General features: G+C 38.3%; 121 protein-coding genes (1 of these 121 running past the window's edge). 52 read left to right on the plus strand and 69 right to left on the minus strand.

Annotated elements, in window-relative coordinates:
* The 21 genes from K5G00_RS07365 to K5G00_RS07465 form a co-directional block, all read right to left on the minus strand.
* Nucleotides 1-1,517, minus strand: partial view of a SusC/RagA family TonB-linked outer membrane protein gene (locus tag K5G00_RS07365; protein WP_238765492.1) — the start only. It extends 1,639 nt beyond the left edge of the window; 1,517 of the gene's 3,156 nt are visible here — the first part of the coding sequence; its start codon is at nt 1,515-1,517; its stop codon lies off the left edge, out of view.
* A 425-nt stretch (nt 1,518-1,942) separates the two neighbouring features.
* Complete coding sequence (locus K5G00_RS07370; protein WP_238765493.1) at nt 1,943-2,134, minus strand: hypothetical protein; 192 nt, start codon at nt 2,132-2,134, stop codon at nt 1,943-1,945.
* Between the two features lie 219 nt (nt 2,135-2,353).
* Nucleotides 2,354-3,136 (minus strand): tryptophan synthase subunit alpha, encoded by a 783-nt coding sequence (gene trpA / locus K5G00_RS07375; protein ID WP_238765494.1) that lies wholly within the window; start codon nt 3,134-3,136, stop codon nt 2,354-2,356.
* Between the two features lie 118 nt (nt 3,137-3,254).
* A complete protein-coding gene (gene trpB / locus K5G00_RS07380; protein WP_238765495.1) occupies nt 3,255-4,436 on the minus strand; it encodes a tryptophan synthase subunit beta in 1,182 nt (393 codons plus the stop codon).
* A gap of 72 nt (nt 4,437-4,508) precedes the next feature.
* Nucleotides 4,509-5,135, minus strand: a complete 627-nt coding sequence (locus K5G00_RS07385; protein WP_238765496.1) for a phosphoribosylanthranilate isomerase — start codon at nt 5,133-5,135, stop codon at nt 4,509-4,511.
* A gap of 55 nt (nt 5,136-5,190) precedes the next feature.
* Nucleotides 5,191-5,493: a GIY-YIG nuclease family protein gene (locus K5G00_RS07390; RefSeq protein WP_238765497.1), complete on the minus strand. Its 303-nt coding sequence runs from the start codon at nt 5,491-5,493 to the stop codon at nt 5,191-5,193.
* Between the two features lie 65 nt (nt 5,494-5,558).
* On the minus strand, nt 5,559-6,353 hold the full coding sequence (gene trpC / locus K5G00_RS07395; protein ID WP_238765498.1) for an indole-3-glycerol phosphate synthase TrpC: 795 nt from the start codon (nt 6,351-6,353) through the stop codon (nt 5,559-5,561).
* Nucleotides 6,354-6,448: 95 nt separating this feature from the next.
* On the minus strand, nt 6,449-7,435 hold the full coding sequence (gene trpD / locus K5G00_RS07400; protein ID WP_238765499.1) for an anthranilate phosphoribosyltransferase: 987 nt from the start codon (nt 7,433-7,435) through the stop codon (nt 6,449-6,451).
* A 10-nt stretch (nt 7,436-7,445) separates the two neighbouring features.
* Nucleotides 7,446-8,078: an anthranilate synthase component II gene (locus tag K5G00_RS07405; RefSeq protein WP_238765500.1), complete on the minus strand. Its 633-nt coding sequence runs from the start codon at nt 8,076-8,078 to the stop codon at nt 7,446-7,448.
* A 58-nt stretch (nt 8,079-8,136) separates the two neighbouring features.
* Entirely contained in the window at nt 8,137-9,546 is a 1,410-nt protein-coding gene (locus K5G00_RS07410; RefSeq protein ID WP_238765501.1) for an anthranilate synthase component I family protein, read from the minus strand.
* Nucleotides 9,547-9,936: 390 nt separating this feature from the next.
* Entirely contained in the window at nt 9,937-17,445 is a 7,509-nt protein-coding gene (gene sov / locus K5G00_RS07415) for a T9SS outer membrane translocon Sov/SprA (RefSeq protein WP_238765502.1), read from the minus strand.
* 6 nt (nt 17,446-17,451) lie between these two features.
* Complete coding sequence (ruvA, locus tag K5G00_RS07420) at nt 17,452-18,033, minus strand: Holliday junction branch migration protein RuvA (protein WP_238765503.1); 582 nt, start codon at nt 18,031-18,033, stop codon at nt 17,452-17,454.
* Between the two features lie 12 nt (nt 18,034-18,045).
* Entirely contained in the window at nt 18,046-19,149 is a 1,104-nt protein-coding gene (pdxA, locus tag K5G00_RS07425) for a 4-hydroxythreonine-4-phosphate dehydrogenase PdxA (RefSeq protein ID WP_238765504.1), read from the minus strand.
* A gap of 62 nt (nt 19,150-19,211) precedes the next feature.
* Entirely contained in the window at nt 19,212-20,633 is a 1,422-nt protein-coding gene (locus tag K5G00_RS07430) for a leucyl aminopeptidase family protein (protein WP_238765505.1), read from the minus strand.
* Nucleotides 20,634-20,900: 267 nt separating this feature from the next.
* Nucleotides 20,901-22,007 (minus strand): FISUMP domain-containing protein, encoded by a 1,107-nt coding sequence (locus K5G00_RS07435; RefSeq protein ID WP_238765506.1) that lies wholly within the window; start codon nt 22,005-22,007, stop codon nt 20,901-20,903.
* Nucleotides 22,008-22,244: 237 nt separating this feature from the next.
* Complete coding sequence (locus K5G00_RS07440) at nt 22,245-25,490, minus strand: S41 family peptidase (RefSeq protein ID WP_238765507.1); 3,246 nt, start codon at nt 25,488-25,490, stop codon at nt 22,245-22,247.
* A 101-nt stretch (nt 25,491-25,591) separates the two neighbouring features.
* A complete protein-coding gene (locus tag K5G00_RS07445; protein ID WP_238765508.1) occupies nt 25,592-29,968 on the minus strand; it encodes a PAS domain S-box protein in 4,377 nt (1,458 codons plus the stop codon).
* Between the two features lie 41 nt (nt 29,969-30,009).
* Entirely contained in the window at nt 30,010-33,360 is a 3,351-nt protein-coding gene (locus K5G00_RS07450; protein WP_238765509.1) for a response regulator, read from the minus strand.
* A gap of 52 nt (nt 33,361-33,412) precedes the next feature.
* A complete protein-coding gene (locus tag K5G00_RS07455; protein WP_238765510.1) occupies nt 33,413-34,405 on the minus strand; it encodes a PAS domain-containing protein in 993 nt (330 codons plus the stop codon).
* Nucleotides 34,406-34,433: 28 nt separating this feature from the next.
* Nucleotides 34,434-35,267: a CheR family methyltransferase gene (locus K5G00_RS07460; RefSeq protein WP_238765511.1), complete on the minus strand. Its 834-nt coding sequence runs from the start codon at nt 35,265-35,267 to the stop codon at nt 34,434-34,436.
* Nucleotides 35,268-35,477: 210 nt separating this feature from the next.
* Nucleotides 35,478-37,946: a T9SS type A sorting domain-containing protein gene (locus K5G00_RS07465; RefSeq protein ID WP_238765512.1), complete on the minus strand. Its 2,469-nt coding sequence runs from the start codon at nt 37,944-37,946 to the stop codon at nt 35,478-35,480.
* Between the two features lie 427 nt (nt 37,947-38,373).
* Between K5G00_RS07465 and K5G00_RS07470 the strand changes: the two genes are divergently transcribed.
* The 3 genes from K5G00_RS07470 (at nt 38,374) to K5G00_RS07480 (ending at nt 44,228) form a co-directional block, all read left to right on the plus strand.
* Nucleotides 38,374-39,891, plus strand: a complete 1,518-nt coding sequence (locus K5G00_RS07470; protein WP_238765513.1) for a response regulator — start codon at nt 38,374-38,376, stop codon at nt 39,889-39,891.
* A 5-nt stretch (nt 39,892-39,896) separates the two neighbouring features.
* Nucleotides 39,897-40,541, plus strand: a complete 645-nt coding sequence (locus tag K5G00_RS07475) for a response regulator (protein WP_158865862.1) — start codon at nt 39,897-39,899, stop codon at nt 40,539-40,541.
* A gap of 381 nt (nt 40,542-40,922) precedes the next feature.
* Nucleotides 40,923-44,228 (plus strand): response regulator, encoded by a 3,306-nt coding sequence (locus tag K5G00_RS07480; RefSeq protein ID WP_238765514.1) that lies wholly within the window; start codon nt 40,923-40,925, stop codon nt 44,226-44,228.
* Nucleotides 44,229-44,530: 302 nt separating this feature from the next.
* Here K5G00_RS07480 and K5G00_RS07485 read toward each other — a convergent pair whose 3' ends face one another.
* Nucleotides 44,531-44,752 carry a hypothetical protein gene (locus tag K5G00_RS07485; protein ID WP_238765515.1) on the minus strand — a complete coding sequence of 74 codons (222 nt, stop codon included), beginning with the start codon at nt 44,750-44,752 and terminating at the stop codon, nt 44,531-44,533.
* A gap of 710 nt (nt 44,753-45,462) precedes the next feature.
* Here K5G00_RS07485 and K5G00_RS07490 point away from each other — a divergent pair.
* Together K5G00_RS07490 and K5G00_RS07495 are read left to right on the plus strand one after the other, a co-directional pair.
* Nucleotides 45,463-46,296: a DNA adenine methylase gene (locus tag K5G00_RS07490; RefSeq protein WP_238765516.1), complete on the plus strand. Its 834-nt coding sequence runs from the start codon at nt 45,463-45,465 to the stop codon at nt 46,294-46,296.
* A gap of 324 nt (nt 46,297-46,620) precedes the next feature.
* Nucleotides 46,621-47,025: a hypothetical protein gene (locus K5G00_RS07495; protein WP_238765517.1), complete on the plus strand. Its 405-nt coding sequence runs from the start codon at nt 46,621-46,623 to the stop codon at nt 47,023-47,025.
* Nucleotides 47,026-47,100: 75 nt separating this feature from the next.
* Here the strand turns inward: K5G00_RS07495 and K5G00_RS07500 are convergent, their stop codons facing one another.
* From K5G00_RS07500 to K5G00_RS07565, 14 genes are all read right to left on the minus strand, one after another.
* Entirely contained in the window at nt 47,101-48,588 is a 1,488-nt protein-coding gene (locus K5G00_RS07500) for a sulfatase (protein ID WP_238765518.1), read from the minus strand.
* Nucleotides 48,589-48,622: 34 nt separating this feature from the next.
* On the minus strand, nt 48,623-50,026 hold the full coding sequence (locus tag K5G00_RS07505; protein ID WP_238765519.1) for a sulfatase family protein: 1,404 nt from the start codon (nt 50,024-50,026) through the stop codon (nt 48,623-48,625).
* A gap of 62 nt (nt 50,027-50,088) precedes the next feature.
* Nucleotides 50,089-51,426 (minus strand): sulfatase family protein, encoded by a 1,338-nt coding sequence (locus K5G00_RS07510; RefSeq protein WP_238765520.1) that lies wholly within the window; start codon nt 51,424-51,426, stop codon nt 50,089-50,091.
* Between the two features lie 5 nt (nt 51,427-51,431).
* On the minus strand, nt 51,432-52,799 hold the full coding sequence (locus tag K5G00_RS07515; RefSeq protein WP_238765521.1) for a sulfatase family protein: 1,368 nt from the start codon (nt 52,797-52,799) through the stop codon (nt 51,432-51,434).
* Between the two features lie 26 nt (nt 52,800-52,825).
* The gene (locus tag K5G00_RS07520) at nt 52,826-54,256 is read right to left on the minus strand and encodes a sulfatase-like hydrolase/transferase (protein WP_238765522.1); all 1,431 of its coding nucleotides are present in this window, start codon (nt 54,254-54,256) and stop codon (nt 52,826-52,828) included.
* Between the two features lie 74 nt (nt 54,257-54,330).
* On the minus strand, nt 54,331-55,926 hold the full coding sequence (locus K5G00_RS07525; protein WP_238765523.1) for a RagB/SusD family nutrient uptake outer membrane protein: 1,596 nt from the start codon (nt 55,924-55,926) through the stop codon (nt 54,331-54,333).
* 10 nt (nt 55,927-55,936) lie between these two features.
* Nucleotides 55,937-59,347 carry a TonB-dependent receptor gene (locus tag K5G00_RS07530; protein ID WP_238765524.1) on the minus strand — a complete coding sequence of 1,137 codons (3,411 nt, stop codon included), beginning with the start codon at nt 59,345-59,347 and terminating at the stop codon, nt 55,937-55,939.
* A 138-nt stretch (nt 59,348-59,485) separates the two neighbouring features.
* Nucleotides 59,486-60,493 (minus strand): FecR family protein, encoded by a 1,008-nt coding sequence (locus tag K5G00_RS07535; RefSeq protein WP_238765525.1) that lies wholly within the window; start codon nt 60,491-60,493, stop codon nt 59,486-59,488.
* 169 nt (nt 60,494-60,662) lie between these two features.
* A complete protein-coding gene (locus K5G00_RS07540) occupies nt 60,663-61,250 on the minus strand; it encodes an RNA polymerase sigma-70 factor (RefSeq protein WP_238765526.1) in 588 nt (195 codons plus the stop codon).
* Nucleotides 61,251-61,489: 239 nt separating this feature from the next.
* The gene (locus tag K5G00_RS07545; protein WP_238765527.1) at nt 61,490-62,875 is read right to left on the minus strand and encodes a glycosyl hydrolase; all 1,386 of its coding nucleotides are present in this window, start codon (nt 62,873-62,875) and stop codon (nt 61,490-61,492) included.
* A gap of 62 nt (nt 62,876-62,937) precedes the next feature.
* Nucleotides 62,938-65,034 carry a glycan-binding surface protein gene (locus tag K5G00_RS07550; RefSeq protein WP_238765528.1) on the minus strand — a complete coding sequence of 699 codons (2,097 nt, stop codon included), beginning with the start codon at nt 65,032-65,034 and terminating at the stop codon, nt 62,938-62,940.
* Nucleotides 65,035-65,060: 26 nt separating this feature from the next.
* The gene (locus tag K5G00_RS07555) at nt 65,061-66,311 is read right to left on the minus strand and encodes a glycan-binding surface protein (RefSeq protein WP_238765529.1); all 1,251 of its coding nucleotides are present in this window, start codon (nt 66,309-66,311) and stop codon (nt 65,061-65,063) included.
* Nucleotides 66,312-66,330: 19 nt separating this feature from the next.
* Nucleotides 66,331-68,031 (minus strand): RagB/SusD family nutrient uptake outer membrane protein, encoded by a 1,701-nt coding sequence (locus K5G00_RS07560; protein WP_238765530.1) that lies wholly within the window; start codon nt 68,029-68,031, stop codon nt 66,331-66,333.
* Nucleotides 68,032-68,049: 18 nt separating this feature from the next.
* Nucleotides 68,050-71,292: a SusC/RagA family TonB-linked outer membrane protein gene (locus tag K5G00_RS07565; RefSeq protein WP_238765531.1), complete on the minus strand. Its 3,243-nt coding sequence runs from the start codon at nt 71,290-71,292 to the stop codon at nt 68,050-68,052.
* A gap of 341 nt (nt 71,293-71,633) precedes the next feature.
* Between K5G00_RS07565 and K5G00_RS07570 the strand changes: the two genes are divergently transcribed.
* Nucleotides 71,634-75,821 carry a hybrid sensor histidine kinase/response regulator transcription factor gene (locus K5G00_RS07570; protein ID WP_238765532.1) on the plus strand — a complete coding sequence of 1,396 codons (4,188 nt, stop codon included), beginning with the start codon at nt 71,634-71,636 and terminating at the stop codon, nt 75,819-75,821.
* A gap of 1,052 nt (nt 75,822-76,873) precedes the next feature.
* Nucleotides 76,874-77,059 (plus strand): hypothetical protein, encoded by a 186-nt coding sequence (locus tag K5G00_RS07575; RefSeq protein ID WP_238765533.1) that lies wholly within the window; start codon nt 76,874-76,876, stop codon nt 77,057-77,059.
* Between the two features lie 3 nt (nt 77,060-77,062).
* Here the strand turns inward: K5G00_RS07575 and K5G00_RS07580 are convergent, their stop codons facing one another.
* From K5G00_RS07580 to K5G00_RS07595, 4 genes are all read right to left on the minus strand, one after another.
* Entirely contained in the window at nt 77,063-78,187 is a 1,125-nt protein-coding gene (locus K5G00_RS07580) for a Gfo/Idh/MocA family protein (RefSeq protein WP_238765534.1), read from the minus strand.
* Nucleotides 78,188-78,194: 7 nt separating this feature from the next.
* Complete coding sequence (locus K5G00_RS07585; RefSeq protein ID WP_238765535.1) at nt 78,195-79,238, minus strand: galactitol-1-phosphate 5-dehydrogenase; 1,044 nt, start codon at nt 79,236-79,238, stop codon at nt 78,195-78,197.
* 1 nt (nt 79,239) lies between these two features.
* A complete protein-coding gene (locus K5G00_RS07590; RefSeq protein WP_238765536.1) occupies nt 79,240-81,618 on the minus strand; it encodes a glycoside hydrolase family 95 protein in 2,379 nt (792 codons plus the stop codon).
* A 248-nt stretch (nt 81,619-81,866) separates the two neighbouring features.
* Nucleotides 81,867-82,730: a helix-turn-helix domain-containing protein gene (locus K5G00_RS07595; protein ID WP_238765537.1), complete on the minus strand. Its 864-nt coding sequence runs from the start codon at nt 82,728-82,730 to the stop codon at nt 81,867-81,869.
* Between the two features lie 445 nt (nt 82,731-83,175).
* On the opposite strand from K5G00_RS07595, the gene K5G00_RS07600 reads away from it, so the two are divergent.
* Nucleotides 83,176-84,057, plus strand: a complete 882-nt coding sequence (locus K5G00_RS07600; protein ID WP_238765538.1) for a DUF72 domain-containing protein — start codon at nt 83,176-83,178, stop codon at nt 84,055-84,057.
* Between the two features lie 437 nt (nt 84,058-84,494).
* Here the strand turns inward: K5G00_RS07600 and K5G00_RS07605 are convergent, their stop codons facing one another.
* From K5G00_RS07605 to K5G00_RS07620, 4 genes are read right to left on the minus strand one after another with little or no spacing between them, the layout of a single operon-like run.
* Nucleotides 84,495-86,525, minus strand: a complete 2,031-nt coding sequence (locus tag K5G00_RS07605) for a glycoside hydrolase family 3 protein (RefSeq protein ID WP_238765539.1) — start codon at nt 86,523-86,525, stop codon at nt 84,495-84,497.
* A 39-nt stretch (nt 86,526-86,564) separates the two neighbouring features.
* Complete coding sequence (locus tag K5G00_RS07610) at nt 86,565-88,694, minus strand: glycoside hydrolase family 3 protein (RefSeq protein ID WP_238765540.1); 2,130 nt, start codon at nt 88,692-88,694, stop codon at nt 86,565-86,567.
* Nucleotides 88,695-88,741: 47 nt separating this feature from the next.
* Nucleotides 88,742-90,232 (minus strand): Gfo/Idh/MocA family oxidoreductase, encoded by a 1,491-nt coding sequence (locus K5G00_RS07615; RefSeq protein WP_238765541.1) that lies wholly within the window; start codon nt 90,230-90,232, stop codon nt 88,742-88,744.
* A 57-nt stretch (nt 90,233-90,289) separates the two neighbouring features.
* Nucleotides 90,290-91,276, minus strand: a complete 987-nt coding sequence (locus tag K5G00_RS07620) for a sugar phosphate isomerase/epimerase family protein (protein WP_238765542.1) — start codon at nt 91,274-91,276, stop codon at nt 90,290-90,292.
* Between the two features lie 163 nt (nt 91,277-91,439).
* On the opposite strand from K5G00_RS07620, the gene K5G00_RS07625 reads away from it, so the two are divergent.
* Nucleotides 91,440-92,024 (plus strand): hypothetical protein, encoded by a 585-nt coding sequence (locus K5G00_RS07625; RefSeq protein WP_238765543.1) that lies wholly within the window; start codon nt 91,440-91,442, stop codon nt 92,022-92,024.
* 85 nt (nt 92,025-92,109) lie between these two features.
* Here K5G00_RS07625 and K5G00_RS30015 read toward each other — a convergent pair whose 3' ends face one another.
* Nucleotides 92,110-93,225: a helix-turn-helix domain-containing protein gene (locus tag K5G00_RS30015; protein ID WP_238765544.1), complete on the minus strand. Its 1,116-nt coding sequence runs from the start codon at nt 93,223-93,225 to the stop codon at nt 92,110-92,112.
* A gap of 64 nt (nt 93,226-93,289) precedes the next feature.
* Nucleotides 93,290-94,705, minus strand: coding sequence for a PQQ-dependent sugar dehydrogenase (locus K5G00_RS07635; protein ID WP_238765545.1), 1,416 nt, complete (start codon nt 94,703-94,705; stop codon nt 93,290-93,292).
* A gap of 159 nt (nt 94,706-94,864) precedes the next feature.
* Between K5G00_RS07635 and K5G00_RS07640 the strand changes: the two genes are divergently transcribed.
* The 25 genes from K5G00_RS07640 (at nt 94,865) to K5G00_RS07760 (ending at nt 129,229) form a co-directional block, all read left to right on the plus strand.
* Nucleotides 94,865-95,386 (plus strand): TetR/AcrR family transcriptional regulator, encoded by a 522-nt coding sequence (locus K5G00_RS07640; protein ID WP_238765546.1) that lies wholly within the window; start codon nt 94,865-94,867, stop codon nt 95,384-95,386.
* A 49-nt stretch (nt 95,387-95,435) separates the two neighbouring features.
* On the plus strand, nt 95,436-96,503 hold the full coding sequence (locus K5G00_RS07645) for an NAD-dependent epimerase/dehydratase family protein (protein WP_238765547.1): 1,068 nt from the start codon (nt 95,436-95,438) through the stop codon (nt 96,501-96,503).
* Nucleotides 96,504-96,546: 43 nt separating this feature from the next.
* Nucleotides 96,547-97,656 carry a metallophosphoesterase gene (locus tag K5G00_RS07650; RefSeq protein WP_238765548.1) on the plus strand — a complete coding sequence of 370 codons (1,110 nt, stop codon included), beginning with the start codon at nt 96,547-96,549 and terminating at the stop codon, nt 97,654-97,656.
* On the plus strand, nt 97,653-98,321 hold the full coding sequence (locus K5G00_RS07655) for a Rossmann-fold NAD(P)-binding domain-containing protein (protein WP_238765549.1): 669 nt from the start codon (nt 97,653-97,655) through the stop codon (nt 98,319-98,321). The genes K5G00_RS07650 and K5G00_RS07655 overlap by 4 nt, the downstream gene beginning before the upstream one ends.
* A 7-nt stretch (nt 98,322-98,328) precedes the next feature.
* On the plus strand, nt 98,329-99,255 hold the full coding sequence (locus tag K5G00_RS07660; protein WP_238765550.1) for an oxidoreductase: 927 nt from the start codon (nt 98,329-98,331) through the stop codon (nt 99,253-99,255).
* Between the two features lies 1 nt (nt 99,256).
* A complete protein-coding gene (locus K5G00_RS07665; RefSeq protein WP_238765551.1) occupies nt 99,257-99,901 on the plus strand; it encodes a CPBP family intramembrane glutamic endopeptidase in 645 nt (214 codons plus the stop codon).
* 11 nt (nt 99,902-99,912) lie between these two features.
* Entirely contained in the window at nt 99,913-100,554 is a 642-nt protein-coding gene (locus K5G00_RS07670; protein WP_238765552.1) for an HAD family hydrolase, read from the plus strand.
* Nucleotides 100,555-100,604: 50 nt separating this feature from the next.
* Entirely contained in the window at nt 100,605-101,624 is a 1,020-nt protein-coding gene (locus K5G00_RS07675; protein ID WP_238765553.1) for a LacI family DNA-binding transcriptional regulator, read from the plus strand.
* Between the two features lie 189 nt (nt 101,625-101,813).
* Nucleotides 101,814-102,755: a class II fructose-bisphosphate aldolase gene (locus K5G00_RS07680; protein ID WP_238765554.1), complete on the plus strand. Its 942-nt coding sequence runs from the start codon at nt 101,814-101,816 to the stop codon at nt 102,753-102,755.
* Nucleotides 102,756-102,758: 3 nt separating this feature from the next.
* The gene (iolB, locus tag K5G00_RS07685; protein ID WP_238765555.1) at nt 102,759-103,643 is read left to right on the plus strand and encodes a 5-deoxy-glucuronate isomerase; all 885 of its coding nucleotides are present in this window, start codon (nt 102,759-102,761) and stop codon (nt 103,641-103,643) included.
* Nucleotide 103,644: 1 nt separating this feature from the next.
* Nucleotides 103,645-104,664 (plus strand): 5-dehydro-2-deoxygluconokinase, encoded by a 1,020-nt coding sequence (gene iolC, locus K5G00_RS07690; protein ID WP_238765556.1) that lies wholly within the window; start codon nt 103,645-103,647, stop codon nt 104,662-104,664.
* Nucleotides 104,665-104,674: 10 nt separating this feature from the next.
* Entirely contained in the window at nt 104,675-106,540 is a 1,866-nt protein-coding gene (gene iolD / locus K5G00_RS07695; RefSeq protein ID WP_238765557.1) for a 3D-(3,5/4)-trihydroxycyclohexane-1,2-dione acylhydrolase (decyclizing), read from the plus strand.
* 27 nt (nt 106,541-106,567) lie between these two features.
* A complete protein-coding gene (locus K5G00_RS07700) occupies nt 106,568-108,145 on the plus strand; it encodes a solute:sodium symporter family transporter (RefSeq protein WP_238765558.1) in 1,578 nt (525 codons plus the stop codon).
* 18 nt (nt 108,146-108,163) lie between these two features.
* On the plus strand, nt 108,164-109,639 hold the full coding sequence (locus K5G00_RS07705) for a CoA-acylating methylmalonate-semialdehyde dehydrogenase (protein WP_238765559.1): 1,476 nt from the start codon (nt 108,164-108,166) through the stop codon (nt 109,637-109,639).
* Between the two features lie 13 nt (nt 109,640-109,652).
* A complete protein-coding gene (locus K5G00_RS07710; RefSeq protein ID WP_238765560.1) occupies nt 109,653-110,552 on the plus strand; it encodes a sugar phosphate isomerase/epimerase family protein in 900 nt (299 codons plus the stop codon).
* A gap of 19 nt (nt 110,553-110,571) precedes the next feature.
* Nucleotides 110,572-111,588, plus strand: a complete 1,017-nt coding sequence (gene iolG / locus K5G00_RS07715) for an inositol 2-dehydrogenase (RefSeq protein ID WP_238765561.1) — start codon at nt 110,572-110,574, stop codon at nt 111,586-111,588.
* Nucleotides 111,589-111,827: 239 nt separating this feature from the next.
* Nucleotides 111,828-112,439: an RNA polymerase sigma factor gene (locus K5G00_RS07720; RefSeq protein ID WP_238765562.1), complete on the plus strand. Its 612-nt coding sequence runs from the start codon at nt 111,828-111,830 to the stop codon at nt 112,437-112,439.
* A 58-nt stretch (nt 112,440-112,497) separates the two neighbouring features.
* Nucleotides 112,498-113,682 (plus strand): FecR family protein, encoded by a 1,185-nt coding sequence (locus tag K5G00_RS07725; protein ID WP_238765563.1) that lies wholly within the window; start codon nt 112,498-112,500, stop codon nt 113,680-113,682.
* Between the two features lie 142 nt (nt 113,683-113,824).
* Nucleotides 113,825-117,034, plus strand: a complete 3,210-nt coding sequence (locus K5G00_RS07730) for a TonB-dependent receptor (protein WP_238765564.1) — start codon at nt 113,825-113,827, stop codon at nt 117,032-117,034.
* Between the two features lie 21 nt (nt 117,035-117,055).
* On the plus strand, nt 117,056-118,753 hold the full coding sequence (locus K5G00_RS07735; protein ID WP_238765565.1) for a RagB/SusD family nutrient uptake outer membrane protein: 1,698 nt from the start codon (nt 117,056-117,058) through the stop codon (nt 118,751-118,753).
* A 181-nt stretch (nt 118,754-118,934) separates the two neighbouring features.
* Nucleotides 118,935-119,909: an SdiA-regulated domain-containing protein gene (locus tag K5G00_RS07740; RefSeq protein WP_238765566.1), complete on the plus strand. Its 975-nt coding sequence runs from the start codon at nt 118,935-118,937 to the stop codon at nt 119,907-119,909.
* Nucleotides 119,899-123,618: a BamA/TamA family outer membrane protein gene (locus K5G00_RS07745; RefSeq protein ID WP_238765567.1), complete on the plus strand. Its 3,720-nt coding sequence runs from the start codon at nt 119,899-119,901 to the stop codon at nt 123,616-123,618. The genes K5G00_RS07740 and K5G00_RS07745 overlap by 11 nt, the downstream gene beginning before the upstream one ends.
* Nucleotides 123,619-123,633: 15 nt before the next feature.
* Entirely contained in the window at nt 123,634-124,818 is a 1,185-nt protein-coding gene (locus K5G00_RS07750) for a Pycsar system effector family protein (RefSeq protein ID WP_238765568.1), read from the plus strand.
* Nucleotides 124,819-124,832: 14 nt separating this feature from the next.
* Nucleotides 124,833-126,695 (plus strand): pyruvate kinase, encoded by a 1,863-nt coding sequence (locus K5G00_RS07755; protein WP_238765569.1) that lies wholly within the window; start codon nt 124,833-124,835, stop codon nt 126,693-126,695.
* Between the two features lie 158 nt (nt 126,696-126,853).
* Nucleotides 126,854-129,229 (plus strand): GAF domain-containing protein, encoded by a 2,376-nt coding sequence (locus K5G00_RS07760; RefSeq protein WP_238765570.1) that lies wholly within the window; start codon nt 126,854-126,856, stop codon nt 129,227-129,229.
* A 2-nt stretch (nt 129,230-129,231) separates the two neighbouring features.
* Here K5G00_RS07760 and K5G00_RS07765 read toward each other — a convergent pair whose 3' ends face one another.
* Nucleotides 129,232-130,068: a phosphatase PAP2 family protein gene (locus K5G00_RS07765; protein ID WP_238765571.1), complete on the minus strand. Its 837-nt coding sequence runs from the start codon at nt 130,066-130,068 to the stop codon at nt 129,232-129,234.
* 99 nt (nt 130,069-130,167) lie between these two features.
* Between K5G00_RS07765 and K5G00_RS07770 the strand changes: the two genes are divergently transcribed.
* On the plus strand, nt 130,168-131,007 hold the full coding sequence (locus K5G00_RS07770) for a phosphatase PAP2 family protein (RefSeq protein ID WP_238765572.1): 840 nt from the start codon (nt 130,168-130,170) through the stop codon (nt 131,005-131,007).
* Nucleotides 131,008-131,022: 15 nt separating this feature from the next.
* Here the strand turns inward: K5G00_RS07770 and K5G00_RS07775 are convergent, their stop codons facing one another.
* Complete coding sequence (locus K5G00_RS07775) at nt 131,023-132,144, minus strand: adenylate/guanylate cyclase domain-containing protein (RefSeq protein WP_238765573.1); 1,122 nt, start codon at nt 132,142-132,144, stop codon at nt 131,023-131,025.
* A 145-nt stretch (nt 132,145-132,289) separates the two neighbouring features.
* On the opposite strand from K5G00_RS07775, the gene K5G00_RS07780 reads away from it, so the two are divergent.
* Together K5G00_RS07780 and K5G00_RS07785 are read left to right on the plus strand one after the other, a co-directional pair.
* Entirely contained in the window at nt 132,290-132,916 is a 627-nt protein-coding gene (locus K5G00_RS07780) for a phosphoglycerate mutase family protein (protein WP_238765574.1), read from the plus strand.
* 107 nt (nt 132,917-133,023) lie between these two features.
* Nucleotides 133,024-133,983 (plus strand): DUF6268 family outer membrane beta-barrel protein, encoded by a 960-nt coding sequence (locus K5G00_RS07785; RefSeq protein WP_238765575.1) that lies wholly within the window; start codon nt 133,024-133,026, stop codon nt 133,981-133,983.
* A 2-nt stretch (nt 133,984-133,985) separates the two neighbouring features.
* On the opposite strand, the gene K5G00_RS07790 is transcribed toward K5G00_RS07785, so the two are convergent.
* The 8 genes from K5G00_RS07790 to K5G00_RS07825 all read right to left on the minus strand — a co-directional run bounded on the left by K5G00_RS07790 (nt 133,986) and on the right by K5G00_RS07825 (nt 146,650).
* Nucleotides 133,986-134,645: a GDSL-type esterase/lipase family protein gene (locus K5G00_RS07790; RefSeq protein ID WP_238765576.1), complete on the minus strand. Its 660-nt coding sequence runs from the start codon at nt 134,643-134,645 to the stop codon at nt 133,986-133,988.
* A gap of 206 nt (nt 134,646-134,851) precedes the next feature.
* Entirely contained in the window at nt 134,852-135,697 is an 846-nt protein-coding gene (locus K5G00_RS07795; RefSeq protein ID WP_238765577.1) for a polysaccharide deacetylase family protein, read from the minus strand.
* 23 nt (nt 135,698-135,720) lie between these two features.
* Entirely contained in the window at nt 135,721-137,232 is a 1,512-nt protein-coding gene (locus tag K5G00_RS07800) for a DoxX family membrane protein (RefSeq protein WP_238765578.1), read from the minus strand.
* A 108-nt stretch (nt 137,233-137,340) separates the two neighbouring features.
* Nucleotides 137,341-139,686 (minus strand): alpha-L-rhamnosidase-related protein, encoded by a 2,346-nt coding sequence (locus tag K5G00_RS07805; protein WP_238765579.1) that lies wholly within the window; start codon nt 139,684-139,686, stop codon nt 137,341-137,343.
* A gap of 107 nt (nt 139,687-139,793) precedes the next feature.
* On the minus strand, nt 139,794-141,344 hold the full coding sequence (locus K5G00_RS07810; protein ID WP_238765580.1) for a RagB/SusD family nutrient uptake outer membrane protein: 1,551 nt from the start codon (nt 141,342-141,344) through the stop codon (nt 139,794-139,796).
* A gap of 20 nt (nt 141,345-141,364) precedes the next feature.
* Nucleotides 141,365-144,856, minus strand: coding sequence for a TonB-dependent receptor (locus K5G00_RS07815; protein WP_238765581.1), 3,492 nt, complete (start codon nt 144,854-144,856; stop codon nt 141,365-141,367).
* 146 nt (nt 144,857-145,002) lie between these two features.
* Entirely contained in the window at nt 145,003-145,962 is a 960-nt protein-coding gene (locus K5G00_RS07820) for a FecR family protein (protein WP_238765582.1), read from the minus strand.
* A gap of 103 nt (nt 145,963-146,065) precedes the next feature.
* Nucleotides 146,066-146,650 (minus strand): RNA polymerase sigma-70 factor, encoded by a 585-nt coding sequence (locus K5G00_RS07825; protein WP_238765583.1) that lies wholly within the window; start codon nt 146,648-146,650, stop codon nt 146,066-146,068.
* 353 nt (nt 146,651-147,003) lie between these two features.
* On the opposite strand from K5G00_RS07825, the gene K5G00_RS07830 reads away from it, so the two are divergent.
* Nucleotides 147,004-148,332, plus strand: coding sequence for a cysteate synthase (locus tag K5G00_RS07830; protein WP_238765584.1), 1,329 nt, complete (start codon nt 147,004-147,006; stop codon nt 148,330-148,332).
* Here K5G00_RS07830 and K5G00_RS07835 read toward each other — a convergent pair.
* Complete coding sequence (locus tag K5G00_RS07835; protein WP_238765585.1) at nt 148,309-148,725, minus strand: hypothetical protein; 417 nt, start codon at nt 148,723-148,725, stop codon at nt 148,309-148,311. The genes K5G00_RS07830 and K5G00_RS07835 overlap by 24 nt on opposite strands.
* A gap of 117 nt (nt 148,726-148,842) precedes the next feature.
* On the opposite strand from K5G00_RS07835, the gene K5G00_RS07840 reads away from it, so the two are divergent.
* The 7 genes from K5G00_RS07840 to K5G00_RS07870 all read left to right on the plus strand — a co-directional run bounded on the left by K5G00_RS07840 (nt 148,843) and on the right by K5G00_RS07870 (nt 161,956).
* Nucleotides 148,843-152,667 carry a hypothetical protein gene (locus K5G00_RS07840; protein ID WP_238765586.1) on the plus strand — a complete coding sequence of 1,275 codons (3,825 nt, stop codon included), beginning with the start codon at nt 148,843-148,845 and terminating at the stop codon, nt 152,665-152,667.
* An 11-nt stretch (nt 152,668-152,678) separates the two neighbouring features.
* Nucleotides 152,679-153,284, plus strand: a complete 606-nt coding sequence (locus tag K5G00_RS07845; RefSeq protein ID WP_238765587.1) for a zinc ribbon domain-containing protein — start codon at nt 152,679-152,681, stop codon at nt 153,282-153,284.
* A gap of 3 nt (nt 153,285-153,287) precedes the next feature.
* A complete protein-coding gene (locus tag K5G00_RS07850) occupies nt 153,288-154,190 on the plus strand; it encodes a zinc-ribbon domain-containing protein (RefSeq protein ID WP_238765588.1) in 903 nt (300 codons plus the stop codon).
* Complete coding sequence (locus K5G00_RS07855; RefSeq protein WP_238765589.1) at nt 154,191-154,751, plus strand: hypothetical protein; 561 nt, start codon at nt 154,191-154,193, stop codon at nt 154,749-154,751.
* A 207-nt stretch (nt 154,752-154,958) separates the two neighbouring features.
* Entirely contained in the window at nt 154,959-158,201 is a 3,243-nt protein-coding gene (locus tag K5G00_RS07860) for a glycoside hydrolase family 2 TIM barrel-domain containing protein (RefSeq protein ID WP_238765590.1), read from the plus strand.
* A gap of 103 nt (nt 158,202-158,304) precedes the next feature.
* Nucleotides 158,305-160,425, plus strand: a complete 2,121-nt coding sequence (locus tag K5G00_RS07865) for a glycoside hydrolase 5 family protein (RefSeq protein ID WP_238765591.1) — start codon at nt 158,305-158,307, stop codon at nt 160,423-160,425.
* Between the two features lies 1 nt (nt 160,426).
* Nucleotides 160,427-161,956, plus strand: coding sequence for a glycoside hydrolase family 30 protein (locus K5G00_RS07870; protein ID WP_238765592.1), 1,530 nt, complete (start codon nt 160,427-160,429; stop codon nt 161,954-161,956).
* Nucleotides 161,957-161,977: 21 nt separating this feature from the next.
* Here the strand turns inward: K5G00_RS07870 and K5G00_RS07875 are convergent, their stop codons facing one another.
* The gene (locus K5G00_RS07875) at nt 161,978-163,486 is read right to left on the minus strand and encodes a hypothetical protein (RefSeq protein ID WP_238765593.1); all 1,509 of its coding nucleotides are present in this window, start codon (nt 163,484-163,486) and stop codon (nt 161,978-161,980) included.
* Nucleotides 163,487-163,689: 203 nt separating this feature from the next.
* Here K5G00_RS07875 and K5G00_RS07880 point away from each other — a divergent pair, with 203 nt between their 5' ends.
* From K5G00_RS07880 to K5G00_RS07890, 3 genes are all read left to right on the plus strand, one after another.
* Nucleotides 163,690-164,379, plus strand: coding sequence for a lycopene cyclase domain-containing protein (locus K5G00_RS07880; RefSeq protein WP_238765594.1), 690 nt, complete (start codon nt 163,690-163,692; stop codon nt 164,377-164,379).
* Nucleotides 164,380-164,398: 19 nt separating this feature from the next.
* Nucleotides 164,399-165,631, plus strand: coding sequence for a 3-deoxy-D-manno-octulosonic acid transferase (locus tag K5G00_RS07885; protein ID WP_238765595.1), 1,233 nt, complete (start codon nt 164,399-164,401; stop codon nt 165,629-165,631).
* A gap of 321 nt (nt 165,632-165,952) precedes the next feature.
* On the plus strand, nt 165,953-168,508 hold the full coding sequence (locus tag K5G00_RS07890) for an adenosylcobalamin-dependent ribonucleoside-diphosphate reductase (RefSeq protein WP_238765596.1): 2,556 nt from the start codon (nt 165,953-165,955) through the stop codon (nt 168,506-168,508).
* A 125-nt stretch (nt 168,509-168,633) separates the two neighbouring features.
* On the opposite strand, the gene gcvH is transcribed toward K5G00_RS07890, so the two are convergent.
* On the minus strand, nt 168,634-169,014 hold the full coding sequence (gene gcvH / locus K5G00_RS07895) for a glycine cleavage system protein GcvH (protein WP_158865723.1): 381 nt from the start codon (nt 169,012-169,014) through the stop codon (nt 168,634-168,636).
* 221 nt (nt 169,015-169,235) lie between these two features.
* Here gcvH and tsaE point away from each other — a divergent pair, with 221 nt between their 5' ends.
* Nucleotides 169,236-169,658 (plus strand): tRNA (adenosine(37)-N6)-threonylcarbamoyltransferase complex ATPase subunit type 1 TsaE, encoded by a 423-nt coding sequence (gene tsaE, locus K5G00_RS07900; protein WP_238765597.1) that lies wholly within the window; start codon nt 169,236-169,238, stop codon nt 169,656-169,658.
* An 89-nt stretch (nt 169,659-169,747) separates the two neighbouring features.
* Nucleotides 169,748-170,968 (plus strand): alanine dehydrogenase, encoded by a 1,221-nt coding sequence (locus K5G00_RS07905; protein ID WP_238765598.1) that lies wholly within the window; start codon nt 169,748-169,750, stop codon nt 170,966-170,968.
* Here the strand turns inward: K5G00_RS07905 and pulA are convergent.
* The 3 genes from pulA to K5G00_RS07920 form a co-directional block, all read right to left on the minus strand.
* Complete coding sequence (pulA, locus tag K5G00_RS07910; protein WP_238765599.1) at nt 170,948-172,891, minus strand: type I pullulanase; 1,944 nt, start codon at nt 172,889-172,891, stop codon at nt 170,948-170,950. The genes K5G00_RS07905 and pulA overlap by 21 nt on opposite strands.
* Complete coding sequence (locus K5G00_RS07915; RefSeq protein ID WP_238765600.1) at nt 172,891-173,439, minus strand: hypothetical protein; 549 nt, start codon at nt 173,437-173,439, stop codon at nt 172,891-172,893. Before K5G00_RS07915 ends, pulA begins: the two co-directional genes overlap by 1 nt.
* 127 nt (nt 173,440-173,566) lie before the next feature.
* Complete coding sequence (locus K5G00_RS07920) at nt 173,567-174,940, minus strand: aminopeptidase P family protein (RefSeq protein ID WP_238765601.1); 1,374 nt, start codon at nt 174,938-174,940, stop codon at nt 173,567-173,569.
* A gap of 131 nt (nt 174,941-175,071) precedes the next feature.
* Here K5G00_RS07920 and K5G00_RS07925 point away from each other — a divergent pair, with 131 nt between their 5' ends.
* Nucleotides 175,072-175,602, plus strand: a complete 531-nt coding sequence (locus K5G00_RS07925; RefSeq protein ID WP_238765602.1) for an Hcp family type VI secretion system effector — start codon at nt 175,072-175,074, stop codon at nt 175,600-175,602.
* A gap of 46 nt (nt 175,603-175,648) precedes the next feature.
* Here K5G00_RS07925 and K5G00_RS07930 read toward each other — a convergent pair whose 3' ends face one another.
* From K5G00_RS07930 to K5G00_RS07945, 4 genes are all read right to left on the minus strand, one after another.
* On the minus strand, nt 175,649-177,916 hold the full coding sequence (locus K5G00_RS07930) for a S9 family peptidase (RefSeq protein WP_238765603.1): 2,268 nt from the start codon (nt 177,914-177,916) through the stop codon (nt 175,649-175,651).
* Nucleotides 177,913-178,179: a beta-N-acetylhexosaminidase family protein gene (locus K5G00_RS07935; protein ID WP_238765604.1), complete on the minus strand. Its 267-nt coding sequence runs from the start codon at nt 178,177-178,179 to the stop codon at nt 177,913-177,915. Before K5G00_RS07935 ends, K5G00_RS07930 begins: the two co-directional genes overlap by 4 nt.
* Before the next feature lie 119 nt (nt 178,180-178,298).
* A complete protein-coding gene (locus K5G00_RS07940; RefSeq protein ID WP_238765605.1) occupies nt 178,299-179,945 on the minus strand; it encodes a M1 family metallopeptidase in 1,647 nt (548 codons plus the stop codon).
* Nucleotides 179,946-179,969: 24 nt separating this feature from the next.
* Nucleotides 179,970-181,823: a Xaa-Pro dipeptidyl-peptidase gene (locus tag K5G00_RS07945; RefSeq protein ID WP_238765606.1), complete on the minus strand. Its 1,854-nt coding sequence runs from the start codon at nt 181,821-181,823 to the stop codon at nt 179,970-179,972.
* Between the two features lie 439 nt (nt 181,824-182,262).
* On the opposite strand from K5G00_RS07945, the gene K5G00_RS07950 reads away from it, so the two are divergent.
* On the plus strand, nt 182,263-182,700 hold the full coding sequence (locus tag K5G00_RS07950; protein WP_238765607.1) for a DUF4395 domain-containing protein: 438 nt from the start codon (nt 182,263-182,265) through the stop codon (nt 182,698-182,700).
* 99 nt (nt 182,701-182,799) lie between these two features.
* On the opposite strand, the gene K5G00_RS07955 is transcribed toward K5G00_RS07950, so the two are convergent.
* From K5G00_RS07955 to K5G00_RS07965, 3 genes are all read right to left on the minus strand, one after another.
* Nucleotides 182,800-183,231 carry a hypothetical protein gene (locus K5G00_RS07955; protein WP_238765608.1) on the minus strand — a complete coding sequence of 144 codons (432 nt, stop codon included), beginning with the start codon at nt 183,229-183,231 and terminating at the stop codon, nt 182,800-182,802.
* A 451-nt stretch (nt 183,232-183,682) separates the two neighbouring features.
* Complete coding sequence (locus K5G00_RS07960; protein WP_238765609.1) at nt 183,683-184,450, minus strand: LytR/AlgR family response regulator transcription factor; 768 nt, start codon at nt 184,448-184,450, stop codon at nt 183,683-183,685.
* Nucleotides 184,451-184,453: 3 nt separating this feature from the next.
* Complete coding sequence (locus K5G00_RS07965) at nt 184,454-186,937, minus strand: TonB-dependent receptor domain-containing protein (RefSeq protein WP_238765610.1); 2,484 nt, start codon at nt 186,935-186,937, stop codon at nt 184,454-184,456.
* Between the last annotated feature and the right edge of the window lie 246 nt (nt 186,938-187,183).

Below are 187,183 nucleotides of genomic sequence, written 5' to 3' on the forward strand. Positions count from 1 at the left end.
CCTTCCAGGGTACTATTTACTCCTGTTCCCAGGAAATTAACATGAAACCTTCCGGATAAATTATCGGCGGTAGTTTCATAGGCATCTTCATATAAAGTGGCCACGGGGTTCCAGTTTGGATTTGCGCCGGCTGGCCTTGTTTTTCCATAGTCAAATTGTTTTTCTCCCAACTCGGAAAGAACCGGATTTCCCTGTTCATCCTGAACGTATATCGGATAAATGGGTGCCATAAACTGGGCCGAGTACCAAACATTGGAGTTTGAGGTAGTATTCTCATATCCCAGATAGTTTGTTTCAGTTTTTGAAAAGTTTACATTTCCACCATATTTAAACCACTCTTTGGGCTCAAGTTCTGCGCCAATCCTACCTGAAATTCTTTCGAAATCTGTGGTTTTCAATATACCCTCAGTTTTATGATATGCAACAGATGCAAAAATCTGCGAACGTTCGGAACCCCCGTTCAAATATAGCTGGTACTCCTGACGGGTAGCGTTATCGTTGGTAATTTCACCAAGCCAATCGGATTCATACAGAAGATTTGCAGAGGGATTAACAAGCCCTGTTTGCGGATCTATCAATTCAGAGATGGGCATATCGTAAGGATTATACATTTCATCAGCACCAAAAATTCCGGTACTTCCCTTCATTGCTGCTATAGCCATTTGACCGGCCAGGTCAGGATGGACACCTCCGGTGTAAATCAAATTGTTTTTGTAGCCCTGAAACGATGCTTCAATAAAATCAGCAGTACTTAAAGTTTCGTAGGGTTTAATTGCTCTTGAGGCAAGTCCGTAAGAAGCCTTAAATTCCACAGAAAGTTCTTTTGACTGGCCTTTTTTTGTTGTGATTACAACCACACCATTGGCTCCCCTTGAACCATAAAGTGCACCTGCCGATGCATCTTTTAAGATGGTCATTGACTCTATATCTCCCGGATTGATTGAGTTTAAATTCCCGTCAAAGGGAACTCCATCAACTACATATAAGGGATTGTTACTTGAGTTCAGCGAACCAAAACCGCGAATTACGATTTCTGCTCCTTCTCCCGGCTGTCCTGATCCTGAAGTAACCTGCACGCCGGAAACCTGTCCTTCAAGAGCCTTTGAAATATCAGAAACAGGCCTTTTTTGAAGAGATTCATTGTCTATCACTTCGGCAGAACCTGTAAACGACTCCTTTTTTGCTGTTCCATATGCGACGACCATAACTTCTTCCATCCCTATTACATCGTTTTGTAAACTAACGTTATATACAGCTTGAGCCGTAATCGGAATTTCAACAGTCTTCATCCCAACGAAAGAAACGACCAGTGTTTCATTTTCAGGAACGTTTAATGTAAAATCTCCATCTACATTGGTAACCGTACCAATTGTAGTTCCCCTAACTACTATCGATGCCCCGGGAATCGGAGCTCCGTCAGCAGCAGAAGTAACTTTTCCGGTAATTTGCTTTGTTTGGGCAAGCAGTGAAGATGTTCCCAAAACCAAAGCCATTACAATAAAAAGTAGTTTTCTCATAGATAATAATTTATGTTAATACTAGTTTTCTGATACTACGATTTTGACAATAAAAAAACTCCCGTTGGGGAAACGGGAGTTTACTATACCTGACATCTGTCAGATACTCACACTTTTTTACAATTTGTAATGCTGTTTAACTATTTCTATGTAAAAGTAGGTGCGTCTGATTTGTACTATATTATAATTTCCCCTAATCCCCGATATTGGTTATACCCTTTTTTTTCGAAAATTCGCTCAAACTTAAAAAAAGATGGAGTGCACGATTCAAAATATCAACGAATGACATATCCGGAGGGGTGAAAACACAAAAAAACTATACAAACAACCTGGTATGTACAAAAAGGTTGTTCGTAGATAAATATGCGCTGTTTGTGTATTTTTGAATAAAAAAAAAGCGGGAACAAATCCCGCTTTATAATGAATTAGGCCGCAATGTCGGCAAAAGCTTCTGCCAGAACATCGGGATACATTTCTTTAAAGTTTTCGTGACACCATGTGTACAATTCCCGAACTTGTTCGGGTTCAACCCAGTGAATACATTTATTGAGTTCTTTTCTGAACAACTCTTTACTAAAACTAACTTTTGGTAATATTACTTTTGCATATTCTAACATAGCTTTCTGTTTTTGTTTGCACTATTAAAATAACATCGAATTGATAAAAAAGGTATGCTGTAAAATATGGTTTAACAAATATTAACAACAGAATACACTCATGTCTTTTATTAAAGTTCTGATTACTCGTTTATTATCAAAAGCACTTAAAAAATCTGTTTCAAAACATACCTAAAAAGTCATATCGTATTATTTAACATTAAAGCTAAATCTTCAATATTAGGCAGGCAAAAGTATCTCTGTTACAAATGATGAAATGCTCTTTTTGATTGTTACATTTTTATCAAAAGATTTTACAAAGGCACTTCCAATAATCGCTCCGTTGGCGTAATTGCACGCGTTTGTAAACGTTGCATTGTCGGAAATTCCAAAACCGATTAACCTTGGTTTTTTTAAATTCATTTGCTGAATCCGTTCAAAATAATCATGGTGAAAATCTTCCACTTTTTTACCTGCTCCGGTGGTCGATGAGGAGGAAACCATGTAAATAAATCCTTCAGAAGCATCATCAATTTGTCGGATTCGTTTTTCTGAGGTCTGCGGTGTTATCAGTAAAATATTGTGCAGATTATTTTTGATAAATGTGTCTTTATAATTTTCTTCAAATTCATTGAGAGGAAGGTCTGGAAGAATTGTTCCATCAATTCCAACCTCATGGCATTTCGCACAAAAAGCTTCTACACCAAATTGCAGGACCGGATTAAAATAGCCCATTAAAATTAAGGGTATATTTACCGATTTCCGAATCTCTCGGAGTTGTTCAAAAAGTAATTTTACACTTATTCCATTTTTTAATGCAACCTCGCTGCTGTGCTGGATAGTTGGCCCGTCGGCAGTAGGATCGGAAAAGGGGATTCCAATTTCGATGAGGTCGACGCCGTTTTTCTCCAATTCCTGAATGATTTGAACAGTGTCATTTAAATTTGGAAATCCAGCCGTAAAATACACCGAGAATATATTCTCTTTTTTTGTTTCGAAAAGTTGATTTATCCTGTTTTTCATTTTTCTTAAGATTAGCCCTTGAAATCTTTCCAAGGAGATTTCAACAGGCAAAATTCTTCAAATTTCAATATTTCCTTTCTTTGCCTCTCCCTTTTAGGGGAGAGGTTGGAGAGGGGTTTTAATAGCCAAAATAATTCAGATAAGTTTCCATATCCTTATTCCCGCTTCCTGAAAGATTAATAACATTAATATCATCCGGATTCATTTTGATTTTCTCCAGCGCGGCCAGAGCATGAGCCGATTCCAGTGCAGGAATAATTCCTTCTTTCTGCGTTAAAAGAAGTGCTGCCTGTAAAACTTCTTCATCCGTAGCCGAAAGAAATTTTGCCCTTCCGGTTTTATGAAGATGTGCGTGCAGAGGGCCAATCCCGGGGTAATCTAACCCTGCAGAAATGGAATACGGTTCTGTAATTTGTCCGTCCTCACTTTGCATAAGCATGGTTTTACTGGAATGTAAAACGCCGGGAGAGCCAACGGTTAAAGTAGCTGCCGTTTCCGGTGTGTCGACACCTTTCCCTGCGGCTTCCACGCCAATCAGTTCCACTTGCTCATCATCCAGAAAATGATAAAACGCTCCGGCAGCATTACTACCTCCTCCCACGCAAGCTAAAACACGTGTTGGTAATTTATTCCCGGTTTGCTCTTTCAACTGGCCTTTCATTTCGGCACTAATTATCGACTGAAATCGCGCTACCATGTCAGGATAAGGATGCGGACCGACTACCGAACCAATAATGTAATGTGTGTCTTCCGGATTGTTTATCCAGTCGCGCATCGCTTCGTTGGTAGCGTCCTTTAAGGTTTTATTACCGCTGTGAACCGGAATAACCTCGGCACCCAGCATTTTCATTTTTTTTACGTTCGGAGCCTGCCGTGATACGTCGAGTGCTCCCATATAAACCACACATTTTATTCCTTTCAACGCACAAACTGTGGCTGTTGCCACACCATGCTGACCAGCCCCGGTTTCAGCAATAATACGGGTTTTCCCAAGCTTTTGAGCAAGCAAAATTTGCCCGATGGTGTTGTTTAATTTATGTGAACCCGTGTGGTTTAAATCTTCGCGTTTTAAATATATTCCTGAACCGTAATGTTCCGACAACCGGCTTGCATAATAAAGCGGCGAAGGCCGTCCCACATAATCTTTCATTAATTGGTCGAATTCTTTTCTGAATTCATCCGACTCAATAATCTCCAGATACCTGGATTTCAGTTCATCAATATTGGTGAACATCATTTCGGGAATCCAAGCCCCGCCAAATTCACCGTAATATCCTTTTTCGTTAACCTGATATTTCATATTTGTAAAGTTGGAAGTCAGAAGACAGAAGCCGGAAAAAAATGATTCCAGACAGCATGTCTCCCAATAAAATTATTTCTTTATTTCCTCAATAAACTGTTTCAATTTTTCAATATTTTTTAATCCGGGTTCATCTTCAAAACCACTGTTTAAATCCACTCCGGCAATTTGAGGATGTTCAATTTTTTTTATTTCAGCCACGTCTTCCTGTTTAATTCCTCCGCTCAAAAAGAAAGGAGTGTTTCTGTTATATTTATCCAATATTTCCCAGTTAAATTTCTTTCCGGAACCACCGGGCAAATTTGTTTTTGTATCAAATAAAAAGTAATCGGCAATTCCCTCAAACGGTTTGGTTTTATGAAACTGGAAAGTTTCATCTACGCGAAAAGCCTTAATGATTTTTAATCCCTGATTTTTTAAAATCTGACAGGTTTTTGGATTTTCCTTGCCGTGCAACTGCACCCATTCAAAATCCAGATTTTTTGCCAAAGCCATAATTTCAAAAGCATTCTCATCGACAAAAACACCTACTTTGGGCTTTGCCGAATTGAATAAACCCGTTTGTGGATTTTCCCCCACATATCTTTTCGATGGCGGATAAAAAATGTAGCCCAGCAAATCAACCGGAAGTTCTTCAACCGCTTCCCGGTTGGAGGAAAATTTCATTCCGCAAACTTTTATTTTTAATTCATTTTTCATAATTGCAGCCTAAGATTGCTGTCATTTCGACGAGTAAACGAGGAGAAATCTGTTTCTAAAATGCATCATAAATTTCAGCATTTAAAAATTTCCACTCTGGATTAAATTCAATTATCAATTTCACTTTTTTCTCACGCCTCCATTTTTTTAATTCCTTTTCCCTTGAAATTGCATCATTAATGTCTTGAAAATGTTCATAATAAATCAGATAATGACAATTGTATTTTTCAGTAAATCCAGACAAAAGTTCGTTTTCATGTTCATAAATCCTACGTTGCAAGTCGTTTGTAACTCCAATATAAAGAACTGTTTTATTCTTATTCGTTACGACGTAAACGAAGTAATTATGGTCTCTCATTTAGTTTATTTCATTTCTTTATTTTACAGATTTCTCAGTCGTTCCTCCTTCGAAATGACAAGTTATTATTGCACCTTCAACTCCTCAATAAAATTTTTACAGGTTTTCCCCGGGTTTTCTGTTTTCATAAATGTTTCTCCGATTAAAAATCCACTGAATCCGTTTTCGCGTAAATATTGAATCTCTTTTGGACCGGCCAACCCGCTTTCTGAAATTTTCACAAAATGTTCAGGAATCAGTTTTGCCAGTTTTACTGAAGTCTCAACATCTACATCAAAAGTTTTAAGATTACGATTATTCACACCGACAATGTCAACAAAATTGTTTACTTTTTCCAATTCTTCGGCGTTGTGAACTTCCATTAAAACTTCAAGCCCCAAACTTTTTGCTTCCTTTGTCAGCATTTCGGCCTGCTTTTTTTCGAGACAGGCAGCAATGAGTAAAATAACATCGGCACCATACGCTTTTGCCTCGACCAATTGATAGGAATCAATCATAAAATCTTTTCGAAGAATTGGAATATCGGGATTTGTTTCACGCGCTTTTACCAGATTGGATTGTGAACCGCCAAAAAACCTTGATTCTGTTAAAACCGATAATCCTGCTGCCCCCGCTTCAACATACGCTTTTGTGACCTCTTCCACTTTTGCCGAGAGATTTATATCTCCTTTTGAAGGCGACTTCTGTTTAAATTCAGCAATAATTCCCGAGGACCCTTTTTTCAGCAAACTTGCCTTAAGCGAATTACATTCGCGGTCGAATCCGGGAACCTCTTTTAACATTTCCAAATCAACCACTGTTTTTTGGTGAGCCACCTCTTCTTTTTTGGCTTCGATAATTTTGTCGAGAATTGTCATCATTTTATTTTTAATCTGTCATTTCGACGAGTTTGCGAGGAGAAATCTTCTGATTGAAACAGATTTCTCACCTTCGTACCTCAGATTCGAAATAACAACTAATTTATCACTGCTTTTAATTTCTCCAGCGCTTTCCCACTTTTTAATGATTCGGCTGCAATTTTAACACATTCAATTAAATCTTTTTCAGGAAAAACAACATTCAATCCGAGCGCTGCATTGGCCACCACAACATTGGTCTGTTCATTTGTTGCTTTTCCTTCCAACACATTCATAAATATTGTTGCAGCTTCTTCTACTGAATTTCCACCAAAAAGTTTTTCAGGAGTAATTTTTTCGAACCCAAATTCGGAAGGAGAAATATTGCCCTCTTTTTTATTATTCGCAAAATGCGTGTCGGCAGTCAATGAAACCTCATCGTAGCCATCGTTGCTGTTGACAATCATAAAATTCACATCCATAGTTTTGTATACATTTTTGTAATGGTTGAAATTTTCATCGTTGTTCACACCCAGCAACTGATATTTTGGCGAAGAAGGATTTATCATCGGGCCTAAAATGTTGAAAAAAGTGGGCACTTTTAATGCGCGGCGAACCGGTGCAATATGTTTCATCGCCGGGTGAAAAAGAGGCGCATGCATAAAACAGAAATTTCCTTTATCTAAATCGGTCTTTAATTTTTCAATATCGTTGCTGAATTTATAGCCCAAATATTCCAGAACATTCGAAGAACCGCTTGTTGAAGTCGCTGCATAATTTCCATGTTTGGTCACGTTTACACCGGCACCTGCAATAACAAAACAAGCCAGCGTTGAAATGTTAAAAGTATTTTTTCCGTCACCACCGGTGCCAACAACGTCAATCGCGTTATAATCATCGAGGTTAGTAATAACGCTCAATTCAGCCATTGCCTCACGAAAACCGGCTAACTCTTCCGATGCCAGCGGACGCATTTTAAAAACAGTTAGAAAAGAGGCAAACTCAGCATCACTGTGTTTTCCATTTCCAACCTCCATTAAACTTGATTTTGCCTGCTCGCGAGAAAGTATATTTCCTTCAAAAAGGTATTGTAATGTATCTTTCATTTTTTCAAAATTAGCTGTTCAACCAGTTTTCAATCATTTTTTCGCCAAGCGGTGTTAACACTGATTCCGGATGAAATTGTACTCCCTGAACGTCGTATTCCTTGTGTTTCATGCTCATAATAAAACCATCATTATCATAGCTCGTAACTTCGAGGCAATCCGGCAATTCCTCCTGTTGAACAATCCATGAGTGGTATCGCCCGACCTCCATTGTTTTTGGTAATCCTTCGAAAAGCACCGATTTTGTTTCGGTTAATTCCACCGGGGTTGCAATGCCGTGCAAAACCCTGCTCATATTATGAAGTTTGCCGCCAAAAGCCTCGCCAATGGCCTGATGTCCCAAACAAACACCCAGTATGCTTTTTTTCGGTGCGTATTCTTTAATAATATTTAGAAGAAGTCCTGCTTCTTCAGGAATTCCAGGTCCGGGTGAAAGTACTATTTTATCGTACTTTTCCAAATCTTTCAGGGCAATTTCGTCGTTTCGGAAAACATCCACCGGCAACCCGGAAATTTTTTTGATTGCGTGCACCAGGTTGTAGGTGAACGAATCGTAATTATCGATTACTACGATACGGCCTCCCCCGGCCCCTCCAAAGGAGGGGAGTGAAGAAGTTGTCCTTATTGAATTATTATTTTTCATATTATTTAAATTTTTTCTTTTCTCTTTTCCCTCCTTAGGAGGGGTTAGGGGAGGCTTCCTAATTAATTTCCTTTGCCATTTCGATTGCTTTTTTGAGCGCAGCCAGTTTGTTGTTCACCTCCTGCAACTCACTCTCTTCTTGAGAATCCGCAACAATTCCAGCACCTGCCTGGTAAAAAAGTGAATTGTTTTTACTCAGGAAGGAACGAATCATAATTGCGTGATTTAACGTTCGGTCGAATCCCAAGTAACCAATGCAGCCGCCGTAGTACCCACGGTTTTGATTTTCATATTTATCAATCAATTCCATGGCTTTGTATTTTGGTGCTCCGGAAAGTGTTCCGGCCGGAAACGTTTCGCCCAATACTTTTATCAGGTTGGTATCGTCGGTAATTTCACCCGAAACCTGGGAAACCAAATGAATGACATGTGAATAGAACTGGATTTCACGATAAGTTTCTACAACCACATGGTTGGCATTACGGCTTAAATCGTTTCTGGCCAAATCAACCAGCATAACATGTTCTGCATTTTCTTTTGGGTCTTTGCTCAGTTTTTCTGCCAGTTCACGGTCCTGCTCATCGTTTCCGGTACGTTTAAAAGTTCCGGCAATGGGATGAATGTATGCTTTATTGTCTTTAATGCGCAGTTCGGCTTCCGGACTTGAACCAAAAATCCGGTAGTCGCCATAATCGAAATAAAAAAGATAAGGCGAAGGATTAATGGAACGCAGCGAACGATACACATTAAAATCGTCGCCTTCAAATTCCTGTGAAAACTGACGACTTAATACAATCTGGAAAACGTCGCCACGGTAACAATGTTCTTTCCCTCTGGTTACCATGTGTTTATATTCTTCATTGGTAATGTTGGAAGTCTCGTCTCCAACCGGCTTAAATTTGGTGGTTGAAAAATTCAGATTCACCAGCAAATGATGAACATAGTCCATTTGCGACTTTTCGTCTTCCAAAAGATTTTCTACAATGTGAATAATGTTTTTGTGGTGGTCGATGGCAACCACATACTTATAAAAGCAATATTTTACTTCCGGAATTTGGTAATCTTCCTTTTTTGTGGAAGAAAACTTAATGGTCTCAAAATGCTGAATGGCATCGAAATTCATGTAGCCAAACAAACCGTTGGCGGGTAATTCAATTTTATCAGATTCGACATTGAATGTTTTGAAAAATTTGTCCAACTCATCATCCAATTTCTTTTCATCTGAAAGTTGGAATTCTTCATTTTTACCATCGGGAAGTTCTTTCAGGACTTGCCTATTATTCACCGTAAAACAAGCTACAGGACTAAAACAGATGAAGGAATAAGCATTTTCATTCCCATGATAATCCGAGCTCTCCAAAAGAATAGCTTTCGGATAAAGCGTTCGCAGTCGCAAATAAATACTTACCGGTGTTACGGTGTCAGCGAGTATTTTCCGGACGACTGGTTTGTAATTTAATTTTTTCATTGTATCGTTTTTAATTTTTGTCTTTTCAAAATTTGAACTAAAAAAAAGGCTCACCGTGATTCGATGAGCCTTTTCTCTGCCTTTTGAGCAATAGCATTACTTCTCTTCACGGTTTTGTAAAAAGTTGCTTTGCCACCACCAAATATTTTTATTTATCAATTTCATTGTCTATTCTTAAAATAAAAAAACCTGCTCTTTTAGGAGCAGGCCTTTTAAATATTTTGAAAAATACCAATATGGCTCTTAACTCCTAACTTACGTAAGAAGACCCCACCACGGAAGCCATATTGTATTTAATTTTTTCATTCGTTTTTCTTAATTCGATTCAAAAGAATAAAAAATTTTCAAATTATACAACCATCCGCTCCCAAAAGTTTAAATAAAATAATATTACTGCGTAAGTGTAAACCTGAAACTCAATCCAAAATTAGTTGTCGATGTTTTATAGGATTGCGAGATAAACGGATCGTTTAAAACTTTATCAAAGAAGACTCTCAGCTGGAAGCGATCGCTCAATTGATAATCAGCAGTAGTTTCAATAGAGAAAGTACTTTGTCCTCCAGTGATCTGGTCATCGTCTTCAACCAATTTGCGTAGAACCGTTTTGTTTTTACGATAGGAAAAATCGGCTCTCAGGTTAAGATCGTTTGAATAAGAACGCTGTGAGTTTTTGGTTTTGATAATTAGATCCATGTGTGTAAAACGGTATCCCATTCCAACAGTGTATTCGTTACTCAGGACTTCTGTCAACTGGTTATTTGCAAAGGACAAGGTCATGTTTCTGGTCCTTCTAATAGCAGCGCGGCTGGTATAATCGTTCACCCAAATAACATCAACGTCAATTAACGGGCTGAATGTTTCAACGATACTCACGGAATTAAAATCGTAGGGCGAAATGAAGTTATCAGCCATATCGCGAATGTAACTAAATCCGTCACCTTCTTCCGAGTAGTTCAGATTGGTGATGTACGAACCAACAGTATAGCTCGAATTATAGGCATGCGAAAAATTAAGTGATTGCATGATTTTATTTAGTCCCGGAATTTTTGAAACCATACCTTCATACTGAATCTGCCAGTTTGGTCTGATATATTTTATGGAAGGGAATAAGCCAAGAGAAACTTTTTCCGGATCTTTATTTTGGTAAGCGGCTAAAAATGCCGGTACTAAAACTTCTACCGAAGTTGGCCCGTAACCGTCCTTGAAATTAGGATTATCAGGATGAGATGCAGTTGGATCGTATCCAAAACCATTGTTTGGATTCCGTTGTGCAGCGAGTCTTCTCGATATTATTGAACGATATTCCTTTAGATTTTCAAATGCCTGCGACTGGTGGACTTTCTCTTTACCAATGGCAAAAAATGCAGTTCCCCATGTTAGAGTTGACATACTAAAGCTGCCACTCTCCGTTAAACTATTTGCTCTAAACCTGTTTGACGAGGGATCGTAATTATAAAATTCTGTGATATTTTTTGAAAACGAGCGATTGGCATTTACATTGATACGTAAATCCGGTAACGGTTCAATAACAGCCCTGATGTTAAAACGTTCGTTTTGAGAAAATGAATATGGATTATTTAAAGTAGAATCGGTAGTTACCCAACCGTTTTGTGCTGCTGTTTGTCCAAAATTTCTGTCTTGCCACCCTATAAGGAATGGCATTCCGGGAGCAAATTCAGTTGGAATACTGCGGTTAAATATATCCTGTTCAGGAGTATACCTACCTGCCCCCATAAATGTTGGTTCAGGCAAATATCCAGGAAGAACGGTTCCTCCATTTTTAGAATAGGTTACCTGAATGGTTCGAACACCAATCAGCATTCGTGTAGTGAGATCCAGCACATCTTTCAAAAATGACTGATCCCCCGGCTTCCCTGTAACAGAAATCATTGCCTGTGAAGCATCGCCAAGGGGAGTAAACTCGATATTATTTACGTCAACAACATTTACCCTTCCGCGAACTACTTTGCCATCAACACCTGTGGCAACCACCTGCACTTTTTTTGTGTTTAATTTATGGTTTATTTTTTGCACCTTCTCTGCGACCAATTTTACATTGGCTGTAAAAGTTTTCTTTTCGTTATTGCTCGGTTGCTGATTTGCAGCCTGGTTTTGAGAGGATCTGCTGTTTCGGTTCAAACTGTATCTGCTCCGGCCGGTTCTTCTGAATTTTTGGTTTAATTCCTGAAAGTAAGGTACTTTATTGTACAGATTGGTTAAATTCATATTTCCCATAAACTGCCAGCTGCCTGAGTTTTGGATTATATTTCCAAGATTGATGGTATCTGCTGTTATTGGTCCGGCCTGCCAGTTATAGGTTCCGGTATAACGTACACTTGAACTCAGGAAATTTAAAAATTTTATCCGGTTTAACGGGATTGTATACTGTGCGTTTAAAGTATGGCCATAAAGTGTAGGACGTCCCAAATCCCAGAGATTCTGCATAATTGAATCTTTTTTCATTTGATAATCATCCTCATTCCGGTTTAACCTTCCTTCCGGTTCATCAATTCTTGCTGTGCTGTTTGAAGAAAAATCGACTTTTAAAGAACGGGTTACATCGTACCTTACATCCAAATAACTGTTTAAAAGGAAATCTTTTTCATAAGTTGCCGGCAAAATCAGGTTGGGATTGGTAATATTTCTGCTTTTTGTCTCGTGATATAAACGATACAATTCTGCCCTGTAAGAAATAAGTGTTGGCAGTGGATAAAAATTGAAGTCGCCAATTAAACTTAACGGGCCTTTATTCAAAAAGCCAATTTTATTGAATGGCTGAATAAGTTTTGGCCTGTTGTTATAGTTATAAGAAAACATTCCACGGTAGGTTTTACTTGTGTTGTATTCCGTGTTAATGTCTCTTCTGTATATTTCGTTATAGGAATAAGAAACCGAGAAGTTTTCAGGATCCCACAGGTGTGTTTTTGTTCTCTCCCTTTGTGGTTCCACCCTTACATTTGTGAAGTTGATACTTTTCCGGGTAATAACATCCTGAGATATGTGCTTTAATGAATCTTTTTCCTCATTTGTATCCAGTCTGTCAAGTGATTCATCCAACTCGATATCCGGCTCAAGCGGATTGTATTTTGGTGTACTTACACTTTGCGAATATCCGTAGTACATTGGCAGGCGAACGCCTGTTTTTTCAGGAAGAAAACGTCCCAAATCGATAGAAGAAGATACATCAAATTCGGTAAGGTCATCTTGCGGGCGACTGTTCATATTCTCGCTGATTCCCCCAAATCCCGCAGTACGTGTACGGCCTGCAACCGTAACACTTCCCAAATCGGCCAAGCGTGTAGTGACTCTCGCATTGGCAGCCCAGCCACCACTTTCATCAAAATCAGTTAAACGTAGTTCATTCGCCCAAACTTCAACTGATTTTGGTCCGGTGTTTAACTGCCCGCGTTTATTTCGAATCCCCATCATAACAACCTCAACATTACCCAGGTTGGGGCTCCCTTTTACTTTTACAATGTTTTTTCCGTTGTTTCTGTCCAAATGATTGGTTTCGTATACATCCTGCAATGTTATACTGGAACCGGCTCTTCTTAACTCGTCGTTTCTATCCAGTTTTGCGTTGGTAAATAAATCCAAAGGTATATCAATCCGGTTTTCATCCGGCCAAACAATGTAGCGATCTGATTCAATTGTTCCGTTGTATCTTCCTTCAGGTGTTAGTTTTAAAGGAACTTCATATTCGTAGTAGTTATAATTATAGTCGGAACCTAAACGAATAAAAAAGTAGAGCTCGTCATCTTCTAACGGGTAGTCTTCCAATTCTTCTGCATGAACTTCCAGTTTTAACCTTTTGTATCTTCTGAAGTCCATATAAATTGATTTATAAGCAGCTTTTGAAACACCTTGTTCTAAATCGGTGACTTTCAGTACCATCGACTGCTCATTTAAATTTCTGAGTTGTGGGTTGGTTGGGTCAATAACGCGGGAAATTCCCGGAGGCAGTATATAGTTAACAGGTTCGCGGCTTCCGTTTTCTTCTATACTTACCGCAGAAATATCAAAACTTGCATTTCCTGAAACTCCGGTATCATCTTTAAATTCTTTTGTATAATTACGCCAGTCTGCCCTAACCAAATCGAGCGATGCAAAACGTAACACTACAGGATCCTGAAATTGTGTCAAAAACATCCTCAGGAACCGAATGGATTTGAAATCGTAAATATTACCAACTGTTTGGTCAGGTTGATGAACCGGAATTTTGAACTGATACCATTTTACTTCGCCAATCTGGCCATTTTTAAGCTGAACCCGGCTTTCCTTTATATCGTTAATGTAGTTTTGTCCAAGTTGCAAATCTCCTGGCCGGATACTAACCTTGTACTGATAATATCTTTCATATTCATTTAGTGTATTATCATCGTTAATATCTTCAATGTCGGGAATGGAAGAAGCAGAAGTTGGATACGATTCGTCCGACATTTCAGTCGTTGGCGAGTTATTTTCTGGTCCGTTAAATTGTTTATACCGTTCAAGAATTCCAAGTTGCTGTTCGTCGTAATCTGAACCGCGGAAATAATGGAAGTCATCAGAAGAAGGGTCTTCCAAAGCCCTTTCATAAACATCCTGGCTTACATGAAGACGCAACTCTTCCAAATATTGCTGAAAGAAAGTCCGCTCGTCAGCGTTGCCTAATCCATCAAAACCAATATCCTGATACTGACGCGACTGAGTGTCATTGTCAAACGCATTTACAAGTGATTGCAGGGTTGAAACACGTCCCCATATTGTTGTGTCAACATTTGAAACAAGTCCGGTTGTCGGAAGTCCGTTTTCAAACGACTTTCTTGAGTCTTTCAGCACATCTTCCGAAATATCACCCAAGTTGAAATACAAATCTCCACCTTCCATCTGATTCATTGTATCATTTACAAAAGGATCCATCATCCAGAACTCAATAAACTGAATATTTGCTGTTTCAAAATCGTTGGTTTCTATTTCGCGCATGATACCTCCCCAGCGTGATTCAGGAGATTTTAACGTTCCATCCTCGTTTACTCCGGCAGAGTGGGAAGAAGGTTCTGTATCATAATTGTACGGACCGCGTTCTTCAGGATAAAAAGCCAGATCGAAAACAGCAATATTTGTAGGTTGCCCCACTACCGTTTCTTTGTCGGGGAAAATTTCATTTTCAAATACTTCGCGAACCAGATGATTTGACTGCAGATTTTTATCATTTTTAATATGAGTCGGTGTTAAACTGGTATTTCTTAAAAATAAGGGGTCGACGATGTACCATGCCAGTTTTGCCCTGTTATATCCGTATTCAAGAGAGTTGTTAACCCTTCCCTCCGGGAATAAATCATCTTGTAACTGCGGTGTACTGGCCAACATCCACGACTGACGTGTTTTTAAGCTAATCGCTGTTTTCGTTCCTTCAAAATCATCGATGTAAACTGTACCGCTTTTATCAATTACATTTGAATGCCCAGGTAAAAGCTGTGCAAATTCACCTTCAAAATCGATGGAAGAAGGAGCATTGGTATTGTAAAAGGGGAGTGCATCAACTGCCTTTGTAAGAAACTTACTTTCGGAAGAATAGTTTGCGTCCAAACCTAGCATTAAATTTGATATCGGATCCTCTCCGTAATCCACCTTTTGGGTTAAAGGCCGTTCATGCATATAAAGTGCGGTGGCACCAAGATTAAAATTATCGGAAAATGCATAATTTGCATGGGCTCCCATCAATGTCTTTCTTTGCATGGTAAACAGGTCTTCACTCTCTGTTGTAACACTAATGGGGGTGCCTGCATTTAGTAGAGCCTGGTTAATAATTTTAACACGACCGAGTGTATAATCCACTGTATAATCCACATTCTCGGTGAGTGTTCTTCCTCCTGCAGTTACAGTAACTCCGCCCTGAGCGAGATTTAATGTATTCAAAACAATATCGGAACTTGATGACCCCTTATAACTTCCTGAAAGTACAAACTTATTATGCTCAGCATCTTGCTCGGCATATACTTTAGTTGAGTCATAAAGCGACTGAAAAGCATATTTATCAACAAGAGCAGGACTGTTGATTGAATCTGCCAGATGGCTGCCAAATGGTTCGAGTACAGGAAATATAATCCTGCCATTGGAGGAGTTTACAGTAATTCCTTCAACATAGTCAAAGATACCGTCTTTATAGGGATCCTTTTGTTTGTTTAATTTATCCAGATTCATTACCTCCAGCAAAATATGTCCTTCCAGCCGACCTTCGGGGAGGTAATTGATGTACGTACCAGTTGAATCGTTCATGTACATCACATTCAGTTCAAATTCTTCGCTACTCAGTTGATAAGCATTCAGGTTGTAGATGTTTTTCATCATCAACTTCCAGGTCGGCAGTTTAGGTGTGAGGGTAGTCCCTTTTAAAAGTTTAAGGATCAATGTCTGGGGAGCACTAACACCATCTGTTGAGAACTCTCCAACCTGGAAAGTCTGGCCGTTGGACGTATAACTAAATGCCACTGCCAGAACTTCGTCAGCATTCAGAGCCGAATTCAGTGAGATGTATCCAAGATTATAATTAATGGTATACTCGCTTTCATTCAGTTTGCGTGCCTGTTCTATTTTTTCAAAATCCTGTCCTCCAACAAATCCGGAAGCAGAAAATTGCGACATCACCGATGTAATATTTGCGGCTTCTCTAATTCCGTTATAGGTATTTGCCATTTCGTAATAAAGGCCATTTGCGTTACTGTGTGGATACATATTTTCCGGGTAGGGTAATCCACCAATTTCCTGGAAAGCAGGTACTGTATTATAAATGTTTTCTCGGTGTTCTCCTAAATCCTGAAAAGCCAGGATATTTCTCGATTCGTCGAAATTGCTTGATTTATTGGTAACCCAAATTTCTATTTTATTAATGTAAATGGGCGACCGCGGCACGGCGGTGTTACGCAACCACTCATCATAATGATCTCTGAAATACTGGGCAAGAAAAAAGTGACGGTTTGCATCGTAATCGACCGCCGAAATTTCAAAAGTTGAGATTTGTGCTCCACCTTCTGTTTCAACAGTTTGAGTTTCTCCCTTGCTTTGCGAAAAAAGGGTTGTCAGCGAGAGCCTTCCAAACTGCATATCGGCTTTTACACCAAATAAATTCGACGCACCGGTAATTAAAGTACCATTTAACGGAAGTGAAACATTCCCCGCTTCAATTCGTTTTAAAATTTCATCTTCGTCACCGGTGTATTCAAGATTCATTTTATTTTCATAGTCGAAGGTAGCTTCGGTGTTATAATTCACCCGCATATTCATTTTTGTACCTATCTGACCGGTAACATTCATCTGAATTTTTTCATCAAAATCAAATGTTGGTACTTTTCTTAGGCGTTCAGGAATAGAGGGATTATCAGTAGTATTCATCTGGTACCCAAAGCTTACCTCCACATAACCCTGTGGTTGAATATTTACTGTATTTCCCCCAAAAATCCGGTTAAAAGCTTCTCCGCCAATTGTTAACTTTGGAATAAGCCCTCCCTGTGTTTCCATATCCTGAATCCTGGAGCGTTGCTTCCAGTAGTCACTTATTGATTTTTCAAAGTCGTAGTCAATATAATCATCCAGCGACATGGTTTGCGGCAGACGGTAATTTAAATCGCCTATTTTTTCATAAAAAACATATTTACCGCTAATTGGATCGTATTCTACCTCGTAACGAATGTTACGGGGCTTATTCAAAAATAATTTTGATGAATCCTGTTGTGTTTGCCCAAATGCCGGCTGATCCTTAAAAGGAAAAGGAAGATCCGATGTGGTGTCAACCGTAACCGTATCCTGCAGCTGCAGAGATACATCAACCACAAAAGTACTTTCACTGAAGCATTTTTGAGTAACGGTTAGAAAAAGAATTGTTATTAAAAAGTAGAATATAGATTTAGTAAATTCCATCCCTGTTTATAACCTTTTTAACGCCTGTTTTATCACGCTCTCGACTGTCGCCTCCGGTTGCTCCTGCAAAATTTTAGAAACTGCTTTTTCTGCCTCTTTTTTGGTAAAGCCAAGCATGACTAATGCAGATAACGATTCATTTCGTATAGTATTGTTTGGTACTAATAAAATTTGGCTGGTTTCGGAGATTTTCCCAAGCTTATCTTTTAAATCAATTATTATACGTTGTGCTGTTTTTGCTCCAATGCCTTTCACCGCTTTCAATACAGCAACATTCTCGGTTGTTATTGCCGATACAATCTCTTCACTGGATAAAGAAGAAAGCATCATAATTGCAGTATTTGCACCAACTCCGTTTACTGAAATCAGGTTCCGGAATAAGTCACGTTCATTTTTATCTGCAAATCCATACAGAATATGAGCATCTTCCCTCACTACCTGGTGAAGCAAAATCTTTGTTTCTTTTTTTCCATTTAACTTGCTGTAGGTGTTAAGCGAGATGTTAACAAAATAACCAACGCCGCCGGCTTCTACAACAATACTCGCCGGATTTAAATCAGCAACTGTACCTTTAATAAACTCGTACATTGAAAAACAGGTTTAAAGCGTTTGATCATCTTCCGCCTCAATATCTACACTTTCGTCTACCTGGTTGGGATTGATTTCATATTTTTTGAGCGGATTTTTTGAAATCTCCTCGTAAATTTTACGGTTTTTGTAAATATCAATTGCCAGGTATAAAGCCTGTCTGAATGATTCGGGCGATGCTTTATCCTCTCCAGCTATTGAATAAGCAGTTCCGTGTGCAGGCGAAGTACGGATAAATGGCAGTCCGGCTGTGTAATTTACTCCCCTGTCAAACGAAGCCAGTTTAAAAGGAATTAGTCCCTGGTCGTGATACATGGCCAGTATGGCATCAAATTTTCTGTAATCTTCAGTTCCAAAGAAACCATCTGCCGGATAAGGACCAAGCGCGATAATACCTTCTTTTTTTGCCTGAATTATTGCCGGGAGTATAATGTCTTTTTCTTCAGAACCCAATAACCCGTTATCTCCGGCGTGCGGATTTAATCCAAAAACGGCAATACGTGGTTTGGTTATGGCAAAATCCTGCTGAAGGGAACGTGAAATGATACGGATCTTATTCAGAATAATATCTTTGGAAAGACTTTCAGAAACCCTGGAAAGCGGCATGTGTGTAGTAACAACTCCTACCTTCATGGTTTCGCTAACCATTAACATGATGTAATCTTCAGAATTAAATTTTTGAGCTAAAAACTCTGTATGCCCCGGAAAATTAAAATGATCGCTCTGGATGTTGTCTTTGTTAATTGGTGCTGTTACCAAAACTTCGATATACCCTTTCTCTAAATCAGAAGAAGCGCGATCCAATGCCATAAACGAAGATTCGCCGGCGATGGGTGTTGATTTTCCTAACTCCACCCTTACATTGTCGTCGATACAGTTAATGATATGAGCCCTTCGGGGACTTGCTTCTTTTGTTGTTCGGATATGATTAAAACTGAGATTTTCTATATTCAGTGCCTTTCTGTGATAGGCCGCAACTTTTGGGGAGCCATAAACAATAGGCGTGCACATCTCCAAAATTCTTGGATCAAGCAGCGTTTTCATAATTACTTCATATCCGATGCCGTTGATGTCGCCATGTGAAATTCCGACCCTTATTATATCCTGTTGTGTCATCTTATTATCTTTTCATAATGAATGGTTTCTCTTTTTTCTAAAAGAGGGGCAAAGTTACGTTTTTAATTGAATTTTTTCAAAAAGTTATAAAGCAAGCGCACACCCTGTCCGGTACCACCCGCCGGACGATAGCCATCTTTTTCAAAAAGGAACGAAACCCCTGCTGAATCCAGGTGTATCCAATCATAAGATGTAAAATGTTCCAGAAACTTCCCTGCAATTGTCGACTGCGCCTCGCGAGCACCTAAATTATTCAAATCAGCGATTGCCGATTTCAGAGGTTTTCCGTATTCTTCCCACAAAGGAACTTCCACAATTCTTTCGTATGTTTCTTCTCCTGCTTCCTTTAGCTTTTCCATTTTTTCTTTTGTATTTCCCATCCCTATAGTTCCATGAGATCCTGCAACAATTTCGGCTGCTCCGGTTAATGTCGCAATGTTGATGACCAGCTCCGGCGAATATTTTTTTGCATAACTCAGTGCATCGGCCAAAATGAGTCGACCTTCTGCGTCGGTATTTTTTATTTCAACGGTTGTTCCGTCAAACATCGTGATTACATCGCCGGGGACATATGCATTTCCGTCCGGGCGGTTGTCTGTTGCAGGAATCAATCCAATGACGTGCACCGGTAACTTATTCTTTGCTGTTGCATAAAGTGTTGATACAACAGTGGCAGCTCCGGCCATGTCGCTTTTCATATAATCCATCGATTTTGGGGTTGGCTTTAAACTCAATCCGCCTGTATCGTATACAACCCCTTTCCCGACTAAAATTACCGGTTTTTTATTTGTTGCATTTTCAGGTTTCCATTCCAAAATGTTAAACGTTGGTGGATCGATACTTCCTTTATTAACAGCTATTAATCCTCCCATTTTCAAACTCTGTATTTTTTGCTTGTTGAAAACTTCAACAGAAAAACCAGCGTCTTCGCCTAATTTTTCCATTTCTTCGGAAAATTGAGTTGCCGTTAAAAAAGAAAGCGGCTCGTTTACCAAATCCCTAGCAAAAAATACCGCTTGCGTAAGGTTTAATAACTCATTTGTTTGTTTCGATGTCGTTTCTTGGTCAAAAATGAAAACCTCTTTCAAAGTAAAATCATCCTTTTCTTTTTTGTATTTTGAAAATGAATAGCCGGAAAGAAGAAGCCCCTCGAGAAATGCAACCATTAATTCAGGTTCACAAAAATTTAGTAACTGAACCGATTCTGTTTTTTCGGATTTTAAGGCATCAAAAAGTTTAGAACCGGCTAAACGAGCTGCTTGCAGCCTTAAGTGCGTTTCATTTGTATCCCTTATCTTTCCAAAGAATAGAATCTCGGGATATTTATAAACAACACACTCATTCTCCTTCTCCAATTTTTTCTTTACATATGAAATTTCATTTTCTGCCAAAAAAGAAAGTGAAAGCTTGTCTGGATTGCTCAATATGGTGGCAGTTGAAATTTTCTCTGTTAATTCTGTGATTTTAGTGACTACTGGTTGCATCCTATTTTTTTGCTAAAAATAATACAATAAATTGTCAACACATACTTTGTTAAACAGGTTGTGCCAGCAATTATATAAGTGCTTGAAACAGTGTTCGGTTTGCAGAGAGTAGATTTTGATAAAAAATTATTTATGTGTCAGGAGAATCTGAGAAATCTTTAGCAAAAAGAATTATTCCTTGGTTTTTCTATAGAAAAGATCAAACCCGTTTTTTGAAAAGAAAGAACAAAGTCGTTGAATAATGGAAAAGCAGAAAAGAGACGTGTTTTAGTTCTCATTCCTCAAACAACGTACTGAAAAGGCATAGTTTTTAGGTGCTGAATTAAAACGCCCAACATTATCTGCGTCTTTATCCAAAGTTCTTTGCCAGGCTTTTTCACTGCCACTCTCTGTGGATGTCCACAAATACTCAATCTTATCCAAATAACTGTATGTCTTATCACCTTTCATTCTGCCTGAAAGAAGTGCATCAAACCCTGATGAACCACCAAATTTTAATTTGGCTCCAACATCTGCACCACGCCAGGTATTGCTCTTATCTGCGTCCTGCCGTGTCATTCCAAGCGCCATCTCCAGAATTTTATATTCTTCATCGGTAGGAATATGCCAGCCATCGGGACAAATTCCCTGTGCGCCATCTTCTGTAAAACCATTCATTGCCGCCTCCCATGTATACAATCTTCCATAACTTCCCGCCAAAGAGTCCTCGTTCCGATATACAAAACTTTCTATTTCTTCACCTTTGGCGGTATGTTGAACTCTTAAATTCTGTTTCATCCAGGTTTGGGTTCCAATTGTCACCGTGCCGTAACTGTTTCCTTCAGCATCAACAATAAAATCTCGCAGGGAGATGGTTTCGGTTTTAGTTAATCCCAAATTATCGGTTACGGTGACAGAATAGAGGTTAGCACTTAGGCCGGAAATGTCTTTACTCTGTGATCCTGTGGACCACAAATAGGAATAAGGAGGATATCCTCCTCTTACAGTCAGAATAACAGAACCGTCGCTTCCTTCGTTTGTCGTTGGGTAATTAATTTCGTATCTCAAAATTATGGAGTCAGGATCAGGTTGTAATACTTCTATGGTGTCTGCTTTTATCTGGTGTAACTTATCGGTAACAATTATAACATAAATACCGCCGTCCAAACTGTCAATATCTTCTGTAACTTCTCCGTTTGACCAAAAAAAACCATAAGGGGGAGCACCGCCTGTAACTGACAAATTTATAGCTCCATCATAAGCTGCATAGGATGAAACATCAGTAACAATATAACTTAATTCAATTGGACCGTTCCCAATCATTTTTTCTTTCTGGCACTGAACTATAATGATTACCAGAAACACAAACAGGAATATTTGAAATATTTTTTTCAACTATTTTTTAGCCTCCTTTTTTTTGAGCTAAAATACAAAATTAAGTTTTGGTCCTTCTATTGTAAAAAATTAGCTCGAAAAATATATTTTTAATTATTTCGCAAAAGAAATAATTAGTCATAACAGAAAAATATAAAGCTAGTTACCGGTAAAAATGTGTATTATTTTTTGAGCTTAAGATTATATCAATAGGCTTTAAAAGGAAGAGGCAGGAAATTTTTCCTTTCCTGCTTCTTTTTATCTGTTATATTCAACCGATTTATCGGGTAATGGTGGGAATTCCGGAATGGTAACCGGTTCTTCTTTCATTTTCTTTTCCAGGAATTGAATAGCAGCATCCAGTTGGGCATCTTTTCCGTTAAAAGTCTCATGTGGTAAATTATCAATTACGATATCCGGTTCAACACCATGTCCTTCAATCAGCCACTCTCCTTCTTCAGAATAAACACCCATTTCAGAAGCAGTGGCAATTCCATTATCCACCAGGCGGTTACTTGAAGTCAGCCAAATTTCTCCTCCCCAGGTACGGGTACCAATGACTGTTCCAAGGTCCAATCTTTTAATTCCTTCAGAAAATGCCTCTCCATCGGAAGCCGTTGATTCATTACACAAAACAACGATATGTCCGCGAAAAGCATATTGCATATTCCAATACGGGCTGCCGGCCCGCGACTGCCAATAAAACCAGGCTTTTCGGAGCAGGCGGCTCAATATCCAGCTATCAATATTCCCACCGCGGTTATTGCGGACATCAATAATTAGTCCTTCACGATTAAATACCGGATAGTACCCTTTTACAAACTCCTGAAAATTGCCACCACTCATCGCGCGCAGGTGCAGATATCCGATTCTGCTGTCGCCTTTGTCTTCCACTTCAAGCCGCCGGGTATATTCCCATTCGCAGTATCTGAGATTGGCATCTGCACTCATGCTTATTGGTTTTACAATTTCGTCGTATGTTTTTCCGGCACTGTTTTTTAGCGTTAAACGTACTTCTTGTGCAGCCTTTTCATTCAACAACTGGTTAATATGCCCTGCCTTCAACACATCAACACCATTTACTTTTGTAATGATATCGCCTTCTTTAATTTTAAGGTGAGGTTCCGAAAGCGGAGAGCGTTCTTCGGGCAAATCAGGTTCTCCGTTAAAAATATGTTCTATTACATACCCTCCTTTTGAAGTGTTCTTTTCTAACCGGGCTCCCAAAGAAGCAGGTTGAATATCTTCATCAGCTTCGCGTTTCTCGCCACCCCCTACAAAGGTATGAAGTGCCGATAGCTCTGAAACCATATCTGCCATCAAATCATCCAGCTCGTAACGGTCAGTAAGTCTGTTTACCAGGGGGAGATGTCTTTCCAGAACGGCATCCCAGTCCACACCATGCATATTTTTATCATAGAAGTAATCTCTTTCCAAACGCCAGGCATCAAGCATCATTTGCTTCCAGTCTTCCACCGGATCAATTTTGAATGTCCAGTCCTTCAGACTTATTTTTGCGTCCTTTAAATCGGCCTTTTTCCCATTGGCATCAGTAACATAAATTCCGTCTGATTTACGAATAAGTAGCTTTTTACCATCACCCGAAATTTCGTACCCGGAAACCTTATCAGTAACTTCAACTGGTTTGTTGCCTTTTTTATTTGAAATTTCGAAACTAAATAATTTCCTGTTTCTACGGTCGTCGACATCACTCTGAATCCAGTACAGATATTTATCCGTTACTGCCAAGCCCCCAATGTTATCAGCAGGAACAGGAATTTCATAAAGTCGAGTTATCGCTTTTTCCATGTCAGGGGCTGGCATTTCTTTGACTGACTCTTTTTTGTCTTTTCCTTCCTCCTTTTTTGGATTCAACTCATTGTTTTCAAGGAAAGGTGAACGAATGGTGTCGTTTAGCGCCAACATATAAATTTTGCTCGTTTTATTATAAAAAGGCTCTGGCTGACGTGGTCCCCAAGGACTTCCAACTGATGTGTTAAATGTTCTGTCGGAAATAAAATAGAGCCAGTTTCCATCGGTACTAAAAACAGGATTATAATTTTCAAACCGGTTTGTTGTCAGATAATACGACTTTCCATTTTCAACGTTCAGAACCTTAATCTGCTCAGCCTGATTATCTGCCGGATCGGTATAGGTTAGCCACTTGCTGTCAGGTGACCAGGCCAGATTACCAAAACCACCAACGTTGTCCAAATCAATTTGTTTTGTGGTTTTCTTTTCGACATCACACAATTTCAGCGCATAATCTTTTTCGGTGTAAACAACGTATTTCCCGTTTGGCGACGGCAGGAAATTCATAATCAAAACATCACTTCCTTTTGTTAATTGCTCCGGTTTTGAAAACCCGTCTTTGGCGGTTTTCCAAAGTTCCATTTCTCCTGATTCATCGGAAAGAAAAAAGATCTCATCTTTTCCGCCTCCAAATTGCGCAAGTTTATAACGAATACCGCTTTTTCGGGTGATTTCAATCCAACGGCCACCGTCTGCCGGAGCAGTAAAAATTCGTCCTCGCGAGGTTAAAACAACATTTTCTCCTTTTTCCGAAATATCCACTGCCTGAATCTTTTTTTCGGGTTCTTCCACCCAAAAAGGGCGCTTTTGGTCGAAATCGGAAATCAAAGAAATATCAAGTAAACTTTCTTCTCCGGAAGCGATATCAAAAACAAAAAGATCTGCTTTTTTTTGATAAATTATTTTTCCATCCTGAAGTTTCGCATTTTTTAAGTCCCAGCTTACCGACTTTGTAAGTTGGTTCAAATCTCTTCCATCGGGTAGCATCGACCACAAATTCATTGTTCCGTCTCGGTCGGTAAGAAAATAAATTTTTCCGTTATAAAACATAGGATTCATACTGGTTCCGGCATAATCTGCTGTTAGCGGGACCGCTTCATTTGAACCATCAAACTTCCACAGATTCTGAGCTGTACCTCCCTTATATCGTTTGGTAAAACTTGATTGTTTTGCCAGTCTTGTAAAATACAAATTGCCCTCATTGTCAAATACCCCTTCATCAGCCTGCGCCAGAGGAACTCTTTCATACTCCAAATTGTCAGGGTCAATCAAAACCAGCTGTTTGCCGGGAAGGGTATTAAAATAACTGGTGGAAACAATCAGCTTCCCATCTTTTGTCCAGTTGTACAACACCGGGCCATTTCTTCCACTCAGCCCTTCAAAGGTAATTCGCTTTGGAATACCCCCTTCCAAAGGAATAGTGTATATTTCTGTCGGACCATCGTATTCAGCATTAAATGCAACCGATTTCCCGTCGGGAGATATCGCTGCGTTAGATTCCATTCCATGATGCGTAGTTAGCCTGTAACATAAATTTGTTTCTTGGTTGTATTGCCAAAGGTCACCTTCAGCCGTAAAAACAGTGTAATTTTTGTACAATGTTGGAAAGCGGTAATATCCTTTTTCCTGTGCAAATACGTTCAAAATGAGAAACGCAAGTGCAAGTGTCAGAAGCGACTTATAAATGTTCATTGAATACTGATTTAATTATTACTGGAAAATATACTCCAAAGTAATAATTAAGGCAATAAAATACAAAGTTGTTTTTAACCTTATTTTATCGCCCCGGGAATTTAGTTTGAATAATTCAAATATTTTTCCATTTTCTCGATAAGATAATTTATTTGAATTGGCTTCGACAGATAATCGTCACAACCTGCTTTCAGCGCTTTCTCTTTATCTCCGGATACAGCATAAGCGGTTTGAGCAATAATGGGCATTTTGGGCAAGTGCGACTTAATTATTCTTGTGGCCTCGTAACCATTCATTATGGGCAGGTTTATATCCATTAATACCATTTTTATGTGCGAATCCGACATACAGATATCAACGGCCTCCTGTCCGTTTGCGGCTCGAATAATATTTATTCCGGCCCTTTCAAGAACCGTTTTTAAATAATAGTAGCTCGATTCATCATCTTCAACAACCAAAACCCGTCCGGATTTTAGACGATCCATGTTACTTAATTCCGATTTAACTTCATGAGTGTTGCTTTCACTCTTTTCATAAGGTATTGTGAAATAAAATGTGCTGCCTTTTTTTTCCTCGGATTCCAGCCAAATTTCTCCACCCAGAAGTTCTGTTAACTTTTTTGCCACCGATAATCCAATTCCTGCCCCCCCGTACCTTCGTGTACTTGTATCCTCAACCTGGCGGAAAATATCAAAAATCACATCTTGTTTATCCGAAGAAATTCCAATACCTGAATCTTCAACAAAAAAACGTATGAATGATTTGTCCTCCTCCTGAGTCAGTTCATATCCATAGTGAATATAACCACTGTCGGTAAATTTATATGCGTTTTTCAACAGATTAATCAATATCTGTTTTAATTTGTTTGCATCGGTGTAAACTAAAACTTCTTCGTTGTTAGCTGACTCAACATATTCTATTGTAATATCTTTTGATTCTTTATCGTTGATATTATCGATAACGTTATAAACATCGGTCAATATACTTTTCAGCTTTACATATTCCTTTCTAATTTTTGTTTCTCCCGACTCAATTAAGGTGATGTCAAACAAATCGTTCACAATACTTAACAAATGATTTCCGCTGCTATTGATTATCTTGCCAAAATTCGAAACATCTTCCGGAGGCAAGGTTGTGTCGAAAAACTCCGAGAAACCAATTATGGCGTTCAAAGGCGTCCGAAGCTCATGAGACATGGTTGCCAAAAATGATGATTTCAACCGGTCTGATTCGTTTGCTTTTTCCAATGCCTCTTTTAATTCTTCCTCTGCTTTTACCCGTTGAATCGCAATACTTATTTGTTCCGACACAAATTCAAGCATTTTCATATCGGCTTCACTAAAGGCATTTTCGTCCTTGTAGCTTTGTACGGCCAGAACTCCTGTTATTTTTCCTTCCGTTTTTAACGGAACCCCCAACCAGACTTTTGACATGCTGCCCATTTGTTCAAGTTTCCCTTCGGCAATGAGTTTATTTTTAACTTCAATATTTGCCAAAAGAGATTTCTGAGTATCAATTACATATTTTGTTAACGATTTTCCATGAGGAATATGAGTGTGATTGTCTTTTTCATCCGTAAAAAATGGCAATGAAATAGTATCAGTCTTTTCATCATATAGTGCGACGAAGAAATTGGTGGTGTCAATAATAATTCCCAATTCTTTTCGAATTAACTGGATCAGCCTTTCAAGATTAGCAGAGTTAACAACAGCATTGGAAATTTGATATAGTACGGTTTGAATCTGATTTGCTCTTTTTTGCTCAGTGATGTCTTCAACCATTGCGGTTTGAAACATCGGATTTCCCATATGATCGTGGATCAGCTGTGAGCGTATAAAAACATAAACAATGTTACCATTTTTATGAATGTATCTTTTTTCCAGATCAAAAAAAGAAATTTCGCCGTTAACCAGCAAGTAAAATTTGTTCGCATTTAAATCCACATCTTCGGGATGCGAAAAATCGTTAAAGTGACGGTTTAACATCTCTCCGCGAGAATAGCCTGTAATTTTTGACAAGGCTGGATTTATGTCGATAAACCTTCCTTCTAAATCGGTAATGCTTATTCCTACCGGAGAATTATTAAAGATAAGACGCAATTTTTCTTCACTCTCTTTTAGCGTTTTTTCCCATTTTTTCCGTTGGGAAATATCGACAATAACACCGCGCATTCCGGTGGGTTTATCTTTTTCAAAAATGACACTTGAATATACCAGGATAGGAAACTGTTCGCCATTTTTTCTTTGTGCAAGATATTCAGGGTTTCCACCTACATTTTGTAGCGAAATATTTTGGAGTATTCCATCTGCACGGTCCCTGTCTTCAGGAGCAATACCTTCTAAAATGTTAATGCCTCCGTTAAAGTCATTCTCATCGTATCCAAAGGTTTTCAACCCAAGTTCGTTTATGTAGGTCAAATTACCTTCAAGATCAGCTTCATAAATTATCTGGGGAAGGAGATTAGCCAAATCTTTAAATTTTCGCTCGCTTTCAATCAAAGCCTCTCTGGCGCGTATTCGTTCTGTTATGTCGCGAAGCGTTCCCTGAAAACCAACTAGATTGTCATTTTCGTCAAGCATCAGGCTCCCTGAAAATTCCACACTTATCTCCTTGTTGTTTTTATTGATAACCTTGCTTTCGAAATATATAGATGAGAACTTTTGATATTCCCTTATTGCTTTGCTTGTAAATGCACTGGCTTTTGTAAATTCATCTTTTGTAAAATGTGTAAACAGTTTTGTTCCAATCCATTCTTCAGGCTTAAACCCGGTAATGGTTTCCAGAGCGGGGCTCAAATAAGTAAATTTTAAATTTTTGTCTAAAGTCCAGATACAATCGACTGAATTTTTTGCCAAAAATCTGTACTTTTCTTCCGATTCTTTTAAGGCTTTTTCAGCAATCACCTGGTTTGTTATATCCGATATAAAACCTTCCAGTGCAATTACTTTGCCGGCTGTTTTATCATAAATCCCAACACCTTTTTCCAGTACATGTCTTATTTCGTCAGTAGCCGTTTTAATTCTGTATTTAATTTCAAATCCCTTATGCTTTTCAATAGCCAGGTTTATTTTGGAATTAACAATATCGCGATCCTCTTCAAGAATTATATCGTTGAATGAAAACTTGTTGTTCCATAAAACATCTTTAGATGAATAGCCTGTAAGATGCTCAAAACCGTCGCTTACAAACTCCATTGTCCAGTCTTTGTCTAACTTACACCGGTAGGCAATTCCCTGTAAATTATTTAGAAGCGTATTTAGTTTTCTCTCACTTTCTACAAGTTCCCTTTCTGCTCTCTTTTTTTCAGTAATATTTCTGGTAATATTTATGTGATGTTGTACGCCATCCAGTTCAATAACTGCCGCCGACATAAGACCATCTATAATTTCGCCAGATTTAGTCCTGAATTTTGCCTCAAAATTTTCGACTTTCCCTTCCTTTTTTAGCTGCTCAACGATTCGTTTTCTATCATCAAGATCTACCCATATATCTATTTCAAGAGAAGTTTTTCCGGTAATGTCTTCCTCTGAATATCCTGTAATTCTCGTAAAGCCTTTATTGATAGAAATATAAAGGCCGTCTTCAATCCGGTTAATATTCACAGAATCAGGACTTGTTTCGAATGCTTTCCTGAATCGTTCTTCGCTTTGTTTAAGCGCCTGTTCTATTTTTTTTCTTATCGTGATATCCTGAAAAACGCAAAAAGTTTGTTTAAACCCCCCTTCAATATCGTAGCCAATCCTTCCTTCCAGCAGAATGTCTAAATAATATCCCTCTTTATGCCTGATTTTAAAGAATACATTATGAACAGACCCAGTGTCTTTAAATTTTGGAAATTTATTTTGAAACTCTGTTATAAAGTCAGGATGAAGAAAATCTCCGAACCATTTACCAATTACTTCCTGTCTTTTATAGCCCAGTAGGTTTAACCAGGCCATATTTACATCTTTAAAAATACCGTCTTCGCTTAAAGAATGATAAGGAAGAGGCGCATCGTAATACAAAGCTTTGTATTTTTTTTCGCTTTCTTTCAATTCACGGGTTCTCTCCTCTACTAAAACTTCCAATTGCTCTTTTTCTGTTCTTAATTTGTCTTCTGCTTCCTTGATACGAAGCATTACATTAACCTGTGCCGAAAGTTCTACTGCTTCAATTGGTTTTGATAAAAATGCATCTGCTCCGGTATTCAGACCTTTTGCGCGGCTTAATGCGTCGGTTTTAATCGCAGTAACCATTATCACCGGAATGTGTTGGGTCGCCGTGTTTGATTTTAGTTGTCTACAGACCTCATAACCATCCATTCCAGGCATTATAATATCAAGCAGAATCGTATCCGGTTGTTCTTTTTTAGCCAGTTCAATACCTTCCTGGCCTGATTGGGCGAGGAGAATCCTGCAATCGGGAATATTGTTTTTTATGACGGCCTTAATGGTTATTAAGTTATCTACTTGATCATCTATGGCTAAAATGGTTTTCATTTCAAACAGTTTGGTTTTAATTTCAACAAAAGGTTAGATTTTTATTTCAATAAGTTTCTGATTTCATTAATTAAATTTTCAAGGTCAATTGGTTTTGACACATAGCCGTCAAACCCAAAATTTATGAATTTTTCTTTGTCTCCTTTCATAGCCTGAGCAGTAACTGCAATAACAGGGATATCACTAAATTCTTTCTTTTCTCTAACCTGAGATAAAAACCGGTTTCCGCTCATTTGAGGGAGTGACATGTCGACCAATATTAAATCGGGTCTTTTTTCATATATTAATTTTAGACCTTCCTCTCCGCTTGCTGCGTCCTTCAGCAAATATTTATCGGCCAACAAAGCCTTAATAGTTACAAGATTATCAATATTGTCTTCTACGATTAAAATTTCTATATTTTTGTCCGTTAACGTTTGTCGATTTTTTTTGTCAAGACCAGACTGATCTTTGACGTCCAGCAATAACTCTACTTCTGAAACTAAATGATTCAAATTTACATCTCCTTTTCGAATTATTGACTGAATGTTGAATTTCTCTAATTTTTCTGTTTCCTTTTGAGTTAAATACTTGGCCGTTAAGATTAGTACAGGAATTTCTTTTGTTTTTTTTGAATTTCTTATTTTTTTCAGAAACTCAAATCCATCCATTTCAGGCATCATCAAGTCTAGAATAATTCCCCGGGGGCGCAAATTTTCAATTTTTTTTAATGCTTCTAGTCCGTTTTCTGCCACAACAACCGAATATCCTTTCTTCCCGAGTATATTTTTCATTTGTATAACCGTATCGGGGTTATCTTCTACCATTAGTATTTCAATATTTTCTGTCGCCCCTGTCTCTCTTCTGGTTTTTGAAATACTTTTATCGCCATCTTCTTTTTGAATTATTTCTTTTGTATCCGATACATTTTCATCCTCCGTTTCTTTTTTCAGCGGAAGAGAAAGCGTGAACTCAGAACCATAGCCGAGTTTACTCTTAACAGAAATATTACCACCCAGGATTAACATTGTTTTCTTTGCAATTGCCAGCCCAAGTCCTGTTCCTTCATAACGCCGTGAAATCGATCCGTCAACTTGTCGGAATTCATCAAAAATATGCTCCAGCATTTCTTCCGATATTCCTATTCCAGTGTCTTCCACTTTAATTTTTACAAATTCCACATCATAACTTGCTGAAATAATTACCTCCCCGTTTTCTGTAAATTTTATCGCATTTCCGATTACGTTGGTAAGTACCTGATGTAACCTGAATTCATCCGTTATTACCATAGGCAAATCCTTGGGGACACGGACATCCAGTCTTAAATTCTTTTTTTCTGCAAGCGTTTGCAGATTTTCTGCGGTAGTGTAAAGTAAAGAAGCTATCGATACATTTTGAGGTATTATATCCATTTTGCCGGCTTCTATTTTCGATAAATCGAGTATATCATTGATAATAGCCAAAAGTCGCCTGCCATTTCTTTCTATAATTTCAAGGTAGTTGTTTTCCTCTTCGTTCAATTTTATTTTAGCCTGTTCAAGCAAAACTTTTGAAAGCGCCATGATGGAATTTAAAGGTGTGCGTAATTCGTGACTCATATTGGAAAGAAATTCGCTTTTTAGTTTATTTGCTTCTTCAACCTGCTTACGCTGGATTTCGAGTAAAACATTTTGTTTTTGCAGCTCGGTTGTTGTACTTTTCAACTCATTTGCCTGGTCTTGAAGTTCTTCAGCCTGATCCTGTAACTCTTCCGTTTGCTCTTCCAGTTGTTGATTGATTACGGTAAGTTGTTCAGACAAAATGCGGGTTCTTTCACTTGCCAAAAGGTTTGAATAAGAAGTGTTGATTCCGATTTGAGATTGTTCAATAACCTGAAGGCTTTCATTGTTAAACCTGGAAATACTAACCAAAGATATTATTGCAACTACTATATTATCGTTGACTATAGGGATAGTGATGATTTCGTTAGGGACCAACTCTCCTGCCAAAGTTTTATGCTTAAAAACAGTCTCCTCCGCAATATTTTTCAGATGATATATTTTTTTAAAAAAGATAGCCTGAGCAATTTCTCCTGCCGGGTTCTTTACGTCAAATGTTTCCAGCATTTTTTCATTTGCCCCGATTGAAAAGAAAGGTTCATAAACAGACTGGGCTTCGTTTAAAATATAAAACACCCCCATATTTGCATCTGAAATCTTCATCATCCGCCTTAACAAATTCACGCTAAATTCCTTCATTTCGTTCTGCTTTAGCATCGTTTCCGAAATTTTATGAATTTGACTTTGTATTTTTATTCTCGATTCTATTTCATCTGCCATGTTGTTAAATTCCAACTCGAGCATACCAAGTTCGTCTGTTGAATGAATTTCATTACGCTGTGAAAAGTCCCCCAATCTCATCCTTTGGGCAATGTCGTTCATTTGGACAATAGGAGTAGAAATTGATTTACTAAAACGCAACGTTATTACAATTATAGTGGCACCAACTAAAAGTAAAATAAGTATAAAACTGAATGCTGTTCTGTGCAAAGCAACATTTAACTCTTTAGTATCTTGTTTACAGATAAGTCCCCAGCCTGTTCTTGGAATGTAGGTATATGCTGCCAAAACTTTTACATCTCTGTAATCAGCAGTTTCTATTATTCCTGTCTCTCCTTTTGCTGCCTTTACTGCAGGTTGAGCTGTAATTTGTAAACGTAAAGGTGCGTTGCCAAACCAACGCAGTTCATTTAAAGCAACTACATCCTGGTTTACAATCAATGTTTCACCTGTTTTTCCCAGGCCAACACGGTTGAGTAATAGATTATAAAGCGAAATATCCAAATTGATTTGTGCAACGAGCACTCCAATAGCTTCGGAATTGCCTTCAGAAGCATAAACCGGCATTGAAAAATACATCTCCGGGTTTTGAGTCGCTTTTGAACGTGTAATTTTCGAGATGTATAACTCTCCTGTCTCCAGCGGTTGGGTAAAATATAGTTCTGTTGATTTTTCTTTATTTTTAAATTCCTGAGTTGTTGATATTTTAATCTTACCCGAAGTTGAACTTATTATAAATATGTGAGAATAATCTTTGTAGCTATTTAAGCTTCGTTTTAGTGATTCTTCCGCAATTACTATTTTTTCAAAATCACTGTCAGACAGTTTCTCTGTATTTAAAATCTTTTCTAAATTTTCAATTTCATAGTCATGGGCAATAACTTTCATGTCACCAGTTCTCTCGTCCAGCCATTTATTTACTTGATTGGCTTTTAAATCACGAATTGATACAAGTTTTTCGAAAGTATTTAGGGTGTTAACTCTTTGTCTTTCTACATAAAAGATAACCATTGATATTAATAACGGAATAAAGGAGGTTATGAGAAACCAAAATACAAGGCGGGATCGTATTTTTTTAAATTCGATAAACTTCATAATTTAAGCAGGCTTTAAACATCAATTTGGTTAAACATTTATTATTTTCAATTTATAACTTACCTCCAAGTGCTTTGACTTTATTTTGCAGCTCTTTTATCAACATTTCTCTGCCAACAAAAACTTTTAAAGCTTTATCCAGTTCTCTGTTTTTCTCTTGTAATTTTTTTGTCCTCTCTTCCACAATCGTTTCAAGATTTTTCCTGTGTAACTCAAGCTCATCTGCATTTTTTTTTCTTTCTGTGATATCAGTAACAAAGGCAAATAAGTGAATCAGATTGCCACTTTCATCAAATTTGGCTTTAACATATAATTCTACTGGAATAATTCTACCCGATTTGTGGATATATTCTTTTTCATACCTAACCTGTTTTTTTTCCAGGCATAATTCGCTGAGTATTTCCTCCTCTATATTTCTCCACTTTTGGGGAGTTAGAATAACATTCCAGCTGATCCCCCGAAGTTCTTCTTCAGAATATCCGGTTAAGTCTTCAAATGCCTTATTAAATAATTCAATACTGCCATTGGGATATCCTAATGCAAAAGCAAGAGGGGAATTGCGTAAAATATCAGCCAGAACCTTCTCGCGGGCAATACTTCTTTTTGATTTTTCTTCAGTTTCAATCCTTTTTGTGATATCCTGAAAGACACAATATGTTTGTTTAAAGCTTCCATCAGGATTATAAGCAATACAACCTTCAAAAGATATGTGGATAAAATGACCTTCTTTATGTTTTAGTTTAAAAATAACATCGTGAACATATCCCCGTTTTTTGAAGGCAGGGAAATTTTCATTAAAATGTGTTTTCCAATCAGGATGAAGAAAATCACTGAATTTTTTACCAACTACTTCTTCTCTTTGGTAACCCAATGTTTTCAACCATGTTGGGTTGATATCCAAAAATACACCATCCTCGTCCAATGATTGGTATGACATGGGAGCCTTCTCAAAAAAAGCCTGGTATTTTTCTAATTCTGAAAATTTGGCTTTTAATACCTTATTTTCTTCCCAAAGCTGCTCCATTGACGTCGCTTCATTTTTCATATAAAATATGATTTACAAACACCTTTAACTAGTCGCTCTTTACATAGATTTTACAGTAATTATTTTCACGCCTAAAACTGTATTTATAGTCTTTAATTATGGTTTCTGCCTCTCCCAAAATTAAGTAACCATTTTGATTTAATGAATTATACAACCTATCAAATATAAGCTTCTGTATTTCAATGTCATAATATATTAGGACATTTCTGCAAAAAACAATGTCAAACCCGCCGTAAATACTTTCGCTGGGGAAACGACTATGTTTATTTACCAAGTCGAAGAAAGAAAACCTGACCATCTTTTTTATCTCATCGCTCAAAATAAAATTATCATCTTCTGCAACAAAATATTTATTTAAAATGCCATATTTTATGTTTCTTAGGCTTGAAGCTTTGTAAATTCCTTTTCTTCCTTTATTCAAAGATTTTTCATCAAAATCGGTTGCAAATAAATTAATTTGAAAGTTGTTTTCTTTTCTGTCTAAAAATTCTTTGCAAATGATGGCAACAGAATAAGGCTCATCTCCATTTGCACAACCAGCTGACCAAATTCTGATGTTGTTTTCATTTTGTATCTTTTTTTTGTTCAGAATTTCTGGTATTATTTTTTTTCTGAGAAGCTCAAATGTTAGTGCATTTCGAAAAAAATGACTTACGTTAAGCGCTAAAACATCAAACAGGTTATTGAGCTCGGCAGGACTATTACGCAGGTATTCATAATATTCATTAAAGTTTTCGGTGTTTGTATAATAAAATCTTTTCTGAATTCTACGCTCCAGAATTTGTAACCTGTAACCGGAAAAATCGATTCCTTTCGTTGATTTCAAAAAATAAACAATTTCGTATATCTTTTGCTTATCCATTAGTTAAGTTTAGCTTAGCTTTTATCTTGTTCTCAAGATATTAGAAATTATTTAATTCCGACAGCTTTACAGCAAAGATTTTTTTGAGGTAACTACCATCGCCTCCACTATTTTGCTTCCACGTAAAATCTGAAGAAAAAGAATAACTATCTTAAAGTAATAGGTTACAACAACCTGGCTTGAGTAAAAGTAATGTAAAAAAATCCCGGATTATTTTTTTAAAATCTTTTGTATCAGTCTATTTGAATGATGATTGTTTATGTTGACTAAATAAAATCCCTTCTCTAACCCCGATAAATCTATTTCTTTTGTATCCAGAAAACTCTGTTTTTCCCAAATCTCGGTATAAATTACTTTTCCGGTCAAATCTAAAATTCTAATTTCTATATTTCCCGGTGCACCGTATTCTGTACTTCCATAATCAATATTTATCGAATTTGAAAAAGGATTGGGAAAAACAGCAATATTCCCATTCTTAGCCAGCTTATCCGAACTCGTATATGTTTGCTGAATTTCAAGATTGTCGATAGCCCAACCCCAGCCATTGACTGCTTTATCGGAGGAAAGTCTGAACCTGAAAACTACAACATCTTCTTCTTTAAATGTTGACTCTTCAATAATGTTAATTTTGTGTTGGCGGTACATTTCTTTCATCCGCGAACTAACTAATGTGCTATCGGTAGCAGAATATCCCAAAAAAAAGGAGTTCCATTCTTCGAAAATATTAGAATCATAACCTTTGGTAATCGGCAGCCAGGTTTTTCCGTAGTCTTTACTTCCTTCAATAATAACATAATCCCAAAAATATTTGTCAGTGTAACTTGCCCCGACTTCCGCCGGCTCCACGAGTACAATTTCGTCAAATTGCATTAAACCACCCTTTTTCAAAATAACAGGATACTTTAAAACCGCATAATGATTATAGTATTCACTTTCAATATCGGAGGTATGATAAGGGTTTTCTGTGTGTAAATTTCCGTTATTAAATCCAGTTGGTTTTGAGATAAAGAAATCAGATAATACAAAATCGTTTGTTGCTGCATCAAAATTGTTTTGATAGGATTCCACTTCGTTAAGCGCCTCAAAAATTTCGACTCTGTAAAAACCGTTGACTGGACTAGTGCTATAATTTCCAACCGTCGATTCATCTTTTGCCACAAGCCTGTATTCTACAAAGCTTGCATCATCAAACTCATCAAACACTGATATTTCTGCTGAAAAATAATCTTTTTCCGGGTGGATAGAATTTAACGATACCTCTTTTATTATACCATCTACTTTCAGTTCTGCTTTTACTTCGGCAACCCCTATATTGTCAGTTACCTGGGCAATTAAATCAAAATCAGAATTATTTTTTTCAATAAACTTTTTTGGATTATGAAATATTTCCGGAGGATAATAGTCAGGCCCAATACGAAAACTCATTTGTTTTTCCGGTGCAATAGAAGGGAATCTGAAGATCCTGTTATCTGTTGAATTCACTTCGAAATAATAGTGAATAAATCCCTGGTGAAAATCAAGTGGAAGTTCTCCATAAAAACTGTCGTTAGCAGAATTGTAGGAAAACCAAATCGTATCAGCAGTTGAAAAATTATCAGTCGAAAAAATAGCCTTGAAACTCGAAACATTTAAGGGCAAGTCAGAAGAAATTCCCACTGATAACGGAAATTTTTCACAGGGAATCTCAAAATCCTTTATTTCTTCAAAAGTAAAAGAAACCGACTCCCAACCTATTTCAGACAGCACTTTAATGGTTGTTTCTCCCGGATGATGGATGGCTTTTCCTTTTTTAGTTTCAAATGACATAAGCTCATTGCGGTTTGTCGATTCTTTAAAATGGTAAATGCTGGAACCATCTACCCACTCACCCGGAGAATAAATCCAGTCCAAAGTTTCCTGGCTATCAGAGACTGTATTGGTATGGTTCAACTTCAATTTATTGGAAGTTAATTGCTCGTGCAGTTCCACCGAAGGACTTTCGAAAAGTGCTTTGTTTGAAATTTGCTGTTCCAGGTCGTTAAAAACATGATAATCGTATATACTTGGCAGATTACTTGTATTATTAAAATAACCCATTCCATTTACATCTTTAAAAAAGCCATAAAAACCAAGCCCGTGCGCAATCTCATGCAAAACAGAAGTTACAAAATCGTAACTGGAGGAAGGAGTATTTCCATCAGTTCCCAAATACCAGGGTACATTTTTATTGAAACTACATATAATATCGGATTTCCCGGGATTAACCTCCTCTGCCAAAAGTTTTTCCACTAGTGCTACCGGATAATAAACTTCCGGGACAGGTGCTCCTTCAAAAATTCTAAAATTTAATGAAGGTCGACTTTCCGAAACGATGTAATTATCAAGTGAATCCCAACGGGCTATAATATGAATTGTTACCGGAGAAGAGAGAATGCTCTCCCAGATAGAAACTGCATATAAAAACGCTGTTTTTGCACTTTGTGGAAAATCAATAAATGTAACGTCAATATCCGACTTTTGCTCTGAAAGAGATTTAAGTTGACTAAATTCAACAGGTGGAGGGATAAAACACTTTTCTACACCGTCAGAAGCAATGTTTATTGCATTTGCACCGTCAACCCCCTGCATGAACAATTGCTTTTGCCCATTTACACTATTTGCAGAGATAATGCAAATGGCACCAAAAATCGCCCATTTCATTTTAATTTAAATTTTGGAAAGTTCGTAAATCAAATCATTCCCTTAAAGGTACTAGTATTCAATAATGTATGAAATATATTCAATCTTATATAAATGGTTATAATTGCTGATTTGTTGACTGAAATTTTCTGATCTCACCTTAAATAAAACTGATGATTTCAATTTATTTATTTCAAAAGCAAGAATACAGATAGTTTAATTTTCAAAATAGATACCCTACTGTATTATGTTAAGTTCGATTAAAAAAGTTAAATCTACCCTTTTAAATTGACGCTCAAAAACCTATCATTATTTAAAAAGTTTCAGGTTTTTTTATACTTTTATGGTTAATTAGTTCAATACAAATATTACTTTGGATTGAGCTTTAAAGGATGCTTGAATTTACATTAGAAAGATAAAATCGAAATAAATCTCTTTAAAATATTCTATGAAGAAGATCTTGGCCATTGATGACAGTGAGATCAATTTAGAATTACTATTTCGCATTTTTAAATTGCATTATCCGGAATATCAGTTTTTAAAAGCACTTTCGGGGAAACAGGGTATTGATTTGGCAATTAAAGAGCGACCGGAAATTATTTTACTTGATATTATTATGCCGGAAATGAATGGGTATGAAGTATGCAAATTTTTAAAAAAAGAGGCTACCACACAAGACATTCCAATAATAATGATCTCTGCTTTAGGCCAGAATTCAGAGGAAAGAACCAAGGGCTTAAATGTTGGAGCCGACGCTTTTATCTCAAAACCCTTTAGTCAGAGCGAATTAAGAGCGCAGATAAATGTAGCCCTGCGAATTAAAAAAGTTGAAGATTTACTGCGGAAACGGAATGAAAGTCTTGAGTTGTTTATTAAAGATCAAACAAATAAGTACCTGCAAAATGAAGAGAGATTCCTTCAGATATCTGCTCATGCACTTGAATTTTACTGGGAGGTAGACTCAAAAGGAGTTTTTACATATGTTAGCCCGGCCATTGAAAAAATTTTGTTTATAGAGCCCCAGAAAATTATTGGGGAAATGCATTACCTCGATTTTTTTCAGGTAAAAGACTGGAAAACCAAAAAAAGCAAAATCGAACTTAGTTTTATGGAAAGATCTAGTTTTAATGACTTCGAACTTGAACTGAAGCTGAGCAATAAAGGAAAAATCTGGCTGGCAGTAAGCGGTTTTGCTGTTTTCGATAAGAAAAATAATTTTTATGGTTTTCGTGGTGTTTGTTACGATATTACCACAAGGAAAAATGCAGAAATAGCCCTTAATAAAAATGTAAGACAAATTAAAAACTACCAAAAGAAATTAAAAAAATTAAACACCGAAATCACGTTGGTAGAGGAAAGGGAGAGACGGCGAATTGCAGAAAATCTTCACGACAGTTTAGGGCAAACGCTGTCTCTGGCATTTATTAAACTGTCATCAATAGTTGATGAAAATACGTCTCCACATGTAAGTAAAGTAATTGTGGAAACATCAGATTTGCTGGATAAGGCAATTTCAGAATCACGAACACTCACTTACGATTTAAGCCCGCCTATTTTGTACGAACTAGGCCTAATTGCCGCTTTTAAATGGAAATTGGAACAAATAAGCAAAAATAATGGAATACAAACAGCTTTGCTTGGTGAGAATCAAAATATAAATATAAAAAAGGAGTTCAATATATTTCTGTATCGAATTGTGAGTGAACTTCTAACCAACATCATAAAACACGCAAGTGCAAATTTAATTACGCTAAATATTCATAAAGGAAAAAAATATTACTATATTTCTGTTGAAGATGACGGTATAGGTTTTAAAAAATCAAGAAACCAAAAAGCTAGCAAAGAAGGAGGATTTGGTTTGTTAAGTATAATTGAACGTTTAGACAGTATTAAAGGACAGTTTAACATCGAATCGGAGCCGGGAAAAGGAACGAGAGCGACAGTATTAATCCCACTTGAAGAATAGAAATTATGACAATTAAAGTTTTAATCGCCGATGATCACCAATTATTTAGAGAAGGCTTGGTGAATCTGCTTACATCAGCTCCTGACATTGAAGTGATCGGGCAGGCTAAAGATGGAAAAGACGCAATGGAAAAAACATTCCAGCTAAAACCTGATGTGGTATTAATTGATATTGGTATGCCTCAGATGAATGGTATTGATGCAACCCGCCAATTAAAAAAGGAACTGCCCGATGTTAAAATAATAGCAGTTTCAATGCATTCCGACAGACAGTATGTAAAAGGTATTTTAGAAGCCGGAGCTGATGGTTATCTTCTTAAAAACTGTACCTATCACCAACTAACTGATGCGATACAGTCTGTCTTTTCCGGCAAAAAAATTCTTAGTGACGACATTACTGATCTGGTAATAAAAGGATATCTTGAACCAGCTGAAACTGAGGCCGATGGTTTTTCAGATTTATCGGAGCGTGAAGTAGAGATATTACAATTGTATGCAGAAGGTAAATCGACACGTGAAATATCCGAAAAATTGTTTATCAGTGTAAAAACAGTTGGAACCCACAAACAACATATTCTTGAAAAATTGAATCTTAAAAATAATGCCGACATTATAAAATTCGCTTTGAAGAAAGGGATGATCCATTTGTAATCTAAAATCAACAGTATACCTCCTAATTTATAAGCCTATTTGAAGGAAGAAATCAGAATTATTGTGCGCTAAATTCAGTTTTGGAAATTAGCTTTTTGTGCCTTCATTCCCTTAATTTGGTTTGTGTTTAGAACCAAGAATAATAGAAAATGAATTTTCCAAAATACTATTTGAAAAAGGAGTTCAAGATGCTTCTTCTTGACTCACAGGAAGGGGAGAAATGGACGGGAAAGAGGAGAAAACAAAGTATAAATCAATCTTTTTTTAGGATTTAGTGCACCCATTAAGTTCTATAAGCCAGTAGATTAGTTTTATAAAGCCAAAGCTGTCCTGAAAAATCAGGATAGCTTTCCCCTTTATTAACTAAAAAATAGGTTACAAATGAAAAAAATATTAGCCATCGACGATCAAAAAGTCAATTTAACAGACTTAAAAATCAAAATAAAATTTATTTCTCCAGACATAGAATTTTTAGGTGCAACATGTCCTAAAAAAGGTTTGGAATTGGCTCTAACAGAAAAACCGGATATCATTATTCTCGATATTATGATGCCGGGTATTGATGGTTACGAGGTGTGTAGTCAGTTGAAAAGTAACGAACTAACCGAAAGCATACCTGTGATATTTTTAACTGTTTTGGACAACAACAGGGAAAACAGAATTAAAGCCATTGAAGTTGGTGGTGATGCATTCCTTTCCAAACCAGTTGATGATATTGAACTTAGAGTTCAAATAAATGCTATGTTGAAAATAAGCGAGAGTTGCATAAAAAGACAAGAAGAGAAACTCAAACTTGAAAAGCTGGTTGAAAAACGAACATATGAGTTAAAAAGAGAACTGGAGAAACGGAGAGAAACAGAAATCCGTCTTCGTGAAAACGAAAAAAAATATCGTGAACTTGTCGAAAGTTCCCCCGATATTATTTACATTATTTCCAGTAAAGAAGGCGTAACATTTGGAGCCAAACGTGTGACAGAAATCCTTGGTATTCAGCAAGAAGATTTTAAAAAAAATCCATTCCTCTGGTTGAAACTTGTCCATCCGGATGACCAGGATATGGTTAAGAAAATTACCGATACAAATTTTAAAGAAACAAGTTTTGATATTGAATATAGAATTAAAGACGCAAAGAATAACTGGCATTGGTTTAGGGATCGTTCCATAAGCAGACATATTCAAAACGACGAAGTAATAGTTCAGGGAATTGCAACTGATATTACAAAACGAAAATTGGCTGAGCAAAAATTAAAAGAAAACGAAAAAGAGCGTCAAAGAATAACAGACAATATTCCAGGTGTTGTATATCAATTAAAAAAATACACAACCGGAGAAGTCAATTTTACGTTTCTGGGATCAAAATCAATAAGTGATATTGAACTTACCGAAGAAGAAGTAAAAAACAATCCAAACTTATTTTATAAATCTGTCCACCCTGAAGACTTAGAGAAACTAATAAAAATAAGAGAAGAGTCAATAAAGAACAATGAACCCTTCCAAATCGATGTAAGGTTTATAAAATCAGACGATAGCATTGTTTGGCTGCGGGTAAGATCAATACCCGAAACACTTGACGATGGTACAGTTTCGATAACCGGAATCGCAATGAACATTAGCGAGAATAAACATGCAGAAGAAAAAATAAGGGAAAGTGAGGAGAAATATCGTTTGCTTATAACTCAAATGGCACAAGGCCTGGCGGTACATGAAGGTATTTTTGATGAAAAGGGTAAGATGACAGATTACAGGTTTGTCGATTTTAATAATAGTTTTGAAACACAAACCGGTCTAAAGAGAAACGAAACTATAGGAAAATCTCTTTTTGAAATATTTCCGAATTTTGAATCCTATTGGATAGAAAATTACGAAAAAGTACTTCAAACCGGAAACGCATTACATTTTGAAAACTATGCGGCCGAATTAGGGAAGTATTTTGAAGTGATCGCTTATAAAATACGCGAAAATCAGTTTGCTACAGTAGTTACTGATGTAACTGAGAAAAAAAGAGATTTTAAAGAATTGTGTTTGCACAATCAAAGGCAGGAAGTCTTGCTCAAAATATTCAGATATAATTCGAACCACACCCGGGAACTCTTAAATTATGCGCTAAAAGAAGCCATTCATTTGACAGAAAGCAAACATGGAATATTATTCTTATACAACGAAAATAGTAAACAGATTACTATTGGAAGCTGTTCAAAACAATTTACAAATAACAAACAAGTTCCCGATGTTGTCTATGAGCTCGAACAAATAGGTATTTGGGGAGAAGCAGCAAAAAAACGCAGCCCAATAACATTAAACAATACTAAATTAAGAAAAGATACTTTCAAATGTGTTTCAAAGTGTAACTACGCACCTAAAAACCTGCTTGCAATACCTGTTATTGTAAAAGACGACATAAAAGCCATAATTGGAGTATCAGACAAAGCAGAAGGCTACAACGAAAAAGATATTAAACAAATTTCGCTTTTAATTGAAGCGGCTTGGACTGTTATAGAAAGAAGCAGGCACATCGAAGAACTTAGAAGGGCAAAGGAAAGGGCGGAGGAAAGCGACAGGTTAAAATCAGCATTTTTGGCAAATATGAGCCACGAAATACGAACACCTATGAATGGAATTATGGGGTTTGCTGAGTTACTAAAAAATTCGCAGTTAACTGAAGAAGAACAACAAAGTTACCTGTCCATTATTGAAAAAAGTGGCGAAAGAATGCTAAATACAATCAACGATTTGATTGACATATCAAGAATAGAGTCTAATCTTGTCGAAGTAAATTTTTCTGAGTTTAATATTAATGAGCAAATGATTTATTTGTATCATTTCTTCAAGCTGGAAACAAAAAACAAAGGATTGCAACTAAATTACAAGACCACTTTACTCGACGGAAGAGCACTGATTATCTCAGATAAAGATAAGGTTAACGCAATTTTAATGAATCTGATAAAAAACTCAATAAAATACACCAATCAGGGTGAAATAGAATTTGGATATTCGGTAAAAGACAATTTTCTGGAATTTTATGTAAATGACACAGGAGTTGGAGTACAAAAAGACAGGCAGGAAGCTATATTCGAGCGTTTTGTTCAAGCCGATGTTAGTATTTCCAGACCTTATGAAGGCGTTGGGTTGGGGCTATCAATTGCAAAAGCATACGTCGAAATGCTACATGGAACCATCGGAATTGAATCGGAAGAAGGTAAAGGCTCACATTTCTATTTTAGAATCCCTTATAAAACTAATACTATTCACTTTTTTGATAACAGTTCTTCCAATTTTACAAGTGCTGTCGATTCAGAGAACGTTTTAAAAGAGATGACGATCCTCGTTGCGGAAGACGATGAAACAGGCAGAATGTATATGGAGCAGATGTTAGACGGGAAATGCAAAAAAGTAATTTTTGCGAAAAATGGAACAGAGGCCGTTGAATGTTACGAAAATAACCATGACGTTGATTTGGTATTAATGGATATGAAAATGCCTGAAATGGATGGTTATACGGCAACAAAAAAAATAAAGGGAATAAATGGAGAAGTACTGATTATAGGACAGTCGGCATTTGCATTACCCGGGGACAGAGAAAAATCGATAGCTGCTGGTTGTGACGATTATCTTACTAAGCCTTTAGATAAAAACAAATTGTTCCAAACAGTATATAAACACTTTAAAAACTCTGTTGAAATTCACTAAAGAGAGTAAAATATAATCTTTGTCAACTCAAATTATTAAAAGGGCTCAAAATAAGATTTAATCTAAATCGAGTATTATGGATGGTCCACATAAAAAAAAATCCCGGTTTTTCACCGGGATTTTACTTGTCCTTTAAGCGTCGAACTTTTTGTTCGATGGAATGAAAATCCACACAAATTTATCTCTACTAATATTTAAAACTGCAAATCTTGGGCTGATTATGCAGGTTGAAAAATCTGAATTTTCATTTCAAAAATGCTGAGCTTTGGGTTTTGCTCAACGTAAATCTACCGATACTAAAACTAACTAATTAAAGCAATATCTTTTTCTCTTCGTTGTAAACAAGCATTATGATAAATCAAAATTTTATCAATTTCTTTATCGTCACATTGAAAAGCGAATTTAAATTTCTCTTCACTTTTCAAATTCCGATACTTATTTAGCGGACAACTTTCATCCTCTTCGTCCATCGGACAGGAAATCAGAAGTCCAAAAAGCCATGTACATTTATTCAATGAACTCATAATGTGCTTTATTGAGTTAATAGTACAAAGTTAATCAATAGTACTACTGAGTGAGAAATTATATTGCTGATTTTAAGGGGGTAAAATGCCGATTTTTATTCAATAAAATGGAAATAACTTTCAAAGAAGAATTGATAAAAAGGAGAAAAAAAAGGCTAGTTCAATAACCAGCCTTTTCTCAATCAACCTAAACCTAAACTAAACCAAAAACCAAACTATCTAATTAGTGAGTAACTTTGAAATAAACTCTTGCTAATAAAACAGCGTTCTAAAAAAAAAGTTTAAAAATTAGAATATTTTTTATTTTTTAGAAAAACTTATAATTTTTGGGTTTTAAATTCACATCAGAACTCGTGTTTGACTGATTTATTTTTGCGTAAAGAATTTGGCATAAGATCCTCTGTTTGCCGCTGCTGAGCCGCTATTTTTTTCTTTTGAGAAATCTGTTGGATCCCAATTTTATCTTATCTTTTCTTTAAAAGCAAGCAATGTTTATGTCTTCTATTTTCTAAAAATTCTATTTTACTACCTGTGTTTACAAAACAACGTGCTTAACTTCTGAATAGAATTCGGATATAATTTGTTGATTATGTATTAGTAGGATGGTGATTGTCATGTGATAGTTGTTTATAATTGAATGATAAAAACAGAAAAAACTGAATCGACTTCGACTTAATATTTTATTATTTTGTTGGGACAAAGGAACAGATATGCAAAAAAATAAACTAATAACACCCTTTTTAAAATGGGTTGGGGGGAAACGACAGATTATCCCAACTATTAGTAAATTAATACCCAAGAATCTACCAAACTACTACGAACCATTCATTGGAGGAGGAGCGCTTTTGTTCCATTTGCAACCTTCAAAAGCAGTGATTAACGATTGTAATACAGAATTAATTACTGTTTATGAAGTTATTCGCGATAACGTGGAAGAGCTCATTGAAGATTTAAAAAAACACAAAAACGAGGAGTCTTATTTTTATAAAATTAGAGCGATAGACAGAACGGATGAGTATAAAGATCTTTCAAAAATCAAAAAAGCTTCAAGAGTTATTTTTTTAAATAAAACCTGCTACAATGGATTGTACAGAGTAAACAGTTCTGGTGAATTTAACTCACCTTTCGGGAAATATAAAAACCCAAAAATTGTTAATGAAATAACCTTGAGGGCTGTTAGTAAGTATCTGAATTCAAATGATATAAATATCTTTAATCAAGATTTTGAAGAGGTTTTAATAAATATAAAAGAAGGATCATTTGTTTATTTTGACCCGCCGTATGACCCTATATCAAAAAGCTCAAATTTTACAGGATACAGCCACAACGGATTTAATGAAGAAGAACAAATCAGATTGAGGAACCTTTGTGATAAGATAAACCACCAGGGAATAAGTTTTCTTTTGTCTAATTCTGCTACTCCATTCATATTGGAACTATACAAAGACTATGATATAACTTTTGTTAAGGCAAATCGCTCTATAAATTCTGTAGCAAACAGAAGGGGTGAGATTGATGAAGTCTTAATCAGGAATTATAACTAAGTCAAAAATCGATATAGCTTGTTAACCGAAAAGTAAACACAACGGCTTTTTTGGGAATAGACGCTAAATATATCAATTCCGGGAAGTTTACAAAAGGTGATGCTAAATGGCTGCCTTGACTCTTTTTGAAACGGATTGGATGTTTTTGGTCCTCTGGATGAGAAGTTGCCAGAGGAATTCCTTCGGTTTTTTGAAATGCATCTTTTCAACTTTTCTTTTCGAGACAATTCTAAATTCCGTCGATAAAAAATCCTTGTTTTTCGATTTCATTTTAGGAAGAAACATTTTGAACGTAGTTTTGAATCAAACAAAAATTTAAAAATTATGAAAACAATAGTAAAACAAATCGCAGCAGGAACATTTATCGCACTTTTTATATTGATTGGAAATGTAAAATCGGAAGCCGCAAAGACAAAAGGCAAAACTCATAAAGCTGTTGAAATAACCCTTCAATTAGAACAATGGATGACAGATGAAAACATTTGGAACACAATTGCGCTTAACACGACAGAATTTGGTCGGGAAACAGAAGCAGAACTGGAGCTTGAAAACTGGATGACAAATGGCAGCTCGTGGAATTTAAATAGCAGTTTTGCAGAAGAGATGGAAGCGGAGCTGGCTATTGAAAGCTGGATGATGAGTGATGAAAGCTGGGAAGCAAATAAAATTGAAACCAAACCTGAATTGTTTATTGAGCCATGGATGATTGACGAAAATATTTGGAAATAGTTTGGGAGAGTAGAAACAAAAATGGTCAGTTTGGTTAAATAAAAAAGGCTGTAAAAAATACAGCCCTTTTTTATTTTAGTTGCTAAAGTTTGTACGTAAAATTTCAGCTAATTTTTTTCTGATATTCTGATAATCTGGACTGTCTGCCAAATTTTTAAATTCTTTTGGATCTTTTTCATAGTCATAAAGTTCAGCCCCTAATCTTCCTTCGTCCCACTCGGTATAACGGTACCGTTTTACGCGAACCGAACGGCCAAAAATTGTTGGATTCTGGGAATCAACACGGGGATTAAAACTGTATTTTGATCCTCCTTCGCGAGGCCTCGGATTAACGGTTCTTGCTTGCAATGTAAATGCCGGGTAATCCCACTTCGTATCAGGATCTTTCAACAGTGGTACAAGGCTATGTCCCGCGAGATCACTCGGAGCATCAAAGCCTGATATATCTGCCAAAGTTGGATAAATGTCAACCATTTGTACAATGGCATCTGTAGCCGTTCCTTTAGGCATTCCGGGAACCGAAATGAGCAATGGCTGTTTTGATGACTTTTCAAACAGAGTTTGTTTTTGCCACTGGCCGTGTTCTCCCAGGTTGTAACCATGGTCGCTCCAGAAAACGATGATTGTATTATCCAGTAATCCAAATTCTTCCAGTCCATCCAGTAATTTACCGATTTGCGCATCAACAAACGATATACATGCATAGTAGGCCTGAACGGCTTTTTTCTGCTGTTCTTCTGTGGCTCCGCCATTTAAAGGCAACGTCCAGGCTGCAGCATGGGGTTTATTGTCCCAGTCGTTTTTAGGGTTTTCACGCAGCTTAATTTTTTCCAGCGGATATAAATCAAAATATTTTTGGGGAGCCATGTAAGGGATATGTGGACGGTAGAAACCTACTGCCATAAAGAAAGGTTGAGGGTTTACACGTCCCTGCATATATCCGCCGTAGGCGCTGGCGGTAGCATTTCCTGTGCGCTCACGCAAAATGCTTATTGCTACATTGGCTGAAATAGCATCTGTTAATTCACCGTCATTACAGTCCATGGCAAGATAGGTGCCCAGCATCGGGGCATCAGCTACTAATTTATACTCATCCGTTTTATCTTTTCCTATGGGGTTGTAGGTTGTCGTCCACGACGCAGGATCATCGTGCCCCGGCTGTCCGATACCGCTTGGCACTCCCTGATGAAATATTTTTCCTATTCGACATGTATAATATCCATTGTTTTTGAACATCTGGGCTATGGTTACAGCATCGGGCAGTGCGTCACGAAAAGTTGGGTAGAGGTCATAAACTCCGGTTTTATCCGGAAGATAACCCGTCATTAAAGAAGCGCGGCTTGGTGCACACAACGGTGCCTGGTTGTAGGCATTGTTGAAGACAACTCCCCTTTCAGCCAGCTTGTCAAAATTGGGTGTGTAAACATCCGGGTTTCCAAAGGCATTTAAATCACTGCTCATGTCATCGGAAGCGATGAACAGAACGTTCATTTTCTCTTGCTGTGCAACTGATGTAAAACTCACACCAAGCAAAACAATTAATGAGATTATAATTTTTTTCATTGTTTATGTTTTAGTTCAATAACTCGATGATTTTCTATTTTTCCAGCTGATTCTCAACCGCAACTACTGTTTTGAGATGTTCTGCCAGAACCTGCTTGATTTCTTTAATAATTTCCGGATGTTTTTCCGCAATGTTGTATTTTTCTGAAGGATCAACATTCAAATTATATAAAAGTGGCGGATCCTGAACTGTTTTCTCATTACTCCCGTATTCCGGTTGTGTAATAAAGTGCACTTTGTAGGCACCCTTTCTAACCGCAAAAACTTCTGTACCGCGATAATAAAATACTACATCCCTTTTACTTTTCCCGGTTCCGGAAAGAACAGGGGAAATGTCGTAACCGTCATATACTCTGTCTGAGGGAAGTTGAACATTGGCCAGTTTTGCAAATGTGGGGAGAAGGTCCATTGTTGTGCCAAGCTCAGCAACAACACCAGGTCGTATTTTTCCCGGGCTCCAAAAAATGGTTGGTTCACGCATTCCGCCTTCATATGTGCCTCCTTTACCGCCACTGAGCAAGCCTGCGCTTCCTCCCTGTTCGCGAAAAACCAGCCAGGGCCCATTATCCGATGTAAATACAACAATCGTATTTTCATCCAATCCGGTTTCCTTTAAGGCATTTGCTATTTGGCCAACACTCCAGTCGAGTTCCTGAATTACATCTCCGTAGATTCCGCGCAAACTAACGTTTTCAAAATCCTTTGAACGAAAAAGAGGAATGTGGGGCATAGAATGTGCCAGGTAAATAAAAAAAGGTTTTTCTTTATTTTGCCGGATAAATTTAACTGCTTCCTGAGTGTAGCGTTTGGTGATTGTTGTTTGGTCGGCAGGCCTTTCCACAATTTTATTGTTTCGCATCAGCGGCACATTAAAATAATCGATTTGAGGATTGGTGTTAATTTCCATGTAATTACCTTCTTTTACACGATCCATGTCATTACTGTAAGGTATTCCAAAATAAAAATCGAACCCGTGAGAAGTTGGTAAATATTGTGAATGGTGGCCAAGATGCCATTTACCAATACATGCGGTGGCATAACCAGCCTTTTTTAACGCTGAGGCGATGGTTATTTCGTTTTCCGGCAGACCTCCGTTGGAGTCCGGGAACAATACCCGGCGTTTTCCGCTGCACATCCCCGAGCGGATGGGTAATCTTCCTGTCATCAGCCCCGCCCGGGATGGAGTACAAACCGGCGCGGCTACGTAAAAGTTGGTCCATTTTTGTCCTTCGTATGCCAAACGATCCAAATTGGGTGTTTTAATCGTTGGGTGCCCAAAAGTTCCCATGTCTCCGTAACCCATATCGTCGGCAAAGATGATTACAAAATTCGGAGTTGGAGTACTTCCCTTTTCAACCGCAAAAGTGGTTTGATTTGAAAATATCCCGGTCGTAAAAGCGAGGATTAGAATTGTCAGTTTTATGTGTAAACGTCTCATTGTTGTTATTTAAAATTTTTATTCATCTGAAGTTGACCGAAAATGCATCCTGAAAGTTTATTTTAGTTGGTTTGTTGCTTATACGTGTCCATTTCGGTTTCCCATTGTTTTAATAAAGCCTTTAGTTCATCTGCTTTTTCGGCGTTTGAACCCATCAAATTGTCTTTCTCGCCCAGGTCGTTTTTTAAATTGAAGAGGTATTCGTCTTCCTTGATCTTTAAATATTTCCATTCCCCTTTCCGAACAGCGCACTGCCCCCGGTACCTCCAGAATACAGGGCGTTCTTCCGGGTTTTTATTGTTGAACATCAGGTTTGAAAAATCAATTCCGTCAAGGTTGTCTTCCGGTGTGGTTCCAATAATTTTTAGGAATGTGGGTAAAATATCCATACTCAAAATTGTGGCATCAGTGGTTTGGCCGGCATCAATTTTTTTGGGATACCAGGCAATCGCCGGAACACGATGTCCTCCTTCCCATAAGGAGGTTTTGAGACCATTCAGGCTTCCATTGCTTCCCATGTTTGTTGCGCCATTATCGGAACAGAAAAATACGAGCGTATTATTTTGAAGATTTAGTTGGTTTAGCTTTTCAAAAATGCGCCCGATATTTTCATCCATAATTTCAATCATTTCTTTATAAGCCTGCTTTTTATCCGGTCTGGAACCATGAGCCTCAAACTCCGCTCCCGGCAAACGATCAGCTTTGTCGTTCCGGCCCTGGTAAGGATAGTGCGGAGCTTCATGCGGTAAATACAAAAAGAAAGGTTTATCCTGATTGCTTTCAATAAATTCCAGGGCATGGTTTGAAATGAGGTCGGTAACATAACCTTTTTCATAAGATGTATCTGCATTCAACCACCAGTCGTGCAGCCCAATTCCGTCGCGGTGCGAAATATAGTCTACGTTGCCGCTCACATAACCGTAAAACTGATCAAAACCGTGATGCACCGGATTAAATTCAGGTTTATATCCGAGGTGCCATTTCCCAAAAGCTCCGGTAGTGTAACCGGCATCCTTCATATATTCAGCGATGGTTTTTTCATTTTGTGAAATACCATACATTCTTCTGCCAAGCTGTGCATAGATTACTCCTTCCAGTCCGGCCCGTTGTTGGTAATTTCCCGTCATTAATGCGGCCCGTGTTGGTGAACAAACTGCACCATTTGAATGGTAATCGCTAAATCTTAATCCTTCTGAAGCCATCTTATCCAACACCGGTGTTTGGATGGTTTCATTTCCGAAGCAACTTATATCGCCATAACCCAAATCATCCGCCATGATTAGAATAATATTCGGCGATTTTGATGATGGATTGGAACAGGAAAAGAGCAACAGTAAGAAAAAAACACAAACACTTTTTGCCGGTGAAAAATTGACTGATTTGAAGAATTTAAATTTCATTGGTTTTATTTTTTTTGTTTTTGCCAGGGAATGTTACCTGATTCGCGAATGTGCTGAGACAAATTATATCTTAATTCGTTAAACTTTTCAGTGTTTTCATTCAATGTTGATTTTTCAGCCGGATCATTCCCAAGATTAAATAACTCCAGTGGCTCAAAAGGAGTGTTTTGTAATAATTTAAATGGACCCTGACGTATTGCGTAATAACACATTCCAGCATATTTCCCGCCTTCGCGTCGCATAAAATATACATTCCGGCTGTTTGTATCCTGTTCTTCGCCATTTATACTTTTGAATAAACTAATCCCGTCAATTTTAGTATCAACTGTTGCTCCTGCTATTTCACACAGAGTAGGGAAGATGTCCATTGTTAGTCCGAGATTGTAACTCTCCGATTTCGATTGAATTTTCCCTTGCCAAACAAAACAGGTTGGCACTTTAATTCCTCCTTCATACATGTCCTGTTTTCCGCCACGGAGACTTCCGTTTGATGCGCCGCTGGGCAGATGTCCTCCGTTATCGGAAGAAAAAATAATCAGCGTATTTTCACTCAAATCCAATTCATCAAGCGTATTTAATACTCTTCCAATTCCGTCATCCAAATGTTCCACAAAAGCCACATTTTTCGCTCTTTTTTCGGAGAGTTGCGGCTCGCGCTTCTTCACTTTTTCAAACCAGTCCTCTGGCGGTTGAATGGGAAAGTGTGGCGCGTTGTATGCGAGATAAAGAAAAAAAGGAGAATCGTTTTCCTTTTGATTCTTTAAATAATCGATTGCCCAATTTGAAAAAACATCTGTTGCGTGACCTTCAGGATCAACCACCTGGCTGTTTAAACGCATATAATTATTTCCATGTCTCAGATGAGTCCAGTAATCATCCATCATATCGCCCAAAAATCCATGAAAAAAGTCGAAACCTCTCTCGTTTGGAGTATTTGGCGACTCCAGACCCAAATGCCATTTTCCGACAATTGCGGTTTTGTATCCTGCCTTTTTAAGCATTTCGGGCAAGGTTGGAACATCTTCTCTTAAATATCCCCAACTGTTGTCTTCGTGTGTCCGGATTACTCCCGGAACTCCAACCATGTCGGGGTAGCAACCTGTAATTAAACTTGCCCGTGTTGGCGAACAAACCGTACAGTTGGCATAAAAATTTTTGAAATGCATTCCTTTTTTAAAAAGTTTGTCGATGTTTGGCGTGTAAATATCTTCGCCGCCTTGTACCGACAAATCGCCATATCCAAGGTCATCAACAAGAATTACAATGATATTGGGTTTTGCATTGCCCCGTGTTAAATCAGCACATTTCCCCTGAAATGAAAGAACAAAAATAATTAAAACGGCAAATATTTTTTTTGGAAAGACAGCATTCATAAGTATAGAATATTAAGTGTTTAAAATTAATTCCCTGCAAACCAGTCTCCTCCTTCCTGTACCATTTCCGTCCGGAGCAGAAGCATTTCCCTTTTTAACTCTTTCACCACTTCCGGGTATTTTTCTGCAAGATTATTTTCCTGCTCCACATCGTCTTTTAAATTGTACAATTCGAATTGAGTCGGAACCAGGTTTTTCAGATATTCCATGTGATTCTTTTCAAAACTCCAGGGACGGATATTTGCCAGTTCACTCTCATTTAATGTTTCCGCAAGCGGAATTAATTTCTGATAACCCAGTAAACACCAGTCTCCTTTTCGAATCATACAAATCGGATCGTGAAAATAACGGTAAAAGAAAATGGGCTCCTCTCTTTCCACATTATCTTTTTCGCCAAAAAATACAGGTGAAATATCAATTCCATCATATTTTCGATCCGTTGGTAGCGGAATATCAGTTATTGATGCAATGGTAGGTAAAATATCGGTAAAACTGCCGTTAAACTGACTAATTTTCCCTTTTGGAACATGGGGAGGCCAGGAAACAATAAATGGTTCGCGCAGCCCGCCTTCGTAATTAAAACATTTTTCTCCGCGTAAGGGGTCATTTGAATGATCCCAGCGGGAACCGTTATCAGAGGAGAACATTATAATTGTATTTTCGATGAGATTGTTCTCTTTGAGATAATCCATTAAACGTCCAACAGCAATATCCATATTTTCGATGGCTCCGTAATATTCCGCGTTGTACTTGTGTTTTTTTGTCAACTCTTCGGGAGCTGCTACTTTTAAATGTGGTTCATTAAACCAAACATCAATATAAAATGGAGTTGTATTGCCGTTGTTTTTATCAAGCCACTGAAGCGCTTCGTTTACTACCAACTGGCAGGCATATCCCTCCAGTTTTCCAACGGGTTCTCCGTTTCGGTAATAGTTTTCCGGATTGTGGTGAGACGGGACCGCATTGTTGTATGCATAAAAACTGTAGTCAAATCCCTGATTATTGGGTAAAGGTTGATCGGTTCCCTGTGATGTCAGATGCCATTTCCCAAAGTGGCCTGTTTTATAATTTTTCTTTTTCAGAAGCTCGGCTATTGTAATTTCCCGCGCTCTCATATGCATAGGTGAATTTTCCGGAACCCAGTTGAAAATCCCCACACGTGTAGCATTTCGTCCGGTCATTAATGCTGACCGTGACGGGCTGCAAACAGCTGCTCCGCAATAAAAATCGGTAAAGCGTATTCCCTGTTCAGCAAGTTTGTCAATATTTGGTGTTTGCGACGTGGGCGGAAATGTTTCAGACTGACCGGAATTAAAATTTCGGTAACAGCTTAAATCGTTGTATCCAAGGTCGTCAGCCAGAATGAGTATTACATTTGGAGTTTTCGGACGATTCCCAAAAACGGAGAAAACACAAACGAAAACAAAGATTTGGATTAGAAAAGTAAATTTCTTCATTATAGTTGAAAAGTTAAAAGAAAGGATCCAGTACAACAATTCCTGAATCCTTTTTATTTTAGTTCGTTAGAATTTTACCACCCTGGGTTTTGTTCCAGGTTTTCGTTCAATGAAAGTTCATTATTTGGAATGGGCAACAAATTAAAATGTTCTTTGTAACCATCCGGAAATTTGGTTTCAACCAACCCGCCAGTGTGATCCCTTATTTCAATTGGATATACTCCGTTAAGGAACCCGTCCATTTTATGCCAGCGTTTAATATCCATCCAATACAGACCTTCCAGGGCAAATTCAATTCTTCTTTCGTGTCTTAATTTTGCCCGGGCCTCCTCGCGAGATATACCCGTAGGTACGGGTGTCATTTTAACATCATCTCGCTCTGTTCTTATTCTGTTAATTAAGGCAATTGCTTCATCTACATTACCTCCGGATTCAATGAGCGCTTCGGCTTTCGATAATATAACGTCGGCATATCGGATAACGATGTTATTTAAATCTGATTGATCGGTAGGGGCCAAATCTGCTTCATTATCTTCCCTGTATTTGCGGGTGCTGAGATGTTTTATCCTGTTTCCGGGATGGTTGTATGCTCCCCCCGGATAGAGATAATTTGGGAAACGGTAACCAAGATAATACGAACCCGGAACTACACAAGTAGCTGCAAGCCTTGGATCCCAGCCTTCATATGGATTATCCAAATCAATTTCCGATTCAAAATATTTACCGGGAGTGCCATCAATTCTTTCGTAGGCATTTACCAAATCTTCAGTTGGTGTGTACCTTGTCCCCCTCGTCCAACTGCCTGTTCCCGTTCCGGTAAACTGGTCGAGTCGCGTTCCCTGAGAATTTTCACCCCTCATATATTGAATATCAAAAATTACCTCTTCGTTGTTTTCGTTTTCCAACTGAAATATACCTTCGTAGCTTGGAAATAACGAATATTTTCCAAGCGCCATAATTTGGTCTGCAAGGCTTATAACTTCGCTAAATTTGTTTTGATACAAAAGTGCTCTCATTTTCATTGCCATTGCTGCTCCCTTGGTTGCTCTGCCAACCTGCGGCGCATCAACGTCAAGGTTGGCAATTGCAAAGTCGTAGTCTGAAATTGCCTGGTTCCAGGTTTCTTCAGCAGTATTTCTGCTAATTGTTCGTGCATCTTCTGTTGAAATTGCGTCTAAAACAATAGGGACTCCTCCGTATGATTCTACAAGTGTTGCATAAGCTACTCCTCTCAGAAATCTGGCTTCTGCTTCATACATTGACTTAACACTTGCATCCAGTTCAACATCTTCCAGTGCCTTAATTAAGTAATTCGCCCTGAAAATAATTGCATACCCTCTTGTCCAACGGAAATTTACAATTTGTTCGTCGGTTGCAGAAAGTTGCCCGTTGCCAATTTTTGTGATGGATAAATTTCCCCAGTTCCATCCGTTTGGTGTCGCCCCGTCCAACACGCCAAAGGCGAAGAACCCTTCGTTATACAGCGTGTTTTCGCAAATTTGTCCGTAAAGTCCGTTGAGGAGTAAATCCATATCGTCCTCATTTACAGGGAAATTAGCGGAAGTGATTTTATCTTCCGGAAAGAAATCCAGAAACTTTTCGACACATCCGCCGGAAGTTAAAATCAGTAATGATAGTAAACTATAAGTTATAATATTTTTTAGTTTCATTTTCATGATTTTAGAAATTAAGATTTAAACCTAAAGATATTATCCTTGGAACCGGATATTGATTTGTACCATGTGAAAATGCACTCTTCTCAGGATCGTAGCCTTCAAATTTTTCATCTACAAGTACAAAAACGTTTTGCGCATTTATGTAAAAATAAATTTTTTGCAATCCAATTCGTGTAGTAAGTTCATTTGGCACTGCATAGCCCAGTTGTACATTTTTAAGTTTCAAAAAACTTATTTCTTTAACCCAATAAGAAGATTCCAGGTTATCCCATGAGTTATTAAAGTATAAAATTGGAACATCAGTATCTTTATTCTCCGGCGACCAGGCATCTCTCCACCTTGTTGAAATTGTTCTGTTTTCATAATTCAAAGTGGTTAAAGCATTATTATTATAGGAATGTACGCCCAAAAGTCCCTGGAATAAAAGATTTAAATCAAATCCTTTATATTTAAAAGAGGTAGTTAAACCATAAGTAACTTTGGGGATGGTATTTCCGATTTCCTGTTTGTCTTCAAATCCCAGTTTCCCATCGTTGTTTACATCTTCGAATTTGAGGTTTCCGGCAATGGGTTTATAACTATTGTTACTCATGTGTTGTTCCGCTTCGTCATCCGACTGATAGATGCCAATCGCTTTATATCCGTAAAGTGACCGGTATGAGTATCCTTCTCTGATTAGATACAATTGATCCGGTGAATCACCCCCCCGAAATTTAGTGACTTCATTTTCGATAAAAGTTGCATTTAACCCAATATTGTATCCAAAGCGGTCGCGGTTTATGGATTGATTGTCATAGTTAATTGTAAATTCAAAACCGTTGTTGACCATTTCACCCACATTTTCATAAGGAGGTGTTATATCACCCATTATATCCGGGATTGGTAATTGTACGATAATATCTGTTGTTTTCTTTTGGAAATAATCAGCTTCAACAGTTATTCTGTTATTCAGGAATCCCGCGTCAAAACCAATGTCAAGTGTGGTAGTTGTTTCCCAGGTAATATCTTCATCTATTAACGAGGTTACAGCTGCTCCCGGGGCAAAGTTACCGGCATAACTATAACTTAAATCATTATTTTGAGTAATGATTGTTAAATAGGGCCAATAACCTGAAATGTTTTGATTTCCCAATTGTCCCCACGATGCTCTGAGTTTTAAATTGGTAAAAATATTCTGGTTTTCCATGAATGATTCGTCAATAGCTCTCCAACCTACCGAGAATCCAGGGAAAACTCCCCATCTTTTTCCTTTCTTGAACCGGGATGAAGCATCCGCTCTTATATTAGCTTCAAATAAATATTTGCTGGAAAGTGCATAGTTAAAACGTCCGAAATACGAGAACATTCTCAATCCGACCATATTTCCTTCACCCTGAATTCCGGATGTACCGGCGTCTACCTGGGTTAATCCCTCTTTTGGTGGTTCCGATCTTCTTGCATACACGTTTTTAATTTGCCGATCTTCCACCTGTAATCCGGCGATCGCCGAGAAATCATGAATCTTCGCAACGGTTTTGTTAAAATTCAATGTTGAAAACACATTGTTTACGAGTGACGATACCTGGTTGCGGGAAATTTCAATTCCTTCTCTGTTGTAGTTTTTAGTCATCATCGGAATTCCTGAGTCAGTATATCCAATAATGGTTTCATTGTAATTATCAGTCATATTCCAGTTTCCTGTAGATGCAACGGTTGTTTTCCAGTTTAAAAACTCAAAAAGTTTAACATTTGCAGAAGCATTGATACTTAAAAAATTCTCTTCTGCGGTTTTCTTTCCATTATTTGCATCAATTAAAGGATTTCTGTTGTCAAACAGAATATTTCCATCATCAGTTATGGCTTCAACTGCTCCAAATTCCCCATCCCTGGTATAGGGTGCGGTATATGGAGTGACGCCATTCAGCATATCAAAAAAACGACCCATCGATCCATAAACAATATCGTTATATGGTTCTACCGCTACCTGATGGCTATAACTTATTCGGGCATCTACAGTAAACCAGTCGTTTACTTTTGAATCAAGGTTCGCTCTGATCCCATATCTTTCTGTATTTGTATTTGGAACCATTCCATCCTGATTCATATAATTAAATGAAAGGAATGAAGAACTTTTTTCTGTTCCTCCTTTTATGGATAAATTGTGTTCCTGAATTGGGGCGCTATCGAATACTACGTCAAACCAATCGGTACTCGGATATTTGTACTTATCTGTTCCGTTTTCAAATGCTGAAATCATACTTTCAGGAAACAAGGGGCTTCCGCCTTCATTCTCTAGGGCGGTGTTTGTCATTCTCATGCTTTCGGCACTACTGGTAATGAGGTCGTAGCTTCTTCCTAATGTTTGAATTCCATAATAGGAAGATAAATTTACTTGCATTCGTTCGCCGGCATTTCCCGTTTTTGTTGTAACCAGAATTACACCATTTGCGGCTTTTGAACCATAAATTGCGGCACTGGCTGCATCTTTTAGTATGGAGACACTTTCAATATCGTTTGGATTTAACTGGTCGAAATCGCCTTCTATCCCATCAATTATTACCAATGGGTTCGAATTGTTCAAGGTTCCCCACCCCCTAACACGGATTTGCGCTCCATCACTTCCCGGTTTCCCTGAGTTTTGACTCACCCAAATCCCCGGAGTTTTGCCACTAAGTGCCTGAGATGCATTTGTGATTGGCCTGTTTTCCATTTCTTCATCAAAAGTTATCATTGAAACAGAGCCAGTCATGTTGACTTTCTTTTGAACACCGTAACCAACAGCCACAACTTCCTCCAGACCAATGGTTTCCCTTTCGAGGGTGACATTAACATTTGTTTGGTCACCAACAGGAATCTCCTGTGCTCTCATACCAACAAAAGAGAAAAGTAAAATGGCATCGTCAGGAACATTGTTTAATGTGTACTCACCATCCTCATTGGTTATTGTTCCCTGTGTAGTGCCCTTGACAACAACGGTTACGCCAGGCATTGTTGCCCCTGTATCATCGATCACCCGACCGTTAATTGTTTTTTGTTGTTCACTATCAAGATTATACTCTGCGTGACCATTTGAAGCTTTTTTCAATAAAACAAGATTGTCTTGTCTTATTTCGAAAGTGACATCTTGTCCGCTAAATAGCTGATTTAAAATTGTTTCGACATTCTGGTCTTTTGCGTCTATTGTAATAGTTTGTTCAACGTCAACCTGTTCTCTTTGGTAGAAAAAACGGAAGTCGGTGGTTTCTTCTATTTCACGAAGTACATCTTCTACCCGTTTATTTTCTATTTCCAGCGATATTTTGGTACTCTGAGAATACACGGATGCGGACAGTTGCATAAAACAAGCCAGAAGTAATATTAAAGTTAGTTTCATAATTAGCAATAGCTTGTGTTTCCCCCCAAAATAGGAGAAACGATCCAATTCATTTTTTTTCATAAATTTGCTTTGTTTAATGTTAAATAATAAATGGTGTGACAGCACCTTTGTTAAACACATTGATTCCGGCAGGTGTGACAGCACGTGCCGGTTTTTTTGTTAGGCATACATCAATTTATTTCATACGTTTATCCTCCTTTATCTTTTTTGAATAATAACTTGTTGTCCTTCAATTCTATAGTTTATAGGTAGGGTTTCCTGTAGTAATTCAAGTACCTCTAAAATAGTTTCATTTTTTATTGTTCCGTCATAATGGTAATCCAGAACGATATTGTCGGCAACAACAATGTCGACGCCAAATTTTCTTTCCAGCAGTATAATCAACTCCTTTAGATTCATATTGATGAAAATTAATTTGTTATCTCTCCATGAGCTGAAAAGTTTAGTGTTTACGTGTTTTGTTTCAAAGATGTTTTGTTCAGAATCAAAAATAAACTGCTCTCCCGGTTCTAAAACCGTGGTAGTTTTGAAATTTGGATTGGAAGAAGGAATAATTTGTATTTTTCCTTCTTCAAGGGTTGTTGTAACTTTTGATTCTGTTTTGTAACCCTTTACATTAAATTTTGTACCTATTACTTTTATTTTGTAGGAAGGAGTAATGACTACAAATGGTTTTTTTGAGTTTTTGGTAACATCGAACCAACCTTCGCCATCGAGAAAAACTACCCTGTTTCTATCTGCTCCTGAGGTTGTGTAGGTAATTTTTGATCCGGAGTTTAGATATACCATTGAACTATCGGGGAGGATAACCTGGGAAACTGATCCGATAGGAGCAATGCTGGTGTAGTATACCGGCTGCTCTTTTTTCATCAGGTGCACAAAAAAACCAGCCAGAAAACCAAGAACCAGAATTGCTGCGATTCTTGAATATTTAATTATTATTTTTTTACTTTTCTTTTGTGGCTGAACTTGCCCTAAATTTATTTGATGGTGTATTTTGTCTAAAATTTCAGAGAGATTGTCTGGTTTTGGTTGGGATTCCAACTCTTTTTCATTGTTCCACCATTCAAAAATTATTTTTCTCAGATTTAAGTTTTTATAAGGTGATTCAAATAGTTTGAATGCATTTTGCAATTCTTCCGGCGAACTCTCTCCCGCTAGATATTTATTGATGATTGAAATGTTATTGTCTTTCTCAAATTCCATTTTTTTCAATTGAAAATTTTTTACGGTCAGAAATAAGGAATGCCGCAGGTAAAGGGTTTCTTTTTCCCTGACCGTGAATCAACTTATTTGCCGGCTCATACTTGTTATACGTAAATTTAAGTGATACCCCCCAAATTTTTTTTACTATTCGTATTTGATAAAAGGTGTTTCAGAGGAATAGAGAAAAAAATAACAAAACGGGTAGAATATCTCTACCAAGTTGTTGTCTCATATGTTTTAAAGTCAGGTTTATCTGGTTCTCAACTGTTTTTACCGATATTCCCAATTGTTCTGCAATTTCCTGATGAGAAAGGCCTTTCTCCCTGCTTAACTGAAAAATTTTTTTTCGTTTCCCAGGGAGTTTTTCTATGATTTCTGAAATCTGGTGATTTAAAAAGTTATAATCAGAACTGTGGTCGGTGCAAAAACTGTTGTCTTTAAAATTAACTTCCAGAAATTGTCTGAATTCTTTGTCTTTTAGTCTGAGCCTTAACTGATCCATAATCAGATTATATGAAACAGTAAAAAGAAATGATTTGAACGATTTTGAGGAATCAATTTCATTTCTTTTATTCCAAATTTTGTAAAACGTCTCCTGAACTATTTCTTTTGAATCTTCCTGATTTTTGAGCAGAGAAAATGAAAATCGGAACAATCTGTCACCGTACCTATGAAACAATTCATCAAATGCTTTCACTTCATTATTAATGAGTTGTGAAACCAGTTGTTTGTCGTTTTTGGAAGAAAAGTCGGACATGTTGTTCGTTTAGAAGCTGCAAAGTAACAATTTTATTATCAAAGTTAGAAAGAAATGTTTCTGGTAAAGTCAATATAAGTAAGTCTTTTCAAGTTGAAGAAATTAGGACGAAGAAGTTGATTTGCCGTTTCAAATAAAAAATGCGGGGAATTAACAGAAACAGCTTGGAGGAAAATGAAAAAGAAGGAGTACCGGGAAATTGGTCTACTCCTTCTTTGGAACAAATTTATGAAAAAAAACTACTTAAGATTTGGCATTTGCTCGCGTGTAATTACATAGCTCTGATTAGCCGCATTTATCCACCAGTCGGCGTTGGCAAACTGATGAGCGGGTTGGCTGAAATCAGCTTCATCTAAATTGTTCGTTCTTTCAAAGTCGTACCAAGGCATAAAATACGACCATTTTGCCCCGGTAGCCCATTGAGACGAGATTGTTGCCACATTCCCCATTTCGCTTAATGTGACTATTTTGTTTGGATATTCATTCTGGATAGAGAAAAATTGTTCAGCGATTGAATTTGCGTCTGAATTATTATAAATATCCCGACCAATAACATCAACATAATCATCACCGGGGTAAAAATCATTGTCGTTGGTCTGGGTGGTCCAGACCCATATTAGGTTGTCCAGTTCCATTTTCTGAAAATAGTCAAACATAAAAATCCAAAGTTGTTTAAAAGCCTCTGCTCCGTCGGCTCCCCACCAGAACCAAGCCTCTCCCGCCTGGTATTCGTAAATATTTCCCGCTGCTTCATGTAATGGTCTCCAGATCAATGGAATGTTTTTTTCTTTAAGTATTTTAAGATAGCTTCCTATTTTTTCCAGGTCAGCTTTTACAATTTCATTTTCCCATGTTCCTTGAATTGTTGCGTTTGATGCTTTAAAAGAGGTTTCATCGGCATAAAAATGATAGTCGTCACTCCCTTGGTTTGATGGAACGTTCCAGTGCCAGCTGGCGCAAACAAGGCCGTTGTTGTTCCACCATTCTTCAATAAATGCGGTTTCTGAATAATCAATCCAATTGGCTGGAGAGAAAGGCAGGTGTATGTAATCGAATGAAGTTATTGCCGGGTATTTTCCGGTGTGTTGTTTAATCCATTCTGCTTCGTTTGTGTTCCACGCTACGTTTGACATTGCGGCAGAAATTACTTTTTGACCATAGTTTTCTTTTAAAAAATTATAGACATTTTTTACCTCCTTTGATGGATTTTCAGTTACAAGCTCAGCACTTATTTCTATCGGGTTATTTGTTTTTGTTGAAAATGAGAAGGAAAACTCTTCTGCATAGTTTTTGGCCAAATCAAGTACAGAAATTGCTGAAATTGTAACGGAGTAATCTGTATTATTTTCCAATACAGTTTCAATATTAAGTTGATTTTCGATTACATTCGCATCAACGGTTTTATTATTTACGGCTATTTGATGGGAATTTCCCAGTGTTATTGGCTCACTGTAAGTAATAACTATTTTGGAATTCAACGAAACTCCGGTCTCCCCGTCGGAAGGTGTTACACTTTCCACTTGTGGCGAAATATTGTCAACGATATCTTCCCCTCCGTTGTTTTCCTCGCAACCAAAACCACTAACTACTGTAACAGCCCAAAAAAATAGGCAAAACTTCTTCATAATATATTAAAAAGAATAGTCTTCTTAACAGGAAAAAGAAGACTATCCGTGAATGATTTCTTTTATTTTGGGTCGAATCGCAGGTTGTCCAAACTGACGCCAGCCGGAATAACTCCGCCATACAAACCATTGGTTCCGGATGATAAATCAAATGTTCCGGTCAGTCCCCAGGTGCTTACCGGCACAGAAACTGTAATCCAGTCGCCGCTTGTGGTAGCAGGGAGTAATCCTGCTCCGTACCAGTAATTCCACTGGTCGGCAAACACAAATTGAAGTTGTGCATTCTCGGCACCGGTAATTCCTTCTTCGATACGAATGTCGAACTTGAGCACATAGTCTTCAACATTGTTTATAACAGGAGCCGGAGCTCCGTTTGCCTGGTGATTGCAGTTCAATATCCATCCATCGAGCGCGCCGTTAACCCTTAGGAAGATATTTCCGTTTTCTTCCAGAATTTCGGTATTTCCACTCCAGCCTGAATCCCAGTATCCATCGTGACCGCCGTGTTGTTCAAAATCCATTACAATAATCGTTTCGTCCGTAATCGGATCGGTACCTCCAATAAATAAATCAGGGGATAAACCTTGTTCTCCTTCGTACGTAATAATTGTAATATTTCCGTATCCTTTTTCAACATCAATTGGCACATACACCTGAACCATTTCATCGGTTTTTACGCCGTATGCGGTTGCTTTGACGTCACCCGGGAAGATTAATTCTTTTATTAAAAGAAGGTTGGATCCCTCGATGGTCAGAATTTCTCCGGGGGTACCTTTGGGTTCTGAAAACCCTGTAATTTCGGGCAGATTGGCTGTAATGGTAATTTCGGAAGATGAAGCGATCAAGTTGCCATTTTTGGTAATTAGTTGGATCAACCCACTGGAAGCGCCTACAGGAACAGTTACCTGCAACTGGGTTTCAGTTTGAGATTCAATAACACCGGAAACTTCACCGGCAAATTTTACGTCTACAACCAAGTCCAAATCGGTTCCTTCGATGGTTATGGTATTATTGGCTTTTGATTCGTCCGGGCTAAAAGATGAGAAAACAGGATCAATAATTGTAATTTCCGGCCCGCTAACTTCTTTTTGTGCTTTTGTTGTAAAACGTACTGTTCCGGTAACCGCAGCATCCGGGACAACGACCTTTATTTCGGTTTCAGTAGCACTGGCAATATTTCCTTCAGTATCGCCTCCGAAAAGAACTTTATCTACGAGGTCCAAATCGGTTCCGGTTACTGTTATTTCCTGTCCGTTTTTGACTGTTGTTGGAGAAACAGCAACAGTAGGTAGCACCAATATCAGATCTTCTGATGATTCAACACCAACCATTGATGCAGGAAACATAGTTATTTTACCATCCTGTGTATCTTCAGGAACCGAAAGTTCGATTGTCGTTTCTGAATGACTTACAAATTCTGCAATTGTTTTATCTCCTCCCAATACTATTTGTTTTACCAAATCAAGGTTGGTACCGGTTATGGTTAAAGAAGAGCCTGCTTTAACCGGGTTTGGAGATATTGTTGCAAATGCGGGCAATGTTACAGTTAGTTCTGCGCTTGAGTAGATAATAATAGGTTCTTCCGCTCCATTTGAAATGGCAATTTTGCCTGTTTGTGCTTCTTGAGGAACAACTAATTTTAGTTCTTTTCTGCTTTGACTTGTGAAAGCTGTATCGCCGACAGCAATGCGGTCGGTAAAAATAATTTCCTTTACAAGATTCAAATAGTCGCCGCTGATGGTTATTTCCTGTCCGGCTTTTAACGATACAGGAGAAAAATTGTCAATTGAAATTGGTTCAGAATAGGTTATTGGAGTTTTAGTTGTAATGTCTCCTTGTGGTGTTTTTAAAGTAATTAATCCTTCCACGGCATCTTGTGGAATAGTTAATGTTAACAGATCAGATGTTTTTTCGTTGAAGGATGTAACTTCAATATTTGATGGCAAAACTACAGCCGATACCTGATTAAGATTATAGCCAATAAACACTAATTCTGCTCCCCTTGCAATGGGCATTGGGCCAAAGCTTTCAAGAACAACTCCGCTTATTTCATTTTCATCTTCCTTGTCGCAAGATGTAACCATCGGAAGGATTGTGACAGAGGCAAGTGTTAGAAACAGCAAGCCTCTATTGATATATTTTTTGAATTTTGTTTGCATAATTCTTCTATTAACAGGTTTTCATTCTATTGAGGTACAACTCGGATATTGTCGATACACATGTGTATGGTACAATCTTCTCCTGTAAGTCCTCCATGCCAAACAAAAAATGTAAGTCCTCCAAGCATATCATTTGTAAGAGAATTGGCACTGGTTTGTCCTTCATGCGTATATTTAAAGTTGCTTAGCGGGATAGACACTGTAGTCCATCCTTCAGTTTGGTAAGATCCGGTTTCAGTCCAAGGAGTCCAAAGGGCACGGGGCACATTCGTGTCAGCAAGATAACTGTTGGTCCCGGTTGTTGAATACGGCGTAAAAATCATTTGCAAAGCAGCTGATTTCCACGGCTCAACAACATAACATTCAAATTTTAGTACTGCTTTGCTTAAATCACCCGAATAAAATGGTTCATCGGAACGGCCATTTGCCTGGTTCCACAGGTTAAAACTAAAACTGTCTTCATCCCATTTGCTGGAAGCATCGGCAGGCATGTCGCCCTGGAAGCGAACATAATTTCCGTCAATTGGATCCGGGTTTGAATTGCCTATCTTACCTGAACGCCATCCTCCGGCAGCAGTTAAATTGTCCCAATCGAGGATGAAATTGCGATCGTCGCGGAAATAGAATGAGGAACGGCTTGAACCGTACAATGATTTTACGGTTATCGGGCCAACCCCCGCTCCTTCAGGAACGGTTACTACAATTTCATTTATGGTTACGCTTTTTATTTCGGCTTCGAGGTTCCCCGGGAAAAATACCTGAAGTGGTTTATTGGGGTCGTCGAGAAAGAAGTTTCCCCGAATGAGAGCATTGTTGCCATCCTCAACATATTCACAAAGCATGGAGGCTACCATTGGTGCAGGTACATCTACTCCAAACGGATGAGTGGATTCTACCTCACCTTTTGTAACAAGTCTTATTTCGTTGGTTACAATTTCAGGAATTTCGTTGGGAATTGTAACGACAATACTTGTATTGGTTATAAAACTGTTATTTAGGATGGCTTCCTGGTCGTTAAACCAAATTTCAACTACGGCACCTAAGTTTTCACCAATTATAGCAATTGTATTTCCCATAAAAGCATGAGTAACCAGTGAGTCGGATTTTTCGGATTCGGTTAACCTGATGTAGCGAACAACAGGTGTTGCATGCGAGGAGGTTACATCGTCATCATCATTCTCGCACGACTGAAACAGTATTCCGGATAATAGACCGGAGAGGACGAGAAAGATAAAGGCAACCGGAATTTTATCTAAAAAATATTTTTTTATTTCCATTTTGTTATAGTTTAGTCTGTTAGTATTCAATTGTACTGAAATCAAATGGAACAGGTTCCACGTCATCTCTCAGGTTCGGATTCATTGCCAGATCGACTTCCGGAAACGGCAGTTGGAATTTGGAATCGCTGGTAATGTTTACTTTGAACGATTCAATCGTAACTTCCGATTTTTCAATTTCGGCATCATAATACTGACGTAATCCGTTGAAAGAACCTCTTTCCTGGTTATTTAGCCACTGTTTTGCCAATTCCGGTTTGTAATAGTGGAGTCGTACAAAATCATACCAGTTGTCACATTCAAGTGCGAGCTCCAGTCTGCGCTCTTTAAAAATATCTTCAAAAGAAATTGACGAGACATCGGTATGTGCTGAGATGGAACGTCTGCGAACTGCGTTAAAAGCTTTTAATGCTTCTGCATCACTTGTGGTTTCATTGTTTCCAAGAATTGCTTCTGCATAAATTAGGTAAACATCAGCCAGACGTAAAATATGGGTTGCCAGATCGGTGGCCATTCTGCGTGCAGGAACCCCTGCTTCGTCTTTGTGGTCGCCTTCAAAGTGGCCAACGATGTGCTTTACGCAGTTTGCTCCCGTGCCGATACCAAAAGTTGCTCCTGCAACGTTGTTATCATCGTCCCATGTACAGGTAAAACCTCCAACATGACGCCAGAAGTATGGATAATAATCATCTTTCATCATCATTGTGGCCTTTCTGCGGTCGTCACGATTGTTTCGTGGTTCACGGGCGTCTTCATTAAAGGCAAACTGAAGATCGATTGTCGGGCCACGCCATGTTCCCCAGGAATCGTTCAGGCCTGTAAAACCGTTTAACGATAAATCGGATTGTAAAGAGTTTTGTGAAGTCCACTGGTCTGAAGCTACCCAGCGCCAGGAAAGTAGATTCTCCTCGTTGAAATTTCCGGTTGAGATTCGGAAAAGATTACTGTACACCGGCTCCAGAGAGAGTCCGCTTTCATTTATTACTTTGGCTGCGTATTCTTTCGCTTTATCAAGATCCGCCTGATTGCGCGTTCCATTTTGTCCGTAACCTGAACGGGTTAAATACACTTTTGCCAAAAGTCCGTAAGCTGAGGTTTTGTTGATTCTCCCTTTTACGTTTTGTTCCGGAAGAAGTTCAATTGCTTTCAGCAATGTGCGAACGATGTATTCATAAACGTCTTCAATTTGGTTTTTAGGAAGTTCGGTAGCATTTCCGGCTCCAATTATTTCGCTGTTACTGTGAATAATCGGGATGGCTCCCCAGATGCGAACCAGGTAAAAGTAAGCCATTGCTTTCCATACCATTGCTTCTCCGGTTACCGTATTTTTTGTTTCTTCACTCACATTTGGGCCGGCTTTGGTTCTGATGTTTTCGATAACAGCATTACAATGGCCATTTACCAGCCAAAGTGAATTGGCAGCGTTTGCCAGATCCTCGTTTGAGGAAGTTAAGTTAAAATTCTGGTAGCTGTTATCGGTTCCAAGGTACATGTTGCCTGCCAAAACATCACCAATCCATACAAAACCTCTCTGGAAATCGTACCATGGGGCACTGTACAAAACATTGGCAGCCTGAAAACACTGTTCATCAGTTTTATAAAAACTGTCAATCGTGTAGTTGTCTTCAGTCGGACGGTCGAGAAACTCTTCACAAGAGTAGCTGATAAAAAGAAGAGCTGTCAAAACCAGTATTTTATGGGTTTTAAATAGTTGTTTCATAATATCTGATTTTCAGGATTAAAAGGTTATACTTAAACCAAATGTGTAAATTCTTGGCGACGGATAACGGCCGTTGTCCAATCCGCTCACATTATCGTTTGTTTGGCTGGCGCCTACTTCCGGGTCAAAACCGGTATATTTCGTAATCGTCCACATATTTTGAATGTTGGAATAAACTCTCAAATTATCGATTGACAAATTTCTAAGTAGTTTTTTGGGTACATAGTACGAAAGCGTTATGTTTTTGAAACGGAGGTAAGAACCGTCTTCAATAAACCGGTCAGAGATACGTTTATTATCATTTGGATCTCCGGCGATTGCTCTGGGGATATCTGTATCCGGGTTTTTTACCTGTATATTGTCAATATCCTCGTACCAGGCGTTTACCGTAGAGCCTGTTGAATTTAGGGAAGGATATTGTTTGTCCGGATTAACGGCTTCAAGTTTAGCCCGGTTAACAGCGTCAGAAAGTTGATTGTTCCACATGCTTTCCATGCTGATTAAACTTCTTCCTACATAATTTAAAATTTTGTTTCCGTAAGAACCATTAATAAATACATTTAACTCGAAGTTTTTATAGCTGAATGTATTGTTAAAACCAAAAGTAAATTTTGGCAGCGGCGATCCAATGTTGGTGCGGTCGTATTCGTCAATCACTCCATCAGGAACACCATCCGGACCGGAAAGGTCTTCATATTTTATGTCTCCGGGCCAAACTGTATTCGAACGGTTAAAGTTGCCATCATCAGGGTATGCCTTTGTTTTCGGGCTATTCATAATATCTTCTTTATTTTGGTAAATGCCCGCAACTTTGTACCCATAAAAATTGTAAAGTGATTCTCCAATTTCTGTAAGACTTACGAGGTCGGTCCACTGGCCATATCCTTCAATATGAGCAGCGGGAGTCCCGTCAAGTCCGAGCAGTTTATTTTTATTTCTGGTAAGAGAAAGTTCGCTTTCCCATTTAAATTCCCCGACAAAAGGACGGGTATTCAATGTAAATTCCACTCCTTTGTTTTCAATCTCCCCAAAATTACCCATCGGAGGATTCAGACGGATGGAAGCATTTCCCCTTGTTCCCATATAAGAAGGCAATTGCATATCCATCAGCATTGCAGTTGATGTTTTATCGTACAGGTCAATTACCATTTCAATGCGGTTGTCGAATAAACCGAGGTCAATTCCTAAATTGTATTGTTCCTGTTTTTCCCATGTAATATAGGGGTTGGCAATGTTACTTTGCCGGAATCCCTGACCAAGTCCGGTTGGCATTTTATTTATAGAGGCCCCCCAGCGGTATCCGCCAATGTTTGCGTTACCCGTTTGTCCCCAACCTGCACGGATTTTAAAGTTACTTACTTTTCCTTCAAGGCTTTCCATAAACGATTCGTTGTTTATTCTCCACGATGCTGCAAATGCATGGAAAGGTGCCCAGCGGTTTTCCGGGCCAAAGTTGGAGGAACCGTCATAGCGGAAAGTATAGGTTAGCAAATATTTTTCATCATAGGAATAATTGGCACGTGTAAAGGCTGATGCCATTGCACCGCTTCCTTTTCCCGAGCCTATGGTCATCGTTGTTGGATCACCTAAACTTGGCAGATGGATATCATTGCTGGAGAGACCAGTGCTGGCGCCTCTCAAATTTTCATATGTCCACTCCGAAACTTCCTGACCAACCATGGCAGTTACATTATGAACGCCAAAAGTTTTACTGTAGGTGAGATAGTTTTTTAACTGCCAAAAGAAATTCTGGTTATACTGAATGCTGGATGAGTTGGTAGAATTTACGATTGTACCGTATTCGTATGTTGGCAGAAAATGGTAAGCGTTTGAATTTCCGATATCAACGCCAAGTTCTGTCCTTAACGTTAAATCCTTTGTAAAGTTGATGTCGCTATACAGCGTCCCTACAATACTTGTTCTTTTGAGTGTATTTTCTTCATCCAGTGCTTTAGCAATCGGATTAACTCTTCCCGGTGAACCTTCTCTTTGATCGCCAGACCATGAACCGTCGGTATTATAGATTGGAATATCAGGTGAAGAATTAAGCGCGACGCTAATAATCCCCTCTGTACTGTTATTCAACCCAATATTTTCTTTTGTTTTTGTAAACATGAGATTGGTTCCCATTTTGAACCAGGATTTTAATTGTGCATCGAGATTTACGCGACTTGAAAAACGCTCAAAATCAGATCCGATTACGGTACCCTCCTGAGTGTAATAGCTTCCGGAAATAAAATATTTAACAACATCAGTTCCCCCCATGGCGCTTATTTGATTACTCTGCATCGGAGCTACACGGAAAACAGCATCCTGCCAGTTGGTTCCTTCGCCAAGTATTGAAGGATCTTGTAGTTCAACCCGGGGGTCACGTCCGTTGGTTTCAGCAGCCCAGTCGTTACTGTATTCAGCAAATTCACGTAAATTCATTACATCAATTCGTTTTACTTGCTCCTGAACACCGTAATAACCTTCGTAGGTAAATTTTGCTTCTCCTGTTCTTCCCTTTTTAGTAGTAATAAGTACTACTCCATTGGCACCGCGAGAACCATAAATGGCTGTTGCAGAAGCATCTTTCAAAATTTCTACAGAAAGAATGTCTGAAGGGTTTAAAACCGATAGCCCCGAAAAAGTAGAAACACTACCATTTCCCATAGCATCTCCCAATCCGACAGAATGTCCGCTTTGACTAACATTTTGAATAGGTACACCATCCACTACATACAGTGGTTCGGAAGCATCGGCTCTTAAAGTACCCTGTCCGCGAACACGGATTGATACAGATGAACCCGGTTGTCCCGAAGTTTGAACGGCAGTGATCCCGGCTGCACGCCCTTGCAGGGCCTGGTCGAGGTTGGCAACCACAGAACCTTTAAGTTTATCCTCGGAAACGGAAACAACAGATCCGGTTACGTCTGATTTTTTCATCGTACCGTAACCAACAACAACAACTTCATCAAGCCCCTGTGTCTCAATTTCAAGTAGTGCATTGATTTCGGATTGCGAGCCAACCGTCACTTCCTGAGTTTTGTAGCCTATAAACGAAAAGACCAGCACTGTTTCGTCGGAGGGAGCCGAGATAGCATAATTCCCTTCAAAATCAGTAACTGTTCCAACGGTTGTTCCTTTTAAACTCACATTTACCCCCGGTATAGGTTCAGATGTCTGGGCATCTTTCACTATACCTGTTACCCTCTTCTGCGCAAAAAGACTGCTGCTTATCAAGAATAACAATAGAATCAGAATTACTTTTTTTTTCATAAAGAGTTTTAGTTAATGTATGATAGTTTTAAATAATTTGTATAAGAATAATGATAAACGAGATTATCAGGAGATACATAATAATCTCAAGCAAGAGATAGATTTTGCGATGGTGTTTTTTTGCCATTTTAGTTAATTTAACGAGGTAAAAGTAGGGCGAAATGCAAATTAGAATGGGAGTGGTTTGTAAGCAAATAAGATAGAGATGAATTTATCAGGGGTGAGATTTGTAAAAAATATATACCTGATTTGTAAAATTGTTTATCAAAAAAAAGCGAAGTAACTATATTTCAATATTTTTAATTTTAATGGATCGATTTCACTACAGACCTTAAAAGAAGATGTTAAAAAAAATTCTACATATATTTTATCCGGTACTTTTTATTTTTGGGTCAGCCTTTCAACTTTGTGCTCAAAATACTCCAGCAAATTTCTCGAATATTGGCGTGTCCGACGGGATGACTTCCAATTGGGTAACTTCACTTCAAAGAGATTCTGAAGGTTTAATGTGGATTGGAACGAGTAGAGGCCTAAATCGTTTTGATGGATATCAAATTACAAATTTTGAAGCCAATGCAGAAGATTCCGCCAGTTTGTCCAATAATTTTATTTCTGTCGTTGCTGAGGACAACGACTCTAATCTTTGGGTTGGGACAACATTTGGGCTCAACATAAAAAATTTACATTCCCGCTCGTTCAGGCGAGTTTCTCTTTTTGACTATAATGCGTTTGGATGCAATGATGTAAATAATATTGGGAGTATTTTCGCTGCAAAAAACGGAGATATGTACATTGGTACTCATGAAGGTTTTTTTGTTTATAAAAAGGGCAACTTTGAGCATCACTTAATTGATTCATCTCTGTTTAGTGCCGATGTAAATAATGTAATTTCTTTTGCTGAAGATCGTACAGGAAAAATGTGGATAGGTACTTTTACACGAGAATTAATTGAATACAGCCCCAATGATGGAAGCTATAAATCGATCCCATTGCCCCAGTTGTACGAAGGAAAATATGTGCGAGGCCTGCAAAATTTGTTTATTGATAGCTATAACTTGCTCTGGATTGGAGGCCAGGCAGGGATGTATGTCTACGATTTGGTGAAAGGACAATGGCATTCCGAGCTAAATGAAAATCTTTTTAAACAGATTGGAAATAAAGTTATTTCAGGAATTCAGGAAGATGAGAGCGGAGTTGTATGGATTGCTACAGATGGAGCAGGTTTATATTTGTACAACAGAAAAGAAGATTCCATTCAAAACATTTTGTTTAAAACAGGAGACACAAAGAATATTTCTACAAACGGATTACACAGTTTATATATTGACAATGATAACATTGTTTGGGTAGGGACTTATAAAAAGGGGCTCGACTATTATAAGCAGAGTTCTAAAAAATTTCGCTTAATCCAAAATAATCCGGATAATAAGAATTCTTTGAATTTAAATGATATCAATTGTTGCATCGAGCGTTCGAATGGGAATATTTGGATTGGAACCAACGGTGCAGGAATCAATATACTTGATAGAAAAACGGGAAAGTTTCAATTTATAACGGTTGAAAATACAGGTATTAACGGATTAACCAGCAATGTAGTTGTTTCTTTGTTTGAAGATCATTTGAAAAATATGTGGATTGGTACTTACTATGGCGGATTGAACAAATACAATCCTAAAGCAGATGAGTTTACTGTATATAAACACAATGTAAATGACTCAACCAGTATTTCCGATGACCGGATATGGTATATTACGGAAGACAGCAACCAGAATATCTGGATAGGTACACTTGGGGGTGGCTTAAATCTTTACGATGCCGGGAACGATTGTTTTATTCGTTATGATTCCGAGAATTCAGGCCTTTCAGGCAATTATGTAAATCATATTGCAAGCGACCACCAAAAGAGACTTTGGATTTCGACATCGGATGGTTTATCGATATACAATCCCTTTGAAAAAGATTTTGATGTTTATTTTAATAGCTTTTCTGATAATATACCAATAAACTTTGGCCCCGTTAATTCGAGTTTTGAAGACAGCCGTGGTTGGTACTGGTTATGCAGTGAACAAGGATTGATAAAGTTTGATCCTGAGTCCAATCATTATCTTTTGCTTAACCAACTCAATAATTTGTTGCCCAAATCGGTAAAGAGGATATTGGAGGATGACCAGGGAAATTTATGGGTGAGCAGCTCTGCCGGAATTTCAAAAATCTCTTTTTCAAATATCATAAACGACTCGATTTTTACCACAGAGATTATGAATTTTGATGAAACAGATGGATTGCAGGGACGCGAATTCTCTGAGCACGCTTCATTAAAAACAAGCGATGGCGAATTGATTTTTGCAGGAGTAAATGGTATAAATATTTTTAAGCCAAACGAAATAAGACCAGACCTTTCAACTCCTAAAATGGTTTTTACCAACCTGAAGATTTTTAATAATCCGGTAAGTCCGGGAGAGGTTTTTGATAATCGGGTTATTCTTCCCCGTCCGGTTGATGCCGTTGACGAAATTGTATTAAAATATTCCGAAAACCTGTTTACGATTGAATTTGCAGCACTAACTTATATTCATCCTGAAAAGAATAAATATCACTATCAGCTGGAGGGATTTAATGAAAACTGGTTTGAAACAGACGGCACCGCCAACTTTGCAACATTTACGAATTTGAATAACGGCGACTATATTTTGCGTGTTAAAGGGTCTAACGAAGATGGCACTTGGAACGAGGAAGGTATCTCTTTGAATATTAAAGTTTTGCCTCCATTTTGGAAAACCTGGTATGCTTTGCTCGGATACGCTGTCCTTTTCTTTCTTTTGCTTTTGGGATTGCGATTTATGATTCTGAACAGGGAAAGGCTTAAGGTTGAATTGGAAATGGAACGCGAAGAAGCAAAACGAATACACGAACTTGATTTGATGAAATTAAAATTTTTCACAAACATTTCTCATGAGTTCAGAACCCCGTTAAGTTTGATTCTTTCTCCGGTTGAAAAGTTACTCCCAAAATTTAAAAATCTTCCCGAGGAAAAATACCTTGAGCATATTTATCAGAACGCTAAAAAATTAATGGCGTTGATAAACCAATTGCTTGATTTTCGAAAAATGGAAAATCAGGGGCTCGCGTTTAATCCTTCCTGGGGAAATATAGTGGAATTTATTTCCAGTGTGGTTGCTTCGTTTAACGATTTAAGTGAAAATAAAAATATTGAACTTCGTCTGGTCACAAACCTCAGGGAATTTAACATGATGTTTGATAAAGAGAAACTTGAGAAAATTCTTTACAATCTGCTTTCAAATGCTTTTAAATATACTCAGGTGAGCGGGTTGGTCATTGTGCAGGTTGAATTGGAAGAGATTCAGAATGATAGTTTGGCTCAAACAGGAGCAAACCTGATAATAAAAGTAAAGGATAACGGTATTGGAATTCATCCTGACAACATTGGCAAAATTTTTAATCGTTTTTATCAGGTTGAAAATCAGGTAGATGCAGAAAGTCAGGGATCAGGGATTGGCTTGGCATTAACAAAAGAATATGTAACGCTTCATGATGGAACAATTAAAGTTGACAGTGCGCAAGGCATAGGAACCAGTTTTACAGTTAAATTACCGATTAAAAATGACGGGAACATTTCACCCCAAATTTTTTACGGGAAAACAAAAGAAATCAAATTTCCAACTAATCAAAAAGATCCCGTTCTTCATAAAGAAAAAATTGGAGCTAAGCAAAAACCTGTTGTATTGATAGTTGAAGATAATCGGGATCTGAGGAAATATCTGAAAGAAAACCTTGATGAAGAATATGAAATAGTTGAGGCTGAAAGTGGAAAACACGCTTTGGCTCAGCTAAACCTTAAACTTCCTGATATAATATTAAGCGATATTATGATGCCGGTTATGGATGGTATAGAATTCTGTAAAAGGGTAAAAAGCGATAAAATTACCAGTCATATCCCTTTTATTTTTTTAACAGCTAGAACCTCGGAACAACAAAAATTGGATGGCTTGAAGAGTGGTGCCGATGATTACATTTTAAAACCTTTTAATTTGGATATTTTGAAGGTAAAAATTGAGAATTTGGTTCAATTGAAACAAAACATACGGAAGGTTTTTAATACAAAGATTGAAATTGAACCCAGGGATATTAGTATCACATCCCTCGACGAAAAATTTATGAGAAAGGCTTTTGATATCATTGAGGAGCAAATGGGAAATTCGGAGTTTACAGTGGCTGAATTTAGCAGGGAAATGGCAATCAGCAGAATGCAGTTGTATAATAAAATTGTGGCCTTAACCGGAAGTTCTCCTCTTGAATTTATTCGGATTCTTCGTTTGAAAAGAGCTGCGCAACTCCTGACAAGGGGACAGTTAAATGTTTCAGAAGTTGCATATAAAACCGGATTTAATGATCCTAAATATTTTAGTGTTCAGTTTAAAAAAGAATTCAATATTTCTCCCTCTAAATATGGCAAATGTTCTGCCGGCCTTTCTCCGCAAAATTTTGATACAAATAATAACTTATCATAATGTAAAAGCAACACTCTATTGAAGCAATTTCTAAAAAATAAGCTAGAAAATATAGAATATTTAGAATAATTAGAATAGGTTTAATTTGTTGTTTATTAGATGTTTGGGAGCGTTTTTTTGATTGATTATTGATTTATTTGCAAAAATATAAAGATATCTTTGTGTTTTATTTTTTTTTGACATAAATTGAGGTTGAAAACATTTTAAAACATTTGATTATGATAGCAGATAAAATGAAAAACACAGGTTATTACTGACAGTAAAATTGGTTAACGACAGTCCAAGTTTCAAACATGCTTTAGGCAATTAGTCATTCAAAAATAACAAAGTTTAATTACAAAATAGATTGGTTAATCACTGACAAAATGTTGATATAGGGTTGTCGAACTGGGTTTGCACAAAATTGGAAATAAAATCAATCTTTAAATTTGGTTTTAATCTGAGTTTTAAATTATCTTTTTTGATTATAAGAAGCAGTTCTTTAAGTATTGAGTTTTTCAAAAATTTCTCATCTATATTTTTGTAAACGCACACATTTAATTTTGTATCGAAAATTTGAAAATCTACCATTCAATCACTTTGAAAAGTTCGATAAAGGAACGTTTGGCTAATCAAAAAACTAACATAAAGAGACGAATGTAATTGTATTAAAAAGGTAATTAAAAGGTAAATTTTATTTGCCTGAATAATTGAGGTTTTAAAATAATTTCTACTATTCCGATTTACTAAAATTAATTAATGCAAAATTGTATTAATGTTTGGGTAAAATAAGGGTGGCTGTTGAGTCACCCTTTTTGTTTAAGATAAAAATAGTCAATATCACGTCCTTGGTAGTTTTTACGATTCAAACCGAGAGCAAAAGGATACATGATTTTGCACAACACAGAAAACCACTTCGGTTTCGACGGTGATATCCATAAATATTTTATATTTCAAGCTGATATTTTTTCTCTTTTTGGGACAACTTTGTTCAAAAAGACATGAAAATTAGTTAGTTAAGCGTTTCTTTTTCTTTAGTTTTGTAAGTGGTGATGATTTAAAATTAAGGGAGGATGGGACGCAATTCAATTCAAAAATTTATAGACGGATTCGACGTAGATTCAAAAGCTTATTTCGTAATAACGCTCGTTGCTACTCTGGCAGTAGCGGGAATGTTAATGATTAATTCCAGACTGGAGCAGAGCAACAATATCATTTGTTTGCAGACGGAAAGCGTCGAAATGAAGGTTCAACAATAGTAATTATTTCTCCTCTAGCCTTCCATCCAAGTCGTCTTTGTTTTCGGCCTGGAGAGGAAATTTTACAGGTTTGTTGTCGCGTGTTGAGCGGTAAATTGCAGTAAAAAGTTCAACTGTTCTGCGACCTTCTTCTCCTGTTACCAGCGGTTCGCGATTGTTTTCAATAGCCTGGAGGAAATCTTCAATCTGTCGCTCCATATAGTGTACTGTTGGGTCCACGCTGTTAAAAAAGGCAGAATCTTCGTTTTTCCATTTCTCCAGCAATTTTTCTTCGCCCGGCACAGACCAGATATCGTTTACCGGCGGCTCCTGAATTCCCGACATTCCAGCAATAAACATAGCTCCGCCATCGGTTTGAACACCTGCTGAAGCTCCATTTTCGCCATGTACATGTACCTTTCCATAAATTCCCGGTTTTTGCGAATTGCTTACAATGATGTTTCCAATACCGCCATTTTTAAATTTGATAATCGCAACCGCAGTATCTTCTACTTCTATATAGGGATGATTTAGGTTACGCCACAATCCGTAAACTTCATCAATTTTGCCCATATACCAGAGCAGAATATCCAGCTGATGAGGTGCCTGATTAACCAAAACACCGCCACCTTCCATTTTCCAGGTGCCACGCCATTCGTCGGCTTCGTAATACGCTTCATCCCGCCAACCCAACATATTTATGGTTCCAAAAACCGGTTTTCCCAGTTTGCCGGCATCAATCGCATCTTTTACCCGTTTCACGGGTTCGTACCAGCGCCGTTGGCTTATTACTCCAAGTTTAACGCCGGCTTTTTTACAGGTTTTTATCATTTCATCCGAATCTTCCAGTGTGGAAGCGAGCGGTTTCTCCACAAGAATATGGGAACCAGCTTTTGCCGCAAGTTTTGCCGGTTCCAGATGAAAAGGATGCGGAGTACAAATAATAGTCAGATCTATTTTTTCGTTTTTAATTAATGGCTCAATTTCAGAGTAAAACGGAACCTTGTATTCCGAAGCAAATTTTTCAGCTGTATTTTTTGAACGACTCCAAACACCTGCGAGTTTTGCATTTTTCAATTTTTGAACCGCTTTGGCATGCAAATGGGCTACTTTTCCGCATCCGAGAATGGCGATATGATATGTTTTCATGTTTGATTTATTTTGAAAAATTTGGGACTAAAATTACCTTGTTTAGTCCGGGCTCTTTATCATAAAGTCTTTTGAACCAAAGCGCACCTTCGGAAAGAGGAGCTATCGCTGAAATCATTTTGTCTACATTTATTTTACCTGAAGCAAGCAAGTCGAGCACCAGTTCATACTCGCCATTTATGGCACAGCTTCCCAAAAGCGAAAGTTCTGTTGTAACAACTTTTTGTAAGGGAATAGTAACTTCGGGTTTCAGGTTTCCAACCAGAACGGCTGTTCCGCCTTTGCGCAAATTATTAATACAAAGGTTTACAGTTTCTGAGATTCCTACCACTTCAAAACCAAAGTCTGCACCACGGGTTTTGGTTAATTTCTTTATTTTTTCTGAAATACCAGGTATAGAAGTATTGAAAGTATGAGTTGCACCAAATTCTTTTGCCAGCTCCAGTTTATTTTCGTCCAGATCTAGCGCTATTATCGGATTTGCTCCTGCAATTTTTAGCATATTAACCACAAACATTCCTACCATTCCGGCTCCAATAACAAGGGCACTCTCCCCGGGTTGGATTTTTGAAATATTCACAGCATGGGCTGCAACGGCTACCGGTTCAACCATCGCGGCCTGCTCAAATGAAACATTGTCCGGGATTTTGTACAGAATATGTGACGGCACCGATACATATTCTGCAAAAGCACCATGCTTCCGGTATTCTCCGGGCGAAACACCCAAAACTTTCCGGTTGTCACTCAGGTTGTAACGTCCTTTCCGCGTATACCAATCTTCGAGCTGGTATATGGTTGAATCAAAAGTAACCCGGTTGCCAACTTGCCAGTCCGAAACATTTTTTCCTGTTTTTGCAATAGTACCGGAGGCTTCGTGTCCCATAACTAACGGTGGTTTTCTGCGACCTGTACTTCCATCCATTCCGTGAACATCGCTACCGCAAATGCCACAGGCTTTAACCTGTACCAATACTTCATTTGATTCAATCTCAGGTTCTTCAAAATCCCTGTAATTGAGTTGCATATATTCCTCTAAAACAAGCGCTTTCATATTAAAAATTTTCTATGGTAAAAGTATAACTTTCTCCTTCGTTTGTGTCTTTTGAGATTATTTTTCCTTTATAACGCAGATTTAGTTTGTTTCCGAGCAAAGACTTTATTTCTGCAGAAACAAGAGAGCCTTCTTTCCAGGAGATTGTGAATTCAAAACCACCTTTTCCTTTTATTCCTGTTATTTTGCCGGAGGAAAGTGCAGATGGAAGTGCAGGGAGGAGGTCTTGGTAGAAATCACCATTTTCATCGCGCAGGTGCGACTGCAAAAGCATTTCAGTAATTCCTGAAGTTGCGCCAAAATTCCCGTCTATCTGAAACGGTGGATGTGCATCAAACAAGTTGTTGTATAGACCACCCCGGTCTTCATAATTGGTTTCTTTACTTTTTGAAGGAATCATCAGGTTTTTTAACAGAAGGAAGGAGTGATCTCCATCGAGCAGTCGTGCCCAAAAATTTATTTTCCACGCCCGGGACCAACCCGTTCCACCGTCGCCACGTTGCGAGAGTGTTACTTTGCATGCATCGGCAAAATCGGGAGTTGTTAACGGGTGAATTTCACTTCCGGGATGCAAACTCCACAAATGGGAAACGTGCCGGTGTTCATTCTCCGGATTATCAACATCCTTCAGCCACTCCTGTAACTGCCCGTACTGCCCAATCTGATTCGGCGCAATTTTAGACCGTTTTTCTCTTAACATTTTTACAAAGTCATTATCGACACCAAGAATATTTGCAGCTTCTATCGTATTGGCGAATAATTCTCTGATAATTTGATGATCCATGGTTGGCCCCATTACCAAACCTCCCTGTTCTGGGCTGTTGCTTGGTCCGCTAATCAACCATTCCGGATGTTGAGGATCCGGTACCAGGTATTCGGCAAAAAAACGGGAAGCTTCTTTTAACACAGGGTAAGCGGTTTTCTCCAGAAAAGCTTTATCACCGTTAAATTGATAATGCCACCACAAATGTTGACTTAACCATGCACCTCCGGTTGGCCAGATTCCATGGTTTGAATTATTAATCGGGGCAGCTCCCCTCCAGATGTCGGTATTATGATGGGTAACCCAACCATCCAGGTCATAATGCTCTTTTGCTACATTTTGACCGGTCTGCGCTATTTCGGTAACCATTTTAATTAAGGGATTGGTGCATTCTGAAAGATTAGTCATTTCAGCCGGCCAGTAATTCATTTCGGTGTTAATATTAATGGTGTATTTACTATCCCATGGCGGTGCTGTTTTATCATTCCAGATGCCTTGCAGGTTTGCGGGTTGTGTTCCTGGTCGTGAAGATGAAATCAGCAAATATCTTCCATACTGGTACAACAACGAAACCAAAGAAGGGTCTTCATCTGTTTTGAAGGTAGCCAGCCGTTCGTCGGTGGGACGTTTTGAAATTTCAGAACTTCCCAAGTCCAGTTCCACACGGTTAAATAATTCTTGATAATCTTCAATGTGAGAAGACTTTAGCTTTTCATATGATTTCCCGTCTATATTCGAAAGATATGAATCGCATTTTTCCGAAGGATTCCCGCTGATGTCGTTATAATTTACAAAACTTGTTGCTGCCACTAAATAAAGAGTGGCTTTTCTTGCGTTGGCCACTTTTAATGTTTTTGCGTCTTCGACAATTCCGCCTCCCTCATTTACAACTTTTAGGCGGGCTTCAAATACAAGTTTACTTTTCGGATATAGTTTCCCGTTGCGTCCTAATTTGTTAGGATAATTATTTGCCTTTCCTTTAAGAATGATTTGGTCATTTTCTATCGAAACTGAATAATTTTCGTGAGGGCAATTTAGTCCTACAGCAAAATTTAACGCCCCATTTTTCGAAGCTTCCAAATGGACTATGATTGCTTGATCGGGCTTGGAAGCAAAAGTTTCGCGCTTAAAGCTAACTCCATCCATTTCATAAAAAACTGTTGAAAGGGCATTGCGAAGATCAATCTGGCGTTTATAGTTTTCAGGATCATCGTGTCCGGGGAAATTCAAAAATATTTTTCCAAAGGGCTGGTAGCAAAACTGCCCGAATGGTTCTGACATAAAATGCTCGTTAGCCAGCTGTTCGGCTTCGGCTTGTTTTCCATCCCATAACAACTGTCTGATTTCTCCAAGGTAGTTGTATGCACCTTTGTGAGAATAGTCGTGGGGCTGCCCGCTCCAAAGCGTTTCCTCATTAAACTGGATGGTGTCAGATGTTGTTCCTCCGTATAGCATTGCCCCCAAACGCCCGTTACCGATAGGTAGCGCGTCAGTCCATTCTTCGGCTGGTTCATTATACCATAATCCCAAAGATGGGTTTAATTCCTCCACCGGTTCGAAATAGGTAGTACACGAAACAAATAAATAAGCTATCAGAAAAATTACAGATTTTTTCATTCTGAAAATGTTAGTTTAGATTTCTCCAAACTTACAAAGAATTAACAAAAAACCCCCGGCCTCGCCGGGGGATAATAATATTTTTTAATTCACTACACTTAATGAATTAAACCTATGAACACGTTAAATTACTGTAATTCTTTACGGAAAGCGCTTCAATAAACAAAATGACACCTCATTTTACAAGTTGGTACCCGGGTTGGTACTTTGGGATTAATTCGTGAGCTTTGAGAATTGTTTTATTAAAACTAAAGAGATTTCTTGTAATGAGAGGGTGTAACACCCGTTTCTTCCTTAAAAATACGATTAAATGAGGTTTTGGAGTTAAAACCGCACTCCAAGGCTATTCCAAGAAGGGTATAATTTTTATAGGAAGGATTGGCAAGTTTTTCTTTAACTTCTTCCACCCGGAATTCGTTAATGAATTTAAAAAAATTCTTTTTTTGACTGGCATTAATCACCTGTGATATTTTATACCTGGGAACATTTAGGTCTTCAACCATCATCTGTAGGCTATAGTCGGGATTTGTATATGGTTTTTTAGTTTTCAGATACTGAATAATTTCCTTGTTAAGATCTTTCTCCTGTTTTTCATTTAATGCTGCCTGTGTATTTTTTGTTTTTAAAGAATCAGATAGATTAGACGAACCGCCTGATTCGGTTAAACTAACTTTTTGTTTCTTATAAATAGCGGTTTGTTTTATACCAAAAAATACAAGCATAAAAGTAAAAATGGTCAAATTGATATGAATGCTTGAAAGTTCAGTGAATTTGGTATTCATTAATTTTTCAATATACGATATAAACAATTCAATCACAATCAGAAATAAAAAAACAACAATAAGCAGAATAAGCCAATTTAATGTGTTCTTTGCTGTGTAATTTGAAAAAAAGTAGGGAATATTTTTTCTGTGTCTAAGAATGAGCTGGATGCTCAAGATCCAGTATGTTACCACAGAAATGATCAGTAGCGCGTAGTAAATATTGTTGTAAATATAACTTGGATTTTCTGATAAATCAGAAGAACTGTTCATTGAAACCTGGTTTCCCAGGGAACGCTGTATACCGATAATAAAAATTGGTAACGCATGCAACAGGTGTTTCCAGTTCAACTTAAAATTTTCATTTATTAAAGAATTTACATATAAATAAAGTAAAGGGCCATGCGAAAATAGTATGGGAAATATTCCTAATTTAAGATATTCGACAGTGTCAAAAGGAAGCAGTTTTGTCCCTAATGAAATTGCTATAATACACAGCCAAAATGTGATAATAGTAAAACTAAGGTGCTTTGGCCTTTTTGACACAAAAATCAGTATACCAAAAATAGCCTGAATAAATCCGATTAAAGATATAGTTTTTACCATTCACTAAATATAAGCAAAATCGCTGTTATCTGATTTGAATGAAAAAGATTGGAGTAAAATAAAATTAGACTTGAAAATACTTCAGGGAAAGAGTTTTGTTAAGATGAAGAAAATTTGCTAATAAAACAGATTCTTTCGAAATTTGAAAAAAAGATTAATTGGAATTTTATTCCTGTCAAAATTAAAAGCTATGAAGTTTGGGAAAGTTGAGAATCCGGGAAGTATTGATTTTATTTTACCTCCAGATCATCCCGATTCAAAAAAAGTTCTGATGCGATCGAAAAGAAGTATGCAAAAAGCAAGTGTGTATGTTGGTTGTGCGAAATGGAACCGAACTGATTTAAAGGGTTTTTATCCTCGGGGAACAAAAGATGAACTGGCTTACTATGCCATACAATTTAATAGTATTGAACTAAATGCTACGTTTTATAATATTCCATCGATACACCAGGTTGAAACGTGGCGTGACAAAACACCCGACGATTTCAGGTTCTTTCCGAAAATTACTAATTCGATAAGCCACTATAAACGTTTGATTAATGTTGGCGAGCTGGTTGAAGATTACTGTTTGAAGATTAGTAATTTTAATCCAAAGCTGGGAATGGTTTTTCTTCAACTTCATGATAATTTTTCATTTAAGGACTTTGATAGATTAAAAGGTTTTTTAACCAAATTTCCACCGGGAATTCCTCTGGCGGTTGAACTCAGAAACAAAGAGTGGTTTAGCGATGAGAGGATCTCCTCCGAGTTGTATGCTCTTTTGGAAGAAAATGAGACTACAAATATTATTGTGGATACTGCGGGAAGAAGAGATATGCTCCATATGCGATTGACAACACCTACTGCATTCGTGCGATATGTCGGAGCCAACCACCCGACTGATTATAGCCGTTTGGATGATTGGATTGAAAGGGTGGGTGTTTGGATTAAAAACGGACTCGAAAATCTCTACTTCTTCGTTCATCAGAATCTCGAAAAAGAATCGCCGCTGTTGTCGGCTTACTTTGTTGATAAACTAAATGAAAAGTACAGTTTGAATATTCGTGGGCCCGGTCACGGGAGTTTGTTTTAAAAAAGATATTCAAAGTAAAAGTTGGTGTTGGTGCGTTTATTATGGGAAATCAATTGAAGCCTTACAAATAAAATCCCCCGGCCTCACCGGGGGATAAGATTTTTCTGACTTTCATCATAGAAATCTACTATTTATGCATTTCAAAAATAAAATATCTTGTAAATATGGACGTCTCAATGGGTCAATTGAAACGTAAAATACTTTATTAAGACGTGGTACTCGTTGTTGAATCAGTAACTAATTCCATCTCAAAATAAAAAAGGTGTAAGTTTCCTTTTTTAAATTCGGGTTGATTTAAACCCTTTTCATGCTAGGAGATAAAAGAAAAACTCACTGCGAATACAAAAAGTTTCTTATTTTTTGCTAACAGGCAGAGTTTTATGCTTGATAAACAATATTATTATCCTTTGGTCAGTTATTCCGTATGAGCAATATCTTTAGTAGGTCAACCCAAATCCAAAAGGGAACAGAGTATCTTCATCGGGGTACCCTGGTGCATCCGAATCCTGATTTATGATAGCCTCCTTGCTTTTTGCCAATGCAAATGGCAATTTTCCAGTGGGTTTGAAATTACCCATGATAATATCCATAAGCGCTTCACTTTTCACGCCAAATGTAGCCAGAATAGCCCCTGCATCCAGAAAGCCACAACTTTCATCCAAAACATATGGATTTCGAAAATTTACTGACAGAATTGTCTTTTCCGCGCCTACTTTATCCATAACAGTTTTTATATCAGCGAGGGAAGGGGAGATGTGCCACGATTTTGAACCAACCATATCGGAGAATGCCAGCAAATCCAATTCCTCTGGAATAGCTCCGCCAAACCTGCCTCCCGTATTGAGCACATTGACCCTGATTACGGCGTAATCAACGTCACCGCTTATTTCCGGAAGCTGACCATTTTCAGCATCATAATCTCCTGAAATTGCTTTGATACCGGACCATGCTCTGTCATTGAATATTTCATTATCAACACCCATTGTAAATAAAACAAGAGAATCATTCCGTTCTGGCATTGCAAGAGGAAGATTCATTTTATTTTGCAACAGCACGATTGATTTTCTTTGAGCAATATCTGCTTTTCTTTGAAAAGATGCATTGCCAACAATATAAGCTGCTCTGTCCGGATCTACATAAGGATTTTCAAATAGACCGAGTTCAAATTGTTCTCTTAACTGCCTTCTTACTGACAGTTCTACTCTGCTTTCTGTAATTTTTCCTGATTCGACCAGGTCTAAGATCATTTTGTTATTACTGAATCCGGAAAGAACATCTGTTCCGGCCTCCACGGCAATTATTATTTGTTCTTCTTCGGTTTTATCTTCCAATCCCCATGCTCTGTCTCCAATAATACCCGTATCCGAATTTACATATCCTTTAAAACCAAGTTCATTTCTCAATAAACCGGTTACAATTCCTTTTGAAAATGCCATGCCAACATCGTTGGGTAAGTATCGCTGGCCAATGGGTATTCCATAATACGGCATAATAGATGAAACGCCGGCATCAATTGCAGCCTTAAATGGCGCAACATGGTAATCAAACATTCCCGCCGGATAAACCTGGTTTTTTCCATAATCGAAATGAGGATCACCCCCGCCTTCCTGCGGACCTCCGCCCGGGAAGTGTTTCAATGTTAGCGCAACACTTTTTGAATTCAACGATTCGCCCTGCAGATTTTTAATAAGAGTGGATACAATTTCGGTTGCCCATTCGCTGTCTTCTGTAAAAGTTTCGTGGATACGGTACCATCTTGGTTCTGTAGCGAGGTCAGCCATGTAGCCGTACATCGAACGAAGACCGATAGAGGTCCATTCCTGTCTCATAACATTGGCAAATTCAGCAATCAGCTCAATATCCTGTGTTGCCGCCAAGCCTGCTTCTTTAGGCCATGCAGAAAAAGCACCTGAACCAACGTTGATTCCTGCTCTTGCATCATAAGTGACATGATTTCTCGCATTTGATTTAAACACCACCGGTATACCAAGACGCGTATTCTCAGCAATTTCCTGAACTGAATTTGTAAACTGGGCTGCTTCGTAGGGAGAAACCTGTCCTCCGCCAAAACCGCCGCCTCTGCCGCCAGTCCTTTCAGGATTTTCAATAACCGTATTTCTGAAAATAAACCGGGTCATCTTTTCATCCTCAACATACCGAACGCCTGATTCTGATACTTTACCATAGGTTTCTGCGTTAAGTGTGTTGATCAACAAGAAGCCAACTTTCTCTTCCAGTGTCATTTGATCAAGCAGATCCTGTATTCGATTTTCCACTGGTTTACGCCAATCTTCGTAGACATCCAGTTTGCCGTTTTTATTAAGGTCCTTGAATTCAAGCTTATCTTCGTGTAAAAGATTAACAGCTCTGGCCTCAATATTGGGTTGGAAACTGTAGGTTCCCTGTGCCAATAGAATGGAACTATTTGATAAGATAAATAATAATATTAGTATGCTTATATTTTTCATTATAAGTAACTTAATTAGTTCTTTTTTAGTTTACGTCAATTAATAACTCAATCCAAATCCAAATGCATAATCATCACCTGCCTTGTTGGTATACACGTAGTCAAAATCTTCCGCATAACCGGGAACATCAGACGCATTTTTTTCAACAGCATCCAGATTAGCCGGAATGGTAAAAGGCAGTTTCCCAGAAGGATTATATCGACCATAAACTGCATCAATCAGAGCTTCTGCTTTCACACCAAAGGTGCCAATAACAGCGGCAGCACCGGGTTCAATTTGGTTGATTATCCATGGATTATCAAAGTTTATGACTAAAATTGTTGGTACTTTGGATTCAATATCGCGGATTTTTGCAACATCAATTCCCGTATCCTCTTTAAGGTCGATTGAAACACCCTCTTCCGGTGATATTTCATAGGTACTTGGCATTGCCCAAACAATAGCCACATCTGCTTCAGAAGGATTATCTACAGTTTGAACGGATTGGCCAAGTAGCTCTTTAAATGATTTGGTTGTCTCCTCGCTGCTTCTTCCGGTGAAAACTTCCACGTAAACTCTTTTTTCATTTTCGAGTGGCAAGATATCGGAGTTACTTAACAAGACGATTGATCTTCTGTGAGCCTCGTCAGCAGCTGCCTGAGATTCAGTGTTCTCTGCTACATTCTGTGCTTCATCCGGATCAACATACGGATTTTCAAATAAACCCAGCTTAAATATTTCAGTGAGCAGTAATGTTACTTTCGGATTAAGATCTTCTTCTGAAAGTAACCCACTATTTACAGCACTTAATAAAGGTGCAGGATCATTCACATCGGAGAAAAGAGCAACCCCAGCCTGAACGGCCTTCGCATAACGTTCTTCCATCGATAAATCTTCAACTCCAAATGCCTGACGAGTCAGTATTCCACTGTCAGTATTTATGTACCCCTTAAATCCCATTTCTTTTGGTAGATCAGTTATGATTGCTTTGTTATAGGCTGCGGCCACATCCTCAAAAGGTTCGCCGTTTAGCTGTGGTACCGACATTTCATTACTCGGACGATTATAATAACTCATAATTGAACTTACACCTGCATCAATTGCAGCCTGAAATGGTGGAAGATGATATTTTTCCAAACTGCCTTCAGTCGGATAAATGGCCCATTGTCCCTGTTCAGTGTGAGGATCCATTCCGAGATAAACCGGCCCGTCGCCCGGAAAGTGTTTAATCGTGTGAACAACAGACTCATTATTTATTTCGTCTCCCTGGAAACCAATTACCAACTCACGTGTATATTCTGCGCTTAACTCCGGGCTTTCACTAAAGGTTCCGCTTATACGGCGCCATCGGGGTTCTGTTGCTGTTTCGACCTGGTATCCGTAAATTTTTCGAATGCCAGCTGCCCGCCATTCTTTTCGTGCGATTTCTGCAAACTGGCGAATCAGCGAAGCATCATTAGCTGCAGCTAGCCCAAGTTGCCCTGGCCATGTTGAAAATTGTCCGCTTGCTTCAGTAATTCCAAATTCTATACGACCGCTATGGTTTCGTGGATTCGATGTAAAAACAATGGGTATCCCAAGACGTGTTTGTTCCGCTATTTCCTGGTATTTATTATTTCTTGATGCAATATCATACGCCGGGAGATTGTCACGGATAATGAGATAACGAATTTTGCGATCATTGATGTAATCTATTGTTGCAGGGAACGGATCTTCCGCGATTATCTTCTCAGTTTCATTTTCATCATCAGGTTGGGGTACCTGTCCCGGAGAAGCACCGCCATTGGGCACTCCGGCGCCTGTGGCCTGTCCCGGGAAGCGGCCACCGTTAGGAATTGCGGCCCTTCCAAAGCCACCTCGCCGACGTTCTGATGTTATGTGCATCAAACCTGCTTTTTCTTCAAGCGTCATCATCGACACCAGGTTCTCCGCCCGTTCTTCAGCGCTTAGTCGCCAGTCTTCATAGGGATCAAGCTCCCCATTTTTATTGAGATCTTTAAACTGTAAACCGTCGGATTCAATTCGTTCAACATCTTTTATTCCTAATTCTGGCTGTATGAAATTCTCTTTTTTATTGCACGACGGTAATAAAAATAAAAGACTCAGCAGAAGAATCGACACACCGTTCATTTTTTTTATAAAAAGCTCATCAAAATTGATTTTGCTATAAACTTTGAGATGTGTTTCCATTGTATATAGGTTTTAATAGCTGAATAAAAATGATATTTGAATAAGCATTAAACTTTGTAATAGCTTTCCCATCCCATACGCGGAGGCCTGTCTGTTAAAAGTGAATTTGCAAACTTATCATTGATTATTTCTTTGGTGCGATCATCAAATATAAGTTTCTGATTACGGCGCATTGCGATTACTCCAAGAGAAAATATCTGTGAGAGAGGAGCAAATATTTCAAATGGAGAACGAGTTTTTTCTTCACCCAGGCAGGCTTTCAGAAAGTTTTCATAGTGGTTGGAAGGACTTTCCGGATATTCCGGCAATCTGGAAGCCATTTCCTTTGCTTTTTCTTCGGGAATAATAAAAAGAGGAGCAGAATGAGTGCCTCCCTTAAATGTTAATTCTTTACTGTATATAATTTTACCTGCAGTATTTCTCCGCCTGCGCTGTGGTCTTTGATTTCCGGCTGGTCGACTTCCCTGTGCGCTTGCTCCACCCGGAGGAGGAATCGTATTGTCAACAGTTGCCTCAACCGATTCGTAACCTTCGGGAAACGGAGGTGTGTTGTCAACACCATCATACCAGGTTATATCACAAGGAGGCATGTCCCCGCGGCTTTTAAACCTAAATTTTAAGGTTGTTTCCAATGGGAAAAAGAAATCGTTACGATTACGAACATGTACAGGTTCAATTTCATAAGGCAGTCCAAGTTCGAGAAACTGATGAATGGTATCGAGTATATGTGCTCCCCAGTCTCCAAGAGCGCCCATCCCAAAATCATACCAGCCACGCCAGTTTCCCGGATGATACTTTTCATTAAAGTCGTGATAGCCAGCTGTTGTAAGCCATGTATCCCAATGTTTAGGGGTCATTCCTTTGGGCAATGGCTGTGCTTCGGGAAATTTTGAAATCTTTGGATCATAGGGATGCCATCTTCTGGTTCCGTTCATGAAAGCTGTTACAGCCGTTACATCTTTTATAATTCCCGCATCTTTCCAGGCTTTAAATTGGAAATAGTTTTCACCTGAATGTCCCTGGTTGCCAACTTGTGTTGCCAGCTTGGGATTGTTCAGGGCCGCCTTGGCCATTAATTCCGCTTCAAGGAAAGTGCGGGCCATTGGTTTTTCAACATAAACACTTATTCCTAATTGCATTGCCGCCATACAAACCGGGAAGTGAGCAAAATCGGGAATAGCAACCTGAACCGCGTCAATGTCTCCAGCCATCTCATCAAACATTACACGGAAATCTCTGTATTGTTTCGCATTTGGCACTAACTGTATTGTTTTTTGTGCGCCTTCTGAATCAAGATCTACATCGCAAACGGCAACAATGTTTGCAAGTCCTGTATTGATAAACTGTCTTGCATCATTTGCACCCTGATTCGCAATTCCAATTAAAGCCAGGTTTACTTTTCCCGCTTTGCTTTCGGCTCTGCCAGGCAAAATTTCCGGACGAATAATGTTTCCGGTTGCATTACTGCCAAGTATCATACCGGAGCCGGCAAGCCCGACAGTCTTTAATAGGTTTCTTCTTGTTAGTTTATTTTCCATTTTATTAGGTTTTAGCAATTGTTACTGATTTGTTTGAAAACGTTTATGCTTCATCATTTATTCCAATATATTTCGCATGTATTCAATACATTTAGTCACTTCTTTCACAGGATCAGAACCTTCCGGAATTTGGTATTCAAGTTCAACAAAAACATCGATGGGCCATTTTTCTTTTTTTAGCAGTTCCAGTACATCTGCTATAGGTGTACTACCTTCTCCAAAAGGTACGCTTGTATTTGGTTTTTCAGGATGGTTAGGACCGGTTTTATCTTTCATGTGAATCATTGGAATTTGATCGCGGTATTTGATAATAACATCATTTGGATGTTTCCCTGTACTTCCGTAATAATGCCCCACATCCAGGTTAAGACGATTCGCAGGAGAGTAGCTCAGTAATGTGTCAACGTCAAATCCGGGTTCGCCAAATTGCCCGTGAGTGTGGTAAATAGCCAGGCTATTGTGTTTTTCTGCAAATCCCCCCATTCGTTTACAAGCTTCAACACTGGCTTCATCGGTTATACCGTAAGCTCCCATTACGTTGGATGCTTTATAAGCATAGTCGAGTTCTTCGTCCGACCATCTGGACGGTGCAAATTTGGCAATATGAATATCCACTCCGGCGTCGTTGTACATCTTGCGGAGATCTGCATATTTTTGCATGGGTAAACTTAAACGCCATTGCTTTTGTTTTTCCTGAGCTGCTTTGGTTGCTTCTGCAATTTCGGCTTTTTCTTTTTCAGTTAAATCTGAACCTCTCCGACGTCTGGGAGGGCCCGCCGGTATGCCCAAACCTTCCTCCAAAACTCCTCGCATTTCAACCGCATTAATCCCAGCTTCCAATATATATCCTAAAGTTTCTTCTAAACTATGGGGAACACGCAAATAGCTATATGTTGTAACACCCAATTGGACACCGTTTACTTTTGAATTAGGTTTTTTTCTTTGTGGGGTAAAAGAATAATTAAATGGAATGATCGAAATTCCTGTTGCTGCTAACGCAGTTGTACCAAGGAAGTTTCGTCTCGAAAGGTTTGATTTTTTCATCTTTATAGGTTTAATCATGAATAATCAAATTTAATTAGCTTAATGGTTTAAACGTCCCAACCAATTTATTGGCACCAATTTCATTGAAGCATTGTTAAACTTCTCCTCCTGTTTAAGATCTGTAAACCATAAGCAAGTAACTTATAATTTTAATAAAGAAAAAATGAAAACGAAAAGGAGTTTAGCAACATTACTGGCAGCAGCAATTGTAACAATAGCCTCTGCAACAGATCTTTCAAAGCTGATTGTAACACCACTGAATGCGAACCAGTTAATTGTTGCAGTTGTAAATGATCGTATATCTGATTTCGAGATTAGCATTTATGCAAAAGATGGAGATTTGGTTTACTTTAAACAATCAGATAAACCGATATCGTCATATCAGAAGATTTTTGATGTTCAGAATCTTGAGAATGGTAAATACAAAATGACTTTAAAAATGAACGGCATTTCTGTAGAAAAGGATTTTATAATAACTACCAATAAGATTATTTTTGGTGAATCTGAACTGGATATCGACCCCTATTTTGTTTTTGATGGAAAAAATTTGAAGTTTTCATACTTAAATTTCAAGAATAAAAAATTCAAATTAGAAATTTACGATGAAAACGGGCTGATATTCGAGACAAAAATTGACAACGAATTTTCAATTCATTCGGGATACAATCTTTCAAAATTGGAATCGGGAAACTACAGAGCCGTTTTATACTCTTTCAACAAAAAATATGTTTATCAATTTGCAAAATAGGAGAGACCAAATTGCATAGAAAGACCCGGTTGTTATCTGAATGGGGCTTTATTACTTTTGCTAAAATTATTTATCTGCTTTAAAACTATGTGCCCTTTATATAGTTTGTTGGTGTCATCCCGGTTTCCTCTTTAAAAATTCGGTTAAACGTAGTTTTAGAATTAAATCCACATTCAAATGCAATTCCCAATACCGTTAAATTTTTATATTCCTTGTTTTCCAGCTTTTCTTTCACCTCTCTAATCCTGTATTCGTTCATTAGTTTATAAAAATTTTTATTCTGACTACGGTTAATAACCTGCGATAATTTATGTCTTGAGATATTTAGATCTTCGACCATCATTTGCAGATTGAATTCCGGGTTGAGGTATGGCTTTTTACTAGTCAGATAATTTATTACCGTATCGTTTAGCTCTGCTACCTGTTGGTCATTTAAATAAGAACCAACATATTTATTTCCCTGACTGTTTGAATGAGAAATTTGTCCATCCTCAGTTGATTGCGCTTTATCTTTTTTATAAATAACCGATTGATTTATTCCAAAATAAATCATAATAAAGGTAAAAAGAGTAAAATTAAAAGAAAGCGGAAAAAATCTGTTTATTCCTATTTGTAAAACATTTCGTGCAAAAAATAACAATTGGTTGCTGATAAAAAAGAGTAAAAATAACGAGAGTACAAAAATCAGCCAGCTTAAGGTGTTTTTACTCGAATAATTTGAGAAATACAAAGGGATTTTTTTTCGATGTTTTAAAATGACATCTAAACTTAAAAACCAATAAACAAACACCGAAATTAACAATAGCGAAAGATAAATTTTATTATAAAGATAATTTGGGTTTTGTGTTAAATCGGGTGAACTAACAACCGATACCGCACTAATAGTAGAACGATGAATACAAACCAGCAAGTATGGAACTAAATGCAGAAGGTGGGTCTTTTTTAATTTAAAATTTTCGATGGCAAGAGAACTTACATAAAAATAAAGCAGTGGTCCGGTTAATATTAAAATGGGGAAAACTCCGGGTTTAAAATATTTTACAACCTGAAAGGGAAGTAATCCTGCTCCGAGAAAGATAGCATTAACAGCCATCCAAATGGTTAAAAATAGAAAGCTGAGGTGTCTTGGCCGTTTTGTAGAAAAGATTAAAATCCCAAAAAGTGATTGAATAAATCCAACTATAAATACTGTTTTCTGCACAACAAAGTCTCTTTAGCTGACTTTTGACTCGAACCGGCAAACTAAGTTTAATTAAAATGAATTATTAATTTGGTTTTGGTGCCAGCCGAACAACTTTCCCGGGATTATTTAAAACAACATAAATTGCTCCGTCAGGTCCTGTAGAAACATCCCGTACTCTGCCTGCTCCTTTTAATATAACCTGTTCGTGAACAACGCGTTCGTCTTCAATTTGTAAGAGTCGTACTTCTTCATATTTTAGCGCACCAACAAGCAGCCTGTTTTTCCACTTTTTAAACGCATCTCCCCGGTAAAAATCCAACCCACAAACCGCAATTGAAGGTTTCCAATACAAAATGGGTTGTTCCATTCCCGGCATATGTGTAATTTCTGTTATTATTGTTCCATTGTAGTTTTTTCCATATGTAATGGTTTCCCATCCGTAATTATTTCCGGCTTTTATGAGATTTAATTCATCTCCACCCATAGGACCATGTTCTGTCACCCAAAGTTCTCCCGTTTCGGGATGAATTGCCATTCCCTGGATATTCCGGTTTCCAAGAGAGAATAACGAACCCATCGCGTTTTCGTCGTATAAAAACGGATTATCCTTAGGAATATCTCCATTGGTTTGAATACGGTGAACTTTTCCGTTGGGGAGTGTAAAATCCTGGGCCTGGTATCCGGCACCCCGATCTCCAATGGCAAAATAAAGGTATCCCCAGGGATCAAAAACAATACGGCAACCATAATGGTGGCGTGTTGTGCGGTAAGTTTCATGCGGTGCTTCGAAAATTACTTCGGCATCAGTCCAGGTGTTATTTTTTATTTTTCCACGTTCGAGTCGTGTCATAGCCGGCGGACGTTGTCCACCGGATTCAGGCAAAACATGACTGTATGCAAGGTAGATCCATCCGTTTCGGTCGAATTCCGGATCAATCGCAACATCCATTAATCCGCCTTGTCCTTCATGTAAAACTTCAGGCGTATTTTTTACAGGCTCCGGTTGAAGTACGCCATTTTTGACAATTCGGAGTCTTCCAGGCCTTTCGGTAATTAGGGCGGTATTATTGTCAAGAAAATCTATCGCCCACGGAATCTCCAGACCATCGGCAAAGGTTTCCACATGGATATCATAATCCATGGTTTCCAGTTCCTCCGGCGTTGGCGGTTTTTGGGCTCCGGCATTATTTTCTGATTCGCGGATGTAACTTACAATAGAACGAATTTCATTGTCCGAAAGTGTTTTTTCATAGGAGGGCATTCCAAGGTGCGGAATCCCGAACTTGATATTTCGTGTCACATAACCGTTTTCAGCACCAAATTGCCAAATGCCATCCACCAGACTGGTTGCATTTCCTCCATTTAGATCGGCTCCATGACATTGTGCACAATTTTTTTGATAAAGCGCGGCACCATCCTGCGCAAAAGCAGGCTGAATCAAGAATAAAAAGAGGGCGATACTAAGAGAATACTTTACAAACAAAAAAAATGATTTCATTACGATTGATTTAGATTTCATATTAATATACAACAATTTCAATAAATTATGTTTCATAAACAGAAAGCATTTTTATTGTTTGGGATGAATTTTGAAAAGTTAAGGGATTTTTATACTTAGAAAATGTTTTATATTTGTAAGCGATTGCTCACTTTTGACATGACTGAAAAACAAGAAAAAATATTACAGGCTGCATTGCAGCTTTTTGCACGGGAGGGATTTCATGCTACATCTACAAGTAAGGTGGCAAAAAAGGCAGGAGTTTCAGAGGGTTTAATTTTCAGACATTTTGGAAATAAAGAGGGATTGCTGCAAGCTATTTTAGAGGAAGGTGAAAACAGATTGAAGTCACTTTTTGTTGACATTGTAATGGAACCCAATCCAAAAGAAGTAATCCGCAAAACAATTGAAATGACGGATAAAATTGATGTTTCCGATTATGATTTCTGGAAGCTGCAATTCAAATTGAAATGGGAGCTCGAAATAAGTGGCGACAAGAAAATGGAACCGTTGAACATGGCTTTAACAAATGCATTTCGTAAGTTGAATTACGAGTCGCCTGAATTGGAAGCGCAACTTTTAATCCTTTTTATTGATGGATTGGGATCAGCGGTGCTAAAAGGCTCAAAACTGAATTCTGATCAGATGATTCAATTATTACTCAAAAAGTATAACATCTAAAATTTTTTTAAAATAGATATAAGTAAGTACTCACATAAAAATTAAAATCATGAAACAAATTGACAAAACAAAACCGGTAATGGTTACAGGAGCAACAGGATATGTTGCCGGTTGGCTAGTAAAGAAATTGTTGGATGAAGGACTTACCGTTCATGCGGCTGTGAGAAATCCGGCGAAGAAAGAAAAAGTGGCTCACCTTGATGCGCTTGCAAAAAATTCCAAAGGAAGCATCAAGTATTTTAAATCTGATTTGCTGGAGAAAGGTTCTTATGCTGAGGCAATGGAAGGATGTGAATTGGTGTTTCACACCGCCTCTCCTTTTTCAACTGTTGTTAAAAATCCGCAGAAGGATTTGATTGAGCCTGCCGTTTTGGGAACCGAGAATGTGTTGGAAACGGCAAATCAAACTCCCACAGTAAAGCGAATTGTTTTAACCAGCAGTTGTGCAGCTATTTATACTGACGCGGTAGATTGCCGGGTGGCTCCGGGAGGAATTCTCACTGAAGAAATATGGAATACAACGGCTTCGTTGGATTACCAGCCCTATTCTTATTCCAAAACACTGGCAGAGAAAAAAGCATGGGAATTGGCTGAAAAACAATCGCAATGGGATTTGATTACGATTAATCCGAGTTTGGTTATGGGGCCTCCGCTAAACCCCGGAGCCACAACTTCTGAAAGTTTTAATATAATGAAACAACTTGGTGATGGAACAATGAAAATGGGAGCGCCCAAAATGGGCGTTGGCCTGGTTGATGTTCGCGACGTGGCAGATGCTCATTTTCTTGCCGGTTTTATTCCGGAAGCTAAAGGACGTTACATTACTTCAGCGCATAATACCAACTTTTTGGAAATGGCTTTGACCCTGGAATCAAAATTTGGAAAAAATTATCCGATACCCAAAAAAGCCCTGCCCAAATGGTTGCTTCTGCTTGTTGGGCCGATGACGAATAAAATACTAACAAAAAAATATGTAAGAAATAATGTAAATGTGGAATGGAAAGCCGACAATTCAAAAATAAAAAACGATTTGGGGATTGATTTCCGTCCTTTACAAACCACAATGGAGGAAACATTTCAGGTATTGGTTGATGAGGGAATTGTAAAGGCAAAATAGACCGGTATTCCTTTTTGATAATGAAGCAATTACATTATTTTTTATGAAACGATTTTTTCCACCTATTTTTTTATTGTTGTTTCTGGCGATTATTATCGGGGCAAATATTTATCTTTCCCGCCGCTTTAATTTTTATTTCGCCGTTGAGAATACAAGGCTATTATATTTGGCATTTCCTGCTGTAACTGCATTGATGGTTTTTGGGATGATGCCACTCTCAAATTCCACCAAACGATGGGCTAATATTGTCTATATCCTGGCAGCAATTATAATGGGTGTTTTACTCTACCTTCTTTTGTCGGTTTTGCTGGTTGAGGCAGTAAATATTTTTGCACATTTTTCAGCCAAAAACATGGGTATTCTTGCACTGGCAATAACATCCCTTGTTTCAGTTTATGGCGTGTTTAATGCCTGGAATGTTCAGGTGACTCAACAGGAAATCGGAATTAGTGGGTTGAGCAAAGAAATCAGAATTATGCATCTTTCCGATATTCATATTGGTCATTTTCGCGGCAAAATTTTTTTAGAAAAAATTGTTAGAAAAGTGAATCGGCAAAATGTTGACGCCGTATTTATTACAGGAGATTTGTTCGATGGCGTTATAAATCTCTCAAGAGAAAGTCTGGCTCCGTTGACCGATATTCACAAGCCCATCTTTTTTGTTGAAGGTAATCATGATAAATATTCAGGTATTCAGACGGTTAAGAACCATTTGAGGGAAATAAATATACACGTTCTGGAAAACGAGATTTATCATTGGAATGGGTTACAGATCATAGGACTGAATCATATGGCAGCCGACAGTGAAACATTTAATATGCATGCATCGGGACAGAAAAACACGATAAAAAGTATACTCGAAAGTCTCTCTCCTGATAAAAGCAAGCCTTCTTTATTGTTGCATCACAGTCCGGATGGAATTCAATATGCAAGTAATCACGGCATAGATTTGTATTTGGCGGGGCATACACATGCAGGCCAGCTTTTCCCGATAAAATATATTGCAGGTCTTATTTTTCAATATAACAAAGGCTTGCACAGTTTTAATGGAACAAAACTTTTTGTTTCGCAGGGTGCCGGAACATTTGGCCCGCCAATGCGTGTGGGGACAAAAAGTGAAATAACACAAATTCATTTAAAACCTATAAAATGAAAAAAGTAATTGTTACAGGAGCAACCGGAATGGTCGGGAAAGGTGTTCTGCTGGAATGTCTTGATCATCCGGAAATATCGGAAGTTTTAGCTGTTGGAAGAAATCATCTCGAAATAGATCACCCAAAGCTGAAGCAATTGATTCACAAAGATTTTATCAATTTTTCTGAAGTAAAAAGTCAGCTGACTGGTTACAATGCCTGTTTTTATTGCCTTGGAATAAGTTCGGTTGGTTTGAAGGAAGAAGAGTACAAAAAAATAACGTATGACTTTACACTGGCTCTGGCAAAAACACTTCTGGAAAATAATCCGCAAATGACTTTTAACTATGTATCCGGACAAGGAACGGACTCTTCGGAAAGTGGCAGAGTAATGTGGGCACGGGTAAAAGGAAAAACTGAAAACGACCTTTTGAAACTGGGGTTTAATCAGGCATTTATGTTCAGGCCCGGAATAATAATTCCATTGCGTGGTATTAAATCAAGAACAAAAAGCTACCGGTTTATGTATAATTATTTTATGTGGCTGGTAAAAATTGTCAAAACTTTGGCTCCAAATTCGGTTGTTAGTACTACTCAAATAGGGCAGGCAATGATAAATTCAATGCTACGGGGCTTTCCTCAGAATGTGCTTAAGGCAAAAGATATAATTGAATTGTCAAAATAAAAGAAACATGGAAAACGGAAAATGGACAGGCAAAAATATTCCAGACCTGACGGGGAAAGTAATTGTTATAACCGGAGGAAACAGCGGACTTGGTTTTGAATCGGTGAAAGCTTTTGCACAAAAAGGAGCCGAAGTAATTCTCGCCAGCCGATCGATGGAAAATGGAGAGAATGCAAAAAGCAAGATTGGTGAGACCAAAGGAAAGATTGTGGTGATGCAACTTGATTTATCAAGTTTTGAATCCATTAAAAAATTTGCTGATGATTTTAAGGGAAAGTATACAAAAATAGATGTGCTTTTGAATAATGCAGGAATAATGATGACTCCCTATTTTACAACTAAAGACGGCCTGGAGGCGCAAAACGGGGTCAACCATTTCGGGCATTTTGCATTAACGGGGCAGCTTTTCGAACTGATAAAAAACACACCGAATTCGAGAATAGTAAACGTGAGCAGTTTGGCGCATAAACAGGGTAAAGTGGATTTTGATAACCTTCTTTTTAAAAACGGCAAAGATTACAGTCCTACAAAGTCTTACGGGCGCTCGAAACTTTCTAATTTATTATTTACATACGAGTTACAGCGAAGAATGGAAACCGCCGGAGTAGACGCGAAGGCTGTTTCTGCTCATCCCGGAGTTTCCGATACCAACTTGGCCCGCTATCTTGAGAAGAAATTTTTGTTTAAGATTTTGAAAGTACTTTTGAATCCGTTTTTTCAGAGTGCTGAAATGGGTGCGTTGCCGCAAATTCGTGCCGCAGTTGATGAGAATGTGAAAGGAGGAGAGTTTTACGGGCCTGACGGATTCAGGGAAATGAAAGGGCATCCTGTAAAAGTGAAGTCAAATGAAGCTTCGCATAATTTTGCAGATGCCAAAAAATTATGGGAACTTTCAGAAAAAATTACAGGAGTTACATTTTTATCAGATTTCTAAAATGGTAAAAAAGAAAATTGTTCTTGCCACTGAATTTGTTATTCTGTTTATTGGTGTGCCCTTGTTTTTGTTTTTTGAGGAGAATATTATTCATCCCAGTTCCATTTTATTGCCTGTTTTAGTTGCGTTAATTTTGTATTTCAGAAAACAAAAAGATTTTCATTTGCGTGACTTGGTTCGTCTGAATATTTCAAAAAAAATGTGGCTGCAACAACTGCTGGCTGTTATCGCAACCGGAGTTTTTCTACTTGCTTTTGTATTGATTTTTGAGCCTGAAAATTTGTTCAATCTCCCGCGTGGAAATCCGGCAATTTGGCTGGCAATGTTAGGGTTTTATCCCGTATTTTCAGCTTACGGACAGGAAGTCGTTTACCGAAAGTTCTTTTTTATGCGATATTCCCGTCTGTTTCAAAATAAATGGATTCTGATTTTTGCCAGTGCGATAACATTTAGTTTTGTACACATTGTATATTTCAGTGTGCTTTCGCTGGTTTTGACTTTTTTTGCAGGATTATATTTGGCCTGGCTCTACGATAAAACCAGAAGCGTGCTGTTCACTGCCATAGTTCATGGAATTATGGGGTTCCTGATTTTTACCGTTGGATTAGGGCAACATTTTTGGGTAGATATGATGCAGTGGTTGTAAAAATAATTCGTATGAAATATAAATGTATAATTTTTGATTGCGATGGGGTGTTGGTTGACAGTGAGGCAATTTCAGCCAAAGTGTTTAGGAAAATGATGTCGGAATTGGGATGTGAACTGGAACAGGAAACGGTTCTGGAGCAAATAACCGGCACCTCGATGAAAGAAAATTTGAAGTTTTTTACGGAACATTTGGGAAAAGATTTACCAGAGGATTTTGAAGAGGAATTCAGAAAACGTTCTTTTCAGGCCTTCAAAACCGACCTCAAACCTGTTCCCGGAGTTCATGAAATCATTGAAAAACTAAGAATACCTTTTGGCGTGGCTTCCAGCGGACCGGTAAAAAAAATTAAACTTAACCTGACTTCCACAAACCTTGCTGATAAGTTTGGTGAGAATATTTTTAGTTCGTATGACATAGGAAGTTGGAAGCCCGAGCCCGATATTTATTTACATGCCGCCAAGAAAATGGGTTTTTCTCCCCAACAGTGTGCTGTTGTTGAAGATAGTATCCCCGGTGTAAAAGCTGCAAGGGCAGGCGGTTTTGATGTGTATGCTTTTTCAACAAAACTGAAAGAAGAGGAATTTAAGAAGTTGGGTGCAGAAGTTTTTTATTCCATGGAAGAATTAGGTAGTTTGTTAAACATCAACTAAATTGGCGTCATCGTTTTTAGACAGCATTTACCGGACATTTTTGGCTTGGCATGAAAAAGTCGCGTACCACCATAACTGAAATTGCAAATCAACTGGGGGTTTCTCCCTCAACGGTTTCGCGTGCTTTGAATGACCATCCTGCAATAAGCAAAAAAACAAAAAAGGCGGTAGTAAAACTGGCCCGAAAATTAAACTATCAACCCAATTTACTTGCTCTTAATTTACTGAAAAACAAAACCAACACAATAGGTGTGGTGGTTCCTGAAATCACGAGTTATTTTTTTTCTTCGGTAATTAACGGAATCCAGGATATGGTGAACCCTTTGGGAGTGAATATGATTATCAGCCAGTCAAACGAATCTTACGAAGAAGAAAAAAATATTATTCAAACTTTTACATCCATTCGGGTAGATGGATTTTTAATTTCTCCATCGTCTGAAACTAAAAATTTTGGTCACCTAAAAATATTAACTGACAACAATATTCCTTTGGTAATTTTTGACCGTGATTGCGAAGGAATTGAAGTGGATAAAGTTTTTGTTGATGAATACAATGGTGCTTTTCAGGCTGTAGAGCATTTGATTCAGACCGGTTGTAAAAGAGTGGCACACATTGCCGGGCAGCAGACGCTTTCCACAGCGCGGCATCGTTTAAAAGGATACAAAGATGCCTTAAGCAAATACAACATCCCGGTAAATGAAAAATATATCGTTGAAAGTTGTGGATTTGCACCCGAACACGGGATCGACCCCACAAAAAAACTTCTGGCGCTACCCAATCCTCCCGATGCCATATTTACAATTAATGATGGTGTAGCCATTGGCGCAATGTATGCCATAAAAGAGGCGGGAATAACAATTCCTGAAGAAATATCTGTTATTGGTTTTGATGACGATCCACACTCCTCTTTTTTTAAACCCTCCTTATCTACTGTTTGGCAGCCCACCTATGAAATGGGAGTTCTTGCTGCCCGTTTTCTAATGAGAAGGATTAATGCTTCAAATGAGATCTCAAGCTTCAGAATTGAAACGTTGCTGCCCGAATTGGTTGTTCGGGGCTCTTCCAGATAAATAGAAGGATTTTGGAACAATATACGTTGCTTCCAACGCTTCATTTTTTCTTGTTATTCCCTATTATTTTGCTCTGAATCAATACTTTTTTATGCAAACCTTTGCATAAAGTTTTTGCCTGTTTTATTTGTATTGAGTATAAATAATGATTTAAATTTAGGAAGTATAACTAAATCAATAAAGGCAAAAATGCTTGTTTCAACCAGTGAACTATTCAGAAAATGTTACAGCAGGTATGGAATTGCTGCGGTAAACGTTTGGGATATGGAGCAAATTCACGGATTGTTTGCTGCAGCTCAAAAATCGAACTCTCCTTTTATTATTCAAACCACACCGGTTGCCCGAAATTATGCTTCTTCTGAAATGTTGATTGCAATGATTTCGGCGGCAGCTAAAATTTATCCCAAAACAGTTTTTGCCATTCATCTCGATCATGGAAACAAAGAACATGCATTCCAAAGTATCCGGTCGGGAGATTACACCTCGGTTATGATTGATGCATCACACGAACCCTTTGATGAGAATGTGAAAATTACCAAAGAGATTGTTGAAGAAGCACATAAAAAAAGCATTTCGGTTGAAGCTGAATTAGGGGTTTTAAGTGGTGTGGAAGATGATTTGGTTGTGGATGAAAAGAATAAAAAATATACACAGCCAGACGAAGTTGTTGAATTTGTTGAACAAGCCGGATGCGATAGTTTGGCGGTTGCCGTTGGAACAAGCCACGGTGCATATAAATTTTCAGGAAAACAGGGACTTCAGTTTGATATTCTGGAAGAGATTCAGCAAAAATTACCCGGATTTCCTCTGGTTCTCCATGGCGGTTCGGCAGTAAATAAGGATGAGATACAACGAATAAATGCAGCCGGTGGTCAGTTGGGTATTGATGCAAAAGGAGTTTCAGACAATGAAATCATTAAGGCAATTCAGTTTGGCGTGTGCAAAATAAACATTGCAACCGATGCCCGTTTGATTTGGACGCGTGTTGTTCGTGAATTTTTTAAGTATTCTCCGGCTCAGTTCGATCCCATTGTTCCGGGGAAATCATATATGGAAGCGTTTGAAATGTTTTGCATCAAAAAATTTGAATTGTTCAAATCGATAGGAAAAGCAAGTGAATTTAAAAGTTAAATCATGATAAGAGATAAAAAATACAGATTATTGGCGAAGCCAGAGCCGAATAACGGAATTTACCAGAGTGTTTTAAAGGAAGAAACAGGTTGGCAGTATTTAAATTTTCAGGCCCGGTTAATGAAAAAAGGCGAAATATGGGAAGGAAACACAGAGGGTAATGAATATGCCATTATTTTACTTGGAGGTAATTTTTCCGTAAAATCCGACAAAGGAAACTGGGAAACAAAAAATGGGCGAAAAGACGTTTTTAGCGGAATTGCCCATTCGCTGTATCTTCCGCGGAACACAAAGTTTGAATTAACCGCCGAAAGCGAAGTTCTCGATATTGCTTACGGTTGGTGTGAGACGGATCAAGACCATCCTGCGTATTTTAAACGCCCGGAGGAAGCCGCCATTGAAATTCGTGGCGGCGATAATGCAACACGTCAGATCAATAGTTTGCTTCAACCCGGATTCGACTGTCATCGTTTGGTTTCGGTGGAAGTTTACACGCCATCGGGGAACTGGAGCTCATTTCCGGCGCATAAACACGACGATCGAAAAGTGGATGATAAAGGCAATGTAACGGAGGCATGTCTAGAGGAAACATATTTTTATAAAATAGACAAACCACAGGGATTTGCTATTCAGCAGGTATACAACGACGACCGAAGTCTGGATGAAATTGCCGTTGCTCGTAATAACGATATTGTACTTGTTCCTGGCGGATATCACCCCGTTGTTGCCGGACATGGATACAATGTGTATTATCTTAATTTTTTAACCGGAAGCGACCAGTCGCTTGCCAATACTGACGATCCGGAACACGAATGGATATACAATTCGTGGAAGGGACTTGATCCGAGAGTACCTGTTGTAACAGCCGAAATGAATAATTTGAAATAATATGAGTGAGCCGGAAAAAATTTATGACGTAACAACGTATGGAAGGTCATCCATTGATTTGTACTCGCAGGAAGTGGGTAGCCCGTTTGAAGAGATACCTGGTTTCCATGCTTTTGTTGGTGGTTCACCTCTGAATATCGCAGTGGGGTGCAGCCGTTTGGGATTAAATGCCTCTTTGCTTACCGGGGTTGGGAAAGACAAGGTGGGAGATTTTTTGCTAAATTTTTTGAAAAAGGAAAAAGTGGTTACAGAAAATATACCTGTAATTGACGGAGCCAGAAGTTCAGCGGTTATTCTCGGAATTGAACCACCCGACCGTTTTCCGCTGGTGTATTACCGCGATAATTGTGCTGACTCGCAAATAACCATCGATCATGTGCTGAAAGCAGGGATCGAAAAGTCGCGCATGCTGGAAGTATCGGGAACAGCTTTGAATATTGAACCAACGCGAAGTTCTGCTTTTCTGGCGGCTGAAATAGCCCGTAAAAATGAAATCCCGGTTATGCTTGATCTTGATTTTCGCGCTGACCAATGGCACGATATCCGCGCATTTGGAGTTACTACCCGCGCATTTATGCGAAATGCCAATATCGTTTTGGGAACCGAAGAAGAAGTACTCGCGGCTTTTCTAACGCATGAATCACAGTTAAAAATAAGCCACCAACAAATTTCCGCGCCCGAAATAAAAGGGGATATTGACGCAGCTATCCAGGGAATTTTGAGTTTTGGCGTTGATGCACTGATATTAAAAACCGGCTCGCGTGGTGCGATTGTTTATCTAACGGACGGAACCATTCAGGAAGTTCCCGGTTTCCCGGTGGAGGTTGTAAATATTCTTGGTGCCGGTGATGCATTTGCGGCAGGTTTTATCTATGGTTATCTGAAAGGTTGGAATTGGTATAAGTGCTGCCGGATGGGAAATGCCTGTGGAGCACATGTGGTTACCCAATTGGGCTGCGCCAATTTTACACCCTACGAAAATGAGATTCTCGAATTTATTGAATCACAAGGTGGATTTTAATTCTATTAAAATGGAAACAATAAAATTAACGGTTGCGCAGGCAACCATGAAATACCTCAAAAATCAGTATTCTGAAAGAGACGGAATAGAACAGCCCTTTTTTGCGGGTTGTTTTGGAATTTTTGGGCATGGAAACCTGGCCGGTTTTGGTCAGGCCTTGCAACAGGAACCCGATTTCAGATACTACCTCGTCCGGAACGAACAGGCAGCGGTACACACTTCAGCCGGTTACGCCAAAATGAAAAATCGCTTATCCACTTTTGCGTGTGTTTCTTCTATTGGTCCAGGGGCTACGAATATGGTAACCGCAGCAGCCGGAGCAACCATAAACCGTCTTCCGGTTTTGTTGATGCCCGGGGATATTTTTGCACAACGGACTGTCGCGCCGGTGCTTCAACAATTTGAGTCGCCATCGTCGCAGGATATTTCAGTAAACGACTGTTTTAAACCGGTTTCAAAATACTGGGATCGCATAAACCGGCCCGAACAACTGATAACTTCACTCCCGGAGGTAATGCGTGTATTAACCTCACCTGCCGACACGGGTGCTGTTACACTTTGTATTCCGCAGGATGTACAAGCTGAAGCTTTTGATTTTCCTGCTGAAATGTTTGAAAAAAGAGTATGGCATGTACCACGGCCGCGTGCTGATGTTCAGGCAATAAAGAGGGCAGTTGATTTAATTCGTCTGGCAAAAAATCCGATGATAATTGCCGGAGGCGGAGTAATTTACAGCGAAGCGGAAACAGCGCTTAAAAACTTTGTCCATTCAACAGGTATTCCCGTGGGCGAAACATTTGCCGGAAAAGGTTCGTTGCCGTATGACGATCCGCACAATCTTGGCGCTACAGGCGCTACCGGAACGGAAGGTGCCAATGCCATAAGTTCTGTTGCCGATTTGGTTATTGGAATTGGTACCAGGTACAGCGACTTTACAACCGCGTCAAAAACAGCTTTTCAAAACAAAAAGGTAAAATTCATCAATATTAATATTACTGAATTTGATGGTTATAAACACAGCGGACTGGCACTTACCGGCGATGCAAAAGTAATTTTGGAAGAGCTTCTTGAAAAACTTGAAAATTATAAAGTAGATGAAGCATATCGAAAGAAAGTGGCTGAATTCAACAAAAGCTGGGACGAAAAGGTAGCGGCAGCATACAAGGCTGACGGAGAGGAAGTTCCAAGTCAGTCGGAAGTGATTGGTGCTGTAAATAATTTTATTGAGCCCAAAGATGTTGTTCTGTGTGCTTCAGGGAGTGCTCCGGGTGATTTACACAAATTGTGGCGTACCAGCGATTCAAAAGGCTTTCATTTGGAATACGGTTATTCGTGTATGGGGTACGAAATATCAGGCGGACTGGGTGCAAAAATGGCCTGTCCCGATCGTGAAATTTACGTGATTTTGGGTGATGGTGGTTACTTAATGATGCCTTCTGAAATTATAACTTCTCTGCAGGAAGGATACAAACTCACCATCATATTAATTGATAATAACGGATTTGCAAGTATCGGCGGTTTGTCAAAATCGATCGGAAGCGAAGGTTTCGGTACAAAATATTTATATCGCGATAAATCTTCCGGGCAACTGGAAGGAGAACGCCTGCCTGTTGACTTGGCTAAAAACGCCGAAAGTCTGGGTGCCAAAGTATATAAAACCAGAGATGTTGCCTCTTTTAACGAAGCTTTAAAAATGGCAAAAACGGAAGAACGCACCACGGTTATTTATATACAAACAGTACCCGAAAGGAAAATTGCAGGTTATGGTTATGCCTGGTGGGACGTGCCCATAGCCGAAGTTTCTGAATCGAAATCAGTAAAAAAAGCCCGAAAAAACTATGATGAACAAAAGAAAAAACAAAGATATTTTTTTTAACTGACTAAAACTGTGACATCCTAAACTATGCTAACATTACTTACCTTTATTGGCTTTACGGCTTTTGTCGCTTTTTATACCTGGTATAAACTGCGAAAAGACAAAATGGATTCCTCCGACGGATATTTTCTTGGTGGCAGAAGTTTGCCAGGTGTAATCATTGCCGGTTCAATGTTACTTACCAACATTTCCACCGAACATTTGATCGGAATGAACGGTTCGTCCTACAAAAATGGATTTATAATTATTGGCTGGGAGGTGACTTCTGCACTCGCTTTGGTTGTTGCAGCTGTTATTTTTATTCCCAGATATCTGAAACTGGGTTTAACAACCATTCCCGAGTATCTTGAAAAACGTTTCGATGGTTTTACCCGGAGTCTGGTTGCGCTTTTTTTGGTAATATCATTTGTAGTAACGCTTTTACCGATTGTTCTGTACACCGGCGCTATAAACCTTGAAAGTATTTTTAATATTTCGGAGGTATTGGGTGTAAGCCAAACAGAAGGATTGTGGATAACTGTGGTTGGCATCGGAATAATCGGTTCGGTATACGCCATTTTTGGTGGATTAAAAGCTGTTGCTCTGTCTGACTCGATTAATGGAATAGGGTTACTTGCCGGTGGTATTCTTGTTCCGGTAATTGCTTTGTTTGGTATCGGTAACGGGAATATTATGGATGGCCTTTTAAAAGTATTTCATAATGCTCCTGAAAAGTTTAATGTAATTGGTGAAAAGAATTCGGTAATGCCTTTTGGAGTTTTGTTTACCGGATTAATAATTAACCAGCTCTATTTTTGGGGAATGAACCAAACCATCATTCAACGGGCATTTGCAGCCAGGAATCTGAAAGAAGCTCAGAAAGGATTATTGTTTACCGGAGTTTTAAAAATTTTGGTGCCAATAATTATTATTCTGCCGGGTGTTATCGCATTTTACTATTTTGGAGATTCTATGTACGATGATCAGGATCTCATCTATCCTGCCCTGATTAAAAAGGTTCTCCCGGTGTATTTAACAGGATTTTTTGCAGCCGTCGTGATGGGGGCCGTTTTAAGTACCTTCAACAGTGTATTAAACAGCGCCGCTACAATTTTTAGTATTGATGTTTATAAACGTTTAATAAAAAAAGATGCTGCGGAAAAACGACTCGTTTGGGTGGGACGTTTTTTGTCATCAATTTTAGCTGTTACGGCAATTCTAGCTGCTCCCCTGGTTGCAAAAGCTCCCGAAGGTTTGTATCAGCTCCTCCAGCAATTGAACGGTATATTTTTTATTCCCATAGCCACAATTATGCTGGCAGGATTTTTTATGGAAAAGATATCAGCAGTGGGGGCAAAAGCGGCACTGATTTTTGGTTTGATTTATTATATCGTTACCACATTCATATTAAAGGTCGATATTCATTTTATACATAACTGGGGAATCGAATTTGTGTTGAATGTCATAATTATGTACACGGTGTCCTACTTTTATCCACGTAAGAACTACAGTATTCGTACTGCTCCGGTAAAAATGGAAATGGTTCCCTGGAAATATACTCCCCATCTTTCTGTGGTGCTCTTCGTGATTACAATAATGATTTATATACTACTCGGACAAACTTGAAAATTAAATATCAACAATATGGAAGTTTTAAAAAATTATATCAACGGAACCTGGCAGGAAAGCAGGGAAAAACAAACAAAAGACGTCATTAATCCCGCAAGCCAGGAAATACTGGCAAAGGTTCCATTTGGAGAGAACACAAATTTGGATGTGAAAGAGGCCGTTTCGGCTGCCGGTGTAGCTTTGAAGGAATGGCGTAATGTACCGGTGATGAAACGGGTACAGCCACTCTACAAATTAAAACAGCTGATTGAGGAAAACATTGAAGAAATAGCGAAACTGATTACACTTGAATGCGGAAAAAGTTATGCTGAATCGGTTGCGGAAATGCAACGTGGAATCGAAAATATAGAAACCGCCTGTGCTACTCCAACCTTGATGCAAAGCGAGTTCTCTGAGAATATCGCAACAGGCATAGATGAATTTATGATTCGGCAGCCAGTGGGAGTATGTGCATGCATTTCTCCCTTTAATTTTCCGGGGATGATTCCTTTTTGGTTTATGCCTTATGCACTTGCCTGTGGTAACAGTTTTATTCTGAAACCGTCGGAAAAAGTGCCGCTAACCATGATGAAAGTGTTTGAACTAATCGATCAGTTGGACTTGCCAAAAGGATTGATAAACCTGGTGCATGGCGGAAGGGAGAGTGTCGATGCGTTGCTTGATAACTCCGAAGTAAAAGCTATAAGTTTTGTTGGCTCAACAAAAGTGGCCCGGTATATTTATCAACGTGGAACAACAAACGGCAAAAGAGTGCAGGCACAGGGAGGTGCCAAAAACCCGGTAATTGTAATGCCCGATGCCGATATTGAAATGACAACTAAAATTATTGCTGACAGTGTTTATGGCTGTGCAGGCCAACGGTGTCTGGCAGCATCAAATATTGTTACTGTCGGTGATAAGAACGGACAGATAAGAGATTCGCTTGTTGAAGCGGCGAAAAAGAAAACCACGGGTTTTGGTCTCAAGAAAGGAGTGGAAATGGGGCCGGTTATCACCCCCGAAAGTAAAACAAGGGTAGAACAACTTATAAATAAAGGAATCGATGAAGGAGCAAATTTGCTTTTGGATGGAAGAAATGCTACCATCAGCGGTTTTGAAAAGGGAAACTTTATAAAACCAACTATCCTCGAGAACGTTCCGCTGGATGGCGAAGTTATCAAAACCGAGATTTTTGGCCCGGTAATGAGTTTGCTGCCAATGAATACAATTGATGAGGCAATTGATTTTGTAAACAGTAACAGCTACGGAAATATGGCCTGTTTGTTTACTACCAGCGGACTCAATGCACGAACATTCCGAAACCGTGCAAATGCCGGGAATATCGGAATCAACATTGGAGTTGCAGCGCCCATGGCACAATTTCCTTTTAGTGGGTGGAACGACAGTTTTTTTGGTGATTTGCACGGGCAGGGAAGACACGCCATCGAGTTTTTTACACAAACAAAAGTGGTTATCGAACGATGGCCAAAAGAATGGACAAGAAAATTCTAAAAGATATCAGGTTATGATTCAAATAGCTAATGCTCCCTGTTCCTGGGGAGCCCTCGAATTTGATTTGGAAGGAAAATCGCTGGGATATAAACAAGTCCTTTCAGAAATGGTGGAAACCGGGTATGCCGGAACCGAACTGGGCGACTGGGGATTTATGCCAACAAATCCGGATGAGTTAAATAAAGCACTGGAGAACAAAAATCTGCAATTGCTCGGTGCATTTGTTCCCGTTGCGATGGCAAAATCGGAAGCTCACGATGAGGGTGTTGCACTTGCTTTAAAAACAGCAGAGTTGATGTATAATGCTGGTTACAGAAATGCCTTTATTGTCTTGGCTGATGAAAATGGTTCTGTTGAAGTACGAACCAAAAATGCGGGACGGATAACACCGGAAATGGGTTTGAATGAAAAGCAGTGGAAAATATTTGCTTCCGGTGCGGAAGAGGTAGCCAAAGCCGTAAAAGACAAATTTGGAATGCGGACTGTTTTTCATCACCACTGTGGAGGTTATGTAGAAACGGCTGTCGAGGTTGACAAACTGATGCAACTTACCAATCCCGAATTGCTGGGATTATGTCTTGACATGGGACATTTTGCATTTGGAGGTGGCGACCCGGTTGAAGCCCTGGAAAAATATTACAGCCGGATATGGCATGTTCATTTTAAAGATTTTGATCCAGGAGTTGGGAAGGAATCACAGGTGAATAAGTACGACTATTTTAAATCAGTAGAAAAAGGTGTTTTTTGTGAACTCGGAAAAGGGAATGTTGATTTTCCTGCTATTGTTAACATTCTCAAAAGTAGAGGGTACGAGGGCTGGATAGTGGTTGAACAGGATGTCCTTCCCGGAATGGGATCACCAAAAAAATGTGCCGATTGGAACAGGCAATATATTAAATCACTTGGACTTTAACAGAATAAAATAAACCAAAATGAGTAAAATAAAAGTAGCTGTTGCCGGTTTGGGCAGAATAGGAAAAATACATCTGAAAAATTTGTGCAGAAACTTTCCCGAAATTGAGGTTGTGGCTGTAATGGATGTTGAAGATGCTTCAAAAAAAATTGCAGATGAATTTAATGTGCCGGTTTTTGTAAAAAGTTTTGATGAACTGCTGGCGGTTGAAGGAGTTGACGCGGTTGTAATTTGTTCGCCAACTGATACACATGCCGATTATGTTGTAAAAGCAGCAAATGCCGGGAAACAGATTTTTTGTGAGAAACCGCTCGATTTATCGCTGGACCGGGTGAAAGAAGTGTTGGAAATCGTTGAAAAATCAGGCGTGAAATTGATGCTTGGATTTAACAGACGTTTTGATCCTGAATTTAAAAAAATAAAACAACTGGTTGAAGATGACGCGATTGGTGAAGTTCAGATTGTTAAAATTACCAGCCGTGATCCCGGGCCGCCTCCGGTTTCGTATATCAAAGTTTCCGGTGGGCTGTTTCTTGATATGACAATTCATGATTTTGATATGGCACGTTTTATTTCAGGGAAAGCCGTAAAAGAAGTTTTTGCCAAGGGTGCCGTGATGGTCGATCCGGAAATTGGAAAAGCAGGAGATATTGATACTGCAATTATTACGCTGACTTTTGAAGACGACTCAATGGCGGTAATCGATAATTGCAGGAAAGCAGTTTATGGCTACGACCAACGTTTGGAAGTGTTTGGAAGTAAAGGAATGGCACAGGCGGAAAATAACTTTCCCAACAACCATAAATTGTATACGGAATCAGGGATTTCAGGAGACTTGCCTCTGCATTTTTTCCTCGAACGTTATGATGCGTCGTACAATCAGGAAATGAGCGAATTTATTGAGGCCTTGGTTTCCGGGAGCGAGATGCCGGTTGGTGGCAATGACGGATTACTTTCTATTGCAATCGGATTGGCAGCAAAGAAATCGGTAGCTGAAGGCCGGCCGGTAAAGGTAGAAGAGGTATTGATAGAATAAGAAATGTTACATAATTCAAATTTTGATTTTATGTTTTGTGGTCCAACTTTTCTGCCTGCTCGTTCATTATCAGAAATAGCAGGCCGTTGTTTCTTTATTAAAAATGAAATAAAAGTTTAACAATTTTTCTACCTGATATCGATGTTTTGGATATTCCTTTGTAGCAGGAGGATGTGATAAGGAGTTGAAAATTGGATTTAGTTGCATTTGAAATTTTCGAAACGTTAACAAAAGTTTGGATGAAGGATAACAATGTTAAAAGTGTTGATTTTTTATGGTACCTGTTTTTAAATGGTGACGATAAAGTGTTTTCCGCCATATACCATCAATACATTGAGAGGTTGCTTTCCTACGGTTACAAACTTTGTCAGGATAGAGATTTGGTACATGACAGCATCCAGGAAATGTTTCTCGACCTTTTTCTCAAAAGAAAAAAGACCGGAAAAAAAATCGGAAATTTAAAAGCTTATCTTTTTGTTGCGTTCAGAAATGGTTTGATTAAAAAAATAAAGAAACAAAATAAATATAAATCCATTGAATTAGTTGAAGATGCTGAAAATAAGTATTTTGATAGCAATTATGATATTCAGAATGAATTAATTGACTTTGATATTTCGAATGAATTAAAGGAAAAGCTTTCAGTCGCAGTAAACAATTTATCTCCCAAACAAAAGGAAATTATTTATTTGAAATTTGAGGAAGGACTGGAGTACACAGAGATTTCAGCGATTATGAAAATTTCGGTTGAGTCTTCGCGAAAGTTATTATATCGGGCACTTCTTGCTCTTAGAAAAATTTTGGATCCCAAAACGGTTGAAGTGTTTTTTACACTGTTTTTCAAAAAAAGTTAGCCAATCATGTCCATATTCTGACGATTATTGACTCCTACTTCCAGCTAAGCATTAGTAAATGAAGAAATTTTTATCATATTTCGAAAATCAAAAATTTGTAAAATGGGTTTTTAATCCAAATGAAGAACTGGACTACTACTGGGAGGAGTTCATCAGAAAGAATCCTAAGGAAAAAGATCAGATTCAACAGTCCCGGATAGTATTGCTTTCGTTAAAATCAAAAAAAACAAAGGATTTAAAAGATATTCCACACGAACTATTTTCCAAAATTTCAAATAACATACATCAAAAGAAAAAGCAATTTACAACAGTTCGGGTAATTTTTGGTGTTCTCAGGTATTCTGCTGTTGCAGTTCTGTTTTTTACCTTGGGAATTGTATTTTATACTTACCGGAAACCGGTTAGTTATCTGGATGTTTATAAACAAAATACCGAAATGCAGTCGGTTGGAAATGCTCAGCTTATTTTGGGGAACGGCGAAAATGTTCAGATTCCGGAGAAAGAATCTGAAATCGTTTACCAGCCCAACGGAAAGATTGTTATTAATAAAAAAGATACAGTAGTTTCAAAAACCGATTTCTCTGAAACAGATGTAAATCAATTGATAGTTCCTTACGGTAAAAATGCTTCGATAAAGCTACCTGATGGTTCATTTGCATACCTGAACGCAGGCTCACGATTAATTTATCCTTCTGCTTTTGAAAAAAATAAAAGAGAGGTCCTTTTAATTGGAGAGGGGTATTTTGAAGTTAAGCACAACAACGAAATTCCATTTATAGTCAGAACCAATGAAGTTGAAGTAGTAGATTTGGGTACTGAATTCAATGTTTCTGCCTATCCTTCCGACAATGTTATAGAAACAGTTTTGGTGGAGGGGATAGTAAAAATAAGAAGAAATGGTTTTCATCTTTTATATAGTGAGTATATCCTTGAACCCAATCAAAGAGCAGCCTATAACAAACAAAATTCTGAAACAAAAATAACATCAGTGGATGTAATAAATTATGTGTCATGGCATGTAGGTTATCTGAATTTTGAAACTTCAGATTTAAGCCGGATAGTCAAAAAACTGGAGCGCTATTATAATATTCGGATTGTACTGGCAGATCCGGTTTTGGGAATTCGTACAATTTCAGGAAAACTAAAGCTGGAAGAAGATAAAGAAAGTGTATTAAAAGTGCTTGCAAAAACAGCATCTGTTCAACTTGAAAAGATAAATGAAACGACCTATAAAATGAGATAAAAAAAAACCGGCTGGTGTTCCAGCACCTTCCGGTTTTAATACTTAGTTAACTATTGTTTAAATTAAACGTAACAAATCTATGAAAAAATCGCGAATGAGGTGTCTTTTCATTTGGGAAGGGCAGAATTTAAATTTTAGAAAAATGAAACTAACTCTCCTGTTTTCGTTTTTGGTTTTTACAGCTTCGTGGGCGAATTCTTTTTCCCAGTCTACAAAACTAAACCTGAATTTGAAAAATGTAGCGGTTCAGGACTTAATTCAGGAAATTGAAAACCAGACTGATTTTTATTTTTTGTACCAGGATGATGTATTTCGTAATGATCAAAAAATTACCATCAATGCGAAAGATGAATCGCTTGATGTGATATTAAAAGAACTTGAAGAACAAGCATCCGTTAACGCGGAGATTGCTGGTCATCAGATTATTCTGAGTAAGAAAACGGGTAAATTGGAAGATATGCAGCAACAAACCAAACAAGTTACGGGGGTTGTAGTCGACGATGACGGTGTGTCGATACCCGGTGTTTCTGTAGTTGCGAAAGGTACATCAGTCGGTACTGTCACCAATGCCGAAGGAACATTTCAACTTGATATACCGGTGGGTACAGAAACCCTTTTATTTTCTTTTGTGGGTAAAAGGTCTCAGGAAGTTAGTGTGGATGGGAAGACTTTTTTTAGCATTGTTATGCAGCAGGAGGCAATCGGGATTGAAGAAGTGGTGGCCATCGGCTATGGAAGTCAAAAGAAGCGGGATATTACCGGGGCGGTTACTTCTGTAAGAAGTGAAAATTTTAATAAGGGAGTTACAACATCTCCCGGGCAGTTGTTGCAAGGGAAAGTATCCGGTGTAAATATTACATCGTCGAGTGGCGCGCCGGGAAGCGGGCAGAGAATTACTATTCGGGGACAGGGCACCATTCGTCAGGGGTCAGGTCCTTTATTTGTTGTTGATGGGTTCCCCATTGGACTTGCAGGAACAGGGTCAGGAACAAGCCCTTTAAACTTTATTAATCCCGAGGATATTGAAACGATGGATGTTTTAAAGGATGCTTCAGCAACGGCTATTTATGGTTCCCGGGGCGCAAACGGAGTAATACTGATTACAACAAAAAGGGGAAAATCAGGTGCTTCAAATGTATCAATCACTTCAAATATTGGAATATCTAGCATTTCAAAGAAATTGCCTGTTTTAAGTGCAGACGAGTTTCGCAAAAAGGTTGTTGAAATTGGTGGTATACTCGAAGACAGAGGAGGAAATACTGATTGGCAGGATGAATTAACGCGAACTGTAATTACCCAGGATCAAAATCTTGTTATGTCGGGAGGGTCAGACAAGCTTACCTACCGTGCTTCCCTGGGCTATCTTGATCAGAAGGGGATTGTAATTAATACAGGTATTAAAAGATATAGCGGAAGAGTCAATGCAACTCAAAAATTACTGGATGGCAGGTTAACGATTGATTTTAACCTTAATTCTACCATCGAAAAAGGTGAAAATGCTCATATGGGAACAGTGGTTTCCAATATGCTTAGTTTTAATCCAACATATCCGGCTTATGATTCAAATGGCGAGCCAATTAAATATCCGGATTTGATAAACCCGCTCAGCCAGGCAGAACTATTCACAGATTTTAGTGAGAGCCGTAAAATGATTATCAACATAACTCCTTCATTTGAAATTATTGACGGCTTGATATACAAACTCAATTTTGGATACGAGAACAGGTCAAGCGATTCTGATGCACAGGAAATGCCAAGTACGGATCCTTATGTTCAGGGATACTTGGAACAAACTTTTTATAACGGAACGAATACCCTTATAGAAAACTATCTGACCTATACTTTAGATGTTGAGAGCCATAATATTAGTTTATTGGCAGGGTATTCTTATCAAAAAGACAATGCAAGATCACGGAGTTGGAATATAACCCAGTTTGAAGCTAATGATATTGAACCCCGTTACAATCCGGGTAACGGGCAAATTCTTGACCTCGCAACAAACCGTCCCGGTGGTTGGGCACAGATTAATGAGTTACAATCGTATTTTGGTAGAGCAACCTATAGTTACCAGGGAAAATATATGGTAACAGGAACGGTCAGGGTAGATGGTTCATCAAAATTTGGGGGAAATAACAAATACGGTACATTCCCGTCGTTTGCTGCAGGATGGAGAATTTCAGAAGAATCTTTTATGGAATCGTTGCCGTTTAGCAACTTAAAACTTCGTGCCGGCTGGGGACAAACCGGGAATCAGGAAATTCCACCCAAGATTACAAAAGAGTCTTTCCAGTCTTCAAACAGCGGTTCTTACAGTTATCCATTATCTGAAACTGGGGTTTACCCGGTTGGAACAGTTTATACACGTTTGGCAAATCCTGACATTCAGTGGGAGGTTTCTACCCAAACAAATGTTGGTTTGGATTTTGGATTGTTTGATGGTGCACTTTCCGGTACTGTGGATTATTTCCATAAAGTTTCGAACAATATTCTGGTCGAGGTGCCTTCATTTGATCCGGTTTCTCCTGCGCCTACATACTGGACCAATGTTGAAGGGATGAATATCATCAATAACGGATTGGAAATAGCTTTGGATTATCAACACTGGAACGATAACGGATTCTCTTATTCCTTTGGAGCAAATGCAACATTTATTGATAATGTGGTTGAAGATTCTCCGTTTACCGTATTAACAACGGGAGCAGCTTCGGGTTCGGGTCAAACGGGTGCCACAATTAACGGTATGATAAATGGTTATCCGATAGGCTCTTTTTATATGCAAAAATTCACCGGAATTGGCTCCGATGGTCTTTCTACATACGAGCCTCCCCTGGAGACTGATGGCGATGACCGTTATGTTGTTGGAAGTGCACTGCCCGATGTAATGTACAACTTTTATGCAAACTTGAGTTACAAAAGATTTGATTTAAGCCTTAATTTTAATGGAGTGTCTGGCAATGAGATTTATAACCATACAGCTATGAACAAATTTTATAAAGGCCAGCTTGCTACTTCAAATAATGTAGTAGCTAAAGCGCTTGAGTTTCCTGAAGAAGCTATTACAAACGCAGCCCTCGTGTCGACACGTTATCTCGAAGACGGTTCTTTTCTTCGTTTGAACAATTTGACTTTAGGATATGATTTTGATACAAATGCACTGGGTATTGGAAATTGGGCGAAGAGACTGCGCCTGTCTCTTACAGGTCAGAATTTATTTGTGATAACAAATTACAGTGGGTTTGATCCTGAAGTAAATCAGGATAAATCAACCGGAGGAGTACAATCCTTTGGAATAGACGACAACGGCTATCCCAAAGCCAGAACATTTGTAATTGGACTAAACATAACCTTTTAACTAATTTAAAAGAAAATTCAAATGAAAAATAAGATAAAATTTACGATCCTGTCGTTGGCCCTGTTATTTAATTGGAGTTGTACGGACCTTGAAGAGCAGGTTCTCGACGAATCTCTGACAGGCAGTGTTTCCGAGGATGAAATTGTAACCAGCGTAGTTGCCCCTGTTTATTCAAATCTCTCGACTCTATTTTTGCATACACATTTATTTTGTCTTCAGATAATTTCTTCAGATGAAGGAATTCTACCTGCACGAGGAGGAAAAGACTGGTATGATGGAGGTGTATTTTACCAATTACATGAACATGAATGCCTTCCAACAAACGCAAAGATTAGGGATACCTGGAATGATCTCACGCTCATGCTTTCGAGATCTGTTAGCGCTATAGCCACTTTAACACCTTTGGCAAAAACAGATGCCACTGCAAAAACATTTCTGGCAGAAGTAAGAGGAATGCGGGCATATTATAATATGTTGATGTTGGATTTATGGGGAATCGCTTTTCAGAAAGATGACCCGAATGAGCTTTCCGTTGTTTTGCGTGGGGGTGATGCTGTTGAATACATTCGTGATGAATTTGAAGCTGTTATAGGCGATTTAAAAACAGATGTCGGTCCTGGACGATTGACACAAGGGGGAGCTTATGCACTTTTAACACGATTATACATGAACGCTGCTGTGTGGCGCGATCCTTATGCAACCAGTTTTGATTTCACTGATGCTGATATGGATAAAGTAATTGAGTACAGTTCCAAAGTTATTAATGATTATGATTATACAATGTCCTCTGAATATTTTGCTTGTTTTGACAATGATAACCATACGAATAGTGAATTAATTTTTGCGATAGATCAGCGGCCAGATTTGAGTACATCTCACAATCGTATGTGTTACTGGTCCATGTCAGGTAGTTTTTATGGTAATCCGTTATACCCTGATGGCGATGGAACAGATGGTGGTGCAATTACTCAGGAGTTTTATCAGAGTTGGGTAGATGCATACGGTGATGTTGATCCTGCTGACGCGGATTGCAGGTTCTTTTGGGAAAGATTGGTTATTCCGGAAGACTCAACAATTTCAGCTGAAGATTTTAAGTTAAACCGGGGGATATACAGAGGCCTTCAATATGGTTTGCAAAATGCCGGACATAAACAGCCTTTTTTTGTTGATGAGGAAGGAGAATACTACATTGGTCCGGTTAAAGATGTGAGAAGGGCTGCAGCTGACGCATATGTTGATTATCTTTTGGAGGTTGACTTTACAGCTGAAGGAAGTGATTATAACAGAGGATACAGGGTTGAAAAATACGAGTGGAGTTCAGTGTCAACAAACGGAACAAATAAGGGTGAACATGACCTCGTAATTGTACGTTTGGCAGACATGTATATGTTGCGGGCTGAGGCTAAACTTCAAAAAGGAGATGACTCAGGAGCGCTTGCTGATGTAAATTTTGTAAGGGCCTCAAGAACAGCCAGACCAGAAGTTACACCTCCTCCTTTAACCGAGCTTAATCTGGATATTCTTTATCGTGAACGCGGTTTCGAATTTTATTGGGAACATCAAAGAAGAACAGATATGATACGCTTTGGAAAATATGAAGATCCCTTAATAGAAAAGACGAACAGTGATGTTGAAAAACGTCTTTTCCCAATTCCTCAAACGGCTATTGACGGCACTTCTATCGTAGAAGGATATTTAGTACAAAACGACGGATATTAGTATACATATATATATAAGTTTAAGAATAGGGCGGGCATAAACCCGTCCTTTTTATTTTTAATGTTAAGGTGGGAAAACAATTTGGTGTAAAGATGATGCATCAGTTGTAACCGGATAAAAAATTGCATTTTATTTAAAAATAATAATGTAATCTCCTAAATTTGGTATCCAGATGGACTTTATGAATACAATTAAGGTAAGAATGCAGCTTTTTAAAAATGTAATATTACTTATATTCTTAATAAGTTATGGCGTTTCAAATGCGCAGGAGTTAAAGAAAAACGAATTATTCAAAAATAAGTCCTATACACTTCCTTATATTTTAAATCGTCCCAACAAAACATGGAAACTTCCTAAAAAGCTGAACGAGATTTCGGGATTGAGTTACATTGACAAATACCGGCTGGCCTGCATTCAGGATGAAAAAGGGAATATCTATATTTTTAATTTGCTAACCGGAGATGTAGAGCGTAAAATTGATTTTGAAGATGATGGCGATTATGAAGCCATCGAGATTGTGAAGAATGACGCCTGGGTATTAAAAAGCAATGGCACATTATACAAGGTGAACAATTACCTGAATGAAAATGAAGATGATGTTGAAAAGTATCCAACCATTCTTACCAAAAAGAATGATGCTGAAGGGCTGTGTTATTACCCACCCTCAAAACAACTGCTGATTGCCTGTAAAGGGCACCCTTTTGTGGATGATAAAAGTGGAAAAAACCAGAAGGCGATTTATCAATACGATATCAAAACAAATTTGCTCGATTTAGATCCTTTTCTGGTCATCCGGCTTGATTTTATAAAAGACCTTAAAAATTACAACACCATTACCAAATGGGGTGTTGAACTGCTTGCTTCTCTCGACGATGCCAAAGGCGACCTTACATTTCAGCCTTCAGCAATAGCGATTCATCCCGTCACCGGCGATATTTATATTTTAGCTTCAGTAGGAAATCTGCTGATGATATATTCTTCTGAAAAAGAATTACAGTGTATCGTCCAACTGGAAACAAAAATTCATCCGCAGCCGGAAGGAATTTGTTTTAGCCCTGATGGCACACTGTATATTTCGAATGAAGGCAAGGAAACCAGTGGTCGAATTTCTGTGTTTTCGATGAGAACTCAACCTTTTACAAACGATGGGCAATAAAAGAAAAGAATATATCACAATCTTCACCTTTTTATTTTGTGTGTTGTTTCAGCAGGCTGCGGTGGCACAGAAAATTTTTTATTCTGCAGAAAACAGGGAATGGCCCGGCGAAATAACTGAGCCCCCTGAAACAAAGCTTTATTCTATTTTTTTAATTGGAGACTTAAAACACCCGATTGAAAATATAAATCTTGAACTGTTAAAAAATAAGTTGGATAACGAAGGTGAAAAAAGTGCATTGGTTGTTCTTGGAGATATTGTTTACCCAAGGGGATTGCCCGACAAAGAGGAGCCCGGTTTTGAAGAATCACTTCGCCGGCACGAAGCAATTTTGAACCGGATAAAAGAACATCCGGGAAAAATTGTGTTTTTATCGGGAAACCACGACTGGGCAAACGGCGGTAAAGAAGGCTGGGAATCGGTTATTCAGCAGGAAGAATTTATTGAAAGTTTTCTTGACCGCGGGAATACATATCTGCCGGATGAAGGCTGCCCCGGCCCTGTTGAAATTGATTTAACAGAAGATATTACCTTAATTGTTGTTAACTCGCAATGGTGGTTTCATAGATTTGAGAAACCTGAATTAGACGATGATTGTGACATCGAAGATGAAAACGATTTATACATTCAGATTGAAGATGCAATTCGCAGAAATACAGATAAAAAAATAGTTTTCGCTACGCATCATCCTTTATTTAGCGTAGGTAATCACGGCGGTTATTTTCCTTTTCTGATGAATATTTTTCCGTTTATGGAAGCAAAGCCTCCGCTGTATATTCCACTACCCGGATTTATTTATACCGGTCACAGGAAATATTTTGGAGACCCCCAGGATTTGGCCAATCCGGATTATAAATTATTTAAACAAAACTTACTTGAGATTCTTGAAAAATATCCGAATGTAATTTACGCAGCGGGGCATGAACACAATTTACAGTATTTTCAGGCAGATAGCTTGCACCATATTGTAAGTGGCGGAGGCGGCGAAGGAACTTTTATTGCTGAACGGGAAAAGGAAGCCGATTTTGCTGCTCAATCCGTGGGTTTTGCCCAATTATCTTTTTATAAAAATGGTGACGTTTGGTTACAGTTTTTTAGTCCCCAAAACAATGGTTCCGAAAAATTACTTTTTAATAAGAAGTTGTATTCTAAACCGTTATTTAGTTCAGAGAAGACGGAAGCAACGTTTCAAGATATCGATTTCACCGATAGCATTGTACATGAAAAGTTAACTGATTTATACCAGATTGGAAAAGTCCAGCGTTTTCTGATGGGTGAAAATTACCGCGAGGTGTGGAGCACAGCAGTCGATTTTCCGGTGTTTGATATCGAAGCAGAAAAAGGCGGTTTATCAATTATAAAAAGAGGCGGAGGCCAGCAAACCCGTTCTGTAAGACTGGAAGATAAAGACGGGAAACAATACGTTTTGCGCTCGGTAAATAAATTTGTTGAGAAAGCTTTATCAAAAGAAATGCAAAATACCATCGCAGTCGATGTGGTACAGGACGGTATTTCGGCTTCGCATCCTTATGCCGCTGTCACAATTCCCAAATTGGCCGACGCAGCGGGAGTGATGCATACAAACCCAAAATTGGTATGGGTTACTGATGATCCACGTCTGGGAATATACAGAAAAGACATTGCCAACGACATTTTTCTTTTTGAAGAACGGCCGGCAGGAAACAGAAAAGATATTCAAAGTTTTGGCTATTCAAAAGACATTGTGAACACTGCGGAAACAATCAAAAAGACCAATGACAAGCATGACCACATGGTAGATCAAAAAGCTGTTTTACGTGCCCGTTTGCTGGATATTCTTCTCAACGACTGGGACAGGCACGATGACCAGTGGCGCTGGGCTACTTTTAACGAGGACGGAGTTAAAATTTACAAACCGATTCCCCGCGATCGCGACCAGGTATATTTTGTAAATGAAGGCCCGCTAATGTGGGTTGCTTCCCGGAAATGGGTGGTTCCAAAATTCCAGGGTTTCGATTCAACTATCAAAAATGTAGTTGGGCTCGGATTTAATTCCCGCTATTTCGACCGTGCTTTTCTTTCAGAACCGGATTTGCAAAACTGGATCGAGATTGCGGAAGACATTAAAACCTGTATTACGGATTCTGTTATTCACGAAGCCATCTCTGAACTGCCCCCCGGGATTTATGCCAAATCGGGAAAAGAAATTGAAGAGAAACTAAAATCAAGGAGAGATTTACTCCCAAAATACGCTGATGAGTTTTATCGCTTTTTATCAAAAGAAGTTGATGTAGTTGGAACAGATGAACGTGATTTGTTTCTGGTGGAACGACAACAGAACGGCAATACAAAAGTAGAAGTTTTTGCTTTGAGCGACAAAAAAGGAAAAGTAAAGGAAAAACTGTATGAAAGAACTTTTCTGCCCGATGAAACAAAGGAAATCAGACTTTACGGTTTAAAAGACGAGGATGAGTTTGAACTGAGCGGTGAGGCCGAAAAAGGAATAAAAATCAGAATTATCGGAGGTAAGGATAAGGACAAGGTAAAAGACAAATCCATTGTAAAAGGGCTAAGCAAAAAAACCATTGTTTATGAGCGAAAAGACAAAAAAAACAAGCTAAAACCAGGCAGCGAGACCCGGATGCATCTAAGCAGTAAAAAAAGTATCGACAACTACAACCGGAAACAATTTAAGTTTGACAAGACCATGCCTCTGATAACTGGAGGCTACAACATCGACGATGGGGTATTTTTAGGTAGTGGTGTAAGTATAAAAAATTATAACTTCAGAGATTCAAGCTTTCATCAGTTTACAGGGAAAGTTGCATTCCTGACTGGTGCATTTGAATTAGCTTACAAAGGATTGGTTACATCTGTGTCGCAAATTTTTGATTTTAAAATGGATGCAAACATAAGTATTCCCAGGAGCGTTGATAATTATTACGGACCCGGAAATGAAACGCAAAAAATAACAGACAGCAAACGCTTTTATCGGGTGCGTTATATCTATGGCTGGCTGAATCCGGCTTTGTATCATCAGGTTAATAAATCCGTCAGTTATTCTATGGGGGCATTTTATCAATATTATGATGTAACTGATACTACGGAAAGATTTGTCGGGCAACTTTATCCCGGTGTACTTCCGGAATCGGCATACAACGCCCACCATTTTACGGGAATAAATGCCAACTTTACAATCGATACCAGAGACGATGAAACGATACCGCAACGGGGTATTTACTGGAAAACTGAGGCAGGTGCATATCATAATTTAAAAAGCGAAGGAAAGAATTTTATGAAGCTACAGTCGGATTTGAGTTTGTATCTTAGTTTTCAAAAAGATCCGAGGTTTGTTTTTGCATTTCGTTTTGGAGGCGCAACAAATGTGGGAGATTATGAATTTTTTCACTCCAACTTTTTGGGACGAAAAGCCAATCTCAGAGGATTCAGGAGTAACCGGTTTGCCGGCGATCAATCGTTTTATCAGAACACAGAATTCAGAGTGAAACTAAAGAATATTCATAGTTATCTTTTTAACGGACAGGCAGGGATGCTGTTGTTTAACGATATTGGCAGAGTTTGGACAGATGGCGAAAATTCAAATAGATGGCATCAGGGATATGGGGGCGGACTTTGGATCTCTCCATTTAACGCCGCAGCAGTTACAATAACCTACGGAAAATCGAAAGAAGATAACTTGATTGATTTTACACTTAGTTATTTGTTTTAAAATAAATGTTTTACAATGAGTAACATAAATACACAACTGGTAAACGAAGCGGGAACATTTATCATGCAGTTTCTGGAGGAAAATCTTCCTGGAAAATTTACTTTTCATAACCTGGAGCATACAAAGTATGTGGTTGAGAAAGCTGAATATATTGGCAAAAATGTCGGGTTGAATGAGGAAGAAATACTTTTGGTAAAAATTGCAGCCTGGTTTCACGACATCGGATACGCCATTGACATTAGAAATCATGAAAGAGTTGGGGCGGAAAAGGCGGAGGATTTTCTTCGTTCAAAAGGAGTCGACCAACCCCGGATCGAGCTGATAAAAAACTGCATCCTGTCCACAAAAATTGAGGTGCAGCCAAAAACGTTAATGGAAAAAGTAATTTGCGATGCGGATCTCTCCCACCTAACCGAAGAAGATTATTTTGACCGGATTGAAAAAATGAGGCAGGAATGGAAAAATCATTCTTACAAAAAGGTCAGTAAGAAAAAGTTCTACGAAAAATCAGCAGAGTTTTTTCAGAAATATTCGTATCACACTGATTTCGCTAAAAAAGAACTGGCTCCCAAGAAACAAAAAAACCTTGAAAGAATTGAAAAACTAAAGTATATGCTTGAACAGAAAAAAGAACAGGAACTGCTTGATAAAGTCCCAAAAGGGAAAAAAAGTAAAGGATATTCCCGTGGTGTCGAATCCATGTTCAGGTTAACTGCCCGCAATCAAATTAACCTGAGTTCTATTGCCGATAATAAGTCGAACATTCTTATTTCGGTTAATGCAATCATGATTTCAATTATTATGACTGTTTTGGTTACCCGCTTTGAAGAAATTCCGAACCTGATTTTACCAACACTAGTATTTTTACTTTTTGCTTTAACCACTATCATTTTTGCTATTCTTTCTACCCGGCCAAATATTTCTTCGGGTACTTTTAACAAAGAAGACATAAAAAAGAATAAAGTTAATCTGCTGTTTTTTGGAAATTTCTATAATATGAATTTGGAAGAATATGAGTGGGGAATTGAGGAATTAATGAAAAATGACGAGCATTTGTATTCCACCATGATTAAAGACCAGTATTTTTTGGGTAAGGTGCTGGCGAAAAAGTACAAACTGTTAAGGATTGCCTACAATGTTTTTATGGTTGGAATTGTGATTTCGGTTTTGACATTTGTGTTGGCTTTTGTTGATATCTAACATTTAAAATAAAAATGATCCAAACAGACAGGCTTCTTTTTGTAAAAGAAAAAATTGACCTCATTATTTACAAGGTGAGGGAAATGGAAGAAGAATATCGTGACGAAATTGAAAGTGTTCATCCTGTATACCGCAAAAGTGCTATAAATCTTGTTCATTATCTGGCTTTTCGCAGTTTCGACATTGATGAGTTACAGGGATATTTACGCGATTTGGGATTGACAAGTTTATCTCATATTGAAGCCCATGTATTAAAAAGTTTGCTTTCCATGAGTTCAATTCAGAACCAGTTGTTGGGACAAGTAACTCCTGAAAGGCGAAAGGGAATTATTTCATTTAAAAAGAGCGAAAAAATTCTGGCGAGGAACACGAAACTGATGTTTGGGTATAAATCGAAAAGAAGGCGAACCCGTATTATGGTTACCCTACCTGAAACTGCTGCCGAAGACAGAGACTTTGTGAGCCGGCTCTTAAAGTCGGGGATGAACAGCGCCCGTATTAATTGTGCCCACGATAACAAAGAAACCTGGGAGAAAATAATTCAAAATGTAAGAACGATTAGTGAGAAGCAGCTAAAAAACTGCAAAATAATGATGGATTTGGGTGGGCCAAAATTACGAACAGGTTCTATAAAACCGGGCCCAAAAATCGTTCATATAAAACCTGAAAAAGATGTTTCCGGTAATGTGATTAATCCTGCCAGAATTTGGATTGCCCCGCCTGATTTTTTACTGCCTGATGATATTTCAATTCATATTCCCGTAAAGGAAGAGTGGTTCAGAGAAATAAAAAGAGGAGATATTATCCGCTTAAATGATACCCGGAATAAAAAGATCGATATAACAGTTGGCGGAAGAAAAGGAAATGGTCGAGAAGGATTTTGTTTTACTTCTGCTTATGTTTCTACCGGCACTGAACTTCAACTTTTTGGCCCCGATAAATCAGAAAAAGCCAAAGATACAGTTGGAGAATTATTACCGATTGAGCAGTATATTCCGCTCAAAATCAGTGATACGCTTGTTTTAACCAAAAATACGAATCCGGGAGAACCGGCACAATACGACGAAAACGGAAAATTAATTCAGCCTGCTCATATTTCATGCACTTTGCCCGAAGTCTTTAGTGATGTAAGGGTAGAAGAACCCATATTTTTTGATGATGGAAAAATTGAGGGGGTTATTGAAAATGTTAAAAACGACGAGCTGGATATTAGAATAACCTATGCGAAAGATACAGGAAGTAAGTTGAAAGCCGACAAAGGGATTAATCTTCCACACAGCAATTTGAATGTGAGTGGATTAACTCCAAAGGACAAAGTGGATTTGGAATTTGTGGCCCAATATGCCGATACAGTGAACTTTTCGTTTGTAAATAATGAAAACGATGTGCAGGAATTGCTGGATGAGCTGGAAACTTATAAAAGCCCTATTGGTATCATTTTGAAAATTGAAACGCAGAAGGGATTCACCAACCTGCCGCGGATTTTGCTGCGGGCGATGCAAACTTTTCCAATTGGAGTAATGATAGCTCGTGGAGATTTGGCGATCGAAACAGGATGGAAGAATTTTGCAAGTATTCAGGAAGAGATTCTACGCATTTGCGAAGCTGCACATGTCCCCGATGTTTGGGCAACGCAGGTATTGGAAAATCTGGCAAAAAAAGTAGTTCCCTCCCGGGCAGAAATTACCGATGCTGCTCTGGCACAGCGTGCCGAATGCGTGATGCTGAATAAAGGTGCTTACATTGAAAAAGCAGTAAAAATGCTCGACCGTATTTTACGACGTATGCAACATTTTCAAAAAAAGAAAGAAACCGTTTTGCCCAGGCTGGAAGATGCGGAGAATCTGCATCTTTCGCATGCCAAGTTCGATATTTAGCTCAGATAGCGTTCCATTTTATCATAGCGAACTTAACCTTTGCAGCATCAGCTTGTCTGTAAAAACTTCGCTATCAAATAACTGATTGAACTTATTTTGCAGGATTGGTGTTTTATTCCTACAAATTAAAAGATAAATATACATTACAGTAGAAGGGCATGAAAACACAGAAAAAGATAAATCGTAATGTAAATGACACCGTTATAAAAACCTCATTAAGCTTTGAGTTCCTTATTGAAGAGTTGGAACAAATTGTTTTAAATGGAAAATATCCGCTTTTTGAATCGGCAGCTAAACTTTTGGCTGGGCTCGACAACATTCCTGAACTAAAAACTCAAATAAATGATATTTCTTTGCTGGAGAAAAACAAAGATCTGGTGGACCAGATGATGGCTTTTGTTATCAATCCGCTAACCGGCACCACTGCAATGGAAGGTGCAACTGTTCCTTTTCATAAAACTACCTTCTTTTCAACAGAACAATTAAGAGCCATTACAAATAAAGATGAATATAAACTTGAAATTGCAAAAAATCATGACTTAGAAGAAAAGCAGCTTATTAAAATTTACTTTGCATATTTGATAATTCTGGAACAGATTTACAATTACAAAACAGACTTTAATATTCCCCTGGATTTTAAATTGACCAACGAACAAAATCAAACAGTTCAATATTTTAGAAAGAACTTTAATTATAAATATTTGCGTGTTGGTACGGTTGGGAAGTTGAAAAGACTTACTGATGAGCAATTAAAAAAACTTTTAGACAATATTTCTGATTTAAGCTACTGGAGGGAGACTCTTCCATTGGAAAATTTTGAATTTAACGGGTTTGTACATTTTTCATTTACAAAAAGCACTTACGATTTTGTTGTTTCTGAATTGAAATCCAATCTGCTTGATAATAAAACTATTCTCACAAACGAAGGGTTTGAACTGATTCAGAATCACATTCGGGCTTTAATTGAAATGCCAAATTTAAAGATTGGATTGGCAGCTATCGATCAATTTGATTCCACAATAAATAAATCATTGATTTGGAAAACGTTAATCGATCGTTCGAAACTTTCCTGTCGCGAATATTCCGGTACATTTTACGAACAGGCGATGTTGGAGAAAAAGATTGTTATAACCAACGATTTTAATGAAGCAGAAAATGACAGAGTTGTTGCTGAGTTTTTAAATCACGGAATTCGAAGTCATGTAATTGTTCCCCTGGTGTTAGACGGAGAAACAGTTGGCATGCTGGAATTTGCATCGGAAAACAAAGGGGAGTTAGACATGGTGAAGATAAGCCGGCTAAAAGAGCTTTTCCCTGTGTTTGCGGTGGCACTTAAACGTTCGAAGAATGAATGCAAAGACAGAGAAAGTGCGGTTATTCAACAACATTTTACAGCCATTCATCCGTCAGTGGAGTGGCGTTTCAGGGAGGCTGTTGTAAACCTGATGAATGAAAATTCAACCGAAAAATTATCGACAGGAATTGAGCCCGTGGTTTTTGATAACATCATTCCAATTTTTGGTGCCTCTGATATCCACAGTTCAACAACCGAAAGAAACAAAGCCATTCAGTCCGATTTTTTGGAACAACTTGAATATGCCCGGGAAATTATTGAATACGGCAAACTTGTAAATGAAATGCCATTTTTAGATGCCATCCACTTCGAGATAAAAAATTTCATCTCAACTGTAAAAAACGGATTAAAAGCGGGCGATGAGTTTGTTATTATCGAATTCCTGAAAAATGAAGTTGAGCCGGCTTTTAAACTTCTGAAAGACAGATTTCAGGAAATGGAAAAACCTGTAAATGATTATCTTCAAAAGATTGATACCGAAAATGGCGTTCTTTATAAAAAAAGAAAAGAATTTGAAGACAGTTTAACCTTAATAAATAAAGTAATTGGAAAAATAATTGATGATGAACAAATTGACGCTCAGAAGATTTTTCCCCATTATTTTGAAAAATACAGTACTGACGGCGTAGAATATAATGCCTACATCGGACAGTCGTTGGTTAAGAAACTGAAATACAATAGTATTTATTTAAAAAATATTCGGTTGTGGCAGCTGTTGTTAAAAGTTAGAATAGCACAGGAAATCAGAAAGCTACAATCGGAACTCCCGGTAAAGCTTGATATCACACAGCTTATTCTCGTTCATTCGCAACCATTAAGTATTGCGTTCAGGCAAGATGAAAAGAAATTTGATGTTGCCGGTGCCTACAACATTCGTTACGAGATTACAAAAAAGCGAATTGATAAGGCACTGATAAAAGCTACAAAGGAAAGAATAACTGAAGTGGGAAAAATTGCGATAATATACTCACATGCCGATGAGATTACCGAGTACAAAAAATATATCGACTATTTGATTTCATTGGGATTGATTTCCCAAAATGTAGAAAACTTTGAATTGGAAGATTTAACCGGAGCCTCAGGTTTAAGAGCGCTTCGAATTGAAGTAAATTTTGAAAATAACTCTCTGTTGGGAATCAAAAAGAGACCCGAAATATCAGTCGATAGAATTCAAATCTGATTCTAAAATACGTAGCTTAATCTCAACCCATTATAGTTCCCGGTAAACGGAATGAGCGATAAATTGGGATTTTTTCTTTGAATACGATGTAATTCCGGAATTAAAATACCGGCCGAAGCGCCAACAACAAACCCCGTTAATATGTCGGTAGGAAAATGTTTCATTGCTTTAAAACGGTAAAAACCAACCAGGCCCGGTGGAACAACAGCAGCTGCAAATAGCAGATATTTTTTATTTCCAATTTCCGGATGATAGTCGGAATATACTTTTGCCATAAAAAAAGAAGCCGTTGCTGCAGTAGAAACATGTCCGCTAAAGAATGAATTTCGGGTTTCGCTGGCCAGTTTATCTTCTACCGGTACATCCGGGTTATAATTAAATGGTCGTGTCCGAAGAACAGAGCTTGCAGTTAAAAGATAAAAATCGGTGTTTATAGCGTGAGATTCACCATATAAAATTAACAGATCCAGCCAGTCATTTCTGATTTTTTTATCCAGTGCAAGTAAGCCGGGCAAAACAACCGAACTGTTTAGGAAAAAGTCGGAAATGTCATGAGCCCGATGACGGAAATTTACACTTTGCCTGGTTGCCGGCCGGTCAAACCACCAGATATCATCCGCACTTAACTGAATAACTTCACTATATTCCAGCCTGGGTTTGTTTCTTAAATATTCAAATCCTAAAAAAGATGCGCCAAACAAACCTATCGTTACCGGAGCTTCAATTTTTCTGTTTATTTTGTAAACAGTGGAATCTTTCCCGGATTGGCCGGCTGTATTTATACTTTTTAAAAAAAAGAAAGTAAAAAAAAGAATAATTAAAGTTTGACACCGTTTCATAATTTCACTTTAAGTAAAAATAAAAAAACAGAGATGAAATAGCACTAAGCGTGGAATATTCTTTTTTGTTTTGATACAACTTCTTTAATTTAGCTTTGTATGAGTACAAAAAAAGCAAGTTTATTCATTTTTTTGTTACTGTTTCTTACAGGATTTATGGTTTCCGGTCAAAGAGACAGTACGAAAACGAGTTATAATCCCTACAAAATGAATTATTACCTGGATGTCCCCATATCGGTAGGTGGATTACTTGCAAGCAAATACGGAACAGATTATCTCAGAGACAGAGATCCCAGAAACATAGAACGAATTGTTTCTTTAACACCCGATGATGTTTGGTGGTTTGACAGAAGTTCCGCCCGGATAGATCCGGAGAAAGGAGAGAAAGCACTTAACATCTCTGATTATTTTTTGCGGGCCGGGATGTGGTCTCCACTCCTGATGTATATTGACCCGAAAGTAAGAGGTATTTGGTATGATTTTGCGCTTTTGCATATTGAAACACAGGCTATAAATGCCACAGCTTATTTGGCGGCATCAATTCCGATTCCACGCCTCAGACCTTTTATGTATAACCCTGATGTAAACATGGAAAAAAAGTTGGGAGAAAATACCACCAATTCTTTTTTTAGCGGACACGCGTCGGTAGTTGCCGCCTCAACCTTTTTTATGGTGAAAGTATACTACGATTTACACCCGGAAGCAAAACATAAAAAGCTGTTTTACGCGTTGGCTTGTGTCCCTCCCGCATTTACAGGGTATTTACGTTATAAAGGTGCAAAACACTTCCCGTCTGATATTATTACTGGTTTTGCTGTTGGAGCTGCTACCGGTATTCTTGTTCCTGAATTTCATAAAAAGAAATATCCATTGAAGATATATCCGGTGAGCATTTATGGTTCGGGAGTCGGGCTTAGAGTGCTGTATACACTGAAGTGATAAATTTTTACATTTTTACTGTGAAGCTCTGCATACCTCGTATATTTTTACAATTCTGTCTTTACCCAGAAATTTTACGATATCAACATAGTTTAGCCTGTATTCCGTTTTGGCACTTATCAGTTGCGATGCGAAGTCGCGTGTAACCAGGATATTCTTTCGGTATCTTTTGCATTGTTTCTGGATTCGCGCTGCAGTATTTAAAACATCACCATGAAATGCAATTTCCTTTTTTATTTCACCAACCTCGGTAGCCATCACTTTTCCTGTATTAATGGAGGCTGTAAACACAGGCATCAGGCCATACTTCTTTTCAAAATAATCTTTTTGTTTTTCCAGCTCTTCTTCAAAAAGATAAAAGAAATCGACTGCACGTTTACTACTTTCGGGCTTATTTGCGTCCCAGGTAACCACTGCTTCGTCGCCAACAAACTGATAAACCCTTCCTCTGCTGACAATAATAGGATTGGTTAGGAAACGGAAACAATCCTGTATAAAGTAACTGTAGTTTTTGTGTCCGAGTATTTCAGCAAATTTTGTGGACGACTGCAAATCGAGAAACAGAAATATAAGATTTTCTTCTCTTGGTTTTTGATAGTAACCCATCATTATTTTTGCAATAGGACTACCGCTGTTCTGATGAATTATCGTATAAATTAGCTGATAAACATAACTTGCTATCAGAATTACAATAAGAAAAAACAATGTTGTTGAGTTAAATAAAAACGTATTCAACTTTGAAAGTGAATCCCAGAATACATATTCTTTATCGACGTTATAATGCACAATCCCGAGCAAAACGCCGATAAAAAAGAAAATTATAATATCAAAAAAGATAACAAATATGGTGAGCTTTCGTAATTGAAATTTATCGATGATTTTGGGATAAACAAAATAGAATGTGGTCCAGGTGAATAGGGCAAACAACGAGATAATTACTGAAGAAGCGGCCACTTCATCAACGAAGAAACTCATTCCTTTAGAGAAGACTTCTCTGAAATCGTCGGTTGGAGTTCCCAGCATCCGCAATAAAATAGCTATTCGAACGACTATATTCCAATAAACAAGTGAAAAAAGAAGGAATCTTAGTTTGTATTTTAATTTTGGACCAATATTTAATCTAGGTTTTAAACTCATTCTGCAAGGTTGTAATAGCCTGTTTATTTTTCAAAAGTAATGGAAATCGTTTTCTTTTTTTTCGCTAATAAGAAAATATTAATAAATGATAACAGTTTGAAAAATTGAATTTGTATTTTTCCGGTTCAGAAAACAGGATAAACCATTGAAAACAATTACTAAAATAGTTCTTCTCATTTCCACTGTTTGTTCGGTCAATTTTTCTTTCGGGCAGGAGGTGATTTTGATACGGCATGCAAAAGTAAACTTGGATACAAAAGGATGGATTGGGCATAAAAAGGCAGAACAATTGAGTAAGGCATACAACTCTGCTCCCATTGTTTCTTTTGATACAGAGAGAATTTTGAGTGAATTGCCTGATTTAAAAACAGATACTATCTATGTAAGCAACCTGAGCCGCTCCATTTCCACGGGATGGACTCTTTTTGGAGACTCAGCTACTATTCTTTCTTCTCCTTTTCTGGATGAGTTTGATTTACACATATTACGTCTGCCATTGATTCTTCCCTACAAGGCATGGACTGGTATTTCACGCGCTTTTTGGTTTTTAGGAACGAATAAAAAATACAATGAGTCGTACAGGGAAGCTGAAATGAGAGTGAAACAAATTGCCGATTTTATAGAACAAAGGTTAAACTACAACAGACAGGTAGTTCTGATAACGCATGGTTTTTTAAACAGAAACATTACAAAAGAACTTCAAAAAAGGAACTGGGAAAAAGTACAAAACAACGGGAAAAAAAACCTTGGAGCAACGATTCTGAAAAAATAATATGATAAATCGTTCGTTTCTTACGAGTGAAAATAATATTAACATATTTGTTCTTTTTGTTTTACCTGGTTTGCTTTTCCCAGCAGTCTGAACCCAAATACGAATGGATGCCTTTGTTCGATAACAGGTTGCCTTCGAAAATATTTGAAATTAAAACAGATGTAAACTTTCAATATTCCATTATCTCTTCATCAAATATTGAAGAAACAGAAAATGGTTCAGCGGAAATATCGGGAAACAGAATCTCGAGTTTGAGTTTGAAATTTCCGTTACTAAACAAACCTGATATAAAACTAACAGGAAGCCTTAAATATACAGATGAACAGTTTTACTTTGAGGACCAGAATCCTCTTTCATACCCTCTGTATGTGAGTTTGAACGACAGAAATCTGAAAACGCTGGGCGGAGGAGTTTACGGTTTTTTTCATCTCACAAGAAATCGTTCTTTTATAATACGTTCAAATTTATTTTTGGCTGGCGATTTTTACAGAAGTGATAAGGGTTTCTCTTTTAAAGATTTGGCAAAGTTTTCGTTAGCCGCGGGTTACGGGATAAAAAAAGACAGCCATACCTTTCATGGTTTTGGGGTATATTATGGTTATTCCCTGGGCAGGCCAACTATGCTTCCAATTTATTTATTCAAGAAGAATTTCAGAAATAGTATGGCGATGGAAATGATGTTGCCACAGAGTATAAAAGTTTGGAATAAATTTTCAGAAAAATCATTTGTTTACGCCCAAACAAAAATATCGGGGAACAGTTACACCATTCGTTTAAATAATTCGGCTTTTGAGGAGTTTAACAGTTTGCAGTTGCGCCAATCCTATCTAAACTTTTCTTTAGGAGTAACTCATAAATTAGGAAAATGGATTTGGTTTGAAGGTGAATTTGGCTATTCGCACAATTTGAATTTTAATGTTTCTGAAAGCAATTTCATCCCAAATCAAAGATTTCCCAAGCCCGACAAAAAATACCTCATTGAGTCAGAACTTGCAGGTTCACCTTTTATTTCCGTCTCGTTATTTTTGTCGCCGCCTCAGGGGTTTTTAGAGAAATACTTAAAATGAATTTATTCCAAATATGAAGAAATAACCTTTCCCCAAATGTCGTAACCTTTTTTATTCATATGTAAGCCGTCTTCAATAAAGATATCCTGAAATACATCCCCGTTTTCATCCGTCGCCGGATACCATACATCCGCAAAATCAAGGTTCTTCTTCCTGTCGCAAAATTTCTTTAATCGCGTATTCAGTTTCATGTATTCCTTTTTCAAATTCTCTCTTGCAATACTTGGCTTGGGTGATATAAAAATGATTTTTGTATCGGGTAAATCCACGCGTATTTTATTGTACAATTCTTTGGCTTGCCGTTTTACCAGGCCCGGTTTTTTGTTTCCGGCAATGTCATTATCTCCTTCGTAGATAAAAAGAATTTCCGGTTTTTGTTTTAAAATAAGCTTATCGTAATAGAAAATAAGGTCGCTAAAATGTGAACCACCAAAACCGTTGTTAATTACATTGTAATTGGGGAAGTATTCCTGAACGTCTTTCCACATTCTGATACTTGAACTTCCGGCAAAAACCACCAATTTTTTGTCAGGGCTAAAATTGTATTCTTTATTAAAAAGTTCATCAACCTGGGTTTTGAAACGATTGGGATCCTGCGCATTAGAGACTACTACTACCAAAAAAAGAAAAAACAGGATAAAGCAAAATTTACGATTATTCATTCTCTGTTAATTTATATGTTCGTATGTTAATGGTTTGCAATTTCAGCAGTTGACTGGTTTGTCGACGGAAAAAAATTGCTGGTATATTGTTGTTTTTCGATGTAAATAAGGAAACTATTGTCATAATCAAACTAAAAGCAGATGCAACAATGAAGATATTAAGGTGTTGGATTAGAAATATTGCTGCTTATCGGTTTTTAAAGATACTAATTTTTCAGATCCTTGTAACTAATCAATTTGATATTCTTTTTCTGAATGGTTTCTTTTACTTTGTCGCTGGTTAGAACTCGCGTTACCCATTCACGGTCGGTAGCAACATCCTCATAGCCTTTATGACCAACGGTTTCCATTTCTCCGTCTTCTTTTCCCGGATGTTCAACATACAAATATTTTCCGGGTGTAAGTTTTTCCAGATTTTCACAGAATTTGTCGATTCGTTCGTTGTATGCATCATTACGGCTCCAACCCGAAAAACGTTTGAGGCCCTCCGTATTAATATCAAGTTGATATTCTTTTGCCAGATTATTAACCAATGCAGCAATTTGAGGATTTAAGCCATTAAATCCCATGTGTGTGCTTATATGCGAAATATGCGGAACATGTTTTAACGAAATTTCAATCTGAGCGCGTAATTCCTGCTCTATTTCATCCAACTTCCACTCCGATTCCTGAATAGATGAGCCGGCCGGGAAATTGTTATTCTTCCATACCTGAGGGAAAAAATAGCCGTCTTTATCAACCAGGCTGGGACAGTGGGTGAGGGGTCGCCACTTGGTATTGCTCCACTCGCTGGTCAATGTTAAATGGATTCCAACATCAAATCCCGGATTTTCATTTAACATTTTTGTGGCTTCCAAAAACCAGGCACAGGGTGCCATCAATTCCACCGACTGTGCAATTCCGTTTTGATAGGTTTCAATGCAGGCCAGATTTGCTGCATGAAAAGAGCCAATATCATCGGTGCGGATGAGCAGATAAATCTGGTTGTCATTTTGTGCAATTGTTCCCATGGATAAAAAAAGGATTAGGAAGCTAAGTATTATATTTTTCATAATATGTTGTTTTTCAAATTGTTTTATCCGTACCATTTTCTTGTACGGCCTTGCAGGTTGTTCAGAATCTGGTTGGTTGTATTTACATTGTTTACTATCTGGAAATCGAGCATTCCCACACATATAAAATCTGCTCCGTTTTTAAATGCCCAGTTAAAACCATCTTCGGGAGTGATTGCTCCTGCTGCCAGCACTTTAAAACCCATTACCGGAACTGTGGCACGTTGCACAAATTCGATTGTTTTATCGGGGAAAAGACAAAAAATATTATTGTGAAACCTGTTGTGATCCAAATAATTTTTACCATCTACCTCAAAAGGAACCCTGTTTTCAATGGGGTGGGCCGACCAGTATTTATCGTGGTGCATGGTTTTCATATAATAATCCGGTATAATTCCCTGTTCTTCGCAGGCAATCAACGAATCAACCGTGTGCGACGCCAATCCCGCAGTGTAGCCCTGGCTCCGGATACGATCCATCATTTTTTCGATTACATCAATCCGGTTGTCGCGCACCAGCCAGTCACACCAGTTTCCCTGAATCTGAACAATATCAACACCATAATCAATGGCTTTGTCGATGTTAACAAAGTAGTCGTTGTTTTCCATATCGGGTGCCACCTGCGAAATCACTTTAATTTTGCTTCCGGTAATTTTTTTGTATTTCTGCATCAGTTCATTTGTGGGAAAACCAATGTTGATGGTATTTACTCCGGCTTTTTCTGCCAGCATCAGCGTTTCAAAAATTTTGGCTTCGGTGTTGTACGCCCGAAAAAGTGAGGAAACATAGATCAGGTCGCGGGCATGGGCCCAGCCGCCAATCAGATTTCCTCCGATTATTAAACGGCTGATTTCGTGGTCGCCAATTTTTCCTTTCGGAAGTTCGCCCTTTAACTCGCTAATGTCTGCACCTCCAACCTGAATGGTTGCACCCGAAAGCGTATCTACACCATATTTTTCATGTTCTTTGAATGCACCAAAACCAATAATGCCCAAAGCAGGGAGAGTTGCCAGATTTTTAAGGGCTTCCCGTCTTGAATTTTGAGGAGATTCGGGGTCAGGGGCTGTTTCAGATTTTTTATTTTCCTTTTGAAAAAATTTCAGGGCGTAAATTCCATACCCTTTTTCTTTAACAACCAGAAGAACAACAAGTGCCAGTGCCTCAATGAGATTTTTATTTACAATAAACAAGTTGCCTTCTGTCGAACCAAAGATAGAGCCACCAAAAGGAGGATATGCAAAATAGTAAAGCAATAATAAAACAATTCCGGAAATGGAAGAAATACGTATTACAAGGCCCAGGAACAATCCAAGTCCGATAAGAATCAAACCTGCAATGTTTACAGGGTCTACAATATTCATTAAACTTTCAGAACCGCCCAGCCAGTTATAAAAGCCGGAAAATGGTCCCGTTGAATTGGTCAGATAACTGGCTGCCGACCAGTTTCCCATCCACAACTTTGCCAGGCCTTCATATAAAAAATGCCAGCCGATTGCTATTCTGAAAAAGGTAATGACGATTTTCTTTCGGTTCATTTTAGATAGGTTTAGAATTGAATGTTTAAAGAAAATATATCTTACTCATTTTAAGAAAAATATCGAAGCTGAAATTTGGATGTGAAAGCAATTTAGATCACTTCTTTTTTATAAAATGAAATTATTTTTCCCTTCATTTAAGATTTTGGTTTTTCCATTAAATTCAAAAGTACCTTTCATTCCCGGAGGTAAATTAATTTGTGTTTTTAGTCCTTTCCTGTTTTTTTCATATTCTACTTCTATTCGGCCCTTTGGATGAGGCATGTCGGCTTTCAGAGAAGTCAGATTTCCCAGGTGCGGTGTAATTTTAACAGTTTTGAAACCAATGTCTGCCGGGTTTATTCCACCAACCGAGCTTAGTAAGAAATAAGCCGGATGAGCACTCCACGCGTGGCAATCGGAACGATCGTGCGAAGCAAAACCCGTTTCGCCACAAGTGGTATGGCCTCGTTGAAGGAAGTTGTACCAGAAATCCAAATGACTTAAAAACAAATTTTCCTGCCCGGTTTTCTGCATGGCTTTAAACAGGAAAAACGAAAAATAGGAACTGGCCATTTCATCAAATTTGTCAAAACTTAAAATTCGATTTAGTAAATCCTTTTGTTGGGAAGGCGGAACCACATCGCAAAGGATGGCAAAAACATTGGTATGCTGCGAATAAATTTCTTTGTCGGCATAATCGCGGAATAACTGTTTTTCATTGTCTCGGCAACTGGTGTAAACTGCTACTTTTATTTTATTGGAAACCTCCTGCCAGTGATTTGCTTTTTGTTTTAATTCCAATTCCCGGAATAGTTGTGCTGCACAATCAAGTGTGTGGGCATAATAAAGAGTAAGCAATGCCGACTGCTTAATTTCCTTCTTTTCATTTGAACGGGGAATACTTCCTTGGGTAATGCTCCAATCGATAAAACTCTGGTTGGAAACCGTTCCAATCATCCCGGTTCGTTCATCAAGATGTTCCTGATAAAATTGAAGCACACCTTCAATTTTATTTTGAAATTGTTTTACAAATGCCGAGTCGCCCCGCATAAAATAATAATCACGCAACGTTTGAATCCAAGCCATTGACCAGCCGCCCATATCAAAATCGAATCGTGAAGGATATGCCGATTTAAACAGGCCTGTTTCTTTATTTTCCGATTGCGGATATAAACGGAGTACTTCACGCAGTAAACGGTCGTCGGTTGAATTGTATGTTGAAATGGCCGAAATTGGCCTATTATCGCCGCCGTAACTCAATTGCTCATAAAATGGTGTGTCGTAATATGTTTCGCCGGAACACATGCGTAATGTTCGTTTGCTTATTTCAAAAATTTCATTTAAACTGTCGCTGTTGCTTTCAAAAGTTGCCATTTCGCGGTAGGGATAACCGGAATATTCATTTTGAAACGAAACAATTTCCAGTGCTTTGCTTTTTGTTTCGACGTTAAATTGGACATAGCGAAAAGCACGTTTCCACAGCGGGCGAAAAGTTCGGAAGCCACCGTCGGTGTGAAAAATATCCCAAACACCAAACATTGAAAGCCCGTTCACTGAGTCGCGGTGGGCCTTGAGATTTACTTTTTCATACAATGCTTCGGCATATTTTATTTGAATGGAACTACCTTCTCCATTGTTTACAGTTAATTCAGGATAACCCATGGTAAAGGTTTCGAAATCGACTAAAAAAGAGGCTTTTGTATTGGCAGGAATAATGAGTTTGGATTGCCCGTTCCATTTTTCGGTTTGAATATCAATTCCTTCTATTTTGCGAATACGGGCAGGATATTCAATGTGATTATCCATAAAAGCAATATTTCTCGGAACCAGGTTCCAGGGAGCTTGTTTTTCAAATACCAATGGTTCAGTATCTAACCAGTTTCTGTCGTCAAAATCAGCCGTTTCCCAACCCCAGGGATATTTTTCCGCAAAAACCTCATCGCCGCCACCACAGGCATAAAAACCATAAAACCAGCGATTTTTAAAAATCATTTCATTGTAGGAAATTACCTTGTAAGCTGGATTTTTATATACTTTCCATGCATTGCCGGTATTTAATTCATTAAAGTCTTCATTTTCAGCACGCAACATAAAAGCTGTTTGCGCCGAAATAAAAGCCAGTGGTTTATCTGCTCCTCCATTATAAACCAATGCAGCCAACTGATTCTTTCCGGCTGTTAGAAACGGTGCAATGTCAATTACATCGTATTTATAAGTTTGTAAGTCTCCCTTGGCCGGCCCGTAACAAACACGCTGTCCGTTTACAAATAAATTGTAACGATTATCTGCTGAAACATGGATAATCAGCTGCTCCGGTACTTTATTCAAATTAAAGGCTTTTCGGAAATGGTAAACTCCGTAACCGGTATTGTTGGCCGAAGGATAAGAAACCCAGGGCGCGTTTTGACCCATAGAATTGAGTGCCCACAATAGAATCAGGAAAAATGAAACAGGCTTTAGTAATTGGTTCATAATATTATTGTTGGTGAGTTTTGTCGCTTTTGCTTTTGAAAATTAATGACTTTTGAAATATAGTAAAAAAGAGGGACCGTATGGCCCCTCCGAAAAGCTAAACTATACTAATAGCCAGTATTTTGATTCATGTTCGGATTTTCTACTACTTCTTTTTCCGGCAAGGGAAAATTGATGTTGTCGTCCTGAAAACTAAAATCGGGCAATAGTGATTGGAAATCCAGTGATTTTAAATCAATTTCACCTGCCATGTGGCGACGTCTTAAATCCCACCAACGATGTCCTTCTTCAAAAGCCAGTTCGAGTCTGCGTTCCTCAAAAACCCATTCCAAAACAACATCTGCATCGCTTTCAGAAATATCTTTATCTTCCGGAATGGAAGACGGAGTTTCGTCCTCTGTGGAGTTTCTCGCCCTTTCCCGTATTTCGTTAATGATTGAGATTGCTTCACTCAAATTTTCTCCGGAGCGAACTATGGCTTCCGCTTTTAAAAGAAGGATATCGGCATAGCGTAAAATTCGTGGATTATTTATACTGACTTCATTTCCTTCACCTCCCCAACCTGCTGCATAGGCTGTGTTCTTTATGTATTTCTTTACATTTAAAGCTTCTTCGGCATCAGCACTCAAATTATAGTCTTTTCTGGGATCGCCTTCTTCATATGCATTTCTTATTGAACTTGTTGCTGTATAATATGAATTTCCAATCCACGATGGTTTTTGTGTGAAAAAACCGTAGTAAGCAGCAATTTCGCCAATAACAGCAAATGCGTCGTTTCCGCCTGCACCCCCAACAAATGGGTTCACATTTCCGGGTGAGGAATTTGCCTGATATTCGAAAAGAGACTCTTCATTGTTTTCATAAGAAACATCAAAATTCTGACTGTAAACAGGAGTGAGACTCATTCCGCTTAGCATATTAAAATCTGAAATTGCAGCCGTAAAATCTTCATTGGTATTGTTTACCGATCCCCGAAATACCAAACATTTTCCCCGGAGACCAAGTGCGGAGTTTTTGGTTACACGGCCTTTCATTTCAGCAGACCAGCTATCAGGCAGTAATTGTGCGGCTTCCTGCAGATCAATAATCGCCTGATCCAACAACTCTGTCCCCTGAGAATTTGGAGGATAAGCGTTTTCGATATTTACAATACGTTCGGTGATCAAAGGTGCAGTTCCAAAAGCATTCCAGAGCTGCAAGTACATGTAAGCTCTTAGAAATAAAGCTTCTCCTTTGTGGTAATCCTTTAATTCGGGCTGGTTTGAATAAGCAAAATCACCGTTTTCCTCAATTTTCTGAAGCATTGTATTTGCCCTTGCAATCAGTTGATATGCAAAATCGTAAAAAAGACTTAACTGACCATTACTTCCGTTTAACCCTGAAAAATTTTCCAATGCGTAGTTTGCACTTGTAGTTAAATCATCGCCTGGTAAATGCCATACCGGAGCAACATTGTTGTTTTGCCCTCCCCTAAAAGCGTAGAAAAACGATAATTTCTGATAAACTCCCATAATGGCCTCTTCCATTTGGGTTTCGTTCTGAAAATAAGAACCTTCAGTGTTTCCAATAGGGACCAGGTCGATTGTTGATTCGTCGCAGGAAATCAGTGAGATTATAAAAATCAACAGTAAACTAAATGATACTTTTATATTTTTCATTTTGGTATTCATATTTGTTGTTAGAAACTTAAATTAACACCCAACGAGAAGGTAGTTGGTGTGGAAATATCTTCCGGATCGAGATCGGAATACGGTGATATGACAAAAATATTTGATCCGGAAACATAGCAACGCAAGTTGTTTAATCCGATTTTTTCAATTACGTTTCCTGAAAAGTTATAGCCAATCTGGAAATTTTGAAAACGCAGGAATCCGGCGTCTTCTACGTGGCGATCAGAAATCCGGTTGTTGCCTGCAGGGTCGCTTTGTACTGCTCTTGGAATTGAACTGCCCGGATTTGTTTCTGTCCAGCGGTTTTTATAGTCCGAAACAAAATTACTGCCAAAGCCGCTGATACTCTGTTTTCCAAGTGTATTTATTCTCTGAACATCGCCAACACCACGAAAGTCGAGATTGAGATCCCAATTCTTATAGTCGAAATTTAAGCTGATACCATAGTAGTATCCCGGAATGGTTTTTCCCAAGTAGGTTTGGTCGTAGGCATCAATTTTTCCATCGGGTTCTTTGTGTACATAACTTCCTTCCGGATCAGCATCAGTCGGAGCGCCGTGGATGTCTTTAAAAATGATATCGCCCGGAGATTTTTGTGCATCGTGACCGGCATCGGAAATTTGAGACTGATATTCTTCAACTTCCTGTGTGGTTTGAAAAATGCCGTCGGTTTTGTAGCCATAAATATAATTGATCGAATACCCTTCTTCAATCCTGCTATTTCCGTCTGTACTTGGCTGGCCGTTATATAACTTTTTAACAACATTTTTTACTGTTGTAAGGTTGGCTGAAATATTGTATCCAATTTCACCCACTTTATCGGAGTAGGTTGCCTGGAATTCAAAACCTTTATTTTCCACTTTTGCCAGGTTAACCACCGGACTATTTAAAGCCCCGATAACTTTTGGGATACTAATTGTTTGTAAAATACCATCTGTCAGGCGGTTGTAATATTCTGCTGTAAAAGAAAGCTTGTTATCCAGTAAAATTGCATCAAACCCAAAATTGGATGTGGTAACTGTTTCCCAACTCATATCTTCAATGGGGAAATCGCCAAGTGCAGAAGCCGGATAAATAATACCTTCACCGTCGTCGTCTCCGCTTCCAAAACCTGCTTTCGGGTTCATATTAACCAGCGAAAGAAAGGCATAATCACGTGTTTCCTGGTTTCCGGTTTGTCCCCATCCGGCGCGAATTTTAAGGTCGTCGAGCCATTCAAATCCCTCCATAAATTTTTCGGAAGAAATTCGCCAGGCTGCTGCAAAAGACGGAAAAGTTCCCCATTTGTAACCAGGGCCAAACTTTGAGGTTCCATCGCGTCTTACAGTGGCGTCAATATAATATCTGCTGTCGAAATTATAACTCAACCTTCCCATGTAACCTTGTAACCCCGACAAGTTTCTTTCATAAAAGAGTCCTTTGTTTTCGTTTGGCCAGCCTTCTTCAATGCGGCGTTGTTCCCAGTCGGTAATTGGAGACTCGCCGTCGATTGACATTTGCGTATTGTTCCATTTTACCTGCTGATCCATAACATTAAGGATGAGGTCGAAATTGTGTTTCCCAAAGCTGTTGTTGTATCCAATCAAAAATTCCTTTACAATATTGATATTTTCATTAACCCTTTTCCCAAAAGTATTTCCTGTACTTTTGGGATAAACAGTTCCCCGGGCTACCTCATATAAACCGCGTTCCATTTCCGAATAGCTTTCTCTGGCATTTGTATAATAGTCGAAGCTTACTGTTCCTTTTATGCGCAAACCGGGGAGCGGAGAAAGCTCTGCATAAACAGTTCCGAGGTTTCTTAACAGATCTCGTTTGCTTTTATTAAACTCTGCTGTTCCTAAAAAATTTGTCCGGGTGGCTGCACCGTATCCGTAAGAATAGAATGTACCATTTATATCCCTTCCCGGAACCGCATATCCGTACGGATTGCTCTCATCGTAAACCGGTTGCCACGGGACGCCAAACATGGCTGATGATAAACTGGTACCGGATTTCGAGTCGGTTTTTGTGTAAATAAAACGGTACGATTCGCCAATTTTTAACCATTTTGTAAGTTGATGGTCAGAATTAAAAAATAATGAATAACGATCGAATACATTATAAAACATCGCATTCTCCTGATTTGAATATCCTGCTCCTGCTGCATAAGTTGAGGTTTGGTTGCCTCCCGATACTGAAATATTGTAATCCTGAATCGGAGCGTTTTCAACCCGGGCTGCGTCTACCCAGTCGTTGGTGCAATTTTTACTGTTACCCATATAATATTCAGAAGAAGAATCGAACAGCGGGAAATATTGGTCTGTTGTGTATGCCGGATTGTTGTCCTTCGCCTCCAGGCTCCAGTTGATATAATCCTGAATACTTGCCATATCGTATTTTTTATAAATATTTTGAATACCATATTTGGCCGAGACTTCAACCCGTGCTTTTCCTTCTTTTCCCCGTTTTGTTGTGATCAGAATTACACCATTTGATGCCCGCACACCATAAATGGCAGTTGCTGATGCATCTTTTAAAACTGAAATTGACTCAATGTCATTTGGGTTGATCATTGAAAATACGTTAACCGAACCTCGTAAATCCTGGTCGCGACTGTCTGATGAAGCAGCACCACCTTCCGTTAAAGGAATTCCGTCGATTACATATAAAGGGTCATTGTATCCAAGTGTGCTTACCCCCCGAATTCGGATGGTTGGTCTGGCTGTTGGGTCACTACCAGGGTTACTGATGTACACCCCTGCCATTTTTCCCTGCATAGCCAGTTCAGGCGATAAAGAGTTTTGTTTTGTTATTTCCGATGAGTTGATTTGAGAAACTGCTCCGGTTAGATCCTTTTTTTGGCGGGTTCCGTAACCAATTACCACAACCTCTTCAACACCAATCGCATCTTCCTCAAGCGTAACATTTAAAGTAGTTCGGTTATTTACCTGAATTTCCTGAGTTTTCATTCCAACAAAAGAAAACAACAGAATATCGTTTCCTGCTGCATGAAGTGTGTAAAATCCATCAATATTTGTAACGGTGCCGTTTGTTGTACCCTTAACCACTACCGAAACTCCCGGAAGCGGATCTCCATCATTACCCGTAACAGTTCCAGAGATTTGAAGTTGTTGGGAGCCTGATATGAAATTTGCATTATCGCCTTTGTTATACAATGCAATTTGTCTTCCGATAACCTGGTATTCAATATTGGTTCCTTCAAGAATTTTGTTGAGAATTTCAAATACAGTCTGGTTTTTTACATCGAGCGAGACTCTTTTGTCTACATTCACTTTTTCGTTGTAAAAGAAACGGAATTCGCTTTGATTTTCAACCTGTTCCAATACATCTTCAATTGCCTGGTTGTTTAATTGCAGCGTAAGCCGGGTAGATTGTGCATAAGTATCGACTGCCATTACAGAAACAATCGAAATCATAAACAATAACACAGTGATTTTCATTTTCATAAGAAATTGACGGTATGGTAAAATTCCATACCTGGTTTGAATTTTTTTCATAAATTTGTTTTTGAAGTTTTGACTAATTTTATTTCAGAATTGGTCTGTAAAAGGTGGAAATGGCGGTTTCCACCTTTTTTCTGTTTAAGAAGAATTTTTATCCGACATTTTTACATTCATAATGGTTCAATTTTATTGTTAATATTTTAGTTAGTGGCTGAGATACTTAAAATTCGGGTGTCACGATCAAATGAATACTGAATCGGCGTAGTAACTTTAATGAGTTCAAGTACTTCGCTAAAACTTTCGAGTTCTATTGTTCCATTGTATCTCAGCTTTTTAATCTCTTCACCTTTGAGTTCGATATTTACATTGTACCATCTTTCCAAGCGGGTTGCAATATTTTCAAGCGGTTCGTCTCTAAAGATTAATTTTCCATCTTTCCATGACGTGTAAATTTCTGTTTCAACTTTGTGGGTAAGCATTTTATTTTGATGAAATGTTACCTGCGTACCCGGTTTTAAAGTAACCTGATTATTTTTATTTCTGTATTGTATTGAGCCGTTTACAAGTGTTGTGACAAATGGTTCTCCATCGTATGCTTTTACATCAAACTCGGTTCCCAGAACTTCAATCTCCCCAAAATTTCCGGAAACGATAAAAGGATGTGAATTGTGCGTTACCTTAAAATAGGCCTCGCCTTTTAGTGTAACCTCCCTTGTGTTGGAAAACCGGCTTGGATAGCTGATTGAAGAACCGGAGTTTAACCAAATCTCTGTTCCGTCGGAAAGTGAAAAATGAGTTTTTCCTCCGTAAGGTGTACTTATATTTTGAGTAACAATATCGTTTTGTATTTGCTTTGGATAGAAAAAGATACTGAAAATGAATCCCAGGATAAGAACAGCTGCCACTGCTGAAATAATTTGGTAAATTCGTACTGTCCGTTTTGGATTGTTTTCTTTTAACGCAATTTTGTGGTGAATCAGGTTTAGTAAGTTTTGGTCTGGTGAAATAATATCGGGTTTGGTAAGAACATCTTTCCAGGTTTCACGCATCAATCCGTCAATAAAAACATCATTTTCTTTTTTATCGATAAAATTCTTTACCTCGTTGTATTCTTCCGAAGTACATGAATTGGAAATGTATTTTTTAAATTTTTGATGCATTGAATTATTTTTAACAAGTGTAATACGTAGGATTTTATATCAACCCCTGCCCGGGAGATAAAAAAAATTAAAAATCTGGAGGTTTTTTTTGGAAAAGGTAAAACTATAGGAAGAGTGAAATATAAAGAATAACTATGGTTTCGAAGCTTTTCATGTGTTTTTTAATAAACTTTAACGCATGTCGTATATGGTCTTCTACTGTTTTTATCGAAATATCAAGTTTTTCTGCTATTTCTGCGTGTGAGAGTCCATCTTGTCTGCTAAGCTTAAAAATTATTTTTCTTTTTTCAGGTAGCTGATCAATAATATCTTCGAGTTTACCTTTTATCTCTTTATATTCAATATCAGTAATTTCGGTTGTTTGTTCAGTACTTGCAATTTCTTTGAGGCGGCTTTCGAATTCGTGGTTTTTGCTTTTTATCCTGAAGTAAGAAATAATATGGTTTTTGGTAATGGTGAACAGGTAGGAATTAAAAGTGTCAACACTTTTTATCTTCTGCCTGTTAAGCCAAAGTTTTACAAAAACTTCCTGTAAAATATCATTTATGTCATCGTCAACTTTTAGAAAACTTTTCGCAAAGGCATAAAGTTTTGGATAATAATAATTATAAATTTCATCCAGAGCATTTTTGTCACCTCCGGAGAGTTTTGTTATAATTTTATTTAAACTTTTGTCTTTGTGAACCATAGTGAAATTGATTGTCAAATATACAAAAAGTAGAATTAGACAAGCTACTGCTGATTGTTTTCAGGAAATTTGTGGCTAAAATTTATTGCTCCGTATTGTTAATTTTTGCGTTCTTGTTTTACGGCTCAGCGAAAAAAATAAGATGATATTTTAATCCACGCTCAAAATGTTATTTTTGTCCCATTATTCGTGAAACTCAAATTTTAATATTTGTTGGTTGAACGAATTCCGATGGTTGAATACGTCGGGACGAATGAATTTAACATTTCGATGTTTTTGTCGTTAATAGAAGAATTCCGAATTTGATGCCTTTTCAGTTCTGCTGTGAGGTAGTTCATTTCAAAAGCGAAATAATGGATAAAACATTTGCAAAAACCAATTATCAGTTACAATCTGTAAAGACAGGGAAAATATTTAATGATAGTGGCTGGCTGCTGGATGCCCCTGGAGAAATCGAACCAACATTAATCAGGGCCGTGTATGAAAAAAAACAGCTTGAGGTAAAAGATGAGTCGTGGGGACTTTACAAATTCGCCGATTGGTTACCCATTAGCCGGACTTTGGTGGGTTCTTCAGCACCGGTTACCTATAAGAGCGAAGGACTGGCTGCTGAACTTGGTTTGAAAAATCTTTGGATAACATTTAGCGGATACTGGCCCGAAAAAGGTGCAACAATAAAAACAGGTTCTTTTAAAGAAACCGAAGCTTACTCGGTTTGCGGCAGAATGACTCCTGAAATGGATAAAGTTCTGGTTGTTGCTTCAGCCGGAAATACATCCCGGGCGTTTGCGAAAGTTTGTTCCGAGAATAATATTCCGCTTATTATCTGTGTTCCTGAAGATAATATTGGTGCGTTGTGGTTTGATGAGCCCATTAATGACTGTGTAAAGCTGATTTGCAGCCGGTCAGGTTCAGACTATTTTGATGCGATTCATCTGTCAAATATTGTTGCGGGAATGGAGCACTTTATCCCGGAAGGAGGAGCAAAAAATGTGGCACGCCGCGACGGAATGGCTACCACTGTACTTTCAGCAGTAACTACCATCGGTGAGATCCCTGATTATTATTTTCAGGCGGTGGGAAGTGGAACAGGTGCTATTGCTGCCTGGGAAGCAAACCTCCGTTTACTTGAGGATGGCCGGTTTGGGAACAATAAGATGAAACTTATGGTTTCGCAAAATACACCGTTTATTCCATTATATGATGCATGGAAAGCTGATTCAAGGGCTATGTTACCTTTGGTTGATCATGTGGCGCGAAAACAGGTAGAAGAAATTGATGCAAAAGTATTGTCGAACAGGAAACCGCCCTATCCGATTTTTGGTGGATTGTATGATGCGTTGAAGGAAACAGGTGGCGATGTTTTGCTGGCAACCAACCAGGAAGCAAGGGATGCTGGCCAAATTTTTCTCGAAAAGGAAGGGAATGATATTCACCCGGCAGCAGCAGTTGCAACGGCAACGCTTGTGTCATCCGTTAAAAACGGAACAGTTGGTAAAAACGATTTAATCATGTTAAATATCACAGGTGGCGGTGAGCATAGGTTTAAACAGGAAAAGAAAATTTATCATCTGGAACCTGAGATTGTTTTTGATATTGATCCCAACCCGGAGGATGTTATAGAAAAGGTAGATGCACTTTTTAAACATCAGTCAGACTTACATCTTTCTGAAAAACCATAATAAAAGCAAAGCTATTGATAATGAAACCAGGATGTTTATTCTGGTTTTTTTATTTTCAACAGGCGAATTGAAATAAGGACAACACTTTAAATATTTAATAGAAATCGTGGTTCCAGGTCCGGTTTTTAAAAATACCGGAGAACCGACCTTTTGTCCGGTTCCTGAATATGTTTCTCCGTTTACCACAAATTCGTAGGCAAATTCATAAGTATATTGATTTCGGATGGTTTCATCCCTTTCTCCGTATTCCTGCCTGAAACTGGTGAGTGTAGCCTGTTTGTCTTCTCCAAACAACACAAGCGTCAGCAAAAACAATGAATAAATTGTAAATAGTAAACCAATGCTAAAAATAAGCCATTTGCCAAATTTATTTTTATGTTTACTACGATTCATTGAAAATCATTTTTGTTTTATTCAAAGTAACACTAAATATCTTTTGTAAACTATAAAATGATATACTAAATTTACGAAGAGAATTGCTGTTTTTTATTATTTACTTGCAATGACCTTATGAAAAAAATAATCCTCGTCCTAACTTTCCTCGTTTTATCTCTATTTGTTACTCAGGCTCAGGAAAAAGTGTACGAATTTCCCATTGAAGGGAACAGTTCAAAAGTGCTTAAAATTACGGTGAAAGGAGACATTGGTAAATGGAAAATACGCGATCAGTTTGTGTGGACACTTACTTTTACAAACTTAAATTTTAGCGATGCCAATAAAGGATATTCTGCTGCAGGTGGCGAAATACTTGTACTTGGTGAAAAACCTATGGTCGACTTTAATTATGTAAAGGAGAACTATCCAATAGTTGTTACAAATGTTTCAGACCAATTTAACTTAAATGGTATTAAATGCGAACATTTTGCATACATCGGATTGTTAAAGGAGGAATCGCGTGTGCCGCCAAACGGAGACTGGGAAATTACCGGTACAGTAGGAAGTTATCAGGAGATTTTTAATTTCAGGGTGCCGGGATATCCGCACGAAATCAGTATTCGGATAAACGGAAATGGTTATCATGAAGGGGATACTGAATCTACACAATTGCCACAAATGCGGCAGGTAGTGTTGGATTTTGTCAAGAAGCTGCATTTTAGTGTGGGTGAACCAGCCGGAGGAGAAGCTCAATCGTCAGAAGATGTTGGAGAAATTGCTTCTGAAAATGAAGAAGGAGAAGATGTGCCTTGGGAAGTGGTAATAGGGCTAATTGGCGCTGGTGGTGCAGCTGCCCTGGCAAGAAAATTATTCAGGAAAAAACCTGTTGCAAAATCAAAATCAAGAGAAAAAACAACACAGAAACAAAAGGAGGAAAAGGAACAAGTAAAATATATTCTAAACCTGAACAAAGAGAATTTTAAAATTTCAGCTGAAAAACCAGAGATTTTGGAAGCAGTTGTTTATAAAATAACATCCAAAAGTAAGCGAAAATACCCCGCTCAAATCAGGATAATAAATTCAGAAAAAACGTTACAGATTACACCAAATCAGGCAACCGGAAGTTTATCTGCACAGTTGATTTTAAAAGATAAACCTCAAAATAAGGGATTTAACATTACAGTTCAGGCCATTGCTGAAGGAAAGGAATTTCAAAAAAATGTACGGATTCAGACAGAGGGTGAACAACGGATTACTTTAGAAACGTTACCAAATAACAAGCGCTCTCTCAGGCCTGATACTTATCAGATTATTACAATCAGCGCCCAGGTTTTAGATGAAAACGACAAGCCACTCCCCGAACTTAGTGAGCAAATCAGATTCAAACCGCAAAGCGATTGGATTGATATTTCGGAGCCGGTGCTTGAAGATTCAGTAATTTTGATTAACATGGGATGCACCAATCCAAATCCGAACAAACAAACAAGCAATGTTCCCGATTCTGTATTCTTAACCCTTTATATGGACGATGTTCCCGAAGGTGAACCACCTTTGCAACATGATTTGGAAATAAAACTGCTCGATTGTAAGCTGGATACTGAAATAGAGGAAGCTACCTTTCCTGTTTCAGATGAAATGAGCGAAATTAGTTTTGATGTTTATATAGAAAATGCCGGAGAAGAAAAAGGCTGGAATTTTAGTGGTGAATACAGGCTTGGCATTGATCCTACAGATCCTCTCACAACCATTGAAATTCAGAAAAAAGGAGAATTCCGGGCATCGGTCATACTTTCCGGGCCGCTGATGAAACCAGGCGAGGGAGAATCGGTAATCAGCAAAACACTTGTTATTTCTGCTGCACAGGGCGACGAAAAACCACTGGAACGCCATTTGAATATTATGGTTTCGCAGGAAGGACTGATTGTAAAACACGGTGTTAATAAAAACAATGAAATTCATATTCTTGCCGATAAGCCTTTTGAGGAAAATCTGGATATTGCACTTTATCGTTTTAATAAACAAACCAACCAGGTAATAGCAGATAAAAGCGGGTTGGCTGAAATTCAATTTGAATTACAAAATGAGGAAGCTGAAATAATTAACCTGGCGAGTGTCCTTCAACCCGAATTTGAATTTTCTGGTCTGGTTACCAATATTCCTTACGGGCGATATCATTTTTCCACAAAAGAAGATATTCCGGGAACCGGTGACGTTTACACGCTGAATTATTTGGTTAAAGCAGATTCAGGAGATTCAGAAAAACCGGAGTTGTTTGAAAAAAATCTTAGCATTAAGGTTAAAACTTATGGAATAGGCAAAGAGTTCCCCGACTGGGTAAAAGCCTACGAAGAATGCAAATATGTAATAAATAATTATGTTCCTGCCGGCGATGCGAGGAATAAATTACATGATATTCTGGAATTACGGAAAATGACTCTTGGCGCCGAAGGACTCACCGAATTACGAAATCGCATCTGGAAAGTAGCTTCCAACCTCATTCTTGCTGAAGGTGCTGAAGGATACAAATCGGTAGAGGTGTGGGCCAATGCCATTACCACAACATTGGAATGGACAGAATGGGCAGGCGACATTGCTTTCAATGCACTGGCTGCCTTTTACCTTAAAGGAATGGGTGCAACTGCCGCCGGCATGATAAAAGCAAAAATGATTGAAGCCCTCAATTTCTATATTTATGAACCGGAAAAAGGCTGGGATGTTTTTGCTTCGAGACAGCTCGACAGTATTATGCCTCTACTTTTGAATACTGCGAAAGGAAGAATCTTAAGCATCGAAAATATTGAACTCGTGGTGAAAAACAACCGCGTTTTGGCCTGGACTATTTTTATCAGTTGTGAATTTTTATTCAATCTGTACCAGACAAAGTCAGTAGTTGAAGCAGCAAAAATTACCGGACGGCAACTGGCGGAAGAGTTCATCATGCGAAAAATTACGACACAACTTCATCGTGAAGCATTGAAAAGAAATTACGAGGTAATTACTCCTGATGAAGTGTTGAATGACATGATGCAAAAAGTAAAAACAGTTGACGGAGAGGAAGTAATTGATCAGAAAAAACTGCTCGAAATTATGCGAGATCCGGCAAAAGTACGGACCATTGAAAATCATGGAACCCCGAAAATGAAGGAAATATTTATTCGCTCGCGAAAAAAAATATATGCTGAACACGATGCGCGTTTAAAAGAATATTTATCGGAAACTTACCATCTCAAACCGGACGAAATAAAGATTGATGAATTCAGGACACCGGGCAAAGAGAATAGTTCCGTGAATACTGACCGTGATTACCGTATACTCCGAAAGGTGAAAGGCGCCGATGGTAATGGAAAATGGATTGAAGTGCAAAGAGACAACTGGCTCAAAAAATCGTATGAAATTTTTGGCGATGTTACCGGGAAGCCTGATGGAATTGACGATTTGGAGTGGGCTGAAAAACACCAGCAACGTGGTACCGACCGTTTTGATGCAGAATCAAGCAAAGATAATTCCGATCATGTGTTTAACCCGGAAACCGGAGAAATGGATATTAATCCTTCAAATATTACAAAAGTAAAAGAAGGAAAAACTACGTTGTACGATGCCGAAGAAACCGGGAAAATGTATAAAACAAAAGTTGATAATGCCATCAATGGTGGTTCGGAGTCAGAAGCATTTGCACAGGCTCAAAAAGCTGTAAAAACATTGAAAGGCGCACGAAAAGGTTACGAAAGTCAGGATTTAAAAATCAAACAGATCCCTGAAAAACTGGAAAAGGCAATGAAAATTATTGAGGATGCCCATGTGGATGTAAATGCCAGCCCTGACTATATTCAAAACCTGAATAAAAAGTTGAATGATTTGCACTATTCAAACATACAACATGTGGCAAAAGACATGCAAAAATCATTTGGAGAGCTAAAGAAATTTAATACAAAAAACCCGGCGGACAGCGCTTTTAAATAATTCGAAAAACTATGGCATTTTGTACAAATTGCGGTCAGCAACTAATCACCCGGGCGAAATTTTGCCCTGCCTGCGGAACAAAAATTCTTGCCACACAAAGCCAGGCATATACTTCAGGGTATAAAGAAAAAATGGTTAAAGGCGTTGAACAGCAACTGAAAAGCAGCATGAGAAGCAAGGCAACTTCTTCTTTTCAGAAAAATGCTTCGCAATGGGTTGAAAAAGGAAAAACAGTTGCTGAGAAAACCAGAAATAATGTAAAGCCAAAAAGCAAATCAAACCCGGCAGTTGAAAACGATGTTTCGGGAGGTGTTACTATTTGGACATGGCTTTACCTCATTGTAAACATTATACTGGTAATTCAGGGTTACCACATTAACGAAGTACTTGGAATTCTGCTTTTCTCGGTGATTGTTCTGGTAATAGCTTTTACGAGAAAGAAAAAAGCAAAACCCTATAGCTGGCTGGTAAAAATTATTGTTGTAATCCAATTGGTTTTCCTGGCTGCATTAATTTACCAGCGCGTAATGGCACAAAACTTTACATTTACCGCACTGCTCTTTGCTGCTTTATTTTTTGTCGATTTTAAACTTCTTTTTAACGGAAATAAAAACTAAAATATGGCTAAACTTTGTACAAACTGTGGAACACAACTTGCTGATGACGACCTGTTTTGCCTGAATTGTGGGATAAAACAACCGGAACCCAAAATAGAAGAAGAACCAGTAGTTAAGCAACCGTCTCTTGAACAGAAAAAGGAAGAACTTATTTCGATGGAAGGGAATATCGATTTTCAAAAAATTAATCGCAAACTAAAAGTTAAAAACAGCCAACGAAAGCCGGTTACAGTTTCGCTGATGATTCTTTTGATTGCTTTTGTGCTTGTTGTTCTCACATTTACAGAAGGAAGTCCTTTATATGGCGTTTTTGCCGTCACCTTAATCGGAATTTTTGCTGCTGTTACAGGACTCACAGTTGCACTTGTTTTCAGAAGCCGGGCAAAAAAAATGGATACTTTGATTTCGGGCGAGAATGTAATAGCAAGTTGGCAACTCAGTTATAAGCAAAAATCAGATTATGTCGATTTCCTGTTTAAAAATGAAAAATCAAAAAACAAAGCGATTTTAGGAATTACTACAATTTTGATTGTGCTTGTTTTCGGAGGATTCATTTTATTTATTGATGAAGGAAAAGGCGCCATGTTTTTGGTTATGCTGGCTCTTATTGCACTTGTTGCTTTTTTTGCACTTGTTATGCCGACTTACTACCGTTCAAAAAATAAAAATTCTGATGGGATGGTTTTACTCGGTCAAAAATACGCATATATAAATGGTTTTTTTCACAACTGGGATTTTCCACTTTCAGGTATTCAAAAAGTGAAAATTATTGAAAAACCCTTTCACGGACTTTTTATTCAGTATTATTATTACGACCGGACATTCAAAAATACAGAAGAGCTTAATATTCCTGCTCCTGCAGAATTGGATTTAAAAAGTGTTACAGTTCGTTTAAAAACAAAATAAATGGCCTATTCCCCGAAGATTCAAGACCAGGCTTTTAACAAATACAAGGAAAATACAAAAAAGTGGAGATTTTTATTTTCCCTGATAATTGCAGCGCTTGCAATTGTTGGTTTTTATATCTACGGAGAAACAAGCAATGAAATGGATAATCCGGAGGCATTGCAAATTGGATTGGGAATTGGCTTGATGTTTTTGGTGATTGGTTTTTTTTCAGGGAAATCAAAAAAATACAATAAAACCTGGGACGGTGTGGTAATTGACAAAAAAGAAAAAAAGACCAAAAAAGATATTGGCTACCCGGGAGTGAAGGCCGAACGTTATGTTTATACCGTGCTTATAAAAACAGAAAATGGTTTGATTCGTGAAATAAGGGACGAAGACGACGATACTGTTTTTAATTATTACAAGATTGGCGACAAAGTACGGCATCACGGTGGGTTAAATTCGTACGAAAAGTTTGATAAATCCGGAGACGATATCGTTTTTTGTAACGCCTGTGCATTTTTACACGATATTAAGGAAGACATTTGCAGAAACTGTGGTTGCCCTCTGCTAAAGTAGTTTTGCTTTTTTTATTTACAAATCTCAGGTATTAAGTTTCAAGAAATATTTTGCATTTTTGTAGTATTGAAAAACTGTTATTTGTCTTATAATCAGTAGTTAAATTTAAAATAATAAAAATCAGCAGGCGCTTTGTAGGTGCTATTATGATTTTACACGTCTTTAATTATAAAAGAATATATATCAACATAATAATACAATTTTGTCATGAATCGATTAAAACTAAAAATGTCAGTCCTTTTAATATTAAGTGTCTGGATGATATCGTGTAACCGCTACACCGATTATTCCAATGTACCCTATGAAGAACCGAATCCAAAACCCTGGGAAGATCAGGGGATTTTTCAAATCAATAAAGTGGAACCACATGCTCATTTTATTCCATTTGCAACAAAAGAACAGGCCTTAACCGAAGACAAATGGCAATCGCCAATGTTACAGTCGTTAAACGGAACCTGGCAGTTTCACCTTTCTCAAAAACCTTCGGAACGGCCGTATTGGTTTTTTAAAAACGATTTTGATACCCGTGACTGGGACGAAATTAAAGTGCCGGCTAACTGGGAAGTGGAAGGATTCGATTACCCGATTTATACCAACGTTAAATATCCGCACGATCGGACTCCCCCTGTAATTCAGGAGCATTACAATCCTGTGGGTTCCTACAAAAGAACATTTACCATTCCCGAAAATTGGGATGGAAAACGAATCGTTATTCATTTCGGCGCTGTTAGTTCAAACTTAAATCTTTGGATTAACGAACAATATGTGGGTTACAGCGAAGACAGCAAAACTCCGGCTGAATTTGACATTACTTCTTATTTAAAAGAAGGTGAAAATACACTGGCCGCTGAGATTTTCCGCTGGAGCGATGCTTCCTATCTGGAAGATCAGGATTTCTGGAGACTAAGCGGAATCACCCGTGACGTTTATCTCGAAGCCAGAAATCCGCAACATATTGCTGATTTCAGAGTTGGCTCAGGATTGGATAAAACCTATACAAACGGGCAGTTTAGCCTTGAAGTGGAATTGGCAAACAACGAAAATGCAACGGTTGAAGCCGTTCTTTCTGACGGCAATGAGGTTGTGAAAGAATTTTCAGAGACTTCAAACGGCGGAACGGTTTCTTTTGAATCAGAAATTCCGAACGTAAAAAAATGGTCGGCAGAAATTCCAAATTTGTATCAATTGATTGTTACGCTCAAAAACGATGAAGGTACAATTGAAGTATTTAAGCAGGATGTAGGTTTCCGTACCATAGAAATAAAAAATTCGGTACTGCTGGTAAATGGTCAGTATGTTTATCTGAAAGGGGCAAACCTGCACGAGCACAACGATAAAACCGGCCATGTACAGGATAAGGAAACCATGTTGCTTGATATTAAAATAATGAAGGAACATAACCTGAATGCAGTACGTACCTCGCACTACCCGGAACCTGAATTATGGTATGAACTCTGCAATAAGTACGGTTTGTACATTGTTGATGAAGCCAACATTGAATCACACGGAATGGGTTACGGAGAAGAATCTCTGGCCAAAGATGCAAGTTGGAAAGAAGCCCACTTGTATCGTACAAAAAATATGTTCGAACGCGATAAAAATCAACCTTGTATAATAATCTGGTCGTTGGGTAACGAAGCCGGAAACGGTGTGAATTTTTATGCTACCTACGATTATTTGAAATCCGTTGATTCAACTCGCCCGGTTCAGTATGAGAGATCCGGGTTAGACAGGAACACTGATATTTTCTGTCCGATGTATATGGGAATTCGCGGAATGGAACGTTTTGCAAAAGAAAATGGCGACCGTCCGCTGATTCAGTGCGAATATGCCCATGCCATGGGTAACAGTGTCGGTAATTTACAGGATTACTGGGATGTAATTGAAAAACACGATGTTTTACAGGGTGGATTCATCTGGGACTGGGTTGACCAGGGATTGTTAACCACTAATGATGAAGGAGAAGAATTCTGGGCTTATGGTGGCGACTTTGGCCCCGATACAGTTCCTTCCGATGGAAACTTCTGTTTGAACGGATTGGTTGATCCGGATCGCGGGGTAAAACCTCATCTTCTGGAAGTTAAAAAAGTATATCAATACATTGGTTTTAAACCTGTGAATTTGAAAACAGGTACTATCTCTGTAACAAATAAATTCGCGTTTCTAGATCTTTTAAAATTTGAATTTGTCTGGGAAGTGGTTGGCGATGGTGAAGTTATTGCCGCTGGAGATCTTGGTGCTTTGAATCTGGAACCGGGAGAATCAAAAAACATTACACTTGATTATGATTTAACACCGGAGCCGGGGGTGGAATACTTTTTAAATGTACACGCAAAATTAAAAGAAGACTGGAGCCTGGTTGACGCTGGAACAGAATTGGCTGCCGAACAATTTGAACTTCCGGCTTATGTTCCGGTTGAAAAAGTAAATATTGCTGAAATGCCTCCGCTTACCACCAGCGAAAATGCCAATAAGGTTACCGTTACCGGAGAAGGTTTTTCTGTTACATTTAATACCGATGAAGGTGTTATTACCAGCTTTAAACGAGGCGATGTTGAATATATCCAAAGTGGGCTGGTTCCAAACTTCTGGCGTGCACCCATCGATAACGATTTTGGAAACAATCTCCACAAACGGAGTCGAGTTTGGCGTGAAGCCGGGCAAAACAGAAAAGTGGACGCGGTTACCATTAATAAAAACGGCGAGGGTGTACAGGAGGGAGGAAGAAATACAAACATAACTACCGCCGGCGGAAACAACGACGTAGATGTGATTTTTGATTTTAACCTGGTAAATGAATCCGGTGAGGAAATTGCAAAATATACAACCGAATATACTGTATATGGTTCCGGTGATGTGGTTGTAACCAACCATTTCAAAATGACTGCAGAAGAATTACCCGAAATTGTAAGAATGGGTATGAACATGATAATGCCACGTAATTTTGACCAAATGACATGGCTGGGCCGCGGTCCTCAGGAAAGTTATGTTGACAGAAAAACAGCTGCTTTTGTTGGTTTGTACAGCGGAAGTGTTGCGGAACAGTACTGGGAATATTTGCGTCCGCAGGAAAACGGTAATAAAACCGATGTGCGCTGGTTGGCCATAACCGATGGAAGCGGAAACGGACTTTTCTTTGAAGGAATGCCATTGCTTGAAGTTAGTGCACACCATAATTTGCAGGAAGATTTTGAATCGATGGAAAGAACCGACGGACGTCAGCAGGATGGTGATGTTGTGGTGAACCGTCATACCACCGATGTAAAACCACGTGATTTAACTTCAGTAAATATCGATTACATGCAAATGGGTGTTGGCGGTGATAACAGTTGGGGAGCCTGGACCCATGATGAATACCGTTTAACAGGTGAAGAATATAGCTATTCATTCCGAATGAGGGGAATGTTAACAGGTGATGATCCATTAAAAATAGCAAAAGAAAAATTATAAATTTCTCTTTATCACAAAGGCGCAGAGTGACAGGGATTTCCTTGTTGCTTCGCGCCTTTGTTCTTTTATTTCTTTAACTTTGAACAAAACTAAACCAGTCCTGATGAAAACAACTATTGTCATTATTATTGTGTTGTTTCTTTTTTCCTGTGCAACCGAGAATTCACCAACATTCGACATTCAGCAAATTCAAAAAAGTAATAATCAAATCAGTGTCGTAGAAAATGGTGTTGGTTTTGAAGGCAATGTACTAAAAATTACTCCAACAAACGACGACCAAAGCCTTACCATTTGGGAAGGAACTGATCCTGATTTATGGAAGAACGCCAAATACCTGATTTGCGAAATCTGGCACGACAATGATTTTAGTGCGGTACTGAATGTTGAATTTTTCAGAAATGAAAGAGGAGCCGGAAACATTGTAACGCAAAGTGGCACCGAAGCAGGTGACGAGGACGGAACACCACGAATGTCGGCCAAAATTGGCGTTCTGCCAAAATTAAAAACAAAGATGGTTTTCCCGCTGGAACATCTGAATGGTCAGGAAATTTTTATGCGCCGTTTTCCCCGCCAGTTAAAAGGAACCGTTTTGGGAGACAGAATGAAACCCGAAGAAACCTCAAAAGTTATCCTTCGTTTTGGACCATGGATGGAACCTCATTTTATGCCCGAATTTGAAGTCGCAGCTGTGTATCTGACCAATGAAGAACCGGAGCCATTCTCACCAGTGAAGGAACCGGTTGTAGATAAATTTGGGCAGTGGACGGTAAAAGACTGGCCCGGTAAAACCAAAAATGAACAAGAATTGGAAACTTTGCTTGAAGGTCAACTGGCGTCTGCTCAAACAATTACATTTCCTGAAAACTGGAGCAAATACGGAGGCTGGAAAGAAAGAAAGTTTGAAGCTACTGGTTTTTTTCGCACACACAATGACGGCAATCGTTGGTGGCTGGTCGACCCGGAAGGTTATGTGTTTGTTTCCGTTGGAGTGGATTGCATCCGTTACACTGCTTCAGGAGTGAGTTCCGGTCAGGAAGATTTATTTGCATGGCTCCCCGATGAAAATGATGAACTATACAAAGACGGAATTTCCGGAAGGGGAGAACATCAGCAGGTTGATTTTTATAAGTTTAACCTGATGCGCGTTTTTGGTGAAAAATGGCGCGAAAACTGGGAAACCATTACTTCCGGGCAAATCCGGGAATTTGGAATTAACACAATTGGAAACTGGTCGGATGTTGATTATGCACGTAAATCAGGAATTCCTTATGTTCTTCCTTTGTCGCGTTTCCCATCTACCAAAGTACTATTGTATCGCGATTTCCCGGATGTTTTTGCTGAAGAGTACGAGAATAATGCAAAAGAATTTGCCCTGCAACTTAACGAGTATAAAAATGATTCCTATTTAATTGGATATTTTTTACGCAACGAACCCAACTGGGCGTTTGGTGCGCACGATATTGCTTTTGAAATGTTTGCAACAACTCAGCCATCAGAATCAAAAAATACGTTTGCGAAATGGTTGTCAGTGCAATATGCTTCTGTTGATGAGCTGAACTCAGCCTGGAATCTTGATCTACCGGATTTTGAAACGCTCACTCAACAGGTTTTTGATGATTATCCTTCGGAAAAAGCAAAGGGAGATTTTTGGGAATTTTCTGAAATCCTGGTTGCAAAATATGTAAATGTACCTTGCGACGAGGTAGAAAAAGTGGATCCAAACCACCTGAACCTGGGAATGCGTTACGCGTGGTTGAGTTCCGATTTATTGTACAAAGCGGGCGAACGTTTTGATGTATTTTCCATTAATGGTTACGGAAATCCCGGACCGCCGGAAACGGCTGAAATCGCAGAAATAAGCGGCAAACCGGTAATGATTGGCGAGTTTCATTTTGGAGCTACTGACCGTGGATTGCCTGCCACCGGAATTCAGGGAGCTTTAAGCCAGAGCGACCGGGGTAAAGCCTACAGGTATTATATTGAACAGGGACTCGCCCGACCGGAACTGATTGGGATGCACTATTTCCAATGGCTCGACCAGCCGGTTTTTGGCCGCTTCGATGGCGAGAATTACAATATCGGGCTTATGGATATTTGTAATAATCCTTACAAAGAGTTGATCGAAGCAGTAAAACAGACACATCAAAAGATGTATGAAGTTGCTAGTGGAACTGAACAGCCTTTTAATGAAATAATCGAAAAAATTCCACCAATCCATTATTAAAATGAAACAGTTCATATTTATTCTCGGTATATTTTCTTTTTTGAATTTGAGTTGTAACTCACAATCAGGAACCACCCCAAATGGTAAAACGGTTGAAATAAAAATAAATCAGGAACTCACCTTTCAAACCATTCACAATTTTGGCGCCTCCGACGCGTGGAGTTGCCAGTTTGTTGGCAACTGGCCCGAAGTCCAAAAAAACAAAGTGGCAGACCTTCTGTTTAGTTTGGAAGAAAATGAAGATGGTTCTCTTAGGGGAATTGGGTTGAGTTGCTGGCGGTTTAACATTGGTGGTGGCAGCGCCGATTTGGAAGACAAAACCGGAATTGATGATTCCTGGCGACGTGCCGAGAGCTTTTTGCAACCCAACGGAACATACAACTGGCAAAAACAAAGCGGACAACGCTGGTTTTTAAACGCAGCACAACAACGCGGGGTGGAAACGTTTATCGGTTTTGTAAATAGTCCGCCTGTAGTGCTCACAAAAAACGGAAAAGCTTTTTCTTCCGGGGGAAATTCAATGAACCTAACCGAAGAAAACCTTCCTGAATACAGTAATTTTCTTGTGGAAGTGACTAAAAATATTCAAAAAAATGAAGGTGTTTTGTTTGATTATCTTTCACCGGTAAACGAACCGCAGTGGGATTGGAAAGGCGGTCAGGAAGGTTCTCCATGGAGAAACAATGAAATTGCAAATTTGTGCCGGATTTTAGGACCCGATTTAAAAAACGCAGGTTTGTCTACACAAATTGAAATTACAGAAGCCGGACAGCTGAATCACTTTTATGAAAAGGCAAACGACGTGGAAAGGGGTTTTCAGATAGAACAATTCTTTTCGCCAGCCTCCGAAAACTATGTAGGTGACGTTCCGAATATGGCGCACAAAATTGCCGGGCACAGTTATTTCACGACAACAAATGATAACGTTCTGAAAGATGTCAGAACAAAAGTTCATGCAGAAATCCAACATGTAGATCCAACCCTGGAATTTTGGATGAGTGAATTTTGCATTCTTGGCGATAATGATGGTTTTGTTGGAAATGGCCGTGATTTGGGAATGGAAACTGCGCTGTTTGTTGCCAACGTTATTCATGCCGATTTAACCATAGCCAATGCAAGCGCCTGGCACTGGTGGCTGGCAGTTAGTCCGTATGATTTTAAAGACGGCCTGGTTTACATCGACAAAAACGAAACTGGTGGTGAGATTTACGACTCAAAATTGTTGTGGGGCCTGGGCAATTTCTCGCGGTTTGTAAGGCCCGGTGCAAAGCGGGTTTCTGTGCAAACAAATTCTGAACCAGAGATTAAAGCTTCAGCATACAAAAATAAAGGAGGAGATTTGGTACTTGTCGTTATCAACCGAAGCGCAGAGCAAAAAGCAGTTGATTTACATTTGGAGGTTGGGGAAATCGGGTCCCTGAAAATCTATGAGACATCAGAGTCAAACGATCTGCAACCTGTTAAAGTAAAACAAGAGGAAGGTACATTTTCTGTTCCCGCCAAAAGTATTTCAACCGTGTTGATCAAATAAACACACAGAAGTTGCTGAGTTCTATTTTGAGGTAATACTCAAAGCAATATCTTTTAAATAAACCGGAGATTCAATTGTTAGAGTTCCACCGGGATGAACAATTTTTTGTTTGCTATAAAACTTCCCGGTCTTGGTATTTAACCATTTTATTCGATATTTTCCTTCCGGCAGTTTTATTTGGGGATTTATTTTGCCTTCTCCGCCTCTAAAGTAAATTGCATATTGTTTTCCCGTTTCCGCCAGAACCCGAGCTCTTACATCTTTCGGAATACTGGCAGTTTCGATTACATTATTTTGAGGTTTCATTTGAATAAACTCAAAATCAGAAATAAAGTTCTTAAGAATTTTTAGCCATTCTCTTAAAACAGGGCCTCCGCTATTTACTGCTTTAGGAGCAGTTTTTCCTTTTTCGTCGGTCGATAGAAAGGAAAGATCCAGATTGTTAAAAACGGCACATCCTGCAAGTATCGTTTCCCAGCCTTCCATACGATAAAAATTTGGGTCGGTTGTCATTCCTGTCTCATCATTGCCAATTGGTTTGTTTAAATGATAGTTTAATGTGGCAATATCGTCATCTAACGTTCGCTCTTCCGGGTAGGCATAATGCCAGTTAAAAATGTCGACGTGCGGGTTTGGATTGGAAAGCTGACTTGTGCCGTTTTGTATATTTACTGCAACGAGGTGTTTGTTAGTATATGTGCTTTCAGCTTCGATAATTTTTTCAATAATAAAATTTTGCCAATTGGCCGGCACGCCCATCACATAGGGTTCATTACAGATTTCATAGTAAATATTGTCATAAAAACGAAGTTCGCTTACAATCTTATCAACCAACCCGGTTTGCACTTCAAGCAGTTTTCCGTTGTTGAGGGTTAGCGCAGTATCGCGCTTAAAATTTCCTATATCATTTATATTATTCTTTTGATGCCACGGGCTGTATTCCCAAAGCACATCGTTATAAAATGGACAGAACAATACAATCTCCACAATAATATCGTATTTTCCGGCAAGCTCTATAAAATCTTTTAATCGTTTAAAATATTCCGGGTTGTAACTGGATAAATCAAACTTATTTCCTCCGTTGATGTAACCCGGCTCACGGCTTCTTTCCCATGGTACAATTAACCGATTGGAAGCAGGAGAAAGTGGTTGATCCTGGGGATATTTAAACCAACCAACGTTTTCAACATAATTTCCAATAAATAACCGGGTAAGATTAAAATCGTATTTTTTTAATTCTTTTAAATAAACCCGGTAATCAAAGTCAAGATTTATGACTGCTCCGTAGTGTTCAGCAGAAGTTATTAAAATAGTCGGTTCTCCTCTGAAAAGAAAATAATGGGGATTTTTTTTGTTCAGAGAAAAAAATGAAGTGTTTTTATCTCTGTTACGGAGTTTTTTATCCGGGGCTTTATTCTCAAGTTGAGAAGAGTTTGCAAAATGAGTTGTAGCTGTCACCCCGTTTGGATGGCCAATAAAAAAGACCGGAGACAAAATATAAATGAAAAGGAAATTAACAATACGCTTCATAGCTTTGATATTAAATTGTGGATGTTGTTCTGACTAAAATAAGAAATTTAAGAAAGAGTTGAAAATCATTTTGAATCAGAGCTTTGAGTTTTGTTTTTTTTATAAAGCGAAAGAGCATGCCGCCCCTGCAGAAGAGAAATTTTCTGAATTTTTTATTTCTGGTAATTCCAGTTTTCCTTTACCTTTGGCCCAAATTCAAAAGCATGGGATTACAAAATTTTATATATGCGGCGTTGCTTGCTGTTTTCTTTTTTGTTACTGTTGGAATAAGTTTAAAAAGAAAAGACGGTTTTATTGGGAAAATGAAGTATTTATTCCCTGCTATGCTCTTTACCGGAGCCATATTTATCATCTGGGACATTCGTTTTACAGAATTGGGCATCTGGAGTTTTAATCCCGGTTATTTACTGGGAATCTCACTGATGCAGCTTCCTCTGGAAGAGTGGTTGTTCTTTTTTGTTGTTCCGTTTTTTAGTGTTTACATTTACGAAGTATTAAAAATTCGCCTTATCCGTTCTTCCCGCCCAAATATATTTGTGGTGTTGAGTCTGGTTTTGCTTGTGGTTTATGCTTTGGTCGCTTATTCTTACCGGAAAGATTTATATACATTTTTTACTTTTTTCCTGCTTACAATTTATTTTGGCTACACTATTTTTCGCAATAATTTTAAAAAGAACTATCCTAAATTTTATCTTTCCTATTTGTTTGCACTTGCGCCTTTTTTGATTCTCAGAGGAATTTTAACGGGACTGCCGGTAGTAACCTTTAATTATGACCATATTTTGAATGTTTTTATTTTTTCTATCCCGATAGAAGATTTGGGTTATTTCTTCCTTATTCATTTGATGAATATTACCATTTTTGAATATTTGAGTGTAAGACGATTTTATTAGTGGTTTAAACTTTTCAGGCATGATTCTTTTTTATAAAACCGGAATTCTTTTTTACGCTTTCTTTGCGCGTATTTCGTCGCTGTTTAGCGGAAAAGCACGCTTATTTGTAAGGGGAAGAAAAAATTGGCGCAAAACTTTATCTGAGAAGGTAGACAGTACTGCCAGGTATATATGGATGCACTGTGCTTCGTTGGGTGAATTTGAACAGGGAAGACCGCTTATTGAAGAAATAAAAAAGCAGTTCCCTGACTGTAAAATTGTGCTTACTTTTTTTTCTCCTTCTGGTTTTGAAATTCGTAAAGATTATGAACTGGCGGATATTGTGATGTATTTGCCGTTGGATACAAAACGGAATGCGAAGGACTTTCTAAATCTTCTGAAACCCGAAAAAGTATTTTTTGTAAAGTACGAATTTTGGCATTTTTATATTTCGGAATTGAAAAAAAGAAATATTCCGCTGTTTATTGTTTCTGCTATTTTTCGTGAAAACCAGCATTTTTTTAAAAACACACCCTGGGGAAAATGGTATAGAAAAATGCTTTTTAAAGTTGAACACATTTTTGTTCAGAGTGAGGTATCGGCAAAATTGTTAAAAATGGTAGGAGTAAATAATTTTACGATTTCGGGAGATACCCGTTTTGACAGGGTTGCCTCCATTGCAAAAGGTTTCAAAAATTTTCCAATTGTTGAAAAGTTTAAGGGAAATTTGCCGCTAATTGTTGCCGGAAGTACCTGGAAGCCTGATGAAGAGCTGCTTGTAGAGTTTATCAACCAAAATTCGGAAGCCAAAATGGTTTTCGCCCCCCATGAGGTTTCGGAGGCAAATATTAACAGGTTGACACAAATGTTGAAAAAACCTGTAGCCAGGTTTAGTCAGATTAAAAATTCCGAGGTCGAAAATCTTCAGGTTATAATAATTGATTCAATAGGGATTTTATCTTCTATATATAAATACGGCAACATTGCCTATATCGGGGGTGGTTTTGGCGTAGGAATTCATAATATTTTAGAGGCAGCAACTTTTGGGCTGCCGGTAATTTTTGGACCCAATCATCAAAGATTTAAAGAAGCAGTCGACTTAAAATCCGAAGGAGGAGCCTTTTCAATTAATGACTTTTATCAGCTTAAAACCATTATGGATTCCTTGTTGAACGATGATGAAGCGTTAAAAAAAGCCTCAAAAATCAGTAAAAATTATGTTGCAAAAAATATTGGCTCTACATCACTTATCATAAAAAAAGTATTTAAATAATAGCTTTTTTTTAACAATTCTCGCCTGTTTTTTTTTCTTAAAATTTTTGAATTTTCAGAACAGAAATTCGTATAAATTTATTTCAAATTTCCAAGTCAAATTTTTTGTTTTGGTAAACTTTTTCTACTTGAAATATTGTTATGTGTTTGATTATTAGTGTACTAACATATAAAAGTTGATAACTTTTAATTAAATAGTCGTAAAAAACTTTCCAAAATATTTGATTGATTTCTATCTTCACTTCACAATTTCAAAGGAGGGAAAATTAGAGTCCCAGGAACGGAATTCAAATTAATACATTAAATCATTTAACTGGACAAAATGGCATACAACGAAGTATCAGTAAAGGCCCCCGTAGGCAAAAAAATTTACTCGCAGGAGGAAGCGGTAAAAGCTTCATTAGAGTACTTCAAAGGAGATGATCTTGCTGCAAGGGTGTGGGTGAATAAATATGCACTCAAAGATTCATTTGGGAATATTTTTGAGTTGACACCCGATGATATGCATAAGAGGCTGGCGAAAGAAATTGCCAGAATAGAGAAACGGTATCCGAATCCACTTACCGAAGAAGAAATATATAAAGTGTTAAAAGGATTCAAATACATTGTTCCCCAGGGTGGACCAATGACAGGTATTGGTAATAATTATCAGGTTGCATCACTTTCCAACTGTTTTGTTGTGGGAAATGACGGAGATTCTGATTCGTATGGCGGAATTATGAAAATTGACCAGGAACAAGTCCAGTTAATGAAAAGACGCGGGGGAGTAGGTCATGATTTATCGCATATCCGTCCAAAGGGTTCACCTGTAAAAAATTCGGCACTTACATCAACCGGTATTGTTCCGTTTATGGAACGATATTCCAATTCAACGCGCGAGGTTGCACAAGACGGGAGACGCGGTGCTTTGATGTTGTCGGTTTCTGTAAAACACCCGGATTCAGAAAGTTTTATCGATGCCAAGCTGGAACAGGGAAAAGTTACAGGAGCAAATGTTTCGGTAAAAATCAAGGATGATTTTATGGAAGCAATTGAAGCCGGGAAACCCTATGTGCAGCAATATCCAATCGATTCAGATAAGCCTACCTATAAAAAGGAAATTGACGCTGGTGCTTTGTGGGAGAAAATTGTAAAAAATGCATGGAAATCTGCTGAGCCGGGAATTCTTTTCTGGGATACGATAATTAACGAATCTGTGCCGGATTGCTATGCTGATCTTGGCTACCGCACTGTGTCTACTAATCCGTGTGGTGAAATTCCGCTTTGCCCCTATGACAGTTGTCGTTTGTTGGCTATTAATTTGTATTCTTATGTAGAGAAACCGTTTACAACACAGGCCAAATTCAATTTTGATCTGTTCAAAGAACATATTCACTACGCTCAGCGGATAATGGACGATATTATTGATCTTGAACTGGAGAAGATTGATGCTATTCTTGAAAAAGTAAATTCAGATCCGGAAGCTGAAGATATTAAATTTACAGAACTTAATCTTTGGGAGAGTATCAAAAAGAAAGCCAACGAAGGGCGCAGGACAGGAATTGGAATAACTGCTGAAGGCGATATGCTGGCGGCACTTGGCTTACGCTACGGAAGTGAAAATGCCATTGATTTTTCAGAAGAAGTTCATAAAAATATTACTTTAGAAGCTTATCGTTCATCGGTATACATGGCCAAAGAACGCGGCTCATTCAAAATTTACGACAGCAAGCGTGAGGAAAATAACCCGCTGATTAAACGCATTAAAGATGCAGATCCCGAGTTGTATGAAAAGATGACAGAGTTTGGTCGTCGGAACATAGCACTGCTCACTATTGCACCAACAGGTACTACCAGTTTGATGACACAAACTACTTCAGGGATAGAACCTGTTTTTATGCCGGTTTATAAAAGAAGAAGAAAAGTAAATCCAAACGATAAAGATGTTCGTGTTGACTTTGTGGATGAAGTTGGCGACCATTGGGAGGAATACACTGTTTTCCATCACAAATTCAAAACCTGGATGGAAATAAACGGGTATAAAACCGACCGTGAATATTCGCAGGAGGATTTGGATGGAATGGTGAAAAAGTCGCCTTATTATAAAGCAACGTCAAACGATGTTGACTGGCTGGCCAAGGTTCGTATGCAGGGACGCGTACAAAAATGGGTCGATCACTCCATTAGTGTAACCATTAATTTGCCGGCAGATGTTTCTCAGGAACTGGTTGGCGATCTGTATTTCCAGGCGTGGAAAAACGGATGTAAAGGTGTAACTGTTTATCGTGATGGTTCGCGTTCAGGTGTTTTGCTTTCAAACGATTCAAAAGAGAAAAAGAAAGCCGGTTCTTTCCCAACAAAACGTCCTGAAAAACTGGAAGCAGATGTGGTTCGTTTTCAGAACAATAAAGAAAAATGGATTGCCTTTATGGGGCTGATGGATGGGAAACCTTATGAAATTTTTACAGGTCTCTCGGATGATGAAGATGGAATTTTACTTCCCCGCTCAATAACAAAAGGGTATATTATTAAAAGCTGGGATGGAGAAGATAGTTCGCGCTACGATTTTCAGTATATCAATAAACGAGGGTATAAAACGACCATCGAAGGTCTTTCTCATAAATTCAATCCGGTATTCTGGAACTATGCAAAACTGATTTCAGGAACTTTACGACACGGAATGCCTATTCATAAAGTTGTTGAGCTGGTAACCAGTCTTCAGCTTGATAATGAGACTATTAATTCATGGAAAGCCGGTGTGGCACGTGCGTTAAAAAAATATATACCAGATGGAACACTTGCAGAAGATGCCAAATGTGGCGAATGCGGTTCAGATGAAGTAGTATACCAGGAAGGCTGTTTAACCTGTCTTTCCTGTGGATCTTCGAAGTGTGGATAAAACCAGGATAAGAAGTCGAAAAAAAACCAGGGCTGTTGTCTCTGGTTTTTTTGTTTTAAAAATTGAGAAATAAAAAAGACGCCCGAATAAAAAGGCGTCTTGTAAGTATATATATTTTTTAAAGTCTACGCTTCAATCATTTTTTGGTATTCTTCAGCCGACATCAAATCATCCAGTTCTGAAGAATCTTTTATCTCAACTTTTATCATCCAGCCTGCTCCATACGGATCTTTATTTACTACTTCCGGTTCATCAGCCAAAGCTTCATTCACCTCTGAAACAGTTCCTCCAACCGGCATAAAAAGATCTGAGACAGTTTTAACGGCTTCAACGGTTCCAAAAGTTTCTCCTTTGTCCAGCTCTTCACCTTCGGTTTCTATCTCAACAAAAACAACATCACCCAATTCGCCCTGAGCAAAATCGGTAACTCCAACAACAGCAACATCACCGTCTACACGAATCCATTCGTGGTCTTGCGTGTATTTTAAGTCAGCAGGTATTTTCATTTTGTATATTTTTTAATTTGTCAACGTTTTTGTAATAAGCAGAATTGTTTTGAGAATTTTACTGAAATTACTTCAAAACATAATTATTTATTGTGCCAAATTTAATACAATTTAATGAAAGATAAAGTGTTATTGCAAATGCATTTTTATGATTTATATTTCATTTTCACTTAGGTTTTAAAATTTCTGTGGCATATTTGTACTATTGAAAAAATAAAAATATGTTTTCTGAGAAAATATCTTCAGTCAAAGAACTTAAACAGGTTGCGCAGAATTTGATGGCTGCATTTCCTGAGCAAAAGGTGTTTGCCTTTTATGGTAAAATGGGGGCGGGCAAAACTACATTTATACAAGCTGTTTGTAAAGAATTAGGAACCGATGATAATGTTACAAGTCCGACCTTTGCATTAATCAACGAATATAAAACCAAAGATTTGTCATCCATTTTTCATTTCGATTTTTACAGAATTAAAGACATTGAAGAGGCATTTGATTTGGGCTATGAGGATTATTTGTACAGCGGGGAATATTGTTTTATTGAGTGGCCGGAAATGATAGAATCGCTTTTGCCAGAACATGTTACTGAAGTATACATCCAGGCAGACGATAAAGGAAACAGGCTGATTACAGCCCGGACAACATAATTTACATAACATTTTGAAATTTGGCGTTTAGAATGTAACTTGTTGAGCCTTTTTATCGCATAATATAGAGTCTAACTAAATATTCAGGAATGAAGTCAACCGAAGAATCAAAGGAGCGGGCATTAGTATCGAAAACCATGCTAATGCCTAAAGAAGAGATGCTGGAAATAAAGAAGAAAGGGCAAAAAATAAAGATTGGCATTCCTTCCGATTACTCAAAAGTTGAATACCGTGTACCTTTAACGCCTCAGGCAGTTGACTTGTTGGTTTCTTATGGTCACGAAATTCTAATTGAAACCAACGCCGGGAAATCGGCCAGTTATTCGGATGATGATTACCGGAAATCAGGTGCGCGGATTGTCGATAAAAAAGAAGAGACTTTTCAGTGTGATATCATTTTGCGCCTCGCTCCTTTTGATGAGGAGGAAATCGGGTTTTTAAGGGGCAATCAGGTTGTTATTTCAAGTATGCAGATTGAATCTCATTGTAAGGAGTCGATTCAAAAAATGCTGCAAAAAAAAGTTACCTCAATTGCTTTTGAGAATTTGGAAGACGAGGAAGGTTTTATGCCTTTTGTGCACCAAATGAGTCAGATTGCAGGTGTAACGGCTATTACAATCGCAAGTGAATATTTAAGTAACTCCAGAAACGGAAAGGGAGTTTTGTTTGGAGAAGTTACCGGTGTTACTCCGGCTGAACTGGTTATTTTAGGAACAAGCACAGCTGCCGAATATGCTGCGAGAGCAGCATTAGGACTGGGTATTTTTGTAAAAGTTTTTGATACTTCGGTTTCGGAATTGAGTAAACTGGAAGAAAAACTGGGCCGCCGGATTTTTACTTCGGTTTTTTACCCTAAAGTTCTCCGTAAAGCATTGGTTTCCGCCGATGCGGTTATCGGCGCCATGTCATTTAATACTACTCCAAAATTTAAGGTGTCAGAGGAGCTGGTGAAACAAATGAAAGAAGGCTCGGTTATTATTGACCTTAATGCAAGCCAGGGAGGCAGTTTTGAGACTTCGCATTGTACTGATTTCAAAAACCCAACCTATGTGAAACATGGCGTTGTACACTACTGTGTTCCAAATTCACCCTCGATGGTTGCACGAACTGCCTCTATATCAATGAGTAATATTCTTATTCCTATTCTTTTGGCTATTGGCGAAAACGGAGGGGTTGACAACTATATAAAAGGCTCGAAGGGTTTTCGTAAAGGTGTTTATGTTTATCATGGGATACTTACAAACCATGAAATAGGCCGCCTTTTTAATCTTCCTTCAAAAGATATCGATTTATTGCTCGCTGTTTTTTAGAAGCATAAAAGAAATCCCTTCTACCATTACTTCGTTTTCCACTTCGCCAAGTCCGTTTTCATTGATTGAATACCAATTGGCAATTATTTCAAATTTTCCCTGAGGGAGTTGAACTCTTCTTTCGGTTTTGGTACCGTTAAAAAGTAAAACAATTTTTTCCCACGAGTCGCCAACCAATTTTCCATCAATGGAATAAGCAATTGTTCCGGGATGGTATTCTGAAAAGAACGTTAAACTTTTTCTTACTTGTTCTGCAGAAGGAATACGAAAGGCCGGATGGTTTTTCCGCAATTGAATTAAATTTTGGAAATACTCAAAAACTTCGAGGTATTCCGCTTTTTTGTCCCAGTCAATTTGATTTATCGCATCCGGTGATTTATATGAGTTGCCACTTCCCCCTTTCGAGCGTGCAAACTCAATACCAGAGTGCAAAAACGGAATTCCTTGCGAAGTAAGAACAAGAGCCCCGGTCAGTTTTACCATTTTTCGCAATTCTTCATCACTCGCTTTTGGCTGACTTAATTTTAGTTTATCCCAAAGTGTATAATTGTCGTGACAGGAGGCATAGTTGATACATTGCTTCGGATCTGTTGCCCATGCTCTTCGCGATGGTTCAACGTAATCGTAAACAATTTGCGGGTGGTAGGTTGCACCTACAATCCCGAATTTTATCGATTCTTCGCGTAAGTCGAGTCCGCTTACAAAACCTTTGCTTTTTTTATTTCCGTGATTTCCTTTGATGGCGTCTCTGAAATCATCATTAAACGAAGCTATTCCGGGTAATTTTGGAGTATTAAACTTCACAGCACGTAATTCCTCCGGCATCGGGCTTTGATCGGCAGCCCATCCCTCTCCGTATAAAATAATTCCCTGATTTATTTTTTTGAGCTCCTGCTGAATTTCATTCATTGTATCCAGGTCATAAATACCCATCAAATCAAAGCGAAAACCGTCAATATGAAATTCTTGTGCCCAGTATTTAAGCGAATCGATGATGTACTTTCTTACCATTTTTCGTTCCGATGCAATTTCATTTCCACAGCCTGAAGCGTTTGAAAATGTTCCGTCGGGTTTTTGCCGGTAGAAATAACCGGGAACGGTTTGGTTAAATACGGATTCTTTTGCAAAATAAGTATGATTGTAAACCACATCCAGAACAACTCCAATCCCATTCGTATGCAGCGCCTGTACCAGTTTTTTAAATTCTTTTATACGGACAGTCCCATCGGAAGGATTACTTGAATACGAGCCTTCCAGTGCATTGTAGTGTAACGGGTCGTAGCCCCAATTGTATTTTTCGAGAGGCTTTTCTTCATCAACAGTAAAAAAATCGTAAACCGGGAGCAAATGTACATGTGTTATTCCCAATTCTTTTAAATGAGAAAGGCCGGTTGCTATGCCCTCTGTAGTTTTGGTATCTTCTTCTGTAAAGCCTAAAAATTTCCCTTTACTCTGAATCCCGGAATTTTCGGCAATTGAAAAGTCACGAACATGAGTTTCATAAATTACTGCGTCGGTGTAATGCGGCAATTTGGGGCTGCTGTCGTTTTCCCAATTTTCTGGATTGGTTTTTTTCGGATTATAAATCATTCCGCGCAAACCGTTTATACCCACACAGCGGGCGTAAATATCAGGAGTTTCTTCCAGCCACTCGCCGTCGTTTATCCTGAATGTATAAAACTTTCCGTCGTAATCACCCAAAAGAACTGTAGACCAGGTTCCGTTACTGCCGGCCTGCAGTTGTGTTTTATGAAAAGGTTCTCCGGTTGTTCCGTCTTTATATAAGCGAAACTCCACAATCTTTGCCGTTGGCGCCCAGATTTTCACAAGTGTTTTTTCGGGCGTCCAAAACACCCCTAAATCGTCCTTTTCATAAAAAGGATAGACAGAAAAATCAATATGGTTAAATTTCCACTCTCTCATCAAAACTTAAATAATGTTTTTTTCAAAAAAACGCTTTTGCTTCCCAATCGCCTCCCTTTTACATCGGAAATGATAATTTTTGCTTTTGGAAATTTTTTGAGTTTTTTATCATGACGATAAAAACGGTTAATATCAATTTCAAGTGTGTGCGTTTTCCCTTTTTCAAGATATAAGGGATAAAAAGTACGGTTCTCCATTCCCTTGATTTTGAATTTCCGTTTTAACCAGAAATTGTCAAAAATCAGCAAAGGCCGGTCAAGATCAATGTCGGTATTTCCCGTATTTTTTACAGAAAGATTTAGAAAATCAGGGAAATACACCCTATCTTTTTTTAGCTCTATCTGTACTCTTTTGAACTGGAAGAATGGCTTTTTTATTTTTTGAGTCTTTTTCCCCCCCATTTTTCGTAAAACCAAAAAGACGACTCCCAGGAGAGCGATTCCTATAATTATTCCGAGAAGTTTATCCCCGTCGGGACCAATTTCAGTTTGCGCAAAAATAATTTTTGAGATTGTAAGTAATCCGACTAAAAAAAACGCTTTCTTCATCCTCTTGAATTTCGGACAAAAATAAGAGTTTTTTTTAAGTAGAATTTTTTAAATTATCAACTGCGATAAATCGATAATTTTTACGCTAAAATACCAGAAAGATTTGTAGTTATCAGAAGATAGTCATCTAGCTATTTCGAATACTCTCCACTTCTTCTATGGTTTTTGGTTTGGGCTTCCCAAGTAATTCTACGCCATTTTGGGTCATTACAAAATCTTCTTCGTTCCGGATTCCTCCAAAATTGCGGTAGCTATCCACTTTTTCCCAGTTAATAAATTCGCTGAATTTATTTTGTGAACGCCACAAATCAATCAATTCCGGAATAAAATAAATTCCCGGCTCAATGGTAACTACATGCCCTGTTTCCAACGGTTTGGCCAGGCGAAGCGATTTTAGTCCAAATTGTGTGCTCTTAGGCTGTCCGTTGTAGCCAACCCAAACTTCGCCAAGGTCTTCCATATCGTGAACATCCAGGCCCATCATGTGGCCGGTTCCGCAAGGAAAGAATAAGGCGTGTGCTCCGGCTTCTACAGCATCTTGGGTATTTCCTTTGGTAAATCCCATGCTTTTCATCCCGTCGAAAATGGCTTTGCATGCCGCAATATGTGCATTTTTAAATGGTTGCTGAATCTGGAGTGCGTCTATTGCCGCCTGGTGGGCATCCAATGTTATTTTATAAATTTCTTTTTGCTCAGGAGTAAATTTTTTGCTTACAGGGAAGGTACTTGATAGATCGCCGGCATATCCCAGTGGTGTTTCATAACCTGCATCCACAAGAAAAAGATCTCCCTCTTTTATTGTGTTTCCGTGGTAATGATTATGAAGGGTTTGCCCGTTTACGGTTGCAATTATTGGGAATGCAATTTCACCACCTGCGGCGAGGGCAACTTTGTGTATTTCTGCAGCTAACTGTGCTTCATTCATTCCCGGCCGGGCAAATTTCATGGCTGCCACGTGCATATCAACCGAAATATCTACCGCTTTTTCTATTTCTTTAATTTCTTCTTCTGTTTTTATTTCGCGCTGACTAACAATAGCTTTAACCAGTTCAACTGAAAATGATTTGTCAATTTCTGTCGGGTTAATATTTAAAAGGTTGAAAAGTTTGATTTTATTTTCAGGGCGATACAAAGGAAGAAAATGTATTTTTTGTGCCGATTGTAAAAATGCGGAAAGCTTGTTTAATGGTTTGTTGTTTTTTACGCCACAAAGCTCTGATCTTTCCGCAATTGTGGGCTGAGGACCCATCCATACGATATCGTCGATGGTATAGTCGTTCCCAAAAATTATTTCTCTGTCGTTATCGATATCGATTACAGCAGCCAATCCGGGATGTGAAATTCCAAAATAATAAAGAAAAGTGCTGTCTTGCCTGAAATGATAGGTATTGTCGGTATAATTCATTGGCGACTCGTCATTGCCGAATAAAAGAATGATTCCTGAGCCTACTTTCTCTTTTAAGATTTTTCTTCGTTCGATATACGTTTTCTGCTTGAACATAATTATAAAATTTTACTATTCAGTTGCTTATTGACTTATGAATGAATTTGTTTTAACTTACATTTCCTAAATGTATAAATAAAAGATGGACATTGGTTTCATTTTTACATAACAAACTTAAAAACATAATTATGGCTTTAAATGCATACATGAGACTGACTGGGCAGGCGCAAGGTGAAATAAAAGGATCGGTAATACAGGCCGGACGCGAGGACTCCATAATGGTTATTGAGTTTCATCACGAAGTAGAATCACCGATGGATGCTGCTTCCGGACTTCCAACGGGCAAAAGACAACACAAACCGCTTGTAGTAACAAAAGAAATTGATAAATCTACTCCGCTTTTGTTGAATGCTTTAACAAATAATGAGAATATTACAGAAATGGAATTGCGGTTTTGGCAACCGTCGAGAAGTGGCCAAGAGATTCAGTACTACACCATTGAGTTGAAAAATGCTCGTATTGTAAATATCGGACAGGAAATGCCAAATAATCAATATCCGGAAAACATGCGGCATCAGGTTCGGGAGCAAATTGCGTTTGTTTACCAGAAAATTATTTGGACATTTGTGGATGCTGGAATCACAGCTGAAGATAATTGGGGAACTCATTCCGTAACATCTTCTGTCCGGAACTCTCCGCTTCATCGTTTTTCGAAATAGTTAAAAAACGGAGTCACTTAAAATGGCTCCGTTTTTTTGTCGTTTCTTAATTATAGGTTTTTATTTCATATTCTTCAGGAGGCTTCTCGCCTGCCAGGTTTTTTATGAAGTAGTCCCATCGTTTGCGAATAAAATAGGGATGATCGGCTAATCCGTGATTTTTGTTGGGGATAATAAGTAATTCAAAATCTTTGTTGTGTTTTATCAGCTCAGCCGCCATGCGCAAACTGGAAGCAGTATTTACATTGTTGTCCATATCGCCGTGAATCAACAGGAGCTTTCCTTCGAGCTTTCCGGCCAGATTAAAGTTCGACTGTTCATCGTAATGCTTTCCGGGCATTCCCATATATTGTTCCGGCCACCATGCTTTTGCAATTCGATGATCGTGGTTTCCGGCAGAAGAAACGGCAACCTTATAAAATTCGGGATGGGTAAGCAGGGTATGTGCAGCATCATAACCTCCTGCTGAGTGTCCGTAAATTCCCACCCGATTCAAATCCATCCACGGGCGTGTTTCGGCCAGTTGTTTTAAACCGGCAATGTGGTCTTCGGCACCAATATCGCCGAGATTTTTATACGAAAAATCGTGAAATGCTTTTGAACGCCATGCGGTTCCCAATCCGTCGATGGTAACTATAATAAAACCAAGTTCAGCCATTGAAACGTCATAATTGTTGTATCCTCTTGAAAAGGTTTTGGGTGTCCTCACTGCCTGGGGACCGGAATAAGTTGCATCGAGAACAGGATATGTTTTTGCCGAGTCGAAATCGGTAGGATAAAAAATTAAACCATAAATATCGGTTTCGCCGTCGCGTGCTTTTACTTTAAATGGCTCAGGAAATTTCCAGCCTTTTGCAAACAAGGGATCCAAACTGGCCGAAGCCAGGCGGTAAATAATTTCTCCACTTTCCATACTGCGCACTACATGGTCGGTTGGCCGGTCAACTCTTGAATAAGAGTCTACAAAGTAATCGCCTTTCTCTGGTATCCGGATTTGGTGATCGGTTTTGTCGTTTGTTAAAAGGGTTAAAAAACTTCCTTCAAAATTAGTAACGTACAGGTTTCTGTAGTAAGGGTCGACATTTTCTTCCAAACTACCGGCAACAAAATAGATCAACTGGTTTTCATTGTCTATTTTTTCAATTCCGCGAACTGCAAAATTTCCTTTTGTTACCTGGTTTAAAAAATTCCCGTCTCTGTCGTACCTGTATATATGATTCCATCCATCGCGCTCAGATGTCCAGAAAAACTGGCTTTCATCTTCTGTCCATTTACAGTTCACAGTTTGTGTTTCAATCATTGTTTTCGATGAATCTGTAAGCAAAGTGATTGCCTCGCCGGTTTCAGCATTTACCCTAAAAATTTCGATGGATTGGTACCCTCTTTTAAAACGGGCAAAAAATAACTCCGTGTTTTCATTCTGCCAGGTGGGAAAGATACTTGCTGTAAAATCGGCGAATGGTTCAACATCAACTCTTACTTTTGATAAAGAGTCCACATCAAAAATGTAGTATTCCTCCATTATAGCAGGTTCTCCGGGCAGCGCGCGTTCATACGACCATACTTTTGCACGAAATCCGCTGTCCGGCATACTTTGGTATAAAAATAATTTACCCACTTTTCTCCTGTCGAGCCGCATTGTGACAAACTTCTTGGAATCTTCAGTCCAGCGAACAGAAATGGAAGGATCATATTTATCTCCTTTTGATTCGTCAACCATTTTATACCACGAAAGTGGTGTAGCGTATTCGTATTTTTTCACACCATCGTCAGTAAGTTGAATTTCATCGCCGGTTTCAGTATTTTTAAGAAAGAGGTTAAACTCACGCACTTCAACAATCCATTTTTTATTTGGCGAAATCGACTGGTTTTTGGGAGTAGGTTTTTTCTTTTCTCTTTTTGAGGTTGAGTAATTCCGTAAATCGGTTTCGAGTAAAAGCGAATCAAAACTGAATTTTATTTTGTTCTCGCCGGGAATAAAAACCAGTTGTTTTATACTCAAAGAATCGGGGTTAACCTGTTTGGTGATAATTTCTGAGAGTGACGCAGCCAGTTTTGAATGATCAAAAGCCTCTTCCGACTGTATATTTTCTCCATCGAAATAATAGTATCTTTCACCTTTTTCGGTTTGAAGTTTATACCAGAAATCGCTGGTTCCTTTCACCTCGTTGATGTTTAAATTTACATTCCGTGTTAAGTTTGAAATGTTTTTGGGAAGGAATTTTTCCGCTTTCTGATATCTCTCCAGCATGTTTTGGCTTACGGATAAAAGTGAGAGGCCAGCCAGCAATAACAATACGGTTAATCTTTTCATACGTCAACTTGTTTTAGATTTTTATCCTTCCAGGTAATTCCGGGGATTCCTTTCAGATTTTCTGCCAATTCGTTCTGTGCTGTTTTTATTGTTGTAGCGTCACCAGAACTATACAAAATGTAAATTCTCCGCCGGACATTTTCCCGCATTGTCTCGGAAATCGGTTCAAAATTGAGCCAAAGGGTGTGGCCATCGACGGCTGGATTTCTTTTAAGAAAGAAAAGCAGACCGGTGGGGAGTGTTGTTTCTGCTATTTTGCACATGTCTGATTTTGTTTATTTGATCAAATTTCGTTTAGTACTTAAAAAATCTAAAAACAGATTCAAATTTGTACTGAGGTTAATTTAATCAAATTTTTTTTAATCAGATTCTACAAAACCGCTTAATTGATTACAGTGATTGGAAAAGCAGCTACATAAAAGTTCTTATCGATTTCAAACGATTTATAATTCCCACTTTGTTTTAATCTGCTCCAACGCCCGGTGGGTTGTATCCATTTCATTTCTCCATTGATATAAACTTTAACAGGCATATTAAAGTCGTTAACACAATTTGTCCAGCGGTAACGAATTTCATTGTCAACAATGGCATATTCTAACGTGGGAATTCTTGTGTCGCGTAAATATTGATTAAAAAATGATTCCAGATCAAGTTCTGTTTCCCCGGAAATATATTTTTCAATTTGTTCGGCTTTAACGGTTTGATGATAAAATGTTTCGTTAAGTCCCCTGAGAATTTTTCTCCATTTTTTATCATCGTTTACAATTTGGCGAAGCGTATGTAACATATTAGCACCTTTTGAATACATATCGCCCGAGCCGGGATAGTTTACCCCGTAAACTCCGATAATAGGCCGATCGTTACTGATGTTGAGACGTGTTCCCCGACAATATTCAGCGCCGGCTTCCTTTCCCCAAAAATATTCGACAAATAAACTTTCGGAATAAGCTGTAAAACTTTCATGAATCCACATGTCAGCTTCGTCCCAATTGGTAACGTTGTTTGCAAACCATTCATGGCCCGATTCGTGGATGATTATAAAATCGAATTTCATTCCATATCCCGTGTGGCTTTCATCGCGGCCACCATAACCGTTTTTAAAACCGTTTCCGTAAGTTACCGAACTTTGGTGCTCCATTCCCGGGTAAGGAACTTCAACCAATTTGTAACCGTCGTTGTAAAATGGGTAAGGGCCAAACCAGTATTCAAAGGCTTCAAGCATTTGGTAAGCCTGTTTAAAATGTTTTTTTGCTTTTTCGAGGTTGTAGTCCATCACCCAGAAATTGCAATCGAGTGTACCTTTTTCGCCTTTGTAGGTATCGCCAAAGTGAACATAGTTTCCGATGTTGATATTTACTCCGTAAGAATTAATTGGATTGTTGACAAACCAGTGCGCGGTTTTTGTCCCGTCGTTGTTATTATCAAGTTTTATAAGTTTTCCGTTTGAAACATCCATTAAATCTTTAGGGAAAGTTACACTGAGCAACATGCTGTCGGGTTCATCGTAGGGATGATCTTTACACGGCCACCATAAACTTGCTCCGTCGCCCTGGTTTGTTGTAACAATAAATGGTCTTCCTTTTTCATCTTTTTTCCAGCTCACACCTCCATCCCATGGAGGACGGCGACTTACTTTAGGTTTTCCGTTAAACTCAACCATTAACTCCAGCATTTCACCTTTTTGTTGTTTTTTGCTTAGTGATATAAACCACGCGTTTCCATCCCTTTCAAATTTCTGTTCTTCACCATTTTGAGTAATTTTCGAAATTTCCATGGGTGGTTGCAGATCAATTTGTATTTTTTGATTGGGTTCGATTACCCGATATTGAATCAGATTTGTGCCGGAGAAGGTGCTGTCATCGGGGGTAACTTTTACACTGAGGTGGTAGTATGTTAAATCCCACCATGCCCGTTCCGGGGTAATAGTTCCACGTAATGAATCCTGATGAGTGAACTGTGTTTTTTGTGCAAAAATGCCCGTTGTTATTCCCAAAATCAACAAAAGAGTTCCGGCAGCTCTGTAAATCATGTTTTCTTTTTTCCTTTCTAATTTTTATTGAATTGCTTTTGAAAAAGTTGCGGTTCCTCCAACTACAGGGATGCTTAGGAATGTGGCATCCAAATCAACGGTTAATTTTGTTCCGGGGTTTGGCCAGAGGGTAAAATCACGATCGCTGGAAAAGATCATTAATCCGATTTGTTGTCCCGCAGGAATAACCTGATCGTCAGGTTGAAGATTAAAGGTCATCTCGTAAAATTTTCCTTTTTTTAGCGGTTCACTTTCGGTAAGCGATTTATAATTCTGGGGGTCCGCCCACCCACGGGTGATAATATTATCGGTTATTTTTGCATTTCTGCGGTTATTCCATGGAAGTGAAACTAACCAAACCGACAAATTTGCTGCGGGTTTGTTGCTCGCCAAACTGATGGTAATTGAGGTTTCTCCTGAGATATGAATATCTTCAGTTAAAGTGGGAGTTAGATACAGAAGCCGGTGTTCCGTATTTTCAGCCTGGGCCAGCGTTGAACCACTAAATGAAACGTTATCAACCAGTGTTTCTTTTCCTTGTTTTGATTTTTTGCTTAGCGTTAAACCGCCGGTTTTTGGAGCGCCTTTCTGCAGGAAGAATTGAACCGGTTTTGCTTCCGGATTTGGATAGTTTTTGTAAGGAGTAGGATTTGTTCTTTCATCATTTTCTCTAACTATCCAGGCCTTTGAGTCATTTTCCACGCCGTTATCAATTCCAAACAAATAACGGGAAAACCAACGGTTCATCATTATCATGGGCGGTTCTCCTCCATGCCCTCCCTGGTGATAAAATATTTGCAGCGGCACTCCTTTTTCTTTTAGTGCTTTGGAAATTCGGTAACTGTGCTCGGGAACTACGTTCCAGTCGTTAAAAGCATGTGCCATTAAAACAGCGGCTTTTAGTGGTTCCAAATCATTGAGGTAATCGCGGCCGGCCCAGAAATCGTTATAATCGCCGGAAATACGGTCAAAGTTTCCATACATTTCCTTGTCGCGGATAATACTGTCGCAATACGCACAACGCTCGGGATTTCCACTGTGAATCCAGTCGTATAAATAGTCGATGTCTTCGCCAAGCCAACCTCCCGGGTGCCGAATCAGTCCATTGGAGCGATAATAATGATAATACGAAGTATTTGGGGCAACCGGAATAATAGCCTCCAATCCCTCAACCCCTGTTGTTGCTGCTGCCAGCGGAAGGGTTCCGTTGTAGGAAGTGCCAATCATTCCTACTTTTCCAGTCGTCCAACTGGCTGTCACTTCTTTATTTCCGTCGGGAGTTGTAAAACCTTTTGCCCTGCCGTTCAGCCAGTCGATAACTGCTTTTGGAGCCAGCGATTCATTGTCTCCTCCTACGGTTGGACAGCCTTGAGAAAGTCCTGTTCCGGGAGACGAAGAATGAACTACAATAAAACCGCGCGGCACCCAGTCTTTTACATGCGATTTTGAAAGGATTGGGCGGTTTACCTTTGCCGTAAATTGTGGAACATGTTCTCTTTTGGGAGGCGTAGTATGCAATTCCTGTTTTACATTCCATAAATACTTTCTGTCCAGAGACCCGGTTCCGGCGAAATAGGGACTGGTTTCATAAATTACCGGCAGTTTCAAACCTTCAGTTTCTGTTTGTCGTGGGCGGGTCACATCCACATGCATTCTGTCGCGTTTGCCATCTCCATCTGAATCAAATTCGGTTTCTACCCAAAGGTCTTCACGAATCCAATAATCCGGGTCATTAAATTCAGGAACGATTTGGGCTTCTCCGTCTTTGAAAAACGGCCCGACTTTTTCTTTGGTTGTTGAATTTTCATTTTGTGCAAGGGTTGGGATTCCTATCGCAGCAAAAAGAATGAAAGTTAGAGATTGTAAAAACTGATTCATTAAACTGGCAATTTTATGTATAAACAAATTTGTTAAGCCTTTTTTTGTTTGATCAACGTTATTTTTTTCAAAAAGAGAAATATTATGTTCAAAAAGCAAAGACTTAAAATGGTTTGATGAAAAAATTAAATTTCATAATGTAATTATAAAAACAAAACTAAAAGGTATGGTTTGTTTAAAACATGATGAAATTAATGTTTTATATTTTTTAACACAAACTTTTGTTTTGGGTTGGTTAGCTGTCAATATTTTTCAAATTTTAAAAATATTTCATCAAAATGACATTTTGAGCTTTGGCTTATCTTTTGTTTTCAAAATGATTTCTTTTTCAATTTGTTAATTTTTTGTAAGGAATTCAACAACTTTTATTAAAAACATATAATAAAAGACTTTTTTGTATTTAATTTGAAGATGTAATTAATATAGTTGAAAAAGAAACATGAGAAGTTTAGTTTGTCCGATATCTGATGAAATAGTAAATGAACGCGTTACGAGAGCTAATGCTTTGATTGCTATTTTGTTGGTTGTGGCAGGATTTATTTTCAATTCCGTACTGTTTTTTATTTTTCTTTTGGCCGATTTTTTTTTGAGGGCGTTTACTGAAGTTAAATACAGCCCGGTCAGTTATATCAGTTCAAGGCTGATAGATGTTATGAATTTTAGTAAAAAACCCGTAGGGAAAGCTCAAAAAATATTTGCAGCGCGTTTGGGTTTTGTAATGACTTTGGGGATAAGTGTTTTGTTTATGCTGAATTTGGGTACAGCAGCACTTGTTGTTAGCGGAATATTGGTGTTTTTTGCGTCGCTTGAGTTTGCACTGGGGATTTGTGTAGGATGTATGATTTATACATATTTAATACTACCTTTTTATAAATAATACAACGTAAATACGGCATGACAAGAGCAGGCATTTGTTGAATCGCCTGCTCTTTTTATAATCAGACTTTTTTTGAAAATTTTTTATACCCCAATGCTTTTACTTTTTTATTCCTTGTTGTATCATTTCGGAATCCGGTAGTGGACCACTCCCGTTATTCCAGCTTGAGCCCAATTTTTTTATTCTGAGAGAATAATTTACTGCTGAATCCGGCACCCAAACGGGCATATTTAGGTTCGACTGCATCTCCAATCCAGCAATTGGCATCCTAAATAGATCATAGGAATCGGATGAAACTTCTGTCGTAATGTTATCATTCTTTTTAAGCGGCGATTCCGGATTGGGCAGCTGATAGTTAAAAACGGAATCATCACCAAACGGATCTGTTGGTTTAAAGCCGGGAATTTTTAATATTGAAGTGTCTTGTTTCAACTCCGGTACTGGTTTAAAAAGTTCTTTCGGAGCAAAATCCTGCGCAACGGCCACGGAAAAAATACCGAGCGTAATTAGAAATGTCAACACTGTTCTCATGGTTACTTTTTTTGTTTTGGTTTTTAAAGTTAAAAAAACAATTTGATGAATACCAAAAATTTAACATTTCAATATCACCGGAAATTTTTATTGTATAAATCATTATAATTATCATTCAGTTCGCACCAAATCGAGAAATTTAACAGGGGCTGCCGCTTGGAAAAATGTTTTCCGTTACTGTAAACAAACTCAACCGGGCAAATGGTATAATTTTCTCCTGCTTTTAAATTTATTCCGTTTATCTTGAAATATTTGTTTAAGGAAAGTATTGCGTTTACAAAATAATTCTATCACAATTTTGTATTTCAAATTTAGTCTCTTTTTATGTTACCTTCATGTTCAAAGGAATAGCTGACTTTTTAAGTTCTTTGAGGGCGTTAGGAATAAAAATAAAATGACACCCAAAGCGATCGGCAGGGCTATAAGCCGGAATTTATTTCCAAAAAAGTCTTCACAAAAAGGTTTTTATTTTATTCATTATTTTCATTTCCTGTAATACTGTTTCTTTTCGGCGGCGCGAAATCGATATCGAATCTCCGTTGGAGAGTTGAAGAATGCCCCCGTCGTTTTTTAAATAACTAACCACGTGTTTTAGGTTTACCAAATGGGTTTTGTGAACACGTAGAAATGAATATTCCTTTAATAAGTCTTCAAATTCAACCAGCGTTTTGGCTACAAACAAGTGCCGGCTCTCTTTAAAGTAGATGTGTGTATAATTCCCTTCTCCCTGGCACCGTATAATTTTTTCTACCTCAACAAACTCAATGCGGTCGCTGGTAGGTAACCCAATTCGGGGATTTTGTGGTTGGCTGATGTTGTAGACCAACTCCTTCATCCGTTGGTTCTCCATTTTTTGCCTTATGCGTTCAACTACCGTTTCAACTGCGGCTTTTAGTTCGTTAATATTTATGGGTTTCAGAATGTAATCGGTAGCTGAAAAACGGATTGCTTTTATGGCGTAATTATCAAAAGCGGTAACGAAGATTACTTCAAAATGAAAATCTTTAAAATGCTCAAGTAACTGAAATCCGTCAGCCTTTGGCATTTCAATATCCAGAAAAACCAAGTCGGGATTATATTTCCTGATGAGCGAAATACCTGATTCTGCTGAATCAGCCTGCCCTAAAAGTTCTATTTCGGGGCAGTACTGATTCAGAATACCGGCCAGGTTTTCCCGGCCGTTTTTTTCATCGTCAACTATTATGGATTTTATTTTCATTTCCTATTGACCTCCTCCTGCACTTGCTCCTTGTCCGGCGTCGCCACCACTTTTTAAATCGGTATTTTTTATTGAGCGCCGGGCTTTTTTAATCTGTTCCTTCATCTGTCCAATCTGGTACGAAATGTAAACTCTGAAAGTTCGGTTGTAGTTATAATTCTTCGATTTCCGGTAAAATGTATCGTCTTTCAGGGTACTTGAGAATTCCATTCTCTCTCTGAACGGGTCGCTCACCGAGAAATTAACCTGCAGTTTTTTGTCAAAAAATGACTGTGAGAATGAGACACTTGAATAATTGTAACTTGAAGATTCTCCCTGAAGCATGATGGAGGGTGAATACATTCCACCGTAGACGGAGAAGGTTCCGTTTTCCCAGATATTATATCTCATTGATAATGTCCCGCGGTAACGAAAACCCTCGTTGCTTAGATTTTGCCCCCCACTGCTTTCCAAAATGGTGTAATATGCACCGATATTTGAGTTAAAACTTAACTTTTTTCCTACTTTAACCATCCCGTAAATATAACCACTGTAATCCTGATATTTTCCAATATTCTCATAAGTGGTTACACTTACTCCGTCGGGCTGGAGAGTTGTAATTGAGGTAATTGAGTTGTTTTCAAATGCGGAGCTTAGGTTTAGGTTAAAGTTGAATTTAGGAGAAAATTTACCATAGGTAAAGTTGAAGGTGTGTCTGATTTCTGAGTCGAGTTTTGGATTTCCGTAACGAACATTTAAAGGGTCGGAATCGTCGTAAAAAGGATTGAGGTACCAAATTCCCGGACGGGATAAACGTTGCGTATAAGACAGTTTAACGTTTTGTCCGTTTTTAAGATTTTTGGAAAGCGTAACATAGGGAATAAGGTTAAACATTCGGTTGGTAAAAGTTGTGTCGGAAGTTGAGATAAATACACCGTCGTTTTTTGTAATTTCTGCCCGTAATCCGGTTTTTATGTTTATTTTTTTTAGTTTGAGAACATAGCCGCCATAAATTCCAACAACGTGCTGGTCGTAATCCAGATCATTGATCCGGGCTAAATCTCGTTCCCATTCATCAGTATCCTCGTTAAACCTGAAAATATCTGAATTACTTTTATTTTGTCTAAGAATGTATTTTATCCCTGTTTCTATCTGGTGAACTTTTGTGATTGGGTCATAATAATCCAATTGGAAGGTGTGTTCGCGGCCCACTGCATCGTTTGTGGTTTTTTGTTGGTATGAAGGATAATCAAGTATTCCGTTAATTACATTTTTATAGTCTGTATTTCGTGGAGAATTGTCGAGCCGGTAGGAAACGGTAAAGGTTTTATCCGGTTTGTCGAACGTACGCTGATAATCGATATTTCCCGACAATGATCCAAAGCCATTACTGCTTTTAATTGTATTTTCAAATTGACGTGTAAGATTTCGGTCGGTGTTATAATCATTGGTTAAACTGTAGCCCGGACTGGAAAAATCTCCTCCGTAGCCAAAAAAAGAAAGACTGATTAAATTCAAGGTGTCAATTTCATAACTGGCCTCACCCATTAAAAAATTGTAACGCCCGGTGCTTTTGTTATAGCCTTCGGTTTCAGTGTATCGGTTGGTTGTACTTTGGTAATTTTCACGGTAACTTTCCGATTCACTTTTGGGCTGAAGATATTTATTGTAATTATAATTTAAAGAGAAACCAAATTTGTTAATTTTCGATGTTGCGTAAAGTCCTCCACTGTATCCTCCGCGTGAATCAATACTTCCGCTTCCACGTGCCAGAAATCCTTCAATCTGGTTTTTATTTGTGATAATGTTTATGATTCCGGCTGTTCCTTCAGCTTCGTATTTTGATGAGGGATCGGTAATCACCTCAATATCTTTTACACTGCTTGCCGGTAAACTTCGTAACACTTCTTTGGGGTTTTGCGAAACCATGGCAGAACTTTTACCATTAATAAGAATTTTAAAATTGGAAGAACCTTTCATTTGAATATTATCCTCTCCATCGACCGAAAGAAGAGGTACTTTCCTCAGCATTTCCAATACATTGCTGGTTTTCGATTCCGGATCGGTTTCCAGGCTGTAAACAATCTTGTCGGGTTCTGTTCGGATCAAGGGTTTTTGAACGGCCACCGTCACTTCTCCGATTTGTTCAACAGAATGTTTCAGGGGAATGGTACCAAGGTCGATTTTGGTAGCAGATTTGTTTAATTTGATTTGTTTTACCTGCATCTGGTAACCAATGGAATGGAAGATTACATCGTAGGTGCCAACGGAATCGAGCGAAAATGAAAATTTTCCTGATGCATCGCTGGCCAAACGTTTTATCACACCTTTTTCGGTTTGAATACTTATGGTTACGTAGGAAATACCATCGCCGGATACCGAATCGCTTACAACTCCTTTGATTTCAAAATCAAGAGGAGTATCGTTGTTTGAGAACAAAGACAAGGAGCAGAAGAACACGGCAACAAAAAAGATCGTGCGTTTTAGAGATTGACTAATTTTTTTCATGGCTTACAATTAATAGTTTATAGTTTTTTTTAGGAGCCGCAAAACTTAACAACTAAATTGTTAAGAATACAACTGATTTTTCAGTTATCAAAAACTATTCCGTGATTATGTTTATTATTCTGTGATTTTGTTTTTTTAACATTAAAAAAGTTTATTTTTCATCCGGAATCTGAATTTCTACTCGTGTTCCAATATCATTTCCTGTTAAGTCGATGGTTTCCAAATGGTATTTTTCTCCGTGTTTTT

The sequence above is a fragment of the Maribellus maritimus genome (genome assembly GCF_022267315.1).
Lineage (GTDB): Bacteria > Bacteroidota > Bacteroidia > Bacteroidales > Prolixibacteraceae > Draconibacterium > Draconibacterium maritimum.

Excerpts from the sequence above, each read along its gene's own strand:
- K5G00_RS07370 (WP_238765493.1), bottom strand. The coding sequence starts at position 2,134 with ATGTTAGAATATGCAAAAGTAATATTACCAAAAGTTAGTTTTAGTAAA.
- trpA (WP_238765494.1), bottom strand. The coding sequence starts at position 3,136 with ATGAAAAACAGGATAAATCAACTTTTCGAAACAAAAAAAGAGAATATA.
- trpB (WP_238765495.1), bottom strand. The coding sequence starts at position 4,436 with ATGAAATATCAGGTTAACGAAAAAGGATATTACGGTGAATTTGGCGGG.
- K5G00_RS07385 (WP_238765496.1), bottom strand. The coding sequence starts at position 5,135 with ATGAAAAATGAATTAAAAATAAAAGTTTGCGGAATGAAATTTTCCTCC.
- K5G00_RS07390 (WP_238765497.1), bottom strand. The coding sequence starts at position 5,493 with ATGAGAGACCATAATTACTTCGTTTACGTCGTAACGAATAAGAATAAA.
- trpC (WP_238765498.1), bottom strand. The coding sequence starts at position 6,353 with ATGATGACAATTCTCGACAAAATTATCGAAGCCAAAAAAGAAGAGGTG.
- trpD (WP_238765499.1), bottom strand. The coding sequence starts at position 7,435 with ATGAAAGATACATTACAATACCTTTTTGAAGGAAATATACTTTCTCGC.
- K5G00_RS07405 (WP_238765500.1), bottom strand. The coding sequence starts at position 8,078 with ATGAAAAATAATAATTCAATAAGGACAACTTCTTCACTCCCCTCCTTT.
- K5G00_RS07410 (WP_238765501.1), bottom strand. The coding sequence starts at position 9,546 with ATGAAAAAATTAAATTACAAACCAGTCGTCCGGAAAATACTCGCTGAC.
- sov (WP_238765502.1), bottom strand. The coding sequence starts at position 17,445 with ATGGAATTTACTAAATCTATATTCTACTTTTTAATAACAATTCTTTTT.
- ruvA (WP_238765503.1), bottom strand. The coding sequence starts at position 18,033 with ATGTACGAGTTTATTAAAGGTACAGTTGCTGATTTAAATCCGGCGAGT.
- pdxA (WP_238765504.1), bottom strand. The coding sequence starts at position 19,149 with ATGACACAACAGGATATAATAAGGGTCGGAATTTCACATGGCGACATC.
- K5G00_RS07430 (WP_238765505.1), bottom strand. The coding sequence starts at position 20,633 with ATGCAACCAGTAGTCACTAAAATCACAGAATTAACAGAGAAAATTTCA.
- K5G00_RS07440 (WP_238765507.1), bottom strand. The coding sequence starts at position 25,490 with ATGAACATTTATAAGTCGCTTCTGACACTTGCACTTGCGTTTCTCATT.
- K5G00_RS07445 (WP_238765508.1), bottom strand. The coding sequence starts at position 29,968 with ATGAAAACCATTTTAGCCATAGATGATCAAGTAGATAACTTAATAACC.
- K5G00_RS07450 (WP_238765509.1), bottom strand. The coding sequence starts at position 33,360 with ATGAAGTTTATCGAATTTAAAAAAATACGATCCCGCCTTGTATTTTGG.
- K5G00_RS07455 (WP_238765510.1), bottom strand. The coding sequence starts at position 34,405 with ATGAAAAATGAAGCGACGTCAATGGAGCAGCTTTGGGAAGAAAATAAG.
- K5G00_RS07460 (WP_238765511.1), bottom strand. The coding sequence starts at position 35,267 with ATGGATAAGCAAAAGATATACGAAATTGTTTATTTTTTGAAATCAACG.
- K5G00_RS07465 (WP_238765512.1), bottom strand. The coding sequence starts at position 37,946 with ATGAAATGGGCGATTTTTGGTGCCATTTGCATTATCTCTGCAAATAGT.
- K5G00_RS07470 (WP_238765513.1), top strand. The coding sequence starts at position 38,374 with ATGAAGAAGATCTTGGCCATTGATGACAGTGAGATCAATTTAGAATTA.
- K5G00_RS07475 (WP_158865862.1), top strand. The coding sequence starts at position 39,897 with ATGACAATTAAAGTTTTAATCGCCGATGATCACCAATTATTTAGAGAA.
- K5G00_RS07480 (WP_238765514.1), top strand. The coding sequence starts at position 40,923 with ATGAAAAAAATATTAGCCATCGACGATCAAAAAGTCAATTTAACAGAC.
- K5G00_RS07485 (WP_238765515.1), bottom strand. The coding sequence starts at position 44,752 with ATGAGTTCATTGAATAAATGTACATGGCTTTTTGGACTTCTGATTTCC.
- K5G00_RS07490 (WP_238765516.1), top strand. The coding sequence starts at position 45,463 with ATGCAAAAAAATAAACTAATAACACCCTTTTTAAAATGGGTTGGGGGG.
- K5G00_RS07495 (WP_238765517.1), top strand. The coding sequence starts at position 46,621 with ATGAAAACAATAGTAAAACAAATCGCAGCAGGAACATTTATCGCACTT.
- K5G00_RS07500 (WP_238765518.1), bottom strand. The coding sequence starts at position 48,588 with ATGAAAAAAATTATAATCTCATTAATTGTTTTGCTTGGTGTGAGTTTT.
- K5G00_RS07505 (WP_238765519.1), bottom strand. The coding sequence starts at position 50,026 with ATGAGACGTTTACACATAAAACTGACAATTCTAATCCTCGCTTTTACG.
- K5G00_RS07510 (WP_238765520.1), bottom strand. The coding sequence starts at position 51,426 with ATGAAATTTAAATTCTTCAAATCAGTCAATTTTTCACCGGCAAAAAGT.
- K5G00_RS07515 (WP_238765521.1), bottom strand. The coding sequence starts at position 52,799 with ATGAATGCTGTCTTTCCAAAAAAAATATTTGCCGTTTTAATTATTTTT.
- K5G00_RS07520 (WP_238765522.1), bottom strand. The coding sequence starts at position 54,256 with ATGAAGAAATTTACTTTTCTAATCCAAATCTTTGTTTTCGTTTGTGTT.
- K5G00_RS07525 (WP_238765523.1), bottom strand. The coding sequence starts at position 55,926 with ATGAAACTAAAAAATATTATAACTTATAGTTTACTATCATTACTGATT.
- K5G00_RS07530 (WP_238765524.1), bottom strand. The coding sequence starts at position 59,347 with ATGAAAAAAAATGAATTGGATCGTTTCTCCTATTTTGGGGGGAAACAC.
- K5G00_RS07535 (WP_238765525.1), bottom strand. The coding sequence starts at position 60,493 with ATGGAATTTGAGAAAGACAATAACATTTCAATCATCAATAAATATCTA.
- K5G00_RS07540 (WP_238765526.1), bottom strand. The coding sequence starts at position 61,250 with ATGTCCGACTTTTCTTCCAAAAACGACAAACAACTGGTTTCACAACTC.
- K5G00_RS07545 (WP_238765527.1), bottom strand. The coding sequence starts at position 62,875 with ATGAAGAAGTTTTGCCTATTTTTTTGGGCTGTTACAGTAGTTAGTGGT.
- K5G00_RS07550 (WP_238765528.1), bottom strand. The coding sequence starts at position 65,034 with ATGCAAACAAAATTCAAAAAATATATCAATAGAGGCTTGCTGTTTCTA.
- K5G00_RS07555 (WP_238765529.1), bottom strand. The coding sequence starts at position 66,311 with ATGGAAATAAAAAAATATTTTTTAGATAAAATTCCGGTTGCCTTTATC.
- K5G00_RS07560 (WP_238765530.1), bottom strand. The coding sequence starts at position 68,031 with ATGAAACAACTATTTAAAACCCATAAAATACTGGTTTTGACAGCTCTT.
- K5G00_RS07565 (WP_238765531.1), bottom strand. The coding sequence starts at position 71,292 with ATGAAAAAAAAAGTAATTCTGATTCTATTGTTATTCTTGATAAGCAGC.
- K5G00_RS07570 (WP_238765532.1), top strand. The coding sequence starts at position 71,634 with ATGTTAAAAAAAATTCTACATATATTTTATCCGGTACTTTTTATTTTT.
- K5G00_RS07575 (WP_238765533.1), top strand. The coding sequence starts at position 76,874 with ATGGGACGCAATTCAATTCAAAAATTTATAGACGGATTCGACGTAGAT.
- K5G00_RS07580 (WP_238765534.1), bottom strand. The coding sequence starts at position 78,187 with ATGAAAACATATCATATCGCCATTCTCGGATGCGGAAAAGTAGCCCAT.
- K5G00_RS07585 (WP_238765535.1), bottom strand. The coding sequence starts at position 79,238 with ATGAAAGCGCTTGTTTTAGAGGAATATATGCAACTCAATTACAGGGAT.
- K5G00_RS07590 (WP_238765536.1), bottom strand. The coding sequence starts at position 81,618 with ATGAAAAAATCTGTAATTTTTCTGATAGCTTATTTATTTGTTTCGTGT.
- K5G00_RS07600 (WP_238765538.1), top strand. The coding sequence starts at position 83,176 with ATGAAGTTTGGGAAAGTTGAGAATCCGGGAAGTATTGATTTTATTTTA.
- K5G00_RS07605 (WP_238765539.1), bottom strand. The coding sequence starts at position 86,525 with ATGAAAAATATAAGCATACTAATATTATTATTTATCTTATCAAATAGT.
- K5G00_RS07610 (WP_238765540.1), bottom strand. The coding sequence starts at position 88,694 with ATGGAAACACATCTCAAAGTTTATAGCAAAATCAATTTTGATGAGCTT.
- K5G00_RS07615 (WP_238765541.1), bottom strand. The coding sequence starts at position 90,232 with ATGGAAAATAAACTAACAAGAAGAAACCTATTAAAGACTGTCGGGCTT.
- K5G00_RS07620 (WP_238765542.1), bottom strand. The coding sequence starts at position 91,276 with ATGAAAAAATCAAACCTTTCGAGACGAAACTTCCTTGGTACAACTGCG.
- K5G00_RS07625 (WP_238765543.1), top strand. The coding sequence starts at position 91,440 with ATGAAAACGAAAAGGAGTTTAGCAACATTACTGGCAGCAGCAATTGTA.
- K5G00_RS07635 (WP_238765545.1), bottom strand. The coding sequence starts at position 94,705 with ATGAAATCATTTTTTTTGTTTGTAAAGTATTCTCTTAGTATCGCCCTC.
- K5G00_RS07640 (WP_238765546.1), top strand. The coding sequence starts at position 94,865 with ATGACTGAAAAACAAGAAAAAATATTACAGGCTGCATTGCAGCTTTTT.
- K5G00_RS07645 (WP_238765547.1), top strand. The coding sequence starts at position 95,436 with ATGAAACAAATTGACAAAACAAAACCGGTAATGGTTACAGGAGCAACA.
- K5G00_RS07650 (WP_238765548.1), top strand. The coding sequence starts at position 96,547 with ATGAAACGATTTTTTCCACCTATTTTTTTATTGTTGTTTCTGGCGATT.
- K5G00_RS07655 (WP_238765549.1), top strand. The coding sequence starts at position 97,653 with ATGAAAAAAGTAATTGTTACAGGAGCAACCGGAATGGTCGGGAAAGGT.
- K5G00_RS07660 (WP_238765550.1), top strand. The coding sequence starts at position 98,329 with ATGGAAAACGGAAAATGGACAGGCAAAAATATTCCAGACCTGACGGGG.
- K5G00_RS07665 (WP_238765551.1), top strand. The coding sequence starts at position 99,257 with ATGGTAAAAAAGAAAATTGTTCTTGCCACTGAATTTGTTATTCTGTTT.
- K5G00_RS07670 (WP_238765552.1), top strand. The coding sequence starts at position 99,913 with ATGAAATATAAATGTATAATTTTTGATTGCGATGGGGTGTTGGTTGAC.
- K5G00_RS07675 (WP_238765553.1), top strand. The coding sequence starts at position 100,605 with ATGAAAAAGTCGCGTACCACCATAACTGAAATTGCAAATCAACTGGGG.
- K5G00_RS07680 (WP_238765554.1), top strand. The coding sequence starts at position 101,814 with ATGCTTGTTTCAACCAGTGAACTATTCAGAAAATGTTACAGCAGGTAT.
- iolB (WP_238765555.1), top strand. The coding sequence starts at position 102,759 with ATGATAAGAGATAAAAAATACAGATTATTGGCGAAGCCAGAGCCGAAT.
- iolC (WP_238765556.1), top strand. The coding sequence starts at position 103,645 with ATGAGTGAGCCGGAAAAAATTTATGACGTAACAACGTATGGAAGGTCA.
- iolD (WP_238765557.1), top strand. The coding sequence starts at position 104,675 with ATGGAAACAATAAAATTAACGGTTGCGCAGGCAACCATGAAATACCTC.
- K5G00_RS07700 (WP_238765558.1), top strand. The coding sequence starts at position 106,568 with ATGCTAACATTACTTACCTTTATTGGCTTTACGGCTTTTGTCGCTTTT.
- K5G00_RS07705 (WP_238765559.1), top strand. The coding sequence starts at position 108,164 with ATGGAAGTTTTAAAAAATTATATCAACGGAACCTGGCAGGAAAGCAGG.
- K5G00_RS07710 (WP_238765560.1), top strand. The coding sequence starts at position 109,653 with ATGATTCAAATAGCTAATGCTCCCTGTTCCTGGGGAGCCCTCGAATTT.
- iolG (WP_238765561.1), top strand. The coding sequence starts at position 110,572 with ATGAGTAAAATAAAAGTAGCTGTTGCCGGTTTGGGCAGAATAGGAAAA.
- K5G00_RS07720 (WP_238765562.1), top strand. The coding sequence starts at position 111,828 with ATGAAGGATAACAATGTTAAAAGTGTTGATTTTTTATGGTACCTGTTT.
- K5G00_RS07725 (WP_238765563.1), top strand. The coding sequence starts at position 112,498 with ATGAAGAAATTTTTATCATATTTCGAAAATCAAAAATTTGTAAAATGG.
- K5G00_RS07730 (WP_238765564.1), top strand. The coding sequence starts at position 113,825 with ATGAAACTAACTCTCCTGTTTTCGTTTTTGGTTTTTACAGCTTCGTGG.
- K5G00_RS07735 (WP_238765565.1), top strand. The coding sequence starts at position 117,056 with ATGAAAAATAAGATAAAATTTACGATCCTGTCGTTGGCCCTGTTATTT.
- K5G00_RS07740 (WP_238765566.1), top strand. The coding sequence starts at position 118,935 with ATGAATACAATTAAGGTAAGAATGCAGCTTTTTAAAAATGTAATATTA.
- K5G00_RS07745 (WP_238765567.1), top strand. The coding sequence starts at position 119,899 with ATGGGCAATAAAAGAAAAGAATATATCACAATCTTCACCTTTTTATTT.
- K5G00_RS07750 (WP_238765568.1), top strand. The coding sequence starts at position 123,634 with ATGAGTAACATAAATACACAACTGGTAAACGAAGCGGGAACATTTATC.
- K5G00_RS07755 (WP_238765569.1), top strand. The coding sequence starts at position 124,833 with ATGATCCAAACAGACAGGCTTCTTTTTGTAAAAGAAAAAATTGACCTC.
- K5G00_RS07760 (WP_238765570.1), top strand. The coding sequence starts at position 126,854 with ATGAAAACACAGAAAAAGATAAATCGTAATGTAAATGACACCGTTATA.
- K5G00_RS07765 (WP_238765571.1), bottom strand. The coding sequence starts at position 130,068 with ATGAAACGGTGTCAAACTTTAATTATTCTTTTTTTTACTTTCTTTTTT.
- K5G00_RS07770 (WP_238765572.1), top strand. The coding sequence starts at position 130,168 with ATGAGTACAAAAAAAGCAAGTTTATTCATTTTTTTGTTACTGTTTCTT.
- K5G00_RS07775 (WP_238765573.1), bottom strand. The coding sequence starts at position 132,144 with ATGAGTTTAAAACCTAGATTAAATATTGGTCCAAAATTAAAATACAAA.
- K5G00_RS07785 (WP_238765575.1), top strand. The coding sequence starts at position 133,024 with ATGCCTTTGTTCGATAACAGGTTGCCTTCGAAAATATTTGAAATTAAA.
- K5G00_RS07790 (WP_238765576.1), bottom strand. The coding sequence starts at position 134,645 with ATGAATAATCGTAAATTTTGCTTTATCCTGTTTTTTCTTTTTTTGGTA.
- K5G00_RS07795 (WP_238765577.1), bottom strand. The coding sequence starts at position 135,697 with ATGAAAAATATAATACTTAGCTTCCTAATCCTTTTTTTATCCATGGGA.
- K5G00_RS07800 (WP_238765578.1), bottom strand. The coding sequence starts at position 137,232 with ATGAACCGAAAGAAAATCGTCATTACCTTTTTCAGAATAGCAATCGGC.
- K5G00_RS07805 (WP_238765579.1), bottom strand. The coding sequence starts at position 139,686 with ATGAACCAATTACTAAAGCCTGTTTCATTTTTCCTGATTCTATTGTGG.
- K5G00_RS07810 (WP_238765580.1), bottom strand. The coding sequence starts at position 141,344 with ATGAAAAATATAAAAGTATCATTTAGTTTACTGTTGATTTTTATAATC.
- K5G00_RS07815 (WP_238765581.1), bottom strand. The coding sequence starts at position 144,856 with ATGAAAAAAATTCAAACCAGGTATGGAATTTTACCATACCGTCAATTT.
- K5G00_RS07820 (WP_238765582.1), bottom strand. The coding sequence starts at position 145,962 with ATGCATCAAAAATTTAAAAAATACATTTCCAATTCATGTACTTCGGAA.
- K5G00_RS07825 (WP_238765583.1), bottom strand. The coding sequence starts at position 146,650 with ATGGTTCACAAAGACAAAAGTTTAAATAAAATTATAACAAAACTCTCC.
- K5G00_RS07830 (WP_238765584.1), top strand. The coding sequence starts at position 147,004 with ATGGATAAAACATTTGCAAAAACCAATTATCAGTTACAATCTGTAAAG.
- K5G00_RS07835 (WP_238765585.1), bottom strand. The coding sequence starts at position 148,725 with ATGAATCGTAGTAAACATAAAAATAAATTTGGCAAATGGCTTATTTTT.
- K5G00_RS07840 (WP_238765586.1), top strand. The coding sequence starts at position 148,843 with ATGAAAAAAATAATCCTCGTCCTAACTTTCCTCGTTTTATCTCTATTT.
- K5G00_RS07845 (WP_238765587.1), top strand. The coding sequence starts at position 152,679 with ATGGCATTTTGTACAAATTGCGGTCAGCAACTAATCACCCGGGCGAAA.
- K5G00_RS07850 (WP_238765588.1), top strand. The coding sequence starts at position 153,288 with ATGGCTAAACTTTGTACAAACTGTGGAACACAACTTGCTGATGACGAC.
- K5G00_RS07855 (WP_238765589.1), top strand. The coding sequence starts at position 154,191 with ATGGCCTATTCCCCGAAGATTCAAGACCAGGCTTTTAACAAATACAAG.
- K5G00_RS07860 (WP_238765590.1), top strand. The coding sequence starts at position 154,959 with ATGAATCGATTAAAACTAAAAATGTCAGTCCTTTTAATATTAAGTGTC.
- K5G00_RS07865 (WP_238765591.1), top strand. The coding sequence starts at position 158,305 with ATGAAAACAACTATTGTCATTATTATTGTGTTGTTTCTTTTTTCCTGT.
- K5G00_RS07870 (WP_238765592.1), top strand. The coding sequence starts at position 160,427 with ATGAAACAGTTCATATTTATTCTCGGTATATTTTCTTTTTTGAATTTG.
- K5G00_RS07875 (WP_238765593.1), bottom strand. The coding sequence starts at position 163,486 with ATGAAGCGTATTGTTAATTTCCTTTTCATTTATATTTTGTCTCCGGTC.
- K5G00_RS07880 (WP_238765594.1), top strand. The coding sequence starts at position 163,690 with ATGGGATTACAAAATTTTATATATGCGGCGTTGCTTGCTGTTTTCTTT.
- K5G00_RS07885 (WP_238765595.1), top strand. The coding sequence starts at position 164,399 with ATGATTCTTTTTTATAAAACCGGAATTCTTTTTTACGCTTTCTTTGCG.
- K5G00_RS07890 (WP_238765596.1), top strand. The coding sequence starts at position 165,953 with ATGGCATACAACGAAGTATCAGTAAAGGCCCCCGTAGGCAAAAAAATT.
- gcvH (WP_158865723.1), bottom strand. The coding sequence starts at position 169,014 with ATGAAAATACCTGCTGACTTAAAATACACGCAAGACCACGAATGGATT.
- tsaE (WP_238765597.1), top strand. The coding sequence starts at position 169,236 with ATGTTTTCTGAGAAAATATCTTCAGTCAAAGAACTTAAACAGGTTGCG.
- K5G00_RS07905 (WP_238765598.1), top strand. The coding sequence starts at position 169,748 with ATGAAGTCAACCGAAGAATCAAAGGAGCGGGCATTAGTATCGAAAACC.
- pulA (WP_238765599.1), bottom strand. The coding sequence starts at position 172,891 with ATGAGAGAGTGGAAATTTAACCATATTGATTTTTCTGTCTATCCTTTT.
- K5G00_RS07915 (WP_238765600.1), bottom strand. The coding sequence starts at position 173,439 with ATGAAGAAAGCGTTTTTTTTAGTCGGATTACTTACAATCTCAAAAATT.
- K5G00_RS07920 (WP_238765601.1), bottom strand. The coding sequence starts at position 174,940 with ATGTTCAAGCAGAAAACGTATATCGAACGAAGAAAAATCTTAAAAGAG.
- K5G00_RS07925 (WP_238765602.1), top strand. The coding sequence starts at position 175,072 with ATGGCTTTAAATGCATACATGAGACTGACTGGGCAGGCGCAAGGTGAA.
- K5G00_RS07930 (WP_238765603.1), bottom strand. The coding sequence starts at position 177,916 with ATGAAAAGATTAACCGTATTGTTATTGCTGGCTGGCCTCTCACTTTTA.
- K5G00_RS07935 (WP_238765604.1), bottom strand. The coding sequence starts at position 178,179 with ATGTGCAAAATAGCAGAAACAACACTCCCCACCGGTCTGCTTTTCTTT.
- K5G00_RS07940 (WP_238765605.1), bottom strand. The coding sequence starts at position 179,945 with ATGATTTACAGAGCTGCCGGAACTCTTTTGTTGATTTTGGGAATAACA.
- K5G00_RS07945 (WP_238765606.1), bottom strand. The coding sequence starts at position 181,823 with ATGAATCAGTTTTTACAATCTCTAACTTTCATTCTTTTTGCTGCGATA.
- K5G00_RS07950 (WP_238765607.1), top strand. The coding sequence starts at position 182,263 with ATGAGAAGTTTAGTTTGTCCGATATCTGATGAAATAGTAAATGAACGC.
- K5G00_RS07955 (WP_238765608.1), bottom strand. The coding sequence starts at position 183,231 with ATGAGAACAGTGTTGACATTTCTAATTACGCTCGGTATTTTTTCCGTG.
- K5G00_RS07960 (WP_238765609.1), bottom strand. The coding sequence starts at position 184,450 with ATGAAAATAAAATCCATAATAGTTGACGATGAAAAAAACGGCCGGGAA.
- K5G00_RS07965 (WP_238765610.1), bottom strand. The coding sequence starts at position 186,937 with ATGAAAAAAATTAGTCAATCTCTAAAACGCACGATCTTTTTTGTTGCC.